This window comes from Microbulbifer agarilyticus, assembly GCF_020171345.1.
GTDB classification, from domain to species: domain Bacteria; phylum Pseudomonadota; class Gammaproteobacteria; order Pseudomonadales; family Cellvibrionaceae; genus Microbulbifer; species Microbulbifer agarilyticus_D.
Map to the genome: position 1 here is coordinate 115,343 of NZ_JAIUZM010000003.1, position 230,686 is coordinate 346,028.

The 230,686-nt window shown below is 55.8% G+C and carries 190 protein-coding genes, 13 tRNA genes and 1 pseudogene (2 of these 204 cut by a window edge); 128 read left to right on the forward strand and 76 right to left on the reverse strand.

Annotated elements, in window-relative coordinates; translation table 11 throughout:
- On the reverse strand, positions 1 to 2,050 hold the 5' portion of the coding sequence (gene mutS, locus LCM31_RS10910) for a DNA mismatch repair protein MutS (RefSeq protein ID WP_224870034.1). It extends 635 nt beyond the left edge of the window; only the first 2,050 of its 2,685 coding nucleotides appear in the window; its start codon is at positions 2,048 to 2,050; the stop codon falls past the left edge of the window.
- Positions 2,051 to 2,394: 344 nt separating this feature from the next.
- Here mutS and LCM31_RS10915 point away from each other — a divergent pair, with 344 nt between their 5' ends.
- The 5 genes from LCM31_RS10915 to LCM31_RS10935 all read left to right on the forward strand — a co-directional run bounded on the left by LCM31_RS10915 (position 2,395) and on the right by LCM31_RS10935 (position 8,579).
- On the forward strand, positions 2,395 to 3,027 hold the full coding sequence (locus LCM31_RS10915) for a DUF1214 domain-containing protein (RefSeq protein WP_222227707.1): 633 nt from the start codon (positions 2,395 to 2,397) through the stop codon (positions 3,025 to 3,027).
- Entirely contained in the window at positions 3,024 to 3,563 is a 540-nt protein-coding gene (locus LCM31_RS10920; RefSeq protein WP_224870036.1) for a DUF1254 domain-containing protein, read from the forward strand. The genes LCM31_RS10915 and LCM31_RS10920 overlap by 4 nt, the downstream gene beginning before the upstream one ends.
- Positions 3,564 to 3,597: 34 nt before the next feature.
- The gene (locus tag LCM31_RS10925) at positions 3,598 to 5,994 is read left to right on the forward strand and encodes a TonB-dependent receptor (RefSeq protein ID WP_224870038.1); all 2,397 of its coding nucleotides are present in this window, start codon (positions 3,598 to 3,600) and stop codon (positions 5,992 to 5,994) included.
- Positions 5,995 to 6,106: 112 nt separating this feature from the next.
- Complete coding sequence (locus tag LCM31_RS10930) at positions 6,107 to 7,444, forward strand: spinster family MFS transporter (protein ID WP_224870039.1); 1,338 nt, start codon at positions 6,107 to 6,109, stop codon at positions 7,442 to 7,444.
- 235 nt (positions 7,445 to 7,679) lie between these two features.
- Positions 7,680 to 8,579, forward strand: coding sequence for an alpha/beta hydrolase family protein (locus LCM31_RS10935; protein ID WP_224870042.1), 900 nt, complete (start codon positions 7,680 to 7,682; stop codon positions 8,577 to 8,579).
- Between the two features lie 124 nt (positions 8,580 to 8,703).
- Here LCM31_RS10935 and LCM31_RS10940 read toward each other — a convergent pair whose 3' ends face one another.
- Positions 8,704 to 10,059 carry a helix-turn-helix domain-containing protein gene (locus LCM31_RS10940; RefSeq protein ID WP_224870044.1) on the reverse strand — a complete coding sequence of 452 codons (1,356 nt, stop codon included), beginning with the start codon at positions 10,057 to 10,059 and terminating at the stop codon, positions 8,704 to 8,706.
- Positions 10,060 to 10,336: 277 nt separating this feature from the next.
- Between LCM31_RS10940 and LCM31_RS10945 the strand changes: the two genes are divergently transcribed.
- Complete coding sequence (locus LCM31_RS10945) at positions 10,337 to 12,154, forward strand: long-chain-acyl-CoA synthetase (protein ID WP_224870046.1); 1,818 nt, start codon at positions 10,337 to 10,339, stop codon at positions 12,152 to 12,154.
- 123 nt (positions 12,155 to 12,277) lie between these two features.
- Here the strand turns inward: LCM31_RS10945 and LCM31_RS10950 are convergent, their stop codons facing one another.
- Positions 12,278 to 12,748: an Lrp/AsnC family transcriptional regulator gene (locus tag LCM31_RS10950; RefSeq protein WP_224870048.1), complete on the reverse strand. Its 471-nt coding sequence runs from the start codon at positions 12,746 to 12,748 to the stop codon at positions 12,278 to 12,280.
- Between the two features lie 216 nt (positions 12,749 to 12,964).
- Here LCM31_RS10950 and LCM31_RS10955 point away from each other — a divergent pair, with 216 nt between their 5' ends.
- On the forward strand, positions 12,965 to 14,632 hold the full coding sequence (locus LCM31_RS10955) for an aminotransferase class V-fold PLP-dependent enzyme (RefSeq protein WP_224870050.1): 1,668 nt from the start codon (positions 12,965 to 12,967) through the stop codon (positions 14,630 to 14,632).
- Positions 14,633 to 14,760: 128 nt separating this feature from the next.
- On the opposite strand, the gene LCM31_RS10960 is transcribed toward LCM31_RS10955, so the two are convergent.
- The 7 genes from LCM31_RS10960 to LCM31_RS10990 all read right to left on the reverse strand — a co-directional run bounded on the left by LCM31_RS10960 (position 14,761) and on the right by LCM31_RS10990 (position 22,078).
- Entirely contained in the window at positions 14,761 to 17,046 is a 2,286-nt protein-coding gene (locus LCM31_RS10960; RefSeq protein ID WP_224870052.1) for a xanthine dehydrogenase family protein molybdopterin-binding subunit, read from the reverse strand.
- 1 nt (position 17,047) lies between these two features.
- The gene (locus LCM31_RS10965) at positions 17,048 to 17,533 is read right to left on the reverse strand and encodes a (2Fe-2S)-binding protein (protein ID WP_224870054.1); all 486 of its coding nucleotides are present in this window, start codon (positions 17,531 to 17,533) and stop codon (positions 17,048 to 17,050) included.
- Positions 17,524 to 18,162: a nucleotidyltransferase family protein gene (locus LCM31_RS10970; protein ID WP_224870056.1), complete on the reverse strand. Its 639-nt coding sequence runs from the start codon at positions 18,160 to 18,162 to the stop codon at positions 17,524 to 17,526. The genes LCM31_RS10965 and LCM31_RS10970 overlap by 10 nt, the downstream gene beginning before the upstream one ends.
- On the reverse strand, positions 18,159 to 19,292 hold the full coding sequence (locus tag LCM31_RS10975) for an XdhC family protein (protein WP_224870058.1): 1,134 nt from the start codon (positions 19,290 to 19,292) through the stop codon (positions 18,159 to 18,161). The genes LCM31_RS10970 and LCM31_RS10975 overlap by 4 nt, the downstream gene beginning before the upstream one ends.
- Positions 19,293 to 19,476: 184 nt before the next feature.
- Positions 19,477 to 20,286: an arsenical resistance protein ArsH gene (arsH, locus tag LCM31_RS10980; protein ID WP_224870060.1), complete on the reverse strand. Its 810-nt coding sequence runs from the start codon at positions 20,284 to 20,286 to the stop codon at positions 19,477 to 19,479.
- A 162-nt stretch (positions 20,287 to 20,448) separates the two neighbouring features.
- Positions 20,449 to 20,751 (reverse strand): ArsR/SmtB family transcription factor, encoded by a 303-nt coding sequence (locus LCM31_RS10985; protein ID WP_222227733.1) that lies wholly within the window; start codon positions 20,749 to 20,751, stop codon positions 20,449 to 20,451.
- 244 nt (positions 20,752 to 20,995) lie between these two features.
- The gene (locus LCM31_RS10990) at positions 20,996 to 22,078 is read right to left on the reverse strand and encodes an SMP-30/gluconolactonase/LRE family protein (protein ID WP_224870062.1); all 1,083 of its coding nucleotides are present in this window, start codon (positions 22,076 to 22,078) and stop codon (positions 20,996 to 20,998) included.
- A 272-nt stretch (positions 22,079 to 22,350) separates the two neighbouring features.
- Between LCM31_RS10990 and LCM31_RS10995 the strand changes: the two genes are divergently transcribed.
- From LCM31_RS10995 to katG (LCM31_RS11005), 3 genes and pseudogenes are all read left to right on the forward strand, one after another.
- Entirely contained in the window at positions 22,351 to 23,970 is a 1,620-nt protein-coding gene (locus LCM31_RS10995; protein ID WP_224870064.1) for a sulfatase-like hydrolase/transferase, read from the forward strand.
- 201 nt (positions 23,971 to 24,171) lie between these two features.
- Positions 24,172 to 25,083: an SMP-30/gluconolactonase/LRE family protein gene (locus tag LCM31_RS11000; RefSeq protein WP_224870066.1), complete on the forward strand. Its 912-nt coding sequence runs from the start codon at positions 24,172 to 24,174 to the stop codon at positions 25,081 to 25,083.
- Positions 25,084 to 25,209: 126 nt separating this feature from the next.
- Positions 25,210 to 26,889: pseudogene (gene katG, locus LCM31_RS11005) on the forward strand (catalase/peroxidase HPI); the annotation flags it as partial.
- Positions 26,890 to 27,000: 111 nt separating this feature from the next.
- Here the strand turns inward: katG (LCM31_RS11005) and ppnN are convergent.
- From ppnN to LCM31_RS11020, 3 genes are all read right to left on the reverse strand, one after another.
- The gene (gene ppnN, locus LCM31_RS11010) at positions 27,001 to 28,383 is read right to left on the reverse strand and encodes a nucleotide 5'-monophosphate nucleosidase PpnN (protein WP_224870068.1); all 1,383 of its coding nucleotides are present in this window, start codon (positions 28,381 to 28,383) and stop codon (positions 27,001 to 27,003) included.
- Positions 28,384 to 28,599: 216 nt separating this feature from the next.
- Positions 28,600 to 28,676 (reverse strand) — tRNA-Arg (locus tag LCM31_RS11015).
- Between the two features lie 237 nt (positions 28,677 to 28,913).
- Positions 28,914 to 29,957 (reverse strand): tRNA dihydrouridine synthase, encoded by a 1,044-nt coding sequence (locus LCM31_RS11020; protein ID WP_224870070.1) that lies wholly within the window; start codon positions 29,955 to 29,957, stop codon positions 28,914 to 28,916.
- A gap of 304 nt (positions 29,958 to 30,261) precedes the next feature.
- Between LCM31_RS11020 and LCM31_RS11025 the strand changes: the two genes are divergently transcribed.
- From LCM31_RS11025 to LCM31_RS11060, 8 genes are all read left to right on the forward strand, one after another.
- Positions 30,262 to 30,510 carry an OadG family protein gene (locus tag LCM31_RS11025; protein ID WP_224870072.1) on the forward strand — a complete coding sequence of 83 codons (249 nt, stop codon included), beginning with the start codon at positions 30,262 to 30,264 and terminating at the stop codon, positions 30,508 to 30,510.
- Between the two features lie 89 nt (positions 30,511 to 30,599).
- Positions 30,600 to 32,408, forward strand: a complete 1,809-nt coding sequence (gene oadA, locus LCM31_RS11030) for a sodium-extruding oxaloacetate decarboxylase subunit alpha (RefSeq protein WP_224870074.1) — start codon at positions 30,600 to 30,602, stop codon at positions 32,406 to 32,408.
- 11 nt (positions 32,409 to 32,419) lie between these two features.
- A complete protein-coding gene (locus tag LCM31_RS11035) occupies positions 32,420 to 33,733 on the forward strand; it encodes a sodium ion-translocating decarboxylase subunit beta (RefSeq protein WP_222227789.1) in 1,314 nt (437 codons plus the stop codon).
- Between the two features lie 188 nt (positions 33,734 to 33,921).
- Positions 33,922 to 34,710 carry a co-chaperone DjlA gene (gene djlA, locus LCM31_RS11040; RefSeq protein WP_224870076.1) on the forward strand — a complete coding sequence of 263 codons (789 nt, stop codon included), beginning with the start codon at positions 33,922 to 33,924 and terminating at the stop codon, positions 34,708 to 34,710.
- Positions 34,711 to 34,746: 36 nt separating this feature from the next.
- Positions 34,747 to 35,049, forward strand: a complete 303-nt coding sequence (locus LCM31_RS11045) for a BolA family protein (RefSeq protein WP_224870078.1) — start codon at positions 34,747 to 34,749, stop codon at positions 35,047 to 35,049.
- Positions 35,050 to 35,462: 413 nt separating this feature from the next.
- A complete protein-coding gene (locus LCM31_RS11050; RefSeq protein WP_224870080.1) occupies positions 35,463 to 36,227 on the forward strand; it encodes an OmpW/AlkL family protein in 765 nt (254 codons plus the stop codon).
- A 103-nt stretch (positions 36,228 to 36,330) separates the two neighbouring features.
- A complete protein-coding gene (locus tag LCM31_RS11055) occupies positions 36,331 to 37,308 on the forward strand; it encodes a DnaJ C-terminal domain-containing protein (protein ID WP_224870082.1) in 978 nt (325 codons plus the stop codon).
- A 14-nt stretch (positions 37,309 to 37,322) separates the two neighbouring features.
- On the forward strand, positions 37,323 to 37,637 hold the full coding sequence (locus tag LCM31_RS11060) for a chaperone modulator CbpM (protein WP_224870084.1): 315 nt from the start codon (positions 37,323 to 37,325) through the stop codon (positions 37,635 to 37,637).
- Positions 37,638 to 37,658: 21 nt separating this feature from the next.
- Here LCM31_RS11060 and LCM31_RS11065 read toward each other — a convergent pair whose 3' ends face one another.
- Positions 37,659 to 38,645: a calcium/sodium antiporter gene (locus LCM31_RS11065; RefSeq protein WP_224870086.1), complete on the reverse strand. Its 987-nt coding sequence runs from the start codon at positions 38,643 to 38,645 to the stop codon at positions 37,659 to 37,661.
- A 213-nt stretch (positions 38,646 to 38,858) separates the two neighbouring features.
- Between LCM31_RS11065 and LCM31_RS16335 the strand changes: the two genes are divergently transcribed.
- Positions 38,859 to 39,782 carry a tellurite resistance TerB family protein gene (locus LCM31_RS16335; RefSeq protein ID WP_263601071.1) on the forward strand — a complete coding sequence of 308 codons (924 nt, stop codon included), beginning with the start codon at positions 38,859 to 38,861 and terminating at the stop codon, positions 39,780 to 39,782.
- A gap of 14 nt (positions 39,783 to 39,796) precedes the next feature.
- Here LCM31_RS16335 and LCM31_RS11075 read toward each other — a convergent pair whose 3' ends face one another.
- Both LCM31_RS11075 and recQ read right to left on the reverse strand, forming a co-directional pair.
- A complete protein-coding gene (locus tag LCM31_RS11075; protein ID WP_224870088.1) occupies positions 39,797 to 41,149 on the reverse strand; it encodes a serine hydrolase domain-containing protein in 1,353 nt (450 codons plus the stop codon).
- Positions 41,150 to 41,233: 84 nt separating this feature from the next.
- Positions 41,234 to 43,093 (reverse strand): DNA helicase RecQ, encoded by a 1,860-nt coding sequence (gene recQ / locus LCM31_RS11080; RefSeq protein WP_224870090.1) that lies wholly within the window; start codon positions 43,091 to 43,093, stop codon positions 41,234 to 41,236.
- 162 nt (positions 43,094 to 43,255) lie between these two features.
- Here recQ and LCM31_RS11085 point away from each other — a divergent pair, with 162 nt between their 5' ends.
- Positions 43,256 to 43,720: a hypothetical protein gene (locus LCM31_RS11085; RefSeq protein ID WP_224870092.1), complete on the forward strand. Its 465-nt coding sequence runs from the start codon at positions 43,256 to 43,258 to the stop codon at positions 43,718 to 43,720.
- A 51-nt stretch (positions 43,721 to 43,771) separates the two neighbouring features.
- On the opposite strand, the gene LCM31_RS11090 is transcribed toward LCM31_RS11085, so the two are convergent.
- The gene (locus tag LCM31_RS11090) at positions 43,772 to 44,575 is read right to left on the reverse strand and encodes a glutaminyl-peptide cyclotransferase (protein WP_224870094.1); all 804 of its coding nucleotides are present in this window, start codon (positions 44,573 to 44,575) and stop codon (positions 43,772 to 43,774) included.
- Between the two features lie 71 nt (positions 44,576 to 44,646).
- On the opposite strand from LCM31_RS11090, the gene LCM31_RS11095 reads away from it, so the two are divergent.
- Positions 44,647 to 45,276, forward strand: coding sequence for a DUF502 domain-containing protein (locus LCM31_RS11095; protein ID WP_224870096.1), 630 nt, complete (start codon positions 44,647 to 44,649; stop codon positions 45,274 to 45,276).
- Here LCM31_RS11095 and mnmC read toward each other — a convergent pair.
- From mnmC to LCM31_RS11115, 4 genes are all read right to left on the reverse strand, one after another.
- Positions 45,273 to 47,360 carry a bifunctional tRNA (5-methylaminomethyl-2-thiouridine)(34)-methyltransferase MnmD/FAD-dependent 5-carboxymethylaminomethyl-2-thiouridine(34) oxidoreductase MnmC gene (gene mnmC / locus LCM31_RS11100; RefSeq protein WP_224870098.1) on the reverse strand — a complete coding sequence of 696 codons (2,088 nt, stop codon included), beginning with the start codon at positions 47,358 to 47,360 and terminating at the stop codon, positions 45,273 to 45,275. The genes LCM31_RS11095 and mnmC overlap by 4 nt on opposite strands.
- A gap of 51 nt (positions 47,361 to 47,411) precedes the next feature.
- Entirely contained in the window at positions 47,412 to 47,951 is a 540-nt protein-coding gene (gene fldB / locus LCM31_RS11105; RefSeq protein WP_224870100.1) for a flavodoxin FldB, read from the reverse strand.
- Between the two features lie 3 nt (positions 47,952 to 47,954).
- Entirely contained in the window at positions 47,955 to 48,419 is a 465-nt protein-coding gene (trmL, locus tag LCM31_RS11110; RefSeq protein WP_224870102.1) for a tRNA (uridine(34)/cytosine(34)/5-carboxymethylaminomethyluridine(34)-2'-O)-methyltransferase TrmL, read from the reverse strand.
- 178 nt (positions 48,420 to 48,597) lie between these two features.
- Entirely contained in the window at positions 48,598 to 49,128 is a 531-nt protein-coding gene (locus tag LCM31_RS11115) for a glycine cleavage system protein R (protein ID WP_224870104.1), read from the reverse strand.
- 206 nt (positions 49,129 to 49,334) lie between these two features.
- Here LCM31_RS11115 and LCM31_RS11120 point away from each other — a divergent pair, with 206 nt between their 5' ends.
- The 3 genes from LCM31_RS11120 to LCM31_RS11130 all read left to right on the forward strand — a co-directional run bounded on the left by LCM31_RS11120 (position 49,335) and on the right by LCM31_RS11130 (position 51,192).
- Positions 49,335 to 50,141, forward strand: a complete 807-nt coding sequence (locus tag LCM31_RS11120) for a class I SAM-dependent methyltransferase (RefSeq protein ID WP_224870106.1) — start codon at positions 49,335 to 49,337, stop codon at positions 50,139 to 50,141.
- A 164-nt stretch (positions 50,142 to 50,305) separates the two neighbouring features.
- Positions 50,306 to 50,536, forward strand: coding sequence for a YheU family protein (locus tag LCM31_RS11125; protein WP_224870108.1), 231 nt, complete (start codon positions 50,306 to 50,308; stop codon positions 50,534 to 50,536).
- Complete coding sequence (locus tag LCM31_RS11130) at positions 50,536 to 51,192, forward strand: alpha/beta family hydrolase (protein WP_224870110.1); 657 nt, start codon at positions 50,536 to 50,538, stop codon at positions 51,190 to 51,192. Before LCM31_RS11125 ends, LCM31_RS11130 begins: the two co-directional genes overlap by 1 nt.
- Here LCM31_RS11130 and LCM31_RS11135 read toward each other — a convergent pair.
- Complete coding sequence (locus LCM31_RS11135) at positions 51,122 to 51,454, reverse strand: antibiotic biosynthesis monooxygenase family protein (RefSeq protein ID WP_224870112.1); 333 nt, start codon at positions 51,452 to 51,454, stop codon at positions 51,122 to 51,124. The genes LCM31_RS11130 and LCM31_RS11135 overlap by 71 nt on opposite strands.
- A 200-nt stretch (positions 51,455 to 51,654) precedes the next feature.
- Between LCM31_RS11135 and tusA the strand changes: the two genes are divergently transcribed.
- Positions 51,655 to 51,888, forward strand: coding sequence for a sulfurtransferase TusA (tusA, locus tag LCM31_RS11140; RefSeq protein ID WP_224870114.1), 234 nt, complete (start codon positions 51,655 to 51,657; stop codon positions 51,886 to 51,888).
- A gap of 87 nt (positions 51,889 to 51,975) precedes the next feature.
- On the opposite strand, the gene LCM31_RS11145 is transcribed toward tusA, so the two are convergent.
- Positions 51,976 to 52,662 carry a hypothetical protein gene (locus LCM31_RS11145; protein WP_224870116.1) on the reverse strand — a complete coding sequence of 229 codons (687 nt, stop codon included), beginning with the start codon at positions 52,660 to 52,662 and terminating at the stop codon, positions 51,976 to 51,978.
- Between the two features lie 599 nt (positions 52,663 to 53,261).
- Here LCM31_RS11145 and LCM31_RS11150 point away from each other — a divergent pair.
- The 5 genes from LCM31_RS11150 to LCM31_RS11170 are packed head-to-tail and all read left to right on the forward strand — an operon-like array spanning position 53,262 to position 58,092.
- Positions 53,262 to 53,798 (forward strand): elongation factor P hydroxylase, encoded by a 537-nt coding sequence (locus tag LCM31_RS11150; protein WP_224870119.1) that lies wholly within the window; start codon positions 53,262 to 53,264, stop codon positions 53,796 to 53,798.
- A complete protein-coding gene (locus tag LCM31_RS11155) occupies positions 53,795 to 54,700 on the forward strand; it encodes a 5'-3' exonuclease (protein ID WP_224870121.1) in 906 nt (301 codons plus the stop codon). Before LCM31_RS11150 ends, LCM31_RS11155 begins: the two co-directional genes overlap by 4 nt.
- A gap of 44 nt (positions 54,701 to 54,744) precedes the next feature.
- Positions 54,745 to 55,920, forward strand: coding sequence for a 4-phosphoerythronate dehydrogenase (locus LCM31_RS11160; protein WP_224870122.1), 1,176 nt, complete (start codon positions 54,745 to 54,747; stop codon positions 55,918 to 55,920).
- On the forward strand, positions 55,917 to 57,122 hold the full coding sequence (locus LCM31_RS11165) for an ATP-NAD kinase family protein (RefSeq protein WP_224870124.1): 1,206 nt from the start codon (positions 55,917 to 55,919) through the stop codon (positions 57,120 to 57,122). Before LCM31_RS11160 ends, LCM31_RS11165 begins: the two co-directional genes overlap by 4 nt.
- Positions 57,123 to 57,147: 25 nt before the next feature.
- Positions 57,148 to 58,092: a class I SAM-dependent methyltransferase gene (locus LCM31_RS11170; RefSeq protein WP_224870126.1), complete on the forward strand. Its 945-nt coding sequence runs from the start codon at positions 57,148 to 57,150 to the stop codon at positions 58,090 to 58,092.
- Here the strand turns inward: LCM31_RS11170 and LCM31_RS11175 are convergent.
- Complete coding sequence (locus tag LCM31_RS11175; RefSeq protein WP_224870127.1) at positions 58,083 to 58,472, reverse strand: hypothetical protein; 390 nt, start codon at positions 58,470 to 58,472, stop codon at positions 58,083 to 58,085. The genes LCM31_RS11170 and LCM31_RS11175 overlap by 10 nt on opposite strands.
- A gap of 44 nt (positions 58,473 to 58,516) precedes the next feature.
- A complete protein-coding gene (locus tag LCM31_RS11180) occupies positions 58,517 to 59,731 on the reverse strand; it encodes a pyridoxal phosphate-dependent aminotransferase (protein ID WP_224870129.1) in 1,215 nt (404 codons plus the stop codon).
- Between the two features lie 279 nt (positions 59,732 to 60,010).
- Here LCM31_RS11180 and msrB point away from each other — a divergent pair, with 279 nt between their 5' ends.
- The 9 genes from msrB to queF all read left to right on the forward strand — a co-directional run bounded on the left by msrB (position 60,011) and on the right by queF (position 64,722).
- A complete protein-coding gene (msrB, locus tag LCM31_RS11185) occupies positions 60,011 to 60,418 on the forward strand; it encodes a peptide-methionine (R)-S-oxide reductase MsrB (protein WP_224870131.1) in 408 nt (135 codons plus the stop codon).
- Between the two features lie 39 nt (positions 60,419 to 60,457).
- The gene (locus tag LCM31_RS11190; RefSeq protein ID WP_224870133.1) at positions 60,458 to 61,348 is read left to right on the forward strand and encodes a DUF1499 domain-containing protein; all 891 of its coding nucleotides are present in this window, start codon (positions 60,458 to 60,460) and stop codon (positions 61,346 to 61,348) included.
- A gap of 197 nt (positions 61,349 to 61,545) precedes the next feature.
- A tRNA-Glu gene (locus LCM31_RS11195) sits at positions 61,546 to 61,621 on the forward strand.
- A gap of 1 nt (position 61,622) precedes the next feature.
- A tRNA-Gly gene (locus LCM31_RS11200) sits at positions 61,623 to 61,698 on the forward strand.
- Between the two features lie 104 nt (positions 61,699 to 61,802).
- Positions 61,803 to 61,878, forward strand: a tRNA-Glu gene (locus LCM31_RS11205).
- A gap of 38 nt (positions 61,879 to 61,916) precedes the next feature.
- Positions 61,917 to 61,992: transfer RNA gene (locus tag LCM31_RS11210), tRNA-Gly, on the forward strand.
- 149 nt (positions 61,993 to 62,141) lie between these two features.
- Positions 62,142 to 63,083 (forward strand): ABC transporter ATP-binding protein, encoded by a 942-nt coding sequence (locus LCM31_RS11215; RefSeq protein WP_224870135.1) that lies wholly within the window; start codon positions 62,142 to 62,144, stop codon positions 63,081 to 63,083.
- Positions 63,080 to 63,859, forward strand: a complete 780-nt coding sequence (locus LCM31_RS11220) for an ABC transporter permease (RefSeq protein ID WP_198040115.1) — start codon at positions 63,080 to 63,082, stop codon at positions 63,857 to 63,859. Before LCM31_RS11215 ends, LCM31_RS11220 begins: the two co-directional genes overlap by 4 nt.
- Before the next feature lie 32 nt (positions 63,860 to 63,891).
- Positions 63,892 to 64,722, forward strand: coding sequence for an NADPH-dependent 7-cyano-7-deazaguanine reductase QueF (queF, locus tag LCM31_RS11225; RefSeq protein WP_224870138.1), 831 nt, complete (start codon positions 63,892 to 63,894; stop codon positions 64,720 to 64,722).
- Positions 64,723 to 64,787: 65 nt separating this feature from the next.
- Here the strand turns inward: queF and LCM31_RS11230 are convergent, their stop codons facing one another.
- A complete protein-coding gene (locus tag LCM31_RS11230; protein ID WP_224870140.1) occupies positions 64,788 to 66,182 on the reverse strand; it encodes an adenylate/guanylate cyclase domain-containing protein in 1,395 nt (464 codons plus the stop codon).
- Between the two features lie 436 nt (positions 66,183 to 66,618).
- On the opposite strand from LCM31_RS11230, the gene LCM31_RS11235 reads away from it, so the two are divergent.
- Both LCM31_RS11235 and LCM31_RS11240 read left to right on the forward strand, forming a co-directional pair.
- Complete coding sequence (locus tag LCM31_RS11235; protein WP_224870142.1) at positions 66,619 to 67,179, forward strand: nitroreductase family protein; 561 nt, start codon at positions 66,619 to 66,621, stop codon at positions 67,177 to 67,179.
- A gap of 187 nt (positions 67,180 to 67,366) precedes the next feature.
- Positions 67,367 to 67,454 (forward strand) — tRNA-Ser (locus LCM31_RS11240).
- 264 nt (positions 67,455 to 67,718) lie between these two features.
- On the opposite strand, the gene LCM31_RS11245 is transcribed toward LCM31_RS11240, so the two are convergent.
- Entirely contained in the window at positions 67,719 to 68,195 is a 477-nt protein-coding gene (locus LCM31_RS11245; protein ID WP_224870144.1) for a hypothetical protein, read from the reverse strand.
- 212 nt (positions 68,196 to 68,407) lie between these two features.
- Between LCM31_RS11245 and LCM31_RS11250 the strand changes: the two genes are divergently transcribed.
- Together LCM31_RS11250 and LCM31_RS11255 are read left to right on the forward strand one after the other, a co-directional pair.
- A complete protein-coding gene (locus LCM31_RS11250; RefSeq protein ID WP_224870146.1) occupies positions 68,408 to 69,487 on the forward strand; it encodes a PQQ-dependent sugar dehydrogenase in 1,080 nt (359 codons plus the stop codon).
- Between the two features lie 51 nt (positions 69,488 to 69,538).
- On the forward strand, positions 69,539 to 70,816 hold the full coding sequence (locus LCM31_RS11255) for a Xaa-Pro dipeptidase (RefSeq protein WP_224870148.1): 1,278 nt from the start codon (positions 69,539 to 69,541) through the stop codon (positions 70,814 to 70,816).
- A 102-nt stretch (positions 70,817 to 70,918) separates the two neighbouring features.
- On the opposite strand, the gene LCM31_RS11260 is transcribed toward LCM31_RS11255, so the two are convergent.
- From LCM31_RS11260 to rrtA, 4 genes are all read right to left on the reverse strand, one after another.
- Entirely contained in the window at positions 70,919 to 72,628 is a 1,710-nt protein-coding gene (locus LCM31_RS11260; RefSeq protein ID WP_224870150.1) for a sulfatase-like hydrolase/transferase, read from the reverse strand.
- A 262-nt stretch (positions 72,629 to 72,890) separates the two neighbouring features.
- Positions 72,891 to 76,022, reverse strand: a complete 3,132-nt coding sequence (locus LCM31_RS11265; RefSeq protein WP_224870153.1) for an efflux RND transporter permease subunit — start codon at positions 76,020 to 76,022, stop codon at positions 72,891 to 72,893.
- A gap of 12 nt (positions 76,023 to 76,034) precedes the next feature.
- Complete coding sequence (locus LCM31_RS11270) at positions 76,035 to 77,210, reverse strand: efflux RND transporter periplasmic adaptor subunit (protein ID WP_224870155.1); 1,176 nt, start codon at positions 77,208 to 77,210, stop codon at positions 76,035 to 76,037.
- 284 nt (positions 77,211 to 77,494) lie between these two features.
- Entirely contained in the window at positions 77,495 to 78,103 is a 609-nt protein-coding gene (gene rrtA, locus LCM31_RS11275) for a rhombosortase (protein ID WP_224870157.1), read from the reverse strand.
- A gap of 1,521 nt (positions 78,104 to 79,624) precedes the next feature.
- Between rrtA and LCM31_RS11280 the strand changes: the two genes are divergently transcribed.
- Positions 79,625 to 91,546 carry an outer membrane protein assembly factor BamB family protein gene (locus LCM31_RS11280; protein ID WP_224870160.1) on the forward strand — a complete coding sequence of 3,974 codons (11,922 nt, stop codon included), beginning with the start codon at positions 79,625 to 79,627 and terminating at the stop codon, positions 91,544 to 91,546.
- A 124-nt stretch (positions 91,547 to 91,670) separates the two neighbouring features.
- Here LCM31_RS11280 and LCM31_RS11285 read toward each other — a convergent pair.
- Positions 91,671 to 91,746, reverse strand: a tRNA-Arg gene (locus LCM31_RS11285).
- Between the two features lie 492 nt (positions 91,747 to 92,238).
- Between LCM31_RS11285 and LCM31_RS11290 the strand changes: the two genes are divergently transcribed.
- From LCM31_RS11290 to LCM31_RS11340, 11 genes are all read left to right on the forward strand, one after another.
- Positions 92,239 to 92,412, forward strand: a complete 174-nt coding sequence (locus LCM31_RS11290) for a PA3496 family putative envelope integrity protein (protein WP_224870162.1) — start codon at positions 92,239 to 92,241, stop codon at positions 92,410 to 92,412.
- A 402-nt stretch (positions 92,413 to 92,814) separates the two neighbouring features.
- Entirely contained in the window at positions 92,815 to 93,129 is a 315-nt protein-coding gene (locus LCM31_RS11295) for an STAS domain-containing protein (protein WP_224870163.1), read from the forward strand.
- A 16-nt stretch (positions 93,130 to 93,145) separates the two neighbouring features.
- Positions 93,146 to 94,930, forward strand: coding sequence for an ATP-binding SpoIIE family protein phosphatase (locus tag LCM31_RS11300; protein WP_224870165.1), 1,785 nt, complete (start codon positions 93,146 to 93,148; stop codon positions 94,928 to 94,930).
- A gap of 33 nt (positions 94,931 to 94,963) precedes the next feature.
- Complete coding sequence (ccmA, locus tag LCM31_RS11305; protein WP_224870168.1) at positions 94,964 to 95,677, forward strand: cytochrome c biogenesis heme-transporting ATPase CcmA; 714 nt, start codon at positions 94,964 to 94,966, stop codon at positions 95,675 to 95,677.
- The gene (gene ccmB / locus LCM31_RS11310; RefSeq protein WP_224870170.1) at positions 95,667 to 96,422 is read left to right on the forward strand and encodes a heme exporter protein CcmB; all 756 of its coding nucleotides are present in this window, start codon (positions 95,667 to 95,669) and stop codon (positions 96,420 to 96,422) included. Before ccmA ends, ccmB begins: the two co-directional genes overlap by 11 nt.
- A 63-nt stretch (positions 96,423 to 96,485) precedes the next feature.
- Complete coding sequence (locus LCM31_RS11315) at positions 96,486 to 97,241, forward strand: heme ABC transporter permease (protein ID WP_318247446.1); 756 nt, start codon at positions 96,486 to 96,488, stop codon at positions 97,239 to 97,241.
- A 22-nt stretch (positions 97,242 to 97,263) separates the two neighbouring features.
- Positions 97,264 to 97,500 (forward strand): heme exporter protein CcmD, encoded by a 237-nt coding sequence (gene ccmD, locus LCM31_RS11320; RefSeq protein WP_224870174.1) that lies wholly within the window; start codon positions 97,264 to 97,266, stop codon positions 97,498 to 97,500.
- A 68-nt stretch (positions 97,501 to 97,568) separates the two neighbouring features.
- Positions 97,569 to 98,018, forward strand: a complete 450-nt coding sequence (locus LCM31_RS11325; protein WP_224870176.1) for a cytochrome c maturation protein CcmE — start codon at positions 97,569 to 97,571, stop codon at positions 98,016 to 98,018.
- On the forward strand, positions 98,015 to 100,015 hold the full coding sequence (locus tag LCM31_RS11330) for a heme lyase CcmF/NrfE family subunit (RefSeq protein ID WP_224870178.1): 2,001 nt from the start codon (positions 98,015 to 98,017) through the stop codon (positions 100,013 to 100,015). The genes LCM31_RS11325 and LCM31_RS11330 overlap by 4 nt, the downstream gene beginning before the upstream one ends.
- Before the next feature lie 68 nt (positions 100,016 to 100,083).
- Positions 100,084 to 100,665, forward strand: a complete 582-nt coding sequence (locus tag LCM31_RS11335) for a DsbE family thiol:disulfide interchange protein (RefSeq protein WP_077402427.1) — start codon at positions 100,084 to 100,086, stop codon at positions 100,663 to 100,665.
- Positions 100,649 to 101,227: an IMPACT family protein gene (locus tag LCM31_RS11340; protein ID WP_224870180.1), complete on the forward strand. Its 579-nt coding sequence runs from the start codon at positions 100,649 to 100,651 to the stop codon at positions 101,225 to 101,227. Before LCM31_RS11335 ends, LCM31_RS11340 begins: the two co-directional genes overlap by 17 nt.
- A 112-nt stretch (positions 101,228 to 101,339) precedes the next feature.
- Here LCM31_RS11340 and LCM31_RS11345 read toward each other — a convergent pair.
- Both LCM31_RS11345 and LCM31_RS11350 read right to left on the reverse strand, forming a co-directional pair.
- Positions 101,340 to 101,416 (reverse strand) — tRNA-Asp (locus LCM31_RS11345).
- Positions 101,417 to 101,466: 50 nt separating this feature from the next.
- A tRNA-Val gene (locus LCM31_RS11350) sits at positions 101,467 to 101,542 on the reverse strand.
- A gap of 197 nt (positions 101,543 to 101,739) precedes the next feature.
- On the opposite strand from LCM31_RS11350, the gene LCM31_RS11355 reads away from it, so the two are divergent.
- From LCM31_RS11355 to LCM31_RS11385, 7 genes are all read left to right on the forward strand, one after another.
- On the forward strand, positions 101,740 to 102,282 hold the full coding sequence (locus LCM31_RS11355; protein ID WP_224870182.1) for a cytochrome c-type biogenesis protein: 543 nt from the start codon (positions 101,740 to 101,742) through the stop codon (positions 102,280 to 102,282).
- Positions 102,275 to 103,561 carry a c-type cytochrome biogenesis protein CcmI gene (gene ccmI, locus LCM31_RS11360; protein ID WP_224870184.1) on the forward strand — a complete coding sequence of 429 codons (1,287 nt, stop codon included), beginning with the start codon at positions 102,275 to 102,277 and terminating at the stop codon, positions 103,559 to 103,561. Before LCM31_RS11355 ends, ccmI begins: the two co-directional genes overlap by 8 nt.
- A gap of 275 nt (positions 103,562 to 103,836) precedes the next feature.
- On the forward strand, positions 103,837 to 107,340 hold the full coding sequence (gene smc, locus LCM31_RS11365) for a chromosome segregation protein SMC (RefSeq protein WP_224870186.1): 3,504 nt from the start codon (positions 103,837 to 103,839) through the stop codon (positions 107,338 to 107,340).
- Between the two features lie 135 nt (positions 107,341 to 107,475).
- Positions 107,476 to 108,903, forward strand: coding sequence for a cell division protein ZipA (zipA, locus tag LCM31_RS11370; protein WP_224870188.1), 1,428 nt, complete (start codon positions 107,476 to 107,478; stop codon positions 108,901 to 108,903).
- Positions 108,904 to 109,024: 121 nt separating this feature from the next.
- Positions 109,025 to 111,061 carry an NAD-dependent DNA ligase LigA gene (gene ligA, locus LCM31_RS11375; protein ID WP_224870190.1) on the forward strand — a complete coding sequence of 679 codons (2,037 nt, stop codon included), beginning with the start codon at positions 109,025 to 109,027 and terminating at the stop codon, positions 111,059 to 111,061.
- A 153-nt stretch (positions 111,062 to 111,214) separates the two neighbouring features.
- A complete protein-coding gene (locus tag LCM31_RS11380) occupies positions 111,215 to 111,649 on the forward strand; it encodes a hypothetical protein (protein WP_222227842.1) in 435 nt (144 codons plus the stop codon).
- Positions 111,650 to 111,822: 173 nt separating this feature from the next.
- Positions 111,823 to 113,250: a class II fumarate hydratase gene (locus LCM31_RS11385; RefSeq protein ID WP_224870192.1), complete on the forward strand. Its 1,428-nt coding sequence runs from the start codon at positions 111,823 to 111,825 to the stop codon at positions 113,248 to 113,250.
- A gap of 91 nt (positions 113,251 to 113,341) precedes the next feature.
- Here LCM31_RS11385 and LCM31_RS16340 read toward each other — a convergent pair whose 3' ends face one another.
- A complete protein-coding gene (locus LCM31_RS16340) occupies positions 113,342 to 113,464 on the reverse strand; it encodes a hypothetical protein (protein WP_263601075.1) in 123 nt (40 codons plus the stop codon).
- Positions 113,465 to 113,849: 385 nt separating this feature from the next.
- On the opposite strand from LCM31_RS16340, the gene LCM31_RS11390 reads away from it, so the two are divergent.
- From LCM31_RS11390 to LCM31_RS11410, 5 genes are all read left to right on the forward strand, one after another.
- Complete coding sequence (locus tag LCM31_RS11390; protein WP_010132830.1) at positions 113,850 to 114,077, forward strand: hypothetical protein; 228 nt, start codon at positions 113,850 to 113,852, stop codon at positions 114,075 to 114,077.
- 13 nt (positions 114,078 to 114,090) lie between these two features.
- Positions 114,091 to 115,191 (forward strand): AraC family transcriptional regulator, encoded by a 1,101-nt coding sequence (locus LCM31_RS11395; protein WP_224870194.1) that lies wholly within the window; start codon positions 114,091 to 114,093, stop codon positions 115,189 to 115,191.
- A gap of 350 nt (positions 115,192 to 115,541) precedes the next feature.
- Complete coding sequence (locus LCM31_RS11400; protein ID WP_224870196.1) at positions 115,542 to 117,338, forward strand: acyl-CoA dehydrogenase C-terminal domain-containing protein; 1,797 nt, start codon at positions 115,542 to 115,544, stop codon at positions 117,336 to 117,338.
- A gap of 105 nt (positions 117,339 to 117,443) precedes the next feature.
- On the forward strand, positions 117,444 to 117,791 hold the full coding sequence (locus LCM31_RS11405) for an SCP2 sterol-binding domain-containing protein (RefSeq protein ID WP_224870198.1): 348 nt from the start codon (positions 117,444 to 117,446) through the stop codon (positions 117,789 to 117,791).
- A 343-nt stretch (positions 117,792 to 118,134) separates the two neighbouring features.
- On the forward strand, positions 118,135 to 119,769 hold the full coding sequence (locus LCM31_RS11410; RefSeq protein WP_224870200.1) for an AMP-binding protein: 1,635 nt from the start codon (positions 118,135 to 118,137) through the stop codon (positions 119,767 to 119,769).
- Between the two features lie 104 nt (positions 119,770 to 119,873).
- Here LCM31_RS11410 and LCM31_RS11415 read toward each other — a convergent pair whose 3' ends face one another.
- The 3 genes from LCM31_RS11415 to LCM31_RS11425 form a co-directional block, all read right to left on the reverse strand.
- The gene (locus LCM31_RS11415; protein ID WP_224870202.1) at positions 119,874 to 121,682 is read right to left on the reverse strand and encodes a M28 family metallopeptidase; all 1,809 of its coding nucleotides are present in this window, start codon (positions 121,680 to 121,682) and stop codon (positions 119,874 to 119,876) included.
- Between the two features lie 62 nt (positions 121,683 to 121,744).
- Positions 121,745 to 122,878 carry a M14 family metallopeptidase gene (locus tag LCM31_RS11420; protein ID WP_224870204.1) on the reverse strand — a complete coding sequence of 378 codons (1,134 nt, stop codon included), beginning with the start codon at positions 122,876 to 122,878 and terminating at the stop codon, positions 121,745 to 121,747.
- Positions 122,879 to 123,444: 566 nt separating this feature from the next.
- The gene (locus tag LCM31_RS11425; RefSeq protein WP_222249354.1) at positions 123,445 to 124,026 is read right to left on the reverse strand and encodes a lipid-binding SYLF domain-containing protein; all 582 of its coding nucleotides are present in this window, start codon (positions 124,024 to 124,026) and stop codon (positions 123,445 to 123,447) included.
- A 266-nt stretch (positions 124,027 to 124,292) separates the two neighbouring features.
- On the opposite strand from LCM31_RS11425, the gene LCM31_RS11430 reads away from it, so the two are divergent.
- Both LCM31_RS11430 and LCM31_RS11435 read left to right on the forward strand, forming a co-directional pair.
- Complete coding sequence (locus LCM31_RS11430; protein ID WP_222249356.1) at positions 124,293 to 124,811, forward strand: hypothetical protein; 519 nt, start codon at positions 124,293 to 124,295, stop codon at positions 124,809 to 124,811.
- Positions 124,812 to 124,868: 57 nt separating this feature from the next.
- On the forward strand, positions 124,869 to 125,858 hold the full coding sequence (locus tag LCM31_RS11435) for a heme-dependent oxidative N-demethylase family protein (RefSeq protein ID WP_224870666.1): 990 nt from the start codon (positions 124,869 to 124,871) through the stop codon (positions 125,856 to 125,858).
- Positions 125,859 to 125,926: 68 nt separating this feature from the next.
- Here the strand turns inward: LCM31_RS11435 and LCM31_RS11440 are convergent, their stop codons facing one another.
- Positions 125,927 to 126,916 (reverse strand): AraC family transcriptional regulator, encoded by a 990-nt coding sequence (locus tag LCM31_RS11440; RefSeq protein ID WP_224870206.1) that lies wholly within the window; start codon positions 126,914 to 126,916, stop codon positions 125,927 to 125,929.
- 90 nt (positions 126,917 to 127,006) lie between these two features.
- Here LCM31_RS11440 and LCM31_RS11445 point away from each other — a divergent pair, with 90 nt between their 5' ends.
- Genes LCM31_RS11445 through LCM31_RS11455 form a run of 3 tightly spaced genes read left to right on the forward strand, consistent with a single transcriptional unit; the run spans position 127,007 to position 130,341 of the window.
- The gene (locus LCM31_RS11445) at positions 127,007 to 128,425 is read left to right on the forward strand and encodes a flavin-containing monooxygenase (protein ID WP_224870208.1); all 1,419 of its coding nucleotides are present in this window, start codon (positions 127,007 to 127,009) and stop codon (positions 128,423 to 128,425) included.
- Between the two features lie 9 nt (positions 128,426 to 128,434).
- Positions 128,435 to 129,463, forward strand: coding sequence for an SDR family oxidoreductase (locus LCM31_RS11450; protein ID WP_224870210.1), 1,029 nt, complete (start codon positions 128,435 to 128,437; stop codon positions 129,461 to 129,463).
- Complete coding sequence (locus LCM31_RS11455) at positions 129,460 to 130,341, forward strand: SDR family NAD(P)-dependent oxidoreductase (protein ID WP_224870212.1); 882 nt, start codon at positions 129,460 to 129,462, stop codon at positions 130,339 to 130,341. The genes LCM31_RS11450 and LCM31_RS11455 overlap by 4 nt, the downstream gene beginning before the upstream one ends.
- Positions 130,342 to 130,375: 34 nt before the next feature.
- Here the strand turns inward: LCM31_RS11455 and LCM31_RS11460 are convergent, their stop codons facing one another.
- Positions 130,376 to 130,975, reverse strand: a complete 600-nt coding sequence (locus LCM31_RS11460) for a LysE family translocator (RefSeq protein WP_224870214.1) — start codon at positions 130,973 to 130,975, stop codon at positions 130,376 to 130,378.
- A 237-nt stretch (positions 130,976 to 131,212) separates the two neighbouring features.
- Between LCM31_RS11460 and LCM31_RS11465 the strand changes: the two genes are divergently transcribed.
- Together LCM31_RS11465 and LCM31_RS11470 are read left to right on the forward strand one after the other, a co-directional pair.
- The gene (locus LCM31_RS11465; protein WP_224870216.1) at positions 131,213 to 132,007 is read left to right on the forward strand and encodes a TatD family hydrolase; all 795 of its coding nucleotides are present in this window, start codon (positions 131,213 to 131,215) and stop codon (positions 132,005 to 132,007) included.
- A gap of 7 nt (positions 132,008 to 132,014) precedes the next feature.
- The gene (locus LCM31_RS11470) at positions 132,015 to 133,706 is read left to right on the forward strand and encodes an aminotransferase class V-fold PLP-dependent enzyme (RefSeq protein WP_224870218.1); all 1,692 of its coding nucleotides are present in this window, start codon (positions 132,015 to 132,017) and stop codon (positions 133,704 to 133,706) included.
- A gap of 18 nt (positions 133,707 to 133,724) precedes the next feature.
- On the opposite strand, the gene tcdA is transcribed toward LCM31_RS11470, so the two are convergent.
- From tcdA to LCM31_RS11485, 3 genes are all read right to left on the reverse strand, one after another.
- On the reverse strand, positions 133,725 to 134,543 hold the full coding sequence (gene tcdA / locus LCM31_RS11475; protein WP_224870220.1) for a tRNA cyclic N6-threonylcarbamoyladenosine(37) synthase TcdA: 819 nt from the start codon (positions 134,541 to 134,543) through the stop codon (positions 133,725 to 133,727).
- Between the two features lie 113 nt (positions 134,544 to 134,656).
- Positions 134,657 to 135,121, reverse strand: coding sequence for an FKBP-type peptidyl-prolyl cis-trans isomerase (locus LCM31_RS11480; protein ID WP_224870222.1), 465 nt, complete (start codon positions 135,119 to 135,121; stop codon positions 134,657 to 134,659).
- 294 nt (positions 135,122 to 135,415) lie between these two features.
- Positions 135,416 to 135,886, reverse strand: coding sequence for a globin family protein (locus LCM31_RS11485; RefSeq protein ID WP_224870224.1), 471 nt, complete (start codon positions 135,884 to 135,886; stop codon positions 135,416 to 135,418).
- 474 nt (positions 135,887 to 136,360) lie between these two features.
- Here LCM31_RS11485 and LCM31_RS11490 point away from each other — a divergent pair, with 474 nt between their 5' ends.
- From LCM31_RS11490 to LCM31_RS11505, 4 genes are all read left to right on the forward strand, one after another.
- Positions 136,361 to 136,780 (forward strand): HIT family protein, encoded by a 420-nt coding sequence (locus LCM31_RS11490; RefSeq protein WP_224870225.1) that lies wholly within the window; start codon positions 136,361 to 136,363, stop codon positions 136,778 to 136,780.
- A gap of 133 nt (positions 136,781 to 136,913) precedes the next feature.
- Entirely contained in the window at positions 136,914 to 137,717 is an 804-nt protein-coding gene (locus LCM31_RS11495; RefSeq protein WP_224870227.1) for a GIN domain-containing protein, read from the forward strand.
- A 31-nt stretch (positions 137,718 to 137,748) separates the two neighbouring features.
- Complete coding sequence (locus LCM31_RS11500; RefSeq protein ID WP_224870229.1) at positions 137,749 to 139,185, forward strand: YcjX family protein; 1,437 nt, start codon at positions 137,749 to 137,751, stop codon at positions 139,183 to 139,185.
- Positions 139,185 to 140,378, forward strand: a complete 1,194-nt coding sequence (locus LCM31_RS11505; RefSeq protein ID WP_224870232.1) for a TIGR01620 family protein — start codon at positions 139,185 to 139,187, stop codon at positions 140,376 to 140,378. The genes LCM31_RS11500 and LCM31_RS11505 overlap by 1 nt, the downstream gene beginning before the upstream one ends.
- Before the next feature lie 47 nt (positions 140,379 to 140,425).
- On the opposite strand, the gene LCM31_RS11510 is transcribed toward LCM31_RS11505, so the two are convergent.
- Positions 140,426 to 140,992 carry a hypothetical protein gene (locus LCM31_RS11510; RefSeq protein ID WP_224870234.1) on the reverse strand — a complete coding sequence of 189 codons (567 nt, stop codon included), beginning with the start codon at positions 140,990 to 140,992 and terminating at the stop codon, positions 140,426 to 140,428.
- 197 nt (positions 140,993 to 141,189) lie between these two features.
- On the opposite strand from LCM31_RS11510, the gene gorA reads away from it, so the two are divergent.
- Positions 141,190 to 142,551: a glutathione-disulfide reductase gene (gene gorA, locus LCM31_RS11515; protein ID WP_224870236.1), complete on the forward strand. Its 1,362-nt coding sequence runs from the start codon at positions 141,190 to 141,192 to the stop codon at positions 142,549 to 142,551.
- A 123-nt stretch (positions 142,552 to 142,674) separates the two neighbouring features.
- Here gorA and LCM31_RS11520 read toward each other — a convergent pair whose 3' ends face one another.
- Entirely contained in the window at positions 142,675 to 143,028 is a 354-nt protein-coding gene (locus tag LCM31_RS11520; RefSeq protein ID WP_222227869.1) for an HPF/RaiA family ribosome-associated protein, read from the reverse strand.
- A gap of 620 nt (positions 143,029 to 143,648) precedes the next feature.
- Here LCM31_RS11520 and LCM31_RS11525 point away from each other — a divergent pair.
- Positions 143,649 to 144,713, forward strand: a complete 1,065-nt coding sequence (locus LCM31_RS11525; RefSeq protein WP_224870238.1) for a hypothetical protein — start codon at positions 143,649 to 143,651, stop codon at positions 144,711 to 144,713.
- Between the two features lie 74 nt (positions 144,714 to 144,787).
- Here LCM31_RS11525 and thpR read toward each other — a convergent pair whose 3' ends face one another.
- A complete protein-coding gene (thpR, locus tag LCM31_RS11530; protein ID WP_318247447.1) occupies positions 144,788 to 145,525 on the reverse strand; it encodes an RNA 2',3'-cyclic phosphodiesterase in 738 nt (245 codons plus the stop codon).
- A 105-nt stretch (positions 145,526 to 145,630) separates the two neighbouring features.
- Here thpR and LCM31_RS11535 point away from each other — a divergent pair, with 105 nt between their 5' ends.
- A complete protein-coding gene (locus LCM31_RS11535; RefSeq protein WP_224870240.1) occupies positions 145,631 to 146,143 on the forward strand; it encodes an Hsp20 family protein in 513 nt (170 codons plus the stop codon).
- A 58-nt stretch (positions 146,144 to 146,201) separates the two neighbouring features.
- On the forward strand, positions 146,202 to 146,885 hold the full coding sequence (locus tag LCM31_RS11540) for a class I SAM-dependent methyltransferase (RefSeq protein WP_224870242.1): 684 nt from the start codon (positions 146,202 to 146,204) through the stop codon (positions 146,883 to 146,885).
- Between the two features lies 1 nt (position 146,886).
- On the opposite strand, the gene LCM31_RS11545 is transcribed toward LCM31_RS11540, so the two are convergent.
- Positions 146,887 to 147,873 (reverse strand): GlxA family transcriptional regulator, encoded by a 987-nt coding sequence (locus LCM31_RS11545; protein ID WP_224870244.1) that lies wholly within the window; start codon positions 147,871 to 147,873, stop codon positions 146,887 to 146,889.
- A gap of 262 nt (positions 147,874 to 148,135) precedes the next feature.
- On the opposite strand from LCM31_RS11545, the gene LCM31_RS11550 reads away from it, so the two are divergent.
- The 10 genes from LCM31_RS11550 to LCM31_RS11595 all read left to right on the forward strand — a co-directional run bounded on the left by LCM31_RS11550 (position 148,136) and on the right by LCM31_RS11595 (position 163,631).
- Entirely contained in the window at positions 148,136 to 149,995 is a 1,860-nt protein-coding gene (locus tag LCM31_RS11550) for a beta-ketoacyl synthase (protein ID WP_224870247.1), read from the forward strand.
- A 453-nt stretch (positions 149,996 to 150,448) separates the two neighbouring features.
- Positions 150,449 to 152,605 carry a fatty acid oxidation complex subunit alpha FadB gene (gene fadB / locus LCM31_RS11555; RefSeq protein WP_224870250.1) on the forward strand — a complete coding sequence of 719 codons (2,157 nt, stop codon included), beginning with the start codon at positions 150,449 to 150,451 and terminating at the stop codon, positions 152,603 to 152,605.
- Between the two features lie 11 nt (positions 152,606 to 152,616).
- Positions 152,617 to 153,792 carry an acetyl-CoA C-acyltransferase FadA gene (gene fadA / locus LCM31_RS11560; RefSeq protein ID WP_224870253.1) on the forward strand — a complete coding sequence of 392 codons (1,176 nt, stop codon included), beginning with the start codon at positions 152,617 to 152,619 and terminating at the stop codon, positions 153,790 to 153,792.
- 175 nt (positions 153,793 to 153,967) lie between these two features.
- A tRNA-Leu gene (locus tag LCM31_RS11565) sits at positions 153,968 to 154,052 on the forward strand.
- A 197-nt stretch (positions 154,053 to 154,249) separates the two neighbouring features.
- Positions 154,250 to 155,563, forward strand: coding sequence for a trigger factor (tig, locus tag LCM31_RS11570; RefSeq protein ID WP_224870255.1), 1,314 nt, complete (start codon positions 154,250 to 154,252; stop codon positions 155,561 to 155,563).
- A 194-nt stretch (positions 155,564 to 155,757) separates the two neighbouring features.
- Positions 155,758 to 156,402, forward strand: coding sequence for an ATP-dependent Clp endopeptidase proteolytic subunit ClpP (gene clpP, locus LCM31_RS11575; RefSeq protein ID WP_222227878.1), 645 nt, complete (start codon positions 155,758 to 155,760; stop codon positions 156,400 to 156,402).
- Between the two features lie 226 nt (positions 156,403 to 156,628).
- Complete coding sequence (gene clpX / locus LCM31_RS11580) at positions 156,629 to 157,912, forward strand: ATP-dependent Clp protease ATP-binding subunit ClpX (RefSeq protein WP_077402622.1); 1,284 nt, start codon at positions 156,629 to 156,631, stop codon at positions 157,910 to 157,912.
- Positions 157,913 to 158,304: 392 nt separating this feature from the next.
- Complete coding sequence (gene lon, locus LCM31_RS11585) at positions 158,305 to 160,710, forward strand: endopeptidase La (protein WP_224870257.1); 2,406 nt, start codon at positions 158,305 to 158,307, stop codon at positions 160,708 to 160,710.
- A 562-nt stretch (positions 160,711 to 161,272) separates the two neighbouring features.
- A complete protein-coding gene (locus tag LCM31_RS11590) occupies positions 161,273 to 161,545 on the forward strand; it encodes an HU family DNA-binding protein (RefSeq protein ID WP_010132873.1) in 273 nt (90 codons plus the stop codon).
- Between the two features lie 190 nt (positions 161,546 to 161,735).
- Positions 161,736 to 163,631, forward strand: a complete 1,896-nt coding sequence (locus LCM31_RS11595) for a SurA N-terminal domain-containing protein (protein ID WP_224870259.1) — start codon at positions 161,736 to 161,738, stop codon at positions 163,629 to 163,631.
- A gap of 117 nt (positions 163,632 to 163,748) precedes the next feature.
- On the opposite strand, the gene LCM31_RS11600 is transcribed toward LCM31_RS11595, so the two are convergent.
- The gene (locus LCM31_RS11600; protein WP_224870262.1) at positions 163,749 to 165,332 is read right to left on the reverse strand and encodes a LysM peptidoglycan-binding domain-containing protein; all 1,584 of its coding nucleotides are present in this window, start codon (positions 165,330 to 165,332) and stop codon (positions 163,749 to 163,751) included.
- A 198-nt stretch (positions 165,333 to 165,530) separates the two neighbouring features.
- Positions 165,531 to 166,289 (reverse strand): hydroxyacylglutathione hydrolase, encoded by a 759-nt coding sequence (gene gloB / locus LCM31_RS11605; protein ID WP_224870264.1) that lies wholly within the window; start codon positions 166,287 to 166,289, stop codon positions 165,531 to 165,533.
- 159 nt (positions 166,290 to 166,448) lie between these two features.
- On the opposite strand from gloB, the gene LCM31_RS11610 reads away from it, so the two are divergent.
- The 3 genes from LCM31_RS11610 to dnaQ all read left to right on the forward strand — a co-directional run bounded on the left by LCM31_RS11610 (position 166,449) and on the right by dnaQ (position 168,533).
- Entirely contained in the window at positions 166,449 to 167,288 is an 840-nt protein-coding gene (locus LCM31_RS11610) for a class I SAM-dependent methyltransferase (RefSeq protein WP_224870266.1), read from the forward strand.
- A gap of 78 nt (positions 167,289 to 167,366) precedes the next feature.
- Positions 167,367 to 167,807: a ribonuclease HI gene (gene rnhA / locus LCM31_RS11615; protein WP_222227883.1), complete on the forward strand. Its 441-nt coding sequence runs from the start codon at positions 167,367 to 167,369 to the stop codon at positions 167,805 to 167,807.
- A gap of 3 nt (positions 167,808 to 167,810) precedes the next feature.
- On the forward strand, positions 167,811 to 168,533 hold the full coding sequence (gene dnaQ / locus LCM31_RS11620; RefSeq protein WP_224870268.1) for a DNA polymerase III subunit epsilon: 723 nt from the start codon (positions 167,811 to 167,813) through the stop codon (positions 168,531 to 168,533).
- Between the two features lie 97 nt (positions 168,534 to 168,630).
- Here dnaQ and nhaB read toward each other — a convergent pair whose 3' ends face one another.
- Positions 168,631 to 170,163 carry a sodium/proton antiporter NhaB gene (gene nhaB / locus LCM31_RS11625; protein ID WP_222249410.1) on the reverse strand — a complete coding sequence of 511 codons (1,533 nt, stop codon included), beginning with the start codon at positions 170,161 to 170,163 and terminating at the stop codon, positions 168,631 to 168,633.
- A gap of 281 nt (positions 170,164 to 170,444) precedes the next feature.
- Between nhaB and LCM31_RS11630 the strand changes: the two genes are divergently transcribed.
- From LCM31_RS11630 to LCM31_RS11660, 7 genes are all read left to right on the forward strand, one after another.
- Positions 170,445 to 172,142 (forward strand): hypothetical protein, encoded by a 1,698-nt coding sequence (locus tag LCM31_RS11630; RefSeq protein WP_224870269.1) that lies wholly within the window; start codon positions 170,445 to 170,447, stop codon positions 172,140 to 172,142.
- 53 nt (positions 172,143 to 172,195) lie between these two features.
- Entirely contained in the window at positions 172,196 to 173,008 is an 813-nt protein-coding gene (gene nudC / locus LCM31_RS11635) for an NAD(+) diphosphatase (protein ID WP_224870271.1), read from the forward strand.
- Between the two features lie 45 nt (positions 173,009 to 173,053).
- A complete protein-coding gene (locus LCM31_RS11640) occupies positions 173,054 to 173,704 on the forward strand; it encodes a cation/multidrug efflux pump (protein ID WP_222249414.1) in 651 nt (216 codons plus the stop codon).
- Positions 173,705 to 173,749: 45 nt separating this feature from the next.
- A complete protein-coding gene (gene sohB / locus LCM31_RS11645) occupies positions 173,750 to 174,958 on the forward strand; it encodes a protease SohB (RefSeq protein ID WP_224870273.1) in 1,209 nt (402 codons plus the stop codon).
- 49 nt (positions 174,959 to 175,007) lie between these two features.
- The gene (locus LCM31_RS11650) at positions 175,008 to 176,033 is read left to right on the forward strand and encodes a YhdH/YhfP family quinone oxidoreductase (RefSeq protein WP_224870275.1); all 1,026 of its coding nucleotides are present in this window, start codon (positions 175,008 to 175,010) and stop codon (positions 176,031 to 176,033) included.
- Positions 176,034 to 176,221: 188 nt separating this feature from the next.
- Complete coding sequence (locus LCM31_RS11655) at positions 176,222 to 177,484, forward strand: patatin-like phospholipase family protein (protein WP_404804430.1); 1,263 nt, start codon at positions 176,222 to 176,224, stop codon at positions 177,482 to 177,484.
- 19 nt (positions 177,485 to 177,503) lie between these two features.
- Positions 177,504 to 178,175 carry a DUF4919 domain-containing protein gene (locus LCM31_RS11660; RefSeq protein WP_224870279.1) on the forward strand — a complete coding sequence of 224 codons (672 nt, stop codon included), beginning with the start codon at positions 177,504 to 177,506 and terminating at the stop codon, positions 178,173 to 178,175.
- Positions 178,176 to 178,209: 34 nt separating this feature from the next.
- Here the strand turns inward: LCM31_RS11660 and LCM31_RS11665 are convergent, their stop codons facing one another.
- The 5 genes from LCM31_RS11665 to LCM31_RS11685 form a co-directional block, all read right to left on the reverse strand.
- Entirely contained in the window at positions 178,210 to 180,480 is a 2,271-nt protein-coding gene (locus tag LCM31_RS11665; protein ID WP_224870281.1) for an ATP-dependent helicase, read from the reverse strand.
- Between the two features lie 77 nt (positions 180,481 to 180,557).
- A complete protein-coding gene (locus tag LCM31_RS11670) occupies positions 180,558 to 182,294 on the reverse strand; it encodes a SulP family inorganic anion transporter (RefSeq protein WP_224870283.1) in 1,737 nt (578 codons plus the stop codon).
- 156 nt (positions 182,295 to 182,450) lie between these two features.
- Complete coding sequence (locus LCM31_RS11675) at positions 182,451 to 182,873, reverse strand: DUF6691 family protein (RefSeq protein WP_224870285.1); 423 nt, start codon at positions 182,871 to 182,873, stop codon at positions 182,451 to 182,453.
- 4 nt (positions 182,874 to 182,877) lie between these two features.
- Entirely contained in the window at positions 182,878 to 183,312 is a 435-nt protein-coding gene (locus LCM31_RS11680; RefSeq protein ID WP_224870287.1) for a YeeE/YedE family protein, read from the reverse strand.
- 9 nt (positions 183,313 to 183,321) lie between these two features.
- The gene (locus tag LCM31_RS11685; protein WP_224870289.1) at positions 183,322 to 183,636 is read right to left on the reverse strand and encodes an ArsR/SmtB family transcription factor; all 315 of its coding nucleotides are present in this window, start codon (positions 183,634 to 183,636) and stop codon (positions 183,322 to 183,324) included.
- 141 nt (positions 183,637 to 183,777) lie between these two features.
- Here LCM31_RS11685 and LCM31_RS11690 point away from each other — a divergent pair, with 141 nt between their 5' ends.
- Genes LCM31_RS11690 through LCM31_RS11700 form a run of 3 tightly spaced genes read left to right on the forward strand, consistent with a single transcriptional unit; the run spans position 183,778 to position 186,800 of the window.
- Positions 183,778 to 184,656, forward strand: a complete 879-nt coding sequence (locus LCM31_RS11690) for an MBL fold metallo-hydrolase (RefSeq protein ID WP_224870291.1) — start codon at positions 183,778 to 183,780, stop codon at positions 184,654 to 184,656.
- A 19-nt stretch (positions 184,657 to 184,675) separates the two neighbouring features.
- The gene (locus LCM31_RS11695) at positions 184,676 to 185,083 is read left to right on the forward strand and encodes a TIGR01244 family sulfur transferase (RefSeq protein WP_224870293.1); all 408 of its coding nucleotides are present in this window, start codon (positions 184,676 to 184,678) and stop codon (positions 185,081 to 185,083) included.
- Positions 185,043 to 186,800 carry a SulP family inorganic anion transporter gene (locus tag LCM31_RS11700; protein WP_224870295.1) on the forward strand — a complete coding sequence of 586 codons (1,758 nt, stop codon included), beginning with the start codon at positions 185,043 to 185,045 and terminating at the stop codon, positions 186,798 to 186,800. The genes LCM31_RS11695 and LCM31_RS11700 overlap by 41 nt, the downstream gene beginning before the upstream one ends.
- A 4-nt stretch (positions 186,801 to 186,804) precedes the next feature.
- Here the strand turns inward: LCM31_RS11700 and LCM31_RS11705 are convergent, their stop codons facing one another.
- The 6 genes from LCM31_RS11705 to LCM31_RS11730 all read right to left on the reverse strand — a co-directional run bounded on the left by LCM31_RS11705 (position 186,805) and on the right by LCM31_RS11730 (position 192,128).
- Entirely contained in the window at positions 186,805 to 187,374 is a 570-nt protein-coding gene (locus LCM31_RS11705) for a DUF1415 domain-containing protein (protein ID WP_224870297.1), read from the reverse strand.
- 31 nt (positions 187,375 to 187,405) lie between these two features.
- Positions 187,406 to 187,951, reverse strand: a complete 546-nt coding sequence (locus LCM31_RS11710; RefSeq protein ID WP_224870299.1) for a DUF2058 domain-containing protein — start codon at positions 187,949 to 187,951, stop codon at positions 187,406 to 187,408.
- Between the two features lie 141 nt (positions 187,952 to 188,092).
- Complete coding sequence (locus LCM31_RS11715) at positions 188,093 to 188,671, reverse strand: YceI family protein (RefSeq protein ID WP_224870301.1); 579 nt, start codon at positions 188,669 to 188,671, stop codon at positions 188,093 to 188,095.
- A gap of 314 nt (positions 188,672 to 188,985) precedes the next feature.
- Entirely contained in the window at positions 188,986 to 190,578 is a 1,593-nt protein-coding gene (ahpF, locus tag LCM31_RS11720; protein ID WP_224870303.1) for an alkyl hydroperoxide reductase subunit F, read from the reverse strand.
- A 230-nt stretch (positions 190,579 to 190,808) separates the two neighbouring features.
- A complete protein-coding gene (ahpC, locus tag LCM31_RS11725; protein ID WP_222249434.1) occupies positions 190,809 to 191,375 on the reverse strand; it encodes an alkyl hydroperoxide reductase subunit C in 567 nt (188 codons plus the stop codon).
- Between the two features lie 168 nt (positions 191,376 to 191,543).
- The gene (locus LCM31_RS11730; RefSeq protein WP_224870305.1) at positions 191,544 to 192,128 is read right to left on the reverse strand and encodes an exopolysaccharide biosynthesis protein; all 585 of its coding nucleotides are present in this window, start codon (positions 192,126 to 192,128) and stop codon (positions 191,544 to 191,546) included.
- Positions 192,129 to 192,330: 202 nt separating this feature from the next.
- Between LCM31_RS11730 and katG (LCM31_RS11735) the strand changes: the two genes are divergently transcribed.
- The 4 genes from katG (LCM31_RS11735) to LCM31_RS11750 all read left to right on the forward strand — a co-directional run bounded on the left by katG (LCM31_RS11735) (position 192,331) and on the right by LCM31_RS11750 (position 197,009).
- The gene (gene katG, locus LCM31_RS11735) at positions 192,331 to 194,559 is read left to right on the forward strand and encodes a catalase/peroxidase HPI (RefSeq protein WP_224870307.1); all 2,229 of its coding nucleotides are present in this window, start codon (positions 192,331 to 192,333) and stop codon (positions 194,557 to 194,559) included.
- A gap of 109 nt (positions 194,560 to 194,668) precedes the next feature.
- Positions 194,669 to 195,796, forward strand: a complete 1,128-nt coding sequence (locus LCM31_RS11740; protein ID WP_224870309.1) for a MipA/OmpV family protein — start codon at positions 194,669 to 194,671, stop codon at positions 195,794 to 195,796.
- Positions 195,797 to 196,046: 250 nt separating this feature from the next.
- A complete protein-coding gene (locus LCM31_RS11745; protein WP_224870310.1) occupies positions 196,047 to 196,619 on the forward strand; it encodes a GIY-YIG nuclease family protein in 573 nt (190 codons plus the stop codon).
- A gap of 120 nt (positions 196,620 to 196,739) precedes the next feature.
- Complete coding sequence (locus LCM31_RS11750) at positions 196,740 to 197,009, forward strand: DUF2905 family protein (protein ID WP_224870312.1); 270 nt, start codon at positions 196,740 to 196,742, stop codon at positions 197,007 to 197,009.
- A gap of 60 nt (positions 197,010 to 197,069) precedes the next feature.
- On the opposite strand, the gene LCM31_RS11755 is transcribed toward LCM31_RS11750, so the two are convergent.
- The 4 genes from LCM31_RS11755 to LCM31_RS11770 all read right to left on the reverse strand — a co-directional run bounded on the left by LCM31_RS11755 (position 197,070) and on the right by LCM31_RS11770 (position 199,946).
- Positions 197,070 to 197,522 (reverse strand): DCC1-like thiol-disulfide oxidoreductase family protein, encoded by a 453-nt coding sequence (locus LCM31_RS11755; protein ID WP_224870314.1) that lies wholly within the window; start codon positions 197,520 to 197,522, stop codon positions 197,070 to 197,072.
- A 27-nt stretch (positions 197,523 to 197,549) separates the two neighbouring features.
- The gene (locus LCM31_RS11760) at positions 197,550 to 198,596 is read right to left on the reverse strand and encodes an alkane 1-monooxygenase (protein ID WP_224870315.1); all 1,047 of its coding nucleotides are present in this window, start codon (positions 198,594 to 198,596) and stop codon (positions 197,550 to 197,552) included.
- A gap of 193 nt (positions 198,597 to 198,789) precedes the next feature.
- Positions 198,790 to 199,446 (reverse strand): NAD(P)H-binding protein, encoded by a 657-nt coding sequence (locus LCM31_RS11765; RefSeq protein WP_224870317.1) that lies wholly within the window; start codon positions 199,444 to 199,446, stop codon positions 198,790 to 198,792.
- A gap of 80 nt (positions 199,447 to 199,526) precedes the next feature.
- Positions 199,527 to 199,946: a DUF4174 domain-containing protein gene (locus LCM31_RS11770; RefSeq protein ID WP_224870319.1), complete on the reverse strand. Its 420-nt coding sequence runs from the start codon at positions 199,944 to 199,946 to the stop codon at positions 199,527 to 199,529.
- Positions 199,947 to 200,191: 245 nt separating this feature from the next.
- On the opposite strand from LCM31_RS11770, the gene LCM31_RS11775 reads away from it, so the two are divergent.
- Entirely contained in the window at positions 200,192 to 200,530 is a 339-nt protein-coding gene (locus LCM31_RS11775) for a hypothetical protein (RefSeq protein WP_224870322.1), read from the forward strand.
- Here the strand turns inward: LCM31_RS11775 and LCM31_RS11780 are convergent.
- The 3 genes from LCM31_RS11780 to acnB all read right to left on the reverse strand — a co-directional run bounded on the left by LCM31_RS11780 (position 200,523) and on the right by acnB (position 206,498).
- Positions 200,523 to 200,873, reverse strand: a complete 351-nt coding sequence (locus tag LCM31_RS11780) for a cupin domain-containing protein (protein ID WP_224870325.1) — start codon at positions 200,871 to 200,873, stop codon at positions 200,523 to 200,525. The two genes, LCM31_RS11775 and LCM31_RS11780, sit on opposite strands and share 8 nt — an antisense overlap.
- 89 nt (positions 200,874 to 200,962) lie before the next feature.
- Positions 200,963 to 203,512, reverse strand: coding sequence for an Ig-like domain-containing protein (locus LCM31_RS11785; protein ID WP_224870327.1), 2,550 nt, complete (start codon positions 203,510 to 203,512; stop codon positions 200,963 to 200,965).
- A gap of 370 nt (positions 203,513 to 203,882) precedes the next feature.
- Positions 203,883 to 206,498 (reverse strand): bifunctional aconitate hydratase 2/2-methylisocitrate dehydratase, encoded by a 2,616-nt coding sequence (gene acnB / locus LCM31_RS11790; RefSeq protein WP_224870329.1) that lies wholly within the window; start codon positions 206,496 to 206,498, stop codon positions 203,883 to 203,885.
- A 410-nt stretch (positions 206,499 to 206,908) separates the two neighbouring features.
- Here acnB and LCM31_RS11795 point away from each other — a divergent pair, with 410 nt between their 5' ends.
- Entirely contained in the window at positions 206,909 to 207,376 is a 468-nt protein-coding gene (locus tag LCM31_RS11795) for a DUF1289 domain-containing protein (RefSeq protein WP_224870332.1), read from the forward strand.
- Between the two features lie 15 nt (positions 207,377 to 207,391).
- On the opposite strand, the gene LCM31_RS11800 is transcribed toward LCM31_RS11795, so the two are convergent.
- Positions 207,392 to 208,336, reverse strand: a complete 945-nt coding sequence (locus tag LCM31_RS11800; protein WP_224870334.1) for a hypothetical protein — start codon at positions 208,334 to 208,336, stop codon at positions 207,392 to 207,394.
- A gap of 233 nt (positions 208,337 to 208,569) precedes the next feature.
- Between LCM31_RS11800 and miaE the strand changes: the two genes are divergently transcribed.
- Positions 208,570 to 209,193 carry a tRNA-(ms[2]io[6]A)-hydroxylase gene (gene miaE / locus LCM31_RS11805; protein ID WP_224870336.1) on the forward strand — a complete coding sequence of 208 codons (624 nt, stop codon included), beginning with the start codon at positions 208,570 to 208,572 and terminating at the stop codon, positions 209,191 to 209,193.
- Between the two features lie 24 nt (positions 209,194 to 209,217).
- Here miaE and LCM31_RS11810 read toward each other — a convergent pair whose 3' ends face one another.
- Complete coding sequence (locus LCM31_RS11810) at positions 209,218 to 209,478, reverse strand: DUF3081 family protein (protein ID WP_224870338.1); 261 nt, start codon at positions 209,476 to 209,478, stop codon at positions 209,218 to 209,220.
- A 64-nt stretch (positions 209,479 to 209,542) separates the two neighbouring features.
- Here LCM31_RS11810 and LCM31_RS11815 point away from each other — a divergent pair, with 64 nt between their 5' ends.
- Positions 209,543 to 210,013, forward strand: coding sequence for a DUF3429 domain-containing protein (locus tag LCM31_RS11815; protein WP_224870340.1), 471 nt, complete (start codon positions 209,543 to 209,545; stop codon positions 210,011 to 210,013).
- Between the two features lie 45 nt (positions 210,014 to 210,058).
- Here LCM31_RS11815 and LCM31_RS11820 read toward each other — a convergent pair whose 3' ends face one another.
- From LCM31_RS11820 to LCM31_RS11830, 3 genes are all read right to left on the reverse strand, one after another.
- Positions 210,059 to 211,222, reverse strand: coding sequence for a saccharopine dehydrogenase family protein (locus LCM31_RS11820; protein WP_224870343.1), 1,164 nt, complete (start codon positions 211,220 to 211,222; stop codon positions 210,059 to 210,061).
- A 76-nt stretch (positions 211,223 to 211,298) separates the two neighbouring features.
- Positions 211,299 to 212,027 (reverse strand): UDP-2,3-diacylglucosamine diphosphatase, encoded by a 729-nt coding sequence (locus LCM31_RS11825; protein ID WP_224870345.1) that lies wholly within the window; start codon positions 212,025 to 212,027, stop codon positions 211,299 to 211,301.
- A gap of 29 nt (positions 212,028 to 212,056) precedes the next feature.
- Entirely contained in the window at positions 212,057 to 212,566 is a 510-nt protein-coding gene (locus tag LCM31_RS11830) for a peptidylprolyl isomerase (RefSeq protein WP_224870347.1), read from the reverse strand.
- Between the two features lie 163 nt (positions 212,567 to 212,729).
- On the opposite strand from LCM31_RS11830, the gene LCM31_RS11835 reads away from it, so the two are divergent.
- From LCM31_RS11835 to LCM31_RS11880, 10 genes are all read left to right on the forward strand, one after another.
- Positions 212,730 to 214,403, forward strand: coding sequence for a glutamine--tRNA ligase/YqeY domain fusion protein (locus LCM31_RS11835; RefSeq protein ID WP_224870349.1), 1,674 nt, complete (start codon positions 212,730 to 212,732; stop codon positions 214,401 to 214,403).
- Between the two features lie 9 nt (positions 214,404 to 214,412).
- On the forward strand, positions 214,413 to 215,786 hold the full coding sequence (cysS, locus tag LCM31_RS11840) for a cysteine--tRNA ligase (RefSeq protein WP_224870351.1): 1,374 nt from the start codon (positions 214,413 to 214,415) through the stop codon (positions 215,784 to 215,786).
- A 58-nt stretch (positions 215,787 to 215,844) separates the two neighbouring features.
- Positions 215,845 to 216,033 (forward strand): DUF3012 domain-containing protein, encoded by a 189-nt coding sequence (locus tag LCM31_RS11845; protein ID WP_224870353.1) that lies wholly within the window; start codon positions 215,845 to 215,847, stop codon positions 216,031 to 216,033.
- Positions 216,034 to 216,059: 26 nt separating this feature from the next.
- Positions 216,060 to 217,493 carry a Wadjet anti-phage system protein JetA family protein gene (locus LCM31_RS11850; RefSeq protein ID WP_224870355.1) on the forward strand — a complete coding sequence of 478 codons (1,434 nt, stop codon included), beginning with the start codon at positions 216,060 to 216,062 and terminating at the stop codon, positions 217,491 to 217,493.
- A complete protein-coding gene (locus LCM31_RS11855; RefSeq protein ID WP_224870357.1) occupies positions 217,486 to 218,247 on the forward strand; it encodes a DUF4194 domain-containing protein in 762 nt (253 codons plus the stop codon). The genes LCM31_RS11850 and LCM31_RS11855 overlap by 8 nt, the downstream gene beginning before the upstream one ends.
- A 21-nt stretch (positions 218,248 to 218,268) precedes the next feature.
- A complete protein-coding gene (locus tag LCM31_RS11860; RefSeq protein ID WP_224870359.1) occupies positions 218,269 to 221,907 on the forward strand; it encodes an ATP-binding protein in 3,639 nt (1,212 codons plus the stop codon).
- Between the two features lie 98 nt (positions 221,908 to 222,005).
- Positions 222,006 to 222,458 carry a hypothetical protein gene (locus LCM31_RS11865; protein WP_222249477.1) on the forward strand — a complete coding sequence of 151 codons (453 nt, stop codon included), beginning with the start codon at positions 222,006 to 222,008 and terminating at the stop codon, positions 222,456 to 222,458.
- A 144-nt stretch (positions 222,459 to 222,602) separates the two neighbouring features.
- The gene (locus LCM31_RS11870) at positions 222,603 to 223,073 is read left to right on the forward strand and encodes a GAF domain-containing protein (RefSeq protein ID WP_224870361.1); all 471 of its coding nucleotides are present in this window, start codon (positions 222,603 to 222,605) and stop codon (positions 223,071 to 223,073) included.
- A gap of 17 nt (positions 223,074 to 223,090) precedes the next feature.
- Positions 223,091 to 223,843, forward strand: coding sequence for a methyltransferase domain-containing protein (locus LCM31_RS11875; RefSeq protein ID WP_224870363.1), 753 nt, complete (start codon positions 223,091 to 223,093; stop codon positions 223,841 to 223,843).
- Between the two features lie 98 nt (positions 223,844 to 223,941).
- Entirely contained in the window at positions 223,942 to 224,397 is a 456-nt protein-coding gene (locus LCM31_RS11880; RefSeq protein ID WP_222249490.1) for a hypothetical protein, read from the forward strand.
- A gap of 64 nt (positions 224,398 to 224,461) precedes the next feature.
- Here the strand turns inward: LCM31_RS11880 and LCM31_RS11885 are convergent, their stop codons facing one another.
- From LCM31_RS11885 to folD, 3 genes are read right to left on the reverse strand one after another with little or no spacing between them, the layout of a single operon-like run.
- Positions 224,462 to 225,481 (reverse strand): class I SAM-dependent methyltransferase, encoded by a 1,020-nt coding sequence (locus LCM31_RS11885; RefSeq protein WP_224870365.1) that lies wholly within the window; start codon positions 225,479 to 225,481, stop codon positions 224,462 to 224,464.
- 28 nt (positions 225,482 to 225,509) lie between these two features.
- A complete protein-coding gene (rsuA, locus tag LCM31_RS11890) occupies positions 225,510 to 226,235 on the reverse strand; it encodes a 16S rRNA pseudouridine(516) synthase RsuA (RefSeq protein WP_224870367.1) in 726 nt (241 codons plus the stop codon).
- Positions 226,228 to 227,073, reverse strand: coding sequence for a bifunctional methylenetetrahydrofolate dehydrogenase/methenyltetrahydrofolate cyclohydrolase FolD (gene folD, locus LCM31_RS11895; protein WP_224870368.1), 846 nt, complete (start codon positions 227,071 to 227,073; stop codon positions 226,228 to 226,230). Before folD ends, rsuA begins: the two co-directional genes overlap by 8 nt.
- 258 nt (positions 227,074 to 227,331) lie before the next feature.
- Here folD and LCM31_RS11900 point away from each other — a divergent pair.
- The 5 genes from LCM31_RS11900 to LCM31_RS11920 form a co-directional block, all read left to right on the forward strand.
- A tRNA-Pro gene (locus LCM31_RS11900) sits at positions 227,332 to 227,408 on the forward strand.
- Between the two features lie 17 nt (positions 227,409 to 227,425).
- Positions 227,426 to 227,502 (forward strand) — tRNA-Arg (locus tag LCM31_RS11905).
- 134 nt (positions 227,503 to 227,636) lie between these two features.
- A tRNA-His gene (locus LCM31_RS11910) sits at positions 227,637 to 227,712 on the forward strand.
- Between the two features lie 175 nt (positions 227,713 to 227,887).
- Complete coding sequence (gene cysC, locus LCM31_RS11915; RefSeq protein ID WP_222227938.1) at positions 227,888 to 228,511, forward strand: adenylyl-sulfate kinase; 624 nt, start codon at positions 227,888 to 227,890, stop codon at positions 228,509 to 228,511.
- A 309-nt stretch (positions 228,512 to 228,820) separates the two neighbouring features.
- Positions 228,821 to 230,686: the 5' portion of a DUF6351 family protein gene (locus LCM31_RS11920; protein ID WP_224870370.1), read on the forward strand. 534 nt of this gene lie beyond the right edge of the window; the window shows 1,866 of its 2,400 coding nt (coding positions 1–1,866); its start codon is at positions 228,821 to 228,823; its stop codon lies beyond the right edge, outside the window.

The following is a 230,686-nucleotide window of genomic DNA, read 5'->3' on the forward strand; positions in this document are numbered from 1 at the left end:
CGGTCTCGGTCATTTCCACCATAAAGGTAGAACGGCCACCGGCCAGGTCATCAGCGCTGCCAATACGGGTAAAGATGCGATCGAGCAGGCCGATACGGGCGCTGTCGGCAGGTACGAAGCTGCCACAGTGCGCCAGCAGAGCGATCAGTGCGGTCTGGCGCATATAGGTCGATTTACCGCCCATGTTCGGGCCGGTGATGACCAGCATTCGGCGGGACGTGTGCAGGTCGATATCGTTGGCCACAAACGGGTCATCGAGGACCTGCTCTACTACCGGGTGGCGGCCACCTTCCACATGGATGCCCGGCTGCTCGGACAGCTCCGGCTTCGTCAGGCGCAGCTGGTCTGCGCGCTCGGCCATATTCCCCAATACGTCCAGCTGGGAAACTGCCGCTGCAGCGGTTTGCAGCTCGGCAAGGGATTCGTTCAGGGTGGTGATCAGTTCCTCGTACAGGAACTTCTCGCGGGCAAGGGCACGGCTCTTGGCGGACAGTGCCTTGTCTTCAAACTCTTTCAGTTCCGGGGTAATAAAGCGCTCGGCATTCTTCAGGGTCTGGCGGCGGATATAGTCTGCCGGTGCCTTGTCGCTCTGGCCGCGGCTGATCTCGATAAAGTAGCCGTGCACCCGGTTGTAGCCGACTTTCAGGGTGGGAATGCCGGTGCGCTCTTTCTCGCGCACCTCCAGCTGGACCAGGTAATCACCGGCGTTTTCACTGATACCACGCAGCTCGTCCAGCTCCTCATCGAAGCCGTCGGCGATCACACCGCCTTCACGGATAACCACGGGTGGGTTTTCCACCAGCGCGCGCTGCAGCAGTTCCACGGTTTGTGGCCACTCACCCATTTCACGATTCAACTGCGCAAGCAGGGCTGCGTCGGTCTCGCTCAGTTGGCTTTGCAGTTCCGGGAATTGGGCCAGGGACATGCCCAGGCGGGACAGGTCGCGGGGGCGCGCAGAGCGCAGGGCCAGGCGGCCAAGAATGCGCTCCATATCACCGATGGGCTTCAGCGCTTCGCGCAGTGGTTCAAAACGGTAATCACTAATCAGTGCGGAAATCGCGTTCTGGCGCTGCTGCAAGGTGTTCAGGTTGCGCAGTGGGTTGTTCAGCCAGCGGCGCAGCAGGCGGCTACCCATGGCCGTCTTACACGCATCGAATACCGACAGCAGGGTGTTGTCGTCGCCGCCGTTCAGGTTGGTGTCGATTTCGAGGTTGCGGCGGCTGGCCGGGTCCAAAGCGACGGTGTCTTCGCTGCGCTCGGTACGCAGGGTGCGAATATGGGGCAGTTCAGTGCGCTGGGTATCGCGGGCGTATTGCAGCAGGCAACCGGCCGCGCAGAGGGCCGCATGCATATGGCTGCAGCCGAAGGCTTCCAGATCCATGGTGCCAAACTGGCGGTTCAGCAGGCGCTGGGCGTTTTCCAAGTCGAATTCCCAGGGGGCGCGGCGGCGCACGCCGGGGCGGCGCTCGATTTCCACTGGCAGGGTGAGGTCTTCGGACACCAGCAACTCGGTGGGGCTGAAGCGCTGGATCTGCTCTGCCAGGGCTTCTTCACTGCCGACTTCCTGCACCGCGAAATGCCCGGTGCCCACATCCAGTAGCGCCAGGCCAAATTGATCACCTACCAGAACGGTGGATGCCAGCAGGTTATCGCGGCGCTCGTTCAGCAGTGCTTCGTCGGTCACGGTACCGGGAGTGACGATTCGTACAACCTTGCGCTCAACCGGCCCCTTGGAAGTGGCCGGGTCACCGATCTGCTCGGCAATGGCCACAGAGACGCCGGCCTTGATTAGCCGCGCCAGGTAGCCTTCCGCCGCATGGTAGGGAATACCGGCCATGGGAATTGGCTGGCCGCCGGATTTACCGCGGGCAGTCAGGGTGACATCCAGCAGCTCGGCGGCCCGCTTGGCATCGTCATAGAACAGCTCGTAGAAGTCACCCATGCGGTAAAACACCAACTCGTGGGTGTGCTCCGCCTTGATGCGCAGGTACTGCTGCATCATGGGGGTGTGTTCGGGCTTGGACGTCTTGGCGGCGGCAGTTGCGGGCATTATAGAAAAATCTTTATAAAACAGTGAGTTAGTTGTTTTTAGTGCTGGCGCCAGATGGCGGTTGCCACCCGTTGCGGGCGGCCCATGCAAGCCGCGTAGGATACCAAATGGGGCGGTTGAGAACTATCAGACTGGTTGGTCGAGCGGACGAGGTCGTCAGAGTCGCATCAACTATCAAAGAACGCGCGCAAAAATTTTGATTTTCGAAGTCCGAGCAGATTTGCACGGACGCCCGCAGCCGCAAATATCGCTAGATTGGTGCCATCGACATCCGGGCGAAGGCGAAACATGAATTCAATAACAACTGTTTGTACCAATATCCTTCCAGTGGAGGTCTGGCGCGCATGACATCCAAAGGAAATACATTCTTTAACAGGCTGCGAGTACTTCGTTGGCCGCTGGCGGTACTGCTAGTTGCGGCTTTATCGGTCTTTCTTTTACAGGGCGCTTTAAAAACAGGTCTGCGGGAGAGTTTTCTGCGGAACGGTGACTGGCGTACCAGTGAGAGTATAGGAGCTGCTGACGCGGATGCTGTGGTAAGGGCCATCGTTGCCATCGGCGGGCTGCTGGGCTCTACCCGTGAGGAATCGATGTACTACACCCTGAATTCGGTAGCCGGGGAGCCCCTGCGCTTGAACTGTCGTTATCGTATTGAGGGTAGTGATTACGATGCGAATTGGTGGAGCATTACTGCCTATGGCTGGGACTTCTATCTGATTCCCAATCAGGAGAAACGCTATTCCTACAACAATGAAAATCTTATTCGGGGTGAGGATGGCCGCTGGGTTATTCGGGTAGGAGTCAGTGAGCAAGAGGGGAACTGGTTGCCTGTGGGGCCGTCCGGCACACTAGCTGAAACCAACTCGATGGCACATGATTTTGATCTACTGTTGCGCCTTTACACCCCAGGAAATGCCTACCTGCAGCACCCTGAATCGGCGCCGCTGCCTACGGTGATTAAGGAGGCTTGCTCATGAGCTGGGTGCGCTGGATAGCAGTTATTTTGGTATGTGGCTGGCTGGGGCAGTACCCTTTGGCCATGTTGGTCCCGCATCTCATTATGGAGCGGCTGTACAATAAAGTCGGTGACCGAACCGGCTACAACCAGATGTATGTAAATACTCGGCCTGATGAAACCTTTCGCAATGTAGTGCGCCCAAGCCCGGACCTGTTGTACGCCCTCTGTGTTTACAATCTCGAACAGGGGGCAGTAGTGATAAACGCTCCGGTACCTGAGCGCTACTGGTCCATGCAGTTTTACCAGATGAATACGGATAACTTTGCTGGTATCAGTAACCAGCGTGAGCAGCACACACGGGTTGGCACCCAGGTTGAAGTGACTTTAGTTGGCCCTGATGCCAACCCGGCGGAATACTCCGGCGAAGTCATTCAATCACCGACTGCGCGCGGTGTCATGCTGTTGCGTGCTTCGGCGATAGGCGATGAATCACAGGCACGGACTGCACTTGAAGGCAGCAGTTGCCAACAACAATTGAAATTCGTATCCAGTTGATCATATACATAAATATAAATAGGGAGAGCTGATCATGAATCGTAAAAATGGTGATTTAAAAAAGACAGTTCTGGCTGGTGCTATTGCCAGTTTGACCGTCGCCAGCAGTGCAGGAGTAGCCGCGCAAGAGTTAACACTGGAAGAGGTCGTTGTCACGGCGCAAAAGCGCACCGAGAGCTTGCAGGATGTACCCATTTCAATTGCCGCTATGGGTGGCGAGAAAATTGATAATCTGGGAATTACCTCGCTTGAGGAATTAACGCAATACACTCCTAACGTGACCGTTAATGGTGGCTCCGGGACTCCCAATCTGTTTATTCGCGGTATCGGTTCTGGTACCAATCAGGGTTTTGAACAGTCGGTAGGTATGTATACCGATGGTGTTTACGCGGCCCGCGGTCCGTTGGCTGCAGTTCCAACCACAATGGACCTTGAGCGCGTTGAAATACTCAAAGGGCCGCAGGGTATTCTATTTGGTAAGAATACGGTTGCGGGTGCGATCAATATCACTAGTGCGAAGCCCACCGAAGAGTTTGAGGGCATGGCCGAGGTCCTGTACTCCCCCGAGTATGGCGATCAGCAATATAACCTAGTGCTATCTGGGCCACTGGCTGAAAGCCTGTCCGGTCGTCTGGCAGTTCGCCACGATGCCACTGAGGATGGCTGGTGGGAAAATATTACTACCGGTGACGAGGGTCCCAACCATGACAACGTGTATGCGCGCGGTAGCCTGCGCTGGATGGCCGGCGATAATCTAGAGATCAACGCCAAGTACGAATCCGGTGATTTTCAGAGCGGAGCAACGCCAGGAGCGATATACCAGTCGGACTTTGCGGGGCAGCAGAACTTTGCCGGGTCGGTGCCGATTCCAGTGGTGTCTGATAGGGAGAAAGGCGCGGGGGAAGCTGGAACCCGTAAAGCGGTAAACACTGACGTGTTTGCGTTGACAGTCGATTGGGATTTCGAATTTGCGACGTTCACGTCGATTTCAGCCTACTCGGCCTACGATATGATGTCGACGGGCGATACCGATATCGTAGCCGCACCCTCTATTACCCGTACACGCTGGGAAGATTACGAACAGTACAGTCAGGAATTGCGGCTGGTATCACCGGGTGGCGAAACGATCGACTGGATTGCTGGCGCCTACTACCAGAGCAGTGAGCTGGATATCAGCCGTCGCCTGGACGCGCTGGATTTTGCGCAGTCTGGCCCCTTGAACACCGCCCCGCTGTATCTTCCTGGCCCTGGCGTGCCCAGTGTTTTCGATCAGGAAGGGGAGAGCTGGGCCGTGTTTGCGCAAAGTACCTGGAACGCCTCTGACGCCCTGCGCTTGACCTTAGGCCTGCGCTATAACGAGGAGTCCAAGGAGCTGGATAAGATCGTTGACTCTTCTGGTCTGCTGGTCCGGACTCCTACCGGATTTTCTCCTATCGACGGTCAGGCCCAGCTAATTGAAGATCTACGCCAGCACAGTTTTACCGACCTCAGTCGTGAAGAAGCCAAGTGGACTTACTCCACGAACGTCCAATGGGATGTGAGTGAAGACACCATGCTGTATACGAGCGTCAGTACCGGCTTCAAAGGCGGCGGCTACGACGAGGCCTACAGTGGTGCTGGCTATGAGATTCGTCGATTCCACCCTGCGCTAGGTCCGCTTCCTCCCGTCGAGGGCAACGACCCGTCGATACTTGAGTATGAACCTGAAGAAGTTCTCACCTATGAAGCCGGGGCGAAAATGCGTCTGCTGGATGGTGCTGCAGAATTGAATATCGCTGTATTTAGAATGGACTATGACGACCTGCAGACCAGTTCTCTCATTGGGGATGTTTACCGTGTGGGTAATGCCGGCGAAGCGATCAGTCAGGGCGCAGAAGTGGATGGCCGCATCAGGCTATCCGAGCGCTTGTCTGTCGGTGGTGCAGTGGCTTATCTCGATGCCTACTACGCGGACTTTAGCGGTGCCACTTGTACCACTCCGCAAGCGATGGATCCGGCGAACAATCCCGGTTGTCTACTTGAAGATGGCACCAATATTGTCGCAGCGGGTCAGAGGGGCGGTCAGGACCTGAAAGGGGAGACCCTGGTCTATGCTCCAGACCTGAGTGCGAACCTTAATGCACAGTATGTCGTTCCTGTGGGCAGTAGTATGGAGCTGACCAGTGCTGTGGATGTGAACTATAGCGATGAGTTTTACTCAGCTCTCGACCTCGATCCAAATACCAAACACGACGATACGGCTATCTTTAATGCCCGTATCGCACTGGCCAGTGCCGACGACAGCTGGTTGGTAGCCTTGGTTGGTAAAAACCTGACAGACGAAACGACGTATATCTGGAAAAACGATGTGCCGGTAACTAACTCCAATAGTTACTATGGTGTGCCGGAGCGACCACGCTCTATTGCCCTGCAGGCGCGCTACAACTTCTAAGCCACTTGCCGTGTATTAATCCAGAGACCGCTTATATGTATTCGTATAAGCGGTCTCTATTCGGCCGCCATAATCTTCAAGTCTCTATATAGAGTGAACTTGTGAAATTCTTATGAGTTTATCCCCAAATGCATCGCATCCCTCGGGAGTATCCAGCGCTCAAAAATCTCCAGGGCTTATCCTCGCATTTCTGATGTTGCTGAATATTCTCAATATGGTCGACAGAAATTTGCTCGCGGGTTTCGGCCCTCAAGTGGTCGCCGATCTTAAGCTGAGTGACAGTGAATTTGGCTTGCTGACGGGCGTTATCTTTGTTTTTTTCTACTCTATCATGGGGCTCGTGATGGGCTTTTTGGCGGATCGCTACCATAGACCGGGATTGATCGCAGTGGGTCTTGTGGTGTGGAGTGCACTCACTGCTTACTCAGGGATTGCCAAGAATTTTTTACAGCTGGCGATCGCACGTTTGTTTATTGGTGTAGGTGAGTCGTGCTTGGCACCCACATCTATGTCGTTATTGTCTGATTTGTACCCATCGCGCAAGCGCGGTTTGGCTTCTGCAGTTTATTACCTTGGGGTACCTCTGGGGGCCGGCGGTAGCTTTATTGTTGCCGGTGTTCTGGGTCCGCAAATAGGCTGGAGGAATTCTTTTCTTATTATGGGGGTGCTCGGCTTGGTGCTCGCATTACCGCTTTTGGTGATGAAAGATGCACCCCGTGGAGCACAAGACCCAATTGCAAAGAGTGACACAGGGAAGGGAAGCTGGCGTCACTTGTTGATAACGCTTAAGCAGCGCCCCGCACTAATGCTCACTATGATCGGCGCTATTTTTTTACATATTCCAATTGGTGCAGCGAACTTCACACAGCTTTGGCTGGTTAGAGAGCGCGGTTTTGAGGCCTCGGATATTGCAACCTTATACGGAGTTTTGTTTATTATTTTTGGCGTATTGGGCACCATGCTTGGCGGTGTCTTGGGCGATTGGTTTAATGCACGCCATAAAGGGGGGCGGGTTCGCCTCCTGGCTGTTCTGATGCTGGTATTGGCACCGCTGCTGTTGGGCTATCGCCTGGTGGATCCGTCTTCGCCCTTTTTCTATATCGGTATGTGCACCGGACTTTTCTTGATGTCTGTGTTCTACGGCCCGGCATTTTCAACGATTCAGGATCTATCACCAACCAGAATGCGAGCGCGTATGACAGCACTGCTTCTGATTGCCTGCAACCTGATTGGGCTGGGGCTAGGTTCGGTGATAACCGGAGTTGTGAGTGACTTGCTTCAAGGTGCTGCGGTGGAAAACTCCCTCACGTTGTCCTTACTTGCAGCGGACCTAATGTCTCTATTGACCATTCCTTGCTTTTTCTTGGCATCTTTGCATATCGCCAGAACACAGATGGGCGAGGGGCTGGCTAACCAAATAGATCAACTCCCGAGCCGAGGTTTGTCGTAGTTTTTAGTCGTGAAAATATGAGCTTTGTGGCGGGGTTTGTAGTTTAAAAGACCTGCATTATTTGCTCGCTGATGGGGATAGAGTTTTTCTGGATGAAAATCCAGTAAGTGAAGATTTCTTGTCTATCAGGCGGTCGAGTAGGGTATGTCGGTTTCGTTGATCTTCGTGATGGTTTGTGTGCGTCATTTTGACCTCGCGGCCATTAAAGAAAATAAAATAATGATGAGATTAACTAATGAAACAGATAAACGATTACAGAGATATTTTTCGTCTTGTTGCCAGTGCCACTGGTATGTGCGGTAGAGGTTTCACACGATTTTACGTGGTCCTGATGCTGGCGTTTATTTCTGCGGAGTCCGCGACTGCAGATATTATGACAACTACGAATATCGGCGGCGTGAGTGTTGAGATCCGCCGGGCTGGCAATGGGGTATATCCATTGGTCATATTCTCCCATGGGATGGGCGGCTGTCCTGGCAATACCAATGGGATTCAAAGCCGGCTCGCCGATGCGGGCTATATCGTGGTTGCCCCGAAACACGATGACTGCCTCACGGGCAATACCACGCCGGATGTCCCTTGGACGCAACCAGAGAACTGGACCGACCAAACCAATGTTGATCGGCGTGATGACATGCACGCGGTCCTCGACGCCTTACCGTCAAGCGCCTACTCACAGTACATCGAAGGGTTCAGTAACATTGGCTGCATGGGGCACTCGATGGGCGGCTACACGTGTATGGGCATTGCCGGGGCATGGAGTAGTTGGACGCGCAGCGAGGTCGGTGCGGTTGCAGCGCTCTCGCCCTGGCACAGACCGTTAATGGTACAAAATCGGGTTGGTGATATGACCAATGGTCAAACCCTATATCAGGGTGGGACTCTGGATAGCACGATCACACCGGAGCTTATACAGGCCGGCGGTACTTACGCTCAGACGTCGCCCTCAAAGTACGGGCAGGTATTTGACCGGGCGGGGCACTCTGCATGGACGGATGGCTGGCTGTCTAGCCGATTCCATGACGAGATGGCCTACTATCTGATTTCGTTTTTCGATGCGTATCTCAAGCACGGCTCTGTGTCGAATCTTGAAGTTAAGAAATCGCGAGTGAGCACTCTGGATTACGAGCACTAGGGCTGCGTGTAATGGTAGGGCTACGCGCAGTAGAAATTCCTGAAATGAGTGTGCGTCGCCGACCTAGCTAACCTAGGATGCACTCGCCATCAACTTTTTGGCGAGTGCGCTGTATACATGAGTGCTATTCGTTGATCTCCTGTACCGCGGATAAGGTTTCGGTTGCAGGTGCTTCAGTCATTGCCCGCTTAAACTGAGTTGGCGTCATGCTGGTGGCTCGCTTGAACGCATCATAAAAGGATGATTTCGATTTAAAACCAACTTCAGCAGCCAAATCCACAATGGGTATATTCGCTGTTTCAGGGGCCAGCAATATACGCCTGGCTAGGTCTATCCGATAATTATTGACAAAGCTGAAGAAGTTTTGATTCATCTGACCATTCAGTACCTGCGAAGCCTGGGGTGCTGTCAAGTCTGCAGCTTCGGCTAGTTCGGGCAGGGTGAGGTCAGAGTCCAAGTACAACTGCTCCTTTTGCATAACTTGCATAAGTTTGATCTTGTAGCGCTGGCCGTCCTCGCTACTCATTTTGGATCGCTTGTACTTAGTGTCCGGCTCAACCGGAGCGTTTTCAGCGTCCACGGGGCTGTCTACGGTTATCGTACGACTGCCTGAGAAAGGGCCCTCTGCATCCTCCGGCGGGGAGAACTGTTCGTGCTCTTTTAGCCACGCCGGTTCGCTATCCTTTGCCTGAATTACGCCGCTGATCAGGCTGGGCTGAAGCAGCGCGCTGATTGCTACGGCGTAAAAGAGAGCCACGAGTAACACCGCATAAGCATTCGTGATCGGTGCCGTAAGATCATAGAGATTCAGCAACAAGGGGAGTCGGTTAAATAGTATTAGTAGTCCAAGAACAGCGAGGAACGTAATGGTTAGTAAGCGCAACCACCGTAGATTCATATGTTCCAACGATGAAAAATGTTGTTCTAGCCGTTTGTTGTGATTCCTGATAAGTCTCAGGACCAGAAAGCCATAGCACGTAGACTGTAGTGCAAAAAATATGAAGTGAAAGTAGGACTCGATTAATGCACGCCAGAAACTACCCATAAAGCTCCATATGATCGCTTCAGTTGTCGGGTCGCTTCCCAGGTAGTTCCATAAATAGGCAGTAAAAAGTCGCTGTTGGTCGGGGTCAAGTTGCCAAAACTTTAAGTTGTTTACCGTAAAAAATACAATAGCCGGGAGAAAATGCCAGCAATGCCGATAGTTTAGCCTTGTCCCGGTAATACTCAACGCATATAGGTAGAGTAATGGGCCCCAAGTAAAGCGGAGTTGACTGAGAATGATCGAGAACTGGGGGTAATCCTGAAAAACACCCGCTTGGATTAGCAGCTTTTGTAACAGGATGGCGGCAGTGGCGAGGACCAGGGTCGCCATAATGGCGTTGGCAAGCCGGTGTCCAGAGTGGGCGTAGAGCAAGACCCCCGCCATGACAACACCCTGCACAACACCGATCCCACAAAGAAAATTAACCAGGCTCATTATTATTAGATTCTCATTTCCCTAGAAAGACTGACAGTAACATCTCAGGTGTATGGGTTGTTGTCAAATTTCACTGTGCCACTAAGCCGTGCGGGTGTCTCAGGGTGAAATATACAGTTATTACTAAGTGTGTCGGTAGAGAAATAGGTGAGTCGAGCTATTTGAGGTGGTTTAACAACTCTAGTTGAATCTTTGCTGGGTGTTTCAGGTTCGTAGTTTTAGCAGTTCGAATAGATTTTCTAAGTTTGAATTGGTTAGGTTTAACGAGTAGCGAAACATGAAAAAATTGAAAGAGTTTTGTCGGGTAATTAAAGAGTTTTTGAAGGTTGCCCCAACTTTGTTTATTTACAAACCTCCCGCGGATGATGAGTTTCAATCTATGGGGCTTTTGTTTGAAAAGACAGCAGAAAAGTATTCGGATAGGCTGGCCATAATTTTTGAAGGGCGTGAACTGAAGTGGGGAGAATTTAATCGCTTGGTAAATCAGTTCGCGCACGGGATCAAGAGCCTGGGCGTCCAGCGCGGAGATGTCGTATCTGTATTTCTTGATAATCGTATTGAACTCTTAGCGTCGGTATTGGCTTTGGCTAAGATTGGAGCCACCGCTGCATTGATCAATAATAGCTTGCGCGGAAAGCCATTGGCGCACTGCGTAACTGTTGCCGAGTCAAAGAAAATTCTGGTTGGAGAGGAAGTGCTGGGGGCCATTGAAGACGTTCGATCTGAATTGGAATTGGCCGATAAAGATTATTTTTGGCTGCACGATGATCCTATTCAATCAGATTCCGCAATTGCGCCGGACTGGTGTGTTGATTTCAGTGCTGTTGTGCCAACAATGTCGAAATCAAATCCCGTTGAAACGGCGGATATTCGGGCTGGGGAAAAGGCGCTATATATCTATACTTCAGGAACAACTGGCTTGCCTAAGCCAGCGGTGATCTATCATCGCCGTTTTCTCTCCGCGGCCGTTCCCTATAATGCGGCGGGATTGCAGGCCAAGGTTGATGATCGTATTTATATGTGTCTCCCTCTGTACCACATTACCGGTCTGGGGCCGGGGTTTGGTTCCGCTCTGGTCTCCGGTGCGTCAATATTTTTACGGCGCCGGTTTTCCGCCAGTAAGTTTTGGAGTGAGGTGCAGGAGTACCGGACTAACCTGTTTGTGTATGTCGGGGAATTATGCCGCTACCTGACCATGCAGCCGGAATGCCCGGAAGAGAAAAACAACCCGATCAAAACGATGATGGGTAATGGTTTACGGCCAGACGTGTGGGATCAGTTCCGGCAGCGCTTTAAAGTAGATCGAATTGCTGAAATTTATGGGTCCAGCGAAGGCAATGCGGTTTTCATGAATTTTTTGAATAAAGACCGTACTATCGGCGCCAGTGCGGCTTCGTTGATGCTGGCTAAATACGATGTGGATAATGATGAACTGGTGCGAGATCCTCTAGGGAATCTTATCGAGGTTGAGTTTGGGAAGCAGGGTCTATTGCTTGCTGAAATCAACGATAAGTACCGCTTTGATGGTTACAAAAATCGTGATGCGTCGGAAGAAAAGATTATCCGTAATGTGAAGAAAGAAGGTGATAGTTGGTTTAACACTGGTGATTTAATCCGCCAGATCGATGTGGGCTTTGCGATGGGTATACCGCATTTTCAGTTTGTCGATCGGGTGGGCGATACCTTCCGCTGGCGGGCAGAAAATGTCTCCACTCATGAGGTGGCGGAAGTTCTCAATACCTGTGAGCAGGTGGATATTGCCAATGTTTACGGTGTAGAAGTACCGGGAGTCGAGGGTCGGGCTGGTATGGTGGCACTGACATTGGCGGAGGGCGTGGAGTTTGATGTGGAATCCTTTGCTACTTTTGTGCGAAAGGAGTTGCCTGCCCATGCTCGCCCGATATTTGTACGCCTGCAAGAGAGTGCCCAAACCACCGTTACCTTTAAACTGTTTAAGAGTAAGTTGAAAAAAGAAGCGTATCACTTGGATAAATGTAGTGATCGGATCTATGTGTTAAAGCCTAAATTTAATACCTATGAACCTTTAGAACAGGGGTTTTATCAGCAACTCGTAGACGGTACGGCGGGTTATTGATCTAGTAAAGGGAAGATAGATAGTTCGGAGTGTTTCCACGAACTTTAAAGCCGGATTGTGCATGACGCCATTGATGAATTTATCTCTTTCGGCTTATTTGTCTATCGCGCATTTGAAGCCGTCCTACAGATTGTGCAGCGGCAGTTGACTGGTCTGCTTCATTGTCTCCATCACGAAGCTGGAGCTCACATCAAACAGGTCTGCCTTGATGAGCTCCTTATACAGGCGGTCGTACCCGGGCATATCGGTGACCACGGCTTTGACCAAGTAATCCAGATCACCACTCATCCGGTGCACTTCCAATATCTCGGGAATCCTGGCGACGACTTCGCGAAAGCGGTTGGACCATGCATCGTTGTGGCGGTTGGTACGCACAGAGATGTATACGGTGAGGGGCAGGTTGACCTTCTCGGGGTTCAGCAGGGTTACCCGTTCGCGAATCACCTGTTCCTTCTCGAGCCTTTGGATACGTCGCCAACAGGCGGACTTGGAGATGCCGACTTGCTCGGCGATGTCACCGACGGACCGCCCAGCATCTCTTTGCAGCAGCTCGAGGATCGAACGGTCCTGCTTATCGAGTTTCAGCTCACTCATATTGTTTCCTTTGCCTGCTACCTGTCCGGTGGATCTCTTGTGGGGGTATGAGCCACTTTAGCGAATTTTTAACCGGCTGTGAAACCTTGTGCTGTAAAATAAGGAAATATGGCATTTTGTGCCGTTTCTGGGGTCTCTGGTCGAACATTTAGAAGCAATGTTTCAGGCGCTGAACCCTACAATTTGCCCCGATTTACATCGTTTAGGAAAAGAATAATGGGCGCAGTGCACGACGTATTACTTGAGAAGATTCGCCAGTCGGTCATTGGCGAACGTACCCAGATCACCACCTGTTTCGGCCAAAGGCCGCTCGTTTACGCAGATTACACGGCCTCCGGCCGGGCCCTCGACTTCATCGAGGACTTTATTCGAGAGCAGGTGTTGCCCTATTACGCGAACACCCACACCGAAACCTCCTATACCGGCGCCCAAACCACGCGGTTAAGAGAAGAGGCGAGGCAGCAGATTCGGTCTGCAGTGAATGGCGGTGCGGGTGATCAGGTCATTTTTTGCGGGTCCGGCGCGACGGCGGCAATCAACAAGCTCATTGATATTCTGGGATTTAAAAACAGCCAGGCTGCATCCGGTGTGCAGCGCCCGGTCGTTTTTATTGGCCCCTATGAGCACCACTCCAATGAATTGCCTTGGCGAGAATGCGATGTGGATCTGGTCACGATTCCTTTGACCAAAGGAGGTGTTCTGGACCTCGCTGTTTTAGAAGCTGCGCTGATTCGGTATCAGGACAGAGCAGTGAAAGTGGGCAGCTTTTCAGCCGCCTCCAATGTGACGGGACTAAAAACGGATACGGTTGCGGTATCGCGCTTGCTACACCGGTATGGCGCCATCTCTTGCTGGGACTATGCTGCGGCGGCGCCCTATGTGGGTATCGATATGGCCGGCGAGCAGAACGAATGTGGGGACTCGAGCCTGGATGCCGTGTTTATTTCCACCCATAAATTTGTGGGTGGGCCGGGTACCCCAGGCATTCTGGTAGTGAAAAAGCACCTATTGCAAAATCCTATTCCGGCTGTCCCCGGCGGTGGCACGGTGCTTTACGTTACGCCGGAAGATCACCGCTACCTGACCAATTGCGAGCGCCGCGAGGAAGGCGGAACCCCGGCAATTGTTGAGTCTATTCGTGCCGGCCTGGTGTTCAAGTTGCAGCAGGATGTCGGTACGGACGAGATTGAACGTCGTGAAGCGGACTTTGTTGCGCGTGCTATGGAGCGCTGGGAAGACCACGAAAATATCGAAATCCTGGGCAATACCGAGGCCCCGCGTCTTTCCATTGTTTCACTCAAGGTGAAGTATCAACAGCAAGATTTGCACTACAGTTTTGTGGTTGCGTTGCTAAACGATCTGTTTGGTATTCAGGTCCGCGGTGGCTGTTCCTGTGCTGGGCCCTATGGTCATAGCCTGCTCGGCATGAGCATGCAGCAGAGTAAGGCGATTGAAGCACAGCTACTCGAGGGAAATATGGTATTGCGGCCAGGCTGGGTACGGCTGAACTTTAATTATTTTATTGATGAAGAAACCTTCGAGTACCTGTTGCGCGCTATTGAGCTGGTGGCGGAACACGGCTGGAAGCTGCTGCCGTACTACTACTTCGATACTGCTAACGGAACCTGGCGTTACCAGAAGAAGGCGCTTTCGCCGGAAGTGAGTTTGAATACACTGGACTTCGCCCAACCGACGGCCGCAGCAAGTGCGGATGTCGACACCTCTTTTGCCGAGCTACTGGCGCAAGCTGAGCGGGAGTTGTTGCGTACTGACCGCGAGGGAGAGACCTATCGCTTGGAACTCTCGGATGCGGCCGAAGCGCTGCGCTGGTTTGTCTTGCCGCAAAGTATCTCTGCGCAACAGCTGGGTAATCAGGCCGCCTGAGATCCAGTGGGGCAGATTTGAGAAAGCAGGAGTTTTGGTGGGCGGTAAAGTCACGTCAACGGCACTTGGAAGTACCGCTGACGTGACTGTTCGAGCTTTTATTTTGCCGGCTTGAAGTAGCGTATGGTCTACACCAATTGCAAATGCTTGTTTACCGGCAGGTCGCGGATGCGCTCGCCGCAAGCGGCAAAAATGGCATTGGTAATACTGGGCGCAACTGGCGGTACTCCGGGTTCACCCACGCCCGCCGGTGCGTGCTCGGTACCCATTAAGGTCACGCTCATCTTGGGGCTCTGCTGCATGCGCAGCAACGGGTAGTCGTGGAAGTTGCTGTTGGTTACCGCACCTTTCTCCATGTTGATCCCGCCCATCAGAGCCAGACTCATGCCAAACACCATGGAACCCTCCATCTGTGATTCCACCCGATCCGGGTTCACCGCCAGACCTACGTCCGCAACACAGTGCATTTCCTTGATCGCTACCCGGCCATTTTCCACCGCTACTTTGGTGGCGATGCCCACGTAGGACAGGAAGCTGCGGTGCACGGCAATACCCCAGCCTTCCCCCGCTTTTTGTACGTGGTCACCCTTTTGCGTGAGGTCTGCTTTCGCGGCGGTGACTGCCAGTACCTGCTTCAGGCGCGCGGTATCCAGCGGGAAGTCTTTCAGGCTGGCACCGTGGTTCCCGTACTCAAAGTCACCTTGGTTTGGGTCGATGTGCCGGTCCTCACCAATCAACTCCAGCAGGAATTCATCCGGCTTGCGATTGCGCAGGTGTGCCAGCTCATCGGCGAAACTGCATACAGCAAAGGCATTCTGGATATTGGACACGGAACGCAGCCAGCCGATACGTGCTTCATATTCTGCGGGCGCGGTTTCACATTGGCGGTGAGGAATATCAAAAGGTATGTCGGCAAAGCCGAGGCTGAGTTCACCGTTGCTCGGGTGCTCTACGCCATTCGCAAAGGTGCCGCTAATGGTTGGGAAGGCGGTGCGCTGCTGCCAGCCAGTCACCTGGCCATCGTCATCCATGGCGGACTCAAAATGCGAGGCGGCGGCCGCGTGGAAGTAATCGTGGCGAATATCGTCTTCACGGCTCCAAACGACTTTTACCGGGCGCTGCATTTTCTTTGCCAACAGTGCGGCTTCAACCGCGAAGTCCGGTTTGGATTTACGGCCGAAGCCACCACCCAGCAGTGTCACATTGACTTTTATCTGCTCGGGAGTGAGACCGAGCGCATTGGCGACATGTTGCTGTGTGGCCTGGGGTACCTGTACGCAGGCCCAGATTTCACAGTGATCGTCTTTCACTACCGCGGTGGCACTTGGTGGTTCCATACTCGCGTGTGCGAGATAGGGGACCGAATAGGTTGCACTGTGCTTGTAGGCTGCACTGGCAAGGCTGGAAGCGACATCACCATATTTGGTAACGACTTTACCGGGCTGCTGCACACGCTGTTTCAGTGTTTCGATAAAAGGCGCGCTGTCGTGGCTAGCGTGGCTGGTGTCGGTCCACTCGATGTCGAGTGCCCTGCGGGCTTTCATGGCCGCCCAGGTGTTGGTCGCAATTACCGCAACACCGGCGAGGGGGTGGAATAGCGGCGGTTCAATACCGCCATCCATGTTTTCGATTGCCACGACACCGGAAATCTTGCGGGCAGCACTATCGTCCACCGCGGCAACCTTGGACCCAAGCACGGGGGCGCGCTCAATACTGGCAATCAGCATGTCTTCGAGAATGACATCCTGGCCAAAAACACCCTTGCCTTGCACGATTGCTGGGGTGTCGTAGGTGGCAACGGGCTTGCCAATATAGTTGAAGTTTGTCGGCGTCTTCAGGACGAGGGTATCTTCTGCCGGTACTTTTTGGGTGGCGGCCAGTTCGGCCAGTTCGCCGAAGCTCGCAGAGCGGTTACTGGCTGAGTGGTGTACGCGGTGCTTACGTGCCTGACATTCGCTCGCGGGCACGGACCATAACTGCGCGGCGGCTTGTTCCAGCATGGTGCGGGCACTGGCGCCCATGGTGCGCATGGTGGTGTAAAAATTACGAATGCTGCGCGAGCCGTCGGTATTCTGGTTGCCGTAACGCTTGTCGCCGAGTCCCTGCACGACTTCCACCAGATCCCAGTCGGCTTCCAGTTCGTCGGCGACCACTTGAGGCAGACCGGTGCGGATGCCCTGGCCCATTTCCGAGCGGTGGCACACGATGGAAACGGTATTGTCTTTGGCGATACTGACAAACAGGTTTAACGGTGCTGCGGACTTGTCCTTGGCCGCAGTACCGGCAATGTCGGCCCACGCCGGCTGGAAATTGGGTAGGGTAGCCCCGAGAATCAGGCCGGAGCTGCTTACACCGGCGAGCTTGAGGAAACGGCGGCGGTCTACGAGTGAAATTGCGTTTGTGTTATCCGTCATTTTATTCGCCTCCTTGCTTTTCTTGTTGCTCGCTGGCGTTGTAATAATGCACAGCATCCTGAATAGCCGCTTTGATGCGCGGGTAGGTGCCACAGCGGCACAGGTTGCCGCTCATTGCGCTATCAATTTCTTTCTCTGATGGGGTTGGGTTATTGGCCAGCAGGGCGGCAGCTGACATTAACTGGCCGCTCTGACAGTAACCGCACTGAGGCACGTTGTGCTTGACCCACGCCTGCTGCAACGGATGGTCGCCGGTGTCGCTGAGACCCTCGATGGTAGTGATCTTTGCGCCCTTGGCGGCGGCAATTGGGGTTAGGCAGGCGCGCGCAGGGTTGCCATTGATGTGGATGGTGCATGCACCGCACAGGCCGGCACCACAACCAAACTTGGTGCCTGTCATTTTCAGTTCGTCCCGCAGTGCCCACAGCAGTGGAGTATCATCGTCCACATCGACCTGGTGAACTTTGCCATTGATGGTCAGTTCCATACTGCTTCTCCATTTGTGTAATCGTTATTTGTGTGTTGCGCGCGCTGCCAATTCTGCCAGTCTTGTGGCGTATCAATATCGATGGCGGCGCTGGCCATGGGAATCATCTTCCCGGCGTGTTTGTTCAGTAGCCCCTTGGCCCCTTTATCACCGCTGAGCTGCAGCAACTGGGGAAATAGTGCCCGCGGAAATATCGCGGGTGCCCCGGGTGCGCCGCGATAATGTGCGCATACGAGTTCTTGTCGCTCGGACCACTGCTGCCAGAGTGATTGAATATCTTCCACGCTGACCGCCACCTGATCTCCCAACAGCATCAAAATCGCCTCCGCGTAATCGGGAAGCTGGCTAATGGCAAACGCAATACTGTTGCCCAGGCCCTGCTGCCAGTTGGGATTCAAGTGCAGGTCAAAGTCCGGATGCGCCCGCTGAATTTCCTGGTGCCAGGCCCCAGTAATGATCAAAGGGGCCTGCAGACCGGCACTCCGCACAGATTTTACCCGTTGTTGCAGTACGGTCTTGCCGCTCTGCTGGAGCAAGTGTTTACAGGTTCCAAAACGGCTGGCCGCACCGGCTGCGAGTATTACCGTTACTAGTTTCTCTGGGGCGGGCTTTTCGGCGAGCAGCTTCACACAGGTACCAGTGATTGGTTGTGCGCGTCACTGCGTGCATCAAATTCCCGCGAAGCATTCTCCCGTGATGCATTGGTCAATGCGCGGCCAGATTTCCCGTGCAATACGCTGTGGATTTCGGCACAGGTGGCCAGGGCAATGCTTTCCGGAAGCTCGCCGCCCAGGTCGAGCCCGATCGGGGCGCGCAGTACGCCGCTCAGAAGGCGGTCGGTTTCGCTGGTAGACAGGCCGCTGAGCGACAATACCCGGTCTCTGCGGCTCGTCGGCCCTAGCAGTCCGAAATATCGAATCGGGCGTTGGTGGAAAATACGTATCGCCGCGGCATCTATATTCAGGTTGTGGCTCATGGCGACTACGCCGTCTACCGAGTCGAGATCCATCAGATCGACCAGCGCATCTGGATGGCAGCGATACGCAGTGCAGTCCGGGAAGTAGGCGGCGCGGGCGTTGGCGGGGCGCGGGTCGCACAGGCTCACTTTCCAGCCCTGTGCGTTGAATTGCTGGGCCATGGGGCGGGCATCAACGCCGCCACCCACAATAAGGATGTGTGGCCTTGGTTGAATTGGTGTGTTCAGCCAGCGTTCGCCGTCGGTTTCGATGAGCATGGGGCGTTTCAGCGGAATGCCGGATTCCTGACCGGCGTCGACCAGGGGCCGAAGCTCCGCCTGGCTCTCGCCATTGAGTGCAATCTTCTGGCGATAGAGCAGTGGTTGGCGTTGCTCAAGTTGCTCCCTCAGCGCGTCCAGGCACAGAAAATTATTCTCTTCGTGAATGGGCTGGAGGAGGATGTCGACTTCGCCACCGCAGCCAATACCCAACTGAAAGGAAATGTCATCTTCGTCGTTGCCGTCGTAGCGGATGGTTGTGGCCTTGCCGGTGGCGAGGACCTTGCGCGCGTGGCGCTGGATATCTGACTCCAGGCATCCGCCGCTCAGCAGCCCAAAATAACGCCCAAGATCGTCGCACAGCATCATTGAGCCGGCCTTGCGGTAGCTGGAGCCGGCAGTCTTGAAAACGGTGCCCAGAACCCACTGCCGCTCTTCCCGCTGGCTGTACCAGATTTCCAGTAGGGTTGAGAGATGGTTGGCGGCCCGAAAATTGCCCCTGTGGTAGGCAGTCTCAATAGTCATTAGTGGCAGGGTATTTGTTCTATCTTGGCTAACGTTTCTCTTGCCACAATAACACGCCGCGGAGGAAGTTGGTGTGATGGTACTCTCCGCTCGCCGTGTGGCGGGGGCAGCTTAACGAGGACACGATTGGGGCGGTCGCTTTTAGCTGTCAATTAGTGCGGATTGGCCCTGTCGTTAACAGCAGCTAGGGGCCCTTTAGTGCACAGCAACTGGACTTTTGCGCAGCTTGCGGAGCAACCGTGGCAGGCGCAATCTTGGGAGCGCAACAAGCGCTGCGTTTAACATCCATTGCGCCGGCGGCTTCTACCTGTTTTTTCAGCGCGTCCGCGGCTTGCTTTGACAGCGCGGCCTTGGCCTCGCTAAAGCGTTCGGTTAGATAATCGCTCTGGCCACGCATCAGTATGGTGGTTTTTACTAGCTCTTCCAGTACATCGATAACACGGTCGCGGAAGGCGGAGTCTTTGAGCTTTCCGTCTTCGTCGAACTCCTGCCAAGCCCTGGCAATAGACGACTGGTTGGGGATGGTAAACATACGCATCCAGCGGCCGAGAATGCGCATATTATTTACCGCGTTAAAGGACTGCGAGCCGCCGGTAATCTGCATCACCGCCAGGGTTTTACCCTGAGTGGCACGCACTGCGGATTGATCTAGCGGCAGCCAGTCGATCTGGTTTTTGAATACCGCCGACATGTTGCCGTGCATCTCGGGGCTGATCCAAACTTGGCCATCACACCATTCAGACCATTCGCGCAGTTGTTGCACCTTCGGGTGATCCGTACTTTCACCATCGAAAGTCGGCAGGTCGCGCGGGTCAAACAGTCGGGCTTCTGCACCGAATTGCTCGAGCATTTCCATCACTTCGTCCGCCAGTTTGCGCGTGTGTGAATTGGGGCGCAGGGAACCAAATAGCACCAGGATTTTTGGTGCAACGTCGGTCGGCGAAACCTGTTGCAGCCTGTGTTGAATATTCTTGGCCGTGTGGTTGGGAAGCATTGTGGTCACCTTTAATCTGTATCTATCTGTATCTATCTGTATCTATCTGTATCTATCTGTATGTGTATCTGTCACGTTTTTGTCTAGATTTTGATATTTCTAAAAATATCGAAATATGTGTGAAAAAAAACGGGTGCAAGAAACTCCATGCGAGGCGTGCGATCAGTCGCAACAGCCTTGCTGCTCAACGCAGCATTCTTCAGCCAAATAGCCCACCAGCGCACTGAGCGCGGGGAAACAGGCTTCACAGCGCAGTACCCGGCCCTGGCGTTCCTGACTCATTAGTCCCGCGTTCACCAGGCGACTGATGTGGTGGGAGAGGGTTGAGCCGGGGACGTCCAGCGCCTGCTGTATGTCACTTACTGCCAGACCCTCCGGACCCGCTTTTACCAGCAGGCGATAGATGGCCAGGCGAGTGGTGTGACCCAGCTCGGCGAGTTTTTTGGCAGCGTCTTGATGTTCCATGCCTGAACTGTAGTGAGTGCGCTTCCGCTTGTAAACTATATTTCTAGATTTGTCGAAATATTTGTGACCGTTAGTCCACACTTTCGCACCGTTCAAATTTTCAGGAGGGGATGTGGAGGCATTGGTTCGCCTGCTGCATGCCCAGGGTGAGGGCGGCGCAACGAAGGCGAAGCGAAAGTGGGACTTGGGCGGGCTGCTCAGAGCGCCCGCGTTACTGAATCCCTTTCGCCGGTAATCGGTATTGCTAGTTTTTTTGCATGCGCCCCAAGTTTTCTGAGAGCAGGCTGCCGACATAAAGGTAGTCTGGTGTTTCAAATACGCCGGTGGTGGTGGCATAACCGCCAGAGGGGTCTTGCAGGTCTTGCAAGACCTCACCTGCTTCGTTGATCGCTATGACGTGGCCGTAATAGGTGGCTTTGGGGCGCATAAACTGGGGCAGGCGTTGCACGATTTTGCGTAAAAAGGGGCGGCCGGATATTTTGTCCAGCAGCGGGTTTCTCGGCGATACCAGACCGACCCAGTATTTTCCATCCAGTCCACGGTTCAGGTTATCGGGGAATGCCGGTAACTCGCCAATTACTTCCGCAAGTGCACCGCGATTGTTCGCGGCGATACCCACTCGCACTACCCGGTAGTTACCGGTCTCATTGACCAGCACGGATAGCTCATCGGACGCCAGTGCCAGGCCATTGGCGAAATTCAGCCCCTGATAAATCAATTTTGTTTTGTTGTCCGCAGGCGAGTAGCTCAACACGCGCCCGTGACCACCATGCTCCATCAGGTCTAGCAGGCTGGCGGGGTAGCTGCCACCCCACTGCTTGGCACCAAACTTCATTGAGGCATCGGTGAAGTAGATGGTGCCGTCGCTGGCGATATCCAGATTATTCGCGTAGAGAATCGGAGATTCACCAAGCTTGTTGGTGAGCAGGGTCTGTACACCGGTAGGGCTGATAGAGAGCAGGCCCAGGAAGGCGTCAGCCACAATCAGGTTTCCCTGTTGGTCAAATGCCAGCCCAAGCGGGCGACCGCCGGTTTCAGCAAACACCTCATGGTTAGTGCCATCTGCGCTGAGCCGTAGGATGCGGCCCTCATGTACTGAAACATAGATCCGGCCCTGGTTGTCCAGCACCACGTCTTCCGGACCAGTCCATTCACCAATGTCGATCTGGTCCAGCTGGGCGAGCTTATCGTTGACCGCAAACTTGCCGCTATATCCCGGGTTGGCGGGGGCCTGCCACGCCTGGGGGGTGATAGGCACCGGTGCGAGAAGAAAGTAACCAAGTACAAGTCCCAGTATTAGTGTTATTGAGATGCCTGCTGTTTTCATTATTTTCCTTCCCACATAGGCTGAAATTTCGAGTGTGTTGAGTCTATGTGCTTCGACGTGTCAAATCTACAGATGCGAGACCAGATGTGTGGCAAGTACAAAGGTGCCACTTACGGCTGATATACGGCTCTTGCTGAATTAGCTTCTATATTCACCGTATTGCGACTATCGATACGGTGCTTCATATGCCTTGCAAGCGGCAGTTCTTTTTGCTTTTTTTCACGTTTTCCACTTTTTTTACTGTATCCGGTTCCGCGGTATCGGATCCGATCGTGCATGACGCCGAACATTACATTCTCGAAGCGCAATTCGGTGAGCGCTGGCAGCAGGAGGATCGTCAGCTGAATCAGCGCTTGGCAGAGCTGCGAGAAAAACACGGTACGCCGCCGAATATTGTGCACATCATGTGGGACGACACCGCGCTGGGCGAGGTGGGCATCCCGGCCATTCAGAGTGTGCGCGGGTTCAAGACGCCGAACATCAACCAAATGGCGAATGACGGCATCAACTTTATGCGTATGTATACGGAGCCCGCGTGTACGCCGACCCGCGCGGCCTTCCAGACCGGGCGTTATGCGGTGCGCAGTGGCATGCATACGGTGTCGTTTCCAGTGGAATACTCGGGGATGGATGCGGGAGAAGTGACGATTGCCGAGGTGCTGGATAAGGCGGGCTACAACACCGCGTTCTTTGGCAAGTGGCATCTCGGCGATACCGAGTTCAGTTACGCGCATAAACAGGGTTACGATGAGGCCTTTTTCACGCCATACAACCAGGTGCCCTCCATGTGGATTCCGCAGGCGGAAGTGGCAAATGTGATAACCGGACTCTACCCGGATCTGCATGGCGAGGATCAATACGATCTCGATCAATCTCACCAGCCCCGCGGTGTGGTGTGGACCATCGAGGGCACCAAGGGTGGTCCCAGCCGAGAGTGGGGCCCTCCACCGGATATCAAAAATTACTGGGATATTGAGACCGAGGCGCAAAAGCGAACATTGGCCTTTATCGACAAGAGTGTCGCCGACAAAAAACCTTTTTTCATTTCCTATCAGCCGATTTTGACGGCGTTCTTTCCAGATCCTCGCGAGAAAAAGCGGCTTACGGCGAATAAAAACGTAGGCGCGGAAGGGTTGGTCAAGCTCGATGCGTTTGTCGGCAAACTGTTTGAACACTTGCAGAGCCAGGGGGTTGCGGAAAACACCTTGGTGATTGTGATGGCGGATAATGGTCCGTTTATCCACTACGGCCCGCGGGGAATGGTGGAAACCTTATATCGCGGCGGCAAAGGAGATTTTACCGAGGGCGGGGTACGGGTGCCCATGTTAGCGACCTGGCCGGGGGTCATTAAGCCCGGGCAGATTGTCGGGGATATATTGCATGTAACCGATTTGTATACCACCTTCGCCAACCTGGCCGGTGCCAAGAAATATATACCGCGGGACCGGATTATCGATGGGGTGGACCAGACATCGCTGTTCCTGAACGGGGACGGGTTCAGTCGCCGCGACTATGTGATGATTTACCAGGGGCCAAATTTGGCGGCTGGCGTAAAGGGGCGTTTCAAGCGGGACTGGAAAAATGCCGAAGTGGGCTTGTCAAAAAACGAGTTCTACGACCTGTTTACCGACCCGCGTGAAATGCATGGCGAGATGATCGAGCAGTTTCATGTAAAGAGCATGTTCAACCGGCAGCGGCAGCGCCACGAACTGTGGATTAAAAAATACCCCAATCGCCTGGACGCAACGCCGGGGCCTGCTCTCACAGGCCTCGAAAATGTGCGTCCCGAGACGGTAGAAATTTATACTGCGCCCGTGGATCCGAAGAAATTACCGTTTGACCCACAAGAGGTGAGCAAGCAACCCTTACCCTTCAGTGGAAGCGATTTGTAACGCCAGCCGATGTCAAGAATACTGGCTGCTACCCACCCTGAGTAACTTTTCGATGGACGAGCTGCTACCGAATGGAAGTTTCTTTGACCGCTGGGTTATTTCTGTCAACCCTGACCGTCTACTCAAATGGGTATTGTCGCAAGCACCATGGTCAATGCCCAGCTAGGACATTTAGTAGTTTTGTGCGTTTGAGGAATATACATGAGAGATCCACTTGCGAATGCATCCAATATGAATTCGGGTGCTGGAACCGTTGTGGCGGAAGTTTTTGATGAGCGCATATGTAGTCTGGGCGAGGGACCTCTGTGGCATCCGCAGCGCAAGACCCTGTACTGGGTAGATGTGCTGAACAATAAAGTGTTGGCCAGGGGGCCTCAAGGTACGCAATCCTGGGATATGGGTGAAATGCCTTCCGCCATCGGCTGGGTGGATCACAATCGCGCACTAATTGCCTGTGAAAGTGGTTTGTACCTGATGGATTTGAACTCCGGTGAGAAGACCCTGCTGTGTGCGCTGGAAGCCGATATGCCCAGCAATCGCAGTAACGACGGTCGCGCCGACCCTTGGGGCGGGTTTTGGATCGGTACCATGGGAATGAATGGCGAGCCTGATCAGGGTAGCCTCTATCGCTGGTATAAGGGTGAACTGCGTCGCCTCAAGTCAGGGATGACCGTGCCCAATGGCATTTGCTTTGACCGCGAACGCTGTTACGGCTATTACGCGGACTCCGAAAAACATACCGTTTACCGTGTATTACTCGATACCGCTGATGGCTGGCCTGTGGGCGACCCCGAAGTCTTTGTGAACCTGAGTGTACAGCAACTGATACCCGACGGCGCAGTGATGGACGGGCAGGGCAACATGTGGTCCTCACTGTGGGACAGCGCGCGCACCCAGTGCTTCGACCCAAGTGGCAGGGAAATCGCGGCGCTGGAAGCACCGGTTATTCGCACCACCTGCCCGGCCTTTGGCGGTGAGGATTTTACCGATATGTATGTGACCAGCGCTGCGGTTGGCGTGGAAGATCGCCCCGGGGCGGAAGTCGCCAATGGCGTCACACTGGTCTATCGCAATGCGGTGAAGGGACAGCCTGAGCCCGCGGTTATTGTTTAGGCCCGCTCCGTTACTCCTTGGCTATAGTTGAGCAAATTTCTCAGCCCGTCGATGGAGTGACGCACATGACAGCAACTAAATGTCCTTTTGGCCATGCAGCCGGTGGCGGTACGACCAGCGAGGATTGGTGGCCGGGAGGATGTGTGGGAGTCGGAGAAAGACATCTACTGGGGGGATGAGAAAGCCTGGTTGACGGACACCCGCTTTAGCGGTGATCGCAACCTGGAAAATCCACTGGCCGCGGTGGAGATGGGTTTGATTTATGTAAACCCCGAAGGCCCCAATGGCAACCCCGACCCGCTAGCTGCGGCCAAGGACATTCGCGACACCTTCGGCCGTATGGCAATGAACGACGAAGAGACGGTGGCGCTGATCGCCGGTGGCCACACATTTGGTAAAACCCACGGAGCTGGTGACGCTGCATTGGTTGGTCCCGAGCCGGAGGCTGCGGGACTGGAAGAGCAGGGGCTGGGTTGGCACAGCAGCTTTGGTACGGGCAAAGGCGATGACACCATCACCAGTGGATTGGAGGTTATCTGGACTAGCACGCCCACTAAGTGGAGCAGCAACTACTTCTGGAATCTGTTTGGGTACGATTGGGAACTCACCAAAAGCCCGGCAGGCGCGCACCAGTGGCAGCCCAAGCATGGTGCGGGAGCCAACTCGGTGCCCGATGCCCATGACTCGAACAAGCGCCATGCGCCGATGATGCTGACCACAGACATCGCACTGCGCGCAGACCCGGATTACGAAAAAATTTCCCGACGCTTTTACGAACACCCGGATGAATTTGCCGATGCATTCGCCCGCGCCTGGTTTAAATTGACCCATCGCGATCTCGGACCCAGTGCACGCTACTTGGGGCCCGAAGTGCCGGATGAGGCATTGATATGGCAGGATCCGGTACCCATGGTCGATCACACGTTGGTTGATGATAGTGACATTGCCGAGCTGAAAAAAAAGGTATTGGCTTCCGGTTTCTCCATCGGTGACCTGGTGAGTACAGCTTGGGCGTCTGCATCGACCTTTCGTGGTTCTGACCGGCGCGGTGGTGCTAATGGTGCTCGTATTCGCCTGGCACCGCAAAAGGATTGGGCGGTCAACAAGCCGCATACCCTTGCCAAGGTATTGGCGGCGTTGGAATCGATTCAGGCTGACTTCAATTCCGGCGCCAGTGGCGGCAAGCAGGTTTCTCTGGCGGACCTGATTGTACTCGGCGGTAGCGCGGCGATTGAGAAAGCCGCAGCGGATGCCGGACACCCCGCCAGCGTGCCCTTTGCACCCGGCCGTACTGATGCGACTCAGGAGCAAACCGATGAAAATTCCTTTGCCGACCTCGAACCGATTGCAGACGGCTTCCGTAATTATCTGCGGGGCGATATCGAAATTCCCGCAGAGCAGTTATTAATTGACCGCGCGCAGTTGCTGACGCTGTCACCGCCAGAGCTGGTGGTGCTGGTTGGTGGCATGCGGGTGCTCGGGACCAATTTTGATGACAGCCAGCACGGCATATTTACCGATCGGGCGGGTGCACTCACCAACGATTTCTTCGTCAACCTGCTGGATATGTCCACTGTCTGGTCACCCATGACCGAGGGTAACGGGCTCTATCAGGGGGCAGAGCGGGATAGCGGCAAGCCGCGCTGGACCGGCACCCGGGTGGATCTGGTCTTTGGCTCCAATGCTGAGCTGCGCGCGCTTGCTGAGGTTTACGCCAGTGACGATGGCGCGGATAAGTTTTTACAGGACTTTATTGCGGCCTGGGGCAAAGTAATGCAGTTGGATCGATTCGATTTGCATCGATAGGGGATCTTCGAGATCCCCACGGCTATCGTCCTTTCCGCTAACTGCCGCTTATGTTGATAGCCGGTCTTGTCCAAAATCCGTCCTTCGATTTTCCCTCCACCCGCTTCTTATTTATTCGGCACTTATCCGATAGCAGGGCTTGTACGCTGTGCCTGGAAGCTTCATACGTTGTTGCTTTACAAAAGAATTTAACAGCGTGTCCATACTCTGCATTAGGGATGGATCACCGCGGAGTTCGTAGGGGCCATACTTTTCGACGTTGCGGATGCCTTCATCTTTCACATTACCTGAAACGATACCGGAGAATGCGCGGCGCAGGTTGGCGGCAAGTAAGTATGGCTGCTGGTGATTGTGCAGGGCGAGATCGCGCATGTTTTCGTGGGTCGGGGTAAAGGGGCGCTGAAACTCCGTGGAAATCTTGAGCTGCCAATTGTAGTAGTAGGCGTCGCCGGTTTCCTTGCGGAATTGGCGCACTTTTAAGATCCCTGCAGACATCTGCCGCGCAACTTCTTGCGGATCATCGATGATGATCTGATAGCGGGAGCGTGCCTCTTCACCGAGAGTCTCGCCAATAAACTGATCGATTTGGAAAAAATACTCTTCCGCACTGGCTGGCCCGGTAAATATGAGCGGGAAGGGCTGATCCTTGTTCTCTTCATGCAAAAGAATGCCGAGTAAGTAGAGAATTTCTTCGGCGGTGCCTGCACCGCCCGGGAACACAACGATACCGTGCCCGGTACGTACGAACGCTTCCAGCCTTTTTTCGATGTCAGGCATGATGACCAGCTGATTGACGATCGGGTTTGGCGCCTCAGCAGCGATAATGCCCGGCTCGGTGATGCCGAGATACTGCCCGTCACGATCCCGCTGCTTGGCGTGGCCGATGGTCGCACCCTTCATTGGGCCTTTCATGGCCCCCGGGCCGCAGCCCGTGCAGATATCGAGGCTGCGTAGGGCAAGCTCATAGCCCACCGTCTTGGTGTAGTCATATTCTGCACGCGAAATGGAGTGCCCGCCCCAGCATACGACCAGACGCGGCGCACGGGCGCGGTCGAAGGTGCCGGCATTTCTTAAGATGTGGAATACCGCATCCGTGACCCCTTGCGCCGATACCAGGTCGTAGCGTGGGTCTCCCGTAATCTCGCTTCTGACATAAATGATGTCTCGCAGCACGGCAAAGAGATGCTCTGCGATGCCCTGAATCATGCGGCCATCGACAAACGCACCTGCTGGTGCGTTACAGACTTTGAGTTTGACCGAGCGCTCTGTTGGAATAACGGAAATACTGAAGTCGGCGTATTGCTCAAGGAGCTCCTTGCCGTCATCTTGATAGTTTCCGCAATTCAGAACCGCGAGGGCGCAGTTGCGAAAAATGAGATTTTCGGGCCCGCGACTGGTGTCGGTAAGTTTGTGGATTTCGTATTTGGAAAGGATGTCGAACTGACCCGTAGGTGATACGCGTGCGTCAACGAGATCAATCAGTTCAGTGGTCATACAGCCCCCTGTAATGCTTGTTATTCAGTAACCGTTTTGTTCAATGCCTGGTGCGCCGGTTTGTATTGGGTGCGTGGCGCCTCGGGGCAGAGGTTTTATTGACCGGTGTCTGATTAAGGATAGCTGACGGGGGAGTCGTGGTTGGGTTTGAGAGAGCAATTTGAAATGGGCAAAATGAAAAAGCCCCGAACTCTTTCGAGTTCGGGGCTTCTTGTATGGCGCGCTCGGGAGGATTCGAACCTCCGACCGCCTGGTTCGTAGCCAGGTACTCTATCCAGCTGAGCTACGAGCGCGTCGTTGTGGTTGCGAACTATAGTGACTTGCCTTGGCTTCGTCAACATTTTTTTTAAAAGATTTTTTAAAAACTCTTTTAAAATCCGCAAGTTACCGAGCTTTCGCTGTTGGCCGAAACCTTTGCTTCAGCTCGATAGGGCGCGCATCATGCCGCGCCTTTTCCTCCAATGCAAGCAGTTTTTTCACTTTTTCTGCAAGCTCGGGAATGTGCGGTGTGAAGGGCCTGTTTCAGGGGCTCAGGCGGCGTTTTCTGCATCCATAGTTGCCGGTGTGTTGGGCTGCGTACTCAGGTGCATGGCAAACGCCTGCTCGATGATGTCGTGGTCCCGGTGTCGTTTGATCTGCTCAAAGAAGCTTTGCGCTTCCGGAAAGCTGAGCTTCAGGTAGGCCAACCACTGCTTGACCCGGTTGCCCAGATACTTGGCCGGGTAGAGATCTTTGGTGGTGATGTAGTACTCGTGGAGTATTCCAACCACCTGAGTCCACGTCATGGGTGCCACTTCCTCGCCCGCGCACAGGGCGCGAATCTGCAGGCCGATATCCGGGCGCGCCAGCAGGCTGCGGCCAAACATATACGCATCACACTGGGTAACTTCGCGGCAGCGCAGAAAGTCTTTGAGTGTCCACAGATCGCCATTGGCGATCACCCGGATACCCAGTTGTTGGCGAATCTCACCAATGTATTCCCAGTAGGCCGGTGGCCGGTAACCATCGACCTTGGAGCGGGCGTGTACTGCCAGTTCAGAAGCACCACCAGCCTCGGCGGCGCGGGCGTTATCCATATAGGAGCTGCGGTCGTTAAACCCGAGACGGATTTTTGCCGTTACTGGTATTGAGTCGGGTACCGCCTTGCGCACCGCGGCCACAATACCTTCTACCCGTGCCGGAGACTGCAGCAGGCAAGCGCCGCCGTCACTGTTGTTGACCTGTTTTGCAGGGCAACCAAAATTGAGGTCGATAGCCTTTGCTCCGGCTTCCACCGCACGGGCTGCGTTATACCCCATAGCTTCTGGGTTCCCGCCCAACAGCTGTAGGCGCACCGGAATACCGGAAGGTGTTTGTGCGCCCCGGTCTAGCTCCGGGCAAAGGCGGGTAAAGACCCGTCGGGGGAGTTTTGTCTGGGTAACCCTGACAAATTCCGTAACACAGACATCCACCCCACCAATTTTCGACAGCAGGGCACGCACGTGGTGGTCTATGACGCCTTCCATCGGAGCCTGGTAGATAAGTGGAGCAGGGGTGGAAGGTGCAGTTGGCTTGGAGTCGGGTTCTGTGGTCATGAAATAGCGTGGCATTGCGGTACAACAGGGTGGCTATTGTACGAGAAATTCCGCGCATTGGTTAGTTATTGTGCAATGCGGTTTGGCTGGTCCTGCAAACTTGTTAATCCTCAGGTGTGAAAAAGATAGATGGTCAGATCTGGCAGGTAAAATGGTCGAAAATGACGCTTTTATAGGGGTTCTTGGTTGCTTCTGTAACTAATAAGTGTTTGATTTTGAAAGGTTCTTTTACCGATAATATCGCCCGCTCAATCATCGGTATGAAATACCGCATCAATAATTTACAAAAAACGAGGGATAAACCGTGCAAGAAGCATTAATGCAGCAGGGCCTGGACATCACATTGTTCGGCATGGGCATTGTATTTACATTTCTGCTGTTGCTGGTGATTTGTACCACCATCATGTCACGCGTGATGACTCGTTTCTTCCCCGAGGCTGAGGCCGCTGCCGTTCGGTCATCTGCACCCGCTGCGTCATCGGCAGCCGGGAACGCGCGTCTTCGTAAAATCATCGAAGAGGCCGTTAAACAACACCGCAATCGTCGTAAATAGTTTTCACATAATGAGCGCATCGGTTTACACCGGTGCACATAACGACAACATTCATTTTTCCAAGATCAATTTTCGAAGAGAGATCAGCTATGACTGAGGTTAACTCTTTAGCTAAAAAATCCCCGCTTGGGATTACCGACGTAGTCCTGCGCGACGCCCACCAATCACTTTTTGCGACCCGTCTGCGCTTGGACGACATGCTGCCGATTGCAGAAAAGTTGGATAAGGTCGGATTCTGGTCTCTCGAGTCTTGGGGCGGTGCGACATTCGATGCATGTATTCGTTACCTTGGTGAAGACCCTTGGGAGCGTATTCGCGAGCTGAAAAAAGCGATGCCCAATACGCCGCAGCAAATGCTGTTCCGCGGCCAAAACATTCTTGGCTACCGTCACTACGCAGACGATGTGGTGGAGAAGTTTGTTGAGCGCGCGGCCACCAACGGTGTGGATGTATTCCGTGTGTTCGATGCGATGAATGATATGCGCAACCTGAAAACGGCACTGGCTGCAGTAAAGAAGCAGGGTAAACATGCGCAAGGCACCATTTCTTATACCGTAAGCCCGGTCCACAACATGGATATGTGGGTAGACCTGGGGCGCCAGATCGAGGATATGGGTGCGGACTCCATTGCCATTAAAGACATGGCCGGCCTGCTGCGTCCTTATGAGGGCTATGAGCTGGTAAGCAAACTGAAAGCCGCAGTGGACATTCCAATTCACATGCAATGCCACGCGACTACCGGCCTGTCTACCGCGACCGCACTGAAGTGCGTGGAAGCGGGCATCGACAATATCGATACCGCGATTTCCTCCATGTCCATGACCTATGGTCACAGCCCCACTGAATCGGTGGTAGCAATTCTGGAAGGCACCGATCGCGATACCGGTCTCGACATTAACCTGCTTGAGGAAATTGCGGCGTATTTCCGTGAGGTGCGCAAGAAATATGCGAAGTTCGAAGGCTCCCTGCGTGGTGTTGACTCTCGAATCCTGGTTGCACAAGTACCTGGTGGCATGCTGACCAATATGGAAAACCAGCTGCGTGAACAGGGCGCGGGTGATCGCCTGGACGAAGTGCTGGAAGAAATTCCGCGTGTGCGCAAAGACCTGGGTTACATCCCGCTGGTTACCCCAACTTCGCAGATTGTTGGTACCCAGTCTGTATTGAACGTTCTGACCGGTGAGCGTTACAAATCAATTTCCAAAGAAACCGCTGCCGTGCTGAAAGGCGAATACGGCGCGACGCCTGCGAATGTAAATAAAGAGCTGCAAGACAAGGTTCTGGAGGGCGGTGAGCCGGTTACCTGTCGCCCAGCGGACCTGATTGCTCCGGAACTGGACAAGCTGTCTGCAGAATTGCTGCAAAAATCCTCCGAAGACGATATCGCACTCACGGCAGGTGAAGGTCAAATCGATGATGTACTGACCTACGCACTGTTCCCGCAAATCGGCCTCAAGTTCCTCAAGAATCGCGGTAATGCGGATGCCTTCGAGCCAGTCCCCACCGGCAACGAAGGCTCCGAAGTGAAAAACGATGCGGGCGAATGCGTTTATACCGTGTCTGTGGAAGGGGAGAGTTACACCGTGACGGTTGCCGATGGTGGCGATGTTACCGGAATGGTCAAAGTCGGTGGCGAAGCGATTGCAGCACCTGCCGCTGCCGCCGCACCAGTGGCCGCAGGCACCGGTGAGCCGGTAAAAGCACCACTGGCCGGCAATATTTTCAAGGTGCTGGTGAAGCCTGGTGATCAGATTGTCGAAGGCCAGACCATCGTTGTACTGGAAGCCATGAAAATGGAAACCGCAGTCAGCGCACCCCGCGCAGGCAGCGTGACCGGTGTCACGGTGAAAGAGGGTGATTCCGTGGCGGTGGGCGACGACCTGCTGACCATCGCGTAACGGAGGCCACAGTGGAAAATTTAGCAAATCTCTGGCTGTCATCTGGAGCAAACCAGATGACCATCGGGCAGTTCTCCATGATGGTGGTGTGCCTGGGTCTTCTGTTTCTGGCGATTCGTAAGAACTTTGAACCGCTGCTACTGGTGCCGATCGGCTTCGGCGGAATCCTGGCGAATATTCCCGGTGCGAACCTGGCGCTGCCAGCGGTGGAAGCGGCAATGTATTCCGGCGATGCCGGAGTGCTAGCGCAACTTTCACAGGCGCTTGGACTCAGCGGCTTTGAGTCGATGGAAAGCCTCAAAGTGGCGTTTGAAAACGCGCCGGCGGCTGCTGCGGAACGCGCCGCTCAGGTTGCGTCGGACGCGGGCTTTTCCAATGGTATGTTGTACAACTTCTATAACGTTGCCATCGCTTCCGGTGTTGCACCGTTGGTGATTTTTATGGGCGTAGGTGCAATGACGGACTTCGGTCCGCTACTTGCGAACCCACGCACCCTGTTCCTTGGTGCGGCCGCCCAGTTTGGTATTTTTGCAACGGTGCTCGGCGCGGTTGGCATGTCTGCCATGGGCATTATGGATTTCTCCATCGCGGATGCGGCAGCCATTGGTATTATCGGTGGTGCAGACGGCCCTACAGCGATCTACGTATCCAGCCTGCTGGCTCCAGACCTGTTGGGTGCGATCGCGGTAGCGGCGTATTCCTATATGGCCCTGGTGCCACTGATCCAGCCCCCAATCATGCGTGCGCTGACGACCGAGCAGGAGCGTCGCATCGAAATGGTTCAGCTGCGTCATGTGAGCAAAAGCGAAAAGATCGTTTTCCCGCTGGTGCTGCTGATTCTGGTTGCGCTATTCCTGCCGGATGCCGCGCCACTGTTGGGTATGTTCTGTTTCGGTAACCTGATGCGCGAATGTGGTGTGGTTTCTCGTTTGTCCGATACCGCACAGAATGCACTGATCAACATCACCACCATCTTCCTGGGACTTTCTGTTGGCTCGAAGCTGGCTGCGGACAAATTCCTCGATCCGAAAACCCTGGGTATCCTGGCGCTGGGTATTGTGGCCTTCGCGATCGGTACGGCGGCCGGTGTATTGATGGCCAAGTTGTTGAACATGGTGAGCAAGAACAAGGTGAACCCACTGATCGGCTCTGCAGGTGTATCCGCGGTACCGATGGCTGCGCGAGTTTCCAACAAGCTTGGTTTGGAGGCGAACCCGCACAACTTCCTGTTGATGCATGCCATGGGCCCCAATGTGGCCGGTGTTATTGGCTCGGCGGTTGCGGCGGGCGTCATGATTACCATGGTTCGGGCGATGGGCGGCTAATAGCCTCGCATGCTTCCGAGAAAGAACCCCGCGCATGCGGGGTTTTTTATTGCTCAAATTTTCGGGTGACTGGTTAGTTTTATCTTTTTATGGGAAGCTGCGCGAAATAGGGGGCTTGCCTCCCTCGTGGTAACATGGCTGCCGATTTAGTGTCTGTGGCCCTTTATATGGGGCCGGAAGGAGAGGTTATGTCCTGGTTGGGAGCGGGTATCGGTGCTGGTATCGGCATGATGTTTGGTGGACCGATTGGTGCCGCCCTGGGTGCCTGGGTGGGTAGTTCGTTTGGCTCCGGACTGAAGAAACTGAGCGAGCAAGGTATCCCGCTCAATCGCGATGGGGCGCAAACGGTGTTTATCGTCGCGCTCTTCTCCATGCTGGCAAAGATGGCGAAGGCTGACGGCCAGGTCTCGAAGGCTGAGGTCCAGCTCATCGATGACTTCATCAATAACAATCTGCGCCTGAACGCAGAGGACCGCCAGCAGGCGATCAAGATTTTTCAGAATGCCAAATCGGACCAGTTTTCTATTTACGACTACGCCCGCCAGTATCGCCAGTTGATTCGCAATCAGGCGATGCGCGAGATGGTGTACCGGTTGTTGTTCGCGGTGGCCTTTGCCGATGGTGAATTGCACCCGGCGGAAGAGCAGATATTGCGCAAAATCCCGGAAGAGCTGGGTTTGCATGCCTCTATTTTTACCGCGATGTTTAATGAGTTTGGCCACGGTGGCCCCGCTACCAGTGAGGGCAGCCTCAAGGCGCATTACGATGTACTCGAATGCAGTCCGGATGTGAGTGATCGAGAGCTTAAGTTGGCCTATCGACGTAAGGCAGCGGAATTTCACCCGGACAAAATCGCTTCCAAAGGTTTGCCGGACGAATTTATGCGCCACGCGGAAGATCAGATGAAAAGCATTACCGTGGCATACGACACGATTGTTGCCGCGCGTAAGCGCGAAGCGGCGGTGAACCAGGCCTGATTTAGGCAATCCCAATTCGTTATCCAAGAGAAGCCAATGTCACTTGCACAACAGATTCAGGAAAAACTGTCATCAGAACTGGCACCCTCGCATATAGAAGTACAGTGCGAGAGCCATATGCATAACGTACCGGAGGGGGCGGAAATGCATTTTCGTGTCGTTCTGGTGAGCAGTGGCTTTGATGGCCTGCGTAAGGTGCAACGTCACCAGAAAGTGTATGGCGTACTTTCCGAAGAAATGGCAGGGCCTATCCATGCGCTCGCCCTGCATTTGTATACGCCAGAAGAGTGGCAAGGGCAGGCCCCGGAGAGTCCGCAATGCCTGGGTGGCAAGGGGTAAGTAGAATTCAGCCAGCTTCCTATCTCGAAAACATTTCTTTACGCTCATCGTTTTTCCAATTTCAGGATACATGTCGCCTGAATAACTGACGGAAAATTTCCTCTTCTCTCAGCGTGCCAGTTGATGCAATCGCTCTTCTGGCACGATCTTCATTTTCACCTCGGTTTTTGGCGCCTTTTTTATCGAAAGTGGCGCGTTTATCACCCTCCATTATCTCCACTCAGGCCATGTCGATTTATGCGCCCGGCGTGCTGTTATTTCTAATTAACGAAGTGAACGACAGAAGCGCGCAAAAGTTCCACAACTGAAGATTTTTTTTGGTTGTTTTTTCTACAGCGGTTCACTTCCGTGTCTAGACTGACAAGTGATTGGGTTAATTGCTGTTTAATTTGCCGAATACGATGGAGTTCTCAATGAAAATGACACGCGTTCTGACACCGCTTGCGATCGCTGTTGCTGCCATGGTTAGTGCCCAGCATGCAGCTGCCGATATGTGGAGTGATGGAGATTTTGTTGTTCGAGTTGGTGCCAGCTGGGTTGATGCCAATGACGACGATAAGCAATTCCGCCTGAGTGAAAGCATTTACGGCGCAAACTTCGATGTTGATTCGGATACCACCTGGAATATTTCCGGTGCGTGGTTACCGGCTGAGCACTGGGGGGTAGAACTGATGTACATCGGATCTACCAACCACGATCTCGACATCAGAGGTATTCGTGACAGAGACGGCTTCATTTATACCGATGAGCGTTTCCGGGTAGGTAGTTTCGATGCGGATTATGCCAACGCGTTTGTGAATTGGTACCCGCTGAGTCGCGATTGCTTGGGTCAGCCGTATATTGGTATTGGTGTGAACTATACCGATTTCAGTGATGAGAATGTGCGCGCTGCACTGCGTGACACCATCAATGATCCACTGCTCGGTTTGGGTATTCGAGATGTCAAATATGGCCTGGGGCATTCCTGGGGTATTGCTGGTCAAGCGGGCGTGGACTTCCGTTTCGGCCGTGACAGTGCCTTCCTGGTGAATGCGGCAGTGCTGTACATCGATGCGGACACTGACCTGACTACCTACTTCACTGAAACGGCACTTCAGGGACAGCCACGCCGAGCGGTGACCTCAAGTGTTGACTACAGTCCATGGATCTTCAATCTGGGTGTTGGCTACTCTTTCTAATTGCCAACCGCAGTTAAAAGATAGCGTTCACGGAAGAACGGAAAAGGCACCTACGGGTGCCTTTTTCTTTGGTAATTTCTAGAGTTAATAGATTGGTCTGTGCATGGAGTACCGCGATTACTACCAGATTCTTGGTGTGGAGCGCACCGCAGCGCAGGATGAAATCAAGCGCGCCTATCGTAAACTGGCGCGCAAGTTTCACCCGGATGTGAGTAAGGAAGACGATGCGGAAGAGCGCTTCAAAGAGGTGAGTGAAGCCTACGAAGTGTTGAAGGATCCTGAGAAGCGCGCGGCTTATGATCAGTTGGGTAAAAGCTGGCATAGCGGTGAGGACTTCCGTCCACCACCGGACTGGGATCAGGGATTTGAGTTTCGTGGGGGGGGCTATACCGATACGGACCCGGAAGCGTTCAGTGATTTCTTTGAGAGTCTATTTGGACGTGGCGGCTTCCAGCATGGGGGCGCGCATCAGGGTGGATTCAGCCAGGGCGGCTTTCATCAGGGTGGGCGGCAGTTTCATGCGCAAGGAGAAAACACGCACGCGAAAATTGCCATCGATGTTGAAGACAGTTATCGCGGAAGCAAACGGCAGATTTCGCTCAAGCATTCAGAACTTGGTCCCGATGGGCGCCCTGAAATCAAGGAGAGAAAGCTCAATATCACGATTCCAAAAGGGGTGACGGAGGGGCAGCAGATCCGCCTCGCTGGCCAGGGTCAGCCGGGAATTGGCGACGGTAAGCCCGGTGACCTCTATCTGGAAATCGTATTCAACTCACACTCCTGCTTCAGTGTTGAAGGAAAAACGGTATATCTCGACCTGCCAGTGGCGCCTTGGGAGGCCGCGCTTGGTGGAAAGGTGCCGGTACAAACCCCGGACGGCACCCTCAATCTGACTTTGCCGGCCAATAGTAAGAATGGCGGAAAATTGCGCTTGAAGGGTAAGGGGTTGCCGGCAAAAGAGCCGGGCGATCTGTATGTGGTTCTGGATGTGGTAACTCCACCGGCAAATACGGATCAAGAGAAGGAGGCGTACCGCAATTTTCAGAACGCCTTTCAGTTTGACCCCAGAAGCGGCATGTAAGGAGAGGCTCGAATATGCAGTCTGATGATCAATGGGTTGGGCAAGTTGAAATTCTCGATGAACAAAGCCGTATGACGCTCCGCGAGCTATGCGCCGCGTGTGGGCTATCCGCGGAGCAGGTGATGAGCCTGGTCGATCAGGGTGTGATTGATGTGGAGACGCGGGGCGGAGGGGTTCAGTTCAGTGGTATCTGCGTACGCCGGGTTCGACGGGTATACCGACTGGAAAGAGACTTGGGGGTGAATCACGCAGGCGCCGCCTTGGCGCTGGAGCTACTGGATGAAATCGAGCAGCTCCGGGCCAGGATTCGGCGGCTCGAGCGCCGCTAACGCTTATTCAGCGTGTCGCGCCTAAGCGACCGCCTTGCTGGTGATTTCATAGGCGAGATAAGAGGTGTAGGCCAAGTAGGCCGCGAGCAGGATGGCGCCTTCCACACGATTGATACGCCCTTGATTCCCGCGAAACCCATAGCCGAATATGAAGAGTGCAATGGTCAGGCCCATTACCATCGGCCAGTCCCGGGTGATGAGCTCGTGCGGGACTTCCGGCATGGGTGCGATGGCGCCCGCGATACCGACCACGGCGAGCAGGTTAAACATATTTGAGCCAACCACATTACCAATGGCGATATCGTGCTGGCCTTTCCTTGCTGCTACCAGGGTGGCTGCCAGTTCAGGTAGCGATGTGCCCAGGGCGACAATCGTGAGGCCGATAATCAGGTCGCTGACGCCGAGTTGCTGGGCAATGGTCACCGCGCCCCACACCAGCATCCGCGAACTCACGATCAGCAATATCAATCCCACCGCAACCCAGAACAGTGCCTTGCCCAGTGGCATATCGTGTTCTTCCAGGTTTTCTTCCATGCCACCTTCAATTTCGTCACCTTTACCTTTGATCGCAGAATAAATGGACCAACCAATTACCCCGAAAAATCCGGCCAATAAAATGAAGGATTCGGTTCGGCTTAGTCCGCCATTCCAGAAAAATGCCGCGGTTAAGCAGGTGATCGCTAAAAGTAGAGGCAGCTCTTTGTGGATGATCTTGCTGTGTACGGTAAGGGGGATAAATAGTGCCGTAGTACCCAGAATCAGACCGGTATTGGCGATGTTGGAACCGTAGGCGTTACCCAGCGCCAGGCCTGGGCTGCCGTCCAACGCGGCCATGGCAGATACCACCATTTCCGGCGCGGAGGTGCCGAACCCGACAATCACCATACCGATCAGTAGCGGCGGCATACCGGCGTGTTTTGCTGTTGCGGCAGCGCCATCAACAAAGCGATCAGCACTCCACATCAGCAGGATAAACCCAGCAACGATGGCGATCAGGGCGAGAATCATAGCGGTCCTTAAACGTTCTGAATGTCCATTCATCACAGCCGTTATGCCGGCCGTGACTCCAGGGGTAAAACTGGTGGCCGATTGTAACCACAAAGACAAGCAGTTCCAGTGCAAAAATCAAGTTGACCCTAATCTGGTGGCTGAATCCGGCGGACTCTACAGTTTGGTCTGATTTTGTTTCGGCAGCCGAGAGTGAATAGGAGGCGTTGGGCGATGAATAAGAAGCTATTGTTGGGTGCCTTGATTGGCGCGGGCATGTCCATGCTGAATAAAAAGATTCGGCAACAATCGGCGCCAGCCCCCGGCACACCGCCTCCAGATTTCTCTAAAGTACCGCCACCGAAACAGCCGGGTGCGACCGACGGTTCTCCTAGCCTGGATGACATTCTCGCCCGCGCCGGGCAGTCGGGTGGGTTAACGCCCGGTAACTCAGGAAGTGCTGCGGCGCCTGGTGGCGATATCTTTGGTGGTGCGATACCGGCCGGTGCTGGTGCCGGTGGTGCCGCAGTACTGATGGAAATGGCCCGGCGAATATTTGCCCAAATGCAGCAGTCTGGTGGTGCCGTCCCGGGAGGGATGCCTGGCGGGGCGCCCGGTGGTGCCGCAGCGGGCGGAGGTATGGGCGGGCTAGGTGAGATACTCGGTCAAATTTTTGGTGGTGCCGGCGGCAAGTTCGGTCAGCAGGGACCTCAGGGGCCGCGAAATAACCCGGGTGGGTGGAACAAGGTGCAACCTCAGGGCAAAGGGGGCTTGTTTGGCTTTGTGAATACCGAGGCCGCCGATGGTACTGCCGGTGGTGAACAGGCCGAGGTGATGCTGAAAGCCATGGTCGCTGCCGCACAGGCCGACGGTCGCATTGATGAAGCGGAGCAGAGAAATGTTATACAGGCCCTGGAGGGCCAACTCGACAGTAGCGAGATGGAAGGCCTGCGCAAGTTCCTAACCACACCGATCAGCATGGATGAAGTGGTTGAGGCGGTGGACGACCCCGCCACCGCATTTAATCTCTACCTGGTTTCTGCCATGACGATCAACCCAGACAATCCGCAGGAAAAAGCCTATATGGCAGCGCTGGCGGACAAGTTGGGTATCTCAGAGCAAGCGGCACAAGTGGTTGAAGCACAACTGCCGCGTTAGGCGCTAACTGTTCTTTACTGCAGTAGCTGGGCAAAATTTTCACCGGTGGGGTAGGTCTTTTTGGACCACCCCAGTCGCACCATAACCGTATTGGTGGATGGTGAGATCATTACAATTTGCTCGCGATTACCCAGCATAAAGTAACTGTCGCCCGGCAACTCCGGGTAGCGCAACTCATCGCCGCCGCTGTTGAGCCAGAACTGATAGCCGTAGCGGGGCTCGTTCTCACTCTGGTTGGGTTTCTGGGCGTCAGTCACCCAGTCGGGGTTCAGTAACTGCTCGCCATTCCACTCACCATTTTGCAGCATGAGCAGCCCAAGGCGCGCCCAATCCCGGGCAGAAGCGTAGATATAGGAGCTGCCCACAAAAACGCCGCTGCCGTCTACTTCAAACGTGGTATGACGCATACCGAGCGGGGAGAGAATCTGCTGGTAGAAAAAGTCCACGTTAGTTTGTGGTGTTGCACCTACCCGGTCGTAGATCCAGCGTGACAGCAGATTGGTAGTGCCCGAGGAGTAGGAGAAGTACTCACCGGGGACTTTGGTGAGCGGGCTTTGCAGAGCGATATCCGAGGCACTGTGGGCACGGAACAACATCCGCGTAGCGTCGCTGCCGGGCGCGTAAGTTTCGTCGAATTCCAACCCGGACGACATCTGCAGCAGATTTCCCAAGCTGATGTCACGGCGGTCATCACTCCACTGGGGAAACAGCGGTTGCGACATATTGACCTGCGGGTTAACGGCTTGCAGGCGACCCACCATCATGGCCGTAAGACTCTTGCCCATCGACCAGCCAAGCAGCGGTGTTTCCGGGGAAATACCCTCACCGTAGGCTTCCGCCACAAGTTTCCCATCCTGAACCACTAACAGGGCGCGCGTATTAAGCCCCGCGCGGTTATCTTTTTGCAGGATCTCTTCCAAACGTTGCTGTTGAATTGGCACGATGCTGGTGACGGTATTCCCCAGAGGCCAGGCCGCAGAAGAATCGGCGATGGGGGTGGTGGTTACTGCGTTCAGTGCGCTGGTATCACCAATATCCAGTGTGCAACCCAAGCCGGGTCGATAGGTAGCGCTGGTTTCACCCATGCCCATAAGAGTGGCAGTTACGCGCTTAACTTCGTCGTCGTACGCGAGGTCCAGCAGCCGGTTGGCTGGTGAGTAGGAGGCGAGATCGTCGAGGTTGCGGGTGTGGTTAAAACCGGAAAGGTAGCGCCCGGAGCAGGCGAGTTTGGCCCCCATGCCGGTGGAAACGCGTACCGCGTTGCCCAGCTGGGTAACCGAGAAACCGAGCAGAGAGGGGGCTAACAGGGACAGTAGGATGAGCAGCCCCACAATGATTGCGAGCAGGGTCAGGATAAATTTCTTCATAGATTATTGTTTTCCAAGAACGGTATGCCGGGGTAACCCCAATGCGCTCCATCATTCCCTATGGCGAGTTTCGATTCTAGGTTATTAAGAGTCGGTATTGGTGACCGTTCCGAATTCCGCCAGTAGTGCCAGAAAGGGTTCACCAAAGCGTGCCAGCTTGCTGTCGCCAATTCCCGAGATAGCCAGCATCTCGTCCTCGTTGCGTGGCCTCGCGCTCAGCATCTCCCGCAACGTAGCATCGTGAAATACCACATAGGGCGGCACGCCCAGGTCTTCCGCCAGTGATTTGCGCAAGGCGCGTAGCGCATCCCAGAGCGGCTGATCCTCTGCTGCCACCTCTACAGTGGCGCGGGTTTGTCCGCCGCCCTTGCCAGAGCGCGCTCCCGCTTTCGGCGCCTTGGGCAGGGTGCGGAGGTGCAATGATTCCTCGCCGCGCAAGACAGGCCGGCACAATTCGGTCAGTTGCAGGGCGTTGAAGGCCTCAGCATTGACTCGCAAGTATCCTCTGACCACCAGCTGACGCGCGACCGCACGCCACTCGTTGGCACTCAGGTCTGTGCCGATACCGTAAGTGGATATCTGGTTGTGGTTAAACTGGCGAATTTTCTCCGTGTCTGCGCCGCGCAGTACGTCGATCACATGCGCGGCACCAAAGCGCTGGCCGGTGCGGTAAATACAGGACAAGAGCTTGCGTGTGGCCTCACTGGCATCCCAGGTGATGGGCGGGCTCAGGCAGGTATCGCAATTGCCACAGTCCTGCTCAAGCTCCTCGCCAAAGTAGCGCAGTAGCGCACGTCGGCGGCAGCTGGTGATTTCACATAAGCCCAGCATCGCATCCAGGCGCTGGCGTTCCTGGCGTTTGTGCTCCTCACTGCCTTCTGAGCTGGCATTCATCTGGTTAAGTTTTACGACGTCTTCCAGCCCATACAGCAGTAGCGTTGAGGCCGCCTCGCCATCGCGGCCGGCACGGCCGGTCTCCTGATAATAGGCTTCAATACTCTTCGGCAAATCCAAATGCGCCACAAAACGTACATCAGGTTTGTCGATTCCCATGCCGAATGCGATGGTGGCCACCACGATAACGCCCTCCTCACGCAGGAAGCGGCGCTGGTGTTCCGCGCGCATTTCACTGGAGAGTCCGGCGTGATAGGGCAGCGCGGTGAAGCCCTGCTGCTGCAGCCAGCTGGCGGTAGTCTCTACCTTGTTGCGGGACAGGCAGTACACCACGCCGGCATCGCCTTCGTGCTCCTGCTTCAAAAACTGCAGCAGCTGCCGTTTGGGGTTGTCCTTGGCGGCAATCCGATACTGGATGTTGGGGCGGTCAAAGCTGCTGACAAAATGCTGCGCGCTCTCCAGATCCAGGCGCTTGGCGATCTCCTGCTGGGTGCGCTCATCCGCGGTGGCGGTGAGTGCCACCCGCGGCACGTTGGGGAAGCGCTCATGTAGACAGGAAAGGTGCAGGTAGTCGGCGCGAAAGTCGTGGCCCCACTGGCTAACACAGTGGGCTTCGTCGATCGCGAACAGGGAAATGTTCGCCTGGCTCAATAGATCCAAAGTACGGGGCTGCAGCAGGCGTTCCGGTGCAAGGTACAGGAGGTCAAGGTTGCCTTGCAGCAACTGTGCTTCCAGCGCCTGTGCTTCTTGGTAGTCGAGGGAAGAATTGAGAAAACCTGCGGCAACACCCACCGCACGCAGGGCTTCCACCTGATCTTGCATTAGGGCAATCAGTGGAGATACGACCACGCCGCACCCCGGGCGCGCCAGAGCGGGAATCTGATAGCACAGGGACTTGCCACCACCAGTGGGCATGAGCACCAGAGCATCTTTTCCGCTCACCAGTGTATCAATGATGGCTTGCTGGTCACCGCGAAACTCGGTGTAACCAAAGGTGTGCTCGAGAATATAGTGGGGTGATGTCTGGGGCGGGGGTAGGGCGTCATTCATGGCGTGAGTATACCGCCTGGCTTTAGCCGAATGCGAACGGGTACAGCGGTTTTAATTGATAAAAATTGGCGTTATTTGCCTCGCGATTGGCGCCTAATTTGTCCAAAAAATGTGAACCTTAGCTATAATCCGGGCAAGGCCGACATAGACAAGGATAATGCTATGCGCGCAATGACAATGAAGTCTACGCCTACTTTTCACACACTGGCTGTCTTAATTTTGCTCAGCATGACCGGCTGTGTTTCCAATGCGCCAGAGCCTATGAATCCCCGTAGCCTTGCGCAGTCTGCAGTGGCAGATACCCATTTGGGGTGGAAGCCTGCCCCCGCCCACCAGTTGAACTACTCCCTGGCGACGTCATCCGGTATTGCGCGCATGGAAATGCGTGAGCTGCCTGTGGACCTGCAGGCCCTGACAATTGAATTGCCGGGAATGCGTAACGTAGAAGGTGTGCAGTGGCGTGCGGTGAATGGACAGCAGGCGATGCTGTTTGATGGTGACCAGGGAATGGATGGAGTCACGCTAGAGCGCCAGCGGCGCGGCTATCGTTTGCAGATGCGCGGCCCCGCGCTTGAATCCATCCGGAATGGTGGCTTCCTGACGGTGATTGACTATTACCGCAATTGAGACCGCAATTGACGATAGCAACGAATTCCCGCGCCGAGTGCTCTTCAGGCGTTACTCCTCCCCGTTAGCGTCATCTGGAGAGGCAAAGCCGAGCCCCTGCGGGCGCAGCAGATAAAGGTCTGGCCAGTACTTCCCGGTTACCCAGAGCCCGTTGCGGCTCTCGTCCCAGGCGATGCCGTTGGCAACAGCGTCCACATGCCGGCGGCCTCGCAGGCTCTGCTTCGTGAGTTCTGCGAGATCGAGCCAGCCTTGCACTTTACCCGTCTCAGGATCGATCGCGATCACCCGTGAATCCTGCCAGATATTGGCCCAGATCAGGCCGTTTACATACTCCAGCTCATTTAACATGGACCACTTCTGCTCACCCCCGGTGACCTTGAGGCGGCGTGTGACCTTGAAGCCGTCCGGTGTGCGGAAGGTGAGGGTATCGCTGCCGTTACTCATGATCAGCGATTCCCCATCGCTGGTGAGCCCCCAGCCTTCGCCCTCGTAGTGGAGCAGGTGCACCAGATTGAAGTTGCGGCGGTCGTAGATTTGCAGTTCGCCGGCACGATAGGTCAGCAGGTAGAGATAATCGTTAAACACGGCGAGACCCTCGGCAAAGCGGTTGCCCGCGAGCCACTTGCGTCTTACCGGGTTTGCACTGGGGTCGGTATACTCCGCCAGCCAGGAACGGCCATATAGTCCGCTGCTTTCCAGCCAGCGCTCACCGTCAAAGTAGAGGCCCTGGGTAAACCGGTCGGCGGGGCGGGATTTGCGCTCCAGTACCTGGAAATCCACCGGGCCGGGGTCAGCAGCGGCGCGTGCCGGAGTAAACAATGTGAGCCAGAGCAGCGCCGCGAGAGTCGTTTTCATGGTTTGATACGGGTACTCCAGTGTTCTCTGGTTGTGTCGGGTTTGTGTCAGTTTTCGATCAATACAGTTTTATGACCAAAATAAAAGCTTTCATCACATTGACCCTGCTGGGTGGGTTGGCCGTCGTATTACCGATCGCCATTTTTGTTTTGTTGTTCCAGTGGCTGTTTGGCCAGATCAGCGAGTTGGTGGCGCCGGCCACCCAATGGATGCAAGCGCATACAGAGTTTAAGGATAACTTTGCCCGCCTGATCGTCATAGCCCTGATACTGGGGATCTGTTTTATCATCGGCCTGCTGGTCAAGACCAGCGTAGGGCGTTGGGTACACAAGCATCTGGATTTCTGGCTGGGTAAGTTGGCACCGGGTTACAACACCATCAAGGATCTGGTTTTGCAGTTTATTGGTGGTGGTGGCACCGAGGGCGTGTTGTCCGGGCCAGTGGCACGGGCGCGGATTCACGGGGCGAACAACCCGTTGTCGGTAACCGCGATCGTCACCTCTACCCATGCTAATGGCGATTACACCGTGTATGTACCCACGGCTCCCGTACCCACTTCGGGGTTTGTGTATCACCTGCCACCCGACTGCGTGGAAATTTTGCCGCACGTATCCGTTGAGGCCGCGATGAAATCGATTGTTGCCTGTGGTTCTGGTAGCGGCACTTTGCTGCAGGTACCCGCACTTGCAGAAGGCAGTTAAATTTCCCGATTTTTTCCCAGTGCGCGAATCGCGAAGCGCATTGGGTGCAATGCCTTCACTAGGTCTTCCGATACCGGCATGGCCTCGCGATTTATCCAGGCCGCGAGCACTTCCGCGGCCAGCGGTGCATAGGTGAATCCTCTCGACCCCAATCCAGCCAGAACATACAGGTTTGCTTGGTAGGGCGTACGCTTTCCAATCAACTGCTTGCGATTTTTGCGCAGGGCACCATAAGTATTTTCCAGCTCTTCCCATTGTGCCACTGGCCCGGCCATGGGCAAATAGTCCGGTGTGGCAGCGCGCAGGGCGGCGCGCCCCCGCAACGTTTGGCTGGAAAACTCCTGTGCGAACTCCGGCAGCAGTGAGGCGAGAGTTGCGAGGTTTTCCTGATGCTCTTCCTGGCGAATTTCTGTCGCCGACTGCTTGAGTTTGAAGGTGGCACCGAAGCTGTGTTGTGCAGTGGCTTCCCTCTCAAACCGGATTCCCGATGGGGCAATGTAGCCCTCCCCACACAATGCGATCTTCAGTTTCTCTGATGTGGTGGTTGCCTCGGCGAAGGTGACCTGCCCGCGGATGGGCTGCAGGGGCAGGGGCGCTGTCTGGGAAAACTGGCGGTTGAAGTTGGCGGTACACAGGATCAAAGCATCAAACGATTGCGCTTGCTCGACGCCATCAATGTGCAGCGTCCAATAGGCTTTACCATCAGAGCTCTCTTCGTACACAGCATCACTGATACGCGTGTGGAAGTGCGTCTGGATATTTGGGTGCTGCAACAGCGCTTCGCAGACTTGGCGTGGCCGCAGCCAGCCGGCGTGGGGGAAATACAGTCCCGGGAATTGCAGGGGGACGCCCGCATGTTCAGATGCCTGTTCTGCGCTGACCGGTCGCGCCAACAGGCTCTCGGGCTCGAGCTGGAGTTGCTGGCAAATTTGCTGCTGCAATTGCTGTTCTTTTTCTGTCTGCGCCAGCTGCAACAAACCGTCGAAATGTGCCGCTTGCGGGCACTGGCTCGGATAGTAGCGCTGTGCAAACTGCAGTGCCTGAAGATTGAAGTCGCCATTTGGGCCCGGTTTGGGCGAAAGCTTCGCGTACAGGATTCCCTGATCATTGCCCGAGGCGCCGCTGCCGGGATGCTCTCCCTGCTCGAAGACCGTAACCTGATAATTGCGCGCAGCCAGTGCGCATGCAGCAGAGGCGCCGGCGATGCCTGCACCGATAATGGCCACGGTTTTGGGCTTTCGAGCTGTCCCCAAGTCTGGTGGCAGGTGCCAGGGGGTGCTCAGGTACGTGGGGGGCGTGCTTGTTGTGGAATCGCTGGTGGTTTTGTCAGCGTCTGCAAAGCTGCCGCGCAGCATTTCCCGCTTGCGCCCAAAGCCAGGCACCTTTTCCAGTGCAAACCCAGTGGACTTCAGTCCGCGCTTTACGATCCCGGCGCAGGTAAACGTGGCAAACGTGGAGTCCGGAGCACTCAGCGCAGCGATCGACTGAAACAGAGCCTCGCTCCACATCTCCGGATTTTTCGATGGGGCAAAGCCATCCAGAAACCACGCGTCGACCCAACGATCGCGGACGGCATCATCCAGGGAAAGGGAGCGGAAAGCATCACTGGCCTCACCAACGACCAGAGTCAAATGGACATTGGGTGAGAGGTTGATTCTGTGCACCCCGGGGGCAAGGTAGGGTGGATATTGCGCGATTAGCTGGCGGCTCAACGATTCGAGTTCTGGCCACATCGACAGCGCCCGAGCCAGATCTTTTGGATGGAGGGGAAATTTCTCTACGCTGACGAAATGCAGGTGTGCCGATGCTGGTGCTATGTCACTCCAAAGTTGCCAGGCAGCGAGAAAATTCAAGCCGGTGCCAAAACCGGTTTCTCCAATCGTGAATACTGCGTTTTCTTTTAAAGCCGCCCAGCGTCCCGGCAAATGATTCTGCGCAAGAAAAACGTGGCGCGTTTCTTCCAGGCCCGAGGCCGTAGAAAAATAGATATCGTCAAATGCGCTGGACACCGGTTGGCCATTGTCGCGCCATTCCAGTTGTGCGTGGCTTACCAGTTTATTGTCTGGTTGAGATTTATCGCCCATGTGGCTGCAAATTACTGTAGCGAACTATTTAATAAGGGATTTTGAAAAGCGTTACTGCAGGCCGAATTCACGCATGATCTGTGCGCACCACTGGTCCAGACGCTCGTCGGTGCGATCAAATTCGTTCTCTTCGTCCAGTGCTAAGCCTACAAAATGGCTGCCATCTGGGGTCAGTCCCTTGGACTCTTCGAATTCGTATCCGTCGGCAGGCCAGTAGCCCACGGCTTTTGCGCCCACAGCGACCATCTGTGCATGCAGGTAGCCAAGTGCGTCCTGATACCACTGTGGGTAGCCTTCCTGGTCACCCAGCCCGTAGCAGGCCACCTTTTTTTCGCTCAGGTCTAGCGCAGCCAGCTGATCCCAGCAGTTTTCCCAATCTTCCTGGAGCTCTCCATAGTCCCAGGTCGGAATGCCGAGAATCAGGAAGTCGTAGTTCTGCATCTCTGCGACATCATCGCTGGCCACATTGTGCAGGTCGATCCACTCGTCGCCGATACGCTCGCGAATTTTTTCCGCGGCCATTTCGGTGTAGCAAGTACTGGATCCGTAAAACAGCCCGATCGGGGCGCGTGAGGTGTCTGTTGGTTGCATGATTTACTGAGCGTTCACATAGCCAAGCTGTCGCCAGGCCTCATAAATAACAATCGCCGCGGCGTTGGACAGGTTGATGCTGCGGCTGTTGGCACACATGGGGATTCGCAGGGTGTGCTCCTGCCCTGTTATGGCGAGAAACTCGGCGGGCAGGCCGCGTGTTTCCGGGCCAAAAACAATCGCATCATCCGCGCGGAATTCGATTTCAGAATGGGGTTTACTGCCCTTGGTGGAGAGCGCCAGCACACGCTTGGGCTGCTCTGCGGTCACGAACGCTTCCCAATCCCGATGGCGCACCACACGGCTGTACTCGGCGTAGTCGAGTCCGGCGCGGCGCAGGCGCTTGTCGTCCATGGCGAATCCCAGCGGTTCAATCAGGTGCAGCTCGGCACCGGTATTGGCGCATAGGCGGATAATATTGCCGGTGTTTGGGGCAATCTCTGGTTGGTAGAGAACGATTTTGAACATAGCTAATGGGTAGTTAAGGGCACTGCTTTCCGAATGCATCAGTGTCGGCGGTGTCGACACTGGTATTGTCAGAAGTTGACGTTATAGCCAGACGCTGACGTTATAGAAAGTATCGAGTGCCCAAAACCAAGACAAGATCAGCCGGGCCCGCAACCGCGTGGGTGATGACGGGCGCGGATTATAACGCGGAGGAGGTTTCTTCGCAGTCTATCTCGACCCCAAGCTCATCGGCGATTTCGTCGAGCTCGTCGTACAGGCCGTCAATACTGACATCTTCGCTGACGCTGATGGTGCATTCGGCGGAAAACAGCGGCTCGCCGCTCCACGGGGTGCTGCCGTAGCGCGTATCCAGGGTTTCCACATTGATTTTGCGGGCAGCCAGCGCACGGGAGATCTCCTTTACGATGCCCGGGCGGTCATTGCCCACCAGCTTCAGCTGCAAGGTCTGGCGGCTATCCGCTGCCACGGCCAGGGCGTCTTCGATTTGCAGTTTGAAGTCGGTGCCGGCCAGATTTTGCAGTGCCGCTTTCAGGCGTGGGCTGTCCTGCGCGGTGGCGCTCAGGCGGACAATGCCGGCGAATTTCCCAGCAAAATGGGCCATGCGGCTGTCTTCCCAGTTGCCGCCGTTTTCTGCGACGACGGCGGAGAGCATCTCCACCACGCCGGGCTTGTCGTCGCTGATAATCGAAATGACGAAGTGCTGTTGCATGAGGGCTTCCTTACTGGCGCTTTTAACACTGTGCAGTGATTCGTGTGATGAATTGTAGCCAGTGTGACCCCCGGGGGGCAAAAAACGTGAATAGCGCTCATTTAGTCGATAATCGCGCCGAAGCGACTTTACATGGGGGTGTGCAGGGTGTTGAATCGGGCGGTGAAGAAAATAATTCTAACCAGGCCCAATCGAGGAGACCCCTGATGAAATTGACTCACTGGCTTGCCGGCATCGCATTTGCGGCGACCACCGCTGGCGCTGTACAGGCCGACGCGATCAAGGATGCGGTGGCGAGCGATAAGCGCACCGCGGAATATGCCGCGCGCGACGGATTCCGTCACCCGGCAGAAACCCTCGAATTCTTTCAGGTGAAGCCAACGATGACCGTGGTGGAAATTTGGCCTGGCGGCGGTTGGTATACCGAGATTCTCTCCCCTCTGCTGCAGGCTGAAGGCAAGCTCTACGCGGCCCACTTCCCGAAAGAGACCGAGGTTGGCTACTTCAAACGTTCTCGCGAAAACTTTGAAAAGAAACTGGCCGATAACAAAGATGCTTACGGCAAGGTCGTAATGACCGAGTTCGCACCGGGTCAGGACCTGGAAATCGCTCCGGCGGGCACCGCGGATGCTGTGTTGACCTTCCGCAACGTGCACAATTGGATGCGTGGTGACAATGAAGCGGCGGCCTTCAAGACCTTCCACAAGGCGCTGAAGCCAGGTGGCGTACTGGGTGTGGTTGAGCACCGGGCCAAACCGGATACTTCCCGTGAGGACATGATGTCCAGTGGCTACATGACTCAGGACTACGTAGTAGATCTGGCGACCAAAGCCGGTTTTGTTCTGGAAGAAGCCAGCGAAGTGAATGCCAACCCGAAAGACACCGCGGTGCACCCGAAGGGTGTCTGGACGCTGCCGCCACGTCTGGCACTGGGTGACGAAGACAAAGAGAAGTACCAGGCCATCGGCGAGAGCGACCGTATGACCCTGCGCTTCCGCAAGCCCAAGTCCTGATTCTTTAATGATTCAATGATGAAAATGCCCCGAAACCTTCGGGGCATTTTTCGTTCTGGGCTTTGCCGAAGTTTGGTGGTGGGTGGCCACCGCCTTTCGATTCGAGACGCATGACGGCCTAATCTGATATGTTCTGCTTCAGAACTTGCCTTACAGATATCCCGATGATTATTCCATTCAAGCAACTCCCCCCCGAAACCCTACAAAACCTGTTGGAAGAATATGCGACCCGCGATGGCACCGACTACGGCGAGCGGGAAGTCAGTCTCGTCGATAAGGTTTCCAGCCTGCGCCGTCAGCTGGAAGACAAAACCATCGTGATTTGGTTTGAACCCGGTGAGGAGTCGGTCAACCTGGTTCTTGCGGAAGACATTCCCAAAGAAGGTGACCACTGATGGCGTTGCCGGATGATTGGTTGATTGATCAACCGGAAACGCCGCCGATCGGCTGGTTTCTGTTTGCCCACGGTGCCGGCGCCCCAATGGATAGCGACTTTATGCAAGCGCTGACGCAGTTACTGGTAGAGCGGGACCTGGGGGTTGTGCGGTTTGAGTTTCCGTATATGGCGGAGCGCAGGGAAACCGGTAAGCGCCGGCCGCCCAACAAGATGGAAGTGTTGTTGGATTCCTTCCAAACACAGATTGATCGAGTGCAGTCCGAGCTGGCCCAGGCGCCCCTGTACATCGGTGGTAAGTCTATGGGCGGGCGCGTGGCGAGTATGCTGGTGCAGGATAATTTTGACTGCGGGAAAGTGGCGGGGGCTGTCTGCCTCGGGTATCCGTTCCACCCGCCGGGTAAACCAGAGAAATTACGCACCGAACATTTGCAGCCGCTAACCAGCCCAACCCTGATTGTGCAGGGCACCCGAGACAAGCTCGGGAACCGGGAAGAAGTAGAGGGTTACGCTCTGGGTAACGGTATCGACCTGCACTGGCTGGAGGACGGGGATCACGACTTCAAGCCACGCAAGACCAGCGGGTTTACCCAGTCACAACACTGGCAGGCCGCGGCTGACCAGATGCGGCAGTGGATGCGTCTTCAAGAATCGTAATCTTTTCTTCGTGGGCGAGCATGGGGGCGAGCTGGGCCATTTGCTCCCGTCGTTCTTCGCTGCCATACCAGTGTTGCCAGTGCAGGATCGACTTCCAGCGCGACATCGTGAAGCGGCGCAGTGGGTTGCCCATTTCGGTATAGGTATGGCCGTCTACAAACCCGGTGGTTTGATAGGCGTTGGTGAGCAGCCGGCGCGCGGCCTCCTCGTAAGTAGACTCCAGGTCCAGGGCAATTTCTCGCTCAATCAATACGTAAATCATCGCAATTACTACACCATTCAAATATACGATCGACTTTAGAGTACCAGGCAAGTGACTGGCAAGTACCTGTGCCCAATAGAGTTTATGGGTATGGTGATCCCATTCACAGCAGTTTAGCCTTCAGTGAACGCAGTTGCGGAGACTGGTCAGTCTGAGCGAAGCGGATGACGCGGCTCGGTAAATCCCCGACAATAGCCTTTATGAAATCACAACATACCCTTGATGCCCGCGGCCTGCTGTGCCCGGAACCCGTAATGATGCTGCATACCGCTGTGCGTAAAGTCGGCACTGGTGAGGTATTGCAGATGTTCGCTACAGACCCATCCACTCAGCGGGACGTCCCCAAGTTCTGCCAGTTTCTCGGTTATGAGTTGGTGAAGCACCTGGAAGAAAATGACGAGTTCGTTTACTGGATTAAAAAAGCAGATTCCTGAGGTCTACGCGCGGTGTAGGCAGCGGTGGAAATAACAAGGGCGACCACTGGTCGCCCTTGTCTTACATGATCTGTAGGGAAGTAATTTTTAGGGCGAAGTGACAAGCGCCGCGATCGCAGCAAGGGCCTCCGGGTCCTCAGATTTGATCTTGTTGGCGATGTGGTGTTGGAAGAAGTAGCGGAAACACTCGGATTCCTGCGCCGAATATAGGCATTCATCCCCGGGTAGGACCGGCGTGGTCTCCACACTATTGTGATCAATCAGCATGCCGTGGATCTCTCCGCTGGCAAATAGACGCCAGCTCACGACTTCCGTAAGGGTCAGGTTTTCCTTGTCGGCATCCATAAACACCGCATGGGTGCCAATGGTGTCGGGAACCTCCTGAACAACCTCATCCGCCTGATTGCTTTCATACTCGAAGTATTCCGCCGCAGTCTCCAGCTCGACGATTTTATGGATGGGGGGCTCGTGGAAGATTTCCTCGATACCCGGGTCGTAATAGCCTTCAAACCGTCCATCCAGGGGATCCTGAATATCTGGGCAGGCCACAATGGAGTTTAACCAGGGAACCAACCCGACCACCTCGCCGTTGGCACGCAGGCCCCAGCACAAGATTTTCAGGCTGTAGAGATCTGTCCCACTGGAGTTGTTGGAGTAGAGCATTTCCAAGCCGTCGAGCTCCGGAGACAGGCGAATAAACCGCAGACTCTCTGAAGTTTCGATTGGCTTGCCGGTGAAGAGGTCAACCACGTTGTTGGTACTGTGGTCGGTCATAGAGCACCTCCTTGCAGGGCCGGTAGTAGGGCGGGAAGGTCTTGTACTACTTATTGAGGTGCAACCGGCGTAGAGATACCGTGCGAGGGCCGGGCGGCCATCGCCGAATCCAGACTCCGGGAGCAACTTTTTTGCCTCCCTGGGAAGCCGGTACCGCAACCGAAAACAACCGCTGAGCGCTGCAAAATACACCGCATCGAACGGGAGTAGGTTTCCGGTATCCCTATGTCCAAAGGTATATTCTGATCCGCAGAAATACAACCAGCGGAATGGGGTTGTTTACTACTAAATGTCTCCTTTTTGATTGAATGGACAGGTAGCGGCTACGGACTTGGTATTCGACCATTTCTTGCCGCCCATGTTCCCGATCTAGTTCCCGATCTGGCTCCCGGCCTTGATCCCGGCGCACTCACTGATATAGTCCGCGCCAACCGGGCAGTTCCGTCGAAATTTCACTGCCAGTTTTGAATGAAGAGCAGCCTTTGGCAGCTCCGAGCAGAGAGCAACTACACGTTTTGTCGAATACGGTTATAGATGAGCAAGTTCCATACCATCCTGAGCCTTCTCGGGTGGAAATAGGTGACGTTTCGCCGAGTTCGGTGACTGAACGTGTGGTCACCGTCTTTAATGCGTGCTTTGCTGCCGTCGATAGCCTCAATACCCGTCTCGAGGGTGGTTACCCTGAACCTTACTATCGCCCAGGCACCATAGAAGGCGAGGTGCACCGTGTGGAATTTACCCGGGACTATCCCGCCAGTGCGCTACACGAAGCGGCGCATTGGTGCGTGGCGGGCGCTGAGCGGCGCAAGCAGCCGGACTATGGCTACTGGTATGCCCCGGATGGACGCAGTGCCGAACAGCAAGCGGAATTTGAGCAGGTGGAAGTAAAGCCCCAGGCGCTGGAGTGGATTTTCGCGCGCGCCTGCGGCCTGGGCTTTCGCGTAAGTGCGGACAACCTGGATGCGGGGCTTGGCCCAAGTGATGGGTTCAAGAGAGCGATCTGGCAGCAAGTGCAGAATTACTGCACTGAGGGCGTCAATGGGCGTGCCGAGCTGTTTGCGCGATCCTTGGCGCAGGCTTTCGGCCAACCAAATCCGTTCAAGCAGGCGCAATATCGACTGGAGGATCTCGGGTGAAGCAGATTTATCTGGTAGATGCCTCTGTCTATATTTTCCGCTACTACTTTGCGTTGCCCCCGAATTGGGAAAGCCGTTCCGGTTACACCACCGAAGCGGTATACGGCTTCAGTAATTTCTTACTGGATCTTTTGGCGCGCCGGCCCGACGGTATCGCCTGTGCATTTGATGAGTCTCTCGGCAGCTGCTTCCGCAACGAAATTTATCCAGACTATAAGTGTAGCCGGGCACTACCGGACGAGGGGCTCGCTTTTCAGTTGGCTGCGTGCCGGGAAATGGCCGAGGCCCTCGGCATCGCCAGCTTCGCCAGTGAGCGCTATGAAGCAGACGATATTCTCGCCACCCTGACCAGAATCTGTGCCGAGCAGGGGGAGGCGCCGGTAATCGTTACCCGCGATAAAGACCTGGGGCAGTTGCTCAGTCGCGGCGCATCGAGCCTGTGGGACTTTGCCGCCGACGCACATATGGGAAGCGCCGAGATTGAAGCGAAATTCGGTGTGCGCCCCGAGCAGATTGCCGACTATCTGGCACTGGTTGGTGACAGCATCGACGATATCCCGGGTGTACCCGGTATCGGTGCCAAGACGGCAGCGAGCATACTAAGCGAGTTTCGCTCCGTCGATGAATTACTGGCGAACCGAGAGCGCGTAGCGGGTCTTAAGATACGCGGGGCCAAAGGCTTGGTGAGCAAGCTGGCGGAACACGAGGATCAGATTCGTATGGCGTTGCAACTCGCACAGTTGGCTTACGATGTGCCTGTGGGGGTGACATCTGAAGCGTTAGCCCACAACACCTTCGAGCCCGATTTGGCGATTGCCCTGGCTGAGGAGTTCGGTATTGGTGGGCTCGCCAACAAAATCTCCCGCACGCTGACGAACAAAAGTGCAGAGCCTGTGACCTGACCCGTCTGGGCTAGATCCTGATTTTTAACGATATACGAGAAGCCATGAGTTTTAACGCCACAGTAGCAGCGACAACGCCACTCACCATCGTCGCCGATGAAAACATTCCCGGGCTTGAACAGTGGTTTGGCGATCTCGGTACGATTGTGCGCGCGCCGGGGCGCAGTCTTTCGGCATCGCAATTGGCGGATGCCGATATTTTGCTGGTGCGCTCGGTCACTCAGGTGAATGAAGCGCTGCTGGCGAACACGCCGGTGCGTTTTGTCGGCAGTTGCACCATTGGCACCGACCATCTGGATACGCACTGGCTGGAGCAGCAGGGTATCGCCTGGAGTGCGGCCCCGGGCTGTAACGCCAATTCCGTAGTGGAGTATGTGTTCTGCGCACTGGCGGCGCTGGATATTGATTGGCGCGGGCGCAATTTCGGCATCGTTGGCTGTGGCAACGTCGGTGGGTCGCTGCAGCGCAAACTGCACGCGTTGGAAATTCAATGCAAAATTTATGATCCGTGGAAAACCGATAACCCGGATAGCGCCACGCTTGAAGAGGTGTTGCAGCAGGATGTGATCTGCCTGCACGCTCCTTTGGTTAAAGATGGGCCGCACCCCAGTCTGCATATGATTGATGGCGAGGCGTTGGACCGCATTCGTCTTGGTGCGGTGCTGATCAGCGCGGGCCGTGGTGCAGTGATCGACAATCGCGCGCTGCGCGAACGGGATACGTCGTTCACCACGGTGCTGGATGTGTGGGAAAATGAACCGGATATGGATGCGGAGTTGCTTAAGCGTGTAAACCTCGGCAGTCCGCATATCGCCGGCTACAGTCACGATGGCAAGCTGGCGGGGACGCGCATGATTCGCGAAGCGCTCAATCGGGCGCTGGACCTGCCCACGGCAGCAACCGCGCAAGAGGCCTCCTCAGAGGGCTGTTCAAAGGTCTCCCCGGAGCAGTCGCTGTTGACCACTGACAAGTCGGGCTTTGCGGCAATGCGTGAATTGTTGTTGTCGATGTACGACCCGCGCCAGGACGACACTCGCCTGCGCGCTGCGGCGCAGTCCGCGGCCACCGGCGGGGAATCTCTGCCGCTTGCGTTCGATCAGCTGCGCAAGCAGTACCACAAGCGTCTGGAATTCTCACATTACACTTTGCCATCCTCCGCGCAGTTGCCGAATCTCGACCAGGCAGTGCGCGCGCAACTGGCAATATTGGGGCTCAAGTGAAGCTTAAAAAACTCGGACTTATCATCAACCCCTGGGCGGGGGTTGGTGGCCCAGCCGGGCTCAAGGGGAGCGATGGTGCAGACACCGTGACCCGAGCACTGGCGGCAGGTATTGAGCCGCAATCGCACAAGCGCGCGGCGATTGCGTTAAACGCGCTGCAGCCGTTTAGCGAGTCGCTGCAAATCGTGACCTTTGCTGGTGATATGGGCGGGGCACTGGCAGCCTCCCTGGGCTTTGCCGTAGAGGTGATTGGTGCTGCTGCCGGTGAACGCTCCACGCCAATGGACTCCGAGTTGGCCGCTGCAGCCATTCGCGATGCCGGTGCGGATTTGATTGTGTTTGCCGGAGGCGATGGCACCGCGCGCAATATGGTCAATGCGCTGGGTGATGGCTTTCCTGTGTTGGGGGTTCCGGCGGGGGTAAAAATGCACTCCGCTTGCTTTGCGATTTCCCCGCGCGCGGCGGGCGAAGTGCTGCGCCGGCTGATGGCCGGCGAGCTGGTGGATTTGCACCAGCGCGAAGTGCGCGATATTGATGAAAAATCCTTTCGTGAAGGGCGGGTAAGTACCCGCTACTACGGTGAGCTGCTGGTGCCGGAAGAAGGGCACTTTTTACAGGCGGTAAAAAATGCCGGGCGCGAAGTGGAAGAGCTGGCAGTGGCAGACATTGCCGCGCAGATGGTGGAAGAAATTGACGAGCTGGATCCGGAGACCCTGTATGTATTCGGCCCCGGTTCTACGACCCTCGCGGTATTGAACGAGCTGGGCGAGGAGGGGACTCTGCTGGGGGTGGACCTCTGGCGCAATGGATCCCTGGTGGCGGCAGATGTCAGCGCCCCGCAAATTGTGCAGGCAATCGCGCAACACCGTGAAACCCACCCTGAGCGCCCGGTTAAGATTGTTCTTACCGCCATCGGTGGTCAGGGCCATTTAATTGGTCGCGGTAATCAGCAACTCAACCCGCAGGTTCTGACCAGTGTTGGCCGGGAAAATCTGTTGGTGGTGGCCACCAAGACTAAGGTCACCGAACTGGGCGGCCGCCCGCTGTTGATTGACAGTGGTGACCCGGCGCTGGACGAGGCCTGGAGTGGCTTTGTGCGGGTCGTGACTGGCTACCGCGACGAAATTCTCTACCCCTTGTCTGGCGACGGCAGCGGTATGGCTCTAGATCATCCGTCTGCCGCACGCGACGAATTACACTGAGTGACGAACAAAGAGTACAAGTACATTGAATTGGGAACCCCTGCTGCAGGTAGTGCGCAGCAAATTGCAGGAACAACAGTCTCAGGGTGAGGCGCCCGATAGTCGCCGCCTGTTTCATGGCCGTGGGCACTGCTATGCGGGCCTGGACCGTGTGTGTGTAGACAGCTATCACCCCGCCATTCTGGTCACCTTGTTTGACGAATATCCTGAGGAAGATGCACTGGCGGACCAGCTGTGGTCGCTGGTGGAGCCGCTGGGATACCGGGGCGTGGCCGTGCAGCGACGCTACCAGCGCGGCGCCCCCATTCAGTGGCAGTGTGGCGAAGAAGTGGAAGCGCCCGTGGCCCGTCGCGGCGTGCTGAAGTTTCCGCTCACCTTTGATCGTCAGAACGTGGGTTTCTTTCTGGACATCGAACCAGGCCGCCAGTGGCTGGAGCAGCAGGTGCGGGAAAAAGCCGGCACGGTCGAAAACCTCAAACTACTGAACCTGTTCGCGTTTACCTGTGCGTTTTCTGCGGTGGCGCGCGCCGCGGGAGAGCTGGAAGTGCTGAACGTAGATCTGAACAAGGGCGTGCTAAAACGCGGGCAGGCCAACCACCAGCTAAACAACCTGGCCAGCAAGGGTATTCGCTTCCTCGCCATGGACGCGCTCCGGGACTTCAAACGCTATGACCGTCGTGGACCGTTTCAGTTGGCGGTGGTAGACCCACCCACGCGCCAGCGGGGCAGTTTCGATGCCGCAGAGAACTATGCGCGGCAGTTGGAGCTATTGCCCGGCTGCCTGGCTGATGAGGCAGACTTGCTGCTGGTGTTGAATTCACCGGCCCACAGTGAGCAGTATTTCAGGGATTTGATTGAAGCGGCGAACCCGGGCTTTTCCGTAGTAGCGCGGCTGCCGCAAAATCCGGATTTCCCGGATAGCGATTCCGATGCGGCATTAAAAATGTTGCACGTGAAGTTTCACAGGTGACGCATTAAATCCACGACCAGTGCTTCCAGCTGAGGTGACGAGCCTCCGCGAACTGCTTCGTTAAGCTTTTCCGCATTACTCATCCCGTCTTCACCACGGCTTACCATCAGTAAGAAGCTGCGGTGGGACAGGGTGGCTTCCTCCACCGCCTCCTGGCGCACAATTTGGGCGAAATTAATATAGCCGCACTCCTTGAGCCAGGTCATTGCGCCCAGGCAGGCGAGGTGGCGGGGGGAGTGCAGGCCAAATTCGTCCGGGGTGTCGGGGCCGGAAATATCTTCCACGTAGATGGTCGCCGGAGCGGGGAACTGCTGGAACAGTGCCAGCAGAATACGCCCCGCATCGCGGTAAAAGTCGTGAATGTGCAGATCGTCCAGCATGGTGCTCTATTGCCAGTATTCTTTTGCCAGTACTTAGCGGCTAATTATTGGCTGTAGTGTTCAAGGAAATTGCCCAGCCGTGCAATCGCGTGCGACAGGTCATCGGCGCGCGGCAGGAACACGATACGCAAGTGGTCCGGTTCATCCCAGTGGAAGGCGCTGCCCTGTACCAGCAGAATCTTTTCCTTGCGCAGAAACTCGAGCACAAAGCGCTCGTCATTTTCGATCTTGTGTTTATTCAGGTCCAGCTTGGGGAACAGGTAGATAGCACCCTGTGGCTTTACGCAGCTGACCCCAGGAATATCATTCAGCATGCGATACGCCAGATCGCGCTGCTGGCGCAGGCGGCCTCCGGGCAGCACCAGATCATTGATACTCTGGTAACCCCCCAGCGCTGTTTGTACCGCAAACATGGCCGGTACGTTACTGCACAGGCGCATAGACGAAAGAATGTCCATGCCCTGGATAAATCCCTTGGCGCGCTCCTTGGCGCCGCTGACAATCATCCACCCAGAGCGGAACCCCGCCAGACGGTAGGATTTGGACAGGCCGTTGAAGCTCAGGCACAGCACGTCTTGTGCCAGTGAGCCCATCGGCACGAACTCAGCATCGTCGTACAGGATTTTGCTATAGATCTCGTCGGCAAAAATTACCAGATTGTGCTGGCGGGCCAGCTCGACGATTTGCTCCAACAGCTCACGCGGGTATACGGCGCCGGTGGGGTTATTCGGGTTGATCACCACGATGCCGCGGGTGCGGGAAGTGATCTTCGACTTGATGTCTTCGATATCCGGCAGCCAGCCCGCCTGCTCGTCACAGCGGTAGAGTACCGCTTTGGCGCCGGTCAAATTGGTGGCGGCCATCCACAGCGGGTAGTTGGGCATCGGCAACAGCATTTCATCGCCGTCGTTCAATAATGCCTGGGTGGACATGGAGATCAGCTCGGACACGCCGTTGCCGAGGTAGATGTCATCGATGTCCACGTCGGGAATGCCCAGTGTCTGGCATTCCTGCATGATGGCCTTGCGCGCAGCAAACAGGCCCTTGGATTCCACATAGCCCTGCGCCTGGGACAGGTTGTAAATCACGTCCTGCAGGATTTCATCGGGCGCGTCGAAGCCGAAGGGTGCCGGATTGCCGATATTCAGCTTCATGATCCGGTGGCCTTCTTCTTCCAGGCGCGTGGCCTGCTCCATGACGGGTCCGCGAATCTCGTAACAGACCCCGTGGAGTTTTTGCGACTTGTGAATATCCTTCATTGCAGCGTTCTTTAATTGGGCTCAGTAAATTGGGTTTGTGCGCATTGGCCCGGCTGTTTCGATGAAACTGTTTCCATGGGGCAGCCAGGCGGGCAAATTCGTTTCTCTCCAACGCTCGGACCTAGTAGGCTGTACTGCTCGTTGGTAAGGCAAACAGCGGCTGGTCGGCCCAGCAGTTGGGTGGGCGCCCCGGGGTGTGAGGTGCTGCCACAAAGTGTTTTGCCGGGGCAGGGTAATGCCGCTGGATACTGACTTTTCAGGCAAAAAAGGAGGCACAGTATGGCAAAAGAAAAAGACGATAACTACTGGCGCGAGCGCCTGACTGCGGAAGAATTTCGTGTTTGCCGGGAAGCAGGGACCGAGCGTCCATTTACCGGTGAGTACTGGGACACCTTCGAAGACGGCAAGTACCTGTGTCGCTGCTGTCAGGAGGTACTGTTTCACTCGTCATCCAAGTTCGATGCCGGCTGTGGTTGGCCCAGCTTCGATGCGGCGGCGAGTACGGGGGTTGTTGAGGAACGCGCGGACCACAGCTTGGGGATGCGGCGGGTTGAAATACTGTGCGCCAATTGCGGTAGCCATCTGGGGCATGTATTCCCCGATGGACCGACCGAGACCGGCTTGCGCTATTGTGTTAATTCACTGTCGGTAAAACTGGATCCGGATACCGAACCACAAGATGATTGAGCCCGTGTTTAGGGGCTGGGGTAAAGCAGGAGGCTGACTATGCTGCGTTCCGGGCGTCCACGTCACTGGAGTCGCTGGCTATATCGTATCCAATGGACCTTGATTGCGTTGATAGGCCTTGCGATTGTCGCGGTGCGGGTAGGCCTGCTGAAGCTGGATTCGACCTACTCCGTGTTTTCCGTCCTCGGCCTGTCGATGATTGCCGTAGCGCTTTTTGCCATGCTGGTGTTCCTGTGGGGCATGGTGCGACGGAATGCCGAGGCCCGGACCTCAGCATTGTGGGCCATGTTACTGGCGGTCATTCCGGTAGCGGTGCCGATGATGTTGGTCGGCCAGCAGAACCTGAATACGCCGGCGCTATACGACATAACGACCGACCTGAAAGACCCACCGGAATTTGACATGCTGATCTCTTTGCGCAACGAGGGCGACAACAGTCCGGATTACCCCGGGCGCGTCTCTGCAGAGATTCAAGCCGCCACGCCCGCCTACGCCGATATCAAGCCGCTGGTTGTCGATGTGCCGGCACGGAAGGTTATTGAGCATGCAGAGACGGTAGCGCGTGAGCTGGGCTGGCGGGTGATTGCCGTTCAGCCCGCCAAGGGGCGGCTGGAATTGGTCGCACGCACCCCGTTCCTTGGCCTGACTCAGGACATCGTGGTACGTGTCCGCCCGCTGGAACCGGAGAAGTCCGCCGAGTCAGGGGCGGATGAAACGCCGTCTGATCAGCAGAAAAAAGAGGCGAATGAGCAGCAGAGTGCGGCGGTAGCGACAGGCAAACAAGGGCCGGTGAGAGTGGATGTGCGTTCCGCTTCCCGTACCGGTGCTCGTGATTTGGGGAGTAATGCGGCGAGCATCCGTCTCTTTCTTGAGCACCTGCAGGAGCGATTGCGGTACTCAGCGGAAGGGGAGCCTGCGGTGGCGCAGTAATTGCTGGTCATCCGAATCAAGTAATTCTGCGGGTTTTGGCCGCTGGTTGTGTAAGTGTCTGTATGGAAAGGAAAAATTTCTGGAAAAGTTTTAAAACGGGTGTTGACAGCCCCCCGGCCTCTCCATAGAATGCGCCCCACTTCGACGCAGTACTGACTTGCGGAAACGACGGTCAGCAACGCTAAGAAGGATTCTGGGTCCCCATCGTCTAGAGGCCTAGGACACCGCCCTTTCACGGCGGTAACAGGGGTTCGACTCCCCTTGGGGATGCCACGCGGGAATAGCTCAGTTGGTAGAGCGCAACCTTGCCAAGGTTGAGGTCGCCGGTTCGAACCCGGTTTCCCGCTCCAAGTTTTTGTTCACCGGCTTAAGCGGGTGAATAGGTAGATCGAAATGCTCGTAAGAGTGTTTGGGTTTACCAAACTCAACCTCCTTGAGGTTGGGAATGTTCTATGTCCCCATCGTCTAGAGGCCTAGGACACCGCCCTTTCACGGCGGTAACAGGGGTTCGACTCCCCTTGGGGATGCCAATGCTGTGAAGCTGCATTAGCGGCTTTGCCACAGGATTGCGGGAATAGCTCAGTTGGTAGAGCGCAACCTTGCCAAGGTTGAGGTCGCCGGTTCGAACCCGGTTTCCCGCTCCAAAACGAAAAGCCGCTCTTTGAGCGGCTTTTTTTTGTCTGTTTTTCGGCTAGCTTGTTTTTCAATGGGTTCTTTCGTTTCCGGTTGCGGTTGAAATGTTGCCGCTACGGGCGTTGAATAGCGTCTCCCTGCACAGGAATAGCAACCACTTATGACTGCCGCACTCTCCATTCGCAATCTTCAGAAAACCTACGACAACGGTTTCCAGGCATTAAAAGGCATCAGTTTTGAGGTGCAGCCGGGCGACTTCTTTGCACTGCTCGGCCCCAATGGGGCGGGCAAGTCCACCACAATTGGCATTCTCTGTTCTCTGGTGCGCAAGACCGGTGGCAGCGTGTCCATCTTTGGGATCGATATCGACAGGGATTTCCCTGGCGCCAAGCAGCAGCTGGGCGTGGTGCCGCAGGAGTTCAATTTCAGCCAGTTTGAAAAGGTGTTCGACATTGTCTGCACCCAGGGTGGTTTTTACGGCATGCCGCGTAAGCTGGCCGAAGAGCGCACCGAGAAGTACCTGCGCAAGCTGGGCTTGTGGGACAAGCGCGCTACCCAGGCGCGGATGCTGTCCGGCGGCATGAAGCGCCGCTTGATGATTGCGCGTGCACTGATCCACGAGCCCAAGTTGTTGATTCTGGATGAGCCCACCGCGGGTGTGGACATCGAGCTGCGCCGCTCCATGTGGGAATTCCTGCAGGAGATCAATGCCCAGGGTACGACCATCATCCTCACCACCCACTATCTGGAAGAGGCCGAGAGCCTCTGTCGCAACATCGCGATTATCGATAAGGGGGAAATTATTGAGAACACCTCAATCAAGTCCCTGATCAAGACCCTGAGCAAGGAGGTCTTCATTCTGGATTGCCTTGAAAAGCTGAGTGAGGCACCGGACTTCGGGTCTTTCGATGGCCGCTTGTTGGATGAGCACAGCCTCGAAGTGACGGTGGAGAAGGGGCAGTCCCTGTCGGAATTGTTCGCCCACCTGAGTGCGCAAAACGTTTCCGTGACCAGTATGCGAAACCGCGCCAACCGCCTTGAGGAACTGTTTGTTTCCCTGCTGGCGGAAAATAAGAAGCAAGAAGCGGAGATGGGAGAATGAGTGTGAGCCCACAACTGATCTGGACTTCGTTCTCTACGATTTTCCGTCGCGAGGTGCGCCGATTTATGCGTATCTGGCCGCAGACCCTGGTGCCGCCGGTTATCACCATGTCACTGTACTTTGTGATTTTTGGTTCGTTGATCGGCAGTCGCATCGGCGAAATGGGGGGTTACTCCTACATGGAGTTCGTGGTGCCTGGCCTGATTATGATGGCGGTAATCACCAACTCGTATTCGAACGTGGTGTCTTCCTTCTATAGCGCGAAATTCCAGCGCAGTGTGGAGGAGTTACTGGTGTCGCCAACGCCCAACTGGGTGGTCATGTCGGGCTATGTGTTGGGCGGCGTTGCGCGCGGTTTAATTGTCGGGTTTATCGTGACCGTGATCGCGCTGATTTTTACCTCGCTCACCATTCAGCACATTGGGCTCACGATTCTGATCGTGTTTATGACCTCTGTGTTGTTCGCCTTGGCGGGCTTTATCAATGCGATCTTTGCCAACAGCTTTGACGATATTTCGATTATTCCAACCTTTGTGCTGACGCCACTGACCTACCTCGGCGGGGTGTTTTACTCCATTGAGCTGCTGTCCCCGTTCTGGCAGGCACTGTCCAAGTTGAACCCGGTACTCTATATGGTGAATGCGTTCCGCTACGGAGTGTTGGGTGTTTCCGATATTAATGTGGCTTGGGCATTTGCCGGTGTGCTGCTGTTTATCGCGCTGCTGTCTGGCTGGGCTTTGCACCTGATGCGTCACGGCAAACGGCTGCGTCACTAATCGATCGAACAATTTCGGATTTGAGCAAAGGTATGAACCGAGAAGACTGGCAGAACCTCCCGCTGGGCCAGGAAACCCGCTACGAGAGCAAGTACAACCCTGGGTTGTTGCACCCCATCCCGCGTGCAGTTTCGCGCAAGCAGTTGGGGCTGGAAGGGCAGGTGCTACCGTTTAGTGGTGCGGATGAATGGTGGGGGTTTGAGCTGTCGTGGCTGAATCCGAAGGGTGTGCCGCAGGTGGCAGTGGCGCGCTTCCGCTTTGCCGCCTCCAGCCCGTCAATGATCGAATCCAAATCGTTCAAGTTGTATCTGAACTCCTTGAATCAGACCGAGTTCGCGTCGCCCGACGCAGTGCGTGAGGTGTTGGAGAAAGACCTGAGCGCGGCGGCTGGCAGCGACGTTGCGGTTACCCTGTTTGACGTGGACGATTCCGCGTTGGCGGTGCATGCGCCGCAGGGTGAGTGCCTGGATGGGCTGGATATTGAAACTCGTACCTACGAGCCGGATGCGGCGCTGCTCAAGCTGAAGCCGGGCGGCGAGGTCGTCGAAGAAACCTTGTTCAGTCACCTGCTGCGCAGCAATTGCCCGGTCACCGGTCAACCTGACTGGGCCACGGTATCGATTCAATATCGTGGGCCAGCATTGGACCGCGAGGGTTTGCTCGCCTACATCATTTCATTCCGCGAGCATCAGGACTTCCACGAACACTGTGTCGAGCGTATCTACTGCGATCTGCAGCGCCTCGCAGCCTTTGAAGAATTGACCGTTTGTGCACGCTATACCCGCCGCGGTGGGCTGGATATCAATCCGCTGCGCACATCCTCAGGCACCATCGAGTTTCCTCCGCGCTACGGGCGCCAGTAAGCCGCTCGGTAAAGAGGGGGAGCGTAGGGTGGTCTGTAATATGGGGGCTATCTGGGGCGGCTGCCTCAGATAATGACTTTGCTTTTCAGGCGTGCCTGCGCATCTTTGAGTGCGCGCAACACTTTCTCTTTGTCGTAGTTGCGCACCTTGTCCAAATCCAGGTGCATGGCAAAACCCGGCGCATGTTCTTCCAGATAGGCCTGCTTGCCGCCTAGATTCTTGCGCAGGTCCGTTACCGAATAGACCTTCACCGGGGTGCTGAAGCCTTTCACGGTCACATGTCCCTTGTCGCGGCACATCACCGTCTGTTTGATCATTGCCCAGGTCTCGTGGCTCACCAGAATTTCGCCCGGGTCCGCGGCACTTTCCAATCGCGCGGCCAGGTTCACGTGGGTACCCATCACCGTATAGGTTTGATGATCGGCGGTGCCGAACACACCCACGGTGCAATAGCCGGTATTGATGCCCATGCGAATTTGCAGTGGGTGTGAGATGCCCTGGTTGTACCACTCCTGCATCATTTCGCTGACCCGCTTGCGCATCGCCAGCGCCATCGCCACACAGCGCAGCGCGTCGGACTTTGGCCCCTTGCTCTGGTCATCCCCGAATACCACCATCACCGCATCACCGATAAATTTATCGATGGTGCCGCCGTAATGTGCCACGATGCGCGACATCTCGGTGAGGTAGTTATTGAGCAGGCGGGTGAGCGTTTCCGCTTCCATCTCTTCGGTGAGCTGGCTGAAATCTTTGATATCGGAAAAGAACACCGTCAGCAGTTTGCGCTCGGTGACGATTTCCTTGTCTTTGCCGGTGGTTACCGCGCGCCACAGGCGCTTGGGCAGGTAGCGGGACAGCTTGTAGCTGGCGATATTCGCAATGCGCTGCTCTTTGCTCAGTTTTTCGTTGCTGCTGCGCAGCTGGGAAATCTGCTTGTGCATGTAAAACGCATAGCAGCAGAAATAGGTGAACACGCCGATCAGGCTGGCTGCGCTGATATTCAGGTCTGCGTTTACTACCAGGGCAGGGCGGTGCACCAGATAGCCGGCACCAACGCCCATGAGTAGTGCCGTATTGTGCTCAAACCAGCTGCGACCGCCGCCCTGGGTGAGCGCGTGGAACTGCACCATGGTGAGGAACAGCAGGCTGGGCAGCAGGTTGAAGTTGGCAAGCGCCATGGCCATACCGATAAGCAGTGCATCGGTGAACGACAGCCAACGGCGAATTTCTTCGCGCTTTTCCTGGCTGGCGCGCAAGGCAATGCGGTAGGCCGTTGGAATGTACACCAGGAGCAGCGCTGCCATGCCCAACGGCAACAGAGTGGATTGCGATAATAGGGAAGACCAGTTGATGCTGTTAAGCAGGGTGCCCGCCGCCGCGAAACAGATCAACGCGCGGAAATACAGCGGATACCGCGAATCCGATGTTAGGCCGTTGTTTTCTTCGGGCTGGTTCTGCATGACCACTGAATCTTTTTAATTCTGTACTGCAAAAACGGAACGGGTGTAGGCGGCGTTTCGCAGAGGTTCTCTGGGAGCTTGTTGTTTTCTTTTTGTCCACATTGCCGAGCGCAGTCGGGACTCCGACCATTGCCGCAGGTATGGAATTGATAGCCCTGCAGCACTGTGACCTGAACATCTCTTGGGGGTAGGCTCCGTCAGATGGAGGGGATTCCGCAAGAATTATTGGAATTACGTGGTTCAGATCACCGACAGGCGCAAAGTTTACCCTCTACTGGTGGGGAAAGCGATGTCATTTGAGAATCTTGTTCTAAAAATGGACGGTCGTCCATAAGAAATCCGCGCGATCAATAGGGTAAAATCACGCTCATTCGGGGTTGGCGCCTAATTCAGCCTTCAACCTTTACATAAATGACGCAGTACTCAGGAGACAAAAATGGACGCGCTGGACGCATTGCATAACCGCGTTTCGGTTGGCCTACTCACCGAGCCCGCACCGAATGCGGATCAACGGCAGAGCATTTTCCGCGCAGCCCTGCGCGCGGCTGATCACGGCAATTTGCGCCCATGGCGCTTCCTGGTGGTTGAGGGCCCGGCAAGGGCACGGTTGGGGGAGATCTACCTGGAGGCCACTGAGAATAAAGAAGCACTGAGCGAGGCCCAGCAGGAGCGCATTCTCGCCATGCCGCTCCGAGCCCCGCTGGTGATTGTCGCCATTACCCAGCTGCAGGAGCACCCCAAGGTGCCGCTTAACGAACAGCGGATGTCTACTGCCGGTGCCGTTCAGGCCATGCTCACCGCCGCCTTTGCCGAGAATATCGGCGCCTACTGGCGCACCGGCGCCCTCGCAGAGAACCGACTGGTCGCTCGCGCTCTTGGGTTGGCGGATAACGAAGAGATCAGTGGCTTCATCTATATGGGGACCCCAGCAAAGCCACCGAGATCCGCGCCAGACCTCGCAGTAGAAGACTTCTTTGCGGACTGGGCTGGCGAATAACTCGACAGGTGGAGGCGTTTGGCGGATTTTTTTCGAATTATGCTTGCACCCTCCGCCGCCTTTTTGTAAAGTGCGCGCTCGCTGATCGGGGCGCTATGTTACTGATTAGCAAGGCAAAACAGCCACGAGCCCGCAGGCGTGCGGACGGCAAGCTCGCTAAACAAGCCGTAATCCACGCATACAATTTGGTGAGGTGTCCGAGTGGTCGAAGGAGCACGCCTGGAAAGTGTGTATATCGAAAGGTATCGAGGGTTCGAATCCCTCCCTCACCGCCATTAAACGAAAAAGCCCGGCATACGCCGGGCTTTTTCGTTTAACGGCGGTGAGGGGGATTTGGATGAGAGCCCCCGTTCGAGCCGGAGGCGCGTAGCGCCGGAGACCAGCGAGCGCAGCGAAGCTAATCCCTCCCTCAGCAGGTTCGATTAACTCGCGTAGCGAGTTAAGACCGAGGCGCAGCCGAGCCCCCAGGGTTGAAACACGCCCAAGCGTGATTCAAGTCCATCCCGACCGCCGGAATCCTCTAAGTCTCATCAACGCAGTTAGCCCGACGGCCCCTCTTTAACCGCCCGCCGACACCCGTAAGCAAACACAAACCCAGCAACCAAGCCCGCCAAACATTGCCCCAGAAGCCCCCATGTGTCTCGCGTACTAGCGATCAGACTCACATGAAAAATCGGATGCATCGCAGCAAAGAAAGCCAGATAAGCAATCACTCCGCCAACCGGGTAAACAACCGCAGCAGGCAAGCCGGTAAAGCGGCGCAGTAAGCCCATCACCAAAAAGCCGATTGCCAGCCCGATCGCAATGACCGTTCCGTAACCGGGCAGCAACCCGGCGATATCCCGCCCAGTAGCCGCCAGTCGATCCTGCCAGCCAATCTGCACACCGAGTTCAGTCAGGCCAGACAAAACCACCTGAGTATGAATGATGCTGCTTAACAGGAAGGCAACGACCACCGCTACCAGATAAGACAGGAAGACCATCGATTTGCGGATCGCAGTTTTTTCTTTTTTCATGCTTGCGACTATGTCACAACTTTCCCGCTGCGCGAAGTGCTTGCAGCCCAGCACAGCCTTCAGTGGGGGCGCATGAGTCGCAGTTTCATCCGCTGTAGTGGTTACGGGTTCTGCGTTATAGTTTTCGCAACAATAAATGGAGTGCGCAAGTGCCAAATAGAATCCATGTATGGTCGGGCCTTATGTCCCTCGCTCTATGTTCTGCCCTCGCAATGGCTGCCCCCCCGCACGATGTACCGGTGCGAGAGGGGGTAAACAGTGATGCCTTTACGATTACCGAGTTGAATACAGACTTGCAGTTGCCTTGGGGGCTGTCCTTCCTGTCAGATGGCCGTTTGCTGGTGGCGGAGCGCGGTGGGCGCCTGGTAATGCTGGATGCGGACGGCAGTAACCTGCGTGAAATTGCGGGGCTTCCGGAGGTCTACGTAAAAGGACAGGGCGGCCTGTTTGAAGTTTTACCTGCTCCAGATTTTGCGCAAACCGGCGAAGTGTTTGTTTCTTATGCGCACGGAACCGACAAGGCTAACGGCACACGTATTAGTCGGGCCATCCTGCGCGACGGTCGCCTGCAGGATCTGCAGACGATATTCACCGTCGAGCCACTCAAGGATACCCCGGTGCATTTTGGTGGGCGCATGACCTTCCTGCCCGATGGCACCTTATTGCTGACAACCGGCGACGGCTTCGATATGCGCGAGGATGCGCAAAAGTTGGATGGCCTGCTGGGTAAGGTCGTGCGAATCAATCGCGACGGCAGCGTGCCGGCGGATAACCCCTACGCGAGTAACCAGGGTGCTGGTGCCAAGATCTGGACCTATGGCCATCGCAATCCGCAGGGGCTGGTGTACGACGTGGCCAGCGACAGCGTAATAATGCATGAGCATGGTCCTGCCGGAGGCGATGAGGTCAATATCCTGCAAGCGGGTAAAAACTACGGCTGGCCAGTTGCCACCTATGGCAAGGATTACTCGGGTGCAATTATTTCACCGTTTACCGAGTACGAGGATATGGAGCCGCCCCTGATGCACTGGACTCCCTCCATCGCTCCGGCGGGCCTTGCCATTTACCGCGGCGAGCTGTTTCCGCAGTGGAATGGGGATCTGCTGGTAGCGGCACTGGCTGGTCGCCATTTGCGACTGGTGGCGATGGAAGGTGGCAAGCCTATTGCACAGCAGGAACTGATTGCGGATCTCGAAGAGCGCATTCGTGATGTACGGGTGGGGCCGGATGGTGCCATTTACCTGTTGACCGATAGCGACCAGGGCAAGTTGCTAAAGCTCCAGCCTCGTTGATCACAACAAATACCCACTGACGATAATTAAACAACGCACCCAGGGGCTTAAATGTCACTCAGAACTTACCTCAGCCGCTCTGCCATCGTGCTCGGCCTATTCAGCGCTCCAGCGCTGGCGATTACTCACATTAGCGCCGACCGCATGATCGATGTGGAAACCGGCAAGGTTATCGAAGCCCCGGTGGTTACCGTGGATGGCAACCGCATCACGGCAGTGACCGCCAATGGTGAAGTGCCAGAGGATGCGATTCGCCTGCCAGGCACTACTTTGGTGCCCGGGTTGATGGATATGCACGTACACCTCACGGGGGATGCGCATACCCATGGCTACCGTCGTTTGGCGGTATCTTCTGTGCGCTCTGCGCTTACCGGTGCCAAGAATGCGCGCATCTCGCTGGATAAAGGCTTCACCACCATGCGCAACTTGGGTGCGGGTGGCTATGCGGATGTGGCATTGCGGGATGCGATTAATGATGGCGATATTCCGGGGCCGCGTCTGTTCGTCTCCGGTCCGTCGATCGGCATTACCGGGGGGCACTGCGATAACAACCTGCTTCCAGTGGAATACGATGCGGTCGGCGGCGGCGTTGCCGATGGTCCCTGGGCGGTGCGCGCCAAGGTACGTGAAAACCTGAAGTACGGGGCCGACCTGATCAAGCTTTGCGCCACCGGTGGTGTTATGTCCAAGGGCACCGAGCCGGGCGCGCAGCAGCTGGCACTTGAAGAAATGCAGGCAGCGGTGACCGAGGCACACAACCGCGGTACCACCGTAGCGGCACATGCGCACGGCACCGCCGGTATCAAGGCTGCTATTCGCGCGGGTGTGGATTCGGTAGAGCACGCCAGTTTTCTGGATAAAGAAGCGATCCGCCTGGCGAAAAAGCACGGCACCGTATTGTCCATGGATATTTACGTAACCGAGTACATTCTGTCCGAGGGTGAAAAGGCGGGTATTCTGCCGGAGAGCCTGGAGAAGGAGCGTCGTGTTGGTGGCAAGCAACGCGAGAGCTTCCGCTACGCGGTAGAAGAGGGCGTGAAAATGGTATTCGGTTCCGATGCGGCGGTGTATCCGCACGGCCAGAATGCGCGCCAGTTCTCCCGTATGGTGACGTTCGGTATGACGCCGCTGCAGGCCTTGCAGGCTTCTACCATCAATGCGGCTGAACTGCTGGGCAAGCAGGAAGACCTGGGTAGTATCCAGGTGGGCAAGCTTGCGGACCTGGTGGCGGTACCGGGTAACCCGCTGGACGATATTTCCGTAATGGAAAATGTGCAGTTTGTGATGAAGGATGGCGAAGTATTTAAAAATACGCTGAAGAACTTCTAGGTCTTCATTAGCCAAAAAAGGCCGGGGGGCAACTCAATTCAGAGTTGTCTCGCGGCCTTTTTTGTATGCATGACTTTTTCTTGCAGAGAAGAATAGGGTAAGTCAGTGCCCCCAATCTCCTACCTTGTCTGATCCGGGCAAATAGAATTCGAGATAATTTTCCACTGAAAATGGTAACTCTTCGGTCACTTGCTTGACTCGCTCGGCGATCGCCTTGGTTTCCGGGCGCGCATTGGACAATCCGGTGTATGGGATGCCCTTGGCGTTCGGCATATCCGGATATTTCTTTTTCATCAGCGCGTGCCGGGCAACCATCCGGTTAAATTGACCCTGGGTGTGAATTAGCGGGGTCAGCTGCGGATTTTCTTCCCGCGGGTCCATATACAGGTCGAAATAGGCCTCGGGCATACCGGATGCGGCCACATCACCGGCGCCGATCCAGTGGCGTTTATAGCGACCTTTTACCGTGGCACCGAGTTCGTGCCCCGCGTAGATAAATACATAGTCTCGCCGGCTGTGGGTGTCGCCCTTGAGCAGTAGCGCAGTTTGGTCGAGACCATCCACCACGCGGTCGGTTGGGATATTGTCCTTGGCGCCGCCAAGGCGCGCGAAGGTGGTGTAGAGGTCGGTGACGTGAATGATGTCGCCGACGGTTTGCCCCTGCTCAATCATCCCGGGCCACCAGGCAAATGCCGGCACTCGCACGCCACCTTCGGTGAAGTCACCCTTGCCGCCGCGATACAGCATCGGCAGCATGCCCCAGCCGGTAGGTGGGCTGTGTACCATGGGGCCGTTATCCGCCATGGCGATAAACAGGGTGTTCTCCGCAATACCCAGCGTTTTGAGCTCTTCCATCAGCTGGCCAACGAAGTCGTCTACCGCCGGGAAGGCGTCGGCGACCATCAGGCCAGCAACGGAATTTTTGGGATTGTAGACGGCGAGGAAGTTGAGAAAGTTGGGCCAGTAGGCCACGAAAAAGGGTTTTTTCGCTTCTGCATTGCGCCGAATAAAATCGATGGTGCGGCGCTCTGCCTCCGGGTCAAACTTGGCAAAACACTCGTTGGATGTACCGCACCACTCTTTACCTTGCTCTCCCTTTTTACCCTCAATATTCATTACCCAGCCCTCGGGAATTAATCCGGGGTTATCCAGGCGGTAGGGGTCGGGCGGGTAGATCTCCGGGGCGAATCCCAGTACTGCATTTACCGCGTTGGCCTGCGGGTTATACAGGGAGGTGATTTGGTTCATCGGGGTAAACAGCGCTTCGTCAAACCCCTGGTTGTGCAGGTAGCTCTCTTCGATATCCCCAAGGTGCCCCTTGCCGAAGAATGCGGTGGCATAGCCGCTCTTGGACAGGACCTCGGCGATGGTGACTTCCTCCTCGCGCATGCCGGAAAACTCATGGGGCATGCCGACAACCCCCATACCGTGGCGCACCGGGTGCCGCCCGGTGAGGAAGGCCGCCCGCGTTGGCGTACAGGAGGGCTCGCTGTACATGCGAGTGAAGTTGATACCCTCGGCAGCCATTTTGTTGATGTTTGGTGTGGTGTAGCCGAAGTTCTTTTGCAGGGCGGGGAAGCCCACGGCGCCAAATGCGGTGTCGTCCCAAAGCAGGTAAACGATGTTGGGTGGCCGTCCATATTTTTGGCGCAACTGCCGCAGTTTTTGGTCCAGCTCCCGATCTTCCTGTTTCCATTTTTCGCCGTGTTGTAGCTTCAGCACGTAGTACTCGGCGTCGTGTACGACCTTGTCGGCGAGTACGGTGAGCGGCAAGAATATGCTGGCAAGAAGAAGGCTGGTGGCGCGCATCATGGTGTTACTTCCCGTACCTACTGGTGAATGACTGGTAGCGACTTCGCAAACAGTTGCGAGGCGTACATCATCAGGCGCTAGCGAAAGGTGTTAACGGAGGGAATTAACCCATCCCTAGCAGGCTAACTTTAGGAAACTGTGGGGCAGCTGAGCGGAGTCGGGCGCCAGTGCTCTGTAAATGCGAATTTGGAAAGGCGTCATAAAAGCAAAAGGCCCGCGGATTACCATCCGCGGGCCTTGGTTTACCTTGCAGCTGAGCTGGTCAGACTTCGGTGGCAGGCGTCTGGGTGCTGCCCGTCAGTTTCCGTTTCACCGCGTTTTTGGTGCGAGAAGCCAGGTTACTGATGTCGATACCAATCCCGTACATGGCCGGCACCAGCAGCAGGGTCACGAAGAACGCGACGAATACACCGAATGCCAGTGCCACCACGATGGGCTGCAGGAAGGCGGCCTGAATGCTGCGCTCCAGCATCATCGGCAGCAGGCCGACAATGGTGGTGACGGTGGTCAGTAGGATCGGACGGAAACGCGCCACGCCCGCTTCTACTACCGCCTTGATGGGTTCCATGCCTTTCTCCCGCAGGCGATTACAGTGGTCCATCAATACCAGGTTGTCGTTGACCACCACCCCGGCCGCTGCGGCAATGCCGAAGTAACTGAAGATGGCCATGGTTATCCCCATCACCCCGTGCCCCAGAATTGCGCCGACAAATGCGAAGGGGATCGCGATCAGGATCAGGATAGGCTGGAAGTAGCTGCGGAATGCCACCGCCAGCAGGCTGTACATGGCGAAGAACGCCATGGTGTACAGGCCGAGAACTTCCTGAATAAAGCGTTTTTCGCCTTCCGCCTGACCCACCGCACCGCGCACGATACCGGGGTAGCGGGCTTCCCAGTCCGGGAAGAAGTTTTCATTCAGGTCCTTCATGATGTCGCCGCGTACATCGTCTTTCAGGTCCGCCATCACACGGGCGGCACGGTTACCGTTCCAGCGCTGGATACGTTTGATGCCCGGTGCGTATTCCAGATCGGCGACGGCAAGCAACGGCACTTCACGGCCATCACTGGTGCGTACACGGAAGTCCTTCAGGCTTTCAATGGAGCGACGCGATTCCAGCGGGTAGCGCACCATGACTTTTACGTCCTGGCCACCGCGCGGCAGGCGCTGTACTTCTTCACCGAAATAGGCCTGGCGCACCTGACGATTGACTTCGGCCAGGGTCAGGCCAAGTTTGGTGGCACCGGGCTTCAGGTCGATACGGATTTCTTCCGAGGCACCTTCCAGGTTGTTGCGCACGTCGTAGAGGCTTTCGTAAGTGCGCAGTTGGGCTTCCAGTTCGGCGGTGGCATCGCGCAGCACGTCGAGATCAGGGTGGCGAATGGAGAGCTCGAAACCCGGCCCGTTGTTGTTGAACGAGTACTGTACCGATACCTCCTTGGCGTCTGGGATCTCGCCGAGCAGTTCCCGCAGGCGCAGCGCGGCGTCCTTGGCGGTCATGTCGCGCGTTTCCGGCGGCGCCAGCTGCACAATGGCCATAACACTGTCACGGCGTGAGCGGGTGTACCAGTTCTCGATCAGTGCGCCTTCGCCATTGGTGCGCTGGTTGACCTCTTCTTCCAGGCGCTTCTCCGCATCCTGAAGCTGGGCGAGGATTTCCAGTGCGCGGCTGTAGGGTGCGCCTTCTGGCATGACCACGTTCACGATAATCTGGTCGGATTCGATTTCCGGCATAAAGCTTTTCTTCACCCAGCCGCTGCCGAATGCGCCAAAGCCGATAAACATTGCCCCAACAAAAATGCTCAAGGTGAGGTAACGGCGACCCACCGCCCACTGGCCAATACGGCGGTAATGGTTCTGGGCAACGTACACAATGCCGTTGGCAATCTTTTGTTGCAGGCGACCGAAGCGGCCCGGGTTTTCCCGCGGCTTCAGGTTGTTAAGGTGCGCCGGCAAGATAAACAGCGACTCGATCAGGGAGAACACCAGGGCCAGGATCACCACCCAGGTAATATGACGTGTGAACTCACTGGTAGATCCGCTGATAAAAATCCACGGCAGGAATGCGAGGATGGTGGTCAGTACCGCGAAGATAACCGGCTTCGCTACCAACTGGGTGCCTAGGGTTGCCGCACTCAGGCTATTACCGCGGTGTTCAGGGTTGTGGGATTCCGTATGAATGCTTTCGCCCACGACGATCGCGTCGTCCACCACGATGCCGAGTACCAGCAGGAACGCGAAGGTAGACAACATGTTCAGGGAAACACCAACGCTCGGCAGCAGGACAAAGGCGCCGGCGTAGGCGGTACCAATACCCACCGATACCCAGAAGGCCACCTTGGGGCGCAGGCTGAATACCAGTACCAACAATACCAGCAGCAGACCCATAAAGGCAGAGCTACTGATGGTCTCCATGCGGCCTTTAAATTCTTCTGCGTTATCGGTCCACAGAGTTAGCTCGGCACCTGCGGGCAGGGTCTTCTTCCGCTCGGCGATCCATTTGCGAATGGAGTCGGAGGCGGTAACGATGTCCATGGTCTCGGTGCTCATGACCTGCAGCAGCACCGCCGGCTCACCGTTCAGAGTGGCCAGGATCTCGTTGTCTTCAAAGCCGTCTACAACCGTGGCCACATCGCCCACGCGGATGGTGCCGCCATCAGCGGTCTGGCGGACGATGATATTGGCAAACTCTTGTTCGGAGTCTGCCTGCTTGCGTACTTTCAGCTGATAAGCGCCGACTTCGGTACGCACGGTACCGGCGGACTGGTTAATGGAGTTGGCGCGGATGGCATCGGCAAGTTCCTGGAAGGTCATGCCGTAGCGGCGCAGGGCCTGCTCGCTGACCTCAATGGAGACTTCTTCCATGCGTGTGCCGAACAGCTGCACTACGGAAATAGCGGGCAGGGTGGCCACTTCCCGACGCAGTTGTTCCGCCAAGCGCTTAAGTTCACGCTCACTCAGGTCGCCGTGTACCGCCACGCGAATAAATTCCTGGCGGTTTACCCACTGGTGTACCTGTGGCGGCTCAATACCACGGGGGAATGAAGAAATACCGTCCACGCGGATTTTTACATCGTTCATAAAACGAGAAAAATCTACGGTGGTTTCGGCGAGGATATACACGCCGCCATATCCCTCGGCGGAGGTGGAGCGAATCCATTCAATATTGTCGAGCTCGCTCACCGCTTCTTCGATACGCGAGACGATCTGCTCTTCCACTTCCTGTGGTGCCGCGCCCGGCCAGGACACATTAATCTCGAGTCCTGGGAAACGAACCTGTGGATCCATTTCCCGTTCCATGCTGAAAAAGCCAATAACACCGGCGACAAGAATGCCAATCATGGCGAGGTTGGCGGCAACCCGGTTACTGGCCCACCATGCAATCAAACTATTCATGGGTGTGAGTCCTTATCGACGAGCCAGTTGGGTGATTGGCTGAACTTCCATACCTTCCACCGGATTGGCAATGGTAGAGGTCACAACGCGCTCGCCATCGGCAACACCTGCGGCGAGCACTACGCGGTTTTCTGAGGTGGAAAGCACCTCGACAGTGCGAATATTCAGGCGGTTATCGGCGTCGACAACGTAGACCTTGTCAGCGCTGCGCAGCGCTTCGCGGGGAACCACGACGGCATTGCGTTCCGCGGTGGATGCGGCTTCAGCGTTTACAAACAAACCAACTGCCAGAGGCACACCATCGCTGGCGCCCTTGCCGTAAGGATCGGCAACTTCGGCAACCGCATAAATCAGGCGGGTTTGCTGATCAATCGTTGCCTGGGTACGCACGATGCGTCCGCTCCACTGCTGCTCATGGTTGCCTACCAGTGCGGAAAGTTTTACTTCCGGACCAGGATTTTTATCGCCGGCGACGAAGCCCAGTGGCAGGCCGAGCTCCTGCAGCTGGTTGTCGGTCAGAGGAAGGCGAATTTCCACACGATCGGTGGCGAATACGCGGCCCAGGGATGTGCCGGCGGTAACGTATTGGCCAACACCCACTTCGCGACTCACCACACGGCCGCGATACGGCAGGTGAATCTTGGTGCGAGCGAGGTCCATTTTCGCGTCGGTCAGCGCAGCTTTGGCCGCACGCAGGTTTGCTTCCGCTTCCAGTACTTGCGGTTTGTTTACCTGCAGCGGGGTGGGTTCTTTATTCGGGTTCAGGTTCAACCACTGCTGGCGTTTGATCGCCGCGGCGGCCTGGGCCTGCAGTAAAAGTACCTCAGCTTGTGCCACGCGCGCTTTGGCCTGGGCAACCTCGAGCTGGTAGTCGGCATCGTCGATTTGGATCAGGGTTTCGCCGGCTTCAAAGCCTGCGCCTTCCGCAAAGCGATCGGCGATGGCGGTGATGCGCCCGGATACTTGCGGCGTCAGATTGATTTCTGTGTGGGCGCGCACTTCCCCTTGTGTTGTTACGCGCAATTGCACCGGTTCGGCACGGGCCTCAGAAGTCACCAGCGAAATCAAACGCTGTTCCTCTTCCTTTTTTTCAGGCTCCGGTTTTGCTGCGGACATCCATTGTACGGCGCCGAACGAGGCCGCAATTACGAGAACCGGGGCCATCACATTCAAGATTTTTTTCTTCATCGTTCTATTCGCGTAGTTTCAATTTTTGTGGAATTTGGCGAATGCGACCGAGTTAGCACTGGTGCAATAACCCGATATGAGCATGAAAACTACGGGCCTTGGAATCTCCAAGGCGCCGAGGTGAGCTGAATCAGCGACCAAAATCCATTTGGGTTGCCTGATTGACGAGGTGATGTCTGGCGGTGGATGCAGTGGTTGTGAAAAAAAATTGGGCGAGTGGATCGACTGTTGAAAAAGGCGCCCGGGAAAGCCTTGGTTCGTAGTGAGGCGGGTGGGGCTATCGCTTAATCCTGCGGGTGCATATTGCTTTGCTGCGCGCGAAAACCTATTGGGTGCAACAGGCGTGGGGACAGGGCCAGGATCAGGCCAGCAAGTGCGCCCCACAGGTGGGCATCGATGGCTACTTGAGCATCGATCAGTGTTGCGGTGGCACTGGTGTCTCCGCCAAGTTGTTCCCAGGCGATTTTTGCGAAGACGCCTGCCAGTATTGCCAGCCCAAATCGCTCACCGTGCATTAGGTCTTTCACACAGCCCCAAACAATCAGCGCGTGAAGCGCACCGGACAAGCCCACGTAATGCGTCAGGTGTGGTGAAAAGAAAAGGATCGCCGTTCCGGTCAGCAGGCACATCAGAGATAGCAAGACGGCGGCGGGTAGGGGTCGCAGGTGTGCCTTGAACAGGTGCCAGAGAATTGCGCAGGCGCCCGCATTGATGAGTGCGTGAGGCAGGTTGGTGTGTAAAAAATGAGCGCTTAGTAATCGCCAGTATTGGCCAGAGAGGATGGCCTCGCGGTCGAAGCGCAACACATTCTGCGCGTGCTCGGAAATCAGTTGGGCAAGACCGATTAGAAAAACTACGGCAATAAACGTTGGGTTGAGCGCTCGGAATGTCATATTGGGCTGGGCTCTGATAGGGTCCGTGTGGCCAGTCTCATATGTGTATTGCACCCCTGGGAGAACTCGAATGTCTACATTTTCGCCAATAATATCAAAACTCTCTGGAATTCGATCCTCTATTGGTCCCATGGGCGTCGTCAATAGCCCAATCAAGCTCCGATCGTACTTTTTACATCGAGGAAGATAGAGCGAGCTATCAAATGTATTGATTAGCGGCTTTGATTATTGATCATCGACATTATGTATACTCTCAGGCGTTAGCAGGAGGTTTGTGACCAAATGGCTGTAGATAGTCAAATTTGGTGCTGGACGGCAAACTGTGACTTAGAGGGAAAACTGGTCGCACTTCAGTTGAAGTTAAAGTGATAATTAGCTCTTTAAGATCTCTTCCAAGTTGGGGATCTACCGCTATTTTTCATTTACGATCTCGGTGCCCAGCCTGTCACCGTCCGGTTGCTCTCAGGTAACTTGTATTAACATTCTCAGCAGTAACACTGTTACAAATGGTTGTGTACGTAATGTCTTCGGACCCCCCGCAAAACTAGCGGGTACTAGAGAGGACTTTTAAGCTTGCTGCGAAAAAATGGCACGGGTAAGCAGCAGCCCCAACGGTTACAAGGCCAATACTACAATGGTTGGAGATTTTTCCTGAACATGTATCAGGGTTCTGAGATTGCAGTAATATTCAGTAAGATATGAGAAAGGACGCGTGGAAAATGAGCGATTAGGAGCTGCGATTGTTGGTATGAGGTTTTTTCCTCGAGACCATACTCTAATAAATACTGCCGAGCTTCCGTTATCAGCTGAGTGAATATGGAATTTAAAGTTACGAGGGTAAAAATTATACTAGCTATTCGGTAGTTAAAGCTGGTTATGCCTAGTATTTTATACAGAGTAATTAATTTAGGTAAATAACAAATTTGATCGCACACTATATTGATTATAGTCTGCTCTGAATATTAATAGCTCATCCCAGATTATGATTGAGTGCCCTGAATATACAACCAATCTAGACTGACAGCCTGCCCCAATCTTCACTCAAGTGCGTATGCACACTTGGTGATTTTTTCTTTGTTTGGCTCTTGCTTGATCGTTTGATAGTGGAATGATCTCTGGTATCAATTCGCGATTTTTACTTCACTAGTCACTGGAGCCTCAGTTGAGCTGTCGAGAATGCTTACAGGCTTTCGTGTTACTTTCTACTATTTGAAGTAACTGGCCGAAGAAATTGGATTTTTACGCCAATAATTCGTTCGACCACTTATTTTACAGTATTAACCCGAGTAGTATTTTTAGCGAAACGTTTTTATCTGTGGCAAATATTTAATATAAATAAATGCCATGCATACCTCTCTCGTAATGCGACTATCACGTTATAAATGATTTTGATCAAATTTTGATCACCTTTGGCTTTATCATACTTAACAATACTTGTTGTTTGGAGTCAGCCTATTTGGTGGATTTGTATATGGCTGACATTTATATGGGCATGGGTTTAGCTTAGGAAGCAAATTCCAAATGCGCACAAGAAAAATTCGTCTGTTCTCCGCCTTACTGATTTCAATTTTCTTCTTCCTGGCTATTTTTCAATTTATAGGTTCCAGTCAAGTTGCCGACAGTGCGGAACAAAACTTGGATCCAACGCCATCCTCGTCAGATCAGAGGCAGGAAACCACTGTTCGAAATAGAAATGATGGTCTTCAGAAGTCTAGAACTGTTGAGAGTGATTACGTTCACGATCAGTTGCTGATCAGATTCAAGTCTGAGGTCTCGCCAAATGAGGCGGTAATGCTTATCAACGACCTCGGGGCTGAAATAATCAGAGAGTTCAGAACACCTGCGGGGCTATATCTACTGCGCTTGCCAGACGGAGTCACCGTGTCTAAGGCAACTCAGTTCTTTGAGCGTGATGCTCGTACATCTGGTGTAGAGCCCAACTATATCTATGATGCCTCGAGCATTCCGGATGACACGTATTTTGATCGCCAGTGGGCCCTGAAGAACATTGGACAGGATGGTGGGGTATACGGGATAGATGTAAATGCAGAGCCGGCATGGAGCATTTCTACAGGAAGTAATGAAGTTGTTATTGGAATTATCGATACCGGTGTGGACTACACACATGTCGACCTACAGGAGAATATGTGGGTGAATCCTGGAGAAATTCCAGGCAATGGGGTAGATGACGATAATAACGGCTGGATCGATGATATTCATGGGGTTGATACTTTCAGCAATGATTCCGACCCGATTGATGAGCATGGGCATGGCACTCACGTTGCCGGAATAATTGCGGCGAGGGGTAACAACGGCGAAGGGATTGCCGGTGTCATGTGGCACGCGAGCTTGGCAGTATGTCGGTTTATGGGACCAGACAATTGGGGTACTACGGCCGACGCTATTGGGTGCTTGAATTATTTCTCCGACTTGAAGCGAAGAGGGGTCAACATTCTTGCTACTAACAATAGCTGGGGCTCTTCCGCTTTCTCTATTTTTTTGAACGAAGCGATTTACGAGCACAAGCGGGATGGGATATTACTGGTAGCTGCTGCCGGAAATTACGCTTGTGAATATAGACAGTATCCCGCGGGCTTTGAGTGGGACAACATAATATCTGTTGGTGCGACAGAAAATTACTATGGTGGAGATTTTCTATGCAGGGGCGATGTTCACGCGCCTGGATATAGGATCTTCAGTACGCTTCCTGGTCACCAATATGGTTATGAAACCGGTACCTCGATGGCGGCGCCACTGGTTTCTGGAATGCTTGGTTTGTACCAATCCCACCAGCCATCCCTGGATTCCATGGAAATCAAGCAATTGCTGCTGGATACTGCGGAAAGCACAAGATCTGGCACCTACCCGATGGCCAAGCTCGAAATGCCATCTAATGATCAGGACAACGACGGGCTACCCGACGAATGGGAGGTTGATTACGGCTTTGATAGTGGTAACCCTGAAGATGCTGCGCAGGATGCCGATGGTGATGGGCTCAACAACAGTGAAGAGTTCTCTGCTGGAACAGATCCACGTCAACAGGACAGTGATGGAGATGGCCTGTCAGATGGTGCTGAAATTGAGATCCATGGCACCAATCCGTTAAGTAGTGACACCGATGGCGATTCGCTCGCTGATAACCTTGAGATCAGCACTTATAAAACGGATCCCTCGAATGTTGATACAGATGATGATGGGCTCGCCGATAACCTGGAGATCCAGGTCTATGGCACGGATCCCCTGTCGGCAGATAGCGATCGTGACACCATGCTCGATGGCTGGGAAGTAACCTATGGATTGAACCCTCTGGATAGCGCGGATGCCAATGTCGACGGGGACGGAGATGGTATTCTCAATGTCGATGAAGCCCTGTATGGCTCAGCACCAGACAGCAGGGACAGTGATGGTGATGGTCTAGCCGATGGTGAGGAAGTGGGCTCATTGGGTACAGATCCCGCTTCCATCGACTCTGACGGTGATCGGATGCCGGATAACTGGGAAGTTGCAAACGGTTTAAATCCGTCGGCAGCAGAAGATGCTTTTACCGATCAGGACGTTGACGGGCATGATGCATTGCGGGAGTTTCTCTCTGGTACGGATCCTTCTAGCAGTGCCTCGGTGCCCGAGTTTCTCGAATGGGCGACGTCAGATGGCAATGCGGCGCGCAACCGATTTGTTCCCTTTAGGACTGAACTGTCATCGCCTCAAGTACGCTGGTCAACCCAGAGTTTTTCCCTTGATCGAATTCATACTTCCGAGATTGTGACAGCCCGTGGTGCCGTCATCTCTAGGGCGGCGTATTACCGTGGAATTCTCGGGTTCTCAGCGTTTGATGGGCGGCCACTATGGAATTTGGCCCTGGGGCAGGACTCTTACCCTGGGTGGAGATCGAGTCAGATCTCGACACCCCTTCAGCAGGGTGACCTTGCGTTTGTAACTCAGTCTATTAACGATGCTGCTTATGCTAATGCTGAAGAAAAAAATGCTGACCTACTACATGCGATTGACGTAGGCACTGGAGAGCTGGCTTACACTCAGGTTTTGACTCAGCACACTCCCGGTCCGGTGCGTGGAGGTGAATACGGTCAAATTCTGCAGTCTGCGCATCCACTACCTGATCTTACAGGCCTTAATAAGGATATATTTGTTAAGGATGGAGACACTGTAAAAAAGATTGATGCAGAATCTGGGCTAGAAACCTGGAAATCCCATGTCAGTGGTGAAAAGGACTTTTGGGCACCTTTAGTTTGGGGTGACTTAGTTCTAGGGTTTTCTAATGGGAAGCTGATTGGGCTGAATATCCAAAGCGGCTCCCGGGAAATAGAGTTGGGCGAAGTGACTTGCCGCTATCAAGGTAGTACACGAATCGCAGAGTATCGCTCCAAGGCGGTTATTTTTTCCGGTGGTTGTCTCTCGACCATTGACCTTTCGAAGTCTGAGTCATTGTGGATATCTGAATTCTATGGAATGGACTCCATGGCCATGGATGACAACTATGTCTATTTACTTGCAGAAGATAGGTTGGAAATCCGAAGTCTTCTTGATGGCACCGTCTACCGAGTAATCACAGATCTGCCTTCGGGTAGTTCCCGAGATTTGCTGGTATCGCTTAATCACGTTTTCATTTCAGCGCATTCGGGAACCTATGCTGTTGATATTGCTACGGGTGAAATTGTCTGGCGATATAACCGCGGAGGTAAGATCGCACTATCTGACGATGGCGCCTTGCTCATCAATGGTGATCGGGGCTTTTTATACTCTGTGAATGTGGAGGCAGATCTCGATAATGATGGGTTGCCGGGCTGGTGGGAGCGTTTTTATAGTTTGGATCCGCTTGATGCAGGGAATGTAAATGCAGATGTAGATGGGGATGGACTTACGCATTTCGAGGAGTTTTCATTCGGTACGAATCCGATGGCCGCTGACACTGATGGGGATGGAATTTCCGATCAGGTTGAGGTCGTTACCTACCAGACTGATCCGGCTGAGACAGACACCGATGCCGATGGCCTTAGTGATGGGCAGGAACAAGGGGTTTATGGGACCGACCCGCTAGTGTCTGATAGTGATGGTGATGGAGTGCGGGACGGAGATGAAGTTCTCGTATTTTTCACCGATCCGATCGACGCGACAAGCAGGCCCAAGCCCATTTCGAGCTATCAAGATTCCTTTGAAGAGGGGGTGCCGCGAAACTGGGTGACAGACAACCCTGAAGCTGTGGGCTGGACTCGAGACTGGGAGTTGGCAAGTGACGGAAATTACAGTCTGAAGACGGGTTGGTTGTCTACGGGAGAGGTTTCTGAGGTCAGTTGGCAACAGGTCTTTATTCCCGGAACGCTGTCGTTTGATGTGAAAGTCAATGGCGAGTCGTGTTGCGATATATTGCGGGTGTATCTCGATGACAAGGTAGTAGTCAGCGTTACCTCTGGAGACTGGAAAAGTGTAAGTATCGATATTCCACCCGGCATGCATACTATTAAGTGGTCTTATTTACGTGCGAGCGGAGAGGGTTTTTCTGACAGTGCTGCACGTATCGATAGGTTGCTCTATGAGTCACAAGCGCCGATGGCGGTCAACCCGAAAAATGTTCTGGTGTTTCATGATCGTAAGCTCTACGAATTCGACATTGCGGGAAATCGTATCGGGGTGCCGATCAATTTCCCTCAGCTGGAAAATGTCGATGATATCGTCGCCCTGAGGGGGCATCGTCTACTCCTTTCTGAAGGGGAAAACTTCCATTTCTACGATCTTACGAACGGTCATAAGTGGTCTAGTGAAAATCCCGCTGGAAATATGGCCCGCTGCGGCAGCGGTGAAGGACAAGCTAGATTTACGAGGATCAAAGACTCGATATTTTATCCCGCGACGCAGTGCACATTCGGCCTCGGAATTGCAGAGCTGGATGATTCCGGTCAGCATCTCGGGTCTTTCCTGATTGACAATCGTTACCTCGACCTTGCCCGTGGCCCTGACAATACGCTGTACGCGTTAAGGGGTGAAGATTCGGATTTCAAAGGATTTGGAAGCCAGATCGATATCATTGATATTGAGCATCGCACGATAATTCGAAGTATCAATACCGAAGTTGGCGTTGGAAGGATTTTAGTGGATAAGCAGGGTGAGCTGATTGCGGACGTCGGCAAGGACATATACCACCTCGACAGCGAGGGTCGCGTAACGGCGAAGGCTGTCGATCCGCCAGGTTACATCGATGATCTCGTCTGGAGCGTGTCCGGGAACATTATTTTGGGTGGCGTTAATGGTGGAGTCGGTGTTCTGGATTCGGAACTTGCTCTGCAGCTTTTCCCGACGGAGCAAACGGGCCTGCTCACTTCACCTTCGGCGGGTGTAAAGCTGGCTGCGATCCGTACGGACGGTAGTGATCTGGATGCCGATGGTATCCCTGACTGGTGGGAAAGCTTCTATGGGCTTGATCCGGGTGATGCAGATGATGCGCCTATGGATCTGGATGGGGATGGGCTATCGAATATTGACGAATATCGCTCCGGGGCGAGTCCACTGGAATCGGACAGTGATTTTGATGGCATCGCGGATAATTTAGAGGTGCTCAACTTTCTGACCAATCCCGGATCAGCTGATAGTGATGCGGATGGAATTTCAGATGGGGATGAGATCAATATACATGGTACCAGTCCAGTTTCTGCAGATACAGATGGAGACGGTCTCGGAGATAGTCAGGAGATCGTCCAATATGGATCTGACCCCTTGAGTGGTGATTCTGACGGCGATGGCTTACCTGATCACTGGGAAATCCAGTTCTCGCTCAATCCGACGAGCCCTGCAGATGCTCTGGACGACAGTGATAACGATGACCTGAGTAATTTGCAGGAATATGATGTCGGTACCCACCCAGCATTGGCAGACTCTGACTTCGATGGTCTTACCGATGGGAGTGAGGTTCTCAACTATGGTACTTCGCCACTCGACCGAGATACTGACGGCGATTATCTGAGTGATCGTTGGGAAGTGGAATTCGCGCTTGACCCATTGGACTCACTAGATGCTGAGGCGGACGCGGATCTTGATGGTTTTAGCAATGCCAGGGAGTATTTTTCCCAAACACTTCCGAACGATCCCAAGAGTTTTCCAAGAGCACTGCCATGGGTGACAGCGGGGGGGGATTCCCGGCACCGTCGCCATGTCCCAGTTTCACTCGATTCCGCTAATTTTGTTCAGCGATGGAGTCTTGAGGACGCTTCCATGGACGCCATGGAGGTTGCCAATCCTGTTATGGTCGCCGGAGGTAAAATCTTCCTATCGGAAAGGAATACCTATTGGGACGAAATAGATCTCGCCGTCTCAGCATTGGATGCCTTTGATGGGCGACCAATCTGGAAGCAAGAGGTGGGTCCATTGCGTCCGGTACAGCGGATTTCCCTCGGTACGGAAACTGTAAATTTTTTTGGTGAGAGAGACCACGCCGAGCGGTTTTTCTCCATTGATCAGAGCTCTGGAAAACTGGAAGAGGTAAAAACGGAGTGGATACAGAGAGTGAATAATACCACGCCACTGGTACCTTATGGCGATCATTTCTACTCGTCCGGAGTTGGTTATAGGCAAGTTTCTAGTATCGATGGCAGCACGGGCGAAAAAGTCTGGTCTCTAGAAATGGATGCAGTGTGGGGGAAGGTACGGCTGACGCCGGCAGTCGATGAGCGGTATCTCTATAGTTTCTACAGAAATGATATATGGGGAACCTCTGATGACGTCTATGGACTTGTGCTTGTAGATCGTGAAACGGGGGATGTTGCGAGGACGATTCCGGATCCGGATGCGCAAGCGCCGGGGGGGATTTCGCCAATTATCGGCTCTCAGGAAAATATAATCGTCATTTTCCCGGTGGATAGAAGGGTTTCCAGTATCAGCACTGCGAGTGCAAAAGTGGAATGGAGTGTTTACGGAGACTTTGTATACGAACCCGCTTATGCCAACGGTGTTGTTTATGCTGTTGAATCCGGCGGTCTCATTGCGATCAACGAGTACGATGGTAAAGTGCTATGGCGCTGGCAAAGTAACGACGCGCCCCTTGTGGAAAGCCCGTTGCTGACTGATTCTCACGCATTCGTTTCCTCCCATACCGATGTTTTTGCTATTGACTTGTCGACTGGTATTCCTGCATGGAAATTTGGAAAGGGCGGTCACCTCAGTATGGGTGAAGACGGGGCGTTATATATTGCAGGGTTTGATGGGGGAGTTTACGCCGTCTCGGTCATGGCTCCTGATGCGGATGGCGATGGCATGCATGACGCATGGGAGCGCTTACATGGCCTTGATGCCGAATTAGCGGACCAGGGCCTTGACCAGGATAATGATGGTCTCACTAATCTTCAGGAATTCGAAGCAAGAACACGCCCAGACACCTCAGACACGGATGGCGACGGACTGACAGATGGTGCAGAGCTCAATGAGTATTCAACGAACCCTAGGTTCAGCGATACGGATAAAGATGGGCTAGAGGATGCTGATGAACTCTTACTACACGCCACAGATCCCCTGAACAACGATACCGATGGCGATGGTTTGATGGATGGCGATGAAGTCACTTCCTTTGAGACATCACCTGTTTCTCAGGATACGGATCAGGATGGTATGCCTGACGGCTACGAGGTTGAGTTTTCGTTTGCGCCGAACGCTGCCAGTGACGGTACTGAAGACGCCGATGGTGATGGTCTGGCCAATGCCAGGGAGTATTCGAGCGGAACAGATCCACATATTGCAGATTCTGATGGTGATGGGCTTCCGGATGGGGTTGAGGTCGATACTTATTACACAGATCCACTGCTGGTGGACACGGACGGGGATAGAGTTCCAGATGGTGATGAGTTAGAGGTAGGCCTCGATCCGTTGAATGTCGATGATGCTTCTGCAGATCATGACAGCGATGGATACTTGAATGCCGAGGAGTACTTTGCAGGATCAGATATTTCTGATCCTGAAAGTACACCAGTTATCAGCAGTTGGACCATCGAGCGGGGAAGTACGGCTTTTGATGGATACGTGCCCTTGAGTTTGAATCCAAATAATTTTCGCTTGCGTTGGAAGCGGGATATGGATGGTTCAGAAGAAACGGTTCACTCAAATGTCGTAACTTCCAATGGTCGTGCCGCAATTGTTAGTTTTGGCTGGGATTGGGATGCTTGGCGTTTTGGTAGCAAGGGTTTCTCAGAGAATAAAGCATTGTCTGTACTGGATGTGTTTACTGGGGAAGTGCTTTGGGAGCGAAAGCTCCAATCCTATGAGGAGGTCAGTGGGCCGGCCATAGGGGATGGCGTTATTTATGTGACCACAGGACGCCTTGATGGTGTGCTTGGTCTGGACCTCTATACCGGCGAGAAGCGCCTAGTCAAGCAGTTTACCACGCGGTCCCATAGTTGGTATACGCGGCCGCCGGTGCCCTACTCCGATTCGCTCTACGTCGAGCACAGGAATGACGCCTTTGTTGGTCTTAAGGTCGATACGGGTGAAAAGACTCTGCGGCACGTGGCGCGGAGAATGCGCCAACAACTGACCCCTGTTGATGAAAATAATGTTTACGTTTTTGCCGGTGGCCTCGAAGTGCCACTTAGGATTGATGTTTTAGATAGGGGGACTGGTGCATTAAGGCATTCGATTTCAAGTGAAGTCACGGGTTTTTATGTCTCGAAAACGTTTTCTCCAATAGTCAGTCGTTCTGGGATGGCCTTTGCTGCGCAGGGAAGCCGGGTGGTCGCTTTCAACTTGAAGGAACAGAGAGTGGCCTGGCGAAAGCAGTTTCCTCCAACCGGTAGCTGGTTCTTTGCGAATAGATATGCAGATAAAATCGCTCACGCAAACGGCGTGCTCTATGTCATTAACGATGGCGATCTTGTCGCGTTGACGGAGATGTCAGGAGAGGAACTCTGGCGTTGGGATCCGGGTGATGTTGATATTAACAAAAACCTTGTTGTCACGAATGAGCATATCTTTGTCGCGACGGACTACGAAACTTTTGCTGTTTCCGTGGTTGAAGGTGAATCGGTGTGGAGTTATGCGGCCGGCGGTGCATTGTCCCTGGATAACAATGGACTTCTTTATATTGTTTCAGGTGACGGAACTGTGCACGCTATTGAAGTCGAGGGGGACTTAGATGCCGATCGCATGCCAGATTGGTGGGAGCGTCAGCACGGGCTCAATCCTCGCTTTGCCGGTGATGCCTCCCAGGACAGCGACACTGATGGTCTTTTAACGCTGGATGAGTATCTACAGGGGACGTCGCCTTTTAATGTGGATTCAGACTCGGACGGACTGGCAGATGGGGACGAAGTAAATACCGCTGGTAGTGATCCAACGCTGGCGGATACCGACGGAGATGGGCTATCAGATGGCGAGGAAGCTCTCCAATACGGCTCAAGCCCTTCTGAATCTGACTCGGATCGGGACGGGCTCGATGATTACCTGGAAGTCAGCCGTTACCAGACCAATCCAGCGAGCAGTGATTCTGATGGCGACGGACTCCCTGATGGCGTTGAAGTGGCTGCAGGCCTGGATCCCTTGGAGGCTGGCGATGCGAAGGGAGACCGGGACGCGGATGGCCTAACCAACCTGGATGAGTTCCATAACGGTAGTGACCTGGCGCGGTTGGATACCGATCGTGACGGTATATCAGATGGGCAGGAGGTCAACGAATTTCTGACTTCTCCCTTGTTGTCAGACAGTGATGGCGACTGGATCCCGGATCTCTGGGAGCTGAATGAAGGGCTGGATCCCCTAGTCAAGAATGGCTTTAGGCAGGATTTTGATGCCGACGGGTATCCCGACGTGATTGAGTTCTTAAGAGGCACGTCTGCCGCACAATCGCTCTATTTTCCGGAAGTTACTTCCTGGTCGGGAATGGGGGGCGATGCGAAGAACTCCAGTTTTGTCCCCATTGCTATAAACCCGCAGGCTATTGAGGAGCATTCCTCGGTGCGCCTGCTTGATAACTTCTTTTACCTTGCAAGTCGGCCAGTTTCCGGTAACGGGCGTGCATATGTGACCCATCGAGGCCCCAACCGACTCTTTTATATATCAGCAATAGATACCATTACGGGTGAGAAATTATGGCAAAGTGAACTTGGGACTGATGGCTCAGTGAGCCCTCCCGCGTTGGCAAAAGATGGAGTCTGGTTGTTTGCAGGGCGGCGTTATCGCGGAGAAGAAATTATCGACTCGGATTCCGCTGTTTCTGGCAGTTTGCTTGGGTTAGATCCGTATACGGGTGATCTTCAGCATGTTGTGCCTATTAACCTCAGGGAAACAAGTTATTCCGCCCCTACGATTGTCGATGAACTACTTTATGGCTATTCCAATTTCAAAGCCGGGCTAGGCGCTAGATATGAGGGGAAAACTTTTGCAGTCAATGTTGCCACTGGAGAAATTGTCTGGGAGCGTATGCGCCTGGCTTGGGGTGGGTGGTCACCGGCAGTAGCTGGTGACTTTATCTATGAGTATTCACCTATAGATTCTCAGCAGCTGTCAATAACTGAGCGTTACACTGGTAAAAAATATTTATCTGTAAAAGACGGTGGAATGGTACCGGCGCCAGTTCATGAGAATAGTTCGCCGGTGGTTACCCAGTCCGGCGCTGTGGTAATCCAAGGCGGCCGGCTTGTGGCGTTCGATCGGAGCTGTGCATGCGTCACTTGGGAGTTGATTGGCGATTTCAGGGGGCCTCCTGGGTATTTGCCAGGTAGAATCTATGCCATTGAAGGTGCAAGTGTCGTCGTGGTTGACGAGCGGCAGGGGATTGAGGTTGAACGGTTCAGGCTGCAAGGCGAACCGGCAGGCGGTGATTTGCTGCTGACATTAACGCACCTGCTGGTGTCTACCAGCGCCGGCATACAGGCCATTAACCTGGAAACCGGCACTACGGAGTGGAGTTATCCTGTCGCTGGTCACCTTGCCCTTGGGAATGACCATAAACTTGTTTTAGCCACGGTGACCGGTGAACTTGTTGTTTTTGATCTTGCGGCCGATTCTGATAACGATGGCATGCCAGATAGCTGGGAGTCCGCTCACGGATTGTCTGTTTCTGACCCTTCTGACGCGATTCTAGATTTAGATGCCGACAGCTTGCAAAACTTGCGTGAGTTCTATGTCGGATCAAGTCCTCTGTTAGCAGATTCAGATGGTGACGGTATCCAGGATGCTCTCGAGTTCGAGGTGGGAAGCCGGCTGAACTCTGCTGACTCGGATGGCGATGGCCTGGGTGATTTCAGCGAAAAGAACGAGACGCTTACAGATCTTCTCCATCCGGATAGTGACAAGGATGGTATAGGCGATCGCGATGAGCTCGAACTTTATAAGTCAGATCCACTCTCAACTGATTCAGACGCCGATACATATGATGATGCTTGGGAAATCAGTGACCTTTCTGATGTCAATAGTGCCGACAGCCATCCATCACCTATTGGGTATTTAACTGTCTCTTTTGAGGACGGCCGCCTTCCGCCTCAGTGGTACCAGGTAGATGATGCAGAGAATGGTTGGGTGGTGGTACGTCGGCACGCAAGGGAGGGTGACTATGCATTGTTCGCTTTGCCTCCTGACTCGAGTATTTCGGAGGGTTCAGGGAAAGTTTCGAGCATTATCTGGAAAGGGAAATTTCCGCCTGGAGACTTGCAGTTTGATTTTTTTGATCCGAAAGTTGGCTCTAGTTCGACTTTCAGTGTCTATGTCGATGGGCTGCTAATGCAGGAATCCACGGGAATTTATGGTCGCTGGTTGACGAAATATGTCGGCCTGTCTGAGGGAGTTCATGAGATTCGCTGGGACTTTTCTACCAACCGCATGGGTGGAAGCTTCGGAGGATTGTCGAGCATCGTACGCATGGATACTGTGATTCTGGATAATCTCCGTATTGTTCCTTTTGGAACAGATAGCGACCATGACGGCATGCCTGACAGCTGGGAGATTGATAATGGCTTGGGTCATGATTATGCGGGTGACGCCCTGCGGGACGCTGATGAAGATGGCTTAGTCAACGTTGAGGAGGCGCAATGGAATACCAACCCCCGGGATTCCGATACTGACGGAGACGGCATGCCAGACTTCTGGGAAGTGTCCCATCAACTAGAGCCCACGCTAAATGATTCCGACGAAGACGCGGATGCTGATGGTGTGACCAACCTACGTGAATACCAGATTGGTACCGATCCTAATGTAGCGGATAGTGGTGGTACCAGTGACGGCGGTGGTACCAGTGATGGTGGTGGTACCAGTGATGGTGGTGGTACCAGTGATGGTGGTGGTACCAGTGATGGCGGCGGTACTGCTGTTGCTGGTTCAACTGGCTCCGGAGGAGGGTCTGGAGGGGGCGGCAGTTTTGACCTCGGCTTGTTACTCCTTCTCTTAATCGTGCTTGTTGGACGATGGAGGTATGGTCGTCAGAGTTCGTTGCTTCGCCATTGTACGCCTGCGTGTTAGGTAGAAGCGTGACTATTCCGGGTGTCTACTAAACCCGGGTAAGTCTTAACTCTAACTCCAAAGGAGTGAAAAATATGTTGCTGAGCCTTTCCCTTCTGTTTTCGAAGGGAGGGAGCTTTAATTTTGGCACCCCCGGGTGGACTCGAACCACCAGTCCGGACTTAGGAGGTCCGTGGTTTATCCTGTTAACCGACGGGGGCGTACTCTTAATCAGCCTGACTACTTAGAGCTAATGCCCCGGCAGGCTGGCTTTGCAAGAGTTTGTGCATTCTAACCACTGGGACAGGCGCTGTCATCGAATGCTGCGCCCAGCTCCTGCCCTGTGTAATCCTCTGTAATCTCGGATTGCCTTCTTGAGAATCTCCTGCTGTCACCAAGCGTAACGTTTTGCGCCACGTGGGTTACCCATTTTCTCTTCGATGGAATGTTTTCTTCTATCCACAAATCGGCGAAAAAATTTCGCAAATTGGTAACAAATTACCGTTATTTTGGCGCGAGCTGTAGATCAGAGAGGATCGGGCTTTTGGCCTTTGCCGGGCAAATGGCAGTCCCCAGTGTAACCCCCGGAAAAACCTGATCGCGCAATGCAAAAGTTGCTTGACCAGAAAAGCGGGAGCTGGCTAATCTGGAATTGCACAACAAAAACAGACAAAGAGTTTCTGCCCTGGCAGATCGAGATTGTGGAGTTTTCTATGAGCGGCAACGTTATCGAAAATGACATGGATTTTGGTGGATCTGATTCCTCTCTTGAAGAGAGTCTGCTCTATACCCCGGAGAGTCCCCGTGACGCACGACGCATGGTGGAGGATCGACTGGAGGAAAAACGCCTCCAGCGGGAACTGATGGATTATCAATACGACTTCTGACTTCGAGTCTTTCTTCGAATGCTTCTGTGAGTCGTCATCTCTCAGAAGCGTTCCCGAAGAGATATTCTGCTGAGTCCTTTTTACCGGATGCAGTCCGGTCGACTAGATACGCCCCGCATTTCTGTTCTGCGCAGAAAATAGCCGGGTGCCGACAAAGGGTGCCAGAGGCACCCTTTTTGCGTTTTAGAGGGAGCCGCTGTCGGACAGGGGATTTTCTGCTGAAGTCGGTCCGTAAGTGAGGGATCCATCCCGGGTATAAATACGTACTTTCACTATGTAAGGGTTGCCGGTTTTCACCTTCTGCGGGTGGGTGTATATTGGCGGAAACTGGTTTCGCAACAGTAAGGATGAGGCAGGATATAGGGTCCGCAAATGGTGGTTTCCGAAAGGTTTGAGAGCCGCGTGAGCTCGGAAGTTTCCGATGGTGGTGATGAGCTGGTGATTCGTGTCGCTGGCAATTTTGATTTCAATATCCACCGCGATTTCCAGCGCGCGTACCGTAATGTCAGTCCGGCACCGAAGGTGTTTCTGGTGGATCTGTCCGCAACTGAGCATCTGGATAGCGCAGCATTGGGAATGCTCTTGTTGTTGCGTGACTACTGTGTGGAGCTTGGTCATGAGGGTGAGCGGCCGCGGGTGGAATTAATGAACGCGAACGCGCACGTATCCCACATACTGCACGTTTCCAATTTCGATCAAATTTTCAGCATCTGCTGAAGCCTGCTTCACCCCGATGCCAGCCTTCCGCATCCTCATTATTGAAAGCGACCAACAAGAGTCCGCGGAGCTGCAGCAGCTGATCCAGCAGTGGGAATATAAAAGCACTGCCGAGAGTATCTCCCCCGCGTCCACCTTGTGCGCGCCCAATGTCGACGCCGCGCTAAAGTCCTTTGACCCGTTCCCGCCCAATCTCGTAATCTTCGGCCCCGTTGCGGCACGGGAGACCCCTTCTGAGTCTGTGCGCCAATTGCGCCAGTCGATGGGGTTAGAGCCAGTGCCGATTCTTGCGGTGCAGGAGGTGCAGGAAAACCCTGCCGAGCCCCTGTATCTGGCGGATTGCGACGATATTCTGACCAAGCCCTATAGCCGCTCGTTGGTGGAGCTGAAATTAGTCGCTATCCGGCGCTTCGGTGAGTTCAGCCGATCACTGATGGCGCAGCGCGACCGCCTGCGTCGGCACCACGCAGACTTTCTTCAGGAACAGGCGAATGCGCGGGAAATATTCGGCAACCTGGGCAATGAGAGCTGCCTGGATGATACGCCTGCGATTCGCTATCACCTTTCTCCGCGCGCGGTGTTGAACGGCGATTTGCTGGCGGCAACCTACTCACCAGATGGCAAGTTGGTATTGATGTTGGGGGATTTCGCCGGGCATGGGTTGGCTGCGGCGGTGGGCGCGGTTCCACTGACTTCCATTTTTTATTCAATGATCCCCCGGGGCTTCTCTTTTGGCCGGGTAGCGCGGGAAATTAACCGTAAATTGCACGATATCTTGCCGCGACAGATGTTTTGTTGCCTGGCAATCATGGAGTTCGACCCACGGCGCCAGCACCTGCGCATAATGAACGCGGGTATGCCAAGCCCGTGTCTGCAGCGCGGCGACGGTTCTTTGCTGATGATTGAATCCCGGCATCTACCTCTGGGGGTATTGCCGTCGGACCATGTGGATTCCGCGATAGTGAATGTGCGAATTTCATCGGGGGATCGCCTGTTCTTGTGGAGTGATGGTATTCACGAGGCGCGCAACGGTCGCGGTGAGCATTTCGGGGAAGCGCGCCTGTTGTCTCTCCTGCAAAGTGAGTGGCCGGATGGCGAGCAGGTGTTTGAGCGGATTCTGCTGGCGGTCAATGCCCACGCTGCGGAACAGCATGATGATCTGTCTCTGGTGGAGTTGGACCTGACGGATCCCGGGTTACTGCGCGGCGGGAGCCTGCCGCAGGAGGTGGCCGGAGGTCGAAAGGGGACGCCTATCGGTGACTGGTCCATTCGTTTCCGTCTTTGTCACGCGGAGTTGCGGCAGGCAGATCCGCTGCCGCAATTACTGAGTGTCGTGATGCAGATGCCCGGCGCCGCCAGATTCCAGGAGGACCTTGCGATTGCGCTGGGCGAGTTGTTCCGAAATGCGCTGGAGCATGGTGTATTGGAACTGGATTCCTCAATCAAGGGCATGGATGATGGGTTTGTTCGCTATTACGACCTGATGGCGGAGCGGCGTAGCCAATTGGATTCCGGATGGGTCAGCATTTCCCTCTCTTGCCTGGAAGGTGAGGCGGGCGGAAGCCTGAGTCTGGTAGTAGAGGACAGTGGCAAGGGGTTCTCCGGGGTGCGTGATACCGGCTCGGTATACTCCGGCCGCGGGCTGGAGCTCCTGCGCACGGTTTGCTCTGAATTGCACTACTCGGCAGGCAGCAGTCGCGTTGAGGCCATCATTCGCTGGCAGGCAGAACCCGATGCAAAATCGGAGGGTGCAACGCAAGCGGAATACAATGCCATACAAAACCCTTCAGTACCGGTATAATTACGCTCAGTTTTTCATCAATACCGGTGGGTAATGTCCTCGAGCGCCTATAAATCCTCTGCCACCTCACCCGCATCATCCGCGCAGAATTCACCTGTCGACGGCTGTAGCCTGCGTGCTCGCGACCTGTCCTGTGAACGCGATGGTCGCGTGTTGTTCGCTGGTCTGGACTTTCTGTTACCTGCTGGGTCTGCATTGCAGGTTGAGGGGGCCAATGGGGCGGGCAAGAGCACACTGATTCGCACGCTAATTGGCAGTACCAGTGATTATCACGGCGATATTTTGTGGCGTGGTAAGGCGTTCCCCGGGGCCCTTTCAGTCATGCGCTCAGAATTGCTGTATATCGGCCACAATGCGGGCGTGCGTCGCGGCCTTTCCCCCATGGAAAACCTGGCCTGGTATGGGGCTGCTGCGGAAGATGCAATGGCAGCCCTCGATGCCGTTGGCTTGTATGGTTTTGAAGAGACACTTTGTCAGCAGCTGTCGGCAGGCCAGAATCGACGAGTCGCCCTGGCGCGCCTGTACCTGCCCGGTGCCCCGCAGCTGTGGATTCTGGATGAACCGCTCGCCGCGCTCGATGTGGCCGGGGTCGAGAGCCTCGAATCCTGTATGCGTGGTCACCTGCAACGCGGCGGCAGCGTATTGTTGACGTCCCACCAGCCGGTCAATATCCAGCCACTGGCGAAGGTGAATCTGGCGGACTTTCAGCCGCAAGAGAGTCACTTGGAGGCCGAATATGGGTTCTGAAGCGGTGGAGGTCTCCTTGTCGAAAAAAGCGCAGCCCGGCAAAGCCCGCGGTGTGGCGTTGGCTGCCTATGCGCGGGTACCGGGCTTTTACACCTTGTTCCGCACCGAATTGGTTCTCGCCGCCCGCCGCCGTTCGGATATCGTGAACCCACTGCTGTTTTTCGTCACCGTGCTGGCGATGATGCCCCTGGGTATTGGCCCCGAACCGGAAATGCTGTCGCGCATGGCACCGGGGCTTATCTGGGTAATGGCGCTGCTGGCCACGTTGTTGTCTCAGGAGTCATTGTTCCGCGGTGACTATGAAGACGGTTCACTGGAGCAGTTGGCGTTGCAGCCACAGCCTTTGTATTTCCCGGTGCTGGCCAAGGTGCTGGTGCACTGGCTGGTCACTGGGGTGCCCCTGGCCCTGTTATCACCGCTGCTCGGGATGATGTTAAACCTGGGCGCCGAGGGCTACTGGCCGCTGTTTGTATCACTCGTACTTGGCACCGCCAGTCTCAGTTTGATCGGTGCCGTGGGTGCGGCGCTGACCGTGGCTTTGCGGCGCCCCGGCCTGCTCTTGGCGTTGATCATTATGCCGTTGTATGTGCCCGTGTTAATCTTCGGCACCGGAACGGTGCAGGCAGCACTGGATGGCTATAGTTTTGGCCCGCAATTGGCGGTTCTCGGTGCGATATTGGCCGTGGCCGCGGCGCTGGCGCCCTTGGCGTCTGCGGGAGCTATCCGAATCAGTCTCGAAAACTGACCCTTCCCGAGCCGGTCGCGCACAGCCGTGACCGCATGAGAGAAGGGCGTAGGAGTAAATATTTTGTCCTGGCAATGGTTTCACAGATTGGGCTCACCCCGCTGGTTTTACCAGAAATCGAGCGCCTGGCTTCCCTGGCTTGGCGGGGCGGCGCTGTCGCTGCTTTCCGTGGGTGTTGTCTGGGGCCTGGGCTTTGCGCCAGAAGATTTCAAGCAGGGTAATAGCTACCGGATCATCTATATCCATGTGCCCGCGGCATTCCTTGCGCTGGCAGGCTACTACATCATGGCTATTTCCGGAGCTATCGGCCTGATCTGGAAGATGAAGCTGTCTTTTGTGGTGATGCGTGCTGCAGCGCCCATCGGTGCCGCTCTTACCTTTATTGCCCTGTTTACCGGTGCCGTGTGGGGCAAGCCCACCTGGGGTACCTACTGGGTGTGGGATGCCCGTATCACCTCCATGTTGATCCTCTTCTTCCTTTATCTGGGTGTCATGGCTCTATCGGGCGCCTTCAGTCGTGAACAGTCGGGCGACAAAGCCAGTGCGCTGCTCGCGTTGGTGGGCACGGTAAATATCCCGATCATTTATAAGTCCGTTGATTGGTGGTTCACGCTGCACCAGCCGGCCACTCTCAAGCTGACCGAAGCGAGCACTATCGACCCGAGCATGTTCTACCCGCTGATCACCATGATCGCCGGTTTTTATCTGTTTTATGCCTGGGTGCTTACCTTGCATACCCGCACCATGATTTTGCAGCGGGAAGGGCGCACGCAGTGGGTACGCGAACTTGTCGGGGCATCGGCTCCGGCCAAAGCCTGAAGCTTGAGCGAGGATTCGATTGATGCAATTTCAGTTTGATAGCCTGGCCAGCTTTTTCGCGATGGACGGCCATGGGCCCTATGTGTGGGCATCTTATGGGATGGTGGTGCTGGTGCTGGTTGTGTTGGCGGTTACCCCTGTTTTCCGCCAGCGTAAATTGCGCCGGGAGCTCCAGCAGCAGTTACGTCAGGAGGAGGCGCGCAGGCGTGCTGCGACGACGCGTGCCGCATCGCAGCGTGCGGCGGAAGTGGTCGAGTAATTGCGAATAGGATTTCACAAACCTGACGATTCAATTTTATAGCGATTTCGATTTTTAGTAGGAAGACCATGCATCCAGCTCGTAAACAACGTCTGATCCTTGTCGTACTTCTGGTGGCACTTTCCAGTGCTGCCATTGGGTTTGTGACTTATGCCATGCGCGCAAACATGGACTACTTTTACGCGCCCCGCGCCTTTGCCGCGGGCGAGGTGCCGTTTGAAAAACGTATTCGTGCGGGTGGTTGCGTGGTGCCAGGCAGCATTGTGCGCGACAGCGATTCACTGGATGTGCGTTTCGCGATTACCGATGGCGAGGCGGAACTGGAAGTGGTGTTCGACAAAATACTGCCGGACCTGTTTGCTGAGGGCGAGGCTGCGGTAGTCACCGGCAAGCTCCAGCAGGACGGTTACGTACGCGCGGATCAGGTACTGGCGAAGCACGACGAAACCTACACGCCGCCCGAAGTGGCAGATTCCATGGTGGGTAACGCGAGCTGTCAGGGAGATGCAAAAATATGAGTCCTGAACTCGGGCACTTTTCGTTAATTGTCGGCCTGCTGCTGTCGATTGCGCTGGCTATTGTTCCACTGCTTGGCACCTATGCTGGCCGCGTGTTGTGGATGGATACCGCGCGCCCACTGTCCTTTGGCGTGCTGGCATTTACTGCATTGTCTTATGTCTGTCTGACGGTCGCTTTTATTAACAGCGACTTTACCGTTGCCTACGTCGCGCAGAACTCGAATAGCATTCTGCCGATGATGTACAAGGTGACCGCGGTATGGGGTGGTCACGAAGGCTCCATCCTGTTGTGGCTGCTGATGATGGCTGGTTGGACCGCTGCCGTTGCCGTTTTCAGTAAACAGTTGCCGGACGTATTGGTGGCGCGGGTGTTGTCGGTACTCGGTATGTTGTTGATCGGGTTTTTCCTGTTCATTTTGATGACCTCGAATCCCTTCGATCGCATCCTGCCGTTTCCACCTAGCGATGGAAATGACTTGAATCCGCTGCTGCAGGATCCGGGCATGATTATTCACCCACCACTTCTGTATATGGGGTATGTGGGTTTTTCCGTCGCCTTTGCGTTCGCCATCGCTGCGTTGTTGGAAGGGCGTCTGGATAGCGCCTGGGCGCGCTGGGCTCGCCCCTGGACTGCCGTGGCCTGGTCGTTTTTGACTCTGGGTATCGCACTGGGAAGCTGGTGGGCCTATTACGAACTCGGCTGGGGTGGCTGGTGGTTCTGGGATCCGGTAGAGAACGCTTCCTTTATGCCCTGGCTGGTGGGTACCGCGTTGCTACATTGCCTGGCGGTAACCGAGAAGCGCGGTTTGTTCCGCAGCTGGACCATCTTGCTGTCGATCTTCGCGTTTAGCCTGAGCCTGCTCGGGACCTTCCTGGTGCGTTCCGGGGTGCTGACCTCGGTCCACGCGTTTGCCACGGACCCGTTGCGCGGCGGCTTTATTCTGGCGTTCCTGGCCATCGTGGTCGGCGCTTCACTATTGCTGTTTGCCCTGCGTGCGCCAACGGTAAGTGCGGGCAGCGTATTTTCCTTCCGTTCGCGGGAAACCTTTTTGCTGGGTAACAACATTGTGCTGATGTTGGTCATGGCCATGGTGTTGACCGGAACCCTGTACCCGCTGCTGGCTGATGCGCTCAACTGGGGCAAGATCAGTGTGGGCCCCCCGTTTTTTAACCTGTTCTTTGTGCCGCTCATGATCGTGCTGTGCATTCTGCTGGGCATGGGTATTCACGCAAACTGGAAAGACACTCAGGGCAAGAAACTCGTCAAGGCCTGGGTGATGCCGGCGCTGATCGCGGCGCTCGGTGCGCCGTTGATCGCGCTGCTGGCAGGAGATTTCCACTGGGGTGTTGTGATTGGGTTGTTTGCGGGGCTTTGGGTGATCACCGCGAGCGGTGCCGATATTCTGGCAAAGTCACGCAATGCTGACAGTCTCCTTGCGGGGTTGAAGCGTCAGCGTGCGAGCTACTACGGCATGCATCTGGGGCACATAGGCCTGGCCATTTCCGTATTGGGGGTGGCTCTCACCACGGTGTATAGCGTAGAGAAAGATCTGCGCATGTCGCCGGGCCAGAGTGCAGAAATGTCTGGCTACGAGTTTACCTTTGAGGGCGTGCGCCAGGTTCGTGGGCCAAACTACCGCGCCTCAGAGGGTGTGATTGTCGTTCGCCATGGCGGACGTCAGGTGGCGGAGTTGCACCCACAGAAGCGCAGCTATCTCTCCGGTGGCAATATCATGACCGAGGCCGCGATTGATACCGGTCTGTTCCGCGACTTGTACGTAGCGCTCGGTGATCCAATGGATAAGAACCGTCTGGGTGGCGACTGGGCTGTACGTCTCCACTACAAGGCTTTCGTTGTGTGGATTTGGCTGGGCTCGGTGCTGATGGCGCTTGGTGGTGCGATTGCCGTGGCCGACAAGCGCTATCGTAAAGTGCGTGCGGCGCGAGCGGCGAATGCCAAAACAGAAGGTAATACCGGTACTCTGGCTGGCGCCTGAGATGCCGAGTCGGCTCGCTCCTTATGCTTTTTGAGCGCGCTAATGGATAACTATGGATTGGGAAATTGATGGCGAGACTTAAGCTCTTTCTTCCGCTCATCGTATTCGCCGCGCTGGCGGTACTGTTTTGGCGAGGATTGTCCCTGAACCCGCAGGACATGCCTTCGGCGCTGGTTAACAAGCCGGTGCCTGAGTTTGCCTTGCTGGATGTTGAGTCCAACCGGGAGCTGAAAAAGTCCGACCTCCCCAGTCGCCCGTTGCTGTTGAACGTGTGGGCTACCTGGTGCGTATCCTGTCGGGTTGAGCATCCATACCTGAATCAGTTGGCAGAGCAGGGTGTGCCGATTGTCGGTATCAATTTGAAAGACGATAACGAAGCGGCACAGAAGTGGCTGGAGAAATTCCAGAACCCGTATGTGTTTTCTGTTTCGGATATTGAAGGTCGCCTGTCCCTGGATCTGGGTGTGTTCGGCGCACCGGAGACTTTCCTGGTCGATGCAGGTGGTACCATCCGCTGTAAGCACGTCGGCGTGGTCGATGACAAAGTTTGGCAGACCAAGCTGCAGCCCTTGTATCAGCGTTTACAGAATCAAGAGTGGGACGATTTTTCTGGTGAGCTATCAGACTCCTTGCTTGCCCGTTGTCGCTGAGACTGAAGAAAAGAAAAGCCGCTTTATCTGCTGGCTCGGGCCGGTAACCGATAAAGCGGCTTTTTTGTGTCAGCTCGACACGGTGCGCGCCCGATATCCGGATGCCTCCCATCACTGTACTGCGCTGGTTATTGGGAATCCGGCAAACCCTGAAATCATGCAGTTTGATGATGACGGGGAGCCGGGCGGTAGTGCCGGTCGGCCGATGATGGAGCTGTTGCTAAAGCAGGGCGTTGGCAATGTGGGGGCCATCGTTACGCGCTACTTTGGTGGTACCAAGCTCGGTGTGGGTGGGTTAATGCGGGCCTATCGCGGTTCGGTTGGTGCTGCGCTCCAGAATGCCAAGCTCGAGCCTCATGTCCCCACCATTGAAGCAAAAGTCGTTTGTGATTTTGCCGGTGAATCGCGATTGCGTTTTCTGGTGTCTCAGTATCGCGGTGAGTGTGCCGATGTTATATATGTCGATCAGGTGCAGATGGCTGTATCGCTGCCTCAGGATCAGTGGCAGGCGTTTCACGAGAAGCTTGTCGGAGAGGGGGTTTCTGTTCAGAAGGTTGGTTAGGGTGGGGGTAGTTGATGTGCTCGCTGCTTGGCGCTTTTTCTCTCTGCGTAGATTTTTCTAATATGGCGCAAACAAAAAAGGCCCACACTTTCGTGTGAGCCTTTTCTGTATATGGCGGACCGGACGGGACTCGAACCCGCGACCTCCGGCGTGACAGGCCGGCATTCTAACCAACTGAACTACCGGTCCGCATTCCTGACATTCCTTTGTCAAATCTGCCTGGCAGACCTAAAGGAAAGTGGTGGGTGGTACAGGGGTCGAACCTGTGACCTACGCCTTGTAAGGGCGCCGCTCTACCAACTGAGCTAACCACCCCGCGTCAGGAGCTGCGTATAGTAATGATATTTTTTGGGGCGTCAACGCTTTTTGAAAAATTTTTTTCAATTCAATGAGTTATGCCTCTTTGGGGGCTTTATGACCGCCGGTCTCACTGTGGTCCGGGGGCTGTTGCCATGGGTGTCTGCGGGCCAAGGCGCTGCTATAATCGGGCGAATTTCCGCCGGAGAAAATCAGTGCAGAAAAAACGAATCGACGCGTCTCTTACCAAAAAGATCGCCGCCACATTGACTCTACTGGTCACAATGGTCGCGTTCTTGCCTTCCAGCTATGCCGCCGTCGAGGTGGAGAGGCTGCCGAGCGCTGAGTTGCAGGCGCGGTATGAGGTTTTGATTGAGGAGCTGCGCTGTCCCAAGTGTCAGAACCAGAATCTGGCCGGCTCGGATTCTATGGTCGCGACCGATTTGCGCCGCGAGGTTCGTCGCCTGCTCGAGGAAGGTTACACCGACGAAGAGATTAATCAGTACATGGTGGCCCGTTATGGCGACTTTGTTCTCTATCGGCCACCGGTGCAACGCAACACCATGGTGCTGTGGGTTGCGCCGGGTGTGTTTGCCGCGCTGGGCCTCTTGTCACTTATCCTGATCGTGGCCCGGTCTCGCAATGGTCGTGGAGGCCGGCAAGAGGAGGAGGGCGCGGAATTGAGCGCGGAAGAATCCCAGCGGCTTACGCAGCTGTTGAACGGTGAGCAACAGGGTGGTGGTAAGCGTGATGATTGATTTGTGGATGATGCTGGCGTTGCTACTGCTGCCTTTGGCGTTGGTAATTGCTTGGCCGCTGGTAGGGAAGAGGCACAAAGCGCGCCGCGCAGAGGCGAATACGGATGGCCCCGAGGGTGCTTCTCAGGCAGCTCTGTACCGCGAGCACCTCGCAGAAATTGAGCAGTCTCGCGCTGATGGTGCGATCGACGAGGCGCAATATGCTTCGCTAAAGACCGAGCTTGCGCGCAAGCTGTTGGCAGAGGAGCAGGGTGGTAGCTACCAGTTGGCGCAGCGCCGAGATGGTGGCCGCGGGCTGTTGTTTGCTCTGGCCTTCGCGGTGCCCCTGGCGGCACTCGGCCTGTATTTCTATTGGGGGGCGCACGACGATGTCGCGCTGTACCGGGATATTGTGGCCAGCCAGTCCGGTGCGTCGGATATGGTGGTTGAGGCGCGTATCACTCAACAGCTGCGTAAGCGTGTTGAAAGCCATCCGGAAGACCTGAACAGCCGCTACATGTTGGCCCAGCGTCTGCTGGTGAGTAACGATATACAGGGCGCTTTGGCTCAGTACCGTTACATCGTTGCCAAGGAGCCAGAAGCGGTCAATATTCGCGCGGAACTGGCGCAGGCGCTGTTTTTTGCCAATGGCTCGAAAATCACGGCCGAAGTAATCCGCGAAGTGGAGCAGGTGTTGGCCACACAGCCAAATAACACCACGGCGTTGGGGTTGGCGGGTATTGCCGCCTTTGAGCAAAAGAATTATATGGCCGCGAAGTCTCACTGGCAGCGCGCGCTCAATCAATTGACGCCGGGTTCTAACGCAGCTCAGGCGCTAGCGGCCGGGGTGCAGCGCGCGGAAGCGGCGCTGGCCAAGGTTGGTGGCGAAGCGGTAGCGAATTCCACCGCTATAGCATCCGAATCTGCGGAAGAGAGTGCCTCTAAGGTTCAGTCGGCGGACGAAAACAGTATTGCGGTTACCGTGTCGCTGGGCGATGCGGTCAAATACAGTCCCTCCACGCCGGTATTTGTCTACGCGCGCACTGCGGAAAGCCCAATGCCGCTGGCGATTGTGCGACTCACTGCGGCGGACCTGCCGGCACGTGTGGTACTGGATGAATCGCGGGCAATGATGCCCGGTCGCAGCCTAAAAACGGTTGATCAGGTGCAGGTGGTCGCCCGTCTGGCGGTCGGTGGCAATGCACGGCCGGCGCCTGGTGACTGGCAGGGTGAGGTCAAGATGCTGGCCAGGGAAGACTGGTCGAAGCCCCTATCCATTGTGATTGATCAGCAGATTTGATGGTTTATTGATCGATACCGCACCTCCCGGTTGCACCTCTCGGTGCGACCGGTCTTCCCGTATTTTCGGCCGAAAATAGCGCTGAAACCCGGCTCATAGCCATGTACAATCGTCTGTTTGCAAAGACAAACTGGCGATTCGTGCGGACTGCTCAGTCAGACCTCTGCGAATTCCCTGTTTGAACCTACTGTTTGAACCTTTTGAAAGTACAACGAAGAGCGTCCGGCAGAGCAAAGTAGCTGTACGGTTGCCGAGTATTACCGAGTTAAAAGACCATGCGTTTGAAGTGTATTAAGTTGGCCGGATTCAAGTCGTTCGTCGACCCGACCACCGTCTACTTCCCTTCCAACCTGAGCGCCGTGGTCGGCCCAAACGGTTGTGGCAAGTCCAATACCATTGATGCGGTGCGCTGGGTAATGGGTGAGTCGTCTGCGAAGAACCTTCGTGGCGACTCCATGACCGACGTAATCTTTAACGGCTCCAGTGGCCGTAAGCCTGTAGGGCAGGCTTCCATCGAACTGGTATTTGATAACTCCGCCGGCAAACTCACCGGAGAATATGCCGCGTTTAGCGAAATTTCCGTTAAGCGTAAGGTTACCCGCGATGGTCAGAACAACTACTACCTGAACGGGGAGAAATGTCGTCGTCGCGACGTGACCGACCTGTTCCTGGGTACCGGCCTGGGCCCGCGCAGCTATGCGATTATCGAGCAGGGCATGATCTCCAAGCTGATCGAGGCCAAGCCGGAAGAGCTGCGGGTATTTATCGAAGAAGCGGCGGGTATCTCCAAGTACAAGGAGCGCCGCCGCGATACCGAAAACCGCATGCGCCGCACCAAAGAAAACCTCGAGCGCCTGACCGATATTCGCGATGAACTGGACCGCCAGCTGGCGCGTCTGGAGCGCCAGTCCGCAGCGGCCGAAAAATACAGCCGCTTCAAAGAAGAAGAACGTACTCACAAAGCCCATCTGCAGGGCCTGAAATACAAAGATCTGGACGATCAGGCAAAAGGCAAACAGCAGCAGATTGGTGAACTTGAACTGACCGTGGAAGAACTGGTCACTCGTCAGGTGGGCTTCGATACTGGTATCGAAGAGCAGCGCGTGGCGTATCACGAGTTTTCCGATGCGTTTAACGAAGTGCAGGGGCGTTTCTATTCTATCGGCGCCGACATCGCGCGCCTCGAGCAAAGTATTTCCCATGCCCGCGAGCGCAATGCCTCCTTGCAGTCTGACTTTGCCCGTACCGAGCAGGAGCACAGCGAGTCCGTGGCGCTCCTCGCGGCGGATCAGGAAAAAGCCGAAGAGTTCGATGTTGAACTGGAAGTAATTACCCCCGATTTGGAAATGGTGCAGGCCGCAGAAGAAGAATCTGCACAAACCCTATTGACCGCCGAAGACGAAATGCGCGAATGGCAGAACGCCTGGGATCAGTTTAACCAGGGCGCGTCCGGCTCCCGCCAGCGCGCGGAAGTTCAACAGTCCCGTATTCAGCATCTGGAAACCTCGGCGCAGCGCCTGCAGGACCGTATTACCAAGCTGCAGCTGGAGCGCGAGAGCCTGTCGGTCTCCGAAGATGAAATCGAACTGGAAGAGCAGAACGAAGAGCTGGCCGAGCTGGAAATGCAGCTGGAAGAGCTGCGTGAGTCCATTGCCCAGCAGGTAGAAGCGCTTTCTGACCTGCGCCGCAAGGAGACCGAGCTGTCCGCAGATCTGGACAAAGAGCGTCTGCAGTTGCAAACCAGCCGCGGTCGTCAGGCTTCCCTCGAAGCACTGCAGCAGGCCGCTATGGGGCAGGGCAAAAATGTCGCCAGCTGGCTTGAGCAGAACAACTTGCAGGGCCGCCCACGCCTGGCCGAGCAAATCAGCGCAAGTGCTGGCTGGGAGACCGCAGTAGAAACCGTCCTCGGTGCTCAGCTGCAGGCGGTGTGCGTGGATCAGATCGACTCCCTGCAACAAACCCTGTCCAGCTTTGACGGTGGTCAGGCGGTATTTGTTGACGGCCGCAGTGCACCTGCTGCGGCGAGTGGTGTCCTACCGAAACTGGCCGACGTGATCGATGGGCCTGCGTCTCTGAGCGGCCTCATTGATGGTATCTACACCGCAGAAGACCTGAACAGCGCGCTGGCGCAGCGCAATCAGCTGAAGGCGAGTGAATCCATTGTCACCCGCGACGGCCTGTGGGTTGGCCCAAACTGGCTGAAAGTCAGCCGTGGTGGCGATGCGGAATCCGGTGTGCTGGCGCGCAAGCAGGAACTGGAAAACCTGGAGGCGGAACTTGAAGCCTGTGAAGCCCGCATTGAAGGGCTTTCCGAGCAGCGCGAGCAGCAGCTCTCGAGCACTTCGCAGCTGGAATCCGCGATTGAGCAGGGGCGCAACAGCGCCGAGCAGCTGAGCCGCCGCGTTGGTGACCTGCGCAGCCAGTTGTCTGCCCAGCGCGCGCGCCAGGAACAGATGGACGAGCGTCGCCGTCGCATCGAGGCGGAAATCGCTGAAGTTAAAGAACAGAAAGAACTAGAAGCCGAATCCATTTCTGAAGCCCGTATGGTGTTGCAGGAAGCGGTCGAGGCCATGAGTGACGATACCGATCGTCGCGAAACTTTGTTGGCCAAGCGTGAAGAGTTGCGCGAGGCATTGGATGCAGCGCGTCAGCGCGCTCGAGAAGATAAAGACCGTTCCCACGAATTGGCGATGCGCGAGCAATCCGTACGTACCCAGAAAGTGTCTTTGGAACGCACGCTGCAAGTACTGCGGGAGCAGGTTGAACGCCTGCACGAGCGTCGCGAACAGCTGCAGCGCCAGATGGAAGATGCACAGGATCCATCCCAGGACTTCCAGGCCGAACTCGAAGACAAGCTCGGTCAGCGTATTGAGGTGGAGACCGAGCTTGGCGAAGCGCGCAAGAAAATGGAAGAGGTGGAATCCACCTTGCGCAACCATGAGCAGGAGCGTCACAAGGTTGAATCGGCGCTGCAGGGCGTGCGTGCGCAGCTTGAGCAGCAGCGTCTGGTCGCGCAAACCCTCGAAACACAGCGTAACGGTCTGGTCGAACAGCTTGAGGAAGCCGGGCATGAGCTCGACGCCCTGCTGGCAGAGCTACCCGAAGAGTTAACCATGGACGCGGTGCAGCAGGATATTGAACTGGTGGCAGCGCGTATTTCACGCTTGGGCCCGATTAACCTGGCGGCCATCGACGAGTACAAGCAGGAGTCCGAACGCAAGTTCTATCTGGACAGTCAGTACAATGACCTGAACGACGCGCTGGAAACCCTGGAAAACGCTATCCGTCGTATCGACAAGGAAACCCGTACCCGCTTTAAGGAGACGTTTGATCAGGTGAACAGCGGCCTGCAGGAGCTGTTCCCGAAGGTGTTTGGCGGTGGTCACGCCTATCTGGAGCTGACTGGCGACGATTTGCTCGACACCGGTATCGCCATCATGGCGCGCCCACCCGGCAAGCGGAACAGCACCATTCACCTGCTGTCCGGTGGTGAAAAAGCGCTGACGGCAATCGCCTTGGTATTTTCCATCTTCCGCCTGAACCCGGCACCATTCTGTATGCTGGATGAGGTAGACGCCCCGCTGGATGACGCCAACGTGGGGCGTTACGCACGGATGGTTAAAGAAATGTCCGAGCACGTGCAGTTCATCTACATTACCCATAACAAGATTGCCATGGAGATGGCCAACCAGCTGTTGGGTGTAACCATGCACGAGCCGGGTGTATCCCGTCTGGTGTCTGTGGATGTGGAAGAGGCAGCGGAGCTGGCGTCTGCGTGATGAAGGAAACATGTTGTTTGAGTCGGAAGATCCCGATGGACTACAACGTTTGGAATCTGAATTGCCAGATTCAGTGTCGGTCGGTTCAGGGACAAGAATGTCCTCGCACAGCGGCACAGGGAGAGGGGCAAGAAAATGGATAACTGGCTGATTAATCTTCTCGCGCTGATCATTCTCGGCGTGGTGCTTGATGGCGCTCGTCGCGCCTATCTAAAGCACAAAGACTCGGTAAAAGTTTCTCGCAACCTGTCGCGTTCCATGCGTCAGGAAATGGCGGATGACGATATTCTGTCGCCGCCGCGCAAACTAAAAGAAGAGTCGGATTGGCAGCCGCCTGTTCAGGAAGCACCCGCAGCGCCCAAAGAATCGGAGTTGGAGTACATCGATCCGGAAGAGGCAGAAAAGCGCCGCCAGATTGCTGCCGAACTTCCCGGCACTGTGCGCGTGGTCCAGCGACGTAAACCTGAGGATGCCAGTCAGGTGAATCGGCAGGTGCAGAAGAATTTCCACTCGTCGCGTAAACCCCTTGCGGGTAGCAAGCCGGAGCGAGGCGAGAGTGCAGAACCGGGTGCTACTGCGTCTGGCTCCGCTTCAGTTGCCGCGCCAGTACCGAACGTACCGCAGCAGGCATCTCTAAACCTTGAAGAGCAGGTGCCGACCCTGATGGACTCGGTGGAGCCGGTGGTTGCGTCGCGCACCGAACAGAGTAAGTCGTTTAACGAGACTGCTGAGGGTGAGCCTGCGTCTGATACCTTGTATTTCGATCCGGCAACAGATTCGGAAGATACAGCGTCTGACCCGATTGCAGCCTTGTCTGCGGATAGTGATGAGCCACAACTTCCCGAACGCCGCGAACCTTCGTTGGATGAGTCGGTGAGCCTGGAATCCTTGCAGGCGCTGCCGGAAGCTTCTCACGCAGAAGAGGACGAAAGCCCGGCGAAGAGATCCTGGGCTGCGCCGGATCTCAAACTGCCGGAATTGAAATTCCCGGACCTCAAGAAGTCCGCTTCCGTTAGCCGCGAATCTTCGGAACTCCCTACTAGCGACACTGGCAGTCGCCGGGCGGACAGCGACCGCTCGAAGCGTTCGGGCAAGCGCAGCGAAAGTGCTCGCGCCGAGCGCACGGTAGAGGAAGTGTTGATCTTAAACATCATGGCGCCTGCCGGGGACTGCTTTGAAGGCAATGACCTGCTGCGCGTGCTGCTTTCCAGCGGCCTGCGCTTTGGCGATATGAATATTTTCCACTACCACTGTGGCGAGGCCGGCGAAGGGCCAGCCCTGTTTAGCCTCGCCAATATCGTGGTGCCCGGCACCTTCGATATGTCGGATATGGAAGAATTTACCACACCGGGCGTCAGCCTGTTCCTGGCGTTGCCCGCAGAAGTGGAGGCACTGAAGGCATTCGATACTCTGCTGTCGACCGCACGCAACATCGCCGAGCAGTTGGGCGGCGAACTCAAAGATGAGAATCGCAGTGTGTTTACCGCGCAGACCGCGGAGCACTATCGTCAACGCGTCATGGAATTTCAGCGCCGCAAGGCACTGGCGCGCGCGCAGGCCTGACAGCTCCTCCGAATGACGGCGGCGGGAGCGTGAAAAACTCTTGGCTCCCGCCTGTCGCACGTGTTTCTCTCTTTAATACAACCTGTAACCGGCAAGAATTTCCCGTTTTTGCGGATAGAAAATGACTAAAGCAATTCCCCCGGAAGCCCGTCAGCGCGCGGAGCAGCTGCACGATATCCTCAATCGAGCAAACTACGAATACTACGTGCTGGACGCACCCGACTTGCCGGATGCGGAGTACGACCGTTGCCTGCGCGAGCTGCAACAGCTGGAAGAATCCCACCCGCAACTGATTACCCGTGATTCGCCGACCCAGCGCGTCGGTGCTGAGCCGCTGGCGGCCTTTACCCAGATTCGTCATGAATTGCCCATGCTGTCGCTGGACAATGCGTTTAGTGACGAAGATATGGAAGATTTCGATCGCCGTATTCGCGAGCGCCTGAACAGTGCGGAACCCGTCGAGTACGCCTGTGAGCCCAAGCTCGACGGTATTGCGGTGAGTTTGCTGTACCGCAAAGGATTACTTGAGCGCGCAGCCACCCGTGGTGACGGTACCGTTGGTGAAGATATCACCCAAAATGTGCGCACCATCTTCTCGATCCCCCTCAAATTGCTTGCGGATGATGTGCCGGACGTACTTGAGGTGCGCGGCGAAATTTATATGCCCAAGGCCGGCTTTGATGCGCTCAATGACAAGGCGCGGGCCGCCGGAGACAAACTTTTTGTGAATCCCCGCAATGCTGCCGCCGGCAGCCTGCGTCAGTTGGATTCCCGTATCACCGCGCAGCGCCCCCTTGAAATGTGCGCATACAGTGTCGGGCTGGTGGAGGGTGGTGAATTGCCCGAGCGCCACACGGATATTCTTGCGCAACTCAACCTCTGGGGTTTTCGAATTAATGCGGAAATGGCGGTAGCGGAAAGCATTCAGCAATGTATTGATTACCACCGAAAGCTCGGCGAAAAGCGCGCCGAGCTGCCCTACGATATCGATGGTATTGTATTCAAGGTAAACAGTATTCCCTTGCAAAAGCGCCTGGGTTTTGTTGCGCGTGCGCCGCGCTGGGCCACTGCCTACAAATTTCCCGCACAAGAAGAAATGACCCAGTTGTTGGATGTGGAGTTTCAAGTGGGACGCACTGGCGCGGTTACCCCGGTGGCGCGCTTGCAGCCGGTATTCGTTGGTGGCGTTACCGTTTCCAATGCCACATTACACAATCGCGATGAAATCGAGCGCCTTGGCGTGAAAATCGGCGATACGGTAATTATTCGCCGTGCGGGGGACGTGATTCCGCAGGTGGTTTCTGTGGTCGAGAGCCGTCGCCCCGAGGACGCCCGCGATATCGAATTCCCCAGCCACTGTCCTGTGTGCGATTCCCCGGTGGAGGCAACCCCCGGTGAGGCCGTGGCCCGTTGCAGCGGTGGCCTGATCTGTAGTGCGCAGCGCAAGCAGGCGATCAAGCATTTTGCCTCGCGCAAAGCTATGGATATCGATGGTCTCGGCGATAAGCTGGTGGAGCAGCTTGTCGACGAAGGGCTTTTACACTCGGTTTCCGGGCTTTATCACCTGTCTCTGGAGCCGCTGATGGGGCTGGAGCGTATGGGTGAGAAGTCCGCGCAAAATTTACTGGATGCGCTGGAGCGTAGTAAAGACACCACACTGCCCAAGTTTCTGTACGCCCTTGGCGTGCGCGAAGTGGGTGAGGCCACCGCACGAAATTTGGCCCGTCACTTTGGCGATCTGGATCACCTGATGCAGGCGGATAGCGAAGCCTTGCAGCAGGTGGAGGATGTTGGGCCTGTGGTTGCACACTATGTGGCCGAGTTTTTTGAGCAGGCACACAATCTCGAAGAGGTCGCTGCATTGCAGCAGGCGGGCGTGCGCTGGGAAGCAGAAGTCCAGGAAACCGGTAGCCAACCGCTTGCGGGGCAAACTTGGGTGCTCACGGGTAAACTCGAGACCCTGTCGCGCAGTGAAGCCAAAGACTATCTGCAACGGTTGGGTGCCAAGGTGGCCGGCAGCGTTTCCGCGAACACACATACGGTGGTTGCAGGCCCCGGAGCTGGTTCAAAATTGAACAAAGCGCAAGAATTGAACTTGCCGGTGCTCGATGAAGAAGGGCTGATGGCGAAGCTGCGGGAGTGGGGCGTCGAAATTTAATCGATCTGCTGGAAATGCGATCGGGTCGAAAATTTCACGGCATCTGACGCTAGAATTCTCCCGATTGCCCCGTTACAGTTGGCGCTGTATTTGTTGAATTGACCTGCCAGACGGACCATCGTCTGGCAGGGAAAGCGTAGGGGTTAGCGCAGCGTGATTCAGGGCGATCAAGAATCTATCGTTTACGGCTGTATCAAAGACAGCAACAGTCTCACCGGTGGCAGCGACCGTCGTCGCGTCAACCGTGAAGCTGTGCTCGCGTTGCCCAGTGCCGACGAATGGCCCTTTCTGTGCCGCGATATGTTTGCGGTACCCACTATCAAGGTCAAACAATCCCAATACCAGACCGATGTGATCCATTTCGGTGCCTCTTATCGAGCGGTTGAGTACGAGTGGAATCACTGGATCCAAAAATTCGAAGAGTTGCTGCGCAGTATGTACTGGGTGTCAGCTACCGTGCATCTAGAGACCGAATTATCCGGAACGCATTCTTTCACCTGGGAGGCTGCGGGCCTGTACCACGAGCCAGGTTGCGGCGAGATGCAGGTGCGTTGCGAATGGACTCAGGAAGGTAAGGTAAGCGTCTGACAAGGGCTTACCTTCGATAGCCTTTCGCCGACGGATCTCCCTCGTTTGCTAACTTCTCTTCTGAACCTGTCTTCTCTGCCAAATTCCCTCTGACGACACTAACCTGTACTGGTTTCCCGGTCTGCGTGCGGAGCCGGGTGATGTTCTATGGGAAATTCAGGAGGTAGTCTCCGGTGCAGAACAAAAGTAGCGAGGTAAATCGTTCGGCCGCGGATTCTGAATTTCGAACAGAAGAAGACAGTCTGGGGGAAATCAAAGTGCCCCAGCAGGCTCTATATGGGGCGCAGACGCAACGTGCCGTAGAAAACTTTCCGGTAAGTGACTATGTGATGCCCGTCGCGTTCGTTCGCGCAGTGGTCGCGATCAAGCGCGCCGCGGCGCAAACCAATGTGCATTTGGGGCTACTGGACAGCGCGATCGCGGATGCAATCATTCAGGCCTGTGATAGCCTCACCGACGAAGACTACGCACAACAGTTTCCTGTCGATGTATTCCAGACGGGTTCCGGCACCAGTACAAATATGAATGTGAACGAGGTGCTCGCACACCTTGCCTCCGCAGCGAGTGGCCTTTCCATTCGTGCCAATGATCACGTCAACATGTGTCAGAGTAGTAATGACGTGATTCCAACGGCCATCCACCTCTCAGCGTTACTTGCGATTCAGAACGAACTGTTGCCTGCGCTGGTGCACCTCAGTGACGTACTGGATCAAAAAGCGGAAGAGGTGGGCGACGTGGTGAAAACCGCACGCACCCATTTAATGGACGCTGTACCAATAACATTTTCACAGGAGGTATCCGCGTGGGGTGCGCAGATAAAGCTGTGCCGCGCCCGCCTCGAATGCACCTTGCCTCGCCTGGAGTTTCTGGCCCAGGGGGGAACGGCAGTGGGAACGGGCCTGAATGCGCACGATGAATTTGCGCAAGAGTTTGCGCTCAGGTTAGGGGCTGATTGTGGCGTTGCACCGCGGCCCGCGGAAAATCCGTTTGCGGCTATTTCCAGTCAGGATACTGCGGTTGAAGTATCGGGTCAGGTCAAAACTCTGGCGGTTGCGCTGATGAAAATTGCCAACGATTTGCGCTGGATGAACAGCGGGCCGCTAGCGGGGTTTGGCGAAATTGCCCTGCCAACCTTGCAGCCTGGCAGCAGTATTATGCCGGGAAAAGTAAACCCGGTAATTGCCGAGTCCACCGCGATGGTTGCGGCGAAAATTATCGGTAACGACACGACGGTGACGGTCGCTGGGCAAAGTGGCAACTTTCAGCTGAACGTTATGTTGCCGGTCATTGCGTTTTGTTTGCTAGAGAGTATTCAGCTTGCCGCAAGCGCGTCGCGCTTGCTGGCGGATAAGGCGATATCGGGCTTTACCGTGAACCGATTGCGTATGCAGGAAGCGCTCGTGCGCAACCCCATTCTTGTCACCGCGCTCAATCCCGTGATCGGTTACGCTAAGGCTGCAGAAATCGCGAAGCAGGCGTACCAAAGGAACCGCCCGATACTGGATGTGGCTGAGGAGATGACGGAACTCTCGCGCGCGGAGCTGGAAAAGCTGCTCGATCCCTCCCGCCTGAGTGGGGGTGGTATCGTGAGCGGAGATTAGATCGATAGCCGGAGGAGGGAAGAGCAGAGACTACAAGGCGCCAAGCGAGACCGAACCGGACACCACGCGGAGGCGCGATGTGTGGTTTCGTTCAGGCAAATATCAGTACGCCGAGCAGCATGGAACCTGCGATCAGCATCATCCATTCAACCCAAATGCCCAGGCGGCGCAGTGCTGCTCTGTCCTCAGCGCGGAATAAGAGTCGTTTGTGCATAGCCTTTGACGAGCCTTTTGAGTGGGCGACATATCTGCCCCGCGCCCAATGTTTGACTTCAAACTTACACGTGACCCGCGTTGACACGGGTAGACCAATGTTGCAGGATTCGGCGCCGTTGAGAGATCTGGGCTGGCACACCACGCGTACCAGAAGACGTATTTGGCGCAATGCCGCACCGGAAGTTTGCACGGTGCGACCCTGGTGCACCAGGCCCCGAGGCTCTCGTGCCTGTGGCCCGTCTCTCTCGATAGTGTGTGCACCCTATCGCTATAGTATAAAGGTCGGCGCTGTCGATTGTGTCGTGCAGGACGCCTGCAGCCGCTAGGGTAGTGTGGAGTCCTTCGTTGACCAATCATTCATATCTGGATGAAAGAAGTTAGTTATGGCTAGAAAACGCCGCCGTTCGTTTGTTACCAGCGTTCTCGCCTGTCTCGCCTTTATTGCAGCGGCGGTGTGGAGCTGGGATTTACCGGTAGAAGACCTGCTCAGCTACCTGGTACTGATGCTGATTTTCCTCGCTGTGATTGTTGCGGTGGCGCTAGGTTTTGGCGCGCTGCTGAACTGGCTGCGAAATCGTAATTCCAAAAATCGTCACCACGACGATCGCTGATCGCGAGTAGGGCATGGGTAGCGATTCACAATCACTGGTTGCCGGCGCGAGCCACGCGCAAGGCGATGACATTCGCATTCCGATTGCCTATGTTCAGCGCCTGCTGGAAGAGGCTTCGAACCGCGGTTGCGACCGTGCAGAGCTTCTGGCTGCGGTCGGAATTTCCGAGCACGACCTGGAAGATACCGCGGCTTTTTCTGCGGTAACTTACGGCCGTTTGTATCAGCGGGTGATGTGGCTGGCACAGGACGAATGGTTTGGCATGCTCAGTGGCGGTCGAGTGCGTTCGGGCTCTTTTCGCTTACTGTGTTTGACCGTGGTGAATTGTGCGACGGTGCGGCAAGCCATCACCCTCAGTGCAGAGTTTATGGAAATCTGTCGCGGATTTCGGGTTAAGCCGGTACTTTCACAGGAAGGGGGCCGGGACAAAGTGGTGATCCAGGGGATCAGTTCTTTGCAGTCCGGTGAATTTGATGCGCTAATTGCAGATACTTCCCCAAGTGTTATCCGTACCACGCTGGCAGTGTGGCATCGATTTTATTGCTGGCTGGTGGGGCGCGAAATTCCTCTGGCCAAATTGCATTTCTCTTTTCCCTGTCCCGAAGAGTTTCAGACGCTTGCGCAGAGCGAGGCGGGCGAGCTGCTGTTTGACCAGCCGGGTAATGCCCTGGAATACGAAAGCCGTTATCTGGATTATCCAGTGGTGCAAAGCCCCCAGACGGTGGAGGATTTTATCCGCACCGCGCCCTATCACCTGGTGATCAGCGACGGCAGTGCAAACAGCATCAAGACCAAGGTAAAGACGATTCTGAATCGCGATGTGAGCGAATCCATGCCCCCGGCGGAAGCGGTCGCCGAGCGGTTGAATATGTCGGTCACCACCTTGCGCAGGAAATTGCAGCAGGAAAACACCTCCTATCAAAAATTGAAGGACGAGTGTCGAATGGAGGCTGCTTTTCATTATTTGAGCTGCCCCGATCTTTCCAACACGCAGATTGCAGAGATGCTCGGGTTTGATGAGGCCAGCGCATTTTTCCGGGCTTTTAAAAAGTGGACCGGTGTTACCCCCGGGGAATATCGCAAGAGCCCACGGGGCTCGGCCGTCGACGGCTAGCCGTCACACTGCGCAATTTTTCGAATATTACCTTTCCCTTCGTTGATTTTGGCATTTGTGGCCGGCTAGTCAGCGCTATATTTTGTGGCCTGCGCGTCATTTTCCTTCTTCCTCAGTACCCTGTTTGACTCACCCGTCAGCCCGTTTGCGTCAATTTTGTCGCCGTAATTTGTTAGTGCTTTGGACACTTTTCGCCATAGTGGCTATTGGTTATTTGCTACTAATATGAATAAAACCAATAGTTGAGTCACGGCTTAGTGCCGAGCTTCCCGACGCGCCGTTCGCTTGTTACAACTTGCTATATGAGCGCGAACATTCGAGTGTAAAAATCGTTAACGAGGGTATTCAGGATGAGCGAGATCAAAATTCCGCTGCGTGACATGCGTTTCTCTATGCGTGAACTGCTGAACTGGGATCAGCACTATGCGGCACTGGGCTATGAGGATGCGAGCCCGGACGTAGTGGATGCGATCCTGGAAGAAGGTGCCAAGTTCTGTGAGAACGTTCTGGCGCCAATCAACCAGAGCGGTGACCAGCAGGGCTGTACCTGGAAAGACGGCGAAGTCACCACCCCCGACGGCTTTAAAGAGGCTTACCAGCAGTTTGTTGAAGCGGGCTGGCCGTCTATGCCACATGACGTCGAAGTTGGTGGCCAGGGCCTGCCGCACTCTCTCGGCACCATCCTGAGCGAAATGATTGGTACCGCCAACTGGTCCTGGGGTATGTACCCGGGCCTGTCTCATGGTGCTATGAACACGCTGGATGCGCACGGTACCGACGAGCAGAAAGAGACCTACCTGACCAAGCTGGTAGAGGGTACCTGGACCGGCACCATGTGTCTGACCGAGCCGCACTGTGGTACTGACCTGGGTATCCTGCGCTCCAAAGCCGAGCCGAATGACGACGGTTCTTACTCCATCACCGGCACCAAAATCTTTATCTCTGCGGGTGAGCACGATATGGCCGAGAACATCGTGCATATCGTTCTGGCGCGTCTGCCAGGCGCACCAGAGGGCACCAAGGGCATTTCTCTGTTCATCGTTCCCAAGTTCCTGCCGAACGCAGACGGTTCCGTAGGTGAACGTAACGGTGTGACCTGTGGTTCTCTCGAACACAAGATGGGTATCCACGGCAATGCGACCGCGGTACTGAACTTCGACGGTGCGAAAGGCTTCCTGATTGGCCCCCCCAACAAAGGTCTGAACTGCATGTTCACCTTTATGAACACCGCGCGCCTGGGCACAGCCCTGCAGGGTGTTGCGCACGCTGAAGCCGGCTTCCAGAAGTCTCTGGCGTACGCCAAAGACCGTCTGCAGATGCGCTCCCTGAGCGGCCCCAAAAACCCGGAAGGCGCGGCTGACCCGATCATCGTGCACCCGGACGTGCGCCGCATGTTGCTGACGCAGAAAGCCTTCGCTGAAGGTGGTCGTATGCTGGTACTGCTGTGTGCCAAGCAGGTGGACCGCAGCAATGCCGCCGAGACCGAGGAAGAGCGCAAAGCGGCTGACGATCTGCTGGCGTTCCTGACGCCCATTGCCAAGGCTTTCTTGACCGAGACCGGTTACGAGTCTGCCAACCTGGGACTGCAGTGTTTCGGTGGCCACGGCTATATCGCCGAGTGGGGCATGGAGCAGAACGTACGCGACAGCCGGATCTCGACCATCTACGAGGGTACCACCGGTATTCAGGCACTGGACCTGCTGGGTCGCAAGGTTCTGATGACCCAGGGCGAACTGCTGCGCAACTTCACCAAGATCGTACACAAGTTCTGCCAGGCAGAGCTGGATAACGAAGCGCTGGCACCTTACGTCACCAAGCTCCAGGAACTCAATAAGGAGTGGGGCGAGCTGACTATGAACGTTGGCGTTAAGGCCATGGAAAACCCGGACGAAGTTGGCGCCGCTTCCGTGGATTACCTGATGTATTCCGGTTATGCGGTTCAGGCCTACCTGTGGGCTCTGGCGGCTAAAGTTGCCAATGAGAAACTGGCAGAAGGTACCAGCGAAGAGGACTTCTACCGTTCCAAACTGGCAACTGCGCGTTTCTACTTTGACCGTATCCTGCCGCGTACCGCGACCCACGCCGCCGCTATGCAGAGTGGCGCAGACAACCTCATGAGCCTGGATGCGGAACACTTCGTATTCTAAGCCACATGACTCACGAACACCGCCGCTGGTACCAGTGGCGGTGTTTTTGGATCTGGGCCTCGCCAACGGGGGTGGGGCACAGGTCTCCGAGAAACCGGAGTAACGATGCAATTACCGGCGCACATTCTTGAGCGTTTGCGGCGGCTTACTTGTCTGCCACAAAGCACTCGAGTACAGTTTCGATTGCCGGATGGCAGCGATTTTTATCTGCAGGTACAACGGAAGTCCGGGAGTGAAAGCCTTGTCGAGGGTGACTGTGTAGCCATTGAGGCGAAGCAGGTTGAAGGTTTGGTGGCGTCGCCTGATCTGGACCTGGAAATGTCCTACGATACGCTGCAAGACATTATTGGCGGCAGATTAAGTGCGCGGCACGCATTTTTGCTTGGCGATATTCGCTACACAGGAAACCGGGAATTGGCCGCAGCCCTTGCGGACCTGTTTGCGGTACATTGAGTTTCTTTTGTTAAAAACTACGCTGAGACTGTTCAGTCGAGACGTGTTGGCGTAAAAATAATTTAATGGCAGATCACCGCCGAACAAGCGATGAAATTCAGGCGGTTGTTTTGCCTCACACAGTTACATTCACCAGATAAGTAACAAAACTTACAATAATTATTTGCCCGGTTAGACCAGAACCGCGGAATTCGTCTATAAACGGACATGGAATATCCTTGAGGTACCATCGTTCCGTGAACTCGCCGATAATCCGTTAGTCCTGTTGCTTCCGACCTCATATAGAGGCCGGGTCGCGTCCAGCGGGCGAAATCACAACAACAACAGAATTGGGAGATACAAGTTGGACATTGAACGCAGCATTCTTGAAGTGTTTACCGATGCTACGGCCAAATTTGCAGACCGGCCCGCATTTACCTGTCTGGGGCAGACGTTGACCATCGGCGATATCGATCGGCTCAGCGCCCAATTTACCTCCTATCTTCAGAATCACACCAACCTGAAACCGGGCGATCGCATCGCGGTACAGCTGCCGAACGTACTGCAGTACCCGGTCGTGGTTTTCGGTGCATTGCGTGCCGGCCTGGTGGTGGTTAATACCAATCCGCTGTACACCCAGCGTGAAATCAAGCATCAGCTGAATGATTCCGGTGCCAAGGCGCTGGTGGTTCTGGCAAATATTGCCGATACCGCCGCTGCTGTGGTTGCGGAAACCTCTGTTGAGCAGGTGATCGTGTCGGAGATCGCAGATCTGCACCCGCCGCTGAAGCGCGTGCTGATCAATACCGTCGCCAAACACGTGAAGAAAATGGTTCCGGACTTCCATTTCGCGAACCAGGTGAACTTCCGTGACGCGATGGCCAAAGGTGCCAAGGCGCCACATCAAGACGTGTCCCGTACCCCGGATGACCTGGCTGTACTGCAGTACACCGGTGGTACCACGGGTGTTGCCAAGGGCGCGATGCTGACCAACCGCAACCTGGTTGCCAACATGGAACAGGTGCGCGAAGCGCTGGGCGACTCCATGAAAGAGGGTGAGGAGTACTACGTAGCACCTCTGCCCCTGTACCATATTTACGCCTTCACGATTCACTGCATGTGCCTGTTTACTACCGGTAACCACTCCCTACTGATTCCGAACCCGCGGGATATTCCGGGCTTCGTGAAGACCCTGAAGGGAATTCGGTTTACCGGTTTCTGCGGCCTGAACACGTTGTTCAACGGCCTAATGCGTGATCCAGGTTTTGCCGATCTGGACTTCAGCAAACTGCACACTACCTGTTCCGGTGGTATGGCCCTGACCCGTGCCACCGCTGAAAAATGGGAGCAGGTGACTGGCTGTGTGGTAACCGAAGGCTACGGTATGACGGAAACTTCCCCGGTTGTTTGCTTCAACCCGGCGGAAGCGGTGCAGTTGGGTACCGTGGGTGTCGCGGTTCCGGGCACCGAAGTGAAAGTCATTGACGAGAACGGCAACGACCTGCCGAACAATACACCGGGTGAACTGTGTGTGCGTGGTCCGCAGGTAATGAAAGGTTACTGGGAGCGTCCAGAAGCCACTGCGGAGACCATCGACTCCGAGGGGTGGCTGAAGACTGGCGATATGGCAGTGATTCAGGACGACGCTTACATCAAGATTGTTGACCGTAAGAAAGACATGATCATTGTGTCTGGCTTCAACGTTTACCCGAATGAGATTGAAGATATCGTCAGTGCGCACCCGAAGGTTACCGAGGCTGCTGCGGTAGGTATCCCGGATGAGCGCAGTGGCGAAGCGGTGAAGTTGTTTGTTGTGAAGGCGGAAGCCTCTCTGACTGCCGACGAAGTCATCGCGTACTGCCGTGAAAACATGACCGCCTATAAAGTGCCCAGAAACATCGAGTTCCGCGAAGACCTGCCGAAAACCAATGTTGGCAAGATCCTGCGCCGTGAACTGCGTGATGAAGAACTGAAAAAGATCGAGGCGGTAACCGCTTAAGTTTTTTCAAGTCGATCCATGGCTACTGTCACAGACAGCGGCCATAAAAAAAGCCCGCGAATTTCGCGGGCTTTTTTTGTGTGTCGGAATGATTGCCGGGTGGTTTATTTGCGGGTATCGCTACTGGCATCGCGGGCCGCACGGAACTCGTTCCCTTTATACCAGTTTGGCCATTCGCGGCTGTTCGCCAGTTCCAGGCCGAGGTTCAGACCGAGCGCGAGATCCAGTGCTGCACCATCCAGATTCCACTCTGCATCGTACTCATCGCCGGGCTTGTGATAAGCATTTGCCAGGTAGTCTTTACCTTTCTGCTGCGCCCACTCGCGACCGTGCTCGAAGCTGTCGGTACCAGAGGTGAAGTACAGCATTGGTACGCCTTTCTTCGCCAGGCTGAAGTGATCGGAGCGGTAGAAGTAGCCGCGCTCGGGATGTTCTTCCGGTGCCAGATAGCGCGCTTGTTTCGCCGCGGCTTTCTCTAGCATCTTTTCCAGCTCGCTGCTTCCGTAACCCATCACAACCACATCACGCATAGGGCCGAGTACACCCATGGCATCGAAGTTAATGCCGGCAACGGTTTTTTCCAGAGGAATAACCGGGTTTGCTGCGTAGAATTTGGAGCCCAGCAGGCCAGACTCTTCTGCAGTCACCGCGACAAATACCATAGAGCGCTCTGGTGTTTGCGCTTGCTTGGTCACCTGATGCGCCATTGCCAGCAGGCCGGCGGTACCGGTGGCATTGTCTACCGCACCATTGAAAATATGGTCGTGGCCCTCTGCGTTTTCATTTACGCCCAGGTGATCCCAGTGGGCAGTGTAAATAATGGCTTCATCCGGGTATTTGCTGCCCTCGACTTTGGCAACGACGTTGCGCGAGTCGGAAGTGCGCAATTCCTTTTTCAGGTCTACGCTGGCGGTTAAATTCATCGGTTTGGCCTGGAAACCGCGCTGTTTGGCTGCCGCCATCTCAGCGTCAAAATCGAGGCCCGCGGCGGTAAACAGTGCCTTGGCCGCGTCGTCGGTAATCCACGATTCCACCGCAACCCGGTCCGCGTTTTTGTCATCCGCCGCCAGGCTGATCTGAGCACCGGACCAGCTGCCGCTCACGACTTCCCATGGGTAGCCAGCCGCACCCGTCTCGTGAATCACGATAGCGCCGTCTGCACCCTGGCGAGCCGCTTCTTCAAACTTGTAGCTCCAACGACCGTAATACGTCATGGCATTGCCACTGAACAGGTTTTTGTCCTGAGTTGCATAGCCTGGGTCGTTGACCAGGATCACGGCGGTTTTGCCTTTCATATCCAGGTCCGCGTAATCATTCCAGTCGTTTTCCGGGGCGACAATTCCATAACCGACAAATACCAGTGGGCTGTCTTTAAGCTGGCTCTCTGGTGTCTGGCGTTGGGTAAAAGTCACCATGTCGGTGAGTGGTGCGAATGCCTTCTCAAAGCCTTCGCCCTTGATCACCAGAGGCGTGCTTTCGATATTCATTTCTACCACCGGGACCTTCTGGAACCAGCTGGGGTTGCCGTCACTATCGATGGCACCGGGTTTGAGCCCCAGTTTTTCGAATTCCGTTGCCAGGTAGTTGATGGTCAGCTCTTCGCCTTTACTTGCCGGTGCGCGGCCTTCAAATTCGTCAGAAGCGAGGACTGCTACGTGGGTATGCAGGTCTTTTGCCAGCTCGGAGATTTCAGCTTGTTCTTTTGCGCTGAGTGTCGGGGCGCTGGCGGCCGCCGGTGCAAGCTGTTCGCCGGCGTCGGAGGACGCTGCGGATTCCGCTGTGTTGTTTTGCGCAGCTTGAGGTGCATTATCAGTGGTGCTCGGCGCCTCCTGTTTGCTGCAAGCGCCCAGAGCAATCAAGCTGGACAGGGCGAGGGGTAGGGCGAGTCGCTGCAAGGGTAACGGGTTCTGCATCGTGATTCCTTTTCAGGTCTTCTTTGTTATCGGTGTTGTTATGGAGGTTGTTATGGATACTGTTATTTGGCGTCTTTCATAAACGCGAGCGTTTCGCGAATCGGCGTAAATATGTCGCGCGCGAGCTGTCGGCTCCGCGCCGGAGACCAGCCCTCAACGGGGTCGGGCAGCTCGTCATTGTCCTTAAATGGCATCTCCAGGGTCAGGGCCAGGGTGCGGAACTGATGGCCACACCAGTTGGTGCCAACGGTCATGTTGGCTTCACCGGGTTTATCGATTGGGTAGCCCTGTGCTGTTTGGAAGTCGGGGCTGGCCTTAACGAAGGAGTCTTTGAAGAGTAATTCCAGTGCCGCGTGCTTTTCGTCGTAGCCGGGGATCCCTTCACAAGCGGCGACAAAGTTAAAAGGCAGCGCCTCGTCGCCATGAATGTCGAGGAAAATATCGCCGCCGGTTGCGAGCATCCGTTCGCGCACCAGGAAAACCTCAGGGCTTTTCTCCATGCTGGGCGATTGCCATTCGCGGTTGAGGTTGGCACCGGCCGCATTCGTACGCAGATGGCCGCGTACACTGCCGTCCGGGTTCATATTCGGTACAACGTAAAACACTGTGTCCTGCAGTAGCTGCAGTGCGGCGGGGTTGGCCTCATCCAGCAGTGTTTCCAGGAAGCCCTCCACAAACCATTCGGCCATGGTTTCGCCGGGGTGCTGGCGGGCAATCATCCATACCTTGTTACTTGCTTTTTCCGCATCACCAATGGTCAGCAGTGTCATGTCGCGACCATCGAGGGTGAGTCCAAGCGTCTCTACCTGCACGCGATCATCAGCTTGGACCCATGCCAGCAGGTCGAGGTGGCGCTCCCAGGAATAGGGTGCGAAGTAGGCCAGGTAGATCGCTGGTTGATCCAGCTCAACGGTAAAGTCGAGCACCTTGCCATCGTATTGTGCGTCAATGCGGAACCAGTGATGGCGATCGTAGGAGGCGCATACCCGGTAGTCTTCCCATCCTTCCGGGTATGCGGCCTTGCCGGCGTTATTGATACGCAGCGCATACTTTTTGCCAATATCCCCTTCAAGACGAAAGTGGAACCATTGGTAGAAGTCAGACGCGTTGTCGATCCGAATGGCGAGCTCAATGGGATCGCTATTTTTATCGATGACTTTGATGTTGCCGCTGTCAAAAGCGCTGCTGATATGCATGGATAAGCTCCATTGTGATTTTGTTCTGGCCTGTCCCCAAGTGCAGGTGAGTGCGGTCAGGGCATGGCTGTGGATCCAGTGAGCTGAAGGATACAGCTTTGGAGTCGAGGATCAGGATAGTTCAATACAACTTGGGAAAAACCTCTGCCGAGGCTTGGTTATCGAGCATAAAATATCGAAATGGCGCGGTAAACCTGATGGGAAATGTAGCGCGGGTGTGACTTGTAAGGGCGTGAAAATTAAAAAGGCGCGACGCTCTTGCGAACGCCGCGCCTCTGCCATTCCCTGGCGGCACCTGCTGAGACTACTGCTCCCTGAAATTTCTGGCGTCGGACCGAAGACGACTTCTCACTGCCCTGGTCAATGCTCGGCGCGAACCACTAACGCGCCATCAGAAATATTGTACTGCTCCCTGACATCCCTCAGCAGGTGCTGTTTAAAGTTTAGGCAGCTATCGGTGCTCGGTGCTGCCTAAGTGATCAACTTGGCGCGGATTCGGTTATCTCTTTGATGGTTAGGCCATATATACAGGTTGCCTAACAGAGAATCCCGCGGAATTGATTGGATTAATTGAGTGCGCGATCTTTCCAGTATTTGGTGCCTTTAAGGGTGGCCTGCAAAGCAATGCCGCTTTCGGTCAGCTGGTACACACGCATGCCGTCAACCACTACTTCGCCACCGACCGCGGCGCCTTTATCCTGTGCCTTGGCCGCGGCATCCGCATGGCCACCGAAAGACCAGCCACTCTCGACAAAGCGATCCATCACTTCCGGTGAATCAAACACAAACAGTGCACGGAAATCCTTTACCCCGAAGCCAAGGCCGACACCGACTTCGCCCATCTTCATATAGGTGCGCTTGCCGCCGTTGTTTACCGCAACGCCATAGCCGGTTGAGGCGCTGGCGAGTAACAGGTTCACGTTCACGTTGCTGAACACCGCGTAGCCGGGCGCCTGTGCCAGCTCGCCGCGTAATTCGGGTTGTAAGCGGTAGAGTTCATCCAGGACTTGGCGCTCGGTTTGCTGGATGTGGCGGCGCTGGTCGTCGCCGGTCTGACCGGGGGCTGCACAAGCGGTAATCAGTACAATCTGGGCCGCGACGAACAGTTGGGCCAATGGGCGAAGAATAGTGCGCGCAAAATGCGTCATGTGAGCTCTCCAATGTACCGGAACACTGCCGGATAAATGTGCCGAAATAGGCGGTCAACAAATGCCGCGGCGTATGATGTTGCAAAACTTCATGCCCAGAATACCGATGATGCCTCGTTATGCCTGCGACCTAGTGCACAAAGAGCGAATTGGCGCCACTTTCAGCTGGTTCATTAAATCGGGTATTCTTGCGCCCACTGTTATGCGCTGTTTATGCGCAATTCCGCCGGGAAGTGATTTGCCGGCATTTTCTAGAGGATAAAACCATGAACCGATCCCTGAAACGCGGCCTGGCCGCATCCTGCCTGCTGACGATGGTGATGAACCTGACCGCGTGCGGATACTTCCTGTACCCAGAGCGCAAGGGGCAGAGTGGCGGTCGTGTGGATCCGGTGGTAGTGATTCTGGATGGCGCGGCGCTGCTGTTCGGTATTCTGCCGGGTATCGTTGCGTTTGCGGTGGATTTCACCAACGGCACCATTTACCTGCCATCCGGTGGTTCTTCCGCGATCGATCGTCACATTAGCTCTGCCGACGACGGCCAGTTGAACGGCGCTGATGGTGAGGCGTTGGGTAAGCCGGTAATCGACCAGAATGGTCAGGCTTGGGTTGAATTGCCGCTGGAAGCGGTAGATGGCGCGGCCAATGGTGATGAGCTGGCCCAGGTGAGTGCGGCTATCCGCCAATACACCGGTCGCGAAGTTAGCGTTACCGATGTGGTTTGGGTGCGCGACCTGGCCGCGCTGCAACAGGCCCGTAGCGAGCAGTTCGCCGCAGCCCACTAAGACGCCTTCCCAGGCTGTTATTGTGTTATCACGAACCGGTGTTTGCCTGTGGCAATCATGACAGGCGCTAAGTCTGCCCCTGTTCTGTCTTCGACCGGTTCGGTTCCGCGCGAAGTCCTGATGCGTCGCTACGCCCAGGATTTCGCTGCGCCCTCTGCCTGCCTGCCGTTTCTCAAGGTCCCCGATATCGTGCATATGGGGCTGAACAAGCTGGAACCCCAGGCCTGGATCACATCCTGCCCAACGTTGCCGCACTACCTGAACAGCAAGACCGCCGCGTACCACCGGCTGGGTGAGAAGGTGTATGCGCAGCTGCCCGAGTCCTTGCCTGCCCAGCGGGAGCTGGCGGAGCTGTTGTTCCGGCATCTTGTGCAGGATCACTCAGGCTATGCCCGTACCGCCACCGGAGCCCTCACTTGGCGGGGCGATTCCGCTCAATTGCACTGGCCCGGTGTCGAGTCCGCACTGGCCAGTACTTCGCCGTTGCGCCATGCCGGCTGTTGGATTGCCGACGATGTCTGCCTACTGTTGCCGGGCGAGGGTGGCTACCGACTGGTAGCGGCTTATCTGGCGGCGCCCAGTTACTGGCGGCTGGAAGAAAAGATCGGCAGGCCGCTGAATCAGATCCACGCCCCGGTGCCGGGCTTTCAACATAAGCTGGCGGGGCAAATGGCGCGCTTCTTTGACCACCTGAAGCCCGAGTACCCCGTGTGGCGCAGCAACTGGTCGGTGGTGGATTCTCCCGCGTTGTTGCAGCGCGGAGAGGACACGGTGAGTTTGGAGGAAGCTGAGGGGGTTGGGTCAGAACAGTCGCTATACCTGCGTATTGAGCGGCAATCGCTGCGCCGGTTACCGGATACCGGTGCGGTGGTCTTTACCATTCGTGTCATGACCAACCCACTGGAAGATCTGCTGGCGATTGAGGGTGGTCTGGGTGCCCTGGCGGCTGCGGTTGCCCAGATGTCCCCGGAGGAGGGGCGCTACAAGTCGCTCGCGCCCCTGTTGCCGTCACTGCAACGCTTTTTCTCCCGCCACCTCGAGGCCTAGTTGGCCTGAGGTCGGTGCCGGCCCAATTCTGCCCCTTATTTCTTATTCGTGAGCCCTACTCCTGTGTCCTAATCCTGGGCTTTAAAGTTCTTAGGTGAGAGCCCCGTCCAGCGCCGGAAAGCCTTGCCGAAGGCACTCTCGTCGCAGTAACCCAGTGCCGCCGCGATATCCACGTTGGTCTTCTGTCCCTCGCGTAACCACTGACAGGCGTAGTGGCTGCGCACTTCGTCTTGGATCGCGCGGAAGCTGGCGTTTTCCTCGAGCAGTTTTCTTCCCAGGTGCCGGGGGCTGATGCACAGCCGTGCGGCAACTTGCTCGCGGCTGAGCTGGGGTTCCTGTTGTAGCAGGTGTGCCACGCGCAGTTGCAGGCTTTTGCTGGTCAGGGCTTTTAGTAGGGCATCGGCTTCCGGTTTGAGGCGTGCCATTACCTGGCGATCCGCGGCGACCAGGGGAATCTCAAGATCCTGAGCGCGCAGGCGGATACCCGAGACTCCGGCATTAAACTGCACGGGTGCCTGCAGGACTTGCTGATACTGTTGCTGTACCGCGAGTGACGGCGTCGGGTAGGCAAATTGAACACTCTGAGGCTGGAATTCCCGTCCGGTCATTGCCCGTGACTGAGAGAGTAGGGTGGAGAGTACGGTCTCCACGCGCAGGCGGGCACAGCGCAGATAGTTGGGGTGATAGCAGACATCCACGTAATAGCTGCTGCGGCGCAATTCAAACTGGCCGCCTTCGCCCAGTAGTGGATGGTAAACCAGCAGTTGGTCGATGGCGGCGCCAAGGTTTTTTTGGGTCATCAGCAGGTAGCCCACCAGTCCCATTTGGCTGCCCTGCATCGCCTGCCCAAGGCGGACTCCAAGTAGTGGGTCGGGGTGGGCCTCCTGTACGGCAAGCCAGATTTCCTCTTGCACCTGCATAGGTACCCGTTCTTCCTCGTTAATGGCGGCCAGCAAGTCCTGTGCGGTACCCGGTAGTGTCAGGTTTAGCTGCCCCAGCGCGCTTAGAATCGCGCGTGTGTAGCTTAATGTGACGGTTCTAGTATCTGCGGTGTTCAAAATGGCTGTCCGAAATTAACCAGAGAGTGCCCGATTATGACGACGGCCAATCCGGATGTCACGTTATATTCACTTTGAATGAAAAACGGAATGTCCACCCCCCTGGTGCCGGGCACCAGAAAGGGCTTCCAGTGGCGAATCCAGCTAAGTGAGAAAAGAATAATGAAACCCTACGCAGTGATTGGCGCTGGTCCTATGGGGCTTTGCACGGTACGCAACCTGATCAAGCACGGCATTCCCTGTGTGGGGTTCGAGATCCACAGCGAGGTGGGGGGCTTGTGGGATATCGATAGTCCCACCAGCACCATGTACGAATCGGCCCACCTGATCTCTTCCAAGCGCATGACCGAGTTCGCCGAATTTCCGATGGGCGACGACGTCGCGCTGTTCCCGCATCATCGCGAAATGAAAGCTTACTTTCAGGCCTACGCGCGGGAATTCGATCTGTATCGCCACTATGAGTTTGAAACGGAGGTGGTGCGTTGTGAACGGGAAGGGGACGACTGGCACATTACTACCCGCAGCCAGGGCCAGGAGCAGACTCGGGTGTTTGGCGGGCTGTTGATTGCCAACGGCACCCTGCATCACCCCAACATGCCGAAGTTACCTGGCGAATTCAGTGGCGAACTGCTCCACTCTGCCGATTACCGCGATCCCGCCATTTTCGAGGGCAAACGCGTGTTGCTGGTTGGCTGTGGCAACAGCGGTGCGGATATTGCGGTGGATGCGGCCCACCGCGCAAAAGACGTGGATATCAGCCTGCGCCGTGGCTACTACTTTCTGCCTAAATTCATCGGCGGCAAGGCGACCGACGCGCTGGGTGGCAAGATCAAGTTGCCGCGCTTTATCCAGCAGCGGATTAGCGCGGCCATCTCCAAGCTGATGCTGGGAACGCCAGAGCAGTACGGTCTACCCAAGCCCGACTACAAGATGTTCGAATCTCACCCGGTGATCAATTCTCTGATTCTGCACCACATCGGTCACGGCGATATCCATGTGCGCAAGGATATCGCCGCAGTGGAGGGGAGCAGCGTCACCTTCGTCGATGGTACTAGCGCTGACTACGACATGATCGTGATGGCCACCGGCTACAAGCTGCACTATCCGTTTATCGATCGCGCCCATCTGAACTGGGAATCCTTCGCCCCCCGTATGTATCTCAACGTGTTCCACCCGGAATACGACAACCTGTTCTTGATGGGCATGGTGGAGGCTGCAGGTCTCGGCTGGGAAGGTCGCAATCGCCAAGCGGAAATGGTCGCACTGTACATTCGCCAGCTGGCGGAGGGGGCCGGGTCGGCGCGCGAGTTGCAATCGGTAAAACAAGCGCAGGCTGGTCAACGTGCGGATGGCGGGATGAAGTATCTCAATCTCGAACGCATGGCCTACTACGTGCACAAGGATACGTACCTGAACGCCATGGCCGAGCATACGGAGGATCTGCGCAAGGATTACAAAAGTTTTGACGCGGCAGTGAGCCTCGACGCTACCCCGATTCCTGCAAAATAAGAGCACAACATGACAGAGAAGCGGGTTTTAATTACCGGTGCAGCCGGTTATGTCGGACATCTTTTGGGGGAATCCCTGAGTAAACACATGTCCGTGGTGGGGGTTGATGTCGCGCATCGGGAAGCCTGTTTCCCGATCTTTAACATGGATATCTGCGACGAGGCACTGGTTGAATTGATCCGGGCAGAGCGCGTTACCCATGTGGTGCACCTGGCGTCGGTGATGTCGGCCGGGCGCGACCGGGCGCGGGAATATCAAATTGATGTTGAGGGCACGCGCAATGTGTTGAACGCGTGCGTGCGTGCCGGGGTTACGCACTTTACCCTGACCAGTAGTGGCGCGGCTTACGGTTACCATGCGGATAATCCTGCCTGGCTGCAGGAAAATGACCCCCTGCGCGGAAATCCAGAATTTGGCTATTCCGATCACAAGCGTTTGGTTGAAGAAATGCTGGCGGAGTATCGCCAGAATCATCCTGAACTTGAACAGCTGATTTTTCGCCCGTGTTCCATCATTGGTGCCACCACCAACAGCAAAATCAGTGCGCTGTTTTCCGGGCACAGCATTCTCGACCCGGGTGCACACAATTCTCCCTTCGTGTTCATCTGGGATCAGGATGTGGTCGGCGCGATCGAATACGGTGTTACCCGCGATGCAGCGGGCATCTATAACCTAGCGGGTGACGGTGCCCTGACACCGGCAGAAATTGCGCGGTTGCTGAATAAGCCCTTGCGCCGTCCTCCCGTCTGGTTCTTGAAGGCCCTGCTGGCGATAAGCTTTGGCCTGCGCCTGGGTGATACGCACCCCGCGCAGGTGCGCTTTCTGCAATATCGGCCGGTGCTGCTCAATACACGCTTGAAATCAGAGCTTGGTTATCAGCCACAGAAAACTTCCGCACAGGCCTTTGCCTTTTTCGCCGAGCACGCTCTGGGCCAGAAAGTGGATCTCAGCGATGCCGAAATTACCTACTGCTCTGATTTATCGAGCAATAATGAGGGTGCTCAGCGGGCGGCAACGAATGAGGGGGCGGTAGTATGAAAGAGTTATTTGCCAAGCGCGTAAATCGGGAACGCGTTGCCGTCGTCACTGGTGCAGCGGGTGGTCTCGGTTGGGCAATGGTGCAGGGTTTGGCACAGCGCGCGCAAGCTGCCTCGGTCGCATTGCGACTGGTGCTGGTAGATGTGAACCAAGATGCCCTGCGCCAGCGCGCCACAGAGCTGGTACAGCCGCTGGTGAGTATCGATGTCCATGTGGCGGACCTGTCGGCGGAAGCATCGGTTGCCCAGCTGGGTGAGACGTTGCGCGATGCGTATCCTCAGGTGGATCTGCTGATCAATAACGCGGGCATTACCCACCGCAGCCTTTCTGCGCAAACCAGTAATGCCGTTATTCGGCGGGTGATGGCTGTGGATTATCACGCGCCCGTTGAGCTGGCCCAGGGGTTGCTTGCGCCGCTCACCGCAGCAGGCGGTTGCGTGGTGAATATCAGCTCGATGGCGGGTTGGATGCCCGTTCTTGGTCGCGCGGGCTACTGTGCGGCGAAGAGTGCCTTGCACCAGTACTTCGAGACCTTTCGCGAAGAGGTACGCGAAGACGGCGTGTCTGTGCTGATGGTGTATCCCAGCTTTGTAGCGACCGACATTGATGCCAATGCACTCTCCGGTGATGGTGGGCGTGCGCAGCATGCCCAGAGTACGGTTGGCCAGGTGCGCAGTGCCGACTGGATGGCCGGGCGTATTCTGGATGCGCTGGCTGCGGGCAAGGAGCGCTTGTTCCCGCGAGACAAATCGCTGTTCGGAGCCTACCTGTATAAATTAGCTCCGCGCCTGTTCCTGCGACAAATGGTGAAGAACTTTCGTGTGGAGCTGGAAGCGGGGCGCAAGCTGGCGCGCCAGTCCGAGTTGCCGCAGAACTGATTCTGCCAAGGTTCTGGACTGGCTTTCGATCTACTCAGGAAAATTCGGTAGTTAGCATGGGTATCACGCTGGCTGCCAACAACAGTCCCATGGTCATATTAAAGGCTCTTAAATGCGTCGGCTCGGTGAGGATTCGCTTTAACCCGACACCGAACATCAGCCAGATCGCGATGCATGGGCCTCCAATTAAAATAAATGCCAGGGCAATGCGGCCTGCCTCCAGCAATGTCTCGCCATTGGGGGTGGTGAAGGCCGCAAGCGCGCCCACCGCCATAATCCATCCCTTCGGGTTCACCCACTGAAACGCGACTGCCTGCAGAAATGAAAATGGCTTTTGCTGCGGTGTCGCACCCACATCCCGGGTGCTCGCAATTTTCCAGGCCAGATACAACAGGTAGGTGATCCCAACCCAGCGCACGATTTCATGCAGAAACGGAAACTGCTGGAATAAGCTTCCCATACCAAACCCGATTGCCATAATCATGGCCGGGAACCCGAGACATATGCCTAGCATATGTGGCAGGGACCGCTCGACACCGTAGTTCAGGCCCGACGACATGATCATCAGGTTGTTTGGCCCAGGGGTAATGCTGGTGGAGAATACGAACAGCGCGATGGACAGCAAAATTTCCAACGTAAACCTCGGCAGTGGAATGGGGCGGTGGAAAGCGGTAGGGGGAGTTCAGCGTGATTATCGCGTTGTGACGCCCATCCGGCAATCCTGAAGGTGCATGTCCGGCGAGTCTACTCCCCGCAGCGGCGCCAGCCTCGGGGGATGCGAGCGTCGCTTTTGTGTCGCGCCCGACCTACAATTCACTTTTTCTAGCTGCGCATGCCCGCCGCCGAGGGCTGCGCTTAGGTGGGGTCATGCATGGCGTTTATCGACAGCCACTGCCATTTCGATTTTGATGCGTTCAGCGAGGACCGCGCACAGGTCTGGTCGCGTTGCCGACAGGCGGGGGTGCAATCCCTGGTGATTCCCGGTGTCAGTATTCCCCAGTGGCGACAATTGTTTGCCCTGGTACACTCCGAGCCCGACTGGTATGGCGCGGTCGGAGTGCATCCATGGTGGGTGAAGGAGCTTGCGATTGCTCCTGCCGACGTGCGTCGGGCAGTGGTTGAGCGCGTCGAGCACGAGCGTCAACGAAGTGGCGACGTGTCGCGCTGTGTCGCCGTTGGCGAGTGTGGTCTGGACGCGAACATCGAGACGCCTGTTGAGCAGCAGTTGCCCGTGTTTGAGGCGCAACTGGATGCCGCGCGTACACTTTCCCTGCCGGTAATTGTGCACAGCGTGCGTGCGCATGCAGATGTATTGCGCATATTAAAAAAGTTCTCCCTGGAAGAAGGTGGGGTGATCCATGCTTTTTCCGGCAGTCGGGAGATTGCCGAGGAGTATGTGCGCCTGGGGTTCTACCTGGGGGTTGGCGGCACAATTACCTACGCGCGCGCGGCGAAAACCCGCAAGGCATTGAGCGATATTCCATTGGGAAAGTTGCTGCTGGAGTCCGACGCACCGGACATGCCGCTGTCTGGCCGCCAGGGAGAGCGCAACAGCCCGGAATTCTTGCCGCAAATTGCGCAGACCTTGGCGGAGCTGCGTGGCATTTCCCCGGAACAGGTCATTGCGCAGACCGGAAAAAATGCGCGCACGCTTTTTGGATTTTGAACCGACAATGACTTTTTCCCCGCAAGAATTTAAGCAGCAGTTTCCACTGTTTTCCCAAGCGGAAAACCGGGATTTGGTTTATCTGGATAATGCGGCGACCACGCAGAAGCCGGGCTGCGTCATTGATGCAATCCGCGATTTTTATCTGCATAGCAATGCCAATACCCATCGTTCAAGCCATCGTCTGGCCCGGCGGGCCACCGAGATGGTGGAGCGGGTCAGGGCGGCAAGTGCACGCTTTCTGGGGGCGCAGTCGCCGCGAGAAATCATCTTTACCCGCGGTGCGACCGAAGGGTTGAACCTGTTGGCCAATAGCCTGTGCCGTGGTCTGGTTGCCGGTGATGAGATTGTTTTGTCGACTGCAGAGCACCACGCCAACCTTGTGCCGTGGCAAATGCTGGCGGAGCAGCATGGATTGGTGCTGCGCTTTGTGCCGGATAACAATGGTGTACCGCAAATTGATCGTATAGCGGAGGTGTTGTCGCCGCGTACCAAGATAGTATCCGTTACCGGCGGCTCCAATGCGCTGGGTTTCCGCACGGATCTTGCAACCCTGCGTGCAACTCTACGTGCAACCTTGTCGCAACGTGATCTGCGATGGGTCGTGGACGGCTCGCAACTGGCTGCGCACGATGTGGTGGATGTTGCGGCCATTGGTTGCGATTTCTTCGTGTGCTCTGCGCATAAATTTTACGGCCCCACGGGCATAGGCCTGGTATTTGGTCGCGAAGCGCTGTTGCGCGACCTGCCTCCCTGGCAGGGCGGTGGGGAGATGATTACCAGCGTGGATCTTCTCGCCAGTGACTACGCGGATCTGCCTCACCGATTTGAAGCGGGAACCTCGTCGCTCGCGGCAATCGCCGGGCTTGGTGCCTGTATGGATTTCCTTGGCAAGCAGGACCGACAGGCGATGGCGCAGTACGAGCAAACCTTGCTTGCCTACTTGCACGACAGGTTGTCCCAGATACCCGAAATAGAGTTGTTGAGCGATCCCCGCAACAATCTTGGCATCGCCAGTTTTATCCACCCCCGTTGCGCGGCGATTGATATCGCGCAGTGGTTGGATGGACGTGATATTGCGGTGCGTGTGGGGCATCACTGCGCCCAGCCGCTGTTGCATGCAGCTGGTCACACGGCGACCGTGCGCGCGTCTCTGGTGGCATACAACTCGCGGGAAGATATTGACCGTTTGATAGCTGGCATTGAGGAATTATTGCAGCAGCTGGACGACACAGCGGAGCCTCAGCCGTCCGCTGCAGGCTCCCCTGAATCTGCCGCTACCGAGGCGTATTCCTGGCAGCCCGATGATCTGTCGAAGCTGGATCTGGACGCGCTGCGCAATCAACAGAATTGGCAAGACCGCTATCGGATCCTCATGAGCTGGGCCAAGGTGATTTCTCGCAAAGACCAGATCCGCACTACCGAGAATTTGGTGCAAGGCTGCGAATCCAGTGCCTGGCTGGTGCACCGTCAGGAAGCGGGCGTGCATCGTTTCGCAATCGACAGCGATAGCCGGATCGTGAAGGGGTTGGGGGCGCTGTTGCTGTCGCAGATTGATGGCGTGTCGGAGGATGCTGTTGCGCCATCCAAGTTGCATCAGATTTTTGCTGAATTGGGTTTGTCACAGCAGCTGAGTGAGTCCCGCGGCAATGGCTTCCGCGCTCTGGTGCAGCGCGCCTTCGACTTAATGCATGCCTGATAGGTTGGCTTGCTCGTGCTAGCTCTTAGAGTTAGCGCGCTGCACAATGCGGTCAATCGCCTTGCTTGCGGCAACAAATCCAAATGCGCCTGTGACCATTGTGGCCGCGCCGAACCCGCCACTGCAATCCAGTTTTACCCCATTTTGCATGGTGCTTTTTTGCTGGCAAACCTGTCCATCGGGCTGCGGGTACACCATGGGCTCGCTGGAATAAATGGCATCCACTCCAAACTGACGTTTGCTGGACTTCTGGAAATTGTGAAAGCGGTACAGGTGCTGGCGGACCTTTGCCAGCATCGGGTCGCTGACGGTACGGCCGAGATCGGCACAGGTGATCGCCGCGGGGTTTTTCTTGCCGCCGGCGGAGCCTACGGTAATCAGGCGCAGCTTGCGGGCTTTGCAGTAGGCGATGAGCGCGGCTTTGACGCGCGCGTTGTCAAACGCATCGATCACCACATCGATGGCTTCCTTCTCCGGTGCCAGAAATTCGGCAAAGTTGTCGCTGGCGATAAAATCTTCGCGGGTGACCACGTCGACTTCCGGGTTGATCTGGCGCAGTCGCTCCGCCATGACCTCTACCTTAATCTCGCCGATGCTGCCCACCTGGGCATGGATCTGGCGATTGGTATTGGTAATGCAGATGTCATCCAGGTCGATCAGGGTGATTTTGCCCACGCCGCTGCGTGCCAGTGCCTCTGCGGTCCAGCTGCCTACGCCGCCAATGCCAATGACGACGACATGGGCTCCGTGCAGAGCGTGCAGGGCGTCGTTGCCGTAGAGTCTCGCAATTCCGCCAAAACGTTGCAGGTAGGCGTCACTCAAGTTCTTCTCGGGCATATGGGTTCCAGTGTTACATTTCTTGCGGCGGTCCCAGATCAGGGCGGCAGATCAGGGAGAAGGGAGGAGTATGGCAGGGCGAAGGGGCCGCCCTGCCGAAGTGTGGAAGCGGATCAGTGCACGTGGCCGTGGTCGATTTCTTCCGGGGTGGCTTCGCGTACAGAAACCACTTCGATGTCAAAGTGCAGTTGAACACCGGCCAGCGGATGATTGCCATTGATGGTGACCTGATCGCCGTCAATATCGATGATTTCCACTTCGATCGGGTGGCCATCGGTGCTCTGCGCGCGGAAAGCCATACCAACTTTCAGCTCATCAACACCGCCAAATGCACTCTTTGGCATGGTCTGGATCAGCTCGGGGTTTTGTGGGCCATAGCCATCTTCCGGGGCGACTACCACCTTGAACTTGTCGCCGGCACTTTTGTCGAGCATTTCCTGCTCCAGTCCGGGGATGATATTGCCCACACCTTGCAGGTATTTGAGCGGCTGGCCACCTTCGGAAGTGTCGATCACAGTGCCTTCGGCATCTTTCAGGGTGTAGTTGATCTCCACAACGCTGTGGTTAGCAATTTTCATTGGCGGTCTCTTGTGTGTTGAGCGTGAGTGATAGCGTGCCGCGCTTACCGGTTGACAAGCAAACGGGGCAATAGGCTTTATGAGCGTGCATTGTATGGGCGGGCTGCGGTGCTCGCAACCGAGCCGCCGGTTAGTGAACGGTTGGTCAATGATGCGACGAGCTGGTTTGTGGTGTGGGCCAAGGGGTGAGGGAGAGGGTGCTGCCGAAGTGGATTCGATCTCGCTTGCCGCCACTGCAGCGCCGATACCGCTTTACGTGAACCGGGAGCCCAAGGCTGGATCGGGAGCTTCCGGTCAGACGGCTACAGCGCGCTGTGCGCCGCTGCGCGTGTAAAGGTCACCGGCGGTGCGTGCCAGTTGTGCGCTGAATGTCGTCGGGTAACCGAGTTCGACCAGGTGGCCCTCAAAGTACTCGAGTAGCGCCGCAAACAGTGCTGGGCTCAGGCCCTGGGCGAGAAAGTGCGCGCGGCTGCTGTAAACCGGTTCCGCCTGCTCCGCCAACACATGGCACAAAAATTGGGCTTGGCGACTCTGTTGCTTCTGATGATCCGCGATGTCCTCGGTGACCATGAACTGTCCGATTGCCTGGTAGAAGTCGGTCACTAACTGGGTGACAAATACACGTCCACCGATCATGCCAAGCAGGCCACTCTCGGCGGCCTCTGGTGCGCACTCGCACACATGGCCGTGATGGCATCGAGTTGGGTTGCCGAGTGGATATAAACCGACAGGACTGAGTGCGTGCGCAGATGATACCTGTGACATGGATGTGCTCCCCCTGTGAGACGAATATTCTGAATTTTTGTGGGCGTCCCATCAATCTTGTCGATGTCGTTATGTTGACCTGCCCGAGGCGAAATCCACACACGCAAAACGGTGCGGGAAATTTCGCTTGTGGCGGGTCTGGGACTGCCTGTTTCGATATGGGCGGCAAGGTTACGTGATGAAAATACCTCTGCCAACAAACCGGAAACAAATTGTCACACTCTTCCACGGGTGTTGTTTGGCTGGTTTAATCAAGCGCTATTTTGGGGCGGCGTATGCGACAAGTGCCTGTTTTTAAGGCAATTGTGTCGGAAGATTTTCTCTGGGTTAGCTCTTGCGAGGTAAGCGGGGTGTGACGCCGAATTTGCCCGCCGCTGGGTAAACTGGTGACAGGGGAAGCCGCACTGGTAAAATCAGCGATCAACGCGTAAAGCCAAAGTAATCACGGCCAAACTAATCGAGAAGGAGATCCTGATGGCGAGCATCTTTACCCAAATTATCAACGGTGACCTTCCCGGGCATTTCGTTTGGCGCGACGATTCGGTGGTGGCATTTATGACCATTGCACCCATCAAATCGGGGCACTGTCTGGTGGTCCCTGTGGAGGAGGTCGATCACTGGGATGACGTGCCCGCAGAAACCAGTGCGCACCTGATGGATGTGGCGAGTAAGGTCGCCAAGGCGCAGAAGCAGGTTTACCGTCCGCGCCGGGTCGGGGTGATGGTGGCTGGTATCGAGGTGCCACATACCCACTACCACCTGGTACCGATCAACGAAATCGCGGACCTGGATTTCGCGCTCCAGCAGCAGGCCGCGCCAGAGGCGCTGGCTGAGGAAGCGGCCAAGATTCGCCGGGCGCTTGCGGATCTCGGTTTCGAGAATGGCATGGAATAGCTCCGTTTCGGTGGATTTGGCATTACTGCATCCAAACCCGGAGGTAGTGACGTCATACCGGTAATGAACCAAGGTGGCGGCCAATGTTGGCTGCCCCAAATGCAAATGAGCTATGACTACAGGTATACGGACCATGCGTAATAGATCGCCATTTCTGTCCCGCTTTATTTCGGTCGCCATTCTGGTGCCGCTGTTGACCCTTTGCGCGGCGTTTAGCCAGGCGGAAGAGGCTAAGACTTTCTCGGTGGATGGGTTTTCTGCCATTGCTTTGAAGGGGGGTTCTAACCTTAAGGTGACACAGGGCCCAGAGTTCTCTGTAACAGCGCATGGCGAGCAAAAAGATCTTGAATATGCCAAAGCTGAGGTCAGTGGTGATACCCTGTCACTTTCCGTAGAACCGGATCGCAAAAGCCTGTTTGGGGTGGTGACCGTCAGCAGTGAGCCGAACGTCGAGTTCCGTGTGACCTTGCCGGAACTGTCGGCGATACGCGTGACCGGGTCCGGTGAGGCACTTGCAGACACGCTGGAGAGCGCCGATCTGGATTTGCGGGTGACCGGTTCCGGGTTGATTCGCGTGGAAAAGGTCGCTGCGGAATCACTGAACGCGGGCGTTACCGGCTCGGGTGATGTGATTCTGGGTACTATCCTCGCGGTGGCGGGCCAGGCGGGAGTGACCGGCTCTGGCGACGTGCGTATGGATAATTTCATCGGCGAGAGCCTGAATGCTCAGGTCAAGGGATCTGGCGACGTGGTGATCGGCGGTAAAGTGGCCAGCGTGAATATCACGGTAATGGGGTCCGGCGACTTCATGGGGCGCCAGTTACAGGCCACCAGAGCCGGAGGTTCGATAATGGGGTCCGGTGACATCGTATTAAAGCGGCCTGCCAGTGAGTCCTTTTCGGTAATGGGCTCCGGGGATGTCGCCCTGGTAGATTGACCCTAGCTATCCGCTAAAAAACGGAGTTTTAGTGAGTTCAGATCAGGATGACCGTGCAGGACGAAGTCGCCTGCGCGGTTTGAAGAAGCAACTGCGCCAGCTGGGCAAAGAGGCGTTTGATAAATCCCATTGGGCCGCCGAGCGTCTGCTCGACAAGCGCCTCTGCATTGGCATCACTGGCCTCAGTGGTGCCGGCAAGTCCACCCTAATCACCAGCCTTATCTATCAATTGAGCAACCCCGATCGAGCCCAGCTGCCTGGTTTTGCGCCGGCACTGAACGGCCGTTTACTGGGGGCTGAGTTGCACCCCGCGATGGATGCCGGGTTACCCCTGTTCGAATACGAGCGCTGCCTCGGTGCGTTGACGGCTACGCCGCCGCGCTGGCCGAATTCCACACGCGATCTTTCGGCGCTGGAGTTGCATTTACACCTTCAGGGGCGCCGCCTTGGGCGAAACTATCGGCAGCGGCTGATTCTTGAGTTTCGTGACTACCCGGGGGAGTGGCTCATGGATCTCCCGCTGTTGCGCATGGATTTCGCTACCTGGTGCCGCCACCAGCGCGATTTAGTGGGCGGGCAGGTGCGCCGCAATCTGGCACCGGAGCTAATGGCCCGCTTGGAACAGCTGGACCCCGCAGACCGTTTGGATCCCGGCGAGCTGGATAGCCTGTGGCAGAACTACCGTCAGTTTTTGCGGGACTGCCGCAGTAGTGCCCGGTTGAGCTATCTGCAGCCGGGGAGGGCCCTGCTCGATAACGAGGAATATGGCTTTTTCCCGCTGCCGACCCTCGGGCATCAAACCGCCGCTGAATTGAGCGAGCTGCCCGAGGGTAGTGTGTATCGGGTGTTAGAAGCGCGCTATCGCAATTACGTCGAGCAAAGTGTGACGCCCTTCGTGGAGAGTCATTTCCGGCACCTGGATCGCCAGCTGGTGCTCGTAGACCTGATTGGTACCCTGTTTGCTGGCGAGGAAGCGCTCGAGGACATGCGCCTGGCGTTCGGACACATCGCGGATACCTTCCGGTACGGAAACAGCGGCCTGCTGCGCAAGTTGTGGCGCCCACGTATCGATCGACTGGTGTTTGCCGCGACCAAGGTGGACCAAGTGCTAGCGGCTGACCACGACGCGCTTCGCCAATTGCTGGGCCAGCAATTACAGCAGGTGTTTTCCGGGGCGCGTCACCGCGGTTTGCCGCTCTATTGTGAAGCCATTGCTGCCGTCCGCTGTTCCACGGAGCAGGTGAGGAACGGTCGCCGTTTGCTGGTAGGGCACGGAATGGATGGCGACTATCTCGGGTTTGAAAATGCCGAGATACTCGCCCACCTGCCGCAGGAAAACGGGTGGCAACACTACAAGGGTGGACTCCCGCCCCAGTTGCGCCCGCCGGTGGGGATTGCGCGGGAAGGCTATCTGCCTCATATCCGCCTTGATGCACTGTTGAATTTATTGTTGGGAGACAAGGTGTAATGGACTCTGCGGAAAACAAAACGGGGGGTGGGGCTGCTTCCGAGCGTCCAATTCAGGAGCCGCGCCGGCAAACCCGAATAGAGAACCTTGAAGCGGAAGAGGGTACGGTGCACGACCGAGCGAGTACGCGCGTCGAACCCCTTGCGGAAGAGGCGGATCAGCTGCCGCGTTCGATCACCACGGGCGAGTCCCTGCCCAATACCATCTCATTTTCCGAACTGCGCCTTCCCGTGTTTCGTCTGCGCTTGTGGAAGCCAGCGCTCGCCGCCGCGTTGGCGCTGACCTTTGGTGCGATCTTTTGGGAGCTGCGCCAGTTCTTTTACTGGGCGGCAGACATGCACTGGGGGTTCGGCCTGCTGGCCGGGCTGATCATTGGCGCGCTGGTGCTTACCATGGTCAGCGCTGTGTGGGAGTACTTTCGTGCTGGACGGCCCCTGCGCAAACTGCAGAAAACACAGGAGTTGGCTGCAGAGGTGCGCGACAGCCGTGCCACCGATGCGGTCGAGCCACTCAACCACCAGTTGCGGGAGCTGTTTGAAGGGAAGCCGCAGGGGGCGTTACTGGCTCGTGTGCAGGAAGAAACTCCGGACTATTACGATAACAGTGAGTTGCTGCGGCATCTGGAGCTCAATTTCTTCGAAGCATTGGATCAGGAAGCCTTACGGCGGGTCGTTCGCCATGCCACCACCACCGGTGCCTTGGTAGGGCTGAGCCCATTTACTACCTTGGATGTGTTGGTGGCTTTGCGGCAGTCCATGCGCATGATTGACGATGTGGCACAGATTTACGGTGTGCGTCCGTCGGTGGTGGTCCGCTGGCGTTTGTTCAAGAAAATCCTCGCCCTGGTGGCTTACAGTGGCGCCAGCGAATACGCGGTGAGCGAGCTGTGGCCGGAACTGGTAGGTGACAGTATGTTGAGTACGGTATCTGCGCGGCTCGGGCAAGGAATGGGGGCCAGCCTGTTTATGGCCCGTATCGGCCTCGCTGCCATACATAGCTGTCGCCCGATACCCTTCTCGGAAAAACAGCGCCCCAGGCTGGGTGCGTTAACCCGGCGAATTGCCGCGAGCCTCAAGGAGCGTTTATTGGGGCGCGAACAGGCCAATTGGCCGGAGGCGCAGATGAAAGCGGGCGCGGAAGAAGAGCGTGTTGCGCGTGAGGGGAGTCGAGGAAATCGAAAACGGGGGAGTTGAAACGGCGCGCTCCCCCGGATACTCGCTTTGCGGGACCTTTGTGCAGCTTACTGAAACTGTTTTTTCATCAGTATTCTGGTGTGGTGCTGATCCATCAGGGTTGCGAGGGTCTCGTAGCGACCTTTGATAAATGGCAGCGGGTTGTTTACACCGGTTTCATCCGGGAATTCCACGCCTTCCCGCACCAGTTGCAGCTCCTTCGCCAGTGCATCAATCGCGGCAAAGATCTCTTTAGTATTTTTCTCGTTATGGAACACAAAGGTGTTCGCGGTATCGTTCAGGTAGGCATCGCATTCGGATAGCCACTCTGAGCGCTGCTTAAGAAAGTTGATGGTGTTGCGAATACCGCCTTTGTATTCGAGGCTGAAGTTTTCATTTACGTACTTGCCGAGGCTGCGCATCCCGTAGTCAACGAATTGATCCACCAATCCGTCGCAATAACTTTGCGTCAAATAAGATGGGTGGGTCTTGGCGGTTGCGTTACCGGAGGCCAGCAATATACTCACTGCCATCGCGCCGCACAAAGCGACGTACTTGCGCAGTTTGGACACAGTGGAAGTGGCTTTTTGGGAGGTTTCACTCGGGTGTGTTGTTGCGAAATCTGACGTTTTCATTTTTAAGTGCCTTGCTGTTGTTTTCGCTATCAGGCTTGTTATTGTGATAAACATCACATAAGTATCTAAACGACAGTGCTATGTCAACGGCTTTTAAGTTCCGATTGTCAGTTATGCGCAGATTGCGGAACCAGTCGGCATTTTCAACGGAAAATTTGTTGTGGTAGAGGCTGTTTTTTCGGCAAAAGGAGCAGATTTTGTCTGAGTTTGATTTCGATCTTTTCGTGATTGGAGCGGGTTCCGGCGGCGTGCGCGCGGCAAGAATGGCCGCGGCAACCGGAATGCGCGTGGCGGTGGTGGAAGACCGCTATATGGGCGGTACCTGCGTCAATGTGGGTTGTGTACCCAAGAAGCTCTTTGTATACGCGAGCAGCTACAGCGAGGCGTTTGAGGACGCGACGGCCTTTGGTTGGCAAGGGCAGGGTGACGCGCAGTTCGCCTGGCCTACGCTCCGCGATAACAATGCCAAGGAAATTACCCGTCTTAATGTTATCTACCGCAAATTGCTCGCTAATGCCGGCGTCACCGTTATTGATGGTCGCGGCAAGCTCACTGGTCGTCAGCAGGTAACGGTCGGTGATACGCAATACTCCGCCGAACGGATATTGGTAGCTACTGGTGGCTGGCCCTACGTACCGGAATTCCCTGGCAGTGAACATGTAATCACTTCCAACGAAGTGTTTTCGCTAGAGGTGTTTCCGAAGCGGGTACTGGTGGTCGGTGGTGGTTATATCGCGGTCGAATTTGCCGGGATTTTCGCCGGGCTCGGAGCCGAAACCCATTTGTCCTATCGTCGCGATCTGTTTTTGCGTGGGTTTGACAATGACATACGCCATTTCGTCCGTGATGAAATCGAGAAGAAATCGGTGCAGCTGCACTTCCACCATCAGGTGGCCTCAATAGAAAAGGTGCCCGATGGCAGTTTGCGTGTCGAGGATAGTGACGGAAACGTGCTTGAGGTGGATGCGGTGCTGTACGCCACCGGGCGCAAGCCGAATACCCGGGGTCTTGGGCTGGAAGAGTTGGGTGTGGTGCTGCAAAGAGATGGCACTATCGGGATCGATGATAATTTCCGCAGCAGCGTGACCTCGATCTATGCATTGGGCGATGTCACCGGCGGCCCCGAACTAACCCCGGTAGCGCTGGCTGAAGCCATGGCGTTGGTGAAGCATTGGCAAACAGGAAGGACGGCGGAGATTGATTACAACAACATCCCCACGGCAGTGTTTTGCCAGCCAAATATCGGCACCGTGGGCCTAAGTGAAGAAGAAGCGCGCCAGGCAGGAATCTCGGTTGCGATATACCGCTCGGACTTCCGTGCTATGCGGCACTCGGTGAGCGGTCGAGACGAGCGCACCTTAATGAAGCTGGTTGTCGATACCAGTAGTGACCGCGTGATTGGCGCCCATATGGTGGGTCCAGATGCCGGTGAAATTATTCAGGGTATTGCGGTTGCAATGAAGGCCGGTGCGACCAAGTCTGTATTTGATCAGACCATCGGTATCCACCCGACTGCGGCGGAAGAGTTCGTGACCATGCGCACACCCGTTGCAGAATAGCCGGGTCTTTTGTTCGCTGATTCGGACGCAAAAAAAAGAGCGGGGAAGCTTGGCTTCCCCGCTCTTTTTTTAAATGTGCCTCTGTGATTTATCCAGATTGCTCGTGAAAATCAAAAAAGTTGTTTACTCGCTTTCGCTGTCCATGACCGCGGTCTGGTAGCGGCGGGATTTGCGACGGCCGCCACGCTCTTTCAGGCAGCGCTCGGCGGAATCGAACGCTCCGTTAACGGCGCGATGAATAGAGTCGCTTTCATTGGAAATCGTGACCGGATTTCCGCTCACGGCTAGCTCAACGGAAGCTTTGTATTGCTTGCCTTTGTGCTTGTGTTGATGGGGGGCTTCGAGGACCACACGGCTTCGTATGATGTCGCCACAATAACGTTCCAGCTTGTTTAGCTTTTTGGATACGGTATCCGCAAGAGACGCAGATTTATCGATGTCGCGGAATACAATGTTATCGTAAGGCGCTGATTTCATGGGCACATACCTCCGGTTATAAAGGGTCCATGCAGGCCGCGTGAGCGGTTTGCTGAAAGAAGGTAGGGCGCCCTGTAGGGAGAGAGTGACAGGCTTGAAAATCGAATCACCAGAGGTCGCGAGTTAACGGCTGCCACCGCAGCCAAAATAAGGTTTTGCGCTCGGGCCGGTTTTCAATCCGGTCGGGATCAACTCCCTGTAGTCATAATGCGATTCTGAGAAAAAAAATCAAGCACCCCAATCAAGAAAATGTCATAAAAAATTGTTAGTAGTTTTGGAACTTTTTGGCAAAAGGCCGGCAGGTCAGGAAAACCGTGAATTGCAGCACACGTCACTCAAAGCCCAGTAATCTTGTTGGCATGGTCATTGCTGCAAAAAAACGGCTGGGGTAAATTGGTGTTTGTGCATGTGGATTGGTGCGCATGGGTGTTCTCATGGGTGCGGGGGCGTCTCAGTGTTGAGCTCCCTACTGGTGTAGAATACCGAATCTCAGTCTGCCCTGGCCTCCATCCAGACTCTGGCGAGTCTCCGAGGCTTTTGGCGCATCCGAGGCATCTGGGCGAAGGGGTATTGTTCAGGTGTGCTCAAGAAGTACAAAATCAAACAATTGGATTCTGACAATGGTGGTAAACCGTGGCCGCTCGCTGCTTTTTGCGGGCTTGTTGGGGGTAGTCGGCTGGAGTGTTGAGCTGCAGGCAGCGTCATCGCTGACTGTGGAGCAGAACAGGCTTGCTCGAATGGAGCAGGTGCAGGAAAACCGACTGGTTGAGCTGGAAGATATTGAGAACGAAATTGTTTCCTATGAGTACAAATTAGAACGTGCTCAGAAGTCACTTGGCGAGGCGCGGAAAAATTACCAGCAGTCGCTGGTGGCGGTAACGGCCGCTGAGCGCGAGCATAAGGGCGCCGCGAGTACGGATACCGCGCGTGCGCTGAAAAAAGCCAAGCATGCGCGCAATATGGCGGAGCGGGGCGTCGATAGTCGCAATCGTCGTGTTGAGTTTATTCAGTCCAATTACGCCGAACTGGAAGGCCGTTTGGCCGGTGCTCGTGAATCGGTTGCCAATGGCAAGTCACGCCTAGCAGCGCAGCAGTCTCTGGTGGACTCTCTGGTCAAAGAGATGCTGATTGAGGCAAAGACAGCGAAAACCGAGGTTGCAGAGAAAAAGCCGGCGCCCAAGCCGGAGATGGCTCCGGCGGTGGTGATCTCCCCACCGGAGGTTCCCGAGCCGACGCTGGCAGCTGCCGGCGATGCGACGAATGCGGCGGCCGATTTGGTTCTCTCAGGCGAAAGTACCTCCTCTGACGAAACTGAGGCGGTAGCCGGTACCCGAGAAATTGACCCCGAGATGGTGGATTATGCCCGCGGTGAGCGGGCTCGCCTTGAAAAGCTGCTTAACCAGCTTGCAGAGGGTGAAACTGGGAAGCATACGTTCCGCAATTTGACCCTTAAGCCAACGGGCGAGGACTCTGTGGAGTTTGAGTTCTTGGGGCAGGATCAGTACCGGGTGGTTTTGCCGGTAGCGGCAGGTCGTCAGACGTACAAGGTTAACTCCTGGCGATTCCGTCGTACCATTCCAGCGGACGATAACGGCGAGCGTTACGTGTTTATTTTCGATGCACGTCGCTTGTCGCGCCCGCGATTGGTGATGTATCCCGAATACCTGCTGTCCGAACTTGACTAGCTAGTCTCCGGGGGATTTCGCTCGTAAAAGCCCGCCTTGTGTCGCTCAAGGCGGGCTTTTTTGTGTCCGGGAAATCAGCTCGCGTCTCCGGGCACACACGCACCGGTGAGCGGCAGTGTCAGCAGCGGCTGGTACTGACTGCCGCCGGGTGCGAGCAAGCTGTGATACAGCGTGATGTTGTTCAGGTGGCAAATAAAGTCCGTGGGTACCGGGAGAAGGCTGGCGAAGCCGCCTGGGCTGCGGGCCAAAGTGAAGTGAGGGCGGAAGCTCTTCTTCTCCGGGGTTTTACCGATTGCGCGCATCAGTGCCTGGCATGCCTGATGCAGCTCGAGCAGGCGTTGGGAGGGTAATAACTCGGCGGCAAATAATCGCGCGCGGGCCTTGGGGAAGGGGTGCGTACTGACAATCCGGCCATCGAGTGGCGCTGTGTGTTGGGCGATGTCTTTTAAACGAATCTCTATGGTGTCCAGGTGCGCCGGATCCGTGTCCCCAAGAAATGCCAGAGTCAGGTGGCGATTGGTGTGGCTGGTCCAGCGAAACTTTCGCGGCATTCCCTGTTGTTCCCTGGCCGCGCAAATACCATCTAAAAAGCGTTGGGTATTTTTATCGGGTGCTATGCCAACAAACAGGCGTACAGGTTCTTCGCTCTGCCTTCCGCCCTGCATGTTGTCTTGAGGTGCGCTATTTTTCATAAATTTTTTATTTTTATCCTTGAAGCTCTTTGGTTCGGCCCAATATCTATTCTCAGGAGGCAGGCTCGACAGAGGTGTCTCCCCAAGCCGCCACGGTCTGGATATGAAGCTTTGCTTCATTGATTGGCTGCAGTAGCGGCAAACCAACGCTTGGTACAGCTCTCGTGCGTAGAGCACTGGTACGAGCACATTCTATCTATATTGCTCTGAATTGAGGATATGACAATGCGTAATTTAGACCTTTCCCCTCTTTATCGTTCCGCTATCGGTTTTGATCGTATGGCCAGCCTGCTGGACTCCATGACGGCAACCGAGCAGAACCAGCCTGCATACCCCCCATACAATATTGAGTTGACCGGAGAGGATGCTTACCGAATTTCCATGGCCGTTGCCGGTTTCGATCAGTCTGAACTCGATATACAGGTGGAGCAAAATCGCCTGACCGTTAGCGGTAAAAAGCCGGCAGATGATAGCCAGCGCAACTTCCTACACCGCGGTATTGCGGCACGCAATTTTGAGCGGCGCTTCCAGCTGGCGGATCATGTGCGTGTCGTTGATGCGCAGCTGGCCAATGGTTTGCTTCATGTCGAGTTGGTTCGCGAAATCCCAGAAGCCATGAAGCCGCGCAAGGTAGAAATTTCTACTGGCAATTTGCTGCAGTCTAAAACCGCGAAACAAAAGGTCGGGGTAGAAAGTGCGGCGATTGACGTCGACGGCAAGAGCGAGCAGGCAGCCTGACGCGGCTCCGTTCCCGCTCGGCCTGATCAAGAGAACTCCGTAAACCGGCTTTTATAAAGTGACCGAGCCTGAAATTAATCAACCCCAGCAAGAGTCTGTTGAATCTTGCCCCCTGTGCCGCCATCGGGCGGCACAGCCATTTCTGTATCACCAGGATAAACAGCGTGCCTACTACCAATGTGGCGAGTGCGCACTGGTGTACGTCCCTCGTCGTTTCCACTTATCTCCTGCGGAAGAAAAAGCCTACTACGACCTGCACGAAAATCATTTGCAGGATCCCGGTTATGAAAAATTTTTGCGCCGATGCGCGGACCCGTTGTTGGCCAGGTTGTCGGTGGGAGCGCATGGTTTGGATTTCGGGTGTGGTCCCGCGCCATTACTGGCGAACATGTTGAGCAGCAACGGGCATCCGACTGCGACTTACGACCTTTACTACCGTCCAGAAGATGCTGTGCTGGAGCAGTCTTATGATTTTGTTGTCAGCACCGAAGTGGTGGAACATTTGAGTCAGCCGGGGGAGGTGATTACATCCTTGTGGCTGCGACTGAATCGTGGCGGTGTGCTGGCGCTAATGACCAAACTTGTTGCTTCACAGGAGCGATTTGCCAGCTGGCACTATATTCGCGATCCCACGCATATTGCCTTTTTCAGCGTGCCCACTTTTTCGTGGCTGGCACGTAAACTCGATGCCGAGCTAGAGATTGTCGGCGCCGATGTTATTTTTTTACATCGGCGCGACTGATTCAGGTATTTACCCGGAATAGTTTCGCACGCACGGTGGTGCGATACTCGCTGGGTGTCGTTGAGAGAAACTTCTTAAATAGGGCAGTAAAATGTCCCATATCCTGATAGCCCACCTTTTCGGCAATTTCGTTCACCGATAGGTTGCTCGATTGCAGCAGCTCGCGTGCCATATCAATGCGAACATTTTGCAGGTATTGCAGTGGCGTTTGTCCGGTGGCCAGTTTGAAACGGCGGTTGAATGAGCGCACGCTCATGTCGAAATGTTTGGCCACTTCGCTGAGTTTTACATCGTCACTGCAGTGCTGTTTTAGCCAGGTTTGCGCCTGCACAATCTCTTCGTCCGGGTGCAGGTGAACCGCGCCCTCTGAGTAGGCAATTTCTTCAAATGGCCTGCGAATCTCGTGTGAAAAATTGCGCTCAACATGGCTCGCAATAGACGGGCCGAACAGCTGGCGAATCAGGTGCACGGTGACGTCGGCGAGAGCATTTACACTGGCGGCGCAGAACAGTCGGTCCGCCTGAGTAATAAAATACTGCCGTTTTAGCTTCACTCGTGGGTAGTCCGAAGCAAAGCGCTCAAAGTAGTGCCAGTGGGTCGTGGCGGGCTTGTCATCCAGTAACCCGGCCTCGGCGAGAAAGCACACGCCGGTGCCCACCGCGCTGATGACCGCACCTTTTGCGGCCTGGTCGCGCAGCCACGCCAGTAGCGCGGCGTTGCGTTTCAGTGCCGGGCGGGGGTTACGCCAGAGGGCAGGCAGGTAGATGATGTCGCTGTCGGGTACTTGATCAAGTGCCATATCCGGAGCCAGATTGAACCCGGAACGGGACTTCACCGGAGCGCCATCGACGCTGGTGGTGATCAACTTCAGCGATACCGACTCTTTTTCTGCTCTGGCACGGCTCTCGGCACCTCTCAGCATCTCCAGGGGCAAAATAGTGCCGGTGGAAAGCATTTGATCAATCAAAATAAACGTGACGGTGGGCATGGGTAACTCTCAAGTATGACCTTATGCGTGCAGTTTCTGACCCGTTCGCGACAGATGGCGGCAGTCGGCCAAGTTTGCCGTATAGATACCGGTTTGCTGGCCCTCAGTCGGCAGAAAATGCCGTCATCACACGTGGCCAGATGGTCAAAATTGCTGGCCAGTATGCCCATAACGAGGCCGAATCACCAGCCCCTAAACTGGCGCCCATCCGAATTTGCCGGGTTATTTCGTTTCGCATTTCCATACTAGGCTGGAGGTCAGGATGCAGCGCCTACCTGTTATCACTGCGTTTGGGGGATTCAATCCTGCGGGTCGCAGTTCGTTTCACCGGGGCTACAAGCGCATGGTGCTGGATAGCCTCGCCACCGAGGAGCGAACCGATGTCCTGTCTGATCTCGCAGCCCTGATGGGCTTGCGCACCGGTGACGATGCTCAGGGGCCATTGGGTGCCGCGCTGGAGCAGCAGGTGCTGCAGGGCACCCTGGTGCGGGAGCTCGAGTCGCGTTTCTACGACTATCGCCAGTGCCACTTTCACCAGCCGGCTGCACTTTCAAATGCGGGTGGTTTCACCTTCGAAATGTCCGCGCGACAGCTCCCGAATCCGATTCCCGACGATTGGCAGGTGGAGCCGCTGGATAGCGGTCGCGTGCGGGTGCATGCTGGCGCCTTGTCGGTCATGCTCGATAGCCATCGTGAAATCTCTGTTGCTTCTGCGGGCCAGTTGCCGACGGGCTTTGAGCCGGGCCAGAAGTACAATTCCCGGTTCCACCCGCGGGGTTTGCAGTTGGCGATTCTCGGCGCATCTGATGCAGTGCAGTCTCTGGGTATTGATTGGGACGCTGTCGCTGCGAAGGCGGGTCCCGATAAAATTTCCGTGTATGCCAGTTCCGCAATGAGTCAGTTGGACGCCAATGGTAATGGCGGCCTGCTGCAGTCGCGCCTGCGCGGCGGGCGTGTGAGCTCGAAGCAGTTGGCACTGGGTCTCACCAGCATGCCCGCGGACTTTGTAAACGCCTATGTCCTGGGTAGCGTGGGTACTACCGGTGCGGTTGCCGGCGCCTGTGCAACGTATCTCTATAACCTGCGCGCTGCGGTAGAGGATATTCGCTGTGGCCGTGCACGGGTCGCCGTAGTGGGTGCCGCAGAGGCGCCGCTGGTGCCGGAAGTGGTGGATGGTTACACCACCATGGGCGCACTCGCGAACCTGGATGGGTTGCGCAAAATTTTTGATGGTGAAATCGACTTCCGGCGTGCCAGTCGCCCATTTGGCAATAATTGCGGCTTTACCCTGGGGGAGGGAAGCCAGTGGGCAGTGCTGATGGACGATGAGCTCGCGCTCGAGCTGGGCGCGCCGATTCATGGTGCAGTGGCCAACGTGTTCGTGAATGCGGATGGGGCCAAGAAGTCCATTTCCGCACCCGGCCCCGGTAACTACCTCACCGTTGCCCGGGCAATGGCGGAAGCGCGGGCCATCCTAGGTGAAGACAGCCTGCGTAACCGCAGCTTTGTTCAGGCCCACGGTTCCAGTACCCCACAGAACCGAGTCACGGAGTCGGCCATCTTTGACCGTCTTGCCGGCGCCTTTGGTATCGAGGCTTGGCCCGTGTGCGCGGTGAAAGCCTTTGTAGGGCACACCGTAGCGGCGGCCAGTGGCGATCAGTTGATCACCAGTCTGGGTATGTTCCGCCACGGTATTCTGCCGGGTATTACCACCATTGACCGTGTGGCCGACGATGTACACCATGAAAACCTCTCATTGTCGCTGGAGCATGTAGAGCGTGACCCCCAATCCCTGGATGTGGCCTTCCTCAACTCAAAAGGATTTGGTGGTAACAATGCAACGGCCAGTGTGCTGGCGCCCCATGTTACCGAGAGCATGCTGGCCAAACGCCACGGCCGGGCCGCGTTCACCGCATACCAGAAGCGCAATGAGGCTGTGACCGAGCAGGCTGCGGCCTATGATGCCAGGGCTAGCCGTGGCGATCTGAACGCGATCTACCGGTTCGGTGAGGGCCTGATTGATGAGTCGGCCATCGAGCTGGATGCCTATAGTCTCACGTTGCCAGATGGCGCTGGCGCTATTTCCCTGGAGTCAGAAAATCCCTTCGCGGATATGGTGTGACTTGTGCCTATTGCGCATTCGCCTGCGCGATAGGCCGGTAGCCGGCGGCTCCAGATGTCGCCGGTATCCTTTCCTTGCTGCGCGGTGGTCCTGTCTCCGCGCGTGTTTCCCGCTATGCTTCGGGGCGCAGATGCCGGTTGTCTGCGTGTTGCCTGTTCTTGAAACAAATTCCTGACTTTATGAACGAATGGGTCAGATTTTGATCGGAATCCCTGCCTCACCACAATGTTTGCACCAAACCGGACAGTAGATATGGCAGAAATGGTATTCAAACACACGTTTGAATCTGGCTATACTTGGCGCGTCGACTGATTTCGGACAATGCGTCATTAAGTGGTAACACTGGTATCGCACGCTGTCTGCGGCGAGTCCTATCTCAGTCTTGCACAACCCGACCCCCGGACCGGTACATTGTCGGCAATGACACCGGGTCACCAATCAATGAGGTCAATAATGTTATTTAGTGGCAAAGCGCTATCCGTTCAGATGTTGGACAACGGCATCGCGGAACTGAAATTCGATCTGGAAGGCGAGTCCGTCAATAAGTTCAATCGTCTCACCGTATCGGAATTTTCCGACGCTCTGGACGCGATTGAAAAAGCGGGCGACATCAAAGGCCTGCTGCTGACCAGTGGCAAAAATGTATTTATCGTCGGTGCGGACATTACCGAGTTTGGTGGAGCTTTCTCCGCTGGCCCGGAAGGCACCGCCGAGCTGATGAACAAGAACAACGACAACATCAACCGACTGGAAGACCTCCCGTTCCCGACCGTGGTTGCCATTAATGGCTTCGCGCTCGGCGGTGGCTTCGAAGTGTGCCTGGGTTGTGACTATCGCGTGATGAGCGATAAGGCCAAAGTGGGTCTGCCCGAAGTGAAGCTGGGTCTGATTCCCGGTTGGGGTGGCACTGTGCGTTTGCCGCGCGTGGTTGGCGTTGACGTTGCAGCCGAGTGGATTGCTGCAGGTAAAGAGCAGCGTCCCGATGCGGCACTGACTGCGCACGCCGTTGATGCGGTGGTTCCGGCGGACAAGCTGCGCGGCGCAGCGCTGAAGCTGCTGGAGCGTGTTGCTGCAGGCGAGCTGGATTACCAGAAACGCCGTGAAATCAAGAGGTCGCCGATTCCTCTGAACGATACCGAAGCGCTGATGGCATTCTTCACCACCAAGGCGTTTGTTGGCCAGCAAGCGGGTCGCAACTACCCGTCTCCGGTTAACGCGGTGACCTCCATTGAGCAGGGCTACAAGCTCGACCGCGATGCGGCACTGAAAATCGAGCAGGAGCAGTTTATTGCCAGTGCGCAGACCGAAACTGCGAAGTCCCTGGTGGGCCTGTTCCTGAAAGACCAGCTGGTTGGCAAGGTTGCCAAAGGCTGGGAAAAGAAGGCGGACAAGAAAATCGAGCGTGCTGCCGTACTGGGTGCGGGCATCATGGGTGGCGGTATCGCCTACCAGTCTGCCTATAAAGGCACGCCGATTAAGATGAAGGATATCAATCAGGACGGCATCGACCTGGGCCTGAATGAGGCCAACAAGCTGCTGTCGAAAATGGTTGATCGCGGTCGCATGACCGCTAGCAAGATGGGTGAGGTGCTGAACCGCATCGAGCCGACCCTGAGCTACGATGGTTTCGACGATATTGACGTGGTGGTTGAAGCGGTTGTGGAAAACCCGAAGGTTAAGCAGGCGGTTCTGACCGAGGTGGAAGGCAAGGTTTCTGACGACACCGTAATTGCTTCCAACACTTCGACTATTTCCATCGACAGCCTGGCTGCGCCGCTGTCGCGCCCGGAAAACTTCCTGGGTATGCACTTCTTCAACCCGGTGCACAAGATGCCGCTGGTGGAAGTGATCCGCGGTGAAAAAACTTCTGAAAACGCCGTCGCCCGCGTTGTGGCCTACGCCAACAAAATGGGTAAGAAAGCGATCGTGGTACGCGACTGCCCAGGATTCCTGGTAAACCGTGTGCTGTTCCCGTACTTCGCCGGCTTCGCCATGCTGGTGCGCGATGGCGCCGACTTCCAGCAGGTCGATAAGGTCATGGAACGCTGGGGCTGGCCGATGGGTCCGGCTTACCTGATGGACGTGGTCGGTATCGATACCGGTGTACACGCCGAACAGGTGATGGCGGAGGGTTTCCCTGAGCGTATGGGCAAGACCTTTACCGCAGCTTCCGACGTAATGTACGAAGCAGGGCGCTACGGCCAGAAGAATGGCAAAGGCTTCTATGTCTACGAGCAAGACAAGAAAGGCCGCCCCAAGAAAGTGGCTACCGAGGAGTCCTACGAGCTGCTGAAGCCGCACGTGGCTGATCGTCGCGAGTTTGAAAGCGACGAAATCATCGAGCGTATGATGGTGCCGATGGCGACCGAGCTGGCGCGCTGCCTGGAAGAGGGTATCGTGGATTCTCCGGCGGAAGCGGATATGGCGCTCATCTACGGCATCGGCTTCCCGCCCTTCCGCGGTGGCGTGTTCGCTTGGCTGGACAGCATTGGCCTGGACAACTTCGTGAAGATCGCCGAGAAGTACAGCGACCTGGGTGCGCTGTATGAGCCGACCAAAGGCATGCGTGAAATGGCTGCCAGCGGCAAAACCTACTACGGCAACAAGTAAGGAGAGTATCCATGAGTCTGAATCCTAGAGATGCCGTAATCGTCGACTATGCGCGTACCGCCATGGGGCGATCCAAAAATGGCGTTTACCGCAATGTACGTGCAGACGACATGTCTGCTGAACTGCTGAAGAAGTTTCTGCAGCGCAATGAGAAGCTGGATCCGAAAGAAATTGATGACCTGATCTGGGGCTGTGTCATGCAGCGTGACGAGCAGGGCTTCAACGTAGCACGCTTTGTCGCTCTGGCTGCTGGTCTGCCCCACACCGTTCCGGCGCAAACCGTGAACCGCCTGTGCGGCTCCTCCATGTCCTCTCTGCACACCGCTGCTGCCAATATTCAGGCGGGTGTGGGTGATGTCTATGTGGTCGGCGGTGTCGAGCACATGGGTCACCTGAATATGATGGAGCACGTGAGCCCGAACCCGATGCTGGGTCGCCATATGGCGAAGGCGGCAGGCTCCATGGGCATGACCGCTGAATACTTGGCCATGATGCACGGTATCCAGCGTCAGCAGATGGACGAGTTTGGTGCGCGCTCTCACCAGCACGCGGCCAAGGCGACCGAAGAGGGTAAATTCAATCGCGAGATTATTGCAATTGAAGGTCACGACGCCGACGGTGTGCCGATTCTGGTAGAAACCGACCAGACCATCCGTCCGGAAACTACCGCTGAAGGTCTGGCGCAGCTGAAGCCGGCGTTTGACCCGAAGCACGGCCAGGTAACTGCGGGCACCTCCTCCCAGATTACCGACGGTGCATCCGTGATGCTGGTGATGTCCGCTGAGCGTGCCCAGGCACTGGGTATGACCCCGATCGCCAAGGTGCGCGAAATGGCGCTGGCGGGTGTGGATCCGTCCATCATGGGTTACGGCCCGGTCCCTTCGACGCAGAACGCGCTGAAGCGCGCAGGTCTGACCATCGATGATATCGATAAGGTGGAGCTGAACGAGGCGTTCGCGGCGCAGGCGTTGCCGGTGCTGAAGGACCTCAACTTGCTCGATAAAATGGACGAGAAGGTCAACCTGTACGGCGGTGCTATCGCACTGGGCCACCCGTTCGGTTGTTCCGGTGTGCGTATCACGGGTACCTTGCTGTCCGTGATGCAAAATGAAGGCGGTGACCTTGGCGTTTCGACCATGTGTATTGGTCTGGGTCAGGGTATCACCACCATCGTAGAGCGCGTGTAAGCCGCTCCGGCTTCCGTGCAAAAGATGGGGCGCCCGTGGGCGCCCCATTTGTTTTCAACGCACTTATTGAAGCCCTGTGTCCTCTGTGGCACAATCTGCTCCCCTCGCTGGACGGCTAACCTGTTTTTTCTTAAAAAGGCAGGTAAATCAAAGAGTTATCCGCGAGTTTGGGTTTGGGGACGTGGTGGAATTGGTAGACACGCCAGATTTAGGTTCTGGTGCCGCAAGGTGTGGGAGTTCAAGTCTCCCCGTCCCCACCAATTAAATATTTCGCAGTCCGTGTTCATTCGTTGCCCGCAGCGCCGATGTATGTCGCGTTTCGCAGGGTAGAGGTGGTGGCACGGGCTGTTTGTATTTGGCGGCCGGATAACATTCGGCGTAACGCTAAGCGCTGGTGCTGGTTAGACATTTCCGTAGCCCGGCATTGTGTGAAGAGAAGAGTCTCACGAGGATTAACATGCAGGTTTCCATCGAAACAACTTCCGGACTGGAGCGTCGCTTAACGGTAAATTTGCCGGCAGAAGTGGTGGATAAGGAAGTTGATAAGCGCCTTCAGCAAGCGGCCAAGACCGTGCGCATCAACGGCTTCCGTAAAGGCAAGGTGCCGATGAAGGTTGTACGTCAGCGTTTTGGTGCCGGTGTTCGTCAAGAAGTGCTGGGCGAGGTAATGAGCCGTTCTTTCTACGACGCGGTTCAGAAGGAGCAGGTAAAGCCTGCCGGCCAGCCGAGCATCGAAGCTAAAAATGTAACTCCGGGTGAAAACCTGGAATACGTAGCGACCTTCGAAGTTTACCCGGAAGTTGCTCTGACCGATCTGGCGGAAGTCGCTGTTGAGCGCCCGACCGCTGAAGTAACTGATAAAGACGTCGACAACATGATCGACGTACTGCGCAAGCAGCAGTCCGGTTGGAAAGAAACCAAGCGCAAGGCGCAGAAGGGCGACCGCGTTACCATCGACTTCGTTGGCCGCAAAGATGGCGAAGAGTTCGAAGGTGGTAAGGCTGAAGGTCAGCAGCTGGTTCTGGGCTCCGGTAGTATGATTCCGGGCTTCGAAGACGGCATTCTGGGTATGAAACCGGGTGAAGAGAAAGAAGTGGAAGTGACCTTCCCGGAAGACTACCAGGCGGAAAACCTGAAAGGTGCCGAGGCGGTGTTCACCATCAAGGTAACTGCTTCTGAAAAGCCTGAGCTGCCTGAACTGAATGATGAATTCTTTGCTGGCTACGGTGTAGCCGAAGGTGGCGAAGAGAAGTTCCGCGAAGAAGTACGCGGTAACATGGAGCGTGAGCTGAAGAATGCTGCGCTGAACAAGGTCAAGACCCAGGTCATGGACCAATTGTTCGAGAAGCATCAGGTGGAAATCCCTGCGGCGCTGGTTGCCGGTGAAGTTCAGACTCTGCGTGGCCAGATGGTTCAGCAGTTCGGTGGTCAGATCAATCCGGAAGACGCTGCAAAAATGCTGCCGGACACCATGTTCGAAGATCAGGCGAAGCGTCGCGTTGTTCTCGGTCTGGTGGTTGGTGAGATCGTCAAGGAAAACAAACTGTCTGTTGATGCGGACCGCGTAAAGGCAAAAGTTGAAGAACTGGCGTCTACCTATCAGCAACCGGAAGAAGTCGTTGAGTACTACTTCAACAACCGCGAGTTGCTGGCTGGCGTTGAGTCTGTAGTGCTGGAAGACCAAGTTGTTGATTTCGTCCTGGATAAGGCGAAAGTCAGCGAAGTTGAAAGCAGCTACGACGACGTGATCAAGCCGCAAAAGCAAGCTTGATTCGCACGCGTATGCAGTTGCAAGCGGCCACCTTCGGGTGGCCGTTTTTGTTTGTGCGAGATGCTGTGAGTCAATCTGGCATTATCGCCGCCGAGCAGTTAAGCTCAGGTTGAACAAATTTTTCAGAAGTGTGTTTTTTTTGAGCACATGCGTTCTGACCCGCCTAATACGCCGAAAAAGGAAGCATCGTATCCATGGCATATATTGATCGTCCTAGTAGTTCCCAAGACATTCTTGCCACCGGCGGCCTGGTGCCGATGGTGGTAGAGCAGACCGCCAGAGGGGAGCGTTCGTTTGATATTTATTCCCGTCTACTGAAAGAGCGCGTGATCTTTCTGGTCGGGCCGGTAGAAGACCATATGGCAAACCTGGTTGTGGCCCAGCTGCTGTTCCTGGAAGCCGAAAACCCGGACAAAGATATCCATTTGTATATTAATTCGCCAGGTGGGTCGGTGACTGCAGGCATGTCGATTTACGACACCATGCAATTTATCAAGCCCGACGTGAGCACCATGTGTATTGGGCAGGCGTGCAGCATGGGTGCTTTCCTGTTGACCGCCGGTGCAGAAGGGAAGCGTTACGCCACACCGAACTCGCGGGTAATGATTCACCAGCCGAGCGGCGGGGCACAGGGGCAGGCCTCGGATATTCATATTCACGCCCAGGAAATCCTCAAGATTCGTGCACGCCTCAACGAGCTTATGGCCCATCACACCGGCCGTACTGTAGCGGAAATTGAGCGCGACACAGACCGGGATCGCTTCCTCAGCGCGGATGAAGCTAAGGAGTACGGCCTGGTGGACCAGGTATTGGCGCATCGCCAGGGCTTAGCCAAGTAACACCTGAACGTTATCTGGCACGCACTTATTCCCCAAAATTACCCCGGGTAGGGGAGTGATGTTCCGCGACCGCTGTGCACTGCGCGCAGTTGTTGCGGTATGTCGCTGAGCCTCTACTCCGGTAGAGAACAAAAAAGCTTGAAAAACCTGCCAAAAGACCGCATCTTGATTACGAACCCCTTTTGCCACCGCATTTTGGCTGGCTGTCAGAGCACGGAGTACTTAGATGACTGATAAGAACAGCGGAGAAGATAACGGCAAACTCCTTTACTGTTCCTTCTGTGGCAAGAGCCAGCAAGAAGTACGCAAGCTGATTGCAGGCCCTTCTGTATACATCTGTGACGAGTGCGTTGAGCTCTGCACCGATATCATTCGCGAGGAAGTGCAGGAATCTGTCGAAGGTGACGATTCTCGCCTGCCTACACCTCAGGAAATTACCGAGATTCTTGACCAGTACGTAATTGGTCAGGCGCGTGCCAAAAAGGTACTGGCGGTCGCGGTATACAACCATTACAAGCGTTTGCGCACCAGCAAGGGCGTGAAAGGCAAAGATGACGTTGAACTGGGCAAGTCCAACATCCTACTGGTAGGCCCTACTGGTAGTGGTAAGACCCTGTTGGCGGAAACCCTTGCCCGCCTGTTGAATGTGCCGTTTACCATCGCGGACGCCACCACCCTCACCGAAGCCGGTTACGTGGGTGAAGATGTTGAGAACATCATTCAGAAGCTGCTGCAAAAGTGTGATTACGATGTAGAGAAGGCCCAGCAGGGTATCGTTTACATCGATGAAATTGACAAAATTTCCCGCAAATCCGACAACCCCTCGATCACCCGGGATGTTTCCGGTGAGGGTGTACAGCAGGCACTGCTGAAATTGATTGAGGGCACGGTTGCCTCGGTACCGCCTCAGGGTGGCCGTAAGCATCCACAGCAGGAATTCCTGCAGGTAGACACCTCCAATATCCTGTTTATCTGTGGCGGTGCTTTTGCTGGTCTGGATAAAGTCATCCGCGACCGCTCAGAAAAAGGTGGCATCGGTTTCTCTGCCGAGGTCAAATCCAAAGATAGCAACAGCAACTTTGGTGAAGTGTTGCTGGATCTGGAGCCGGAAGACTTGGTGCGTTACGGGTTGATCCCGGAGTTTGTTGGCCGCCTGCCGGTGACCGCGACACTCGAGGAACTGAATCGCGCTGCGCTTGTACAAATTCTGACCGAGCCGCGCAACGCGTTGACCAAGCAATATGGCAAGTTGTTCGACATGGAAGGGGTTGAGCTGGACTTCCGTCCGGATGCCCTGGACGCTGTCGCAACCAAGGCCATGGAGCGAAAGACCGGTGCACGTGGTTTGCGCTCGATCATGGAGTCGGTATTGCTCGAAACCATGTACGACATTCCATCCATGGATAACGTTGCGAAAGTCGTAATTGACGAGGCAGTGATCAAAGGTGAGTCGGCCCCCCTGCTGGTATATGAGCAGGTGGAAGCCCAGAAAGCCGCGCCGGAAGAGTAAATCCTTCCGCGCTGATCACACCGCCTTTCGGCACAAAGAAAGCCCCAGTTTGGGGCTTTTTTTGTGCCCGTGAGGTGGCGCCTGATTCACGCGGTCGCCAGTCGAGTTTCCAGGCACTTTCCGAGGCTAGATTTTCGCTGTCTGGATAGTTTTTGTTCTATGTCTGCGGCGTCATAGAGAACTTGGGTTTTGTGCAACCATCGTCAAGTCGCCGAAATTAAACTAATTTTGCTGCGTGCGACGGCGTGGACTTGTTATTCTGGGCGACGCCCCCACCTTAGCTGTTGAACTGGCACAAGTCGTATCGGGCGTCCGCACTGGAGGCGACGCAGCAGATACGTTGACGCTGCCAATCTGGCGGCGCAGGCCGCCTGAAGGCCGAGAGGAGTTATATGGACCAGCCATCCGAGACCTTGAACGAATACCCCCTGCTGCCACTGCGAGATGTAGTGGTCTACCCGCATATGGTGATCCCGCTGTTTGTCGGTCGAGAGAAATCCATCGATGCGCTGGAAGACGCGATGCGCAGCGACAAGCAAGTGCTGCTCGTGGCACAGCGGCAGGCGTCGGAAGACGACCCCGGTGCGGACGATGTGTATCGTGTGGGCACCGTGGCGAGCGTACTGCAATTACTCAAGCTGCCCGACGGCACCGTCAAGGTCCTGGTGGAGGGTGGCCACCGAGTGAAAGTTGAGGAGATTCAGGAAGGCGAGGGGCATTACCGCGCCACTGTATCCCCGATTGAATCGGAAGAGCTCTCCGAGGCGGAAGCGGAGGCGCTGGTGCGCTCTGCCATGTCACAGTTCGAGCAATACGTTAGTGTCAGTAAAAAAGTGCCCAATGAGGTAATGACCTCCCTGTCCGGTATCGATGAGCCGGGCCGTCTGGCTGACACCATCGCTGCACATATGTCGCTGGATCTCGCGCAAAAACAGGAATTATTGGAAACCATCAGCGTTAAGCAGCGCCTCGAGCACCTGCTGGGGTTGATGGATTCAGAGATCGACCTGATCCAGGTGGAAAAGCGCATTCGCGGTCGCGTGAAGAAGCAGATGGAAAAAAGCCAGCGCGAGTACTACCTGAATGAGCAGATGAAGGCGATTCAAAAAGAGTTGGGCGAGATCACCGAAGAGCCCAACGAAATTGAAGAACTTGAGAAGAAAATTGCCGATTCCGGCATGTCTACCGAGGCGGAAAAGAAAACCCGCGCGGAACTGGGCAAGCTGAAAATGATGTCGCCCATGTCTGCGGAAGCTTCCGTGCTGCGCAGTTACATCGACTGGATGTTGAGTGTGCCCTGGAAGAAGGCCAGCCGCGTGCGCCATGACCTGATCAAGGCGGAAGAGATTCTGAACAAGGATCACTACGGCCTCGAAGAGGTGAAAGAGCGTATTCTGGAATACCTCGCCGTGCAGAAACGCGTGAAAAAGGTGAAGGGTCCAATTCTGTGTTTAGTTGGGCCGCCCGGGGTGGGTAAAACCTCACTCGGGGAGTCGATCGCACGCGCGACCAATCGCAAGTATGTGCGTATGGCGCTCGGTGGTGTGCGCGATGAGGCCGAGATTCGTGGTCACCGTAGAACCTACATTGGCTCGCTGCCTGGTAAGTTGATTCAGAAAATTTCCAAGGTCGGGGTGAAAAACCCGCTATTCCTGCTGGATGAAATCGACAAGATGGGTATGGATCACCGCGGTGATCCGGCATCTGCTTTGCTCGAGGTGTTGGACCCGGAGCAGAACAAGTCTTTCAACGATCACTATCTGGAAGTGGACTACGACCTCTCCGATGTGATGTTCGTGTGTACTTCGAACTCGATGAATATTCCCGGCCCCTTGTTGGACCGTATGGAAGTGATTCGAATTCCTGGATATACCGAAGATGAAAAGTTGAATATTGCCCAGCGCTATCTGATTCCCAAGCAACGTAAAAATGCTGGCTTGAAGCCCGAGGAATTGGAAATCACCGATGAGGTGGTTCGCGATGTTGTTCGCTATTACACGCGCGAGGCGGGTGTACGCGGGCTGGATCGTGAAATGGCAAAAATTTGCCGCAAGGTCGTCACCGAGCATGTGCGCAAATCCACCACCAACAAGGTGGTGATCAAGCAGGATCAGCTGGAAGACCTGTTGGGCGTGCGCAAATTCGATTACGGTCGCGCGGAAGAGGAAAACAAGATCGGTCAGGTGACAGGACTTGCCTGGACTGAAGTCGGTGGCGAGTTGCTCACGATCGAGTCCTCAGCCGTCCCCGGCAAAGGGCGTGTGATCAAGACCGGTTCTCTCGGTGATGTGATGCAGGAGTCGATTCAGGCTGCGCTCACTGTGGTGCGCGCGCGCGCTCAGTCACTGGGTATCGCTCCCGACTTCCACGAAACGCGCGACATTCATATCCACGTTCCTGAGGGTGCCACGCCCAAAGATGGGCCTTCAGCGGGTATCGCGATGTGCACCGCATTGGCGTCGGTACTGACCGATATTCCCGTGCGTGCCGATGTGGCAATGACCGGTGAAATTACCTTGCGCGGTGAAGTGTTGCGTATTGGCGGCCTGAAGGAAAAGTTACTGGCTGCGCACCGTGGTGGTATCAAAACGGTACTGATCCCGGCGGACAACGAGCGTGACCTCAAGGATATCCCTGACAATATTCAACAGGACCTGGTGATCAAGCCGGTGAAGTGGATTGATCAGGTGTTTGAATACGCGCTGGAATCGGTGCCCAACGCGCTGAGTGATGAAGAGTATTCCGCGTTACAGAAAAAGGCGGATGAGCGCTCCCAGCGTTCTGTTCAGACTCACTGATCGCCTGGCATGCTCTATCGATCATAACTTGACCTGATTTTTACCCTGCGACCTACCGCTTAATGGAAAGCGGTAGGTCGTTTTGGTGTTCAGTTTGTTGAAGTTTTGAACGATTTTTTCGGTGCTGTGTATTTCCCGCTCGACTGTCGCTTCTCTGTTAAACAGATGACAGTTACTTGCCGCTAAGTTTGCACAAAAAACCATTGAAACGTTGGTATCAAGTCGCTTAGAGTACGCCGCCGGGCGTTGCGGGCGGTCAAAAAATAGGCTTGCCGGCCGTTGACTGAACAAGTGTGGCTTAAAAGTGTCAAACTGCCCGCAAAGCCGCATGGTTCCTTGACCCACTAACAGGCAGTTGGTATAAAACGTGGCTTGTTGTGCTACGGGGGAACAGCAGTCGATTGGTAAATCCGCTGCGAAAAAATACTTGATTGCACCTTGTTATTCAGGGATGCAACAGACCTGACGAACACATCTGGAATTGAACTCTGGGAACTACTTCCAGATTCAGAATCTAATTACATAGACCATTTAGACCTAGAAAAGAATAGAGGGATATAGCGTGAATAAGTCCGAACTGATTGAAGCCATTGCCGCGTCTGCTGACATTCCTAAGGCAGCTGCTGGCCGTGCTCTGGACGCCATGGTTGACAGCATTACCGACGCTCTGAAAAAAGGCGATCAGGTTGCTCTGGTTGGCTTTGGTACCTTCGCTGTCAAAGAGCGCGCTGCGCGCACTGGTCGCAACCCGCGCACCGGCGACCCGATCGAAATCGCTGCCGCTAAGATCCCGAACTTCAAAGCTGGTAAAGCTTTGAAAGACGCGGTGAACTAAGAAGCTTTGTAAAAAATGCTTCAAAGAGGCGTATCACTTGGATGCGCCTTTTTTGTTTCTGAAAGATTGAAATCGGAATCAGGATCAACGGGATGTTTCCCTGATCAGCACGCAGAACCTAGTTTGTGCTGAAATAAGAATAACTATTGATCCGGTGGTGTACAGACAAGAGTTAATTTCGGAGCTGGATATGCTTCAGTCCATGCGTGACAACCTGAAGGGAACCGCTGCCATTATTGTTGCGGCGTTTTTCGGATTTATCATGGTGATTGGTGGAATCGATTTTTTCACCGGCGCCAGCGGTGGCTCTGCCAATAAAGTGGCAGAGGTAAACGGCGAAAAGATTTCTCAACTTGATCTGCAGCGTGCGATCCAGAATCGCCGCGCAATGATCGAAAACCAGTATGGCGACAATGTGCCCACTGACTTGCTGACCGATGAGCAACTGCGTGGCCCGGTGCTGCAGCAGCTCGTCAATAGTGCGGTCATGCGCCAGGCCGCGCTTGATCGTGGTATGGCCATGAGTGTCGCCGCAGTAGATAAAGAAATCGTGCAGATGCCCGGTTTCCAGGTTAATGGCCAGTTTGATCAGCAAATGTATCGCGATGGCCTGCGTCGTATGGGTTACAGCCCTACTGTTTTCCGCCAGTTACTGGAGCAGGAAATGGTGATGCAGCAGTTTATCGACAGTGTGTCGCAAACCGCGTTTAGCACCCGTGCCGATGCTGAAAATATCGTTGCCGTGTCCATGGAAGAGCGTGACTTTGATTACGTGACCTTGTCTGCGACACCTCTGCTCGAGGGTATTGAGGTTGCGGATGGTGAGGTACAGGCTTACTACGACGAAAATCAGTCTGCATTCCAGCGTCCTGAGCAGGTTTCTGTGGAGTATATCGAGCTCACTCCTGCGTTGTTCGCAGCGAACATCGATATTTCTGAGCAGGACGTGCGTGCGCAATACGATCAGGAAGTGAAGAACTTCCAGGCGAGCATTCGTCGCCATGCAGCACATATTCTGGTTGAAGGTGATGACGAGGCTGCGCAGGCAAAGGTAGCGGAAGTTCAGTCAAAACTGGATAGCGGTGCCGAATTCGCAGTACTGGCGAAAGAGTACTCCGATGACATCCTGTCTAGTGAAGACGGTGGTGATGTCGGTTTCACTTCCGGTGACGTGTTCCCGCAAGCGTTCGAGGAAGCTCTGGCTAAATTGCAGGTTGGTGAAGTGTCCGGCGCGGTAACAACCGATGCAGGCACCCATTTCATCAAGCTGATTGAAGTTGCCGATGCGGCGCCGCCGGCGTTTGAAGAGCGCAAGGCTGCCATTGAGGCGCGCATCCGTAACGCGGAAGCGGAGCGGGAGTTTGTCGATGCGGTAAGTCGCCTGGGTGACCTGGCGTACAACGCTGAGACACTGGCGGCGCCCGCCGAAGAGCTGGGCGTAAGCGTGCAGACTTCTCCTTTGTTCTCCCGCCAGGGTGGCCCGGGTGTTGTCGGCGAGCGTCAGGTAATTACCGCAGCGTTTTCTCCTGAAGTTCTCGAAGACGGCAATACCTCAGACGTGTTGAACCTCAATGAAAATCACGCGGTGGTATTGCGTGTTGTTGAGCACAAGGCTGAAGGCGTGAAGCCACTGGAAGAAGTGAAGGCGGAAGTTGTACAGCGCCTGAAGCGCGACAAGGCGAGCGAGCAGCTGGCGAGCAAGGCCAAAGATATTGCCTCGCAGGCTGGAGAGAGTGGCGGCCTCGCAGCGGTTGCCGAGTCTGAAAGCCTGACCCTTGAAACCAGTGATAAGACGCGTCGTGGTGGCTTTGGTGCCCGTGGCGAAGTGGTGAGCAAGGTGTTCACTATGGCTGAGCCGCGTCCGGGTGCTCGCACTCTGGAACAGTTTACCTTGCCGAATGGTGATGTCGTTGTTGTGCAGCTGCGCGATGTGCGTTCTGGCGACCTTGACCGTCAGAGCAAAGAGCAGCGTGATGCACTGATGCAGCAGCTGTCTTCTATGCTGGGAGGCGCAGAGCTGGCAGCGGTACAGCAATACCTGCTGAGCAAGGCAGACGTGGAAGTGTTTAGCGGAACCCAGCAGTAACGGCTGATTGTTTCCGCAAATAAAAAAACCGGCGATTTTCGCCGGTTTTTTTATGTCTGAAATAAGCAAAAAAGCAAAACGGCAACGCAGAGATTGCCGTTGGGCAGTTTGGCCGAATTAGCCGTTATTGGCGCTATCAACAAATAGCGTCAGGCGCTGGCCCGGTTGCAGGTAGCTGTTCTGGCTGATTTTGTTCCAGCGCACGATATCGCTGATATCGATACGAAACTTCTGCGCGATCCGGTAAAGCGAGTCGCCACTGCGCACTCGGTAAGACACTTTACGGGTAGTGCGGCTGGTGCTCGAGCTGTTATTGCTTCCGTTTGCGTTGTACGCGACCAGTTTGCGTCCGGGGCGTAAAGTGTCACCTGGCGCCATATTGTTCCAGCTGGCCAACGAGCGTACTTGCACATTCAGGCTGCGGGCGATGCCCCAAAGAGTGTCACCCGGGCGCACCGTGTAGCTGGTCTTGCGCCCTTTGCCGGAAGACTGGCGACGCTTCACGCGCTGGTCAATGGAATAGGCGTACTGGGCGTTGGGCCCGGAAGCGCTCGGGATCAGCAGGGTCTGGCCCGCACGGATTCTGCTGCCGCGCAGTTTGTTGGCCTGCTGGATCGCGGCGATGGTGGTTTCGTAGCGGCGAGCAATGACCGATAGCGAATCACCGTTGGCTACCCGGTAGTGCTGCCAGCTGACGCGCTGATCCGCCGGCAGCTTGTCCAGCGCTGCAACGAACTGTGTGCTCTTTTCATGGGGAACGAGCAGTCGATGATTGCCTTCGGGATCCGTCGCCCAGCGGTTATAGCCTGGGTTCAGCAGGTACAACTCTTCGATCTCCACACCAGCGAGATCTGCCGCCTGGGCGAGGTCAATCTGGCTGCCTACGTTCACCGCCGCGTAGTAAGGCTCGTTACCGACATCGTGCAGTGGCACCTTGTAGTGGTTCGGGCGGGAAACGACTTCGGCCAGCGCCAGCAGCTGTGGTACATAGCGGCGGGTTTCTCGGGGCAGTTTCAGATCCCAGAAGCTGGTCCCCTTGCCGGCGCGCGCATTGCGCTCGCGCGCGCGGCGTACCGTACCTTCACCGGCGTTGTAGGCCGCAAGTACCAACAGCCAGTCATTATCGAACTTGGCCGCCAGGTAGTTGAAGTATTCGGAGGCGGCACGGGTGGATTCCACCACATCGCGGCGGCCGTCATACCACCAGTTCTGGTGCAACCCAAAGGAGCGCCCGGTTGCGGGAATGAACTGCCACATCCCGGAGGCCTGTGCGTGGGAATAGGCGAAAGGATCGTAGGCGCTTTCCACGATAGGGAGCAGGGCAAATTCCAGTGGGACATTTTCCTGCTCCAGCTGCTCAGCTACGTGGAAAATGTAGCGGCGGGAGCGCTCGGTTACCCGGGCCATATAGCCCTGATTAGAGGAAAAATATTTTACATAATCCTGGACGTTTGGACGGTTTGTTTCGCGATCCAGGGTAAAACCCTGGCGCAGCCGGTGCCAAATGTCGTTGCTGGCCAGTGCGGGTTCAGCGGCGTTGAGTATGTTCTCGCTGATGGTGCTGTCCATACTGGGTATGGAATCCACACCGTCAGTCGGCTCGATCTGTGCGGTCGTTGCCGTGCGAGGTGCAGAGTCAATCTGGGTGCAGGCCCCTACCGCCGTTGCCAACAGCGCAACAGCAAACTTTTTATAAACCATTCTGGTATCCGAGGTCTGTAATTATCGCTTTGCTCTGCACCGAACTGGCCGGGAATCTTCGGCGGATTACTGCCAAGGCGTCGTTATTTTTGATGCCGGCAGGCCCTAGAAGAGGCGTCGTTGAATAATGCGCATGAGCTTTGTTGTGTAATTGTCTGATTCTAAAGAGGAGGGTGAGTCCTGGTCAATGCGATTTGGTCAAAAAACGTCCTTTTGGTGACGTAAATTGGCGAAAATTTCGACAGGGTTCGCATTCTCCGGCAGGCCTTTTGCCTGAGCCTGTACACGTATATCTGGCTCGTCGGTACGCAGGAACGGGTTCGTGGCGCGCTCCAGCGCAATACTCGAAGGGAGGGTCGGCTCTCCGCGTGCGCGTATTGCTTTCGCATCCCGTTGGCGGTCACGCAGCTGTGGATTATTGGCGTCGACGGCAAGGGCAAATTCGAGGTTCGCCAGTGTGTACTCGTGCGCGCAGTAGACACGGGTATCTCCCGGCAGCGCTGCCAGGCGCGAGAGGGACTGGTACATCTGGTTTGGCGTGCCCTCGAACAGTCGGCCGCAGCCGCCGGCAAACAGGGTGTCACCACAGAACAGGTGTTTCGCTTCGCCGTCCGTCATAAGCAGTGCGATATGGTCCAGGGTGTGGCCTGGTACCGCGAGCACCTCACAGGGGGCGCCCAGCAGGGTAAAGTGGTCGCCGTCACACAGCGGGTGGGTAACACCTTCAATGGTTGCCGGACCATACACCGGGCAGTTGAAGGCAGCGGTGAGCGCTGCGACGCCTCCGGTGTGGTCGAAATGGTGGTGGGTCAGCAGTATGCCGTGTAATTGCTGGCCAGCGAGTGCCGCCATGACAGGGGCCGCATCACCGGGGTCGACCACCCAGTGTTCGTCATTTTGTTGTAAATGCCAGATATAGTTGTCGTTGAATGCTGGAATGGGGCGGATTGTGATCATTAGCTGTCCCCGCTAACCTAAGAATTATTGGCGCAACATTAGCACAGCCCGCGCGGTCATTTGTGCGCTTGGTGAGATAGGGTATTCTGGCGCTGACCGAATATTCATTGCTACCGCGTGTTGACCCGTATGTTGGCCACCAGAATATAGGAGCTGTAGATGACTAGGATGCCGGAAAATCCGGAAAAACATTCCCTGTTCTATCGCGGGAAAGCGCCTATTTCTCCGCTGGCAGATTCCTGCCCGGCGTTAAGTGATTGGTTCGACAGCGGTCTTGGTCGGGAGATTCTTACCCAGCAGCTAGCGCTGGTCCAGCCGGTGGTGGAGGGAATGTTCGGCTACCACCTGATGCAGGCGAGTGTGGCGCGGCAGGTGGATTTCGCCGCGTGTAGCCGTATCAATCACCGCTTTAAACTGAGTCCCTGCCCGGAGGGCCAGGGGGCGGCGTTGGTGGAATTTGAGCAGTTGCCGTTGCCCTCAGAGTCCATTGATGTCGCGGTGCTGCATCATCTGCTGGACTTCTCCCCTCAGCCCCATCAGGTGCTGAGAGAAGCCGCGCGGGTACTGATTCCGGGCGGTCATATGGTGCTTATCGGCTTCAACCCGTTTTCCCTGTTGGGACTCGCGCGGTTGTTTGGCGGTTCCAGTCCCTACCAGCTGGGTAACCAGTTGCGCGCGGCGCGGATCGAGGATTGGATGAACCTGCTGGACCTGCAGTCCGGACAGGTAGAGCGCGGATTTTTCCGTATGCCGCTCAATCACGGGGACCTGCTTTCCAAGACTTCCTGGATGGAGCGGGTGGGTACGCGCTGGCACTTGCCGTGGGGCGGCTTTTACATCATAGTCGCGCGCAAAGAAGTGGCGCGGATGCGCACCATCAAGCTCAACTGGCGAGGGGAAAAGAAACCTGCCCTGAGCGCGGTGCCGAGCAGTCCACGGGTGGCTGCCCGGGGGCGCCATCACAAGCAGGGACGCCACAATAGTCGCCACAATAAGTGATGCGCCTGGATAGGCTGTACCAGAGTAGAGTTGCACCAGAACGGATTGCAGCTCCAATATTTTCATAACGAGAACGCATTGAAACAAGTCACCATTTATACCGATGGCGCTTGCCGGGGTAATCCTGGTCCGGGCGGCTGGGGCGTATTGCTGATGAGCGGTGAGGCCGAAAAAGAGTTGTGCGGCGGTGAGTCGATGACCACCAATAATCGCATGGAACTGATGGCCGCAATTCAGGCTTTACAGGCGCTGAATCAGCACTGCCGCGTCGACCTGCATACCGATTCACAATATGTGCGTCAGGGCATTACCGGTTGGATTCACAACTGGAAAAAGAATGGCTGGAAAACCGCAAACAAAAAGCCAGTCAAAAATGCTGACTTGTGGCAGGAACTGGATAGCGCGATTGGCGAACACGACGTGCACTGGCACTGGGTGAAGGGGCACGCAGGTGACCCGGGTAATGAGCGGGCGGATGCACTGGCGAACCGCGGAATTGACGAATTGGGGGCCTGTTAAAGCATGCGGCAAATTGTTCTGGATACCGAAACCACCGGTCTTGATCCCAAGTCCGGGCATCGCATTATTGAGATTGGTTGTGTAGAGCTGATCAATCGCAAGTTGACCGGCCGTCACTACCATCAGTACATCAATCCCGAGCGCGAAGTCGACGACGGTGCGATTGAGGTGCACGGTATCACCAACGAATTCCTCGTTGATAAGCCCATCTTTTCGCAGGTGGTCGACGAGTTCATGACCTTCTGTGATGGTGCGGAATTGGTCATCCACAACGCACCGTTTGACGTTGGCTTTATCGATTCAGAGTTAAAGCGTCTGGGGAGCCCCCGTTGGCAAAACGTTGCCACCCATTGCGGGGTGTTGGATACCCTGGCCCTGGCGCGCGAAAAGCATCCGGGCCAGAAGAATAATCTGGATGCCTTGTGTAAGCGGTACTTCGTCGATAACTCGCAACGCGACCTCCATGGCGCTTTGCTGGACGCGGAAATCCTTGCCGACGTCTATCTAATTATGACCGGCGGCCAAACGGATCTATTGGCTAGTAGTGATACGTCCGGTGAAGCAGATCAGAAGCAAGAGGCAAGTGCTGTGGAGCCAGGTGCTATCCGTCGTCTCAGTGCTGAGCGGGCATCCCTCAATGTGGTGCGTGCAAATGAACAGGAGCTAGATGCGCACGCTGCGTTTCTGGCGCTGCTGGAAAAATCCGGCGGGAAGCATTTCTGGTAGTTGAGCGCGTTGCGTGTAAATCATATGCACGTATCAGAATGAAACAAAAAAGGGGCCAAAGGCCCCTTTTTTGTTTCATATGTGGTTCGGCGAACAATCAGATTGCAAATACCACGCAGGTCAGTGCGACTACGGTCAGCACGAGGGTGTAGGGCAGGGCCATCACCACCATGCGACCGTAGGAAAGGCGAATCAGTGGCGCGAGTGCTGAGGTCAGCAGGAACAGGAAGGCTGCCTGGCCATTGGGTGTGGCAACGCTCGGCAGGTTAGTGCCGGTATTAATCGCAATCGCCAGCTTGTCGAAATGCTCGCGGGTAATATCGCCGGCGAGCAGCGCGTCTTTCACCTCGTTGATGTACACGGTCGCCACGAACACATTGTCACTGATCATGGAGAGCACGCCGTTGGCCAGGAATAGAGTGCCTGGTTGCTGCTCCGGCTCCAGGCTCAGTACGAAGTGGGTAATGGGCTCGAACAGGTGCTGTTGATGGATCACCGCAACAATCGCAAAGAACACTACCAGCAGCGCAGTGAAGGGAAGGGCTTCTTCAAACGCGTGGCCGATGCGTGGCTCCTGAATAACGCCGTTAAACGCGGTCAGCAGCACAATGATCATCAGGCCAATAATACCCACCTCGGCCACGTGAAAGGCCAGTGAAAGTACCAGGATCACCGCGACGATGCCCTGTACCCAGAGCTCGACCACGTCGCGCTGGGTGCGCTTCTGTTCCTGTTCGGTAGCGAAATTGGAAAGTACTTCGCGCACTGCGTCAGGCAGCTTGGCGCCGTAACCGAAGACCTTGGCTTTCTCCAGCAGGAAGCAGGTCGTCAGGCCAGCGGCGAACGCGGGAATGGTGACCGGGGCCATCTGTTGGAAAAACTGTACGAAGTCCCAGCCGGCCTTTTCCGCGATCAGCAGGTTTTGCGGTTCACCCACCAGGGTGCATACCCCACCGAGCGCGGTGCCAACGGCGCCGTGCATAATGAGGCTGCGCAGAAAGGCGCGGAACTGGTCCAGATCGGAGCGGTGATATTCAACCACGTGGTCGTCGTGGGAATGGTCGTGGTCCGAGTGTGCCGGACGATTGGAAGCTGTCTTGTGGTAAACCGCGTAGAAGCCCACCGCAACAGCGATCAGTACGGCGGTGACTGTCAGGGCATCCAGGAATGCGGAGAGTATCGCGGAAACGCCGCAAAACAGCAGTGACAAAGTGGTCTTGGAGCGAATGCCGACGAGGAGCTTGGTAAATACGTAAAGCAGCAGGCTCTTCATAAAGTAGATGCCGGCAACCATAAACATCAGCAGCAGGATAACCTGCAGGTTTTCTTTTACTTCGTGGTAGACCGCATCGCTGCTGGTGAGGCCGAGCAGCACCGCCTCGATGGCGAGCAGGCCGCCGGGCTGCAGCGGATAGCACTTGAGCGCCATAGCGAGGGTGAAGATAAATTCGCCAATCAGGACCCAGCCGGCCACAAACGGGGAGGTGGCGTACAAAAGGATTGGGTTCAGGATCAGGAACAGGGCGATGGTCAGCTTGTACCAGTCCGGCGCTTCCCCGAGGAAGTTGGCGGTAAATGCACGGGCCATGCCGCCACCCGCCGCGGGCAGAGTATCGTTTAGAGAGTTCATTTTTTGCTACTTCCCTGGTCCGCTGTGTGCCCGTTCCCGTGGTCGCCGGGATTTCGGCGGGGGAAAGTACCGATTTCGCCCCCAAAAATCAATTGGTTTTGCCTGTGGTGACCCGCTTTAGACTATGCGTCCGCAATTTTGTCGATTGATCGATGGAAATGAATTGATTTAATCTGGAAACTTTTACGGTTTTGTACAAGCGAGCCAGCTCTCTGAGAAGCAGGGCGATGCCCCGGGAGGGACTGGTGGTGAAAATAATGAAAATTGCAGTGGTGTAGGCAATGAGTGGATTGCGTGAAATCAATCTGACTTCTATCAGTCTGGTCAAGGACGAGCTGGTTGCGAGTATCGAGGGGGCTACTGGCCATCTGGACCAGTTCGCGGAAGATCAGGCTGACAAGCCAGCGTTGGAAAAGTGTATCCAGGCGCTTCGCCAGGTGACCGGCGTATTGCAAATGGTCCAGCTGAGTGCGGCGGAGCTGCTTGCCCAGGAGATGCTGAGTGCGATGGGGGATCTGCTGCAGGATCGCCAACAATCTCCGCAGGACCTGCTGGAGAGCTTGGGGACTGCGTTTTACGTGCTAACCCGCTACCTGGACTTCGTGCAGAGCCGCGCAGCGCCCCGCCCGGAGCTGCTGGTTCCCTATATCAATAGCCTTCGACTGGCCCGCGCACAGGCGCCGGTGCCCGAAAGCCATTTTCTGCGCTGCCGTCTGGAGGCCACCGTACCGGGTGCGGTTTCTTCGGCAGTGATGTCCGAGGATCTGAAAACCTTTGTGCGGCGCTTCCGCCATATGTATCAGGTTGGGCTGCTGGCGCTGCTCAAGGGCAAGCCGCGCGGTCCGGCCTACACCATGATGGCCCGGGCACTGCAGCGTATCGCCAGCGTTTGTGCGGGCCGCCCCAACGGCAAGTTGTGGTCGGTGGCGGGTGCGGCACTTGCCGCCATGGCAAGCCGCGAAATGCTGGTGAATCGTCAACGGGTCATGGTTTTCAGTATGCTCGATCGCCGCCTGCGCAACATCTGCCGCGACGGCGACGCCGTGCTGGATCAGCCGGCTCCCCCGGTATTGATCAAAGAGTGTCTCTACTGGCTGGCCCTGGCGGGGCCATCGGGGCAGGGTGAAAAACTGCTTCAGGTATTCAGCGTGCGTCCGCTGGACTATCGCGAGCCCGAACTGGAGCGCGACCGGGCGAGCCTCGGCGGGCCTGGTGCTACCGCCATTGCTGCTGTTGCCAACGCGCTGGAAGAGGAACTCTCCGGTGTGCGTCGCTTGCTGGATGATGCCGAAATGGTCGGTGTGATTGCCGGCGATGATGAGGGTGGTCTTGTAGATACGCTGCGGCGAATTTCCAACACCTTGATCATGCTGAACTTCCGCCGAATTGGTGAAAATTTGGGCGGCTCACTCAGAGCCTATCAGAATTGTGCCCAGGTTGGTGGGCGCGCCGCGGACAACGCGCTGCAGCAGCTGACCAACCAGATCCTGGCCGTAGACAGCACCATCCGTTCCATGCGCCAGCGCTCCACCATCGAGTTGGATGAAAGCGGCCATGCGGACGTTGAGCTCGAACGCAGTCAGCTGGAAGATGCTGAGCTGGCGGTGCTGAAGGAGGCCGAGGCGGGGCTGGCGTTGATTAAGCGTGCCCTTGGGTCCTATGCGGAATCCGACTACGACCATGGCCACATTCGCAACGTGTCCACCACGCTGAACAGTGTGCGCGGCGGTCTCGTGGTCTTGAGCTTGAGTCGTGCGGCAGCGGTGGTTGAGCGATTGGCGCACTTTGTCGACGCGGTGATCGATCAGGCAAATACCGCACCGGCGGTTGAGCAGTCGCTGGAGACGTTTGCCGACGCGATTATTAGCCTGGAGTATTACCTGAACGAAGTGAAAATGCATCGTCAGGTGGATATGCAGTCTCTGGATTTGGCGGTAGAGAGCCTGGAGGCTCTGGGGTATCCGGTTGAGGTTGCCTGAGACGAGTCTCTGGTGCAGTCTTGCCTAAATGACCTGCGTTCAGAGTCTGCCTGATGCCTGACTTCAACCCTGCGGCGAGTGCATTGCCGCACCCCGAATTCCACTGGCACATAGTGGTTGCCAATGGTGAAGTCCTCTGCGGTGAGCAGGGGCCTTTACATTCCACCTTGCCCGTTAGTCTGTCGGCCGGTGAGCTGGCCACCCATTATTTGGGCGATTGGGCGGGCAAACCGTGTGCGGTACACCATCTCCCGCTGCGCCTGGCTTTGCCGGGTTGCGAATGGCGTGGTCTGCGCGCGCTGCTTGGGACCGTTGACGAATCTTTGTTTCTATTACTGGGTCGCGCCATGCAGGTGGCGAACTGGGACCTGGACCATCGTTTCTGCGGTCGCTGCGGCCTGCAGACCAGCTATCACGCCAAAGACCGCGCGCGGGTCTGCGAGCAGTGTAACTTCGCCGTATACCCCCGAATTTCACCTTGTGTCATTATGCTGCTAGTGCGCGGTGATGAGTGCCTGTTGGCCCGTCACGCCCGCCATCGACATGCGCTGTATACCGCTTTGGCCGGCTTTATCGAGCCCGGTGAGAGCGCGGAGCAGGCGGTGGCCCGGGAGGCTCATGAAGAGGTTGGGTTGGTGGTCGGGCAGGAACTGGGGCAACTGCGCTATGTGGGCAGTCAGCCCTGGCCGTTTCCCGGGCAGCTCATGATCGGATACCTTGCCGAGGTCACCGGCGGTGAACTGCGTCCCGACCAGGATGAGATCGCCGAAGCCCGCTGGTTTCATCGGTCGGAAATTCCGCAGGCCATTCCTCCTGTGGAAACGTTGTCGGGTCAACTGATAAGGACGTTTGTGGAGATGCGTTAACCCGCGTGGATCGCGGGTTATCACCCAGATAAGAGAACACACATAATGTATATCGCTATTACTTTTGCTATTGCGTTTTTCGCCCTGCTATTGGTTTTTTGGGGTGGCAAGGTACTGTTGCGTGGCAACTGGCTGTTGGGCTTTTTGCGTGGGTCCGTTGGGTTACTGTTGCTGGGAGGAGCACTGCTGATCGTCCTGCTCGCGCTGGATGTGTACAGCTACCGCAATCTCGGAGACGAGCACAGCGTGGGCACCGTCTCGTTCGAGCGCCTCGGGAAACAGCATTTCCTGGTTAAGTTTTCCGATGAAGATGGGATATCGCAGGAGTTTGAGCTGTACGGTGATCAGTGGCAGCTGGATGCACGTATGCTGAAGTGGAAAGGCGTGTTGGCGCGCTCGGGTATTGAGCCTGCCTATCGCTTGGATCGTTTGAGTGGCCGTTATTTGACGCTGCAAGACGAGCGCAATAAGGAGCGCTCAGTGCATGAGCTCGACAAGAGCAACCACGGCGTAGATCTGTGGAAGTTCCTGCGTGAAATGGATAACCGTGTGCCGGTGGTAGACGCGGTATATGGTAGTGCTACTTTCCTGCCCATGCAGGATGGCGCGGTATATGAAGTGCGTATCAGCCACTCCGGTTTGTTGGCGCGTCCGCTGAACCAGCAGGCACAGTCAGCATTGAACGAATGGCAGTAGTTAGTTTTTTAAAGTGTTTTATTGACCACAGTAATTGGGGGTTGAGTGGAATTTCTCAGTGAATACGGATTGTTTCTGGCCAAGGTAGTGACCATTGTGGTGGCACTTTTGGTGGTGATTGGCTTTATCGTGGCCAATCGCGCACATATGAAGGATCGTCAGCCTGGCCACGTTGCCGTGACACGCCTCAACGATCGTTACGAGGATATGAAAGAGACATTGCTGGAAGCGGTAATGTCCGAAGCGGATTACGCTGAGCGCAAGAAACAGCACGAAAAAGACAAAAAGGCCGAGGCCAAGGCGCAGGCGAAAAAACGCAAGGCAGAGCTAAAAGCAGAAGCCAAAGCGCGCAAAGAACACGACAAACATCCGGACACCGAAGCCTCTCGCGAAGCACCGCTGCCAGAGCAGGCAGAGGCCGATGCCGAAACCGGTGCGGATCCGGTCGAAGGGGAAGTAGTAGCTGCGGGTGAGGCGGACGAATCTGTGGAGCGCAAGCGTTTGTTTGTGGTGCACTTTGACGGCGATATCAAAGCCAGTGCCCTGTCTAATTTGCGCGAAGAGATTACCGCAATTTTGCAGGTTGCGGGCAAAGAAGATGAAGTGGTGGTTTGCCTGGAAAGCCCCGGCGGCATGGTGGCGAATTATGGTCTTGCCGCCAGTCAATTGGCACGCGTGCGCAGTGCCGGTGTGAAACTCACTATTGTGGTGGACAAGGTGGCGGCCAGCGGCGGCTACATGATGGCCTGTGTGGCCGACCGGATTCTGGCTGCACCGTTCGCCATGCTTGGGTCGATCGGCGTTGTCGCGCAATTGCCGAATTTCCATCGTTTGTTGCAGCGTAACGATGTGGATTTCGAATTGTTTACCGCGGGCGAGTACAAGCGCACCGTGACGATGTTTGGGGAAAATACCCCAGAAGGGAAAGAAAAATTTCAGAGCGACCTGGAAGAAATTCATACTTTGTTCCAGCATTTCGTCCACGAATATCGCCCGCAACTGGACATTGCCAAAGTTGCTACGGGCGAAGTCTGGTTTGGCCAGCGTGCCCTGGATCTAGCGCTGGTCGACGAATTGAAAACTTCCGACGAATATCTCACCTCGCGGGCGGCCAATGCCGACCTGTATCAGGTGGAATATAAGGAGCGGCAGAATATTGCCAAGAAAATGGGGATTGCCGCGCAACTGGGTGTTGAGAGCGCGGCGACACGTCTGTTTTCGCGCCTGGCCGCTTGGCGGCACCACGCTCAATAATCTTGCGCGAAAGTAGGGACTTTTCATTATTCATAGGGAAGTGATGGGAATGGCGGCTGAAGAGCAAAACAATTCCGAGCAGTCCTACCGCGCCATGCTGGTGGAAGAGGTCGCGGCGGGTAAATACGATCAGACCATTGTTCGGCGCCCGCTCAGTGATCTTCCGGTGCACCCGGTACGTATCGCCGTTTCCCACTCCTCTTTGAATTACAAGGATGCTTTGTCCGCATTCGGTAACCGGGCGATTACCCGCGAATACCCGCACACGCCCGGTATCGATGCGGTCGGCACGGTTGTTCAGGATGCCAGTGGGCGTTTCCAGCCCGGTGCGCGAGTGCTTGTGACGGGGTACGACCTGGGCATGAATACCGCGGGTGGTTTTGCCGAGCGTATCGCCGTGCCGGCGGACTGGGTTGCACCGTTACCGGAAGGCTTGTCTTTACGCGAATCGATGATTCTTGGCACCGCGGGGCTCACCGCAGCGCTATGTGTGGAGAAGCTGCTTGAGGCCGGCGCCAAACCGGAAGATGGCGAGGTGCTGGTGACCGGGGCCACCGGTGGTGTGGGCTCGATTGCCGTGGCGCTGCTTGCGAAACTGGGTTTTCGGGTGGCGGCAGTTACCGGCAAACTGGAATCTGCGGAATTCCTCACCTCCCTCGGCGCCTGGAAGGTGCTCGATCGAGAGACGCTGGCGCCGTTTGCCAATAAGGCCATTGCCAAGCCCCTGTGGGCCTGGGCCGTCGACACAGTGGGCGGGGAAACCCTGTTCAATGTAATCAAGTGCCTCAAGTACAGTGGCGGTGTGGCGGCCTGTGGTATGGCTTCCGGCGCGCAGTTTCAGGCCAATGTCTTCCCGTTTATTCTGCGTGGCATCAGTCTGCTGGGGGTGGATAGCGTGGAGCTGCCACTGTCCAAGAAAGCCGCGGTTTGGCAAAAGCTCGCCGGGCCCTGGTATATCGGTGAACAGCTGGAGCAAATTGCCGAAGATATTTCCCTGGAGCAGGCCCCCGAGTTCCTGGCGAGACTGCACCGCGGGCATGGTATTGGTCGCTACGTGGTAGACATGACCCGCTAGGCGATTGCCGGTCAAATTTGTGAATGCGCGCGCATAATCCTCTCTCTGCGGCTTCTTCGTGGCCTCCAGCCTGCTATCCTCAGCTGGTGTATTGCATAGTCACAATAATGTTTCTTTAGGATGGCTAGATCAAAAAAAGATCAGGTGAAAAATCAGGCTCCTAACTTCTCTCGATCTGGTAGCAAGCTTTGTCGGTGAATAACCCCGTTCCTCCAATCACACAGGATTCTGGCGCGCTGGTCCTTTCCGGTGGCGGTGCGCGCGCGGCCTATCAGGTGGGGGTTCTGAAGGCGCTGGCAGAATTGGCGCCAGACTCCGAGCCGCACCCATTCAAGATTATCTGCGGCACCTCGGCAGGCGCTGTGAATGCACTGGTGCTGGCCACCCATCCCGGTACGTTTAAAGAGGCCGTGGCGCGCCTGTACGATTTGTGGATGGGGCTCACCGTAGACCAGATTTATCGTAGTAACTGGACCAGCCTGCTTGGCAACATGCTGACGATTACCGGCTCCCTGTTTAATTACGGTGTGGCGCGCAATAAGCCGCTGGCACTTTTGGACAACGGGCCGCTGCATGAGCTGGTCAGTGAAGTGATACCGTTTGGTAACATCCAGCGCAATATTGACGCGGGGTGCCTGCGCGCGGTCAGTGTGAATGCGATGTCCTATAGCGAAGGCCAATCGGTGAGCTTTTTCCAGGGGCGCGAGGAGCTAAAGGAGTGGCGCCGCTTTCGCCGCTGTGGCGAGCGCACCCAGCTTAAAATTGAACATTTGATGGCCTCGGCGGCGATTCCCACACTATTCCCATCGGTAAAAATTGGCGACGAATACTTTGGCGATGGTGCGGTGCGCCAGCTGGCACCGATCAGCCCAGCGTTACACCTCGGTGCCAGTCGTGTATTTGTCGTGGGTGTATCGGATAATCGCTCACCTGTACATTGGGGAAAGCGCCGCAAGGCCCCCAAGCACTCACCGTCGATCGCGCAAATTGGTGGGCACCTGTTTAACGCCGCGTTTATTGACAGCCTGGAAGGGGATTTGGAGCATTTGGATCGGGTTAACCTTTTACTCAAATCGGTAGAAGACGAATCCCTGTCGCATCTCGCCCCATTGCGGGCGGTAGAGTCGGCAGTGATTGAACCCAGCCAGAGCCTGGATCGGATTGCCGGGCGCAAGGTGCGCTACCTGCCACCGGCACTGCGCTGGTTGTTTCGCTCCACTGGTGCCACCACCTCTGGGGGCGGCGCCTCGGCGGCCAGTTACCTGTTGTTTGAAAAGCCTTATCTCGGTGAGTTGATCGAGTTAGGCTATCAGGATGCCATGTGGGAGCAGGATACCCTGCGGGACTTCCTGCGCCCGCGCAACCAGCTGGTGGAAACGCAGCAAAAACGTTTGTTTGGATTGCGGGTTAAGCCCGCTACGGAAGCCTCGGATGATAATTCCTCGACCTGAAGTGTGTTCGGTTATGTGTGTGAAAAGTGTGCCCTGGGTCCGCTTGGGGTTCGCCCTTGGTGTGTCGCTGTTGTTGGCAGCCTGTAGTGGCCAGCAAGTGGAGCAAAGTACCGGCGCTCCTCCGTTACGTGCACAAACCCAGAGCGAATACCGCATGTTACTGGAAGAAGCACGGCAGCTCAGTTTTACCCTGGATTTTGATCGCTTGCGCATGGCGTACGTGAAATCGTCGGAGTACAACCCATACGGTGGTATGAAGCTGGATGGTTTGCCGGAAGCCTACAGCTCGGTCGAACAGGCGGACTTTACCGATTGCCTGCGCAATGTCGATAAGGTACTGGCTTACAACTACATGAGTCTCGAGGCACATATGATTGGTGTTTTGTGCAGTGGCCAGGCCGGCGAGTTGGAGCGTGAAGATTTGCACCGCTATATGGTGGAGGGGTTGATGACCTCCATTGAAAACAGTGGTGATGGCAAAAGTCAGGCGAGTGCATTTCAGACGATCAGTACATCCGAGTTGCGCGGCTACATTCGCCTCAAGGGATTGCAGGTACTGGATCAGTCTATCGTTTACGGTAAGCAGGGTATCTACGACAAGATGCAGGTGCGTGACCTGGAATCCGGTGAAGAGTACCCGTTGTTTTTCAATGTGAGCCAGCAGTTTGTACGCTCCAGCATAGAAAACTAAGCGTGAATATTTTCCCCTTTTTGCCGGCGTGCGATTAGCACAAATGTTGTGACAGTTTGTCCCAGTCAAAGCGCCGGGTCTGGCGGTCACTGAACAGGATTTCCACGCGGGAGTCCTCCCATTTTGTGATTCTGCCGTAGCCCAATTTCTGGTGTTTTATCCCTTCGCCCACTGCCGGTTTCTTAACGGTGGCCCGCGGTGCATTAATTTCCGGGTTGTACTCGCAGGTTGCCAGATAGCGTAAGCCCAGTCGGGTAACCGGTACCTGCGAGTGGATGTTTTCCGGCCGTTCGCGCAGGGCTCTTCCCAAAATATCACACAGCGGTAGATGCATTTCGTCCAAAAATACCGACGGTTTTTGCTCGTTGTCCGCCGGGCTGCCAGTAGGGCTTTTGCTGCCGCTCTCTGTTGGTGGCACCAGTAAAAATAGGTTTTTACGCGCGCGGGTCATGGCTACATACATCAGACGACGCTCGCTTTCGACCGATGCCGGAGTCGTGAAGTCTCGCTGTGGTTGATAGGGCACATTGTGGGTGGTGAGGGATGGAATGATGACCTGGTCCCACTCCAGTCCCTTGGCCTGATGCATGGTGGTGATCTGAATAGCCCCCGTTTTTTGAGCGTCTTCTCCGTTGCCGTCCTCTTCACTGCTTTCCTTCTGGTGCTGTTCCTGTAGCTGCTGCAGGTGGGCCAGTGCCTCTTGCGGTGGTAGCTTCAGTTGGTCCAAATACTGGACAAAGGCGATGATCGTCTGCTGTTTTTCCTCCGCCTGCTGGCGGTTGAAGGCGTCTTCCGCGATCCCATTCAGGAAGTCCAACTCGCCCAGTTGTCGGCGTACCAGTTCGCCGGCCATACCGCGCCAATGCTCCACTTGTTTCAGTAGCTCGGCCCGTTGCCGCAAACGCTTGCTCTGGGGTTGGCTGAGCGATTCCGGTACCAGGGTAAGCAGGGTGCCTCCCCAGTCTTTTTCTTGCCGGGAGAGCTGTTCGCACAGGGGTTCAAGTACCGCACGCGCTATACGTACGTGGGGCGCAGTGAGCCATTCGTACAGGCCTTTGGCACGTCTTGCTCGGGGCAGCTCGCGGAAGCGCCCGGAAGCAATATTCAAACTCCAGAACAGGGGGCGCAGCTCGCGGCGGGAGAGTACCGTATTGCGATTGCCTGAACGGTAGGGGATGTTGTTGGCCAGCAGTGCCAGCTCCAGTGGTGCCGCGAGAGACCAGAGGCGTACCAGGATGGCAATTTCCCCGAGGTCGCTTCCATTCTGGCGGCAGCGGCGGAGATGCTCCACCAGCCACTTGCCTTCGTTGGCTGCAGTGACTTGCTGGATCGCGGTTTCCGCTTCTGGATTGCCCGATACACAGAGAATGTCCGCCCTTTCCCGATTGTTCTGGATAAAGTGATTGGCCGCTAGCGACAGCGTGTGCCCATAGCGGAAGGTGCGGCTCAGGCGGTACACATTGGACGGGGGGAAGTCTCCATCAAACAGGCGCAACAAAAATTCCGGGCGCGAGCCTCGCCATTCGTAAATGGTCTGATCCGGGTCGCCAATGGCAATCACATTGCCAGATTTTCCATACAGTACCCGCAACAGGAAATGCTGCACTTCGTTGATGTCCTGGTATTCATCAACCAGCAGGTCTTCATAGTGGCTGCCGTACGCTTCGGCCATTTCCGGGTTCAGCTTCAGTTGCAGGGCGGGGTCGTACAGCAGGTCTGCGTAGGTAACCGCGTTTTGTTCCCGTCGCCAGTCTTCAAAGTGGCGGAATACCTTGAGGAAATAGCGGTAGTCATCACCGAGCTTGAGACGCTCAAAGGCGCTGAGGTCTCCATCGAGGGTGGTTTTGGTGAAGTCGATAAAAAATTCTGCGGCTTCCGTCTCCGACTGTTTGCGCGCGCGGATATCCTCCAGATCTGCCGGTGGCGCGCAGGCTTCGATGGATTTCCAGACCTGCAATTGCACCAGAGACTGCGGCAGGGGGGAAAGATTTGCCTGCGGCAGCTGGCCCGCGGCCATCATGCGCTGGTAGAGGCGGTAGCCCAGGCTGTGAAAGGTGTTTACCGCAGGGCTCTTCTGGCCGCACAGCGCCTGCACGCGCACGCTGAAATCTTCACGCGCGCTGCGGTTGTACATCACCACCAAGATACGCCGGGGGTCTACCCCCGCACCGAGTCGATTCTTGATGTAGTGGAGCAGGGCGGTGGTTTTTCCAGAACCGGCCACGGCGATAATCTTGGCGTGGCCGCCGGGATGGTTGGCAATAGCCTGCTGCTCTTCCGTGAGATTGGACTCTTTGCCTGACATAAGAATTCTGTACCACCTGAAACATGTAATCCGAATACTGTATATATTGCCAGTATAGTTGGGAGGGGTACAGGGCTTTATGTGGTCTCGGTGGTCGGCGGCGGCTCTTCTTCGCCGTGACGCAATGCCAGCTCGGCGATGTAGGAGGAGAGGAAGATGCGGCCGGTCAGCTTTTCCAAAAGCTTGGAGCGGCTCAGGCGATCCAGCACGGGGCTTTTGACTTCGGCCATGTGCAGGCGAATGTCGCGGCTTCTCAGGTCCTTGTTGATCTGGTGCAGGCGCTCCAGCGCGGTGCCATCGATGCGGCTGACCGATGACAGAATCAACACTAGGTCCCGGGTGTCCGGGTGTCGCTTCAGTTCGCTCAGCAGGCGGTCTTCCACCGCGCTGATATTGCTGAAGAACAGGCTCTCATCAATGCGCAGAAACAGGATGTCTTTCTGGGTCTCGACATTGTGGCGCAACACATTGCGAAAGTGTTCGGTACCCGGAACCCGTCCAACCACCGCAATATGCGGCCGGCTGCTACGCCAGATCAGAGTGGCGAACGAAAGGCCAATTCCCAGGGCGATACCTGCCTCGACCCCAAACAAGATCACCCCGGCAAAGGTGCAGAACATGGCGATACCGTCGGTGCGGTCGTAGCGCCAGTTGTGAATGAAGCCGCTGTAATCGAACAGGCTGGCCGCAGCGACAATGATGATCGCCGCCAGTACCGTAAGTGGTAGCGCACTGAACACACCGGTGAGGTACAGCAGTACCGGAATCATCATCAGGCCAGCCATGACACCGGCCAGGGGCGAGGCGGCGCCGGCCTCGGCGTTCACCGCCGTGCGGGAAAAACTGCCCGCCACTGGCAGGCCGCCGGACAGACTGCTGGTAATGTTGGCGGCCCCCAGCCCCAGTAGTTCACCATCGGCATCCAGTCGCTCACCGCGCCGGGCTGCCACGGCTTGTGCAATGGAAAGACTTTCTACGAAGGTCAGCAGGGCAATAATCAGTGCCGGTAACAACAAGCGATAAATCAGGCTCCAGTCCCAGTCGGGTAACACGATGTTGGGTAGCCCTGCGGGTATTTCGCCGATGACCTCGAGCCTGTCCTCGAGTTTGAATTGATGCACCAGTGCGATAGCGCAAAGCACCAGCAGCATCGGCACCAATCGCGCGGCGAGCCGGGCTACCTGTTTGGGTGCACCCAGGCGAAACAGCGTCATTGGCAGCCATATGCGACTGACGATCAAAATCACCGCCGCAGTAACCCCGAAAGCCATGGGGAGCAGATGGGCCTCCGGCAAGTGCTCGATGATATGCAGCAGCTTAACTGAGGCGGTCTCACCGTCGACCTTGATTCCCAAGAGGGCGGGAATCTGCCCGACGATGATCAGTGCCGCGGCCCCGGAGACGAAGCCGCTGATCACCGGATGGCTGAGCAGGTTGGATAGTGTGCCCATCTTGAGTAGGCCCATGGTGAAGAGGAAAACGCCGCTCAGCAGGGTGAGAATAATTGCAGCGCCGACATACTCGGGGCTGCCAATGGCTGCCAGTGGAGTGAGCGCTGATACCGTCATAAGAGAGAGTACCGCGGCGGGGCCTATCGCCATGGCTGTACTGCTGCCAAACACTGCGTAGGCGATGAGCGGCACCAGGCTGGCGTAGAGTCCGACATGTGGTGGCAAGCCGGCAAGCAGTGCGTATGCCAGTCCCTGTGGCACCAGCAACATACCTGACACCAGCGCTGCCGTGAGGTCGGAGAGTAACCACTGGCGGCGATAGCGTCTAAGCCATTTTGGTATGAGTCGATATGCCCGTATCACTTGCGCGGTTGTGGTCCAGAGGCCGGAGGGATTTCATCAGGATAGCCTCTGGATTATCCCGCGGGGATCAGGCAAACGATGGAAGGGAGATGGAAGGGGCTCGCTGAAGGTCTCTAGCGACCTGATGAAGAGTTAAGCGAGCCCCAACTTGGCGGGTCAGCTGGCGCGGCGTTCCAGCAAGCGGAACCCCAGCATGCCCGCGATCATCGCCACAGCAAACACCAAGGCGCCAGGCTCCAGGGCGCCGCTGGCCACGATTCCAGGGCCGGGACAGAAACCCGCAAGACCCCAGCCGATACCAAATGCGAGGCTCCCCAGAATCAAGCGCTTGTCGAGCGCACGCTTGCCCGGCAGTTGGATTGTCCCGCCGAGCACCGCGGTTTCCCGTTTCCTTGCCAGGGCGAAAGCCGGCAGGCCAACGGCGATAGCGCCGCCCATCACCAGCATCAGTGAGGGATCCCAGGCGCCGAACAAATCCAGGAAGCCGAGGACTTTCTCCGGATTGGCCATGCCGGACAGCAGCAAGCCGAAGCTGAAAATCAGACCGGCAATAAACGCAGAAAAGGTCGCTTTATTCATGGTCTCAGGCTCCCAGCAGGTGACGGACGACGTAGACGGTGGCAAAGCCGCCAAACATAAAGGTCATGGTAGCCGCGAGCGACCTTGGTGAAAGCCGCGATAAACCGCAGACACCGTGCCCGCTGGTACACCCTGCTGCATAGCGGGTGCCAATCCCAACCAGCAGGCCCGCGGCAATCAGTACCGGGTAGCTGGCACGTATCTCAATCGTGGGCAGGGCATGGAACAGAGACCAAATCCCGGGGCCGGCGAGCAGGCCGAGAGTAAAGGCAAGCTGCCAAGCGCGGTTGCCGCGCTCGTTATTCAGCAGTCCGCCCAAAATTCCGGAAATGCCCGCCACGCGGCCGTTCATCAGGATGAGCCAGGCACTGGCGAGTCCAATCAGCAGGCCGCCGGCGAGGGCGCTCCCGGGGGTAAATGCGTTCCAGTCGATGTTCATGGTGGCGTGTTACTCCGCGCAATACAGTTGATAGAGGGTTTGAAGCAGGGTTAGGACTTTGGGGTCGGCCACTTGATAGAAGACACGTTTACCTTGCCTGCGCGTTGTGACCAGCCCTTCTCTGCGCAATACACCGAGTTGTTGCGACAGGCTCGGTTGGTGGATGCCCAGGCGCTCTTCGATGTCCCCGACACACAGCTCTTCCTGGCTCAGCTGACACAACAGCAGCAGACGATCCTGGTTGCCAAGGGAGCGCAGTAAGGCTGACGCCTGGCTGGCAGCATCGCGCATCCTGTCCAGCTGTAAATCACTGGTGTCGGGCATAGGGTGTTTCCAATGTCTTCGTCTAGGGCCGGTCTGGCCGCAATCAATTACACAGAAAATATTATATTGAAAAATATATTGTTGGAAGCTATATTTCTATTTGTTATTATCTTATTCGATAAACATATATGAGGTGTGCCAATGACCGATATGGCTGTTCGACCGCATGTGAAGGCTTTTCTTGATCCCGACTCGGAGACGTGGAGCTATGTGATCTATGACCGGGAAGGCGGCAGTGCGGCAGTCATCGACGCGGTACTCGACTTCGATAATGCCTCGGGGCGCACCAGCACCGAGGGGGCGAGCAAGATCGTCGAATTCGTGCAGGGCAAAAACCTGACCGTAGAGTGGATTCTGGAAACCCATGCCCATGCAGACCACCTGTCTGCCGCGCCGTATATTCGTGAGCAGCTGGGCGGCAAGATTGCCATTGGCGACCATATCCGCCAGGTGCAGGGGATCTTCCGGGAAGTCTTCAACTTGGAGCGAGAATTCCTCGCGGACGGTTCCCAGTTTGACCACCTGTTTCACGATGGCGATACCTTCACTATTGGCGACCTCAAGGGCCAAGTCATCTACGTACCGGGGCACACGCCAGCGGATATGGCGTGGTTGATTGGCGACGCGCTGTTTGTTGGCGACACCCTGTTCTTGCCGGATGTAGGCAGTGCCCGCTGTGATTTCCCTGGCGGGGATGCGCATGCGCTGTATCAGTCGGTGCAAAAACTGCTGGCGCTTCCGGAAGAGACGCGCATGTTTATGTGTCACGACTACCCGCCCAATGGGACTCGCGCGCATGAATACGAAACCACGGTGGGTGCACAGAAGCGCGGCAATATCCATCTGCATCAGGGTGTGAGTGAAGCGGACTTCGTAACAATGCGTACCGAGCGCGACGCAACCCTGGCGATGCCGCGGCTAATTTTGCCGTCGATTCAGGTCAATATTCGCGCGGGTGAAATGCCACCTGCGGATGACAATGGCACCGTGTACCTCAAGGTGCCGATTAACAAATTGTGATTCTGGGAGGTAGTAACTGATGGATCTTAAGCAACTGAATGAACAGGTATCGGTATCCGCAGAACCTGCGCTGGATGATATGGCGCAGCTCGCGAAAGCCGGTGTAGAAGTTGTCGTGTGCAATCGTCCCGAGCACGAATCAGAGGATATTCCGACATACGATGAACTGGATCGGGCGGTGACTGACGCCGGAATGCAGTTCGTCGCGATCCCATTCTCCCGCGGCCAAATGCAGCCTGCACACTGTGAGGCGTTCGCCAAGTTACTCGCGAGCGGCAAAAAAGTGCACGCCTTTTGCCGCACCGGCAATCGCGCTTGTCACCTGTGGGCTGCCGCTGGCTGTCTGAATGGTGCGGACAGAAAACAGTTGCAGCAGGCGGCGACAAATGCCGGCTTTGATGTCAGCGGTGTTCTGGTCTCCTACTAAGCGGTGGCTGCCCGCCGCCCAATGGCTTCCCGGTTACTCCCTTGCGTTGTTGTATAGGGATTTACTGGCGTCGGTGATTGTCACCGTGATGCTGATTCCCCAATCTCTGGCCTATGCATTGTTGGCTGGTCTGCCTGCGGAAGTGGGGCTGTATGCGAGTATTGCACCGCTAGTTGCGTATGCCTTGTTTGGCAGTAGCCGTACTCTGTCGGTGGGGCCCGTCGCCGTCGCTTCCCTGATGAGTGCCACCGCATTGGGACAGGTGGGAGCACAAAGTAGCGCTGAATATTTGGCCGCGGCGATATTACTGGCAACGCTATCCGGACTGTTTCTGCTTTTACTCGGCGTGTTGCGGCTGGGCTTTCTAGCCAACTTCCTGTCGCACCCGGTGATCGCTGGCTTTATCACCGCGTCCGGCGTACTTATTGCCTTCAGTCAGTTAAAGCACCTGATGGGCATATCTGCGCAGGGCGATAATTTGCCCGCGTTACTGCATTCCATGTCGGCCTCTGTGGGTGAGATTAATCTCACTACTTTGGCGCTCGGGGTGGGCGTGTTGCTGTTCTTGTTCTGGTCTCGCCGTGGGGCGGTATCGCTGTTCCTGTCTCTCGGTACCTCGAAAAACACCGCACAATTGCTGGTTAAGGCAGCGCCGGTAGTGGGGGTGATCGTTACCATTCTGATGGTTGCTGGGCTGGATCTGGAAGCACAAGGTGTTGCGCTGGTAGGGAATATTCCCGGCGGCTTACCGAGCCTTAACTGGCCTGCATTCTCTGTGGATCTTGTTGAGCAGCTCTGGTTGCCCGCGGTGATGATTTCCATCATTGGCTATGTGGAGTCCGTATCCGTGGCCAAGACGCTCGCCGCGCGCCGTCGGCAACAGATCGATATGAACCAGGAGCTGGTGGGGCTGGGGGCCGCGAATGTCGCGTCCGGTATTTCCGGCGGGTTTCCGGTTACCGGTGGTTTCTCCCGCTCGGTGGTGAATTTTGACGCGGGTGCTGAAACCCAAATGGCGAGTGTATTCACCGCGATTGGCATCGCGCTGGCGGCCGTGTTCCTGACGCCATTTCTCTACTACCTGCCGAAGGCAACACTCGCCGCGACCATTATCGTGGCGGTGCTCTCGCTGGTGGACTTTTCCATTCTGCGCAAAACCTGGCGCTTTTCGCCGAGTGACTTTGTCGCGGTGCTGGTAACCATCGTGGTCACGCTGTTGTTTGGGGTTGAGGCCGGTGTTTCCTGCGGTGTGGCGGCATCCATCGTTTTGTTCCTGTATCGCACCTCCAAACCGCATATTGCCGAGGTGGGCCTGGTGGAAGGCACCGAGCACTTCCGCAATATTAAACGCCACAATGTGGTCACCGTCCCACAGATACTTACTATCCGCGTTGATGAAAGCCTGATGTTTTCTAATGCAGCGTTTCTGGAAGAGCGTGTCTATGCCGACGTGGCGGCCAACCCGGATATCCGACATGTGGTGCTGATGTGCAGCGCAGTGAACGAGATAGACTGGAGTGCGCTGGAAACCCTGGAATCTATAAATGCCCAGCTGGAAGAGGCGGGTATCTGTTTACACCTGTCAGAAGTGAAAGGGCCGGTGATGGATAATCTGGAACAGAGCGGCTTTGTGGAAGAAATTTCCGGACAGATCTTTTTCACCCAGTACCAGGCGTTTACCCAGTTGCGTGGTGACAGGGCCCCGGGTGCAGCTTAGATTCTCAATCCTGTGAGGCAAACAGGTAGGGGAACAGCGCGCGCTTCTCATCGTCACTGAGCGATTCCACCCGCACAATATTGTTGTGCGGGATGGATTCCGGATCCGGATAATTTTTCAGGCCGCGCTCCATGCTGGCTTCCCGCAGGATATGCAGAATCGGGTAGGGGGAGCGGTTGGTGAGATTTTCCGGATCTTCGGGCTCGGTGTCTGCAAACTGGTAGTGGGGGTGGAAGCTGGCGATCTGGTAGGTGCCTTCATAGCCCTGGCGCTTCAGCAGCCACTCGGCGTCATCCAGAAAGAAATTGTAATCGTGGAAGTCGCGCAGCTGTGTGGGCAGTATCAGCAGCGTGGTTTCCACCTCCTGCTCATCACAGCGATCCAGCACCTGAAATTCCTGTAACAGCTCTTCCAGTAATACCTCGTTGCATTTTTCACCGGCAGCTTCACTCACCACAAAACGAATCTGTCCGGCGCGCAGTGGCTTGCGGGCGAAGGGGCACAGGTTCAGTCCCACCACCACATCCTGCAGCCAGCGTTCTACCTGGGCGACAATTGGATCACTGTCGGTCATATTGACTCCGGAAAGTGGTTCAGGGCCCGCGTTACCACATCAGGTCGTCTGGGATTTCGTAGCCCGCGTAGGGATCGTCCTCGTCCACCGGGGCTGATTGCTCGGGCGGCTGCACAACCATGTCTGCGTTGCGTTCCGCAATCTTGTCGGCGATGACCCGTGGCACCAGTTCAAAGTGTTCCCCTTCGCCGACGATCAGCAGGCGGCCGGCCGTCAGGTGCTCCTGCACCGCGCTGGATACGTAAATCTTCTTCACCTTTTTCTCAAAGGTAAAATGGTAGGCGACGTCGTTGTCACCTTTGGCACCCTTGGGTTGTTTGTTGCGCTCGATCAGCTGTTTAATCTGGGCGGCAATCGCTTTCTGCTGCGCCGCGGCTTCACGCTGGGCGTTTAGCTCCCGGTCCTTGGCCACTTTCTCTGCGCGGGCCTGCTCTGCGGCGAGCTTGGTTTCATCCACCTGCGCTTGACCGGAACTCTTGGCAACCTTGTTCTGCTTGCGCTTTTCTTTGCTGATTTTCTTGGCTTTTTTGCTGTCTACCAGACCTGCCTTCAGCAGTTGGTCCTGGAGTGATGCCATGTTGATCTACCTGGTTGATCTAACGGATGGAAAGTAATGGCGCGAATTCTAGCGGATTTGCGGAAGGGATCGCAGGGGGGCAGGGGTATTCCGTGGCGGCATCCTTGCGAATGCCGCCGCGAAAGGGTTTGGATCGGAGAATCACTTCTCCATAAATACCAGTTTGGCGGTCACCGGCACGATCGGGCTGATGCTATCGAGGCCCGCGACTTCGCGGAGCTTTTCGATACCTTCCAGCAGCTTGTAATTGCCGGCATTTACGATAATCGGGGTACTGGTCGTCACCAGTAACTTGCCACCTTCGAGGCCGGTTACTTGCAGCATGGCTTTCTCGGTTTTGGTTTCTCCATGCACCTCTACCGTGACACTGGCATCCACCGCCATGCTTTCGCCGGCCTTGAGCCCCTTCAGTTTTTCCGCATCCACATCGGTGCTGATGGTGGCCTTGGCAAATTTCGCGGTATTGAACAGCATTTTCTGCATGCGTTCGTTACGGATCGGGATATTGGTTTCAACACTGGCCAGGTCAATAGTCACTTGTGCCTTGCCTTCATCGGAGATGCCGCCACTCATGCTTTTGAAGTGGTGCATTTCCGGAATATTGGTCTTCTTCACTGAAACAAAATTCACACTGGAGTCGTCCCCGGCGAGCTGCCAGTCGGCAAGGGCTGAAAGTGGCAGGGCCAGCAGGGATGCGAGCGCTATGGACTTGAAAGACATGGTGATTCTCCTGTTTCAACCAGTAATAACCTGCAAGCACACGCGTATAGGTTGGGTCTTGTGTGCTCGACTGACTTCGACCAGTCAGTTCTAGCTGAGAAACGTTATCATCCGTTGTGGCAGCTGGCCAGAGGAAGTTTGCGAATGGTAGTGAAAAAGAAAGGTAGTAAAAAAGCCGGCAAATGCCGGCAAAGGGGTGGGGTCCCCCCGGTGGCCGCCAACGCTTGCAAGCCTTGCTGCGGCGCACCGGAAAGAGGGGGCTTCGGGGCCACTGACTGCTGGGCCCCGGAGTTGCGTTCAAGTGCTGCTAGGCATCAGCTCGCCATGGGCAGGGCCTCTTCGGTGGGGCTGTCTGCGTCGGCGACCGATGAGCGGATCAGGTGATCAAATGCGCCCAGTGCGGCGGTTGCGCCCGCGCCCATGGAGATGACGATCTGCTTGTAAGGCACGGTAGTGGCGTCTCCCGCCGCAAATACACCGGGCATTGACGTCGCGCCGCGGCTGTCGATTTCGATCTCGCCCATGCGATTCATTTCCAGCCCGCTGTCGCGCAGAAACTCGGTGTTGGGCACCAGGCCAATTTGTACAAATACCCCGGCCAGCTCGAGCTGGTTGCTCTCGCCGCTCACCCGGTCGGTGTATTGCAGGCCATTGACCTTGCTGCCATCCCCGAGCACCTCGGTGGTCTGGGCATTGGTGATGATATCGATGTTCGCCATGGAGCGCGCCTTGCGCACCAGTACCTCGTCCGCGCGCAGGGTGTCGGCAAACTCCAGCACCGTGACGTGCTTGACGATACCGGCCAGGTCGATGGCTGCTTCGATGCCGGAGTTGCCGCCGCCAATCACCGCCACATGTTTACCCTTGAAGAAGGGGCCATCGCAGTGCGGGCAGTAGGCCACACCCTTGGTGCGATATTCCGCTTCGCCGGGCACACCCAGTTCGCGCCACCGTGCACCGGTCGCGAGGACCACAGATTTACTGGCCAGGGTGGCGCCGCTTTCCATTTGCAGCTCGATCATTTTGTCGCGCGTTAGCGCAGCGGCACGCTGGCCGGTAATGATATCGACGCCATATTCTTTCACATGCTGCTCAAGGCTCGCGGCCAGTTTGGGGCCCTCGGTGTAAGGCACCGAAATAAAGTTCTCGATACCTACGGTGTCCATTACCTGCCCGCCGAAGCGCTCGGCCACAAGACCGGTGCGAATGCCTTTACGCGCCGCGTAAATTGCCGCGGCCGCACCGGCCGGGCCACCGCCCAGTACCAATACATCGTAGGGTGCGCGCTCGCTCAGCTCCTCCGCCTTGCGCGCGGCCGCGCCGGTGTCGATCTTGCCGACGATCTCTTCGAGGCTCATACGGCCCTGCGCGAAATGCTCACCATTCAGGTAAACCGCGGGCACCGCCATGATCTGGCGTTCATCGACTTCTTCCTGGAACAGGGCACCGTCGATCATCTCGTGGGTAATATTTGGATTTAAGGTCGCCATCAGGTTCAGTGCCTGCACCACGTCCGGGCAGTTCTGGCAGGACAGCGAAATATAGGTTTCAAAGTGGAATTCACCCGGGATGTCGCGGATCTGCTCCTGTAGCGCGGCATCTACCTTGGAGGGGTGGCCACCAGCTTGTAATAGGGCGAGTACCAGTGAGGTGAATTCGTGTCCCATAGGAATTCCCGCGAAACTGACACGCGGGCTTTCTCCGGCAGCGGCGATCGCCATGCTCGGAGTGCGCGGGCGGCGTTTTTGCTTCGAAGTAATCTTGCTGGAGAGGTCATTGATTTCGCTGGCCAAATTACCCAGTTCAACCGCTTTCGGGCTGTCGTCGGCGGACACACTAATCTCGATCGGAGTGACGATATTCTGCAGATAGGTGTCCAATTGTTTCTTTACGTTTGCGTCCAACATCGGTGTGTCCTGAAATTCGGGTATTTATCAGAGGTTGCTGTGAAGGCGCCGATGCCGGGTGCTCTCTTGTGAGACCTTCTAAAACAGGGATGTTTTAGAAGAGCCCCCAGGGATGGGTTCCGGGGGAACGCCTAGTTCGTGTCTTACAAGAGAGCACCCGGTAGCGGCGGCGCCACTGAGCTCTATTCAGAGCTCAGATTTTTTTGCGGACGGGGGCCCGCAGCTGGTCGTTAGATCTTGCCTACGAGGTCCAGGGAAGGTGCGAGGGTTTCTTCACCCTCTTTCCACTTGGCCGGGCAAACTTCACCTGGGTGGGCGGCCACGTACTGGGCAGCTTTGATCTTGCGCAGCAGGTCTTGGGCGTCGCGGCCGATGCCACCAGCGTTGATCTCAACAATCTGGATCTTGCCTTCCGGGTCGATCACAAAGGTGCCGCGGTCCGCGATGCCTTCTTCCTCGATCATCACGCCAAAGTTGCGGGTAATGGTGCCGGTGGGGTCACCGATCATCGGGAATTGGATTTTGCCGATGGTGTCGGAGGTGTCGTGCCACGCCTTGTGGGTGAAGTGGGTATCGGTGGACACGGAGTAGATCTCAACGCCCAGCTTCTGGAACTCCGCATAGTTGTCGGCCAAGTCACCCAGCTCGGTAGGGCATACGAAGGTGAAGTCCGCTGGGTAGAAGAACACGACGGACCATTTGCCTTTCAGGTCCGCTTCAGACACGTCAAAGAAGTCGCCAGCCTGGTAAGCCTTGGCATTGAAGGGTTTTACTGCGCTGTTGATGTAGTTAGCCATGGTATTTCCTTATCTCCTGAGAGAAGTTGTGCCCCATCTGTTTGGGCGTTCGTTGTTTGGTGTGGGGGAAATACTATTGATTAGATGTGACTGATTGAAATAATTGATATTTATGGTTTCAATTGTTTTCAGCTATTAAATGCTAATAATCTATAGCTAAAGTTTTTATCAAAGGAAGTAGTAGGGAATCAGCGCCAGTGCGGCGCCGGTGAGTACGAAGGCGATCAGTTCCAGGGCACCGTCACGGGTGACCAGCGCGAGTCCGAAGATGATCAGTGCCAGTCCGGCAAGTGAAGCTGAGAAGGGGATGACCTCCATTACAGGCAGGAGCAGGGCTATAGGGATACAGATACCCGCGGTAGCGACATTGCCGGCCTGATACACCATGACGCCCAGCCGCGGGCGCAACCAGTGGTCCAGGTGTGCGGCCGGCTTTGCGAACCAGTGTAAGCTGCGGATAAGCGGTTTTTTGGGGATCGAACGCGCCAATAGCCATTTGGGCAACCACAGGTGGTGACGCAGCATCACCATCTGAGTGGAGATCAACAGCAGAAATATTCCCATCAGGGTCGGTAGGCCCGGAATTCCAGATAGCGGTGAGAGTAGGATCAGGCCGATCAACAGTAACACCGGCGCAAAGGAGCGCTCTCCAAGTGCGTCCAGTACTCGCCCCAGAGTAATGCGTTCATCACTTGTGGTCAGGGTTTCCAGTTTCTGGAGCAACTGGCTCAGACTCTGGATCTCTTCTGGCATGGTGTGTTTGGCTGCTGGGGCTGTCAGAGGGCTCTATTTAAAAAGCATAGGGTAGCGAGCCCACGACTATTCCGCTTGTGATTTCCACGGGTGTGAATTTATCCGTCAAATTATCGCCGCAAAGCGGGAATTCACCTTACTGCAAATCTGCAGCACCTATATTCAGAGGCAAATGGAACACGACTCGAATAAGGGTGTAAACATGCTAAAAGCCAAAACACTGTGTACAGCAATCGCTCTGTCCATCTGTGCGCTGGGCGCCACGCCTTATGCTCTGGCCCAATCTGGCGCGCAGGAAAAATACCCCGTCGGCGAGCCCAAGCCGAACAGCTTCTGGTGGCCGGACGAGTTGGATCTGTCGGTACTCCGCCGCAATGCCGCAGCCTCCAATCCGCAGGGGGAGGACTTTGATTACGCCAAAGCATTCAATAGTCTGGATTACAACGCGCTCAAGAAAGACATAGAGACCACGCTCAAGACATCCCAGGACTGGTGGCCTGCGGATTACGGCCACTATGGCCCATTTATGATTCGCATGGCCTGGCACGCTGCCGGCACCTACCGGGTGATGGATGGCCGCGGTGGAGCGGTTGGCGGCCAGCAACGTTTCGAACCTCTCAATAGCTGGCCCGACAACGCCAGCCTGGATAAGGCGCGTCGTCTATTGCTGCCGGTAAAGCAGAAATACGGTGACAAGATTTCCTGGGCGGATCTCATGGTGCTGACCGGCAATGTGGCACTGGAGTCCATGGGGTTCGAGACCTTTGGCTTCGCCGGTGGCCGCGAAGACGATTGGGAGGCGGACCTGGTGTACTGGGGGCCTGAAACCGAGTGGCTTGCAGATAAGCGCTACAAAGGTGACCGAAAGCTGGATCGGCCGTTGGCGGCGGTGCAGATGGGATTGATCTATGTGAACCCGGAAGGCCCCAATGGCAACCCGGACCCGATTGCGGCGGCCAAGGATATCCGCGAGACCTTCGGCCGTATGGCGATGAACGACGAGGAAACCGTCGCGCTTATTGTCGGTGGGCACACCTTTGGTAAGGCGCACGGCGCAGTGAAGGTCGATTGTATCGGCAAAGAGCCGGCGGCTGCGGGTATCGAACAACAGGGGTTCGGTTGGAAGAACAAGTGCGGCACCGGCAAGGGCATTGATGCCTTTACCAGTGGTCTGGAAGGCGCCTGGTCGGTGAGTCCTATTCAGTGGAGTAATCAGTATCTGGAGAACCTGTTCAAGTTCAACTGGGTAAAAACCAAAAGCCCCGCCGGCGCCACCCAGTGGATTCCGGAAAACAAGCAGGCGGCCAATCTGGTGCCGGACGCTCATGATAAATCCATGCGCCATGCGCCGATTATGTTTACCACCGACCTGTCCCTGAAAATGGATCCGGCCTACAAGGCGATCTCCCAGCGCTTTCTGGAAAACCCGGACGCGCTGCAGAAAGCCTTCGCCAAGGCCTGGTTTAAATTGCTCCATCGGGATCTTGGGCCCAAGTCCCGCTACCTGGGTCCAGAGGTGCCGAAAGAGAATCTGATCTGGCAGGACCCGATTCCCGCCGTGGATTTCACGCTGATCAGTGAGGGCGACGCCGAAAACCTCAAGAAAAAAATTCTCGCCTCTGGCCTGACGGTCCCGGAGCTGGTGCGTACCGCCTGGGCTGCGGCGGCTTCCTATCGCGATTCGGATGCCCGCGGTGGCGCCAATGGTGGGCGTATTCGCCTGGCGCCGCAAAAAGACTGGCCGGTAAATACTCCCGCAGAGCTGTCAAAAGTGCTCGCCAAGCTCGAAGGTATCCAGAAGGATTTCAATGGTGGCCTCGGCGGAGGCAAGAAAATCTCGTTCGCCGACACCGTCGTCCTGGCCGGTAATGCCGGAGTGGAAGACGCGGCGAAGAAAGCCGGTTACAGCGTCAAGGTGCCATTCAAGCCGGGCCGCAACGACGCCACTGCCGAGCAGACCGACGTCAAGTCTTTCGGCTGGCTCGAGCCACGTGCGGACGCGTTCCGGAATTACTATGGCAAGGGCAATGTGCTGTCGCCAACGGAAGCCATGGTGGACAAGGCCAGTATGCTGGATCTGACCGTACCGGAAATGGCGGTGTTGATCGGCGGCATGCGCACCATGAACACCAATAGTGACAAGTCTGCGAATGGGGTATTCACCGATAAGCCCGGCACCTTGAGCAATGATTTCTTCGTCAATCTGGTGGATATGTCGACCGAGTGGAGCAGGTCGGGCGAGGGGCTGTTCGAAGGTAAAGACCGCAAGACCGGTAACGTCAAGTGGTCGGGAACACCCGTGGACCTGATCTTCGGTTCCAATGCCGAGCTGCGCGCCGTTGCCGAGTACTACTCGGAAGACGATGCGAAGCAGAAATTTGTCGACGACTTCGCGAAAGCTTGGCACAAGGTAATGAACCTCGACCGTTAAGTGTTGGCGGTGATCTATTCTCGCTGTTGAGCGTACTTGGAATTTAACTGCGCTTCTCAGCGAGGATCCCTCCTGCGAGGCGAGCATTACCTCCTCAAGCGGATATCAGATGAATATTTCGACTGCAGTAATCCGATTCACTGTGTTTGGCATCATTGTGGCAAGTGCCTTCCATTTCGGCCGCGCGAGCGCTGCGGAGTTGGAAGTGCGGGTGCTAAATCCACCGGCCAATGGCAATCTGGTTTTTCAGGTGTACGACAATCCGGATGCTTTTGGTGACTTTCGCAGTCCGCGTAGCGAGATGGTGATGGGAGTAAATGCGGAAGGTGTATACCGTCTGCCCGGCGTAACGAGCGGCACCATCGCGGTGTTGGTGTACGCAGACGAAAACAATAATGGCGCTCTGGATCGAACCTTTATCGGGATTCCCAAAGAGCCGATTGGACTGTCAAACAGCTACCGCCCCAAGGGGCCGCCGAGTTTTCAGCGCGCAAGTTTTTACCTCGCCGAGGGCCAAACCACCACCATCGATATCGAACTGTTCCAGGTGCTTGGTGAAGCCGGGCAGTGGGGTGTGGGTATCGGCGTAATTGGGCGCAGCAGTCCCTACGTGGGCTCTGATTCGGCGGTCACCCAGGTCATCCCCGCCATTACCTATTTCGGCGAGCGGCTACAGTGGGTGGGCCCGAGCCTGCGCTATGGGGTTTGGGGGAGTGACACCCTGCGTTTCGCCGTGAATGCCACCTACCGCGTGGGTGCGTACGAAGAGAGCGATAGCCCGATTCTGGTTGGTCTGGGAGACCGCGACAGCACCCTGATGGCCGGCGTCGGCTTGGTGTACGACGGCCCCAGCCGTATCGATGTGGATTTTCGCTATCAGCACGACGTGCTGGATCGCTTCGGTGGCGGTACCGCTGAATTCCGGGTGTCCAAGGGGTTCCAGACCGGTAACGTCAGCTGGGGGCCATCTCTGGGGGTGAACTGGCTCAGTAGCGATCTCGCCAACTACGATTTTGGGGTGCCCATCTGGGCGGCCAACCCGCTCAGGCCCGCCTACGATGTGGGCAGTACGGTGACGGTCGAGGCTGGCGTTGGTGGCATCTTGGAAATCACCGAGCACTGGCGCCTGATCATTGACCTGAACGTAGAATACTTAGGCGATGACATCTCGGACAGCCCCATCGTCGACGACAATCACGTCCTCAAGGGCTTCGCCGCGATCACCTACACCTTCTGATCGAGCACGCCTCATCATCACTGGGCCAAAGGTCCACGGGTTGGCGATGTGGTAGGCGGAAATTATCGCGGTAAGCGCTTTTCAGTGAGCCCTTTTCCAAGCAAGCGACGTGGCACCAGAGGTCAGGGCTGGCGTCGCAAGTCAAGTCTGCACATTTCATTTTAAATCATTAGAATGCGCGGCCTTTTGGCCCTGTTGATCCAGCCCGTTCCTTGGCGGCGCTGGCCTCCGTGATGTTGACTGAGGAATTATGATCGTATTCACCCTGACCAATAGCGAGACCGATGATGTATGGGTGGGCACTGCCCGCGATGGCGTGACTCCCGAGGCGCGCTTTCGACAGATCCAAGACGCTGTTGCCCTGGGTATTGACCATCCGTTTTACCACGAGCTGAAGGCTTTTGGCGCCCATGCCTTTGAGGTGGAGCTGTTTGCCGCGGTGGAAGACCGCCTCGAGCAGCAAGAAATGGTTGAGGAAGCGCTGGATACCTACAACGCCAAAAGTCTGGTGGGCATAAAGACCGTGCGCTCTGGCACCACCAAAGCGGCCCTGGCGCCCAAGCCGAAAGCCAAGCCCCGTGCCGCTGCGTCCAAAACTGTAACCAAGGTAACCGCCAAGCGCACGGCCAAGCCGGTAAAAGAAAAGATTGCTACTGGTCGCACCGGCAGCGCCGCCCGCGAGCGTGCGATTAAGGCCGGAATTGAGGCGGAGAAGGCCGCGATGGCTGCCGCCAAGGCGAAAAGAGTGCAGGACGAAGCGGATGAGATGAAGAAGATTCTTGCCGCACTGGATTCCCGTGGGTCGAGTATGGCACGCCGATAAGCATCAATCATATTGAAGAAAGAAAGGCGCCAGTGGGCGCCTTTGCTGTATTTAGTCCCTGCAGAAGTGGACCTGCGTGCGAGTAGGCTAAGCTGTTGCCAGTGTGCAAGTGGAAAGTGAATGGGGGACACTGTGGTGGAGTTTATCCTTTACTCCTTGGTAGCTTCGGTCGTTTTGACCCTGTTGGTAAATCTGATTCCGCTGGCGTTTCCCGATGCTGCGAGCAGGGCGCAGAAGAAGATAGAAGAGAATGCCCGACGCGCAATTGAGCAGCATGAAGACCCGGAAAGGCCCAGAGTGAAAGTGTTCTTTCCCTGGAAAGCCATGATTCTCGTTTCGATTCTGCTGACCATCCTAGTGAATGTCGTTGCGTATTTTACCCGGGGTTAGTCATGCCGTGCTGCGCGCAGGCCTGGCAAAGGGAATCGCAAGATACGTGCTTAATTGAATTTAAAACTTGTCATTGTTTACCTGATCCAGATTGTTGATCTTGGTTTTTCCCAAGATCTTCAATATCAGGTTTCGCACTGAGCGCAGTCCCGGATACACCACGTGTGCGACTTTTTCCGACCGGAAAATCACGTAGTTAAGTCTGTTAAAAAAGCCACTGCGACCGCCGAGTAAAGACAGCACGTGAATTGCGTCGGAACCGTAATAAAGCTGATCACCAACCTTCAGTACCATGCCCTGGTCGATATCTAGCCCGCGTCGCGTGACTTCGTTTAGCAGCGCGCTATCGTCGCGCGCATCGATCAGAGTTAAGTGGCCCAGATCCTCGCGAATTCGGACCAGGTTGCAATAGTAGTCGCACATGGGGCACTGCTTATCGTAGAGCAGCAGGATCTCTTGGTTCTCAGGTCGTGTCTCAGTGCGTTTCTCTGAGGGTGCGCGTGCTTCGCTCATGTCCTATTGCGTGCTTCCTTGCTGCTGTCAGCTCTCCGCCGCTTGGAAGCGGGCAATCTGACGATGCATCACGTGAAACCACACTGGGGGTATCAGAGCCACCAACATCATGCCCGGATAGCCTGTGGGCATTTGTGGGCTGGCTTCATGGTGGCGCAGGATCGGGTAAGGGCGGCTTGCCCGTGCGTGGTGGTCGGAGTGGCGGGAAAGCTCAAACAGTGTGAGCCTGCCCAAAATGTGGTTGGAATTCCACGAATGTATCGGGGAAACACGCTCGTAACGCGCGCCCTGTTTTACTCGTTGCAGTCCGTAGTGCTCGATATAGTTGACTGTTTCCAGTAGCAGGATACCTCCGGTCGCCGCGATCAAAAAGCAGATGCCGGCTTTCACACCCAGGAACCCGAAAATCATTGCAACGGCGACTAGCTGCATGAGCTGCCAGCGGAACATTTGGTTTTGAAAGGAAAACCAGTGTCGTTCCTGTTTGGCAAGTCGCGTATTTTCCAGCTGCCATGCAGACCGGTAGCCCGTGTAGATTGAGCGCATCCAGAAGTGGTAAAGCGTTTCCCCTCTACGTGCGCTCGCTGGATCTTCTATTGTGGCAACACGCCGGTGGTGGCCGCGGTTGTGCTCGACAAAGAAGTGGGTATTAAGCGAGGAGAGCAGGAGCAGTTTGGCGGCAAACTGGGGAAGTTGCTTTGGGCGGTGGCCTAACTCGTGCGCCACATTGATGCCAAAAGTGCCGCACATTAACCCCAGGCTGATGATTGCACCGACGAGGGACAGTCCGTGCAAGTCGGGTAATACGAAAAAGAAGTAGCCGAGTAGCCCGTACTGTACCGGTACAGCCAGATACAGTAATACATCATACAGCGGGTCAGATTCTACGGATTCTTCTTCCGGCTCGGTCAGGTTTGATACTGGCGCGGGCAGGAGTAATTCAAGCAGCGGCAATACGCCATAGATATAGAGCAGAGGAGCAAACGTCCATATTCCGCCCTGGCTAAGGCCCAGCAACACAAGTAAAGGCAAAATGTAGGCCGCCAGATAGCGACCAGCGCGCAGAGAGTGCATAGAGCCTCCTTTGCTGTCTCCTACAGAATTATTGTTTTCGCTATCGGTGCGGCGATCTGTCGATCCCGTGCACCAAGCTGTCGGAGCGATTCATTACCTAAGGATTAAAGCGTGATTTAGCGTCCGCTGGCAATAGCATCCTTTTGCTAAAGTACGTCAGTTTTCACAGGGTTTTGCGCCACTTGCCGGTGTCTCACTCTGGCAGTCCTGCAAAAATCTGATCCAAGGCAAACGTCTGCCGTGCGGGGCCGGGTGTAAGACTCAGAGCGAGTAGTTTACTGGCGACCTGATCCCCGGTAATGGGGCGGTATTTTCTTAAACCGGGAAGCTTGCAAAGTGTCGGTAGCAGCAATGCGGCGAACTGCTCGCCTGCGCGCGCGTGATCGCGAGCGCCCAAGAGCAGTGACGGCTGCAGTATGCTGATACGTTTGAACGGGAGTTGCAGCACCTGCTGCTCAAGCTCGCCCTTCATCTTCAGGTAAGCGCTCAGGCTCTCGGCGTTGGCCCCGCTAGAGGAAACCAGCAAGTAGTGTGGCACCGCATTTTTTGCCGCAAGCTGCGCGGCTGCTAACTGATAATCCAAATCGACCCGTCGCTGTGCGGCGATTGAGCCCGCCTGTTTTTTTGTGGTGCCGAGACAGGAGAACAGGCAGTCACCTGAAAGCAGAGATTGGTGACCCTCCAGTTGGTCGAAATTCACCACGTGATTATCGACCTTGGGTGACTGGTGCGGTGCGGGCCTGCGGGTGAGGGTGACGACGTGCGCGAAATTGTCGGAGTTTACCAATCGCTCGACCAGTGCTCGGCCAACCAGCCCGGTGGCTCCCAGTACGATCGCAGTTTTTGCCATTTCTCTGTCCGTCTTTCGTGCCATGTGCAGGCATTATTTTTTACCTGCGAGCAGAGCGCAAGAAAGGTCTCACCGGAGACCTATGGATCCGACATTTCTTTCTTGCGCATTGCCATGGTGTCGATCAGCCCGAAGGCTACATCCAGGTCGAGATCCGAGTATCGCCCTTTGATACTGCCATCTTTACCGATTAGCACCGCTGTTGCCCCGGGCGACTCCTTCAGCGTATTCGTAATCTGTTGTTGCAGCGAAGGGGTTATATCCTGCTCGCGGTTACTTTGTAGACCGGATGGGCTGAGCAGAAACCACACAAGGTCCCGTTCGTTAATTGCCTGCTGGTTTTGGTCCAGCATAAGTCGGATCGCGCCGGCGTTTTCGTTTGCATGGATGAGCAGTACGCGCTGCTTCCACTGGTACTGCTTGAGTTGATCCGCCGCTGTGGCGGTGGCGGCGAGAGCAGTCAGTGCGAGAGTGATCAGGTAAAAGCATATACGGCGCATCGTAGGAACCTCGGATGGCACGATTTACGTCTTTCAGTATATACAAGTGTTGGAATTGTGCGTCACATCCATTAACGCTTAAGCAGGAGGCCCGGCACGTGGAGTTGGCTGGAGCAAGTGTGTCCGGCAAGTGCCGGGACGCTGGACTAACCTAGAGAGACCGACTTCACAGTACTTTTTTCACATCACTTTTTCACATCACTTTTTCACATCACTTTTTTATGTCACTTAGCGGAGGCGAAACAATGGCGTGTTCTCATACTCATACGCACCCCAGTCATACCCACGGTGCAGGCTGTGGCCACACGGCAGTCCGGCATGGCGACCATACCGACTACCTACTCGATGGTAAGTTGCATCACCCACATGGTGATCACTGCGATGAACATGCAATTGAAGTAAGCGCAACCAACCCGGATGGCTGTAATCCGGTGCACACTTGTGGTGATCATGAGCATGGCCCGGGTTGTGGGCACGAGGCGATTCCTCACGGGGATCATGTCGACTACATCGTCGACGGTCGCTTACACCATGTACACGATGGTCACTGTGACGACCACGGTCCTGTTGAAATCGTTAACTAACGGTTCTTGAAAGACCGCTGTCAGGGCTCTGGTCCTGGCAGTAGTGAATTGCCAGCCACACGCAGGTTTCATCGGGAGAAGTCCAGCGCACTCGGTGTCTGCAATGCGCGGGGATATCCAGATAGTCACCCTTTTCCAGGTAGGCGATAGACCCATCTTCAAATTCCAGCTCGGCGCTGCCTTCCAGCAATACCACCCATTCCGCGCGCGTCTGGTCGTACCAGTCGTGATCCGGGGTTTTGTGTCCCCGGGAAATAATCCTTTCGATTAGCGTACTTTCAGACTGGTTTAGGGTTTCGAACAATTCATCTTTGAGTTGCCCCTCCGGAATATTTCGAAACAAGTTGCCGCTTTTCATCGAGATGTGTTTACCCAGCAAGGCCGCGTGCCCACAGTCGGTAAAACTGCAGGCACGCGGTGGTTACATCGTGTTTATTGGGCGTTCATGCTATTGAGCTTGTCGCCCACCGGTCCGGAGAAATTGTAGCCGTCGTGCTGGTCCCAATTGATCGACCAGGTCATCACGCCACCAAAATCCGGATAGGCGTATGCCGGCACAATGCTGCCACAGTTCTGCAGAATGGTCAGACAGTCCAGTGCATCCAGGATATTTTGCGTCGGTGCCTGGCCGGAGTTTGCCGAGCTGGGGCCGGATGGCAATCCGATGGCAACCTGATCGTCGCGCAGCGGCGCAAACTGACTGCCGTCGGCGAGCTCAAAGCCCTCAATCAGCATGCGTGCATGGGCCACCATCATATTCACTGAGCCCTCGGCTGCGGCACCGCTCTCATAGGGGTTCATCAGTCCACCATTGTTGTAGAGCTGTACGTGCAGCAGGTCGAGGGTGTCGCGCAGCTCGTCAATCAGCGGGATATATGCACCCCAGATGCCGGAATAGGCGACCATGCCGCCGTGCACATAGGGGTGCTCCGGGGCCATGGTCAGGTACATATCGCCACCCATATTCTGCTCGATCTGGCGGAGTGCGCGCGGCAAGCGCGCCTGAATCTGCGAGCCATGCACCAGGTTGGAACCACTCTCGAGATCGATATCCAGGCCGTCAAAGCCCCACTCATCAATGATGGTGGTGAGGCTGGCGACGAAGTTGGCTTCATCGGAGTCGGTATTGAGCGTAATGGTGCCCTCGGCGCCGCCCAGGCTCAGCACAATAATTTTGCCCTGGGCCTGCAGTTCCGCCACATCCTGTTTGAACAGGTCCGGGTCCATTGGCGGGCAGCTGGAATGAATGTCTTGCTGGAACAGATTGAAGTGCACGGTTCCATCGGAATTGCGATCATTATCCGCAAAGGCAATGTCGATAATGTCCCAGGCCGATGAAATCTCGCGCAGGCGAATCGGGCAGCCGGCCGGATTAACGAAGTTGTGCCAGTAGCCAATCAGCTTGTGCTTTTTACCAACCGGGGCATTGATCACCCGCACACTGGCCGCGGTGCTGCTCGCCTCGTTGCCAGCGTTGTCCGTTGCGACCGCGGTAACGCTGTAGTCGCCCAGAGCACCTGGCGTGTAGCTCGCAGAGTAGGGCGCGCTGGTGTCTACCCCTACCTGTATGCCGTCGACCAGAAAGGCGACCTGGCTGATGCTGCCCTGCAGCGCACTGGCCTCGGCTTCCAGGCTGATTGTGTTGCCAAGCGTGATCTGGCTGCCGCTGGTTGGTGCCGTCAGTGTGGCAACCACCGGATCGGTGCTTACACTCACGAGCACGGTTGCCTCGGTGCTGTTGCCTTCGTCATCGGTTGCAACGGCTTTTAACTGAACATCACCACTTCCGGCCACCGCCCAATTGATGGCATAGGGCGCGCTGGTGTCGGCACCCAAAGACTGACCGGCGGCGAAGAATTCTACCTGTGCCACGCTGCCGTCACCGTCGCTGGCATCCACGCTGAAGCTAATTTGTTCACCCGCAAGCAGGGTGCTGTTATCTCCCGGTTGGGTAATAGTGAGCTCGGGTGCGATTGCACAGATACCGAGGTCGGTCCAGGCATCGGTCCAGTGTTGACCCACGCCCGGCTCATAAGCCCATGCGGCACTGGAGCTACACCAGCCGGCGATATCGCAGCGGTATTTGTGATTTACGTTCTCCACCACATCGCCGGCCGCATAGCTGGTGCCTGCACTGTAGGCCGGAACACCGGCACAGCCACCACCGACCTGGCCGGCTTCGACGGCAAGGGAAACTACATTGGAGGCGGTACTGGCGCCATCGTTATCGGTGGCGATCGCTTTAAAGCTGTGAGTGCCGGCCTCTGCTTGCCAGTTGACTGCAAATGGCGCTTGGCTGCTGCTTCCCACGCCGACATCATCGACGAAGAACTCGACAGCGGTTACGTTGCCATCCTGGTCCGCGGCATCGGCAGTGAGGCTGACACTGTCACCGGCGCTAATTTGCGACTGGGCGGTGGGGTTGGTGAGGCTTACGGTGGGGGCACTGTTGGCGTTGGGGTCGATTACATTGACATTGACAGAGGCAGTGTCGCTATCGCGCCCCTGGTCGTCGGTGGCGATTGCGCTGAGGGTGTGAGCACCTGCGGTTGCTGTCCACGTCACCGAGTAGGGGGAGCTGGTATCCGTGCCGAGGGTAGTGCCATCGAGCAAAAAGGTTACCTGGCTCACAGAGCCGTCACTGTCGCTCGCGTCAGCGCTAATGATAACGCTGTCATTCAGGCTCAAAGTGGCGCCATCCAAGGGGGAATTCAGGCTCACCTGGGGTTTCTGATTGCCGCCTGCACAGGCGCCGACGAGTCGCCACTCCTGATAGGCATCCGAATGAGTTTCGGGGTTGTGGTTTTGTGTCCACCAGTTGGCGGTGTAGGCATTGCCGTTGTACTGGATTTGAGCGCCGCCGTTATAGGCGGTGGCCGAATCCCATTCGGCAAGAGCGCTGCAATCCGTCGCCTGTGCCAGACCTGGCGCAGACGCGGCGAATAGCATTGCGAGCGCAACGAGTGTGCGGGGTGTCTTCATGACGATCCTCGGAGAGTTGATTTATCGTTGTTTGAGTACCTCTTCCGCCGCTCAGGGTAAGCAGCAATATTCAATAGGTGCAATACGGTCCGCGGTCGCCAAGTTGCCATCATTTGCGAGCTTCACGCGCTAACTCGCTGAATTTTTGACACAAATTTATGTAGGCCTGCGATTAATTTCGCAACAAACTCATGTGCAAATTAGCGCCAGATCGTGCCGGAAATAGGGCGTAATCCGACAAAATGTCTCGCGCTGTCATTTTTTGAGGTGATTTTGGCCTGAGCTGTGGCAGGCCAATTGTGAGGTTAGAAAACTTGGGCAAAAAAAAGCCCCGCCGATTAGGGCGGGGCTTTTATGTTCAGGCTATCGCTTACACAGCAACGTTCTGAATCTCAACCGCGGCAATACGCTTGCCTTCTTCGGCAGATTTTTGGAAGTCCTCAATCTGGTCGAAGTTCAGGTAGCGGTAGATTTCCGCAGACATGGAGTTCAGGTTCTGGGCGAATTCCTGGTATTCCGCCGGAGTCGGCAGTTTACCCAGAATAGCGCCAACAGAAGCCAGCTCGGCAGAGGTCAGGTACACGTTGGCACCATCACCCAGACGGTTGGGGAAGTTACGGGTAGAGGTAGACAGTACGGTGCTGTTCGGTGCTACACGTGCCTGGTTACCCATACACAGGGAGCAGCCTGGCATCTCGGTGCGGGCGCCCGCGGAACCGTAGATGTTGTAGTAGCCTTCTTCCATCAGCTGGTGCTCATCCATCTTGGTAGGCGGAGAGATCCACATGCGAGTGGAGATGCCACCTTTGTGCTGTTGCAGCAGTTTACCAGCGGCGCGGAAGTGACCGATGTTGGTCATGCAGGAGCCGATAAATACTTCATCAACCTTGTCGCCGGCAACGTCGGACAGCAGCTTGGCGTCGTCCGGGTCGTTCGGGCAGCACACGATCGGCTCTTTGATTTCGGCCAGGTCGATTTCGATTACTGCAGAGTACTCGGCATCGGCGTCGGCAGACATCAGTTCCGGTTTCTCCAGCCACGCTTCCATGGCTTGAGCACGGCGCTCCAGGGTGCGCTTGTCACCGTAGCCTTCGGCAATCATCCAGCGCAGCAGGGTGATGTTGGAACGCAGGTATTCGGCGATGGAGTCTTCCGGCAGCTTGATGGTACAACCAGCGGCGGAACGCTCTGCAGAGGCGTCGGACAGTTCGAACGCCTGCTCAACGGTCAGGTTGTCGAGGCCTTCGATTTCGAGGATGCGGCCGGAGAAGATGTTCTTCTTACCTTTCTTCTCGACGGTCAGCAGGCCTTCCTGAATCGCGTAGTAAGGAATGGCGTGTACCAGGTCGCGCAGGGTGATGCCCGGCTGCATTTCGCCTTTAAAGCGCACCAGTACAGATTCCGGCATATCCAGTGGCATTACGCCGGTAGCAGCGGCGAACGCCACCAGACCGGAACCTGCCGGGAAGGAAATACCCATCGGGAAGCGGGTGTGGGAGTCACCACCGGTACCTACGGTGTCCGGCAGCAGCATGCGGTTCAGCCAGCTGTGAATGATGCCGTCACCCGGACGCAGGGAAACACCGCCGCGGTTCATGATGAAGTCCGGCAGGGTGTGCTGGGTGTCGATATCAACGGGCTTCGGGTAAGCCGCGGTGTGACAGAAAGACTGCATGGTGAGGTCAGCCTGGAAGCCCAGACACGCCAGGTCTTTCAGTTCGTCACGGGTCATCGGGCCAGTGGTGTCCTGGGAACCAACGGTGGTCATCTTCGGCTCGCAGTAGGTGCCCGGGCGAACGCCTTCCATACCGCAGGCTTTACCGACCATTTTCTGTGCCAGGGTGTAGCCCTTGCCGGTGTCGTTCGGCTGCTCCGGCAGGCGGAACAGATCGGAAGCGCCCAGACCCAGGGATTCGCGTGCTTTGGTGGTCAGACCGCGACCAACGATCAGGTTAATACGGCCGCCAGCCTGCACTTCGTCCAGCAGTACATCGGACTTCAGCGCGAACTCGGACAGTACTTTGCCGTCTTCGGCGAGGATCTTGCCGTCGTAAGGACGGATTTCGATCACGTCGCCCATGTTCAGTTCGTCAACCGGCGCTTCGAATACCAGTGCACCGGCGTCTTCCATGGTGTTGTAGAAGATCGGCGCGACTTTACCGCCGATACAGATACCGCCACCTTTCTTGTTCGGTACGCCCGGCAGATCGTCGCCGAAGAACCACAGTACGGAGTTGGTGGCAGACTTACGGGAAGAGCCAGTACCAACCACGTCACCAACGAAAGCAACCGGCAGGCCTTTGGCCTGTACTTCTTCGACTTGCTTCATCGGGCCGACAACACCGTGCTCTTCAGGTGTCAGACCGTCGCGGGTCATCTTGTACATGGCGCGCGCGTGCAGAGGGATGTCCGGGCGGGACCATGCATCCGGGGCAGGGGACAGGTCGTCGGTGTTGGTTTCGCCAGTTACTTTGAATACGGCAACCTTGATGCTTTCGGCAACCTTGTCGCGCTTGGTGAACCACTCGCCGTCAGCCCAGGACTGGATCACGGCTTTGGCAACTTCGTTGCCCGCTTTGGCTTTCTCTTCCACATCGTGGAAGGCGTCAAACATCAGCAGGGTGCCTTTCAGCTGCTCGCCGGCCAGCTCGGCCAGATCTTTGTCGTCCAGCAGCTCAACCAGGGTGGCAATGTTGTAGCCGCCCAGCATCATGCCCAGCAGTTTGGTGGCTTGTTCTTTGTCGATCAGCGGAGACTCCGCTTCGCCTTTGACGATGGCGGTGAGGAAACCGGCTTTTACGTAAGCTGCTTCGTCCACACCCGGCGGAACGCGGTTGGTGATCAGGTCCAGCAGTTCCTGCTCTTCCCCCGCGGGCGGGTTCTTCAGCAGCTCGACCAGGCCGGCAACTTGCTCGGCGTTCAGGGGCTTGGGTGGAATACCTTGTTCGGCGCGTTCAGCGACGTGTTTGCGATAGGCTTCAAGCACGGATAATTCCCTCTTTGGTGTATGGGGTAGAACCAACAGCTTTCCTGGAATCCGGATATGGCGTTTTCGTCAACCGAACCCCGATTTTCATCGATGGCCGCTGGAAGCGGGTGGCGAATTCTACATTAATCGCCAGTTGCTGTTAAGTTCCTTGAAAAATCAATAACTTACGCGAATTTTGATTATTCACCCGTTGAATAAAGGTCATCTTTTGAGCGTTCATTAAGTGAGAATCAATTGCAGTTTTTACGCGTGGGGGCTGCCAATATCCACGCCATGAATGGGCCAAATCGATCAGTAAAATGCTATTCTGTGACGCTCGATTTCACACCATTTTATCGGCGTGGTGAGTTAACGCAGTTTTGCGTCACTCTCAAGAGTGCGGCCGGCAGGAGAGGTATTTTCGCTTCATGGCGATCTATAAGAAAGTGCGTACACCGTGTATTGGCGTCTGCTCCACCGGCATTGGCGATAATGTGTGTCGGGGCTGCAAGCGGTTCGCCCACGAGGTGATCGACTGGAATGCCTACTCGGAAGAGCAGCGCCGAATCATCGCCGAGCGTCGTGACGGCTATCTTGCTAATGCGGTGCGCAGTCAGCTGGAAATCGTCGACCAGAACCTGCTGCTTGCACAGCTGCGCCATCAGCAAATCCGCTTCAATGAAGATCAAAGCCCATATTGCTGGGTCTTTGAACTGTTGCGTGCCGGCGCCAGCCAAATTGAAGACCCTGCCGACTATGGCCTGGCGTTAACTCCGGTATCGCGAGGAATGCCGCTGGTGGAGGTGCGCCAGCGCATCGATGACGACTTCTTTGCGTTGTCAGTGGCCTACTATCAGCGTTTTGTGGCGCCAGGCTTGGCGGTACAGGTGGGTTGATCCAAATATGCTCAGTCAGTTGGGACTGTCGCTTACCAAGTGCACCCTGAGTGCTGCCAGAAACGGGGTCTTTTCAATACGTAAATCCCGCCGGGTGCGGCGCTGACTGAGCGGTGGGTTGTGATCCACGCGAGTAAATTCCGGCAGGGTGCGGTCGCCCTCACTTTTCACCAATACCGGCATGGCGGCATAGCCAACCTGTCGGTATTCCTCTTGTTTGTCCCGAAAAATCTCGGCCACTTGCAGGTTGGGGCGGCTTTGCATTTGTATTTGGCGCAAACTGTTATGCTGGCTTTTGTGTAGCCCGGCGAGTAACTGTCGCTGATACTGAATGCCTGGATCTTGTCCCTGTGGGTCCAGCTGAACCAGTTTTTTCTCGCACCAAGCCACGTTGACCTTGCGGATAGACTTTCGCGCCTTGATCCAGCTGAGTGCCACGGCATCCGGTCGCTCCGGGCAGAGCAGTATCTGTCGGTAGCATTGCCGCAGGTGCGCTCTGGAAAAACCGGCGTTACCTAACATGTCACGTAACAGGCGATCGCGTTCCAGCGCGGGGCGAGGGGAAAGAGATTCCTTGATGGCAGCGGTGAGCTGCTGAAATTTCACTTTGCTGGCGTTCAGTTCCTGCGCTAGCGCGATGGTTTCTGCGGGGACCGCCAGTAAGCCTGGAATCTGCAGCGTATTGCGCGCGTCGCCGGGCAAGTATTGTTCACCATAATCCAGATTGGCAAATAGCGCCCCAGCGAGGGTGAAAGGGCTGTCGAATGTGGCTCCTAATCGTTCCGCTGCTTCGGTTGCGAAACCTGGTTGTAGCAGGTAACTCTGCCACGGATGTGTCGCCTTCTGTAGCTCGAACAGACTTTGCGCGAGTCTGTCTGCCCGCGCGTGCATTTGTCCCAGGACTTCCGCCAACTGCGCTTCAAATTGCTGGTTGCTACTGGCGATAGCATGCTCTGTCATTGGAAGCTCCATTTGTGGCTGGCGGCTAGATGACCTTATGGTCGCAAAACTCTGCGCGTATCTATTACTTCAAATTTTAATCCACTTAATAAGTCGTTATCAAATGATGCAGCGAATGTCGCACGGCCAAATCTGCACTTCGTAGCAATGGTCACCAAAAGTCGGGGGAGGGGCGTTATAATGCGCGCGCTAATCCGCCCTGGTGGCGCCTGTTGTTGTTCATTGGTTCTGTTATGAGTACTACCCCCGTTCCGGATCTCACCGCTATCCACGAGTTTCTGCTGTGTGGAACACCTGATGCCTGGGTGCAGGCTGCCTTGGCGGAGCCGGAAATGATGCTGATTGATCACGCAAACTGTGAGAAAAAGGCGGCCGGAACCGCGCTGAACCTGATGTTCCGCTACCTGGATAATTTCAAACTGCTGAACAAGATGTCGCGTCTGGCTCGAGAAGAGTTACGCCACTTTGAGCAGGTGATCTCCATTATGAAAAAGCGCGGCATCCGCTATCCGCACGTCAAGGCATCCCGTTACGCCGCCGGTTTACGCGATCATGTACGCCGCGAGGAGCCCGGTCGCCTGGTGGATACCCTGATCTGTGGTGCGATCATCGAGGCGCGTTCCTGCGAGCGTTTTGCGCGTATTGCGCCGCATCTGGACGAGGAGCTGCAGAAGTTCTACCTGTCACTGTTGAAGTCGGAAGCTCGTCATTTCAAAGATTACCTGACCCTTGCGCAGGAGGCCGTTGCGGAAGATATTGCTCCGCGTGTGCAGGCGTTGTTGCAGGTCGAGCGCGACTTGGTTGAGAGTGGGGACGAAGAGTTTCGTTTCCACAGTGGTGTTCCCCAGCGGGTCTGATCAGTCTGATAGGGCTCCCCGGTTTCAATCGGGGTCGAGCTTTTTCAGCAGCTCGACGAAGTCGTCGAGGTCCAGGGCGTTGCTGCACTCCACCTTAAACTTGTTGTGAAAGAATATCGTCAGCTCTACACGGTTTGAGCGTAAAAACACCGTATAGCCGTCGAAATCGGTGCTGGCAGTGAGGCCGTGGAACTGCCAGCCGTCGTCCGTTTTTTTGCCTTCTTGGGTGATGCGGTTGAATACGCGTAGTGCCTGCTTCACGTCGATTTTTTGTTCAAGCTCCATTCCGTTCTCCAGGGCCTTGTCTAAGCTTTAATGCGCGTTTCTGCCATCCAGCTTAGAACCGACAATGCCATCCAGCCACGAATCTACAGCCCTTTCGCTTCATTGGTTCAATCGCCTTGCCTATCTTGGCGTGTTTCCATTCGTGCTCGGCTTGTGGATGCGGTGGGCGGATGTTTCCTTAGGCTATCTCGATGGACGTTTACTGTTCGCGGCCTACAGCTGTGCCATTTTAAGTTTCCTGTGTGGAGTATGGTGGGGTGGGGCGTTGAACGTGTCGAATCATCCGGCACGCAGTACGTTGATGTACCTTAGTAATGGGATTTGCCTGTTGGGGTGGATCGGACTGCTGCTTTATCGGACGCCGGTCGGCTTGCCGCTATTGCTGCTGTGTTACGTGTTTGTGGAGCGCGCGGAGGCTTATCTAAAGCCAAATCGGCGCGAACTAAGAAGTTATTTTCACACGCGCACACGGGTGACCTATTTGGTCGTCGCTTGCCATGTTCTGATGGTGTTGCTCAGTTTTTCTGGTGGGTAGTGGGGCTGTGGCGGCGCGAGCGTTTTTTTGTCGAGTCTCGTTCGGTTATTGCGCGGGCGTTTGTGTTGCCGTGATTACGGAATAGGGCGTAAGTTCCTGCAGAATTTCTTGCAGGGTGATGAGCTGCCAGCACGGCTGGGCGCCCTGTAAATAGCTCGGGCAGCCGTCGTTGGTGAGTAGCTTGCGGGCGAGCGCGGCGGCGGGTGCTGCGGGTATCCATGGGCCATCGCCATTCAGGCCCAGTATTTGCCAGCGGGCTGTTGCTGGTCTTTTCTGTGTCTCTCCGTGAACTTCAATTGTCATGCCACCATGTGGTGAGCCTCCCGGCCACCAGGCTGCTAGCTTATGTCCCCATTTGGCGAACCATGGACGGTGCCAATTCGTCGAGCGTTGTTTCACTGTGTGAGCGAATTTTGCGCACCAGCTTAAACCGTCTTGCAGCGCCCAAGGTTGCACGCCGGTGCCAAAGCGGAGGTTGCGTAGATTGGGCCACAGAGGGGGGATTAGCTTGAGGTCTGGAATATTGAAATCGCACACGTGCCGAGTGCCGACCGGATGCCCGAGGTGGACTTTTCGGGGCTCTGCACCGGCATAGGTGCGATATGTGCGGCCCTCTCGAATGATATTGAACTCGCTGCCCAGTGCATCCAGACCGGAGCGTACCGTGGCGAGCCCGCGGTGGATCCTGTGTGCAGGGGCAATAGCAATGTCGATATCGCTGATCGAGTCGAATTGTTCTGTGAGTACCCCTAGTACGGCTGAGCTAAGTGCGGGCAGGCTGCTTGCGCCGGCTACCGCGCAAATACCGGCGTTGGCGGCGTTGCTATTCAGCGTTTCGAAGTTGGTGACAAAGTCCGTGCCATCGGCGATGTCGAGATAGTGCACCTTGTGTTCAATGCAGGCGCGGGCCACCTGGTAGTCCTGCCCCTGGAATGGCCCGGCACAGTGGATCACGACGTCGAGATTTAGGCCGCGAATTTGCGCGGAAAAATTGATCGAGTTGAGGTCCAGGCGAAGGCCGACAAACACGGTTTGGGGGAATTGCTGTTGCAATCGGTTGGCGAGCAGGGAGGCTTTGAGTTGGTCGCGGCCAGCAATCAGGATCTGTACTGATGGCACGCTGGCCAGCATTTCAGCAATGCGGCTGCCAAAGGTGCCGTAACCACCCAAAATAAGCACTCGTTTGCGGATCGCATGTTGTGCAGACAATGATTCGCTCCTGATCCTTGGCGCGTTTTTTTGTTCTAGTAGTGGTCTCTAAGGTAACAGGCTAAGGGGTGAGGGGCTAGGGGGTGATGGGCCAGTGGATCAGGTCCAACCCGTTTTCGTCTGCTTTAATGCTCCAGCCTAGCTTGCCCCAGTCGCCCAGCACCAGGCGCTCGGCCGCTTCGCCGTTTACGGTGAGTTGGTGGCGGTGGGGGCGGTGTGTGTGGCCGTGAATCATGGTGTCGCAGTTGTGCTCTTCGAGAGCCTTCACCACTTCTTCCGGTGTCACGTCCATGATGTCTTCGGCTTTTAGGCTGTTCATGGACTTGGACGCGGCGCGAATCTGTTCGGCAATCTGGCGGCGCTCTTCCAGTGATTTGCTCAGCAGCGCCTGTTGCCACGCGGGATTGCGTGCCTGCTGGCGAAATGCCATGTATTCCTGGTCTCGTGTGCACAGGCTGTCACCGTGCATTAGCAGTACCGGCTTGCCGGCCAGTTCAACGACGCTTGGGTCTGGGAGCAGGGTGGCGCCGCAGCGCTGGGCAAAGTCTTCCCCGAGCAAGAAGTCCCGGTTGCCGTGCATCAGGTAGAGCGTCGGTCCGCTTTGCGAATAGGTGCGGAGTTGCTGGGCAACTTCTTCAACCAGTGGTGCATCGTCGTCGTCCCCGATCCATACTTCGAAGAAGTCGCCGAGAATGTAGAGCGAGTCCGCATCGGCCGCGGGCCCCTTGAGGAAGTCAAAAAAGGCCCGGGTGATGTCCGGGCGGGACTCGTCCAGATGCAGGTCTGAGATGAGATAGCTGGCCACTGGATGATTCCGCCCTTGATCTGAGGTGATTACTTGTCGGCGTAGGCGTCAGAAATGGTTACGCCGGTAATTTCGATGGTTTCGCGCGGTACGTCCTGATGGAAGCCGTTGCTGCCGGTGGCAACGTCTTTGATCTTGTTGACCACGTCTATGCCGTCAACGACTTTGCCGAATACGCAGTAGCCCCAGCCTTGCGCATCTTTTGAGCGGAAGTTCAGGAAGTCGTTGTCGTTCACGTTGATGAAAAATTGAGCGGTGGCGGAGTGCGGGTTCATGGTGCGGGCCATTGCCACAGTGCCAGTGTCGTTCTTCAGGCCGTTGTCTGCTTCGTTTTCTACAGCGTCGCGTGTGGGCTTCTGGTCCATGTTCGGGGTCATGCCGCCGCCCTGGATCATGAAGTTGTTGATCACGCGGTGAAAGATAGTGCCGGTGTAGAAGTCGTCACGGCAGTACTGGAGGAAATTGGCCGCGGTTTTGGGGGCCTTGTCAAAGTCCAGTTCCAGAGCGATGTCGCCGTGAGTGGTGTGCAGAGTGATCATAAATTGTCCTGTCCGGGTCGGTTAGGGGCGGCATGATACTCTGTTCACAGACCGACGCAAGCGACTCAGGTAGTCGGTGCCCGGGAAATGAAAAGCCATGCGTAAACCCGCATCTGGGGTATAATCCGCCGCTTAGTTTGTACAGCTGTATATAGAGAAAGCTATGACATCCGAGAGCAAGCCCGCTCACTTTCTACAGAACATCATTCGTGAAGACCTGGCCGAGGGTCGGGTTGATCAATTAACCACCCGTTTTCCGCCGGAGCCCAATGGCTACCTGCATATCGGCCACGCCAAATCCATTTGTTTGAATTTTGGCCTGGCGAAAGAGTTTGGTGGTCAATGCAACCTGCGTTTTGACGACACCAACCCGGCCAAGGAAGAAGAGGAATACGTTAACGCAATCAAGCGCGACGTATCCTGGCTTGGCTTCGACTGGGCTGGGGACGCACGTTATACCTCGGACTATTTCGATCAGCTGCACCAGTGGGCGATTTCTCTTATCGAGCAGGGTAAGGCGTACGTGTGTGATCTCTCTCCGGAAGAGGCGCGTGAGTACCGCGGCACCTTGAAGGCGCCGGGCAAAAACAGCCCCTACCGCGATCGTTCCGTAGAAGAGAACCTCGACCTGTTCGCGCGTATGACCGCTGGTGAATTTGACGAGGGTAGCTGCAGCCTGCGCGCCAAGATTGATATGGCTGCGCCGAACATTAACCTGCGCGACCCGATCATTTACCGCATCAAGAAGATGGCGCACCACCAGACCGGTGATAAATGGTGCGTATACCCGAGCTACGACTTCGCCCACGGCCAGTCCGATGCGATCGAAGGTATCAGCCATTCCATCTGTACCCTCGAGTTTGAAGACCACAAACCGCTCTACGACTGGTTTATCGAGAACCTGCCGGTGCCGGCACGTCCGCGCCAGTACGAGTTCGCCCGTCTGCAGTTGAACTACACCGTGGTGTCCAAGCGCAAGCTGAAGCAGCTGGTGGACGAAGGCTTCGTCGATGGCTGGGACGATCCGCGCATGCCGACCCTTTCCGGTCTCCGTCGTCGCGGTGTGACGCCGGCGGCGATTCGCCAGTTCTGTGAAATGATTGGTGTTACCCGTTCTGACTCCACCGTGGATGTGGGCATGCTCGAGTACGCCATTCGCGACGACCTGGACAAGAATGCGCCCCGCGCCATGTGTGTCATGGCGCCGCTCAAGGTGACCCTCACCAACTATCCGGAAGGGCAGCAGGAAATGCTGAGTGCCCCGGGCCACCCGGTGCGTGACGACTTGCCTGCACGGGAACTGCCGTTCACCAAGACCCTGTATATCGAACAGGAAGACTTCCGCGAGGAAGCCAACAAGAAATACAAGCGTCTGGTGCTCGGCAAGAAAGTTCGTCTGCGCAACGCCTATGTCATCCAGGCCGACGAAGTGGTCAAAAACGACGCCGGTGAAATCGTCGAAGTGCTGTGTTCCGTTGATCTGGACACCCTGGGCAAGGACCCGGCCGACGGTGTGAAGCCAAAGGGTGTGATCCACTGGGTGTCTGCGGACAACAACGTTGATTGCGAAGTGCGCCTGTACGACCGCCTGTTCAACGAAGAGGCGCCGGATGCGGGTGGCAAAAATTTCCTCGAGTCAGTAAATCCGGACAACCTGCAGATACTCTCCGGTTGTAAGGCGGAAATCGGCCTCGCTCAGGCAGAGGCGGAAAAAGGCTACCAGTTCGAGCGCAACGGCTATTTCTGTCGCGACAGCAAGTACGGCTCGGCGGAAAAGCCGGTATTCAACCGTACCATTGGCCTGCGCGACAGCTGGGCCAAAGAACAGAGTAAGTAGCGGATAGAGATGTCTCTCAAGATCTACAACACCTTTTCAGGTGAAAAAGAAGTCTTTACACCCATCCAGGAAGATCGCGTGCGTATGTACGTATGTGGTCCTACCGTGTACAACCGGGTGCACATCGGTAATGCCCGTCCTGCGGTGGTGTTCGACACCCTCTATCGGGTGCTGAAAAGTTTGTACAGCGATGTGGTCTACGCGCGCAATATCACTGATATTGACGACAAAATCATGAAGGCGGCGCGGGATAACGGTGAAGAAATCACTGCGTTAAGCCAGCGATTCGCACAGGCGTACTTCGAAGATATGCTTGCGCTGAATACCCTTCAGCCGGATGTCACGCCATATGCCACCGAGCACCTGCCTGAAATGATCGCGATGATCGAGGCGCTGGTCGAAAAGGGCCACGCCTACGCCGCGGAAGGCCACGTCCTGTTCGCGGTAGAGTCTATGGACGATTACGGCAAGCTGTCCAAGCGTTCCCTGGACGATATGCTGGCCGGGGCCCGGGTTGAAGTCGCGCCGTACAAAAAGTACGCCGGTGATTTTGTACTGTGGAAACCGTCTTCCGAGGAAGAGCCCGGTTGGGATAGCCCCTGGGGGCGTGGTCGCCCGGGCTGGCACCTTGAGTGCTCGGCGATGATCAAAAAGCACCTGGGTGAAACCATCGATATCCATGGTGGTGGCCGTGACCTAACCTTCCCGCACCATGAAAACGAGCGCGCCCAGAGCTGCTGCGCCAATGGTGTGGATTTTGTGCGTTACTGGATGCACAACGGCTATGTAAATATCGACGGCGAGAAGATGTCCAAATCGCTGGGCAACTTCCGTATGGTCAATGATCTGCTGGAGCAGTACCCCGGTGAGGTTCTGCGCTTTGCTCTGCTGTCGGCGCACTACCGTTCGGAATTGAACTTCAGCGCCGATCTGCTCGATCAGGCGTGGCGCACGCTGGATGGCCTGTATGGCGCCTTGCGTGAAACTCAGTCGGTAACCGCATCCGCGGCCAATCTGGAAGGTACTGCGTTTACCCAGGCCCTGCATGATGACCTGAATACGCCCATTGCGATCAGTGCGCTGCATCAGCTGGCGCGAGACCTGAACAAGGCCGCAGAAGCTGAAAAACCCGCATTGAAAGGCCAGCTGCTTGCCGCGGGTGAGATGCTCGGTATTTTGCAGATGGACGCGGAAGCCTGGTTTAAGCAATCCCGTGGTGGTGATGCCATCAGTGAGGAAGAGATCGAAGCGTTGATTTCCGAGCGCCAGCAAAGTAAGAAGGACAAAAATTTTGCCCGTGCAGATGAGATCCGTGAGGAACTCAAAGCCAAAGGCGTCGTACTGGAAGACAGCCGCGAGGGCACCAAGTGGCGCCGCGAGTAAGCGGCGCTGGCTTGTAGATCAGAACAAGAACGAAAGAACAATTAGAGATAAAACGACCATGAAAAACATCCTCACTATTGCTGCTCTTGTGTCCGCTGTTTTTCTGCTTGCGGCCTGTGAACCCAAGCGCGGTTCCGATGCCTGGTGTAAAAAGATGGACGAAACGCCGAAGGGCGACTGGAGCTTCAAGGACGCCGGCGACTACACCAAGTACTGCGTACTGAACCAAAAACCAGACGAAAATTAAGCGACGCTTGATACGGAAGCCGTCCGTTGTTTTTTGTCGATTCCTGCCAGCACTTCTTCCGCCCGCTTACCGGTAAGTACCGTGAGCAGGTGGTGGAGTGTCTGCGTCTGTTATACGAGCGCCTGTATACTGCCAAGGCGGATTACGGTGAATCCCTGAACCGCGAGCAGATTCTGGAAATCTTTTCGGAAGCGCTGACACGCGCCCCGCAGCTCGACAGCGACGGCGAGGGAGGTGCCGAATCCGAGGGACGCTTTCGCGGCCTGCGCGAACAATCCATATGGGTGCTGAATAGCCTGGTGGAGTTTGGCTGGCTGGAGAAGCTGGTGGATTCCGCCACACTCACCGTGTCTTACCCGTTCAGTCGTCGCGGCCGCCTGTTTACGCAACCGCTGGTAGAACTAAACAGTACCCGCGTGCGCACCCGCCATCGCAACACCCGTAATACGCTTAACGCCTTGGATGCTTTTGCTAGCCGTGGTGAGATCTACGATCTGATCGATGCCTGGGAGTATTCCGAGCGAATCGTTGCCGACTTCACCGATATGATCGCTGAGCTTGAGGAGCGCAAGCGGGAGATGGTGCGTGAGGTCGAAGCACACATTCTGGTGCAGCAGGCGACCGACGAATTCTTTTCGTTTATGGAGAGCCGCTTCCAGCCAGATCTGGCGATCCGTCTTTCTGCGGATAGTGTGGAGAAACATCGCGATAGTATCAGCCGGGTAATCGGTCAGATACGCCGCAAAGACAGCGCACAAAAAGCGGAATGGGAACAGCGCTTGCGCCAGCAATTGCCCGAGCTCTTTGTCGAGGGGCAGTCCGTTTTGTGGTTGATGCTCGACACCATCGAAGATCGTATGCGTCGCGCCTGTGAAGTTAAGTTGCCGGCACTGCGTCAGGCCCTGCAAGGGTTTACCAAACGCGCAGAAATTATTATTCGCCAGCTCAGTTACCTGCAAAGCACCACCGAGGGTGCATTCACGGATTTGTGTCAGGAACTGGGTACGAGCGACCGGCGTGATGCGCTGCTCGCCAGCCTCGGCGATGATCTCGCCAGTTTTCAGTTACGCGTGTTCGATCCAAAACATACCCAATTGTGGCAGCGCAGCCGCCGTCAGCCAGTGAATACCTTGGTAGAGGATGAAGCACCGATTGACGACGAAAGTCAGCGAGGCATCGTCCTGCAGCAGCTGCTGGATCAGGCATTCAATTTCAACAGCAGTGATCTCAAAACCTACTTGGCAAACGCTCTCGGTAGCGGGCAGCGGGTACACAGCCGCGACCTTCCGCTATCCAACGCGCGTGACCTGCTAGCCATGAGTCACGCGCTGGAAGCCGCGGCCGTCTCGCAGGATGGCACCGGCCCCTTTGTGGAAGTGACCTTTTCCGGTGAAACCGCGAGCAATGATTATTTCCAGTCTTTCGATGAATACACACTTGAGTTGAAAAACCGTGATTGAACAGGCTCTAGATGAGGCGTTGGCGCAGTGCCGCCTGACCCGCAATGAATTTTCCGAGCTGCTGGTACGCCTGCTGGATTACGGTGTTATCTGCCGAGATGAAAGTAACGTTGAAACGCTACTTTACGATCGCTTTCAGCGCTGCGAGCAGTTGATCCGCGATTGGATCGCACCACTGGGTTTGCGCCTGCAGCACGACAGCCGTTTCCAGTTCATTCGTGTCTATCCGCCGGGCGCCGAAGTCCCCAGCATGCCGGATCAGGACGAGCCGCACCATGGCGGTTTTCGCGCGCGTCTTTCGCAACAGGAAGTCGCCGCGATTCTTGTGTTGCGTGTCGAGTACGACAAGTCGTTGCGGGAAGGGCAGGTTGATGACCAGGGTTGTGTTGCACTGACCCTCGAAGCCCTCGAGCTTGGTTTACGCAACTTGCTCAAAATGTCGCTGCCGGACAAGTTGGCAGAGCGCAAGCAGCTGTTGAAGAAGCTGCGCCAGCTGCGCTTGATCCAGTTCAATGGGGACGACAACGATGCTGGTGCGGAAGCCCTGCTGAGAGTGCGGCCGACTATTGCGCAGTTTGTGAGTGAAGCAGCACTGGCTCAACTACTGGAGAGTGAGCCCCCGGTTGTGGAATCAGCGGCGGAACCAGCTGCGGACGCGCAGGGGCCTGCTACACCTAAAGAGAGCAAGGATGACATTCAGCGCATTACGCCTGCCAGTGAAGAGCACAGCCTCTTTGCTGATTCGCAACAATAAAATAGTGAGCGAACGAAACGCATGTTTCTGAAAAAACTCATTCTGATCAACTGGGGCAATATCCCCCAGCTGGAATACGATTTCGGCCCGATCAACCTGTTCTCCGGCGGCAATGGCTCCGGTAAAACCACGGCTGCCGATGCGATTCAGACGTTAATGACGGCCGCACACGATACCCTGTTCACCTTCAATCCCGGCCAGGACGAGACCACCCAGCGCGGCCGCGGCGGTAAACAGGTGCGTACACTCGCATCCTATGTGCTGGGTTGTGACGACGGCAGCTACGCGCGGCTGCACCCCACCGATTGCTATATCGCGGGCAATTTCTTTCCGACCGAGGGCGAGGAGGGCGAGCCGTTTACCGCGATCATGGCGATCCGCGCCCATCTGGATACCAGTTCCAAGCCCGCCCAGGCGCGTCAGGATAATTTGAAGTTCTTTGTCATCCCCGGCCAGCAGCTGGCGATGGGTGACTTTATTAAAGAGTACAAAGATGGCAAACACCTGCTGCCGCTCGACAAGTTTTACGGCGTAATCAGCAAGCAGTTTGGCAAGGTCGAACAGTACGACAAAAAGAAAGCTTACCTGCGTCGCCTATACGGCGCTTTGCGTGGTCGCAAAGATGCAGTTCCCGATCGGGAGGCCACCCATGCCGCGCGCACCTTCGCCAACTTTATGGCTTACAAGCCGGTAAAGAGCATCAACGACTTTGTCGCGCAGGAAGTACTGGAAAAGCGTGATCTCGGTGATGCCATTCGCTCTGTCTCCGAGTTGATGAAAACCATTCATGGCATGGAGCAGGAAGCGCGGGAGATTGTCGATCGCGTGGGTGCGCTTGCGCGTATTGCCGAGTCGGCAGACCTGTATACCGAGCAGTGGCTGCAACTGCGGGTGCAGGAATACTTGCAGGCCAAGCACCAGCAGCTGCGTGTACAGAAAACCTATCTGGAAGGCAAAAACCGACAGAAAGAAACCCGGGCGGAGCTGGAGCGGACTGGTCAGGAAATTGTGCAGTCCGAGGCGCGCACCCGGCATTTAAGCGAACAGCTGGTCGCCATTCAGGCGCAGCGTCAGGGCATCTCTGCGCTGCGCAGCAAGGATGAGTTGGATCAAAAGATTGCCCAGGCAAATCGTATTTTGTCTTCGCTGGCATCGCCGCTTGCCGCCCAGCAGAAACTGTTCGCCTCGAATCAGACTGCGGCGGAAGAGTTGCTCTCTCTTCTAAGCACGACTTCGGTGTCACTGGAGATTCCTGCATTCAGCGATGGGGCGCTGGTGAAATCGCTGAAGGCCGTGGCCCGCGGTGAGCCATTGCCCACGCTTGATGGCCTGCTCGGCAAAGACTGGATTGACCTGTTCGCGCAGGAGTCCCTGCGCGAAACCGTCGCCAAGTCTGAGGCCCAGCAGAATCGTTTTGTGCAGCAGATGACCGGTGCGGAGCCGGGTGAAGTCACGTTGCGCGACCAAGTGAATGACTTGGTATCCCGCGGTGAGCTGAAAGTGCAACAAATGCAGAAGCAGCTGCACGGCCAGGAATCGCGCATTCAGCACCTGCAGTCAAATCGGGTGCGGTATCCGCAATATGTAGAGCAGGCACTGGTGGCGATTCGCGAGCAGTGCCCGCAGGCTGAACCACAGGTGTTGTGCGACTTTGTCGAAGTCCTCGACGAGCGCTGGCAGATGGCAATTGAGGGCTATCTGGGTGGTGCGCGCTTCTCGATTATTGTTGAGCCGGATTTCGAGGCGGATGCCATCCGTGTGGTGCGCAATATGCCCGGGCGCAGCAACCGCGCACGGGTTATCCAGGGGGATAAGGCGCGGCGGGATGCGGAGCGACTGGATGCGCAAAAGGGCTCTATTGTTGAGTTGATGTCGTTCAGCCACAAGACCGCGGAATATTACCTGCGTGCTTCCTACGGCAGTGTTCTGCAGGTGCGGGATACGGCAGAGCTCAAGGGCACCCGTCGTGGCCTGACCTCCGAGGGACTGGCCAGCGGCAACTACAGCATGTGGCGCTGTGACATCGACGACAGTGATCTGGTATTCGGCCAGGGCGCACGTGCCCGGGCGCTGGCAGCACAGGAGCGTGCATTGCAGCAGCTGCTGAAAGAGGCTGGTGTGATCAGCGAGCAGCAGCAACAGCTGCGCAAGCTGTCCCAGGCTGTACGCAGTTTGTCCAGCCTGTCGCTGCTGGAATCGGTCGATGCCGCACTGGATGCGCAGCGCCAAGGGCGCAATGCGGAGCAGGCGCTGTCGAACCTCGACCTGGACGACGGGGTGGAGCTGGAGCAGCAAGCCAACACCTTACACGAACAGCTTGAGGCGGAGCGCCAGCAGGGTGCCAGCCTGCAGAAGCTGGCCGGCAAGCTGGAATCAAATCTGGACGGTATTGCGCGGCAACTGCAGGCGCTCTCGGCCCAGCTTGATCAGCTCGATGAGGCGCTGACGGACTGCGAGGCTGCGGTGCAGCGCATTGCCCAGATTACCCCGGATTTCGATACTGACTCGGTGCTGCAACAGGCGGATCAACAGGCTGCGCAAGCAGACGACGGTTTCGATTTTTCTCAGGATGTCGCGGAATGGCGTGGGCTACTGCAGAAATACAGCCATCAGTTATTGAAGGCAGTGATGGACTACAACGCAAGTTGTAGCACCGGCGACACCCTGTCGTTTGATCCAGATTTTGCCGCGGGCCATGACGAGTCGCAGTTTAAGCTGGTGTGCCAGCTGGTCGAGCAGGTGACGGCATTGCGCAATCGCCTCAAGAACAACTTGCTGGTAGACCGCCACGAGCAATTGCAGGGGCTGAAGAAGTCGTTCAACACCACTTTCGTCACCCACCTCTGCCATGCGATTTACCAGTCGATTAATGACGGTAAGCGGGTACTGGATGATCTCAACCTCGAACTTGAGCATCACCGCTTTGGTGCTGACCGGGAGCGCTTCCGCTTCGACTACCGCTGGGTGCCTGAATTCAAAGAGTACTGGGGCTTCTTCAAGGCGGTTATCGAACTGCCTAATCTCGGTGAAGAGCAGAGCCTGTTTGATGCTGATCTGTCGCAGAAGCACCAACAGGTACGCGACAAGCTGCTGAATATGTTGCTGAGTGAGGACGAACAGGTAGCGCGGCGTGAGCTTGACCGCATCAGTGATTATCGCAACTATCGCAATTACGAGATCTACAAGGAGCCGCAGGGCAAGGAGCCTATCGCACTGAGCCAGTACGGCACCGGTTCCGGCGGCCAGTTGGAAACCCCGGCCTACATTATTCGTTCCGCCGCGGTGACCTCGGCCTTCCGCTTCAATGACGGCAACAGTCACCTGAAGATGGTATTGGTGGACGAAGCCTTCTCGAAGATGGACGAATCGCGCTCTCGCGAAGTCATTCGCTACCTGACGGAGACCCTGGGGCTGCAGCTGCTGTTTATCATGCCCAGCAGTAAGTCCGGTCCGTTTATGGACCTGATTTCAAACCAGTTCGTATTCAGCAAGTGCCCGAGTCCCAAACCCATTGGTGAGCTGAACACTCGGGTGTATGTCGATCGAAAAGTATGCAACCAGGAAAAAATCGCCAAACTGTGGGCCAACCACCGGCATACGATACGCCAGCAAGCCAGCCTTGAGTTTTTGGACATGCTGGAAGAGCCGGTCACTGTTTGAACTTGATTTTTAGACGGCAGTTCACGGAACATACCCCCAATTCAGGTAGTATTTGTCCATTAGTTTGAACAATAAAGCTATGAGCAGGGGAGGCTTGTATGCGTCAATTTTCGATTTTGTTGGTCTTTGTGGTGGCCTTTGGTGGCGCTGCTGTGCTGTATGAACAGGAAAGTCGTAAAGTGAAAGGGGTTCTGTCCCAGATCACGGACTTACAGGCCAAAGTGGGTGACATGCAGGCGGAGATCAAGCGCCTGAACGCCGAGCTTGAATCCGTAAAGCTGGCGGAGCGCCGCCGCCCAAATTTGAATGCCGTCGCCAGTCGTGTACTGAAGAATGAGCCGGTCAAAACACGCCCTGTGGCGCAAGCAGACTCTGCCCAGCAAGGTCGCGGCGTTTTTGCCGGCGATGTAACAGCGAGCGCGCCGGCAATCCGTGGTCGGGGTGAGCCCGGCGACGATGGCGAGTGGGCCAAGCCCACGGTTGATGCCGAAGTGTACGAAGCTCAGGCTGGCAGTGACGATTCTGTATCGCCCGCAGACCCCTATCAGTAGAAGTTGGTGCCCACAAGTTGGCGACCGAGAGCGACTGCAAACAGCTCGCTTTGCCGGATTTGTTGGTGTCCTTATAATTACCCATAGATTTTTCCGAGCCCGCTGCCAAAGCGGGCTTTTGGTTTTCTGAGTCTGGAATTCGCTATGAGTGTTACCGCGTTTTATGAGTCTCTTTCTGCCCAGCTGGCTGGTCTGCTAACGGGAGAGCGCGATTGGCTGGCAAATACCGCTAATGCCAGCGCGCTACTCTTTCTCGAGATGTCTGACATCAACTGGGCGGGCTTCTATTTCCTGCATGGTGACGAGCTGCGTCTCGGTCCTTTCCAAGGCAAGCCGGCTTGCACCCGTATCGCGGTTGGTGCGGGAGTGTGCGGTACCGCCGTTAAGACCGGCCAGTCGCAACTTGTCGAAGACGTCCTTGCCTTCCCCGGGCATATCGCCTGTGATGCGGTTTCGGCATCCGAAATCGTTGTCCCCCTGTATAACGGCGAGCGCTGTATTGGTGTGCTGGACATCGATAGCCCGTTGATTGCTCGCTTTACCGAGCAGGATCTGGCTGGGATTGAGGCATTTGCCCGCGTACTGCTTGAACACTCCGACTTGCCCGCGGCTTAAAGGCCGGGCGCTCAGGGATGGCGGTTATTTGGCAGCAGCAGCGCGATGGTAACCGCTATGAAGTGCGTACCCATGGTGCGACCGTGCGCCTCTACACCAATGGGGTGTTCCACACCCAGTGGAACCCTCGTGATCCGCTAAAAGGTTCTCTATGGGAGCTGCTACTTCTCCCGGCGTTTTTTCTGCCCCCTGAACAGGTAAAACGGGTGCTGCTACTGGGTGTGGGAGGTGGTGCCTTGATCCGGTTGCTGCAGACCTATTGCTCCCCGAGCCAAATCCTTGGTGTGGATATTGATCCGGTGCACCTCTCCGTCGCGAAACGCTTTTTCGAGGTGCGCGATGTCGAGCTGGTCTGCGCGGATGCCCGCACGGCGGTTTCTGACCTTGCCGCCGGCGATGGGGCGCCGTTTGACCTGGTAGTCGATGACCTGTTTGGGCATGTTGATGGCGAAGCTCAACGTGCAATCGCCGCTGATCCGGATTGGTGTAAGGCGATTCTCGCGCTTGTGGGGCCTGCGGGCATGGTGGTCAGCAACTTCGCGTCTCGTCGCGAATTACTGGACAGTGGCTGGCGAACACCCTTGATCGGCGCACAATTGGCGCCAGCCAGCGGGTGCTGGACCCTCGAACATCCGGAGTATGAAAACTGTATTGGCGTTTTTAGCCGGATTCCCCTGGATCGCAAAGATCTCAAACTGCATGCTCCCGCCGCACTTAACCCGGGCAATCCAGCGCGCAAATTGGATGCCCGTATTCGTCCTCTCCGCTAAGTCCGTTTTTCGCCTTATTAATGTGCGCATTGAGTTGGCGGGCTATTGATCCTTGAGTCTATACTGAATTTAGTCAGTTATTTTCCCGGGACCAATTGATGCGTTACAAGACCTTGGAAGATGTGATTCAGGAGGGAAGGGAGTTCCACCAAAAATTGGGCCGCCAGTACGCGGAATTTGAATTACTTTCTGCCGACGAACGGGCCAGTTTGTTGCTCGATCAACTCAAGCGACGCGAAGTTTCGATGAGCCATACGTTGGAGAACTTTCGCGAGGATGTGGGAGAGGGGGCTTTGCGCACCTGGGTGCAGTTTGCTCCAGAGGGACGGGAGCCAGAGCTGCTGCAACGGTTGCGCAACATCGACATCTCTGACGTTGAGGCCATTGGGCAGGTGGCGATGGACATCGAGATGTACCTTTCGGACCAGTATCGGGATTTGCTTTTAATCGCCGATACGCCCACCGCGAAGCGAACCTTAGAGCGTTTGCTGGAGCTCGAGCAGCTCGAAGAGCATACACTTTCTGTAAATTTATATAACCTGCGCGATTATTGACCGAGTGCGTTTTGTCGGGGAGTGGCGCGGGGAATAGCGCGTGGATTGGCTCCGGACGCTGACTTTATTTGGTCAGGTGAAATACACAAAATCCTTTGGCTTTTTCCAGTAAAGTAACTTCGCGAAACAGTCCCTCGGCTTTTCGCGCGAGCGGAATAAATTCGTTCACCACGAAAAGGGCCGATCCACCGGATTTAAGCGTTCTCGCTGCGTCGGCAAGAAAACGATCTGTGAGATCGCCTTCCACCTGAAAGCCCTGATGGAATGGTGGATTGCAGATCACTATATCTACGCTGGCACTGGTGACTTGCGAGCCAGCGTCGCCAGCAATCACCTCTCCCTTAATTCCGTGTAGATCAAAGTTATTCTGGCACGCCAATAAGGCTGCGGCGTTGTTGTCCGTGGCAACAATTTGCGTGTGGGGTGCCAGCTGAGCTAGCTGAACGCTCAGGTAGCCAAAGCCGCAACCCAGGTCCAGTGCGTTGAATGGAGGCTTGGGCAAGTGCTCGGAAAAGTGCTGTGCGAGCAGGGCGCTGCCCACATCAATCTTGTTCCAGCCAAACAGGCCAGGTTTACTGAATAGACCATCGAGCGAATCCGGCTTGCGCAGAGCGCGGTAGTTGGAATCGTCTAGGGCTGCGCCAAGTTTTGCATCGCGATTCAGCTGGTTGTGGCTGGAATATTCTGTGCCATGCTTCTGCAGGTTTTTCCCCCCGCCAAATCTCTGCGCAGCTTTTTGGGCGTAGGTTTTGATTCCGCTGTTCTTGCTGCCAATCAGGATTAGTTCGCCATTCTCTTGAAGGTGTTCGGCCGCAGTGTTGATCACGTGGTGTACCGCAGCCTTTTCCTTGGATACTGGGTACACAATGCGCGAGAACGTATTTTCAGTTGCAGGCAGATCAAAGTCGGAAAAAAGTGCAGAAATGCCAATCTGCTCTGCGGCATGAACGATATCCCAGCGATTGCTGAGCAGGATGCCGCGAAAGTGCAGCCCGGGTTTCAGCAGGACTTTGCTATTTTCATCGGCGATCCACAGCGTGTCGTTATCACTGTTACTCAGCAGTTGGGAAAGCAGGGTAGACATAGGCGGGCTTTGGTTTTTTCTTGCTGAGTCAGCCGATACTGGCGACTTCTTCCGGGGTAAGCGGGCGGTATTCCCCTTCGGTCAGCATCTCATCCAACGCGATGTCACCGATGCTCTCGCGATGCAGCTCTAATACCCGATTCCCTAGCGCTGCAAACATGCGTTTTACCTGGTGGTAGCGCCCTTCGGTAATGGTGATGCGTACCTCATTGCGGTAAAGAATCTCGAGCTTGGCCGGCTTGGTGCGAGTCTTCTCGTTATTCAGCCAGATCCCCTTGGCAAACTTGTCTACCGCATCGTCGGCAATTGGTTCCGCCAAGTGTGCGTAGTAGGTCTTCGCACATTGATGGCGAGGCGAGGCGATTCGGTGCGACCACTGGCCGTCATCGGTGATCAGCACCAGCCCTGTCGTATCGATATCCAGACGTCCGGCAATATGCAGCTTTTGCAAATTTGGCTCGTCCAACAGATCCAGCACGATGGGGTGCTCCCCGTCTTTCGTCGCGCAGACGTAGCCCAGCGGTTTATTCAGCATAAAGTAGCGCGGGCCGGCCGCGCCGAGCGGCTCGCCGTCCAGACAAAGCGCGTCAGCAACATCCACCTTGCTGGCAGGGTCTGTCACCGTCTTTCCGTTGACGGTGATGCGTTCCTGGCGTGCCGCTCTTTTTACTTCAGCCCGCGACAGGTCGGTGACCTGGCTGATCGCCTTGTCGAGACGCAGTGTCGCGGAGGTTTTCGAGGTGGATTTAGCCAATCTTCTTCTCACCGGAATCGACAGATTGGTAAATCAGGGTGTTAATGGTCATGGGGCCAACGCCGCCGGGCACCGGTGTGTAGGCGGATGCGCGCTCAACCAGTGGGCCCAGCTCAATATCGCCCACACCACCGGGATGGTAGCCAGCGTCCACAACCACGGCGCCATCTTTGATCCACTCGGCCTTGATAAACTCTGGGCGGCCTACGGCGCCTACTACGATGTCAGCGCGGCGGATATGCTCGGCCAGATCTTGGGTTCTGGAGTGGCAGATGGTCACCGTCGCATTGGCATTCAGCAGCATGGCGGCCATTGGTTTGCCCAGGATGGGGCTGCGGCCAACGACGACGGCGTGCTTGCCTTCAAGTTCGATATTGTAGGCTTCCAGCAGGCGCATGATGCCTTTCGGGGTGGCGCAGCCGTACGCTTCCTCACCCATCGCCATGCGGCCAAATCCGAGACAGGTCACGCCGTCGACATCTTTCTCCAGTGCAATAGCGTCAAAGCAGGCGCGCTCGTCAATCTGTTCCGGCACCGGATGCTGAAGAAGAATACCGTGTACATTCGGGTTGCTGTTGAGCTCTTCGATCTTGGCCAGCAGTTGCTCGGTGGTAGTAGAGGAGGGGAGCTCCACTTGCAGCGAATCCATACCGATACGACGGCAGGCATTGCCTTTCATCTTTACATAAGTCGCAGAAGCGGGATCGTCGCCCACCAGAATGGTGGCGAGGATCGGAGTCTGGCCGCCACTTTTGTCTTTCATGGCCGCGACACGGGCAGACAGTTCTTCTTCGGTTTTCTGGGCAAGGGCCTTGCCGTCCAGAACCAGTGCTGACATAGATTTTTCTCAACCTGAGCAGAGAGCTCCGCCGGTGCGAAGTGGCGGGCTCGTGGGTGTAGGAGTTAGAAGCTTAATAAAGGGGCGGCATTTTCGCACAAGCCGCGAATATTTTCCCTATCTGGTCAGCTATTCGGCAGCCAGTTTGATGAAAGGCTAAACTACTTTAAAAATAATGGCTTAGCGGCGTTGACACCCTCGAGGGGCGCAAGTAATATGCGCGCACTCAAACGGGGGGGCAACTCCTCGGGACAGTATCGGGGCATAGCGCAGTCTGGTAGCGCGCCTGCTTTGGGAGCAGGATGTCGGGGGTTCGAATCCCTCTGCCCCGACCAATTTTCCGGGTTTCTATGCGCCCGTAGCTCAGCTGGATAGAGCATCCGCCTTCTAAGCGGATGGTCGCAGGTTCGAGTCCTGCCGGGCGTGCCATTCCTACCAATGGCAGCGAACTCGGCAGACTAGTGGTGGACCATAGCGAGCTTTTGGTCGCAGGACTATCCCGGCTCATTTGCACAGCAGATGGGCGAGACAGTGTTGCCACAAGACACTGATACTGCATTATGGTGGCCGTAGCTCAGTTGGTAGAGCACAGGATTGTGGCTCCTGAGGTCGCGGGTTCGATCCCCGTCGGCCACCCCATATTTTGACCGTTAGGTCCCGAAACCCGGCTATATGCCGGGTTTTTTGGTTTTGGGCCCGGATTGTTCTAGCACTTGCCTTTACCTGGACTGGGGCGATCTAGGATAATGCGCGCCAGTTTTGTGTTTCGGCAGAGGACCCGCCGAATTTAATCTTTAAAAGTTAGGGGAATACAGTGACTGAAGTAGTCGAGCGTAAGGCAACCAACGTGCATTGGCACGACGGCGAGGTAAACCGTGGCGACCGTGCAGCAATGCTGGGTCATAAGGGCGTGACTCTGTGGTTCACTGGCCTGTCTGGTTCCGGTAAGAGTACCGTCGCGGTTGCCGTGGAAAAGGCGCTGACTGCTCGTGGCGTACTGAGCTACCGTCTCGACGGCGATAACATTCGCCTGGGTATCAACTCTAACCTTGGCTTTTCCGCAGAAGACCGCCAGGAAAACATTCGCCGTGTCGGCGAAATCTCTAAGTTGTTTGCGGACACTGGTGTTGTGGTCCTAAGCAGCTTTATTAGCCCCTACGCGGAAGATCGCGCGATGGTGCGTAAAGTGCATGAAGAGGGCGACCTGCCATTCATGGAAGTGTTTATTGACTGTTCCCTGGAGGCGGCGGAAGAACGCGACCCGAAAGGTCTGTACAAGAAGGCTCGCGCCGGAGAAATCCGCGGCTTTACCGGGATCGACGATCCATACGAAGCCCCAGAAAGCCCTGAGCTGCATTTGCGTACCGACCAGATGACCCTGGAAGACGAGGTCGAGGCAGTCATTAAGTCTCTGCAAGAGCGCGGTATTATCGTCTAATGATGTGACGCTGTGGTGCACATTACTGTGACGACACGGTCGTAGGGTAATGTGCCGCCATGCCGCTTGCCTGAGGTATGGCATTGCTGCGATACCTCGGGGCATAAACTTCTATTTCTCCCGCATTTTTGTACATTCCGTTTAATTCTTAAACGGTTGTTTTCTTCCAAATTTCTTCAAGTTAACTCGCCCGCCAACCGGCCAACGCTTTTCCCCGCGCCACATATACTGTTGCTGTGCCCGTAATATTTGCTGACAGTCGTTTCTGTCGATCGGTGCACTAGGAACACATGGCGTAGGGAGGCGCATATGGCTTTGAGCGCAAGGAGTTTTTTCGCGCGACTTGGTGTCCGGCGGATTGTGACGAGTGTTGTTGCCGCGTTTTTTTTGTTGCTCGGGTTGGGTGGCTGGTTTGCCTATGAAAACTTGCCACGGCTTCCTGGCGTGCCTAAGGCGCCCGTTGTCGGTGTGCCCGAAGGGGCGCTCGATCATCTTCCTCAATCAGCGTATCTCGGTGACCACCCTAGAAAAAGCGGACGCCCGGCAGAATATTTTCCATTTCCCATTGCGATAGGCGAGAGTGGTCCGGTAGAAACTCTATTTTCTGGTCCCTCAACTTACCCATTTCTATGCGGACAAAATAAGGTTACCCACCTCCAGCCGCTGGTAGACAATCATGCGGGCCAAGGTATTCCGATTTTTTCTCTCGACGAAGAAGGGCAAAAAACGGATGAAGTAATTGGTTATAGCCGCGACTGCAGCCACGCAACTTCTGTATCCTATTTTTATCGGAGCACCGTGGATGGCTTGTTCCATCGGTTAGAGAAAGCCAACAATGATATCGACAAGGTGACGGTAAACGGGCGTACCACGGACTTCGTTGTGCGTTTGGAAACCGGCACCATTAATCGCTTCCATTACGCCATCGCTGTCTTACGTGGGGAAGGTGAAACTGCAGAGAAACCGAATGGTAGTAATTGGAATAAGCGCCTGGTTTATCAGTTTCGTGGTGGTGTAGGTGTTGGTCGCCGCCAAGGTAATATGGGGCGGAATGCGATTGTCGAGCGCCGTGAAGATCAGTTGGCTCGCGGATATGCCATCGTCTATTCGACCGCCAACCAGACCAGTAATCACTACAATATCTGGCTTGCCGAAGACACGGCGCGGCGGCTGAAGAAGCAGTTTGTATCACTCTATGGTGAGCCGTTGTTTACCGTTGGTATTGGCGGTTCGGGCGGAGCGATTCAGCAGTACCTGATTGCCCAGAATGCACCGGGGGTGCTGGATGCCGCAATACCGCTCTACTCCTACCCAGATATGGTAAGCCAGACCATTTATGTCTTTGACTGCGAGCCGTTAGAGTATTACTTCGATGTAATCGTCGCGGAAAATTCGCGCTGGAAGAACGTAGCTGAACGCGAGCCCATTATCGGGCTTGCCACCAAGGCAGACTTTGAGCATCGCTTTAAAATTTTGGAAGATACAGTAGCTATTTTTGACCCCCGTTATCGTGGTGTCGCTAATGGCACGTCTGAGTGCGTTCAAGGCTGGCGCGGGCTGGTGCCGCTGGTTAACAACCCAAATTTCATTCACTTCAAGGCCAGCTATGCCGATGAGGTTGCAGACAATACCCATTGGACGCACTGGGAAGACTTGCGGGATTTTTATGGGGCTGGGCACGATGGTTACGCGAACAGCGCATGGGATAACCAAGGGGTGCAGTACGGTCTTGAGGCGCTAAAAAGAGGAAAGCTAAGCATTGATGAGTTCCTCCACCTGAACGCGACGATCGGAGGGTGGAAAGCACCCTTAGAGCAGGGTGGAGAAAAGCTCTGGTTTATGAACGGCGATCTGTTCCCAGTAGACCTGTCTGTCTGGAGTGAACACAACATGAATTTAGGAAGCCTGGATAGCCCGGCGCCTAGAAGTGTTGCCAGCATGGACGCCATCGAGGGTATTTATCGCTCGGGACACGTGTTCCTTGGCGATGTCGAAATTCCGATTGTTGATCTGCGTCATTACCTGGAAGGTGAGCTGGACATGCATCATAGCTTGGCTTCTTTTTCCAGTCGTGAGCGTATTCGACGGGCACGGGGACACGCGGATAACCAGTTGATCTGGATGAGCCACAAGAAGTATGACCCGGTTGATGAGGCGCTAGATATTATCGATCAC

Excerpts from the sequence above, each read along its gene's own strand:
- msrB (WP_224870131.1), top strand. The coding sequence starts at position 60,011 with ATGGCAAAAGAAAAAGACGATAACTACTGGCGCGAGCGCCTGACTGCG.
- LCM31_RS11520 (WP_222227869.1), bottom strand. The coding sequence starts at position 143,028 with ATGAAATCAGCGCCTTACGATAACATTGTATTCCGCGACATCGATAAA.
- LCM31_RS11680 (WP_224870287.1), bottom strand. The coding sequence starts at position 183,312 with ATGAACATCGACTGGAACGCATTTACCCCCGGGAGCGCCCTCGCCGGC.
- LCM31_RS11125 (WP_224870108.1), top strand. The coding sequence starts at position 50,306 with ATGATTATTCCATTCAAGCAACTCCCCCCCGAAACCCTACAAAACCTG.
- LCM31_RS11095 (WP_224870096.1), top strand. The coding sequence starts at position 44,647 with ATGACCAAAATAAAAGCTTTCATCACATTGACCCTGCTGGGTGGGTTG.
- LCM31_RS10930 (WP_224870039.1), top strand. The coding sequence starts at position 6,107 with ATGAGTTTATCCCCAAATGCATCGCATCCCTCGGGAGTATCCAGCGCT.
- LCM31_RS11665 (WP_224870281.1), bottom strand. The coding sequence starts at position 180,480 with ATGTCAGGCAAAGAGTCCAATCTCACGGAAGAGCAGCAGGCTATTGCC.
- LCM31_RS11485 (WP_224870224.1), bottom strand. The coding sequence starts at position 135,886 with ATGTCACAGGTATCATCTGCGCACGCACTCAGTCCTGTCGGTTTATAT.
- LCM31_RS11545 (WP_224870244.1), bottom strand. The coding sequence starts at position 147,873 with ATGCCCACCGTCACGTTTATTTTGATTGATCAAATGCTTTCCACCGGC.
- LCM31_RS11880 (WP_222249490.1), top strand. The coding sequence starts at position 223,942 with ATGCGTTACAAGACCTTGGAAGATGTGATTCAGGAGGGAAGGGAGTTC.
- zipA (WP_224870188.1), top strand. The coding sequence starts at position 107,476 with ATGGATAACTGGCTGATTAATCTTCTCGCGCTGATCATTCTCGGCGTG.
- LCM31_RS16340 (WP_263601075.1), bottom strand. The coding sequence starts at position 113,464 with ATGCACAAACGACTCTTATTCCGCGCTGAGGACAGAGCAGCACTGCGC.
- LCM31_RS11630 (WP_224870269.1), top strand. The coding sequence starts at position 170,445 with ATGAGTGGATTGCGTGAAATCAATCTGACTTCTATCAGTCTGGTCAAG.
- LCM31_RS11330 (WP_224870178.1), top strand. The coding sequence starts at position 98,015 with ATGAGTCCTGAACTCGGGCACTTTTCGTTAATTGTCGGCCTGCTGCTG.
- fldB (WP_224870100.1), bottom strand. The coding sequence starts at position 47,951 with ATGCAACCAACAGACACCTCACGCGCCCCGATCGGGCTGTTTTACGGA.
- LCM31_RS11190 (WP_224870133.1), top strand. The coding sequence starts at position 60,458 with ATGCTGCGTTCCGGGCGTCCACGTCACTGGAGTCGCTGGCTATATCGT.
- LCM31_RS11675 (WP_224870285.1), bottom strand. The coding sequence starts at position 182,873 with ATGAATAAAGCGACCTTTTCTGCGTTTATTGCCGGTCTGATTTTCAGC.
- LCM31_RS11270 (WP_224870155.1), bottom strand. The coding sequence starts at position 77,210 with ATGAAGAAAAAAATCTTGAATGTGATGGCCCCGGTTCTCGTAATTGCG.
- clpP (WP_222227878.1), top strand. The coding sequence starts at position 155,758 with ATGGCATATATTGATCGTCCTAGTAGTTCCCAAGACATTCTTGCCACC.
- LCM31_RS11865 (WP_222249477.1), top strand. The coding sequence starts at position 222,006 with ATGCGTCAATTTTCGATTTTGTTGGTCTTTGTGGTGGCCTTTGGTGGC.
- recQ (WP_224870090.1), bottom strand. The coding sequence starts at position 43,093 with ATGAATGACGCCCTACCCCCGCCCCAGACATCACCCCACTATATTCTC.
- queF (WP_224870138.1), top strand. The coding sequence starts at position 63,892 with ATGAACCGAGAAGACTGGCAGAACCTCCCGCTGGGCCAGGAAACCCGC.
- LCM31_RS11075 (WP_224870088.1), bottom strand. The coding sequence starts at position 41,149 with ATGAAGAAATTTATCCTGACCCTGCTCGCAATCATTGTGGGGCTGCTC.
- LCM31_RS11730 (WP_224870305.1), bottom strand. The coding sequence starts at position 192,128 with ATGCCAGAAGAGATCCAGAGTCTGAGCCAGTTGCTCCAGAAACTGGAA.
- LCM31_RS11180 (WP_224870129.1), bottom strand. The coding sequence starts at position 59,731 with ATGAAGGATATTCACAAGTCGCAAAAACTCCACGGGGTCTGTTACGAG.
- LCM31_RS11495 (WP_224870227.1), top strand. The coding sequence starts at position 136,914 with ATGCGTAATAGATCGCCATTTCTGTCCCGCTTTATTTCGGTCGCCATT.
- LCM31_RS11415 (WP_224870202.1), bottom strand. The coding sequence starts at position 121,682 with ATGCAGAACCCGTTACCCTTGCAGCGACTCGCCCTACCCCTCGCCCTG.
- LCM31_RS11130 (WP_224870110.1), top strand. The coding sequence starts at position 50,536 with ATGGCGTTGCCGGATGATTGGTTGATTGATCAACCGGAAACGCCGCCG.
- LCM31_RS11265 (WP_224870153.1), bottom strand. The coding sequence starts at position 76,022 with ATGAATAGTTTGATTGCATGGTGGGCCAGTAACCGGGTTGCCGCCAAC.
- rrtA (WP_224870157.1), bottom strand. The coding sequence starts at position 78,103 with ATGACATTCCGAGCGCTCAACCCAACGTTTATTGCCGTAGTTTTTCTA.
- LCM31_RS11290 (WP_224870162.1), top strand. The coding sequence starts at position 92,239 with ATGAGCGGCAACGTTATCGAAAATGACATGGATTTTGGTGGATCTGAT.
- LCM31_RS11120 (WP_224870106.1), top strand. The coding sequence starts at position 49,335 with ATGAAATTGACTCACTGGCTTGCCGGCATCGCATTTGCGGCGACCACC.
- LCM31_RS11175 (WP_224870127.1), bottom strand. The coding sequence starts at position 58,472 with ATGCTGGACGATCTGCACATTCACGACTTTTACCGCGATGCGGGGCGT.
- LCM31_RS11050 (WP_224870080.1), top strand. The coding sequence starts at position 35,463 with ATGAAAATGACACGCGTTCTGACACCGCTTGCGATCGCTGTTGCTGCC.
- tig (WP_224870255.1), top strand. The coding sequence starts at position 154,250 with ATGCAGGTTTCCATCGAAACAACTTCCGGACTGGAGCGTCGCTTAACG.
- LCM31_RS11760 (WP_224870315.1), bottom strand. The coding sequence starts at position 198,596 with ATGCACTCTCTGCGCGCTGGTCGCTATCTGGCGGCCTACATTTTGCCT.
- LCM31_RS11455 (WP_224870212.1), top strand. The coding sequence starts at position 129,460 with ATGAAAGAGTTATTTGCCAAGCGCGTAAATCGGGAACGCGTTGCCGTC.
- LCM31_RS11505 (WP_224870232.1), top strand. The coding sequence starts at position 139,185 with ATGGACTCTGCGGAAAACAAAACGGGGGGTGGGGCTGCTTCCGAGCGT.
- arsH (WP_224870060.1), bottom strand. The coding sequence starts at position 20,286 with ATGCTTCCCAACCACACGGCCAAGAATATTCAACACAGGCTGCAACAG.
- LCM31_RS10965 (WP_224870054.1), bottom strand. The coding sequence starts at position 17,533 with ATGGAACTGACCATCAATGGCAAAGTTCACCAGGTCGATGTGGACGAT.
- LCM31_RS11245 (WP_224870144.1), bottom strand. The coding sequence starts at position 68,195 with ATGAAAAAAGAAAAAACTGCGATCCGCAAATCGATGGTCTTCCTGTCT.
- LCM31_RS11695 (WP_224870293.1), top strand. The coding sequence starts at position 184,676 with ATGGATCTTAAGCAACTGAATGAACAGGTATCGGTATCCGCAGAACCT.
- LCM31_RS11640 (WP_222249414.1), top strand. The coding sequence starts at position 173,054 with ATGTATATCGCTATTACTTTTGCTATTGCGTTTTTCGCCCTGCTATTG.
- LCM31_RS11685 (WP_224870289.1), bottom strand. The coding sequence starts at position 183,636 with ATGCCCGACACCAGTGATTTACAGCTGGACAGGATGCGCGATGCTGCC.
- LCM31_RS11000 (WP_224870066.1), top strand. The coding sequence starts at position 24,172 with ATGAGAGATCCACTTGCGAATGCATCCAATATGAATTCGGGTGCTGGA.
- LCM31_RS11065 (WP_224870086.1), bottom strand. The coding sequence starts at position 38,645 with ATGATTCTCGCCCTGATCGCCATCGTTGCTGGGTTTATCCTGCTGATG.
- miaE (WP_224870336.1), top strand. The coding sequence starts at position 208,570 with ATGAGTACTACCCCCGTTCCGGATCTCACCGCTATCCACGAGTTTCTG.
- LCM31_RS11700 (WP_224870295.1), top strand. The coding sequence starts at position 185,043 with ATGCCGGCTTTGATGTCAGCGGTGTTCTGGTCTCCTACTAAGCGGTGG.
- LCM31_RS11450 (WP_224870210.1), top strand. The coding sequence starts at position 128,435 with ATGACAGAGAAGCGGGTTTTAATTACCGGTGCAGCCGGTTATGTCGGA.
- oadA (WP_224870074.1), top strand. The coding sequence starts at position 30,600 with ATGACTGAGGTTAACTCTTTAGCTAAAAAATCCCCGCTTGGGATTACC.
- LCM31_RS11160 (WP_224870122.1), top strand. The coding sequence starts at position 54,745 with ATGAGTTTTAACGCCACAGTAGCAGCGACAACGCCACTCACCATCGTC.
- LCM31_RS11255 (WP_224870148.1), top strand. The coding sequence starts at position 69,539 with ATGTCACTCAGAACTTACCTCAGCCGCTCTGCCATCGTGCTCGGCCTA.
- LCM31_RS11770 (WP_224870319.1), bottom strand. The coding sequence starts at position 199,946 with ATGCGCCGTATATGCTTTTACCTGATCACTCTCGCACTGACTGCTCTC.
- ccmA (WP_224870168.1), top strand. The coding sequence starts at position 94,964 with ATGTCCTCGAGCGCCTATAAATCCTCTGCCACCTCACCCGCATCATCC.
- LCM31_RS11470 (WP_224870218.1), top strand. The coding sequence starts at position 132,015 with ATGACTTTTTCCCCGCAAGAATTTAAGCAGCAGTTTCCACTGTTTTCC.
- LCM31_RS11435 (WP_224870666.1), top strand. The coding sequence starts at position 124,869 with ATGACAGGCGCTAAGTCTGCCCCTGTTCTGTCTTCGACCGGTTCGGTT.
- LCM31_RS10925 (WP_224870038.1), top strand. The coding sequence starts at position 3,598 with ATGAATCGTAAAAATGGTGATTTAAAAAAGACAGTTCTGGCTGGTGCT.
- LCM31_RS11230 (WP_224870140.1), bottom strand. The coding sequence starts at position 66,182 with ATGCAGAACCAGCCCGAAGAAAACAACGGCCTAACATCGGATTCGCGG.
- LCM31_RS11390 (WP_010132830.1), top strand. The coding sequence starts at position 113,850 with ATGGCTAGAAAACGCCGCCGTTCGTTTGTTACCAGCGTTCTCGCCTGT.
- katG (WP_224870307.1), top strand. The coding sequence starts at position 192,331 with ATGCTAAAAGCCAAAACACTGTGTACAGCAATCGCTCTGTCCATCTGT.
- LCM31_RS11775 (WP_224870322.1), top strand. The coding sequence starts at position 200,192 with ATGGCGTGTTCTCATACTCATACGCACCCCAGTCATACCCACGGTGCA.
- LCM31_RS11860 (WP_224870359.1), top strand. The coding sequence starts at position 218,269 with ATGTTTCTGAAAAAACTCATTCTGATCAACTGGGGCAATATCCCCCAG.
- thpR (WP_318247447.1), bottom strand. The coding sequence starts at position 145,525 with ATGAAGCAAAGCTTCATATCCAGACCGTGGCGGCTTGGGGAGACACCT.
- LCM31_RS11045 (WP_224870078.1), top strand. The coding sequence starts at position 34,747 with ATGTCACTTGCACAACAGATTCAGGAAAAACTGTCATCAGAACTGGCA.
- LCM31_RS11145 (WP_224870116.1), bottom strand. The coding sequence starts at position 52,662 with ATGACCGACCACAGTACCAACAACGTGGTTGACCTCTTCACCGGCAAG.
- nhaB (WP_222249410.1), bottom strand. The coding sequence starts at position 170,163 with ATGAACTCTCTAAACGATACTCTGCCCGCGGCGGGTGGCGGCATGGCC.
- LCM31_RS11055 (WP_224870082.1), top strand. The coding sequence starts at position 36,331 with ATGGAGTACCGCGATTACTACCAGATTCTTGGTGTGGAGCGCACCGCA.
- LCM31_RS11815 (WP_224870340.1), top strand. The coding sequence starts at position 209,543 with ATGCCATCCAGCCACGAATCTACAGCCCTTTCGCTTCATTGGTTCAAT.
- LCM31_RS10955 (WP_224870050.1), top strand. The coding sequence starts at position 12,965 with ATGGGCGCAGTGCACGACGTATTACTTGAGAAGATTCGCCAGTCGGTC.
- LCM31_RS11400 (WP_224870196.1), top strand. The coding sequence starts at position 115,542 with ATGAGCGAGATCAAAATTCCGCTGCGTGACATGCGTTTCTCTATGCGT.
- LCM31_RS11300 (WP_224870165.1), top strand. The coding sequence starts at position 93,146 with ATGCCAGCCTTCCGCATCCTCATTATTGAAAGCGACCAACAAGAGTCC.
- lon (WP_224870257.1), top strand. The coding sequence starts at position 158,305 with ATGGACCAGCCATCCGAGACCTTGAACGAATACCCCCTGCTGCCACTG.
- LCM31_RS11480 (WP_224870222.1), bottom strand. The coding sequence starts at position 135,121 with ATGAAAATTGCTAACCACAGCGTTGTGGAGATCAACTACACCCTGAAA.
- LCM31_RS11090 (WP_224870094.1), bottom strand. The coding sequence starts at position 44,575 with ATGAAAACGACTCTCGCGGCGCTGCTCTGGCTCACATTGTTTACTCCG.
- LCM31_RS11750 (WP_224870312.1), top strand. The coding sequence starts at position 196,740 with ATGGGGGACACTGTGGTGGAGTTTATCCTTTACTCCTTGGTAGCTTCG.
- ccmB (WP_224870170.1), top strand. The coding sequence starts at position 95,667 with ATGGGTTCTGAAGCGGTGGAGGTCTCCTTGTCGAAAAAAGCGCAGCCC.
- LCM31_RS11740 (WP_224870309.1), top strand. The coding sequence starts at position 194,669 with ATGAATATTTCGACTGCAGTAATCCGATTCACTGTGTTTGGCATCATT.
- LCM31_RS11510 (WP_224870234.1), bottom strand. The coding sequence starts at position 140,992 with ATGAAAACGTCAGATTTCGCAACAACACACCCGAGTGAAACCTCCCAA.
- LCM31_RS11405 (WP_224870198.1), top strand. The coding sequence starts at position 117,444 with ATGCAATTACCGGCGCACATTCTTGAGCGTTTGCGGCGGCTTACTTGT.
- LCM31_RS11795 (WP_224870332.1), top strand. The coding sequence starts at position 206,909 with ATGGCGATCTATAAGAAAGTGCGTACACCGTGTATTGGCGTCTGCTCC.
- LCM31_RS11335 (WP_077402427.1), top strand. The coding sequence starts at position 100,084 with ATGGCGAGACTTAAGCTCTTTCTTCCGCTCATCGTATTCGCCGCGCTG.
- LCM31_RS11425 (WP_222249354.1), bottom strand. The coding sequence starts at position 124,026 with ATGACGCATTTTGCGCGCACTATTCTTCGCCCATTGGCCCAACTGTTC.
- LCM31_RS11060 (WP_224870084.1), top strand. The coding sequence starts at position 37,323 with ATGCAGTCTGATGATCAATGGGTTGGGCAAGTTGAAATTCTCGATGAA.
- LCM31_RS11430 (WP_222249356.1), top strand. The coding sequence starts at position 124,293 with ATGAACCGATCCCTGAAACGCGGCCTGGCCGCATCCTGCCTGCTGACG.
- LCM31_RS11115 (WP_224870104.1), bottom strand. The coding sequence starts at position 49,128 with ATGCAACAGCACTTCGTCATTTCGATTATCAGCGACGACAAGCCCGGC.
- LCM31_RS11800 (WP_224870334.1), bottom strand. The coding sequence starts at position 208,336 with ATGACAGAGCATGCTATCGCCAGTAGCAACCAGCAATTTGAAGCGCAG.
- ahpC (WP_222249434.1), bottom strand. The coding sequence starts at position 191,375 with ATGGCTAACTACATCAACAGCGCAGTAAAACCCTTCAATGCCAAGGCT.
- nudC (WP_224870271.1), top strand. The coding sequence starts at position 172,196 with ATGCCTGACTTCAACCCTGCGGCGAGTGCATTGCCGCACCCCGAATTC.
- LCM31_RS11525 (WP_224870238.1), top strand. The coding sequence starts at position 143,649 with ATGGTGGTAAACCGTGGCCGCTCGCTGCTTTTTGCGGGCTTGTTGGGG.
- LCM31_RS11420 (WP_224870204.1), bottom strand. The coding sequence starts at position 122,878 with ATGCATATCAGCAGCGCTTTTGACAGCGGCAACATCAAAGTCATCGAT.
- LCM31_RS11535 (WP_224870240.1), top strand. The coding sequence starts at position 145,631 with ATGCGTAATTTAGACCTTTCCCCTCTTTATCGTTCCGCTATCGGTTTT.
- LCM31_RS11875 (WP_224870363.1), top strand. The coding sequence starts at position 223,091 with ATGGCGGTTATTTGGCAGCAGCAGCGCGATGGTAACCGCTATGAAGTG.
- LCM31_RS11465 (WP_224870216.1), top strand. The coding sequence starts at position 131,213 with ATGGCGTTTATCGACAGCCACTGCCATTTCGATTTTGATGCGTTCAGC.
- LCM31_RS11325 (WP_224870176.1), top strand. The coding sequence starts at position 97,569 with ATGCATCCAGCTCGTAAACAACGTCTGATCCTTGTCGTACTTCTGGTG.
- clpX (WP_077402622.1), top strand. The coding sequence starts at position 156,629 with ATGACTGATAAGAACAGCGGAGAAGATAACGGCAAACTCCTTTACTGT.
- LCM31_RS11810 (WP_224870338.1), bottom strand. The coding sequence starts at position 209,478 with ATGGAGCTTGAACAAAAAATCGACGTGAAGCAGGCACTACGCGTATTC.
- LCM31_RS10935 (WP_224870042.1), top strand. The coding sequence starts at position 7,680 with ATGAAACAGATAAACGATTACAGAGATATTTTTCGTCTTGTTGCCAGT.
- LCM31_RS10990 (WP_224870062.1), bottom strand. The coding sequence starts at position 22,078 with ATGAAAACAGCAGGCATCTCAATAACACTAATACTGGGACTTGTACTT.
- LCM31_RS11870 (WP_224870361.1), top strand. The coding sequence starts at position 222,603 with ATGAGTGTTACCGCGTTTTATGAGTCTCTTTCTGCCCAGCTGGCTGGT.
- cysS (WP_224870351.1), top strand. The coding sequence starts at position 214,413 with ATGTCTCTCAAGATCTACAACACCTTTTCAGGTGAAAAAGAAGTCTTT.
- LCM31_RS11710 (WP_224870299.1), bottom strand. The coding sequence starts at position 187,951 with ATGGCATCACTCCAGGACCAACTGCTGAAGGCAGGTCTGGTAGACAGC.
- mnmC (WP_224870098.1), bottom strand. The coding sequence starts at position 47,360 with ATGGGCGATAAATCTCAACCAGACAATAAACTGGTAAGCCACGCACAA.
- LCM31_RS11610 (WP_224870266.1), top strand. The coding sequence starts at position 166,449 with ATGACTAGGATGCCGGAAAATCCGGAAAAACATTCCCTGTTCTATCGC.
- LCM31_RS10960 (WP_224870052.1), bottom strand. The coding sequence starts at position 17,046 with ATGACGGATAACACAAACGCAATTTCACTCGTAGACCGCCGCCGTTTC.
- LCM31_RS11830 (WP_224870347.1), bottom strand. The coding sequence starts at position 212,566 with ATGATCACTCTGCACACCACTCACGGCGACATCGCTCTGGAACTGGAC.
- LCM31_RS11260 (WP_224870150.1), bottom strand. The coding sequence starts at position 72,628 with ATGATGCGCGCCACCAGCCTTCTTCTTGCCAGCATATTCTTGCCGCTC.
- LCM31_RS10920 (WP_224870036.1), top strand. The coding sequence starts at position 3,024 with ATGAGCTGGGTGCGCTGGATAGCAGTTATTTTGGTATGTGGCTGGCTG.
- ccmI (WP_224870184.1), top strand. The coding sequence starts at position 102,275 with ATGATTGATTTGTGGATGATGCTGGCGTTGCTACTGCTGCCTTTGGCG.
- djlA (WP_224870076.1), top strand. The coding sequence starts at position 33,922 with ATGTCCTGGTTGGGAGCGGGTATCGGTGCTGGTATCGGCATGATGTTT.
- LCM31_RS11845 (WP_224870353.1), top strand. The coding sequence starts at position 215,845 with ATGAAAAACATCCTCACTATTGCTGCTCTTGTGTCCGCTGTTTTTCTG.
- LCM31_RS11250 (WP_224870146.1), top strand. The coding sequence starts at position 68,408 with ATGGCTGCCCCCCCGCACGATGTACCGGTGCGAGAGGGGGTAAACAGT.
- trmL (WP_224870102.1), bottom strand. The coding sequence starts at position 48,419 with ATGTTCAAAATCGTTCTCTACCAACCAGAGATTGCCCCAAACACCGGC.
- LCM31_RS11835 (WP_224870349.1), top strand. The coding sequence starts at position 212,730 with ATGACATCCGAGAGCAAGCCCGCTCACTTTCTACAGAACATCATTCGT.
- LCM31_RS11220 (WP_198040115.1), top strand. The coding sequence starts at position 63,080 with ATGAGTGTGAGCCCACAACTGATCTGGACTTCGTTCTCTACGATTTTC.
- LCM31_RS11280 (WP_224870160.1), top strand. The coding sequence starts at position 79,625 with ATGCGCACAAGAAAAATTCGTCTGTTCTCCGCCTTACTGATTTCAATT.
- LCM31_RS10950 (WP_224870048.1), bottom strand. The coding sequence starts at position 12,748 with ATGAGTGAGCTGAAACTCGATAAGCAGGACCGTTCGATCCTCGAGCTG.
- LCM31_RS11785 (WP_224870327.1), bottom strand. The coding sequence starts at position 203,512 with ATGAAGACACCCCGCACACTCGTTGCGCTCGCAATGCTATTCGCCGCG.
- ccmD (WP_224870174.1), top strand. The coding sequence starts at position 97,264 with ATGCAATTTCAGTTTGATAGCCTGGCCAGCTTTTTCGCGATGGACGGC.
- LCM31_RS11755 (WP_224870314.1), bottom strand. The coding sequence starts at position 197,522 with ATGAGCGAAGCACGCGCACCCTCAGAGAAACGCACTGAGACACGACCT.
- LCM31_RS10985 (WP_222227733.1), bottom strand. The coding sequence starts at position 20,751 with ATGGAACATCAAGACGCTGCCAAAAAACTCGCCGAGCTGGGTCACACC.
- folD (WP_224870368.1), bottom strand. The coding sequence starts at position 227,073 with ATGTCAGCACTGGTTCTGGACGGCAAGGCCCTTGCCCAGAAAACCGAA.
- LCM31_RS11020 (WP_224870070.1), bottom strand. The coding sequence starts at position 29,957 with ATGACCACAGAACCCGACTCCAAGCCAACTGCACCTTCCACCCCTGCT.
- LCM31_RS11885 (WP_224870365.1), bottom strand. The coding sequence starts at position 225,481 with ATGTCTACCCTGCTTTCCCAACTGCTGAGTAACAGTGATAACGACACG.
- LCM31_RS10945 (WP_224870046.1), top strand. The coding sequence starts at position 10,337 with ATGAAAAAATTGAAAGAGTTTTGTCGGGTAATTAAAGAGTTTTTGAAG.
- tcdA (WP_224870220.1), bottom strand. The coding sequence starts at position 134,543 with ATGCCCGAGAAGAACTTGAGTGACGCCTACCTGCAACGTTTTGGCGGA.
- LCM31_RS11085 (WP_224870092.1), top strand. The coding sequence starts at position 43,256 with ATGCGCGCAATGACAATGAAGTCTACGCCTACTTTTCACACACTGGCT.
- fadB (WP_224870250.1), top strand. The coding sequence starts at position 150,449 with ATGTTATTTAGTGGCAAAGCGCTATCCGTTCAGATGTTGGACAACGGC.
- LCM31_RS11705 (WP_224870297.1), bottom strand. The coding sequence starts at position 187,374 with ATGACCGACAGTGATCCAATTGTCGCCCAGGTAGAACGCTGGCTGCAG.
- LCM31_RS11550 (WP_224870247.1), top strand. The coding sequence starts at position 148,136 with ATGCAGCGCCTACCTGTTATCACTGCGTTTGGGGGATTCAATCCTGCG.
- LCM31_RS10975 (WP_224870058.1), bottom strand. The coding sequence starts at position 19,292 with ATGACTATTGAGACTGCCTACCACAGGGGCAATTTTCGGGCCGCCAAC.
- ahpF (WP_224870303.1), bottom strand. The coding sequence starts at position 190,578 with ATGTTGGACGCAAACGTAAAGAAACAATTGGACACCTATCTGCAGAAT.
- LCM31_RS11650 (WP_224870275.1), top strand. The coding sequence starts at position 175,008 with ATGGCGGCTGAAGAGCAAAACAATTCCGAGCAGTCCTACCGCGCCATG.
- LCM31_RS10915 (WP_222227707.1), top strand. The coding sequence starts at position 2,395 with ATGACATCCAAAGGAAATACATTCTTTAACAGGCTGCGAGTACTTCGT.
- gloB (WP_224870264.1), bottom strand. The coding sequence starts at position 166,289 with ATGATCACAATCCGCCCCATTCCAGCATTCAACGACAACTATATCTGG.
- dnaQ (WP_224870268.1), top strand. The coding sequence starts at position 167,811 with ATGCGGCAAATTGTTCTGGATACCGAAACCACCGGTCTTGATCCCAAG.
- ppnN (WP_224870068.1), bottom strand. The coding sequence starts at position 28,383 with ATGACCACTGAACTGATTGATCTCGTTGACGCACGCGTATCACCTACG.
- LCM31_RS16335 (WP_263601071.1), top strand. The coding sequence starts at position 38,859 with ATGAATAAGAAGCTATTGTTGGGTGCCTTGATTGGCGCGGGCATGTCC.
- LCM31_RS11745 (WP_224870310.1), top strand. The coding sequence starts at position 196,047 with ATGATCGTATTCACCCTGACCAATAGCGAGACCGATGATGTATGGGTG.
- LCM31_RS11215 (WP_224870135.1), top strand. The coding sequence starts at position 62,142 with ATGACTGCCGCACTCTCCATTCGCAATCTTCAGAAAACCTACGACAAC.
- LCM31_RS11600 (WP_224870262.1), bottom strand. The coding sequence starts at position 165,332 with ATGGTTTATAAAAAGTTTGCTGTTGCGCTGTTGGCAACGGCGGTAGGG.
- LCM31_RS11490 (WP_224870225.1), top strand. The coding sequence starts at position 136,361 with ATGGCGAGCATCTTTACCCAAATTATCAACGGTGACCTTCCCGGGCAT.
- LCM31_RS11715 (WP_224870301.1), bottom strand. The coding sequence starts at position 188,671 with ATGTCTTTCAAGTCCATAGCGCTCGCATCCCTGCTGGCCCTGCCACTT.
- tusA (WP_224870114.1), top strand. The coding sequence starts at position 51,655 with ATGAAATCACAACATACCCTTGATGCCCGCGGCCTGCTGTGCCCGGAA.
- LCM31_RS11235 (WP_224870142.1), top strand. The coding sequence starts at position 66,619 with ATGGACGCGCTGGACGCATTGCATAACCGCGTTTCGGTTGGCCTACTC.
- LCM31_RS11765 (WP_224870317.1), bottom strand. The coding sequence starts at position 199,446 with ATGGCAAAAACTGCGATCGTACTGGGAGCCACCGGGCTGGTTGGCCGA.
- fadA (WP_224870253.1), top strand. The coding sequence starts at position 152,617 with ATGAGTCTGAATCCTAGAGATGCCGTAATCGTCGACTATGCGCGTACC.
- LCM31_RS11690 (WP_224870291.1), top strand. The coding sequence starts at position 183,778 with ATGACCGATATGGCTGTTCGACCGCATGTGAAGGCTTTTCTTGATCCC.
- LCM31_RS11445 (WP_224870208.1), top strand. The coding sequence starts at position 127,007 with ATGTCCACCCCCCTGGTGCCGGGCACCAGAAAGGGCTTCCAGTGGCGA.
- LCM31_RS11135 (WP_224870112.1), bottom strand. The coding sequence starts at position 51,454 with ATGATTTACGTATTGATTGAGCGAGAAATTGCCCTGGACCTGGAGTCT.
- smc (WP_224870186.1), top strand. The coding sequence starts at position 103,837 with ATGCGTTTGAAGTGTATTAAGTTGGCCGGATTCAAGTCGTTCGTCGAC.
- LCM31_RS11595 (WP_224870259.1), top strand. The coding sequence starts at position 161,736 with ATGCTTCAGTCCATGCGTGACAACCTGAAGGGAACCGCTGCCATTATT.
- LCM31_RS11395 (WP_224870194.1), top strand. The coding sequence starts at position 114,091 with ATGGGTAGCGATTCACAATCACTGGTTGCCGGCGCGAGCCACGCGCAA.
- LCM31_RS10940 (WP_224870044.1), bottom strand. The coding sequence starts at position 10,059 with ATGAGCCTGGTTAATTTTCTTTGTGGGATCGGTGTTGTGCAGGGTGTT.
- ligA (WP_224870190.1), top strand. The coding sequence starts at position 109,025 with ATGACTAAAGCAATTCCCCCGGAAGCCCGTCAGCGCGCGGAGCAGCTG.